Source organism: Desulforhopalus glucosivorans, from assembly GCF_054397165.1.
The window spans coordinates 4,010,073-4,240,758 of the sequence record NZ_AP044854.1; the positions used below are offsets into that span (position 1 = coordinate 4,010,073).

A 230,686-nucleotide genomic window follows, 5' to 3' on the forward strand; every position below is an offset into this window, starting at 1 on the left:
TTCTTTTTCTGTCCCCTCTGGGCTGTTGAACGAAGTATTTGACTCACCATTGTCGTGATGCGTGACGATAGGCGAGGACATATCCCCGGTTTGCTGTGCACCTTCCTCTATTGAGGGAGGTTTATCTGCTTTAACCATCACCTGAGAATCTTCTTTATCAATTATCTTCTCATGTTTAACGACCTTATCCTCAACCTCGAGAACCAGGGCCTGCTCATCTTTATTCACTATTGGCAAAGCTGTAAGAATGTCAGCATCACTGCGATGCATTTCTTCAGGTTGACCGGCCAGCAGGGATTTTTCTGATGCATCAGGAACTACCGCTACTGTGTCCTGCTCCTTTTTTCCAATTTCCTCTTCGCTTATTGGTGTTGAATCTTTCAGCAGCGAATTATCTACAATGACGGGTTCCGCTCTGACATTATCACTGCGTTGATCAACGACTCTCTCCACCTCTTGCCGACGAGAAACTGGCGGCTCAAAAGCGCCTCGACTTTCCTGAAGTCCTGTGAGCATTGCTTGCTTTCTATACATATTTGAAGCAATTGCCGAAAAAATCGCTCCCCCCACAACAAGGACAACAAGCCATACAGCTATACTTTTAGGCCGCTTAGGCCTCATACGCTGTTCGTTTGCTGGCTGCCAATTTCTCTGTGTCGGGAGGACCGGATCTGCTTGCAATTCCCCCCCCCCATCTAAAAGAACATGATACGCCTTTGTAATTTGCATGAATTTTTCAGATGCATCAGGGTCATTACCAGAGGCCGTGTCAGGGTGGTAACGCAGACTAAGTTTTCGATAGTTTTGCTTTATCTCATCACGACTTGCCCCCGGAGCAAGACCAAGAACATCATAATAAGCTGAAGAATTTTCGGCCGGTGTAAACAGGATTGAAATTCGGGAGAGATGTTGCAGAAAATAGTGATATGTAATGGATGCCTGGCCACATTCATTCTTAAGCCAATCAATATTTTCGTTATCGTCGCTTTCAATATTTTTTTGCAACTCTTGGCACGCAGCAAGCATTCCATTGTTGCTGGCCACAAAAGAGATAGATGACTCACCGCCACTATTTGCGGAGAGGAATCTAATGAGTTTTTTTATCTGCTGCCGCTGTTGACTACTCATGCCTATAACTCATCAAATGCGGTATACAATTCACCGGTCTGCACTATCTCAAAATTCCTCAGCCACAGTTGCCCCGACAGTTTATTGTCGATTCTGCGGCTTTCTAGGCGCCGTAACCTCACAACCAGTGCCTGGCATTCGTCCGAGACCCCAAATGCAATATGTATATTGGTCCAATCCTCACTCGCTTCTACCATTTCAGATTTTCTATATGGATTTTTGCACTGATATCCATAGACCTCAATGAATGGTCGCTGATCTGTGGTAAGGTTGCGTGTTTTGTACTCTCCGGTAAACTCATACATTTGCCCCCCAGTAACGGGCACAATCTGGTATAGATGATGAAAATTCAAGTTTTCCCAGCCTTTGAATCTATAATGAAGAGTACGAGCACTATTTTCCTTTGTTTTTTGTTCATGTTTTAAGGTAAAAGCTTTACTCTTAATTGCCCTCCAACCAAACGCCTGCTGCAGAAATCTATTTTCAAAGTCCTGGTTAAATAAAATAGTCTCTGCATTAAAATATGTCCTCCAAATATCCCCCGCAGCTCTCACCTCACCTTTTCCTAGTAACATATTGAGAAAGGAGAGAATCTTCCTTTCCTCTAAATGGCGTCCTCGATTTTGAATCACCTGCCAAAAGAACAGACCCTTCTCAGGTAACTTTCTGGCAATAGTATGATCGAGTAGATATTCTACATTTTCTTGACCAACCTTGGCCAGAAGATCCGCCGGATCATCCCACAAGGTGAATGCCAGCTGCAATGCATCGCGTCGAGATTTGCCGGGCATCTTTTCTATTATGTAGCTCAGTTCGCCTGGCAACATTTCTGTTCGGCCGACCTGATAATCCACAAGAGTCTTTTCCCAGCGGTATCGATGTATTTCTGCAGTGAGCTGATCGATATACTCCAGAATCTGACGGGTCTGTCGCTTCTGACCTTCGTCGTTATTTAACTCCGCCAGACTCAGCCAGGCTGGTATGGAGTACGGTGCACTTAGCAAAGCTTGCTGCAATAACTGCCGGGCCACCTTGACATCGGCCCCAAACAGATATTTTTTCTTGGCCATCTTTGTCAGTAATCCGGCATCACGAATATCCTCCAATGGCAGGTTATCAACGTTAGCCCCGAAAACCTGTTGCTCGTGAACAGAAAAACGCATCTGCAAGACACCAGCAATAAGGAGTAACAAGAAACAGCCAATACGAAATATTTTACTGTGAAGTAGCCCCATACACATAACAGTGATTAGTTTTCAGAATCCTGGCCATACTGATAGTTATATGAGTAATATTTATACCCGCTATAGGAGCTATAGCCGCTTTTTTGCCCGGTTTTATTGATAATTGCACCGAGTATTCTTCCTCCAACATTGGTCACTGCGCGCTTAAAATGTTTCACACCCTCACGCGGCGTATTACCCTCGACAGAGACCAGGATGACCCCGTCAACCATATTGGAGAGCACCAAAATTTCGGCAAACCCTTGATATGGTGGGCCATCAAGTATGACCCGATCATAGTTTCGAGAAACAAGTTGTAATAGCTGTCGCATCCGCTTTGAAGAAAGGAGTTCCGCCGGATTTGGGGGCAAAGGACCACTGCTGATAAAATCAAGACCCGGATAGTCCGTTGCGGAGATGACCTCTGAGAGTTTAGCCATCCCGGAGAGAACCGAGGACAAACCTTTTCCCCTGATTCCGTCCTTAAAAACATTATGAAGACTCGGTTTTCGCAAATCAACGTCAATCAGCAGGCACCTTTCGTCCTCAGCCAGATATGACAGACATGAATTACTGGACAAAGAACTTTTTCCGGCACCGGGCAGGATACTTGTGACCAGAATCGTCTTTGGTGGCGAATCGGCGACTGAAAGTCGAACAGATGTCATCGTCGTCCGAAAAGCCTCGGCAACAGGAGACCTTGGATCATTGAAAAATTTCAATGCCATCATTTTCCGATTATCCACCACTTCTTTATCAAACGGAATAAGCCCGAGAACCGGAATACCAAAGCGATCGGTCATCTCGTCCGGGTTTTTGATGGTATTGTCAAAGTATTCAAAGAGAAAAGCAACACCTACACCACCCACCAGCCCCAGCACAAAACCAAGTGCCAGATTAAGCGGAACCCTTGGTTTAAATGGAAACAGTGGGGGCCGGGCGGTGTCAATTATTTCAATATTGGTAACAGAAGCACCAACTGTTGCCTCAATTTCTTTAGAACGCTGTAAAAGACTTTGATAGATTGATTTGTTACTTTCCACACCTCGTAGGTAAATTTTGTACTGGGTGGCCTTTTCTTCCAACGCCATGGCACGTTCTTTTTGCTCTTCTGCACGCGTTGCAAGATACTCCTCTGTCTTTACTGCTGTATCATAGTCATTTTTAATCGAATCTTGAATAGCTCTTTTTTCTTCAAAAATACTTGCTTCCACATCATCCATCTGTGCCTTGAGCTGCACCATTTTCGGATACATCGGCTTAAACGTCGCGCTCAACTGTTTATATTCGGCAAGTAGCGAGGCATGCTTATTCTTAAGGTTCTGAATAAGCTCATTCTCTATCATCTTAAAATGATTTCCAGACTCTCCAAGGAGACTTTGCTGATATCTCGCTTCCTTAGTTATTCTGTCAGACCGTGCTTTAGCAAGTGCATCGTTAAGCTCTTCCAGCTGACGCATAACAAGATTGGACTTTGGGTCGAGGGAAACAATACCAATCTTTTTTGCGAACTCCTGCAGTTCAATTTCTGACTGCTCTAGTTTAATCTGAGCCCCTTCAATCTGTTTTGCCAAAAACCTGCTCGCGTCATGGGAGGCCTTAAGTTTACTGTCCATATGCATATTAATAAACTCGTCCATGGCCGTGTTGGTCACTTCCGCAGCAAGCGCAGGAGAGGTCGCACTAAACGATATGTCTATAAGCTCACTGTTTCTAATAGGACTCACATGAAAATATTCATGAAAACGATCCAGCGATTGATCCAGAATTATTCGATTTATATTTTCCTCATTTAATAAATTAAGCGTATCACTATTCTCATCTGGTCGAATAAATGACATTAAGGTGTCAACAAGTCCCTGGGCCTGTGCTTCTCCGGATGCGGACGGTGCCTTGCTATTAAAGTGCGGATTATTGATTAAGTCCATTCGCTCAATAACCCTGCTTGCCAGCTGTTCACTCTGCAATAGACGCACCTGGGTCTGCTGAAACTCCATTGTTTTTGCAGCAGTAGCCTCTATTCCCTCAAACTGGGTCAGCTTGTCCGACTGTGCCGAAACCCGCAATACCGCTTTAGCCTGGAATTGTGGCGTTACTGTAAAAGTGTAGAGGGCGACAGCTGAGAAACAGAGTAACAGGCAGGTCAGAATTACGGCTTTTCGCCGGATAATAGTATCGACGAGATCGCGTAGATCTATTTCATCTTTAAACTCAGGAGCAAGCTCACGAACCTCTGTACTTGGCAGATACTGCTGTCTTTCTTCACGTACAACGAGTTTATTATCCATCTCCGGATATACATCTTTATCTTGCATAGTCATTTAATAGTATTGCGCTATATTATTACCTACCCTAAACTCTGAATATGTTCTGCAGATTCTCCTTGCAGCTTTCCAGAATTTTCTCTCCTAACTTCATTTCACTTAATGCCTGCCAATCTTCCTTATTTATAGGAGTTCTGGAGTCATGGCTATGTGCATCCGAGGCTATAATGTGACAAAACCCCCGCTCAGCAATTTTTTGGGCTGTAGTCCTGGCTCCACTGCCAAAATGTCCAAGAAAGCTTCCACTATTGACCTGTATCAACATCCCCTGCTGCGCAAGTTTTTCAAGTAAATCCGATTTTTTTTGAAACTCAGCAACACGTTCAGGATGTGCTAAAATGATGAAAATACCAATTTTTAGCAGGGAGTCTAAAACCTCAAACATCTCGTTTTGATCTCCATGAAAATCGGGCTCCACAAGATAGTAATTACTCTCACCAAGAGGGAGTAGCTCTCCAGCTTCTATCCGATCCCCCAGTTTTTTGTGAAACGCTATCTCCATCCCAGACTCAACTTGTAGAAGAATCCCTTTTTGATCAAGTATGTTTTGTAATTCTTCTACCGACTGGACCACCTTTTCTTTTGTAGCAGACCATGCAGTTCCCGGAAGAAAATGAGGAGTCGCCACCACTTTTTTGACTCCGAGCTCTTCGTAACATCTTGCCAGTTGCAAACTTCCTTCTATATCTTTGGGGCCGTCATCAAGTCCTGGAAGGATATGACAGTGGATATCTATAAAATCACGCACAATAATCATATTTCATATCAGTTCTGGTAATAGTCGATAAACAGGAACAGTACTTTGAAGAGTCCTCTGTCGTCAATGCCTGTTCGGCTTTTATATTCATCGCCCCACAGCGATTTCTAGTTTTTGACTTTTATACGAGCTCTAACAAGGTTCTTTATCTTTTACAGGTTCTTCTACCACCAAAGGTTTTTCAACGCAGGTGACCACAATAGCAAGCAATGTGGTCGCATAGACGAGATTGGCGGGTAACCTCCAACCAAAATCCACAACACCATGGACCAAAAACCCCGACAAACCACAAAAGGCTCCGATTCCTATCACAATTTTTGAAGGATCAATACCAACAGCCTTCCCTGCAAAAAGTTTTTTAAGGACTAGAGTACAACCTACAGTAAGCCAACCAAACAACGCCAATGTTATCGGAATACCCAACTCTATCAATAACTCTAAATACTCATTATGAACTCTATCAAAATGTATGGACTCAGGGAAGCCTTTAAGGTAGACCGGTGAAAGTAATGTATAAGCCCCCATACCTATACCGGTTAACCAATGTTCCATAAGCATAGGCAGTGAAGAAAGATAAATATCAAAGCGAATTGCGCCTGAACTTCCCATGGAGTTAAACCTTGAGATAACAGTATCAAGGCCAAGCATTACACCATAGCTACATACAAACAAGATGAATCCTGAAAGCCCAACAAGCTTCTTTCGTGAAGAAAAAGGTAGCATCAGCGTTAGGGTCAAAGCCACAAAGACCATGGCTAAAATACCTCCCCGAGATAATGAAAATAACACCGCCAACCACATGGCGCCTGCTGCAAAAATTAAAAATATAGCATGCATCTTATTCTTAGCGAAGATCAGGGAGGAAGTAAGATTATCGACCTTTCTTTTTCTTGATACAGATTTATCCCGAGCTGCAACTAAAAATACCGCACCGCACGACACAGCAAGGGGCCAAATCATATTCATGAAAGAGGCATACTGGTTTTTATATATAATAGTACCGTGAGCAGCCCGACCCTTTACAGCCAACCAAAGAATACCGATTTGAGGGCTGATAAATTGAACAAGACCATAGAGCGCCTCAACAAAACCAACAAACACAATACAGATAACAAGGGTGCGAAGGAATAACCTATCTGCCAGAAGAACTCTTTTAAGGCAATAATAGTAGAGCAAAATCCCTAGAAAAAAGGTCCCTCTATACAGTCCTGTAATACCAGTTTCACTAAGGGGAATATACTGTTCTGCAGTTGCAGCAAGCAGATTAACCATCCTCATCCGCTCTGCCCGATAGGGAGATACAATTTCTACAATGTCGAGAGGAAGGGGAATAGCTTGGAAAACGATATATGAGATAAGCAATACCGGAAACCATCCCAGTAATGAAGGCGGCTGAAATTTCCCCCTGGGAATATTCAACAATAACCATCCGCCACAGCCCACAAGCATCAAAGAGGAATACAACCCTGAAAGAAGGGGATGTACTGCACCAAAAATAAGGGGAATCGTTACGACAATACCCAAAATATAATATTGAGCACTTTTTAGTAGTCGCACTTGAAACACCACAGACAGGCTAACACAAACATTTAATGTACATTTTCACCTTAAAAGTCTTTTGCCTTGAACAACTCACTTCGGCAACCGGAAAACAAGCCGAGACCTCAACTTTTCGACAGGTCTATCGCCCACCGCGAGCTTCAGGGTCACTAAACGATACGCCCGTACCCATAAAACCAATTGTCACCCCAGAGCCTGCCATCAATTTTCCGGTGGCACTGGATTCTGCGAAAATAATATCCTGATCCTGAAGCAAAAGGGTATCTCCCACCCCTGCTTGAAGTTGTTGATAGCTGAGACTCACAACCTGCCGCTCCCGACCTCGTCCCATATACCTAACGAGCTTTATGCTGTCGTCATCTGCATAACTGGCCAATCCGCCAGCAAGTGCAATGGCTTCAGAAACTGACATATTATTGCTGATTGGATATGTACCTGGCTTTCTCACAGCTCCATCAACAAAGCATTGACCAGATTCAGGAATGTAAATAACGTCACCACCACGGATAGTGTGATTGCTCGCCATATCACCTTTTTTCATAAGCTCATCTAGATCAACCATATAACTTACACGGGTCCCACTCTTAGGGTCTTGACGGGTAATATAACAAAAAGAGCCAGCCTCATCGGTTAACCCATTTCCCATGGCCAGGATATCTAAAATGCGCCTTTGCGATACATAATTATATGTACCTGGCGTTTTAATCGCCCCGAGCAGGGTAATTTGCTTACTTACATGTTCCTTGATATGTACTGAGACATGGGGATTATACAGATAATCTCTCGCATATAAGGTTTCGATTTTTTCTTCTGCCTCTGCAACAGATAAGTTGAGGACATTTACATCTCCTAACAGCGCGACATTAATAATACCGGAAGAAGAAACTCTCACCTCTGCGTTTAACTCTTCTGTTTCAAAAACGATTATGGAAAGTAAATCACCGGCGCCTAACAAATAATCCCCAGAGACATTATCATCTTCAGGCATAGATGAAGCTAAAAACACATTTTTTTCCGTCGATTTTGCAGACTGCTCCACCGACAGTTCTTTAAACTCTTTGATAGAAACCGTTTCTTGAAAACGAGGATCACTACCACAACCTTGCAATAACGACATGACAAAGCAGAACAGTAGTAAATACAACGTACAACTTAAGCGATCATTAGTGAGTGTCATGTTACCCTGCATCATTCACAGAAAAAGGGTTGTCTCTTATAGATAAAGACAACCCTTCAAAAAACAACAAATTGTTTTTAATTACTTGGGCTCGCAACGGTTGTTGAAGTATCGTCAACGTCATCGTCATCGTCATTTGCAGCTACTACTGCAGCACCAACAACGACTGCACCAGCTACAACTGCACCGATTGTAGCAGCAGTGATTCCTGCCCCCGCTGCGGCTCCACCTGCGACTGCTCCGCCTGCTGCTCCACCTGCTGCTGCTCCGCCTGGAGCGACTGCCAAGATAATTTTATTATTCGCATCAACAGTTTTCATGCCATCGGCAGTTGCAAAAACCATCTTACCTTCTGTTACAGATATCTCAGTTGCTCCATCAGCTCCAACAACTACAGAGCCTTTCACAACAGAACCACTGCTCGCGTTAAAAACGACTTCCGCCACAGTATAGGTTCCCTGGGGAGTGTGGAAGGCAATTTTTCTCGCATTGCTGCTTATTATATAATCAACCTTACCCTCTTTAAGATACAATTTAAAAGTATCTTCAAGATTCGTAACAGCCACCTGAGATTTGTCTGCAGCGATGATGGATATTCCCTCAGACTTTAACATGCACTTTCCATCACACATCAGCAGAGCGCCATCTTCGACAGGATTTTTGCCACTTAACTTGGCTGTCAGTTGACCATTTTTATATACTGAAATATCGCCATGACCAATACTACCACCAGCTGCAAAGCTCATATTAACACAAGCCAATGATAGTACCGTAGTTAGTGCCAGGGCTCTTATAAATGTTTTTTTCATGCCTATCCTCTCTGTGTTTAGTTCTGTCTACACCTAACCCCGGTTAGCGGGAAATAAGCTGAGACAACTCTTTCTCATTCTTCTTCATCTATTAAGGAATATCGCAGCTTGCTATTAAATTCAAGGAATTTCTTTTTAAAAACAGATAACCAAACTGACATTTCCCGCTAATTTACCTATGTTATCTCAACCAAGGCACCCAATTTACTGTGGTCATAATAACCGTGGGTTGCACACCAGACACCTGACAGCCTTATGGCTCCAAAGGTATCATGCATCTATATGCCAGAATCCGCCTGCTGTCGACGAATCTCAAGCAACATCTCTTTACCATTGTTCTGAAGGACATAATCACCCACGCTCATACCGAGGGCTTCTGGATTGTCAGCACTTCCGATCTCTGTTTTCCTTAAAATGATTGAGCCATCAAGGTTTGCAAGGCCTGCTGTTAGGCTGATCTCTTTTCCATCATCACTTAGGGTCGCATAGCCAAACGCTGGAATACTACATCCACCCTCAAGTTTTTTAAGAAAGGCACGCTCGGCGAGCAGGCAGATCTCACTCTTCTTATTATTAAGGCAGTCTCGTACCTGCTGCATTTTTTCAGGGGCAAGTGATGAAGCAACTTCTATGGCGATACAGCCCTGCCCGACCGGTGGGGTGAATTCAGCGGCATCAAACTCATTGACAATCATCGCCTCATAGCCCATACGTTTCACCCCTGCGTAGGCAAGCATCAGGGCGTCACAATCACCATTTTCCATTTTGCCAATCCTGGTCTGCAGATTTCCGCGCATCTCAACTATTTTCACATGGGGATAATAGTTTCTAAGAAAGGCACGTCGTCTCACCGAAGACGTTCCAATGACCAGGGGTTTGGAAGCATCCGTAATATCAATATCCTTTGAATTACTCACCAGTACATCATTTACCTTTTCCCGCTCTGTAAAGGCAATAAGCTCAAAACCTTCAGGTAAAATAGACTGCATATCCTTCGCGCTATGGACTGCGATATCAGTGGTGCCGTTGGCCAACTGCTCCTCCAACTCCACCGTAAACACACCCTTACTGCCAATTTTTGCAATGGATCTATCAAGAACCTTATCTCCAATGGTCTCCATGGAGTTAATTCTGGTTTCGTGTCCAGCATCATTTAAAAACCCGGCAACAGTTTCGGTCTGCCACATTGCAAGCTTACTTTTTCTCGTACCAATAGTTATCATTTTATTCCATTATGTTAGAGCAAGATACTCTAGCCCGAATTTCTCATGAACTTTTTTATTTACAATACAACTGTATGATTTTGCAAACCATACAGGTAGCCAACAAAAAACAGAGTGTTTTTTGAGGCAAATCAAAAATTTCACCCTTACGGGTCGATGATTTTCTCGCAGGATCTACGTTACAAGCAGCTTGCAGTAGTTTAACTACCGAAGTCGTCACTTACCTGCTGTGCTGCTTGCGTCTTGACCTGCGAAAAGCTTATCTGATGAGAAAACCGGCCTAGTACAACCAGCATCCCGCAACGTTTCATGTACAATTATAATTTCACAACCTAATGAGAATACCATACTCACGACTCATGCCAAAATACAACTTTTCTCTCTTTGATGAAAACCAACCGTTGCTACTCCAATCACAAATACGTATCATAGTCATATGAGACTTCTTCTTTACAATATACGATACGGCACCGGCCACGGAAATAACTACCATCTCCCACTGCCATTCACCGGTTTTTTTAAAAAGAGTACAGTTAATTTTCAGCGCATACTTAATTTCATCGGCTCAATCAACCCGGATATTGTAGCCCTTGTAGAGGTGGACACCGGTTCTTACCGGACCGGTCATTTCTGTCAGGCCCAGACAGTTGCCGACACTCTTGGGTATAACCTTGTGGTGGAGCCAAAATACAGTGACAACTCCCTTGCCAGAAAAATCCCTGTCCTAAAACAACAGGGTAACGCCATACTCACTAAGCAGTCGGTGGAACACTATAATTTCCACTACTTTGAAGAAGGGATGAAAAAACTGGTTATCCAGACTGACCTGAAAGCCGTAGCTGTCTTTATCGTCCACCTCTCACTCAAATACAGACACCGCCAAAACCAACTGGAACAGCTTCACGCTCTGACCCAGGATACTGAAAAAGAGGTCATTATCGCGGGCGATTTCAACACCTTCTGGGGCAGTAGAGAGTTAAACCTTTTTTTAGCAGCAACAGGACTTGAAAATGCCAATCTTGGCAATGCACCATCACACCCAAGCCATGCCCCGACACGACAAATTGACTTCATCTTGCACAGCCCCGGCATTCGCATAGACAACTTCTACATCCCTGATGTCCGCCTATCGGATCACTCTCCGCTGATCTGTGATTTTTCCTGTGTACTCACCTGAGTCAGAGGTAAAACTACCCTAAAAATGCTCCCCTCATTTAAGCGACTATCGACTACAACCTGTCCTCCATGGGCCTCTACCACTGCCCGAACATAATTTAAGCCAAGCCCCAATCCCTTCTGAGACCGACTCCGATCCCCACGATATAGACGTTCCCAGATTTTCTCCTGCTCAACGTCGGAGATCCCCATACCGTTATCCTCAAAAGATATTCTTACTTGGTCATCACCTGTGCTCACAGAAATCTTAACCCAGCCACCATCTTTTCCGTACTTAATTCCATTATCTAAAAGATTCGCCCATACCTGCGCTATACGTGTGGAATCAAGTTTTAGAGTAACAGGGGCAAAATCTGTCAACAGCACCTCAATATTTTTCTCATCGGCCACATATTCGTACAGAGTAACAACTTGATCGAGACTCTCTTTTAGAGCGCAGTCTTCTAGTTCCAAGCGCATGGTTCCCGATTCAGCCTCAGCAACACTCATCATAACCCGCAGCATAGCCAAAACCCGCTCCGACTCTTCCAGGCAATCTGAGAGGGCATCCTGCAACCGCTCTGTGTCTCCTTCAGCCTGTAAGCCGTATTCTGCAACCGATCGTAACCTTGTCATGGGAGTTCGAAGATCGTGGGCCACATTATCAAGGGATTGCTGCATTTCTGAGACAAGATGCCGATTCTGCTGCAACAGAACATTGATCTCCCTGTACAAATTATCAAGCTCCGGGCCACTCCCCTCTTCAGGCAAGAGTTCAGTCTTGGCGTCGTTTGATAGCTCCGCCACCTTATCTCTGGTGGCAACCAGCGGTGAAAGACTCAACTTTATAAAATAAAGAGACAGGGGCCACAACAGAACCACACTACTTAGAAATATAACAATAGTTGATTTGATCATCTGGCCAAAGAGTAGAAAACTGCCACTACCATCTTTTCCAAGCTGAACAAGAAAGCCCCTGTCAAAGCGCCTGGTCACAACAGTTAGCACATCGACCTGATCACCAATATCCCCCTGCAACTTCAACCAGACCCCTGACGCTTCAGGAGAAAGGTCCACAAGATTCTTAAAGTGTAAACCACCTAAACGATCACTTACAACCAGGAGCTGCTCGCCCTCATACACAATACGGGCAAACACCACTCCTTCCGGCAGTTGATCCTGCCCGAGCACAACCTTCCCTAAGAGTTCACTGGAGTGTCTACGAAGATTCAGGTATGAATCAAGAAGCTGTTTTGCCTGGATTTGCTCAATGGACTGTAAATGAGACCGTGCGCTGAGCAGGTAGGTAAGAGCCAATAGCCCCCCCCCAGCCCAAAGTAAAAGGAAAACCGGTAGAGCCTTCTTGGAGCGGGACCAGGAGAGATCTCCCCTACTGATCTTTAAGAACATAGCCCACGCCCCGCACGGTATGGATCATCTTATTATCAAAGTCCTTATCGATCTTATTTCGTAAACGACACACCAGAACATCGACAACATTTGTCTGTGGGTCAAACGAGTAATCATACACCCGCTCTAAGATGGAGGTTTTCGACACCACAATGCCAGGATTTCGCATCATATACTCAAGTAGTGAATACTCTTTTACAGGGAGTTCAACCTTGGTACCACTCCTAAACACCTCATGCTTTAAGAGATCCATCTCCAACTCACCCACCGATAACATCATGGGTTGGGTGTTTTTCTTGTCACGCCGAATTAGAGCCTGGATTCTTGCAAGAAGTTCGCTAAAGGAGAATGGCTTAACCATGTAATCATCCCCACCCTTCTGCAGACCAAGAATACGATCATCAACCGACTGCTTTGCGCTCAAAATAAGAACGGGGGTATCCACATTCTCACCGCGCATCTTTTCAATAACAGACAAGCCGTCGAGTCCCGGCAGCATCAGATCTACAATAGCCGCATCATACGTAGAATCAAGGGCTCTAGATAGTCCTAATTCACCATCATGACACACATCCACCGCAAAGCCCGCTTCTCTGAAACCCCGCTCTATAAATGAAGCAATCTTCGCATCGTCTTCAATCAGTAGTATACGCATAGTAACTCTTAATTCTTATGTAAAACTATAACAGAGCCGTTTCGACCTGTTATCCCATTTCCATTTCTAACGGCATCCCTGTAGGAGAAGTAATCAGGTGAGCAGAGGGTACAATCTCCCATAATACTAATGTTAGCCCCGATGATTCCGCTATCCATCAGCTGTTGTTTTGAAATCTGCCAAAAATCAAAATGATCCTCACCCACCCTAAACGGGTAAAACTCTTCCGGCAGCTCTTTTTCATAGTGTATAAACTGGGCACAGCATGGCCCAAGGGATGGTCCAACAATAGCACAAATATTGAGCGGGGCCACAGAATACTCATCCACCAGAACCCTCACCACCTCACCCAGGATATTCTGGACACTACCCCGCCAACCATTATGAACCGCTGCAATAACCCCAACAACCGGATCATAGAGCAGAACCGGTTGACAGTCAGCGTGCTGAACCATCAGAGCAATACCAGGCTGATCTGTAATAAGTGCGTCATAGCCCTCAACTTCCAGATCGCGTGCAAGGGGCCCCTTTTGTGAATGAATCGTTGTCCCGTGGACCTGGAGGGCAGATAAGAGAAATGTGCTACCCATCTTCTCTTTTACATACAAGCGATTGGCAAGAACGTTGGTTGCATCATCACCCACATGGAGGCCGACATTGAGACTCGCATACCTACCACTACTCCTCCCACCATGAAGTGAGAAGAAGCCGTAACGACAACTCTTGTTCCCAGTAGATACTAATTCTCCTAATTCTCCAAATCTTCCTGCCATTTGATCCATGAGACATAACCCGTTAACCTGAATATTTCCTGTAATTTAGCTGCACAGTAAAACAGGATGTAACTTGCGGCAACAAAAAACGGGCTTAACCACTTTGTGGTCAAACCCGTTTATTGCAGAAACTTAAAAACGCGACTTGGATAAAATACACCCAATCCCGGAAAACAGAAAATAAGCCGGGACTCAGTTCAGTACCCCCCTGCGGGGTATAAGTTCCTTGGTGGTATGCTTAAGTATTAGCTTTGAAAGCAGTTCCCATTTTCTTGTTTTTATGACAGCCTCTCAGGAGTAAGGCACTAAAAGTACGCTTCAAAGGTTAAATAGACCTGATCAGCACTCTCAACCGGATCCATGCCCATCATCTGCAGCTTGGCGGTATCCCCGGCATCACTTAGATCATAGGCTGCCATATTCCAGTCTCCTGAACCGGAATAGTCATACTCATAATGCTGGTAGCCAAGTCGGATAAAGGTTTTTGCATATTTTGAGAGAGCTTCACCTGTTGGAAGGTCCCAAATAGTGTACACCTCATACACCTGACCACGGGTGGCAAGCTTAGACTGATAGATTTCATCATGTCCTGGAGCCATGGCGAGCCAATACTGAGATCCGTAGTTAAATTCTGCTCCAAACTTCAACCGGGCAGGCTCAACATCATAGCGAACACCAAGATAGAGGGAATAGCCGTCCTCATTATCGGTATTTGGCCCGGTCATAGAAAAAGGATCGTTAAACATTCCGCTACTATCGGGCTGGGTCTGTGAATATCCTCCAGAAACAAAATAGTTCAAACCTGCAAGCTTAGACTGATAGACCGCTGCAGTATGCCAGATATCACCAAGATTATCCCTGTCCCCAAAACCAGTCATATCGCCAAAGGCAGAGTTGATGATTGGGTCCTGGAAATTTGGATAATTTATGACATCAAAGGCCATAAAACTCTGGATATAAGCGAATCGGTCATCTTTTTTCATGATATCCCAGCTCAAACCAGCAAAATCCATATCATTTAAAGAACTATCCACATCATCCTGCAGACCCGCCTCAAAGCCCCGGCCGTAACAGAAACGTACTCGGCTGGACCCCAGAGGCTCAATACCCCAGTTCCATGCATATCCCATGGAAAGACCATCAAACGGCCAATCCATAAAGGCCATGGGGGTAGCGAGCCTTGCATCGGCTCCCAATCTTATCTGAGCAGGCGGGCCGTCTGTTGTTGGCCTGCGTCCGATGGAAAACCACATGGGCAAGCCACCTATATTATTCCAGTTAACAAAGGCTCGATCAACATACAACGCACTGCTGCCAGTGGGAGTCCTTGTCACATTACCGTCAAAGACCGGCCACATGGCACCACTTTCATCAGTGAAGGCGGACTGATTTCCCCATGTCTTATACATGGCCAGACGGCCTTTAAATTCGACGTTTTCAGTGGCTTTAACCCTCATATTCAAGCGAAGGCGGTTGGTGAGAATGGTATCGTTGTCTATATTTCTGCCAAAGGTTGAGTCAGCATTATAAAGATCACCCCGTGCACGAAAATCTCCATATAGTTTAAAACGTGATGCAAGGTCCCAGTCACCCGAACGATCATCTAAGTCCTCAACGTTAGTGTCGAGCTCCTCCACCGTCTGCTCAAGGGCCTGACTTTTTTCTGCCTGAACCGCCATGGCCGTCTTTAATTCTTCGAGTTGTCTGCTAAGCTCCTCAATTTTTTTTGCCATATCAGCAGGATTTATTTCGCCCCCTGCGACTGCTGCGGCGGGTAGTGCCAACATTCCGGCGAGCGCTAGTACCGAAAGTTTTTTCCTCATGTCTCTCCTCCCAAGATTATATTAAACTTCAACACTCCTCCCAATTACACAATGGTACCAATTACAGCATTTAATTAATTAGGATAATACTACATCTGTCCATCTCTAGTCAATAGTGTATCAAACTTAAGCACTTCCACACAACTAATTGGAGCATTTTTTCTCTGTATTTGTATCTTTTGATAGGTGATTTTCAGAAACTCGCAGTGTATTGTAGGAATTAATACCTAAATCTTGCCCACACAATTTTAGAAAAATATATTATTGTCGAATCAACAGCATCTTATAGGCGAAACACGTACCTTGATAACTAACTTTTTTATGAGTGATATTTTTCTCATAATTTAAACTTGTTAATTGCACGATTTAGATAATACGCAAAACTATCAGCTCCCCAACTTATGAATGACCCTTATCAGCCCATGAAACTACCCATTGTCATTGTCGCCTTTGGCACCACCACCAAGGCCCAGGAAACCTACCAACATCTACATAAAAAACTTACCCAGCTCCTTCCTCAGCGAGAAATTATCTGGTCCTATTCTTCCAAAAGAATCACCAAAACTCTCCGGGATAAAGGTGATGGGATACAGAGTCCTGCAGAAGTTCTTACAATGCTCGCCCAGAAGGGGCATACTGCAGCCATTGTTCAATCTCTTCATTTGTTTCCTGGTACTGAGTTTCATAGCTTACAGAAAATCACTACTGCCAGTTCTCTTTCCTGCAAAGCTGGTCTCCCGCTCCTTACCGCACCTGAGGATTATGAAGACATCGCCACACTCTTAGAACCCTCAATTACCAGTAGACCTGAGCGAGCCATCCTGGTTTTAGGCCATGGCACGACCCATCCCAGCTGGACCGGCTACTACAGTCTGGAAAAGATATTACGAAAAAAATATGGGAACAGTATCCATGTGGGAGTAGTTGAACACTATCCGGATTCTTCAACACTCGCTGAAGAGCTTGGGGCTAAGTATACTGAGGTCACTATCATCCCATTCTTTCTAATTTGCGGGATGCATTACAGGCGGGATATTATCGCAGGCGACCAGCACTCATGGAGTTCGCAACTGCAAGCAAAAGGGCTGGATGTTGAAGTACTGGATAGTGGTATAGGATTACTGCCAGGAATTGAAGACCTTCTGGTGAAACATATCAAGGACGCAGAGAGCAACTCATAATTCAGGATAGGCTATAACAAGGAAAAAAACTCCAGCCTCACAAAAGAGACTGGAGCCAGCCCAGTAAGATTGAACTTTCACATTATCTCTTTCTTGTCAAATTCATATCCCCAAGTACAGAGTACAGGGCGGGGATAACGAGTAGCACCAGTAGAGTTGCTGCCATAAGGCCAAAAACGATGGAGCAGGCAAGGGGAATCATAATCTGCGCCTGCATCGATCGCTCTGCCATCAATGGCAAGAGTCCCATGACAGTTGTCATGGAGGTGAGAAGGACGGCTCTGAATCGTTCCCGGCTTGCCTTTTTAGCAGCCTCCTGCACAGAGACTCCCTTATCGATATTTTGACGGATAAAACTAACAAGAAGAATTGAGTCGTTCACCACTACTCCTGCGAGTGAAATAAACCCCATGATTGACGGCATGGTCAGTGTCAATCCCATGAATATATGCCCCCAGATAACCCCGATGAGCGCAAGGGGAATAATGACCATTACCGCAAGGGGCTCTGTATAGCTTCTGAACTGAAAACTGAGGATAATAAAAACACCAAAGATCCCAAGTAAGAAAGCCTTAACCATCCCTACCATTGAGGTTTTGGTCTCTTTATCCTGACCTTCAAGCACCAGACTTACACTGGGAAAATCTTCTAATAATTGAGGGAAAAACTTCACTTTAGTGTCATCCACAACCTCAGCGGCATTGGCAAGGCCTGTATCAATATCGCCTGTTACAGTCACGGTTCTGAGTGAATTAATCCTTTCGATGGAGGCGTAACCCCTCCCCTGTTCTATGGAAACAATGGATTGGAGTGGCACCCGTTTTCCGGCAGGGCTCATCACATAAAAACCAGACAGTGCCGTAACAAACCGTCGGTCCTCTTCGGCCAGCCGAACCATTACTTCATAGGATTCACCTTGGTACTGGATCTCACTGGCCTCGGCGCCATAAAAGGCAGCTCGTAACTGGGACGCAATACTCTGGGAGGTAAAGCCCATGGCAAGTGCGCCCTCATTGAGATTAATCCTAAACTCCGGCTTTCCAGGACGAAGGTTATCATCCAAATCAAAAACCCCTTCATACCCCCGCAACCACTCAATAAGACTAGTGGATGCCTTTTTAAGCTCGTCCAGATTCTGTCCCTGGAGCTGCATCTCTATGGCAAGACCACCAGGCCCAATACTCGGCTCCTTATAGGCAATGTTTATAACATCCGGGATAACACCAACATAACTGCGCCAGGTGCGTATAATATCATCCATTGTTGTTACCCGGTGTTCTGCACTGAGTAAATCAAGGGAGACTGTCGCCACATGGGGGCCAGATTCACCTGCGTCGGCATTGGTGTTAAAGAGAACTGAATAGTTGGTCACAAGGCTGGCACCACCAGGCTGCTCGACACTAAATTCCTTATTGAGCTGCTGCATAGCATCAACTACTTTTTCGACCACCTTCTCGGTTCTTGAAAATGACGTCCCCTGTGGGAGCAGGATTCGGGCCTGGAGCACATCTCCTTCGGTATCCGGGAAGGGTGACACCTTAAGCACACCACCTCCGATCATGCTGAGCGATACCAAAAAAATACAGACCACAAGACCGAGAAAAAGATACCGCCTGGCAACAGCGACATCGACGATCCTTCCTAGAATATTGTCTCTAACCCAAAAAAGTTTATCTTCAAAATTCTTTCTAAAGCCCGCCTTGCGTTTAGCCCTATAACTCCCGAGGGAGTGCGACAGATGGTTAGGTAAAATTCCAAAGGCTTCCACCATACTGACACTAATTGTCATAATCAGTACAACGGGAATTGCATACAGCACCTTACCAATATCCCCTTCCATGCTAAGAGCCAAAGCGCCAAAGACAAATAAGGTCGTCAAAAATGATGAAAAGACACCTCCGGCAACGCCAGCCACACCATCAATAGTTGCCTGAAGGGTTCCTTTTCCTTTCTCTAGTTCTGAAGCCACATTTTCTACAATGACAATGGCATCATCCATAAGGATACCCACAGCAATCAGCAACCCTACCATGGAAAGCATGTTGAAGGAAAAGTCGATCTGGTTCATCAGGAAAAACGTCATACAAAATGATACAGGAAGGCCCATTGCCACCCAGAAGGACATGCGAAAGCTGAAAAAGAGCCAGAGAGTCAGAAAGACAAGGAGCAAACCCTCAACGCCATTAACAGTGAGCATATCGAGCCTGTCCCGCACAATTTCTGAGACATTCTGGGTTATAATGAACTGGACACCAGGTGCTGCCACCTCTCTTTCCTGTTCTAAAAAAGCATTGACCTGATCCATTATATCAAGGGCATCTTCAGATTTATTCTTATTAATCTGAAGTAGCCCAGCGCGCTTTCCGTTTATGAAAATTGAATCTTCCTTATCCTCAAAACGATCAGTGATCCTTGCTATATCACCAAGTCTGACCTCACTCCCTAAGCGACTGGCGACCACCGTTAAGCTTGAGATTTCCCGGACCGTCCTTCTCTCTTCTGTAAAACGGAGCAGATAATCGGTATCCACCGTCTCAATCGTACCCACTGGCATATCAAGAGACTGGTTTGTAATGGCAGATTGAATATCAGCAATCGACAAGCCAAGCCTCTGGATATTGTAGTACGGTATCTCCACAAGAATCTGGTGATCTGAAAACCCCAGAAGTTCTATCTGAGACACCAGTGAAAGCTGCTTGATCCTGTCTTTAAGCTGTTCGCAATAGAGTTTCAAATGGGGCTCACTCATCGGCCCTGTTACCGCAACAGAGAGCACCTGATCCGTTTTATTGAGTCTTTTAACTATAACGTCTTCCACTTCATTCGGGAAATCGCTGATAGCATCAACTTCGGTCTTAATATCATTTAAAAATTCCGTTGCATCGGCCCCTTCTTCCATCTCAATGGTTACCGTGGCCATCCCTTCTGCTGATTTTGAGGTGATTTTCAAGATATTTGAGACTGACTCCACCGCCTCTTCAATCCTTTCACTGACCGATGATTCTACGGTCTCGGCCGTAGCACCGGGATAGACAGCACTCACAGACACTTCTGTTGAAGCAAAATCAGGAAAGGTCTCCCGCCGAATATCGCCCACAGACAAAAAGCCCAATAGGAGAAACAGCACCATGAGCAGATTGGCCGCTGTGGGGTGGTCGGCAAGCGTTGCAATAAGAGAGTTTTTTACATTCATCAACCTGGTTTCCTATTAGAGCCTTACTCCTCAGTTTCTGCCTTAAAAACAAGAAACTCAGAAACACTATTTAAAATCGTGAAATTGATCTTACCAACAAGGCACTTATCCCGGCTTATTTTCCAGTTTACCGGGGTTGGCCACTGCCATAGCTTTTTGCAAGAGCCATTAACTCCGAATCGAGTTCCGGCTGCACAAGCATACCCTCTATGGCTGGAACCAGATCGGTAAGAATGATCGTATCCCCAGCAGCTAGGCCTGAACCGATTACGGCAAAGTCTCCCATAACCATATCAACCACCACACTACGTGTTTCAAGGCGACCTTCACCATTGACCAGATACACAGTACCACCGTGAAGCGATCGTATGGGGACAACAAATTTTTCCTCATGGGGCGCACCATGCAGCTCTACCTCGCAATAGAGATTAGAAACGAGGGGTGGACGCACACCTGGTTTTACTTTCCCGTAAGGATTTTTGACGGCGATGTAGACGGTAAGAGCTCCGGTTTCGAGATCCACTGATTCACTGGTCCTCCTGAATATTCCCTCCCATACCGCTTCACGGTGGAACATGGGCAGACGAACCGTAGCCTTTAAGCCTATCATTTCACGGACCTTGTCCATATCGACTCCTCCATCCATGATCTTAGCCACGTCAAAGGGGGTGGAGAGTAAATGTACAAAATCGCTGGGAGAAAGCTGAACCGGAATTTCAATTTCAGCAATATTAATGGCTTTCACAACTGTCGAACCAACCTGGGCAAACTCGCCCAGTTCAATATTCACCTCTGAAATACGGCAGTCAAATGGGGCCCGAATGACGGTTCGTTCAATATCAAGTTTCAGTTCTGAGAGGCTGGACTCATCGGAGTTTTTCTGAGCCAGAAGTGCTGTTTCCTGGGAGGGAATAAGGTCCAGGGTATTTAGGAGGTTTTTCAGTGTCGTCTGCTGGTTTAATACATTTTTCTCTTCCTGATCCAGATCGGACTGAGAGATATAACCTTTCTCAGTCAGCTTTCGCTTGCGTTCAAGCTCCTTTTCTGCGAGCAGCAAGGACTCTTTTTCAATCTCAATAAGCCGCCTGGTATTCTCTTCCTGCTGCTTGAGCTCTTTGAGCTGGGCATCCACGTTCATCACCGAGGCAACACCCCTCGTCTCAGCCAGACCATAACTGATCGGGTCAATGCGCAGGATCAGGTCACCTTTTGAAAAAAATGCACCCCGTTTTAGTTCAGGATGGATCTCAATAACCTTACCGCTCACCTCCGGGATAGCTCCCCAGGAGTCAGTCGGCTCAACGTAGCCATACCCCACAACACGTGGGACTACAGACTGAGGCTCCACCATAATGGCAGATACGACTCGACTGCGTTCTTTTGCCTCAGGGCGATTGGGCTCCTGTTTGTTCTTGACCATGGTAATGAAAAAGAGAACCCCTACAATCACAGGGACAAAGAAGACCAAACGTTTGGCATATTTCATTGAACGACCTCTTGGATCTTAATATTATTCTGCTCTAAAGTTGTTCCCACTGACTGATACAGTCCAATAATTGCCGTCTGATAATCAGAAATTGCGTCAATTTCCTTAGCCCTTGCATCTGTCAGATCTCGCTGAAAAAGCATAACCTGATAGCTGGTCGACAAGCCTGAGCGATACTTTTCTTCTTCTGTTGTAAGGGATTCTACCGCATATTGCTTTGACAACGCTGCAGCGTTATACCGTTTATAGGCTGCCCTCATATCCCTCAAAGCTGCACGCACCTCCACCGTAATCTGGGATTGCGTCTTCTGCTGATCAATGAGATATTGGCGCTTTTTTAAAATTGCAGCGGCATGGTTGGCATTTCCGAGCCTGCGTCCTATCGGTAGCTCAAGGGAAAGCTCGAGGCCAGCATACTGATAATCTTCGTAGATATCTGACTCATAACCATAAGAACCTGTGACATCATCCGCCTGACCATCATTGGCCATAAGGGTTGCACTTAAATCGAGCTGGGGTAGTCGCTGGTTATCATAGTAGGTAATATCTGTATCCGCAGAGGCGAGTTGTATTTTCGCAATCTGGTAATCTGTTCTGTACGAAAAGGCCTGTTCAAGCAGCTCTGTCTCATCCACTTCCACGACATAGAGCGCTGGAGGATCACCTGGTTCAATTTTTTCTGCTGTAATAATCGATCCATAAATATAGTTGAGCAGCTGATCCTGGGCATTGTAGAGTGTATTTTCTGCGGAAATAACACTCTCTTCCCTGGAGGCAACCTCCGCCTTTGCCTGGAGCAGGTCAAGTTTTGGAGAGCTGCCAAGTCGAACTCGCTCCTCAAACTCATCAAGGGAGCTCTGTGCAAGGGTGAGAGAGTCTTTTTGCACCTCCACATAGGCGAGGGCATAATAGTAGTTCCAATAGAGGTTTTGGGCCTCTGCAACCGTGTCAATGATAGTCTGCTTTAGGCTGAGACTTGCAGCCAACAGTTCGTTTTCAGCAAGACTGATTGATCTTCGGTTTACCGCGGTTCCTCTATTTTTAAGAAGAGGTTGAGAGACCACCAGGGTGACTGCGGCATTATCACCTTCAGATACCAGACCCAGTTGTTCAACTTCTTTCTCAGTCCATTCAAGGGTTGCGCTCACATCTGTTCCATACTGGAACTTTTTTTCAAGCCCAGTGGAAACCCCATAATCAACGGTCTCTTCGTCTCCAAGACTTTCCTTTGTGTTTTGCAGACCTGAAGAGCCTCCGAGCACAAAACTGGTATCAAAGGCCGCCTCCTCTGCAACCAGATTCTCCTTTTGTATCTCAGGAGAAAGCCGCTCTATTTGTAAACCAAGATTATTTTTAAGAGCCGCTGTCGTCACATCTTCAAGGGTGAGAGTAAGAGCCTCCACTCCTTTTACATTCGTTAAAACAGTCAGGAACAACAGGATGCATATGAGATTTTTGATCATAATCTTTTTACCACCTATGTATTTGAGCAAAAGACTCATTTGTTATATTTTTATAGCGTCCCAACATGCTCTAGCAATTGAAGTAATTAATTCTTTATCGAGCGTAACCAGACCTAAGGCAACATCATTTCCCAGAAAGACCAGACTACTGATGGTCATAAGACCATGGACCTGCAAGGGCATATCCTTGAGCCTTCCTTCCTCTCTTGCCTTTGCCAAAATCATATTCAGGGGGAAAAAAAATGGCCTTGCAAGAGCCGGATCTTTATCAATTTTGCTGAACATCGCTTTACGATATGCCAAACCCTGGGGTGTATTGATATAATGCATCAGGTACCGATGGGCGCCCTCATTGCCTTCGATACTCTTCATAAAATCAGAACAGTATGAGGCAAACTGCACCTCTACCTGTGCCCCTGGATTGTGGTTTTTACGTATATTTTTAGTAATTGACTGACCCGCATATTCCGCTGCGATGTTTATTAACTCCTCCTTGGACTGAAAGTGTCTATAGATTGTCCCCTCGCCAACTCCGGCTTCTTTTGCAATTTTAGCGGTGGAGACATTGACAAACCCGTGCAGTGCTACCTTTGTGATGATTGTTTCAACTATTTGCAATTTTTTAACTGTCCATTCTTCAATATGTAGATCCATGGCCGCCCTTTTGTGAGTGAGTAATCACTCGCACTCTATACCTTTAAAAAAATGTGTCAATAATTTTTAATTCACTCCCCCATCAGGGAACTCCCAAGACCATGCCTATCCTGCCAGACGCCTCTTACGCATAAGAAGAAGTAAGGAGAGTAAACCATAGCCTGCGGCACAGTACCAGAGTTGCCTCCAACAGGTGATAATATCCATGAATTCAGCACCCATCTGATTCAAGCGAAGAAACCCGTTCATGGCAGGGACCACAGGTATACACTGCACAACCACCAACAAACTGTCAGGGACTGCAGAGCTTGGCCATACAAAACCTGAAGCAAAGATAAGCGGCATGGATGACAGGAGTACAAGAAGAGTTGCAAGCTCACGCCGTGGAAGGATCAAGCCGAGTAAAATCCCTAAAAAACTACTGCTCAACAAAAATGGGAAAATCAGCAGATTAAGTTCTGCAAAGTCTGCGACATGGGGAATCCCATAAAAAGAAAAAGTGAAACCGAAATAGTACATGCAGAAAAGCCAGTAGATACCAACAAAAATGGAGCATCTCACCAATAACAGCTTCCAGGCTGGCGCCTCAAGCCAGTAACAGTCTTTAGCCCCAGCCCTCTGTTCTTCATTCTGCCCCCCTCCAAGAATTCCAGCGCCCATTAGTAGGGTTTGATGGAGGATGAGTATAAATATGGCAGGAATCACATAGTTAACATAGCCTAAGGTTTCATTAAAGGCGGAGATGATATTGAGTCTCATGGAACTGTATTGTTCAGCCGCCAGCGCCATGGACTGCCCGGACATCACCATCCGGCTTACCTTCACTTCAGCTGCCAGGGTCTGGCCTGCTGCTGCCATCCCTTCGAGGACTGTACCATATATTAAAAAATAGCTGGCATCTCCTGCAAAGGAGAGGGTCGGGCGTTTGTTCAGGAGTAGATCCCGGTAAAAGTTCTCAGGAATGAGTAGTATCCCGGCAAGGCCCTCTTCCACAAAGATCGTCTGTGCTTCTGCCAGGGTATGTGCTCTTCTACTCAGCTGCACCTGTGGGCTTGCATCAACCATCCTCTCAAGACGTCTGCTCATCTGGCTGTCATCCAGATTAACCACAACAACCGCAAGCTCCCGCGGAACCTGCTGAGCATAGGGGAGCGGATAGAGAAAGGAATAAAAAATCACCCCTCCAAAAACCGTCAGAAGGATGGCCGGATTTTTAAAGATCGCACCCAGTTCTTTTATTAAAATGTCCCACCAGCTCATGCCACCTCCCCGGTACCCTTTCGAGGTCCTGCTAATGATTTTGCAATAAGCAAAGCGAGAAGAAAAAGGCAGAGAAATAGACACAGGGCCTTAAACTGAGGAATCACAACAGTGGGTGAGGCTCCATAATTAACCTGACTGAATTGAATTTCAATATAATGGCTGATGGGTATCAGGCTACGCCATATTTTAGCAGGCAGGGTCATGTCGGTGACAGGAAAGGTCACCCCCATAAAGGCAAGTCCAGGCGCTGCGTAGGCTGCGGCCAGGCTCAAGCCCCTTGCCGCATCCTGGGTCACAAGAAAAAACAGGGATGCCACGGCAACACTGGCGCAAGACGTTAAAAACAATGCCACAACAAGAACTGACCAATCCCCATGCATCGGCCAGCCAAGGGCAATATACATGGCCCATAAAAACAGTAGTCCATGGAACCATGAAATCACAATAAGGGGGATATACTTGGCCATGACAGCTTTGAATGGCTGTCCCGCAAGCCATGACTCCAAACCTATTCGTCTTTTTGTACCAGCAAAGGACAGTACGGTGAGTGCCACCATTAAAATCTGCCACAGTGCGGGTAGAATTGCTGAAATAAGAAACTGGGCATAATTGGTGTTTACGTTAAAAAGCGGCGTAATCTGGGTGCCAATGGGGATTGCTGATGACAAGGCGGATGAAAATACCGACGCCCCCATGGCCAGATTCTTCTTCACCTCAACCTTCGCGGTAAAGGTCCCCTGGGCCTGGATCAGGGCAGAATTTATAATTTTACCGATGAGCAGGAACTGTGAGTTTACAAAGGCGGTAATCTCGGGAGCGAGCCCAAGGGCTGTATTTTTCTCAAGCCCCCCCGGCACCACGATCAGTGCATAGATATCACCCGCCCGCAGAGCAGCAGACCCAATAGAGATATCTCCATATCCCTGCACCAGGTCAAGGGAAGGACTTGCATCAAAGTTACGTAAAATAGAGCGGGAAACCTGACTCCGATCCAGATCCACATAGCCCACCGGCAACTCACGGGCGAGACCCTTTGCAAAGACTGACCAGAGGAGAATACCTAAGAGCAGGGGAATCCATGTGATAAGTGAAACAAGCCACGGATCCGTGAACAGCTGTCGCCATTCCCTGTTCAGCATTGTTGAAAAAGCAGGTTTACTCATTTTTCAAGAAGAACACTCATTCCAGCCCTTAGACCATCAATGGTTTCCACAGGTCTCGCTTCAATCTCAAAGGTTCTCATATCAAACCCCTTATCGCCATCCGTTGCGCGCCAGGTGGCAAAATCTCCCATTACAGCGACATGATCCACCCTGAAACGAAAAGATTGTTTGCCAAGGCCTGGGAGCACTGCACTAAACTCAGCTCCCTTTTTAAAATCCGCGAGCCTGTCTTCCCGGATATGGAATACAGCCCAGGCATCGGCCATGTCAATAATTGTGACAACTGGAAAGCCCTGGGGGGCAAGCTCCCCACTCTGAAGCAGGATCTGGGTAACTTCACCATTGTGCCAGCTGGAAATCTTCATATCGGCTGCGTACACTTCAACCTCAGTGACCGCCCCTGCGGCCATACGAGCCTTTCCTGTGGCCGCTTTTTTAGTCTCCTCCCGTGCACCTTCCTGGGCCATCTTATACATTTGCAGTGCACCATTTTCTGCAAAACGGGCTGCTTTTAGCTGTGTTTCCGCCTCGTCTCGTTTCTGTTCGGCCACAACACCTGATGCATAGAGGTTATCGATTCGTTGAAAGGTCTTCTCTCTCAGGTCCGATGCGGCCTTAGCCTGCTGCCACTTATCTCGGGCGGCTTCTATCTGCTCCTTTCGTGCACCGGTGTACACCTCTTCGGCAAGCGCCTCTGCTGCATCCTTCCCCGCCTGGGCCTGGAGCAGTTTAGCGTCAATTTCAGGGCTCTGGATGGTAAAAATCAGCTGGCCTTTTTCCACCATGTCTCCTTTTTTAACCAGTACCTCGTCGACACGGCCAGGAATTTTTGAACTGATATTGTACTGTTGCGCCTCGATCTGCCCCTGTATCCGAACAGGTTTTGGCTGATATGCAAGCCAAAAGGTATACGCCAACCAGCCAACAACGGCCCCAACAATTGCAAAAATTACGACAGTTCTCAATATACGCATCAGCGTACCTCTACAAGTGGTGAAATTTGATATTGGAAAAAGCTTGGCAGATCTCCACTGACCGTAACCAGCTTTGCAAGGGCGACAACATGATTATAGAGAGCAAGTGCCCTTTGAGACTTTACGCTTGCTAGAAAAAGCTCAGCATCAACGACATCAAGAGAGGTTGAAAGTCCCTGACTAAATGCCTTGATGCGCAGGGAAACTGTCTCATCGGCCAGTTGTTCACTAGAGCCAAGACCTTTATACTCTTCCAGTGCCTGCTCGGCCTGTCGATAGGTTTTTTCAAGAAGAATGGTCAGATCACTCATCGCCTGATTTTTAAGAGAATCTATCTGCTTGGCTGTAGATCTGGCAGCGGCGAGTTTTCCTGCACGACCATCACGTTCAAGAATAGGGATAGATACCCCAACTCCTACCATCCAGTCCGGGGCAAGTTCTGTTGCCAGATTCTCCTCTTCATAGAGACTATAGTTACCAAAAATTCCCACGGTGGGATAATACTTACCCTTTTCAACCGCAACAAGTCCCTCGACCTGATCCTTCTTGGAATCTAAGAGTCGCAGGCCTGGATAGACACTGAGGGTTCTTTCAAGTAACTGTTCCATCAGGGGCAGATTCTCTTTTGCAAAGAGTGCATCGGACGGCACCACAGTGTTGTCTTTTTTCAACATCCTGGTGAGGGCAAGCTGTGCAATTTCCAGATCACGTCCAGCTTTTTTCATCTCCACAACCGCCTTGTCGTGGGATGCTTGGGACTGCATCCGCTCAACCTTGGCAATCTGCCCCTGCTGTTCCAGCAGTACGGCGTGTTCAAGATGCTGTTTTAACCCGGATTCAACTTCCTTTCTGGTTTCGTAGACCCTTCGTGCGAGTATGGCACCAAAGTAGTAACGTGTCAGGGTCTCAAACTGGACAAGGGACTTCAACTGCAGGTTACTAGCCGCCTCCTTATATTTACCAGCAGCAATATCCTGGGCGGCAGTTATACGCCCACCAGTATAGAGAGGCCACTTGGCACTCACAGAGCTGATCACTGTTTCCCGGTCTGCAATGGTTGAGGTTAATGCACTCTCAAGCATGGTGGCAGACATTCCGTAACTTGAGGCAAGTCCACCTACAATAGAGGAAACCATGTCGCTGGCAGCCAAGCTATTTACAATTTGTGATGGTGAAAGTGTTACATCATCATCGAGATAGAGATAACTGGCAGAAATGGAGATCTCAGGAAGATAGAGGTCTTTTGCCGCATCCTTTTTATGGTCGGCACCCTCAACTTCTGCTCTTGCCGCCTTCAGGGTATCATTTTCTGCAGAGACAAGCTGCCAGGCATCGGCAAAACTCATGGTTTCTTCCTGGGCCATAGCCGAGAGAGACAGAGGTACACCTGCCATACTCACACCAAGAAACAGTATAAAAATACGTTTAAACATCATCAACTCAATTCCTACCTTGTCGTAGTTATCTATTGGAAATTGGATACATTATGTATGGTTCTCATACGGCGTGCCAATATATCGAGGATATATGCAAACAGCAAGGGTAGAATGAAAAACAGCAGTAAGGGATAATTTTCAATACACCTCTTTGTATTTCCGGTTCAACCTACCTCATCACTACCATGCTATATTCCAAAACGGTGAAAGCTGTATCAGTTTATAATTCAGGCAATTCCATCCTGTCAGAACTTTTTAGGGGACGAATAATTTCAAATTAATTAAAATTATTTTGAATGCTTCAACTTTTTTTGGCTGACATAATGAGCATTCGCTGATATTATAATTAGTGCATATTCACAAAACTATTTAATTTAATAAAGTTGAGACAGATGAAAGAACATCAATCGATCTTTGAAAACCTCCAAAAAATAGCGGCTTCTGTTGTCGCTATATATGGGAAAAATTGTGAATCCTGCATACATGACTTGAGATCGTTAAAAAACTCTCTCGTGTATCTGAGAGGTAATGTCACCCAGAGAAAACTCGGGGCACCAGCCACCGACCTGCTTATCAGAAAACTTAAGCAGGAGGGGCGAAACCCTAAAGATATGCATAACTACAAGACAATTACCCAGGACGGACGAACAGTTAAATCCTCCACCACCTTTATTAAAGACAGTAACGGAGAACCGATAGCAGCCTTTTGCATAAACTTTGACACCACTGATTTTTACAATGCAAGCCAGGCACTACTACCACTACTCAATATCAGCGACCAGACAAGCCATGACAGTCAGGAAAACTTTAGCCATTCAGTTGAAGAGACGATCGAAACTGTCTTTATCCAGGCTGTGGATGAGGTAGGAAAGCACCCTGCAACCATGGGGGTAGATGAAAAAACACAACTCATTACCTACCTTGAAGAAAGCGGTACCTTCCAGCTTAAAGGCTCAGTGGAGGAAGTTGCCCACCTCATGGGGGTGACAAAATTTACGGTCTATAATTATTTGAAGAAAGTGAGAAACCCTGAATTAACCCAACCCTTATGAACATAAAGCAAGAGGTAAACAAATGCACCGCACAATTATATCTACAGACAAAGCCCCAGCAGCCCTTGGCCCATACTCTCAGGCAGTATCTGCCAACGGTTGCCTTTTTATTTCTGGCCAGCTGCCAATAAACCCAGGCACCGGTAAGATGATTGAGGGGAGTATTGCGGATAAAACTACCCAGATTCTGGAAAACGCATCAATTATCGCCCAGGCAGCCGGGGTGACACTTGATAATGTAGTGAAGACAACAATATTTCTTACGGATCTCGGCGATTTTGCTGAAATGAACGAGGCCTACGCTAAACAGTTTGGCGAGACACTTCCGGCGCGATCAACCGTGCAGGTCGCTGCCCTCCCCTTAGGCTCAAATATTGAGATTGAATTTATCCTTGCGACCTAACCTGTATTTCAAAACAGTAAAGATTGAGACAACCTGTTCCAGGAGAACCATATGAGTTTTACGGCCAAAGACATTCTTGAAATGGAAGTCACCCTCGCCCTAGGCTGCACCGAACCGGTTGCCATTGCATTGGGAGCTGCTGCCGCTGCAACCCTGCTACCTGAAAAAGAATTTGACTCCATTGAAATTTGGATTGACCCCAACATCTACAAAAATGGGATGGCTGTGACCATCCCTGGTACCGGTGGTTTGCAGGGACTCGATACAGCCTCAGCGCTTGGAGCCTACGGAGGCGATCCCGAGCGAGATCTTGAGGTGCTCGAAAGTGTCGATGATGAAGTGCTTGCCAAGGTTAAAAAACTACTTGATGCCAAGAAGGTAATCGTTAACCTCCGTGATGAAGTTGGCCTCCATGTACGCACCAGGATTGTTTCAGGGGATAATGTCGCTGAATCCCTTATTATTGATCTACATAACAACATTGTGAGCCTGAAGCTGAACGGTGTCGAGGTAACAGACTCCCCACTGCTTTCATCGGTCAAGGGCAAGGGAGGCAAAAGGACCCTGGCTGAACTTGAGGAATGGTTACGAGAACTCACCTTAGAAGAAATTCTTCATCTGACCAGCCAACTCGACGACGCCGATCTCGACTTTCTTGAGGTTGGGGTCAACCACAATCTAGCTCTTGCGGAATATGGGTTGCAGCACGGCAGTGGCCTTGGAATTGGCAAGGCAATTGATCGCCTCATAAAGCAAAAACTCATGGTAAAAGATATGACCAGCTCTGCGCGTAGACTCACGTCTGCTGCAGCGGATGCGCGTATGGGTGGAGCCAAACTTCCCGCCATGAGTTCAGCCGGTAGCGGTAACCATGGGCTCACAGCCATCCTGCCGATCTGGGCCACCAAGGACTTTATTGACCATGACCGTGAAACCCTGCTCCGGGCCATAGGGCTTAGTCATATTGTTACCGCCTACGTCAAAGCACATACAGGAAGACTCTCTGCCGTGTGCGGCTGCTCCGTTGCTGCGGGGGCAGGGGCCACAGCCGGTATCACCTATCTGGTTGGCGGAGACGTCCACCATATGGAAGGTGCGATTAAAAACATTTTAGAGGACTTGGCCGGAGTTATTTGTGATGGAGCAAAGGCGGGATGCGCGATTAAACTGAACACCGCAGCGGGTGCGGCAGTTCAAGCTGCGCTCTTTTCTCTGCACGGTGTTAACGTTCAGGAAACAGATGGAATCATAGGAGATTCAACTAGAAAAACCATCCAGAACATGGGAGAACTCAGCCACGACGGCATGGTGCAGACCGATAAGACAATCCTGAAAATCATGCTGGAAAAACAGATGACAAGAGACAAAAATAAAGAGAAGTAGGATACAAGTAAAAAAACAGCTTCAACACCCTATATTTAGGGGGGGGGTGTTGAAGCTGAAGACTACACGTTACAAAGAACTATTTAACACACCATTCATAGGCATTCCTGAACATCTTCATCCATGGAGAGACCTCTATCCCCTTCATATCTTCAGGGAGATAATGCGCCTGCCAAGGTAGAAAGACCCGCTCTGGATGCGGCATTAAGGCCAGATGTCTACCATCACTGGAACAAAGACCTGCAAGCCCCTCAACAGAACCATTGGGGTTAAAAGGATATTGCTCAGTGGCCTGCCCATCATCATCCACATAGACCATTGGTATCATGCCACCCTTCTTCACAGATTCAAGCAGAGCCTCATCAGGGAAATGCAAACGCCCTTCACCATGGTCAACATGAATTCCAAAAACCAGATCGTCCATCCCTTGAAGCATCATGGCATTGCTTTTTTGCACCTTAACGGTAGTCCATCTGGACTCAAAACGACCTGAATTATTTCTCACAAAACGGGGTTGTTTCTCAGGCGCAATTCCAGCCTCAGGAATCCAGCCAAGGAGTCCAAACAGCTGACATCCGTTGCAGATTCCAAGGGTAAAGGTATCAGGACGCTCATAGAACTCGGTGAACATTTTCCCCAGTCTCTCGTTAAAGAGAATCGTAGCTGCCCAACCCTTCGCCGATTCCGGAACGTCGGCGTAGGAGAACCCTCCAACGGCTGCAAGTCCTCTGAAATCGTCAAGGTTTACAGTACCTGCCAAGAGATCATTCATACAAATATCCCAGGGCTCAAAGCCTGCACTATAAAAAGCTGAAGTCATCTCCCGGTCTGAGTTAGATCCCTCATCCCGTAGAATTGCGACCTTAGGTTTATTCGTACTGGCAAGAAGCTCTGCAGGAGTACGCTCTGGAGTAAAAGGCAGATTATACTTTGGTCCTTTACGTGCGTATATTGCCGCCTTTTCTGCGTCAGCACAGGTCGGGTTAACCTGGAGTTTTTCAAGCTGGTATGAGGTCTCTTCCCACAGACCACGCAGAACAACCATCTCCTCGTCAACAACCTTTTCACCATTATAGCTGACTTCAATCCGGCCGGTTGCTGTTGATTGACCAATCTTCACCGCAGCAACACCAGTGCTACTCAGGACAGCCAAAACCTCTTCAAGATTTTCCCCATCGCACTCAACCACCAGGCCAAGCTCTTCAGAGAACAACTTCTCAAAAACAGTACAGTCACCCTCAAGGGCAACATCAAGACCGCAATTCCCACTAAAGGCCATTTCAAGAAGAGTTGTTATAAGACCACCATCACTGCGATCATGTCCTGCGCGTATCAATGATTTTCCAATCAATTCCTGAACTGCAAGAAAACCTCTTTTCAAGAGCTTACCGTCATCCACGTCAGGACTCACATCGCCCATCTGCTGGAGTGTATGTCCCAGAGAGGTTCCTCCAAGGCGGTTTTTACCACCACTGAGGTCGATAAAGATAAGAGGTGCCCCCACATTTTTAATATCCGGGTTAACGACTTTTGTAATATCCGGAGTGGCAGCATAGGCAGAAATAACAAGCTCACGGGGAGACTTAACCATTTCATCCCCAACCATGGTGGCCATGGAGAGACTGTCTTTTCCGCCATCAACTGCCATGCCCACATCAATCATCACGTCACGCATGGCAGCAGCGGCATCATACAGGGCAGCCCCTTCACCCTCAAGCTTCGGTGCCCACATCCAGTTGGCAGAGCACTTCACCTGCTCTAGATCTTCAACTGTGCACCATACGAGATTGGTCAAACACTCACCAACGGCCATCCGCGCACCCGCTGCGGGATCAACCAGCATCTTGACCGACTGTTCACCAATGGCTGTTGCTATACCGGTTTTACCAAAATGACTCTGGGCCACCACGGCTACATTTCCAACAGTAAGCTGCAGAGGACCACAACATTGCTGCTGCACAATTAAGCCAGTTACAGCCCTGTCCACCTTGTTGGTCAAAAACCTCTTGGAACCAACCGAGACAAGACGAAGCACATCACGCAATGCAGAGGTAACTGTAAGATCTGCTGGAATTGTCAGCGGCTTACCACCCAAGGGGCGCCTGTTGTCTTCAAAAGTCTTTTGAGGAATCTCACCAAGAAGAACAGGTAAATCGATATCGACAGGCGTAGTGTTATTGCTCGCATCTTTGACAACAAAACGCAGATCACCTGTTACCTCGCCCAGAACCTCACAGCCAACTTTTTCGCGCTGACAGATGGCCTGAAAGTTTTCAATATTTTCAGGTCTAATTAAAAATCCGGTACGTTCCTGGTACTCAGCAACATAGATTTCAAGCACTGACATGGTAGGATCACCCACCCGAATATTACGGATCTGTACCCAGCCACCGGATTTTTCCACCAGCTCTTTTAATACATTAGCAGGACCGCCAGCACCCTGATCATGGATAACATCGATGAGGGTCTTATCACCCATCTCGTTGCAGGCACGGATAACGCGGTTCATCTTCTGTTCCATCTCCGCATCGCCTCGCTGTACCGCATTGAAGTCAAGGCTCGACTCGTTTTCACCCTGGAGCATAGAGGAGGCTGCACCGCCACCAAAACCGACCCGATAGGCAGGACCACCCACCTGGACGATGATCATCCCCTTTTCTTCTTTCTCTTTCTCGGTATGTCTGCCATCAAGCTGACCTACGCCTGCAGTGAACATAATGGGTTTCAAAAAGCCCCAACGCTCACCATTTTCAAGACGCATATCAAACGATCTGGTAAAGCCCTGAATAAGCGGTTCACCAAATTTATTACCGTAATCTGAAGCGCCATTACTGGCTTCAATTTCAATTTCTAGAGGATTGGCCAGATTTTCAGGAACCGGATACTGATTCTCCCATGGGAGATCATAGCCTGGAATATTTAGATTACCGACACAATAGCCTGCGGTTCCCGCAACAACAAAACCACCCTTTCCTGTTCCCAGTACGTCGCGAATCCTGCCGCCTGTCCCGGTTTCTGCCCCTGGAAATGGTGCGACTCCAGTGGGGAAGTTGTGGGTTTCTGCCGTCAGCAGTGGATTATAATTCACCTTCACCGGAACAAAAGGTGATGGTGCTCCTGGTACCTTTGGGATAATTGTATCGATATCATATCCATCTATAACACTGGAATTATCTTTAAAGGCGATAAGAGACCCTTTCGGGCTCGCGGTAAGGGTCTCTGTAACCAGATCAAAAAGAGTTGCTTCCATCTCTTCACCATCAATGATCTGCTTACCCTTAAAAAAACCATGGCGGGAATGTTCTGAATTAGCATTATTAAGATCCATAATCTCAACAATGGTCGGGTTCCGGCCCTGCTGTTTGACAAAGTAGTCATAGTAGAGGTTGCGATCCCACTCATCCATGGAGATACCCGGCAACTCGTTGAGTCCGTCTGGTCCCTTGGTTTTCAAATCCACCTCATAGACCTCTTCAGGCTCTACACCGGTGGCAAAGGTTGTAAGGGGGCTAGGGTAATGACACTCCGTCATCCGGTCATGGTTATTTTCAATAAAACTATCCAGATTCTCATCGCCAGGTACCAGATACCTTCTGGAACGCTCAACCCGGGTCACAACGTCAAGTCCGGTTGCAGAACAGATCGAAACCATATTAGAGGACCAGGCGGTGGCAAAGTTCAGCCTGGGACCAACTTCAACAACCCTCTCTCCGGTCAAAACAGGTGCTTCCTGAACAGTTTCCACCAACAGGCCATCGGCCAAAATCAGGCGAAGACGAGTCATCTCTTCGGGAGTCAGGCTACGATCTGACTCCACATTAAAACAGTAGGCTCTGGTTTCATCAATTTTCCGATACAACTGTGTGACTGTCACACCCATGATATTTCCCTCTATATTTGAACGCATAAAACAAACTATGGACTGTTGTGCTTAAAAGCTGTGAACATTCCTGACTGGTAAATTTCTTTGCTGCAGTATTATTGAGGCTGCTCGCGAATTCGCGACTATAGTAGCATTATTCCCCCAAAGTTTCTTTATGAATTTATTCTTGTTAGGGTCTTTTTCAGATTTACCTGTTACTATGGCACAAAAAGCATACATAAAGTCAGTATCAGGACCAAGAACCATACAACCTAGCTTGAGTATTATGGCACAAATGCAGTAATAGGTGCAGTAAGTTAATGAACGACATGAGCACCTATATTCATTTTTCCATCAAAGGTAATAGTTTTGAATGACAGTAGCCCTGTGGAGATGCGGCAAAGAATTAAGCAACTTCAAAAAGAAAAGGAACAGCTCCTGCAAGACCTTGACGCTTCCCAAAAACAGATAGCCTTCCTGCAAAAACACACCAAAGCAACGTCAGCTCTACTTCAGGAAACCAACGATAAGCTCCGTTTTTTCCACGAACAAAAACGCCTCGAAGATCTTTCAAAATCTGATTTTCTTGCAAATATGAGTCACGAAATCAGAACGCCGTTAAATATCATCCTTGGCATGGCGCATCTACTTTCAGAGACTCAGCTCACTTCTGCCCAGAATCAATATCTCAACAGCCTCAGTGTGACCGGCAAGCAGTTAATGGAAATACTCAACAATATCCTTGAGTTTTCTAGGATAGAGGCGGGAAAGGTGACATTTGAGCCGGAACCATTCAGCCTGCAGAGAATCATCAACCAGATTGAGGCGTCGGCCCTGCCACTGTGCCTGCCGAAACAACTCGAGTTTGTCGTTGAACATGACCCACTGCTTATCATGGAACGGGTTGGAGATTCCTTAAAAATTTTCCAGATACTCTTAAACCTTATAAATAATGCGGTAAAATTTACCCAATCAGGCTCCATAACCCTCACGATCGAGGAAAATATGGAAAAAGATGAAAACCTTACCCTTCAGGTAAAAGACACAGGTTCAGGCATCTCAAGAGACCAGCAGAAAATTATTTTCGACAGATTTACCCAGGCGAACGAATCCTTATCGGAGCAGCATCGAGGTGCGGGCTTGGGCCTTGCCATTAGTCAAAAACTCACCGAAGCCATGGGAGGAAAACTCACCGTTACCTCCCGTTTCGGCCACGGCGCCATCTTCTCCTGCAGCCTGCCCCTCCCCCAGGTCATAGCCTCGGAGCGCCCTAAAATTCGCTTTAGCACTCAAATCATCCTACCGGAGAACTTTCCACAATTAAAAATTCTGGCAGTAGATGATATAAAAGAAAACCTTGATGTTCTTAAGGTGTACGTCAAGGATTACCCGGTTGAGGTACATACAGCCGAGAATGGACAGGTGGCCCTGCAACAGCTGCAAAAAGAGCGTTACGACCTGATACTAATGGACATCCGGATGCCGGTTATGGATGGTATTACCGCGACTAAAACCATTAGAAGCAAAGAGACCCGGAGCGACACCCCTGCAGTGGTCCTTGCTATCACTGCCCATGCTTTTCAGGAACAGAAGAATAAGTTTCTAAAACTCGGATTTGATGGCGTTTTAACCAAACCTTTTTTCAAAAGAGACCTTATCCAGGCCCTGTTCAAATATACAAACAAGCAGGAGATTGTCCCTCCACCCACTGAGCTGGGAAACAAGGCCATTGGTTATTGTCTTGAAAATGAAAAAGCAGAAGATATTCCTGAAAGTCTCATGGAACTCCTACCCCAGATTTTTCAAACCGTTGAAGCAGATTTAATTTCAATAAAAAAAGCCCTGAAAAACCAGGAATACACCGTAATTTACAGCACCTGCCATGCCCTGACCGGTGTTTGTGGTATGTTCGGTTTTAAGAGGCTGGCCACACTCATCAGCGACCTATCAAGTAACGTAAAGGCCAAGAACCATATTCTGGCGAAGGAACTTATATCTGCTCTTGAAATGTACGTATCCCAACTACAGACCCCCCAGCAGAACAAACCTATCTCCGACTCAAACACATATGTTCCAGATGAGGCCCCACTTTTTTCCAGTCAACACAGGGACGACTAAAGCCTTTAACTTCTATGAGTGGGCAACCAAAGGCTGAGTCATCGACATATACTTGACCATATGCCTTAGGACTATTGGTCCAGGAGTCCTGGTCCGGATTTCGGTTTATTCCATAGAGGATAATCCCCTCTGACGTTACATAATCAACAGCTTCCTGCAGTACATTGCGACTTTCCCCTCCATCACCACGCATGGTATAGAGAATAATCCTGGCTCCATAGCGTTGTAATTTTTTCAGCCAGCTGATTGCACCTGGTACCGGCTTACCAATTTCGGGGTACCTGTGATCCACAATGGTTCCATCAAAATCAACACATATATACATTCACTTCTCCAAATAAAAACATCTATCTCCCATAAACAGGAAGAAAAAAGGGACTTTTTATATTCCTCACCCGGTGGCCATACCTTCCTCGAATATCTCTCTTCGTATGCTTTCTGTTACTTATACTAACCCCGATGAACGGGATTTATGACAGGCTTTCAGCAGTAAGGCACTCACCCGACAAGCGGGAAAATTCTTAGCAGGCATATGGTAATGCACCAGTTTAAGTTTACAAGAAAAGAGGTGGTAAAGTCCAATTTACAATGATGGAATGGTCTGATATTTCTTCTCTTTTTCTTGCGGACTATTTCGAGTACAATTTCATACGACCATGGGAGTAAAAGATAAAAAGATTTCCAACTTAACCCCGGTAAAACAGATGGCACAATCATATCGATATAACAGAATGGAGTTGTCCGGTTCCCTTGGAGATCTTGGTGCACTCCTGCCCCTGGTTATGGGGATGATTATGGTAAATGATATGTCCGTCACGGGTATCTTTTTCACCATCGGCCTTTTCTACCTCTGTGCGGGACATTATTTCAAGGTGCCTATTCCAGTACAGCCAATGAAGGCCATTAGCAGTTACGCCATAGCCACAGGAGCCACTGCCACGCAGATAAGCGGCTCAGCTTCTCTTATCTGCCTGTTACTCTTTATCATTGGCATTTCCGGCACCATTGATCTCATCGGCAAACTTATTCCAAGATCAGTTATTAGAGGAATACAGCTTTCCACCGGAACCCTCCTGATGATGCAGGGTCTAAAACTAATCATTGGTCAATCCCAGCAACAAATCACAACAGGGCTTTCCGAACCATTTCTTAGTGTCACGTCCATTGGCCCAATTCCCTTTGGTATATTCCTTGGGATTATTGGTACGATAATAACGCTTTTTATGATGCAAAACAAAAAGTACCCTGCGGCCTTAGTCCTCATTACGCTTGGCTTTATAATTGGCCTTATCTATTCAAAAAACGAAGCACTCTCAGAAATACAGTTGGGTTTCCACCTTCCGGAATTTTTGCCTTTCGGCCTTCCTACACAGCCTGATCTGGTTATTGCCTTTTTTGTTCTGGTGATTCCCCAAATTCCTATGACAATCGGCAACGCTATTTTTGCAAATGTTGACCTCTCAAAGGAATACTTCGGAGACGATTCGAAAAAAGTCACCTATAAAGCAACAACTCTCAGCATGGCATTTGCCAACGGATTAAGCTTTCTCTTTGGTGGAATTCCATTATGTCATGGGGCGGGAGGGCTTGCGGCTCACTACAAATTTGGGGCACGTACCGGAGGTTCAAATGTAATTATCGGCACTCTTTTTGTTCTCCTTGCTCTCTTTTTGGGTAACCAGGCTCTACAACTCATTCATCTACTGCCATTTGCAATACTAGGTGTACTTTTATTTTTTGCAGGGATTCAGCTCAGTCTATCAATCCTTGATATGAAAACCCGTAAAGAGATGTTTGTTATCCTTGTCATCCTCACCCTCACCCTCACAACATCACTGTCCTGGGGCTTTGGAGCGGGACTCATAGTTGCCTACTTTGTACAATCTGATAAGGTTTCTTTGTAAATAAGACGACACCATGGAGGAAAAATCGTTTTGGTTTCGCCGCCAATCGATGATTTAGTGCCTTTCCGTCGGATGGCCTCATACATTATAGCTACCCCATGGCAACCGTTGTCTTAGCAATTCCCGCCAGACCCACAAAGATAAAGCTATACAAAGAAACAAGATACATACATGCTAACACAGAGACACACGGCAGATTAGCCAGCTTGTCTTTCATATGGTAGGCAAATATCGAAAACATTCCAACAATGGGCAGAAGATATCTGCCCTGGGCTTGAAAATCTACAGCCCAGGCCTGATAGAATGCAGCAATCAGTAAGAGAATCGCGCTGACAAAAGTAATAACAACTAAACCCAGTCCTTCCCAGCCACCATTTTTGATGGCAAAAAAGGAAATTACAAGAAGAACAACAACAGAGAGATAGCGGACAAAATCATAGTATCCGTATGAAGCAGCAACGGAGGTATATCCATACTCCCCAAATGATGTCCGAAATATTTTTTCCCCCCACATATGGTGGACAAGCATTCTTTTAAGGCTTACCCCCCTATCTTTCATTCGAAGATGGACAAATTTTTGATCAAGCGGGGTGCTTGGCTTAAACATTTCCCCAGCGTATGTTTCCCGGGCCTCAAGGATCTTTTCACTCTTTTGAAAATCATTGATGGAACTATCAAAAACACGAACAGCCACAAAAACAGAAACCCCAGCCAGCCCGATCACTGCAACACGGAGCAGGATAGACATATTAAAAGTAGTTTTTCCATACCAGAGTCTCCAAATAAAATAGAGAAGCATGTAAAAACCAAAAAAGTAAAAGTTTAACTTCAAGAGCAGTAGGACACCTAAAAGAACGACAACTCCAGGTAGCTTCCACCATGAACAACTGGAGCCATCGATAGTCAGCAATCTATTCCAGGTGGAGTCAGATGCCACCATCTGATAGGCAATGAGTAAGATCACCATGATGGCAAAGGCTTCAGAATTAAAATAACTAAAAATATACCAAATCTGGGGGGAAAGCAGCAGTGGTAGAAAGATAATTCGAAATGTTTTTTTATAGACTGCAAAAAGCAGTAAAAAGGCAAATAAGCTCACATTGAAATATCGAACAAGACGATACTCTGGAATCTGCAATGTTTGAAATAGTTTAGCAAATTTCCCTGCAAAAAAATATGAAATCTCCCCTGAATTCAGTCTCGATATCCCATATATACTATAGGTATGTGCAACAGCAGGATCACCAATTTCAGGAGGTAGATTGTGGTCCATATAATACTGTGCAGCCATCACATGGACACCTTCATCCGGATGCTGATTGTATTTACTTATACTGGCCATTACGATAATCAAGGTCAAAACAATAAGACCTAAGGGAAGCACAAATCGACACTCAAAAAACATTGCCCGCGAAGCAAAAGACAGTGCAAAGGCAAAGAGGATCATCACCAGCATCCTGCTAAGCTGTGCTGCAACAATATTTTCTTTGACCAGGGTTGGGATTGTATAAAAAACATTTGGATCATTGGATGAAGGTTTGACGGTAAAACCTTCTGCTGCATAACTAAAATCCTCTACCCCTCCACCTACCACAATTTTTGCAAACTGTTCTGGAGAATCAATACGAACCGGGGTAAATCCAGGTTGAGAGATAACAAGGGAGATTACTCGAACATTTGCATTTTTTTCAGTAGTATCTATGCGTAGATTTTTGATTTTCTTCAGATTGCCAAGCCGCATGGAGTATTCAGTTACTCCCGATTCCACCAGAACCTCCGCAACCCGTTTTTCAGACCAATTCTCTGAGGAATCGCTGTAATACACTTTAAATTTTGTTCTGTTGTCTGTTACAACTTTCAAGTCAACAACGGCAAGACTTGTCACCAAAAAGTGGTACAGGGCGATGAAAATGAGGGACAATACACCCCCACGAACAATAGTTTTCCAGTGATCCATGTTTTCCATCTGGTCTCTCTTTAATTATCCGGAGTATTTTTCATCGTTACTAGATACATTACACACATATGTTTTGCACTGCGCTCGTCTACATACCACGGACTAAGAGCTGCTGTAAAGCAGTCTGCCGCCGGCCACTATCCTCCTGGCGAACTGCCATGGCAAGAGCTCTTCTTGTCCCCACACCAACAGCGAGTTTTTTGGCTCTTGTAAGCCCCGTATATATAAGGTTTCTAAACAACATTTTAAAATGTTGCGTTAGTAGAGGCATAATAACCGCTTCAAACTCACTTCCCTGGGATTTATGGATGGTAATGGCGTAAGCAAGGTCCAACTCCAACAGATCGTCCTTTTTATATACCACCTCGCGGTTATCCGGGGAAAACCTCACAAGACAGCCAAGATCCACGGTATCTATATCAACGACCCGGCCAATGTCTCCATTAAAAACGTTTAAATCGTAGTTATTGCGTTTATGAATTATCCGGTCTCCCACCCTCAAGATCCTCTCTCCTATCATAACCTGAGCCTTCCCCTCACACGCAGGGTTTACAGCCTCCTGGATGACCTTATTGAGATTGAGAGTGCCCAGACTTCCACGGGTCATGGGTGAAAGTATCTGGATTTCGGTACCCTGTCCATAATACTTTGGTATCCAGTCCGTATAGAGACGCACCACCGACTGTACTGCCGTGAGGCCAAAATGAAGGGTTGACCAGGGATGAATCTTCTTCACCACGGCCTTGAGTCCCTCTATCTCACCCTCCGCCTTGACTATCTTGGCTAAATCAACATGTTCAAATTTTTTCGGCAGGGTAAACGGCGGCTCATAGGATGACAGTATTGGTTCCTCCGTTCTAAAGAGCAACGGATCTTCAGAAGAGCTCATTTCCTCGCGTCCTTTAAGGTCAAAACCGTCGAGCCTTTTAACCCTTGAGATAAAGGAGAGCTGCTCCTGTGTCGACTCATCCGAATCAAAAAACAGACAGTCTTCACCATCCTCCCATAGTGCAGGCTTTTTAAAAGGCGATTCTATCTGAGGAGTCCTGCCACTGTTAATATCATGGGCATATTGAATTATTTTTGATTTTTTTGCCTGGCGGAAAATCTCGGTAAGCTTCGCTACAGGCACAACTCCTGAAGCAATCAAGTCCCGTAGCACATTACCCGCACCAACCGAAGGCAATTGGTCCGCGTCGCCTATAAACAAGACCTGACAACCGTCGGGTACTGCGCGCAATAGAGAGGCAGTAAGTGAAATATCGAGCATTGAACACTCATCAACGATCAAACAATCTGCTCGTAGCGGTTGTTCCTCATTTTTTAAAAATCTACCATTTTGCCACTCAAGAAGACGGTGCAGGGTCTTTGCCTCCCGGCCAATAACCTCACTCATCCGTTGGGCAGCACGCCCGGTAGGTGCAGCAAGCACAACCTTAACGCCTAAAGACTCAAGCATTCTCACAATAACGAGGGTCGTCGTTGTCTTACCACAACCAGGCCCACCTGTAAGTATTGAAACGTTTCTTGAAACAGCGGATTTAACAGCTTCCAGCTGCTCCTTTGAAAGACGAATCTCCTGCCCCTTACAGTGCTTTTCCAGCCACTGATTGACACCCGGTGTAAGTACGCGCCCCGCAACACTCAGCATCCTGCAGAGCTTCTCTGCAACATAAGCCTCATCATAATAGAGGGACTTCGAATAATAGCAGTGAAGAATGTCACCATCTTCTGGCAACAGCCTGAGCTTTAGCCTATTTTCATCCTCCATCTTACCCAGGAGTAACTGTAGACGCTCTCCGAGCTCAAGATCTAATAAGCCTTTAATACCATCCGCTATCTGCTCGCGAGAAAGGAAACAGTGCCCCTCTTCCCTTGAGGCAGCAAGGACATGGGCAATGGCTGCCACGATTCGCTGCTCACTATCTTCAGCAAGGCCAATGGACAGAGCGACCTTATCTGCTGAAAAAAATCCTATCCCGTAAAAATCGCTCGCCAGGCGGTATGGATCAGCCACAACCTTCTCTATGGCTTCTTCTCCGTATTGTTTAAAGATACGAACGGCAAAAAGGGTGGAAATTCCATGACCCTGGAGGAACATCATAACCTCGCGTATTGCCCTATGCTCCCGCCACGCCTTTTCAATAAGGGAAAGTTTTTTCCTGGCTATGCCCTCAACTTCGGTCAATCTTGAAATATCAGTTTCAAAGACCTCCAAAGTCTGACTTTCAAAATGATGTACTATCTTTTTTGCGGTCTTCGGCCCAACACCCTTGATCAACCCGGAACCAAGATACTTTTCAAGGGCTGCACTGGTGGCAGGTTTTTTCTCCACCGCCCGCTCAGCTTTAAACTGTCGGCCAAATTGAGAATGGTACGTCCACGCTCCAAAAAACTCCATGGTCGCCCCTGCAAAAACCTTGGTTTGGTGAACAGTGACAGTCTCTTGTGTCGCAGGGCTATTAAAGGGTGAAACCCGTAAAACGGACCAACCATTTTCTGGATTATGGTAGGTCACCCGTTCAACAATACCAGACACTTTTTCCTTTAATTCCTGCATCTATGTACAGCCACCCTATAACAGTTATGTTGCGTTTATCAGCTTTGCAGCGTCTCAATATTTTCAAAAAGGGAGAGAACCTCAGGATTAATCAAGGCTCCAACATTTTTAACCTCCCTTCCATGGACGACTTCCCGCACTGCAAGTTCTACAATTTTACCTGTTTTAGTCCTTGGAATCTGGTCTACCTGAACTATTCGCGCCGGCACATGTCGTGGACTACAATTTGTTCGAAGTACTTTTTTTATGGCAGCTTCCAGCTCTTCTGAAAGTTTCAAGCCCTGCATTAAAACCACAAAGAGAACTACGCGCACATCATTATCCCACTCCTGACCTATGGCAAGAGATTCCTGTATCTCCGGTAACGATTCAACATACCTATATATTTCAGCTGTACCAATACGAACGCCCCCTGGGTTAAGTGTGGCATCAGAACGCCCGTAGATCTTCACTCCTCCATGGTCCATCAACTTCACATAATCACCATGGTGCCAAACATTTTCATATTGAGCGAAATAGGCATTGTGGTATTTACTCCCGTCACTATCACCCCAGAAGAATGCAGGCTGGGATGGAAAACTTTTTGAGCAAACCAACTCTCCTTTCTCACCAACAACCGCCGTACCTGAGTCATCATAGACTTCAACTGCCATCCCAAGCCCCCTGCATTGACTCTCTCCTCTATATACAGGTAGCACTGGACAGCCAAGAACAAAGCAGGAAACAATATCGGTACCACCTGAAATCGATGATACGCAGAGATCTTCCTTAACCTGGCTATAAAGATAGTCATAGCTTTCAGGCACCAGAACAGACCCTGTGGAGCAGAGTGTCCGTAAATGACGTAGATCGTGATTCTCTTTAGGAGTATAGTTTTCCTTTTTCAGTACATCTATATATTTAGCAGAGGTTCCAAATAGTGTTGCTCCCACCTTTTCGGTGTAATCCCATAGTACGCCCGGGCCCGGGTAAAAAGGAGAACCGTCATACAAAACAATGGATGCACCGCAACCAAGTGCTGATACCAGCCAATTCCACATCATCCAGCCACAGGTTGTAAAATAGAAAACCTTGTCACCTTCTCGCACATCACTATGCAATTGTAATTCTTTCAGGTGCTGCAGAAGTACTCCACCTGTTCGGTGAGCGATGCATTTAGGCTTTCCCGTAGTACCGGAAGAATATAAGATGCATAGGGGATGATTAAACTCAACAGGCAGAAACGTCATTTTTTCACCTGAGTACTCCTTTAGTATTGCCTGCCAATCAAGACCCGGGAGTTCGCCCTTTCCGGTAAAAGGGACCACAAGCGTCTGCTCAAGGCCTGGTAACTGCTCCTGAACACGTTTAATTTTGCCACGTATATCTATGGTTTTTCCGTTATAGAAATAACCATCCGCACAAACAAGGATTTTCGGCTCTGTCTGACCAAACCGCTCCATAACACTGTCTATTCCAAAATCAGGGGAGGTGGAGGTCCAGATTGCACCAAGGCTGGTTGCAGCAAGCATGGCAACCACCGCCTCCGGCATGTTGGGAATATATCCTGCAACCCTGTCTCCCTTTTGCACTCCTACAGACCTCATCCAGGCTGCAATTGCAGTAACTTGCTGATAGAGTTGATCCCAGGTTACAGTAGAGGAGATCTTGTCTTCTGCCTGAAAATATATTGCAATGCCATCCCCCCGTTTACGCAACAGGTTTTCAGCAAAATTAAGAGAACCGTCGGGGAACCAGAGAGAGTGTTCAATATTCTCACCATCAACAAGAATGTTTTCTCCAGGCACACCTATAATATCCATAAACAGCCAGACACTTTTCCAAAACAATTCCCGCTTTTCAAGCGACCAATCGTATAGCTCAGTAAAGGTTTTAATGGAACAACCATGGTGAAGGTTTACATAATTCATAAAACCAACAACAGCAGTCGATTCAATCTGATCTGTTTTCGGACTCCAAAGGGGACTGAGCTGTGCCATATCTGTCTTCCTTTTGTAGTTGAGGTGATGAGTAATTTATTCCTGACAACCTGTTACAAAATATATAACAAAAAAGGGTTCATCCCATTACTCGCAAATCAATGTTTTCTACTTCAATACACCACCCTTTAATAGACATGTCAACAAAGAGAAAAATGTCATACGATCTACAGCTATAACAAACAGTAGAAGAAGGGAAGGGGGTAACTAGCCAGAACCAGCTAGCTTCACAACAACGATTTAAAAGAGACAACAGGTAGCAAGAGCAAATGAAACTATCACTTATCTGCTTGATTTTGTGCCACTAGACCTGCCATCATCTCTGGAATCTGGGCGACTTTTTCTGCATCATCTGAATCAAAACAATCTATCAACTGTCCATCAAACATGACACCTATCCTGTCAGACAGAGCAAGTGCCTCTGCAAGGTCGCCAGTCACTAAAAGTATCCCGGCTTCTTCCCGTGCTTTCAAGAGCAGATTCCAGATATCTTCAGCAGCAGCGATATCAAGACCCTGGGTGGGCTGCTCCGCCACGATGAGCCGTGGACGCCGATAAAATTCCCTTGCGAGTACCATTTTTTGTAAGTTACCACCAGAAAGCTGCCAGGCATAGGCTGAGAGGTTAGGAGGCCTGATATCAAACGCCTCAACGAGATGCTCAGCCTTTTCCCGTGCCTCTTCACGTAAGAGCCAGGGACCTTTAACAAAACCGCCCCGCGTGGTCAGAAGAAAATTATCCAGTAAATCGAGCCCCTGGCACGTTGCAAGCCCCTGCCTGTCTTCTGGAATGTAAGAAAGTGCATTGTCCCAACGCATGTTAGAGAAAAATTTTCTCCAGGCGGCACCAAGGATCTTAACACAATCTTTTTTAGGTTTACGAAGGCCACAGATGCTTTCCACAAGGTTCTTTTGACCATTCCCTGCAACTCCAACAAGGCCGAGGATCTCTCCCTGTCGCAGCTCAAAATCCACATCTTTTAGAAGTTCATCACTGAGATTCTCAACTTTTAAAACAACCTGCCGTGGTTCCATGGGAACGCGATCAACCTCAAGAAGAACTTCGCGCCCTACCATACGACCTGCCAGCTCAGCGGTGGAGGCCACATCTTTCGTAGCGACGGTATCCACCACTTCGCCCCGTCGCAGTATGGCAATATTATCTGCAATCGCCATAACCTCTTCAAGCTTATGGCTGATAAAAACAATACCCTTCCCCTTACTGATCATCTTTTTCATGGTGACAAAAAGATTGTCAGCTTCCTTAGGGGTCAGCACTGCTGTTGGTTCATCGAAAATTAGAACATTAGACTGTCGGTGGAGTAGTTTCAGAATTTCAACCTGCTGCCGTTCCCCCATGGAGAGTTCACTGATGCGAGCGGCAGGATCGATCTGCATGCCGTACTGTTCAGCAAGTACCCTGACCTCAGCCTGCATCTTTGCCCAGTTGAGCCAAAGACTGCCCTTTGTACCAAGAAAAATATTCTCGGTTACACTCAGGTTCTGCACCAACTTAAAGTGCTGATACACCATGCCGATCCCTGTAGCAATCGCCTTTTCAGTGGTATCAAGAACAACCTCTTCTCCCAAGAGAAAAATAGACCCGCTGTCCGGTTGCAACTGGCCAGCCAGTATCGACATAAGCGTCGACTTGCCTGCACCATTTTCACCAAGCAGGGCAAGTATTTTCCCTTCTTCAATATCTATGGAAACGTCACGATTGGCATGAACATCTCCAAAAGACTTTGAGATTCCTGAAAGCTGTATAAGTGGGACATGGGTTGCCATGCTTTAGGGTTTCTCCCGCCCGGCAATGGGTGTTACAAATTGAGATTCAGTATCCCATGGAAAAAGAATCCAAGTATCCTGACTCACTTCAGTGACAAAGGTGTCTACAAGTGGCCGGCCAGCGGGTTTTGCGTACACTGTTGCAAAGTGCGCCTTGGGCAGGATTTCTTTAACCAGATTTGCAGTTCGACCAGTATCCACCAGATCATCAATGAGCAGATAGCCTTCACCCGTTCCTTCAACAGTTTTCAGGATATCAGCCTCACCCTTTTTATCTTTCCAGTCGTAGCTGGAAATACAGATAGTGTCCACCAGGTGGATATCAAGCTCACGGGCAATAATTGCTGCCGGCACCAGACCACCACGGGTAATAGCAATAATCCCTTTAAAATAATCCATATCAAGAAGACGCCAAGACAGGGCCTTCGAATCGCGATGCAGCTGATCCCAGGAAATGGGGTACGTCTTTCTATAGGTAGAATTTGTGGACATATGTTTCTCCAATGCACAGATTATAAGCCTATCGCATTAGGCTAATATACTATTTTTTCATGTTTAAAAAGTTACACACAATCAGCAATTTTCAATCAACCGGCTCAACATTTACACCCAGAGCCGCTGGTTCCTCAGAGCTCCCCTTCTTCCAGGAAGATAAAACCAGAACAATAACTGTCAACGCATAGGGAAGCATAAGCAGCAGCGATGAGGGCAGTTGGGTTCCAGATGCCTGCAGGCGTAACTGTAATGCCATAACCCCGCCAAACAGGTAGGCTCCAAAAACTGCTCTCCCTGGCCGCCAAAACGCAAAAATAACCAGAGCCACCGCAATCCACCCTCTGCCACCGGTAAGACTTGTGGTCCAGAGGTGTGTATAGGCAAGTGATAGATACGCGCCTCCCAGCCCCATAAAGAATCCTCCAACAAGGATTCCAAACCAGCGATATGCAAACACGTTCAAGCCGGCTGCCATGGCAGCACCAGGGTATTCACCAACGGCTCTCAGTCCAAGACCAAAGCGGGTCTTTACAAAAAACAACCACATCAAAGGTGGAATACAGTAACTGAAGTAAACCAGAGGATCGTGACTAAAGAATATTTTACCTACAAAAGGGATTTCAGAGAGAAAGGGAAGGGCAACGGGATCAAATCCAGGCGCCGAAAGTCCCACATATGGAGTACCAAGGTAGTTCGCAAGGCCAGTACCAAGGATGGTAAGGGCAAGGCCTGAGACCACCTGATTCCCCTGAAACCAGAGGCAAACAATACCGTGGATAGAAGTCGCCATGCTGCCGACAATACCCGCGGCTAGACATCCCAGTACCGGGCTGCCTGTTACTCTTGATACCAAAAAGCCGGCTAGAGCACCTAAAATCATTGCCCCCTCTACACCGAGGTTCAACACACCTGATTTCTCGGTAAATATTTCTCCCAACGTGGCATAAAGGATGGGAGTACCCGACTGTACAGCTGCTGCAAGAAGGGGAATTAGTAATTCATATGTCATCCCACCCTCCTGCGTTCAATTTTATAATGTGTAAAAAGTCCACCCGCAAGGACAGTGAGCAGAATAAGACCTTCAAGAATACCACCAAAGGCCGCAGGTACCTGCAAATCGAGTTGCAGGTTTTCAACACCGACCCTTAGCCCTGCGAGAAGAATTGAAGCAATACCAATACTAAGAGGATTAAGACGGGCAAGCCAGGCCACAACAATTGCAGTGTAACCATAGCCTACCATAATCGATGGCTGCAGACGGTTAACTGTGGCCGAGGCCTCAAGAAAGCCGGCCCAACCGGCAAGGGCCCCGCTTATCACCATAACGAGAATAACCAGTCTATCATAGGGAAGACCGGCGTAACGCGCTGCTGCGACATTATCGCCACTGGCTTTGAGTTCAAACCCGAGCCTGGTATACTTGAAAAATCCCCACAAAATGGTGCCAAGGCCAATACAATGGAGCAGGCCCCAGTTAATTGAACTCGTACCAATCTTACCCACGATACCACTCTCTGAGAACTCTGGAGTCATGGGAAACCCAAAACTTGTCGGGTCTTTCCAGATTCCGTAGACCAGATACTCAAGGAACAATATAGCTATGTAGTTCATCATCAGGGTGACGATGATCTCATTGGTGCGAAGCTTCTGTCTTAGAATTGCAGGAATCATCCCCCAAAACCCTCCTGCAACCATGGCCATAGCTATCATTGCAGGAAGAAGGAAATACGAAGGCCAATCGGGAAATAAGAGAGCGATCCATGTTGCCCCCACAGCCCCAAGGGCAAATTGCCCCTCAGCTCCGATGTTCCAGATCTTCAGACGAAAGGCCACGGCCACCCCCAGAGAACAGAGAAAGATAGGGATCGCCTTCAAGACACTGTCTTCCAGGGCCCAGCGGGAACCAAAAGCTCCATAGAACAGGGTGTAAAGACCTTTGACAGGGGGAGTCCCCCCTAAAAACAGCAGAATTCCACTCAACACAAGCGAAAGCGCCAGCGCCAGGAATAAAACAAGACAGGAGCCTCTTAATCCAAGAGGCTCCTGTCTTTTTGCAATACGCATCTGAAGCATAAGGCTTCTATCCGTTTACCTCGCAAGGCGAGGAGACAAATTTTTCTATTAATAGCTCTATGAAGTACCACAATTTAATGCGGGACACCTTTCATGAAGCGTTCTTATTCAGTGGTTCCAACAACGCCTTCAATAAACCAGGTCATACTAAGAAGGTCGCCATCGGGCACAACCACGCCATCTGCAACCTTAACAGCACCCTTCTGATCTTTAATAGGCCCTACAAAAACCTTCTTCTTTCCAGCTGCGATCTCTGCCTTAATACCATTTACCTTATCTTGGAGTTCCTGCGGAACCATAGGTCCAAAAGGTGCAAGATCAACAATACCTTCGGCAAGCCCCGGCCATGCAGACTCAGCTTTCCAGGTGCCCTTTCTCACTTCTTCGACAACCTTGGTATAGTATGGTCCCCAATTCCAGACAGGTGCGGTCATATGAGCCTTTGGAGCAAAGGCAGCCATGTTGGAGTTATAACCGATTGAGTATACGCCCTTTTCTGCTGCAGCTTCTTGAGGACCAGGGGAATCCTGGTGCTGAGCAATAACGTCCGCACCTACATCAAGGAGCGACTTTGCCGCTTCTTTTTCTGTAGCAGGATCATACCAGGTCTTAGTCCATACAACTCGTACGGTTGCATCGGGATTAACAGACTGAGCACCAAGGGTAAAGGCATTAATACCACGGATAACTTCAGGAATTGGAAATGCAGCTGCGTAACCGATAATGTTAGATTTGGTCATTTTACCTGCGACTATACCTGAGAGGTATCTCGCCTGATACATACGTCCAAAATAATTACCCATGTTCTCAGACTGCTTGAAACCAGAACAGTGCAGAAAGGCAACCTTGGGGAACTTCTTAGCAACTTTCAGCATTGGATCCATATAACCAAAGCTGGTTCCAAAAATCACATCATAGCCTTTTCTGGCCATATTAAGGACAACACGCTCTGAGTCAGGACCTTCTGGCACAGACTCAACATAGGAGGTGGTCACTCCGTCCATTGCTTCAACAGCCTGACGACCAACATCGTGAGCATAGGAATAACCTGCATCCCCAATTGGAGACACATAAACAAAACCAACCTTCATCTCTTTGTCTGCAGCATTTGCTGTGGACATAAAGAGTGATAAGGTAATTATTAGTGCAGCTTTTAACATTTTCATCCTCTATCCTCCTGAACTGAGTTCATTCTTACACCGTAAAAAGGGGTAAGTGCATATACTATTCAGCATCAATATACTGTTGCTGACAATTACAATACCTGTTTTAAGAAAAGCTTAGCCCGCTCTTCTGTGGGGTTGGTAAAAAAGTGATCTGGGGTGCCAACCTCTACAACCTTACCCTCATCCATGAAAATGACCCGGTCGGCGACCTCTTTTGCAAAACCCATCTCATGGGTTACCACAATCATAGTCATACCTTCCCGCGCCAATTGTTTCATAACATCAAGTACCTCTCCCACCATCTCTGGATCAAGTGCTGAAGTTGGTTCGTCAAACAACATGACCTTGGGATCCATTGCAAGTGCCCTTGCAATGGCAACCCGCTGCTGTTGACCACCGGACAACCTTGAGGGATACTCGCCGGCTTTATCATGAATTCCAACCTTTTTCAACAGCGCATATGCTTTTTCTTGTGCGACTTTGTGGCTCCTCTTACGAACTTTCATCTGGGCAAGAGTGAGGTTTTCCACGACCGTCTTATGGGGAAAGAGGTTAAACTGCTGAAAAACCATACCAACTTCCGCTCGAACCTGATTGATATTCGTCTTTTTATCGGCGAGATCAACACCATCAATAATGATATGACCATCATTAAAGGCCTCGAGGCCATTAATGCAGCGTAAAAAAGTAGATTTACCCGAGCCGGACGGACCGATAACAACAACCACTTCTCCCTGGGCAACTTCAGTTGAAACCCCATCCACTGCACGGACAACACCATTACGGCTCTTAAATATTTTAACCACATTCTCTGCTTTAATCACTGACGGCAAACCTCCGTTCCATGTAGTAGACAATTTGGGACAATATGGATGTTACCAGTAGATACATGGCAGCAACAACCAACCACACTTCAAAAGTCGCAAATGTTGAGGTAATAATTTCCCGTCCCGATTTTGTCAGATCGGTAATAGCGATGACAGAGACGAGTGAAGAGTCTTTAATGAGGCTGATGAACTGACCGGAAAGAGGTGGGAGTATCTTTTTTAATGCTTGCGGCAGAATAACCTCTACCATGGTCTGGAAGGAATTCATTCCAAGGGACCTCGCTGCTTCAGCTTGACCTTTCGGTATAGCCTGGATACCGGCCCGTACAATTTCTGCGACATAGGCCCCGGCAAAAAGGGCAAGTGCGCCAATACCACAAACATTTCTACTTAAATCAAAAACAGTTCCAAGAAAAAAGTAGGCGAGAAATATCTGTACAAGAAGTGGCGTCCCTCGAATGCACTCCACATAAATCATGGAGAGCCCCCGCAGCGTGAAATTCTCTGAGATTCTTGCAAGCCCAGTGAACACCCCGAGAACAAGAGCAAAAACACTTGAAACAGCAGAGAGCCATAGCGTCGTCCAAAGCCCCATCATGAGAGGGCCCAAACGCCATTCTTTTAGAAAGCCAACGGTATCACCTTCGAACAGATCGTCACCTTCACTCACTTCAAGAGCATCCGAATCTACCGAAATCGTAACCTTTTCCGAGTTCTCAGAGAGAAGCTGAACTTCTGTCGTTGTTCCTTTGTCTTTAATGGACTGTACAACTCCATCAAATGGAATTTTTTGTGCATCTTCAGCGAGGTACATAAAATACTGTGGAACTCTGTACCAACGCCACTGGTAGTCAATCTTCTGAACCGCACCCCAAGTACCGGCAGCCACCACAAGAAGGATGACTACCAGTAACAGTTTCCAGGGCCACGTCTTATTGGTGGCTATCAAAATAGGGATTCCTTATTTTTACTGGATTTCTTTCATCCAGGCACTGTCCTGGAACCACTTCTTATAAATTTTGTCATATACACCGTCATACTTGACCTGTGCCATGAAATTATTCAACCAGTTCAAGAAATCTACATCACCACGCTTAATGGCCCATGCAAGAGGTTCTTTAGTGAACGGCTCGTCAAGATGAACAATTTTACCAGCACCTTTTTGACCAACAGCAATCGAGTTAAAAGGAAGGTCATAGATAAAGGCATCAATCTTGCCATTTACAAGCTCCATAACACCTTCCTGCTCAGTTTCGTAGGAGATATATTTGGCATTTCCAATCATACGTTTTGTTGCCTGCTCTCCGGTGGTACCCAGCTTGGACGCAACAGTGAATTTAGCATCGTTAAGATCTTTATAGGACTTCACGCTATCTGCCAACTCTTTCTTCAAGAGAATAGACTGACCAATAAGAATGTAAGGGGAAGCAAAGTTTACTGTAAGGTTTCTTTCCTGGGTCAGGGTCATACCGGACATAATGACATCAAATTTGTCGGTGAGAAGAGCAGGGATAATTCCATCCCAGGCTGTTGATACCAGTTCGAGTTCCACGCCCATGGCCTTTGCCATTCTCTTAGCCATATCAACATCAAAACCAATAATATCGCCTTTTTTATTAGTCAGCTCAAAAGGCATGTAACCCGGTTCCATACCTACACGAAGTACACCCCGCTTTTGTATTGCAGCCAGGCTATCCACTGCGAACGCAGAATTGCTGGAAAAAGTCACCACCGCCAGGACAACGGCTAACAACAGAGTCATTTTCTTCATTTACATCTCCTTTTTATTTTTCTAATAAAAGGGGGCCCTCCCCCATACCAAACATTATTTCTCCATCAGAGTTGTGTAATCTTGCATCTTTCATACCCAAAATCATAAACGGACATAAGATTTTAAATTGTTCTTCCTATGTTTTTTCCACACTGTGCTGAAACCCTTTATGGCTCACAAAATACACCATAAACCCCAATAACACACATACATTTTCGAGTAGTATGTACGAGAGCTTCAAATACTACGTCTCATACGACGAATATAACAGATATGTATAAAAGAGGTGTTTTTTACACAGAATTGTCCTCCTTCGGGCTCTAAGAGGTCCTAATATCCCATCAGTATTATTTTTTACAGTAGAATATCCCTGTAACTGTACTATAGTAACTGCGCTTGTATTATCTTCTCGTATAAAACCACGTCTCCACAATAAATCGCACAAAAGGTTACCTATGAAAAATGTTATTATTTCCGGCTCTCTTGCCTATGACCGTATTATGAACTTTTCCGATAAGTTTTCTAACCATATCCTACCTGACAAGATCCATACCCTCAACGTATGCTTCCAAGTAGATGGAGTGACAGAAAACTACGGAGGAACTGCTGGAAACATTGCCTACGCTCTGAAATTAATGGGTAACGCCCCAATATTTTCCGCAACAATTGGCAGTGACAACCACAAGTATTTTGAGTGGCTGGAAGAAAACGAGATATCAGCTGCAGGAATAAAGGTCGTACCTGAAGAACTTACCGCCGGGGCCTATATAACAACTGATACATCAAATAATCAGATCACAGGCTTTAATCCCGGTGCCATGAAGTACTCATCGGAACTTGATTTTGCAGAACTATCCTCAGAAAATGATTTACTTCTGGTGTCCCCTGGTAATCTGGACGATATGATTAACTACCCCAAAGAAGCCAAGACAAAGGGAATGAAATATATCTTCGATCCAGGCCAGGCCCTGCCGGTATTGCAGGGAGATGATCTCATTGACGTTATTACGGACTGCTACATTCTTATTGTCAACGACTACGAGTTCAATCTTATCCTTGATAAAACCGGGAAAAGCAAAGAAGAACTGCTGGCTCTAGCCCAGAACAGCATCATAACCCTCGGAGGAAATGGCTCTGAACTGTATACCGATGAAGGCACAACCGCAATTAAGCCATTTACTGCAGCAAAGGTTGTTGATCCCACGGGTGCAGGAGACGCATTTAGAGGAGGGCTGATCAGTGGTCTACTCCAAGGAAAGGATTTAAAAGAAAGTGCCGTTTTAGGTAGCGTCTGCGCCTCTTTTGCGGTGGAGTGTAACGGAACCCAGGTCTACAACTTTACTCAAGAAGAGTTTAACGCCCGTTTTAATGCCGGTTGATAGCCACACAACCTGATCCCGAATTTATCACCAACTTGGTGATAAATTCGGGCCATGAGATTACTTCCCGGCTTCAAGAGCTTTTTTCAAAGGACACGAGTCAGGAACATCCAGTCCCTCACGATACCTCGCAAGCAATTCCATGGAACGTTCAGCGAGCATTCTGCGTACCTCTCTTCGACGCCCCTTTACCCTTGCAATTGACATAGTATCATAACCGGTGGTCTGGTGTCTGAGCCAGGCTACAACCGCACGTGCTGCCCTGTCTTCCACAGGGATACGTGTAGTCCTTGCCACAGTTCCAGAGCCAACTGGCGTCGCATGAACGGTCACGGCATAGGCAAGCTTTTCTTCAAGCGCCTTATAGCAAGGGGCAAATGAGAGAAAGGAAGCAACTTCAGAGGAAAATGTAGCTACGTATTGCTGATGTAACCGCTCCTTTCTCGCAAGATCACTCTTTCTCTTTTTGGCGTAGGAATCAGTAGAACGTTTTTCTTCAATCTCACGCCTCCCCTCAACAATATGGTTTTTATCAGTCCAAATCCCTTTAGAGATCAAGCGCCTGCCCTTTTTTACCTGGACAAGCCAACTCGGACCCTTGGCTTTTACACATTTGGTCAGCGGACCATCACCAGGCTCAAGGAGTTCCCAGCCCGCCGGGATATGCAACAATTCCCCATCCTCGCTCAGAACTGCTCCAGGCTTTTTTGAGGGTTTTACAATTCTGTTAATGTCTGACATTACTGTTTGGTTAGTACAAGTTTGATAGCAAGTCCCAGAAAAACGGTCCCTGCAACTCGGTTAAGGATTTGTTCTGGTTTTTCAGATGATCTCAGCTTCGCACCCAGCCATCCGGCAACAAGACTAATAGTGCCAAAAATGAGGAGTGTTGAAACAACAAAAAGCACACCCAAAATTAAAAACTGCGGCAGGAGTTGTCCAAGGGCAGGGTCTGTAAACTGGGGGAGAAAGGCAAGAAAAAATATTGAGACCTTTGGGTTAGTAATATTCATAATAACCCCTCGAAGATACAATTTCCCCACACCAGGTGGTGCTTCCCCACCCTGCTGTACACTACTACGTCCCGCCTTCCATGCCTGAAAAGCAAGGTAGAGCAGATAGGCCGCACCAATGTATTTAAGCAGATTGAAGGCAAGGGCCGAAGCACTAAAGAGTGCTGCGGCTCCTAATGCTACACCAAGGGTGTGAAATAAAACTCCGGTGGATAAGCCTGCTGTTACAATGAGACCGGCAAGCTTTCCCCGTTGAGCAGCCTGCGCAAGAACAAAAAGATTGTCAGGGCCCGGTGTCAGCGCTAAGAGCAATGAGGTCGCAAAAAACAGTGACAAGGTCTCAACAGGCTGCATTAAAAAAACTTATTTCAAATTCTTATCAATTATCGCAACAAGATCTTCTTCCTTATAGGGTTTTGTCAGGTAATCATCAGCACCCTGCTTCAAGCCCCAGAACTTATCACTTGCCTGATCCTTGCTACTAACGATAACAACCTTTACCTCTTTGGTTGCCTCATCATTCTTGAGCTGGCGACAGACTTGAAAACCATTTTTATTAGGTAATATCACATCGAGTAAAATCAAGTCCGGCTTGACCTCAGCTGCGGTGGATACCACTTTATCTCCTTCTGTTACCACTACAGTCCTGTACCCCTGATCCAAACAAACAGCTTCCGCTATCTTTCTATCTGTAGGACTGTCTTCCACTATTAAAATTAATTTAGCTGCCATTTTGACTCCATCTTTTTTGTTCAATATCACTCTAAATCCATGACGACTCAATCCGCCAGGAATTACTATAATCCAGAAGACTTACTATTTAATATTACGTACATAACCTGATCTGTTTCTACACAATACTCAGACAAATACCACCGACATCTGGAACCACTCCCACCTTATCTCTACCGAGGGAATACGCCCCTCGGATTTTCCCACTATTCTTTGGCGTTGAGAAATCAACCAGTGAGGTGAACGAGTTGGTCAGTTTTAAAAATTGTGGAGAAGAATCCGATTGTATAATTACTCTTTGTAATTTTTTATTTTCATCTACAGATCGAAGCACCATGAACTTTTTATTGTCACCCCCGCCACCTCCTGAAAAGCCAAAATACTGTTCTAAAGAGAGGACAGGGAGAACCATTTCCTGATATCTTGCGACAACCTGTGAATTTGATGAATCAACAAGCTCAAGCTCTTTTAATACAAATTCTAACTGAGCACGACTAAAAATCCAATAGAGTTCCTGATTTTCTGCATTGCGACAACCCGCCCGAACGAGAGCGACCTCAAGATCAGTTCCCATAACATCTACACCCTACCCTGTTAGTGCCTTACTCCTGAAAGCCTGTCATAAAAAATAAGAACCTCAGGAATTGATTTTAAAATCGTGATGTTAGTCTTACCATCAGATAGTGACCGTAGTGAGACCTTCGAGGCACGTATCCCGTTCATCGGGGTTAGCACCTGATAAATTCACTCAAGGTCTACGCTATCCTGGCTAACACTCTTCTTAGCTGAATTAGCTACGCTGCTCTTCAATTTTCTCCAATAATTGTACAAAACTATCCTCTTCATACGGCTTGGTCAGATAATAGTCCACGCCCAATTCTCTGGCTTTTTGCTGATGCTTCTCTGAGGCTCTGGAGGTCAACATCACAACAGGTATATCTTTATACGCCTCCCTGTTGTTGATATTTGATTTAAATTCGTAGCCATTCATCTTCGGCATTTCAATATCAAGAATAATGACATCGGGAGTGTAACTTTCAAGCTGAGTCAGTGCGTCAAGGCCATCCACTGCCTGTTTTTGCACCCAGCCACAGGATTCAACCAGCCTTGCAACGGAATAACGTACACTGATGGAATCATCAACTATCAGTACCTTTAACGGTGCCTGTTGGGCTGATGGCTTGTCAGTTTCTACTGCCATCTGCACCACTGGTTGAGCCACATCCACCAGCTCTCTCAGGTTAAGAATGGGAATAAGATCACCGGAACCACTCACGGTAACCCCACTTACCCCACGGACACGGGCAAGATGACTGCCCAGACTTTTGACTATAATTTCACGCTGCTCAACAATTTCACCCACCGAAAGTATAAGTCGTTCTGCATCTTCACCACTCTTAGAAGTGGTTGAGAATAATACTGCCGCACCACCAGAAGTATGCGCATCTTCTTCCAGCTGCACATAGGATGCTAAACTGCCAAAGGCTATATCCTCACCTTGAATATGCAGACTGCTCTTGCCATCTACTAGTTGTACATCTTCCGCCTTGAACTGCCTGATCTCTTCAACATCCTGAAGTGGTATTGCAAACATACTTCCGGCAACATCAACAAGAACAGCTCTATTCACCGACAGGGTGAATGGTATATGTATCTCAAAACGTAAGCCCTCTCCAGGGCTGTTATCAATGTGGACTGATCCGCGCAGTTCCTGGATGTTTTTTCTCACCACATCAAGGCCGACACCTCTACCGGACAATTCACTCACATCTTCTTTTGTACTTACACTTGGGAAAAAGATGTATTCAAGAACTTCTGAGTCACTAAGAGAGTCGAGATTTTCTCCAATACCACTCTCGGACAATTTAGCTCGCAGCCTTTTAGGATCAATACCCGCACCATCATCTTCAATATGCAAAACGACGTAACGACTGCGCTGCTCAGCTCTCAGGGTAATTCTCCCCCTCTCTCCCTTTCCAGCTCGTAGCCGTACTTCAGCCTCTTCTATACCGTGATCCACAGAGTTACGGAGAATATGTACAAGCGGGTCGGTGACTCTGGCCCACACGAATCTATCCATGTACACATCTTCGCCGACAATGTTGAAATCAACGGTCTTCTCAAGTTTTGCCGAAGCACTACGTACCGTACTGTAGAGTACCCTCGAAATGGAGGAAAGCGGTGTCATTCTAATTCGCATCAGCTTATCCTGCATCTGTCGCATGGTAAGCTGCTGCTTTGAAACCTGGCCTCCGAGATCTCCGGTAAGCGATAAAAGAGTTGAGTATATTGAGCTAACATCAACAGAGATTTCATTCAGCGAACGAATAATAAGGTTTAACTCCGAATATCTATCAAGCTCAATAGGGTCAAACTCGGCCAGGTCCTGGCCACCCTGATCATCTACCAGCATAAGTGGCGCCACAGACTTTGCAGCCGTTGCCTGGCCACCATAAAGGGCCTGTACTTCAAAACCCGATTCAAGTTCCTGGCTCTTTCTCCTTAGGTTCTCTTTAACGTTTTCAAGATCCGTAAGAGTTGCAGTAAATTCATCGACCATCTTTTCAATGGCACCACGGGCTACAACCAGCTCACCCTCAACTGAGAGGAGTTCATCAAGATCATCGAGCCGTACCCTTAGGGTTCCTGAATCTTCAGGGAGTATTGAGCGCTCTGGAATATTCTGTTCCAACTCAGGCGCGACCTGTACGACATCATCTTTCTTATCATCAGCCGTCTCAAGATCATCGATCTCAGTTTCCAGACTCTTCTGCTCTGACAGATAATCAGTTACGTTTGCCTGGAGCAGGTCTGCCTGCTTTGTATCCGGGTCAGCAGCAAGACGCTCAAGGGTTTCGACACTACTACCTAGCAGCTGGATCTCTTTATTGCCAACAGGCTTTTCGTTATCATACAGCCAATCCAGCATATCCTCTAAGACATGCGCTGCACCGGCCAGCACATTAACCCCTGTGATGGATGCGGCACCTTTCAGCGTATGAACCGCCCGGCGAATCTCACGCAGGGATGGGGTGATACCTGCTCTATCTGAAGAATCCAGGGCCACCTGCTGTTCAAGATCATGCAGAGATGCATTAATGGTGATAAAATGTTCTTCACACTCTTCTTTGAATATTTCTGCAAGTGCATCCTGCTCAGGGTCTGTGTAAGCTATGGGTTCACTCTCATAACTATCTTCGACATCTTCAGTTTCCGTAAAAAAGTCCGCGACGTCAGCGCTATCTTCAAGAGGTTCTATTGCTGCAGTATCACTTGCTTCTACACATTCTTCATCTTCTTCATCTTCTTCATCAGTTTCATTATCTTCAAAGAAATCTAAGACAGCCTCATCTGCTCCAAAATCAGGATCGTCATCAAGTTCTTCACCTGCCTCACGGGCTTCATTCGTCTCGTTGATCTCTGTTGCAGGTGACACGTCCATATCGGACAACTCATCAAGAAACGAAAGAGAATCATCTATATTGTCTTCATCGCCAAAAAGATCGTCTGCCGGGAAATCTGGTTCCTTTTCCTGTAAAGCATCTAAACTATCACCTGCTCCCGAAATAAATAACAGTTTTACCTGAGCAAGCTGTTTATGAATTTTTTCAAGGGATTCTGAGCGGTCTTTTAAGTTTTCAGAAAATGCCACCTCAACAAAACCAAGGAAATCTTTAACCAGACCAGCAACTTCATCCTGCTGTGGATGTCCACCTTCCGCAAGGGATGTCAGCAAGCTATGAAACTCATCAAACAATAGGCTCTGAACTTCCAGCCTACTGCTTCTGGTAAGATGGGTAAGAGTTGAGAAAGCAGATGCTAGCCTATTATAAACGGCTCTATTCTGCTCCCTATGGGTTGCGTCATCTTCAAGACAAACCACAAGCTCATTTAATAACGGTAACAGGGAGCGAATGGTATCAAGAGCCCCCCCTGCGTCTACGTCACCCTCTTCTCCTAAAGGCCAGGCCATAGCTTCTATAGCCTCACAGAACTTCTTTTCAACAACTGTATCTGAAGATTCCATTTCAACAAATACAGTAAGGAGCTCTATGGCTTTTTTAATAGACTCAACACCAGCATCTAATAACGGGGCTTCGCCTTCAACAATAGCGGAAAGGTACTCTTCCACCACTCGTGAACCATCGCTTAAATGGGATAGTTGAACCTGGGCTGCAGCACCCTTAACATTGTGAAAGAGTCGATGCAATTCACCAACGGCATCGATATCCTTTGATGCCAAAACTGCACTGAGCCCATTTTCCATTTCTGGAATATATGATTTCACTTCCTCCAGAAACAACTCAAGGAGCTCTGATCTTGAAAAATTCACCATTTCAATTGATCCTTCTTATACAAAACATACCAGACTACCATAGCATCAACGTACCTCTGAAAAGTTCACAAGCTTTGAGTGGGTGAGAAACTTCCCAACATTCAATATAGAGTAGGACCTCCCCTCAACAGAAAGGCGTTCAGAAAATAGCACCTTGCCGATTGAACTCTCAGATTCCACATCAGAGTTTTCAATATCGCTTAAATATTTCGTCACGGTTCCCACAATAGCATCCACACCAATTCCGACCTTCATCTTCTCATTACGCAACACAACGAGCTTCTTTTCACCGCGAACACGGGCCTGTTCCTCTTGCAAAAAACCTGGGAAATCAACCATAGAGATAATTTCACTACGAATATTCATAATTCCCAGAATCCAGTCAGGAAGATTAGGTAAAAATGTTATTTGTGGTACTGCGCCAACCTCAGCAAGACTATCAATAGCTATCGCTAGATGGCGCGAGCCAATGGTAACAAGAATATATTTGGCCATGGGCTCCGGTGCTGCAGAACCAAAAGCGTTGTTTTCATCAAAATCTGCTACCCCTTCAAGATGGCTATCGATACCATGAATAAGGTCTTTTAAATCAGGGAAATTTGTCATTTTTTAATCGCAGCTAAGAAACTGGCAGGTAAATGCTGTGCCACAGTTGTGAGTAATTTATTAGGGTCAAAGGGTTTAGTCAGATACGCAACGGCTCCTGCCTGCATCCCTTTTTGTCTATCGGTTGCACCGGTTTTCGCCGTCAACATCACCACAGGAATTTTTTTGAGCGCTGCACTTTTCTGCAGCTGAGTGAGAAGACTGTAACCACTCATATCGGGTAGCATGGCATCCAGCAAAATCAGCTCTGGTGCTTTGGATTCTATTGCTGCAAGAGCCTCCTTTCCTGTTACTGCCTCCCGTAGCGGATATCCCTGTCTGGTTAAAACCATAGAGATGACTTTTCTCGTAGTGGGGCTGTCTTCCACAATAAGAATGGATGGCCCGGTTACTTTTGTCACGGGTTTTAATGGAGTCGCCTGGAGAGCAGGCTTAACTGTTGCCTTAATGGATCTTTTGCCTGGCTGAGCGGCCTTTACAACAGGAACCTTACGCACTGAAACTTTGGCGGTCTTAGCTGTTGTTGATTTAACAAATCTGTCCAGAACCTTAACAAGCTTTGCCGGATCAAAAGGTTTCGTTAAGTACTCATTAGCTCCACTGGAAAGGCCCTTCATACGGTCGGTACTGCCTCTTTTTCCAGTCAGCATTACAACCGGAACATCTTTTAATCGTGCACTTGACCTGATTTCCGAAAGGACCTGATATCCATCCATATCAGGCAGCATGACATCGAGTAGCACCAGATCCGGCATAACATCAACAAGACGGGATATTGCCTCACCTCCGGTGGTGGCCTCGACTATATTATAGCCCTGACGCGTGAGCACCATTGAGATTACCTTTCTTGAGGTATTACTATCCTCAATAACCAAAATGGTCTTTGCACCAGAAGGGGTAGAAACAGGCGCAGCGGCCTTCACAGGTGCTGATGCAGGTACTGACTTTATCGTCGTGACAGGTTGTTTGGATGTTGTTGCTTTTACCTTTGGAACCACCTGTTCTACAACGGGTTCCGCTTTTGGGGGAGTGAGATTATTTAAAAATCGTGCAGTTTTCTGAAACAACTGCTCTTTTGGTGAAACAACGAGCGCCTTGTCCAGATAGCCCTGAGCGGCTTCAACATCTCCCAAAGAGAAATTACCAAGACATAAACAGTAGGCAATACGTGAGTTCTCCGGATTCAGTGTAAATTCAGCATCATACAACTTCAGGGATGCCTTTAATTCCGCCTGTTCTCCCTGCTTCTCATTTTTCTTTGCAGATATTGACAGACAGCAATTACAGGTGGAGCAATATTCCTGTCCCGTTTCCACTATGGCCCAGCAGAAAATACAACGTTTTACAGCACCCTTTTTATCTATCAGCTGGGGCTCAATTTTAGCCAGTTCTGCCTGAACCACCGCGTCGTGACCGCCCCATTTCTTCATCTCAGCCACTGCTTTCTGCAGATATTCAGCCCGGTTCATCAGCCTTGAGTGCCAAAGCCATGCCGGATAATAGAACCTGTTATTTCTCAGGATTTCTACCAGCCGTGCCCCTGCCTCCTTTCTACGAAATTGAAGAAAAAGATGGACAGCCTCTTCCAAGGCCTCCGCCTCATCAGTGAATTGTTCTGCAGACGAGACTGAGGATACCTGCTTTACGATGTGTACGATCTGATCATAATTGACAGTAACATTAGGAACGACGATGTCCTCGGACCTGGTCGATGTTATTTCTCCCAGCCCCTGGGTCACCAGAGTAAAAAGCGCCCCGTTACCAATCATATCTCCGACGCTAGCGGCAACAATAGCACCGCCTCTCACCTGAATACAACCTGAGTAATGAGCTGTCTTGACTTCCACATCAAGATCACTTGTGAGAAGACGAAGGGAGCTCAAATATTCAAGAATATCTCTATCGCTTTCTCTGAACTCTTCGTTTGATTCATTCATTGCAAAACCCTTGAACGTAGAACTCTAACCCCGCTTTGCGGGAAGTAGGTCGAGATAGTTAACTTCACGAAATTCATTGGTGCAAAATAAGTCCGTACAGCTTTCAGATAAGCGAAGACTTCGGATAAGCGAAGACTTCGGATAAGTGAAGACTTCGCTTAAATTTCCAAAGCCCTAAAACTCGCTATCCGGTGAAGAAAATACAGCTACACATCTGGATTTAAGATTATGGACAGACTGTCTCATGGGCAGTATAAATACCTTCCTCACTGATCTTTACCACAACGGCACATTTCTCGGGGTTACCACTCTCATTAAAGGTCATTTTTCCGGTGGCACCATCAAAATTTTTGATCTGGACAATACTCTCTCTCAACATTTTACGATCTTTAAGCAGATTTCCAGTCAGACCCTTGGTATCTTTAATTGCCTGAATCATGACATGAACAGCATCCCAGGTCAGAGCTGCCGGCTCATCGGGATACTCGCCATATGCAGCTCGATATTGATCAACAAAGGTTGCATTAATACCTTTCGCATTCCCAGGTGCGTAGTTTCCTGTAAAAAATAAACCGGCACAATCGTCCCCGCATTCTCCAACCAGATCACCGCCAGCCCAGGAATTACTTCCCATAATTGGTAGGGTAATATTCATTTCCTTGGCCTGTTTTACAATAAGTGGGATTTCATTGAAATGTTGAGGTGAAAAAATAAACTCCGCGCCTGCTTCGGAAATAGATTTCAGCTGTTTAGAAAAATCTGTATCCCCTGTTCTGAATTGTTTAAAGGCTACAACAGAACCAGCACCATTTACTGCCTCAAAGGACTCTTTAAATGATTTCGCCATTCCTCTGGAATATGCATTCAGTTCATCATAAAGAGCAGCCGCTTTGGTTGCCTTAAACTCTGATGCCGCAAATTTTGTAATCAATGGCCCCTGAATAGTAAAAACAAAGCAACTACGAAAAACAAACGGCCTATTTTGAGTGGTTAACGGAGAGGTTGACCATGGCGTGAGCATAGGTGTAGAAAAAGCCTGGGCCATCTTGGCTACCGGAATAGCCTGACGACTGCTCAGAGGACCTATAATACCAATGACCTTGTCATGGCTCACCTGATTTACAGTAAGGGCTGAAGCTGCTCCAGGGTCAGACTTATTATCACGGTAAACAAACTCTACTTTATACTTCTTACCGCCGACCATTATACCACCTGCAGCATCCACCTCTTTACGAACCAGCTCGGCTGCATTTTTTGAATGATTACCAACCAGCTCAAACATCCCGGTAAAGGGAAGGTTGAAGCCGATCCGGATGGTCCCGTCACTGGCAAAGATAAGGGGAGTCTCCATTACCAGAAGTACAAGGGTAAGCAAAATTATCGCAATCGTTTTTTTCATTCGTCTCTCCACTCTGTACAAGAGAGCGACCTGAAAATGTCGCTCTTTTAAGATGCACTGTAGTGCCCTGCTCATTCAATCCTGTCTTAAAGCAAATACATAGCAGTTATTGCAGAGCTATTGCTTTAAAGAGAGCACCAAGGCATGTATACAATTTATTGGAACTGGAACTCCTTTACGCTTCCTCAGTTTCGCCAATCTTAAAGACATCAACAGCAGAACGCAGATCCCGCGCTGTCTTACTGAGAATATTCATTGACGCGGCTGTATCCTGGGTTGAGAGAGAAGATTCTCTACTTACCTCACCAACATCTTCCATGGTTTTGGAGATCGTTTCAGACATCTGCACCTGGTTGTTTGTTGCAGCGGTAATAGCATCAATCAATTCAGCAAGTTGCCTCGATACATTTTCAATTTCCTGCAGCTTATCATGGGCTCCATCAGCGAGTTGAGATCCTGCCACAACCTTGCTGATACTCTCATCAATCCTTGTTGTAAGATCCTTGATCTCCGCCTGGATACTTTTTACAAGAACTTCAATCTGCTTTGTTGAGTTACTGGAACTATCCGCCAGACGCTGAACCTCATCCGCAACAACTGCAAAACCGTGTCCTGCATCACCGGCCATAGCAGCCTGGATAGATGCGTTAAGAGCAAGAATCGAAGTTCTATCAGCAATGTCATCGATGATCTGAACGATATTTCCAATCTCAAGAGAACTCTCTCCAAGCCTTTTAACTGACCGGGCTGTCTCATTAATTTCTTCCCGAATTTCAGACATCGCTTTGTTCGTTTCCTGTACAGCCTCAGCTCCTTCCTGTGCATTCTTTCTCGATTGCTTAGAAACCAGTGCAGAAGTCTGGGCATTTTCAGCAACGTTCTTGATCGATCCAACCATCTCATCAATCGCTTCAACCGCTGTGGTAACACCTTTCACCTGATCAATATTCTTTTCGGCAAGTTCCATTGTCTGACGTGAAACCTCATCTGAAGTAACACCAACAGCCTCTGTTGCAACCTTAACCTTAGAAATAATATCGGAGAACTGATCAGCCATTGCGTTAAAGGAGTCAGCAATTGCACCTGTCAAATCCTCGGTTACCTCAGCACGGGCGGTAAAATCACCATCACTCAGAATACTGATCTCTTCAAGCAGCTTCATGATCGATTCCTGAATCGCATTCCGCTCGTCCTGACTCTGAATAAGGATTGTGATATTATCCAGCATGTTGTTCAGGGTGACAGCCATAACTCCAAGCTCATCATCACTGACTACTTCAGTTCTCGCACCGTAATTCTCAGCTTCCATCTCACCGAGCAGTCCCATAATATGGTTAACCTGATTGGTCAGACCTTTTGAGAGCCGGATAGCAATAAAAATCGCAAATAGTACCGCCATAAGACCAACACCCAGAACAATCTTCTGTACCATGGCTGAAGTGTCTTCCATGTCCTTGGTCGCAACTGCCTCATTTTTTACGGCACTATCAAGAAAAGAACGAATAATTGGCTCAGCTTTCGCTGCAGCAGTCTGGTATTCCTGAATACGCTCTACAATGGTAGCATCAGTCTTTTTAACCTCAGCAAACCACTTGACAAACTCCTCAAAGGTTTCATTGAGTACGGCCTTGTTGGGGGCTGGAACTGTAGGGGACTGCACGAGTATTTCCAGCTTATCCTGGGACTCAACTACTTTCATTGCATTTTCAGGAGTCTGAACCATCAGGTAATCCTGCAGCGCAGCTTTAAGCAGGAAAAACTGATTTCGAACCCTGGGGGATGGAATCGCGTTTGCAGCCTCTCCAAGAGCGTCAACACTTTCCTGAAGCTTCACAAGCTCACCGAATTCTTTATCCACCCGAAGTTCAAGAATATTTACGGTACCAACAAAGGCACTAAGGTACTCATTGATTGAATCCATAGCGGACTGAGCTGACTGAACACCCTCGGTATCTCCGGATGCTTCAGAAATACTCTGAATTTCATATAGCGTTCGGTAAGCTTCACCACCTTGTTCAATAAAAGGAGTAAGATACTGTTCCTTTGCGTCACGAATACCAACTCGTTCATGCTGTAAGAGAAAGTCTTTTTCATATCCCTCCATAATGCGCAGCGTCCCTTCAGTCTCGAGACTAAGCCGTGCAATCTTTCCCTGCACCTGAACAAGATCATTAATTGTTCGCTGGGCATACGTTTGAGAGATCAGTGTAATTGCAATCACAAGGAGTGTGAGTGCAATAAGAATCATAAACGACCAAAGTAACTTACTTCGAATTTTACGACGCCCGACTGCTTGGATCACATCAGCGCTTTCTTCTTCAATACCATTAGTTATTGCTTCCATCACGTCTCCATAATTTCTTTCCCATCTGCAGTCACCACCCAGACAATCCAGAATGGTCATACACCCGCACTGGCAAATAGCATCATCACAGTGTTAGGACTATTTTCATCATTTTGAAGGATACATTAAAGCGATATTCAGATGCAAATTTTTTTATTGATTTCGATTGGTTCTTTACTGACCATTTACCAAATAAAATGGCCCGCTTCCTCAAATTAAGAAAGCGGGCCAGATATATCTAAAACCAGAAAGCAATTCTACTTTTTCATTTCCAGAATTTTCTTTTTGATATCATCAACATCAAGACCCTGGTGAGGTAGTTGCTCAGCAATACCACCATGGCCTATCTTACTGGTTCCAAGGAGTGAGTACCCCGGTGTAAGACCACGTTCCAAGAGCCAACTTCCGTACCTTGCTCCCAGGCCTGTCTTGCTGTTCTGACTCTCAACAACGAGTACAAACGGGCTCTTACCAACCTTTTCGACCATCTCTTCATCGATAACGTTAAGGGTTGGTTTATTAACCAGACCAACACTGTGTCCCTCGGCCCTTAATTGCTCTACGGCATCAAGACACCTGTAGGTCATTTCACCATATGTCACTATATAACCGTCACTTCCCTCACGTACGATCTCATCCTTGCCAGGCTCAAAGGTGTAACCATCATCATAAAGCTTGCTACCATCTTCGGTGAGCAGGCATGGTGTTGCCGAACGGGTTGAGAAGATAAATCGCAGACCTGAATCGGTGAATACCTTTTTGAGCATTGCACGCAGCTGCAGGACATCTGCAGGGAAATAAAGCCTGGTTTTATCACCTTCTGCAATGGCATTATCGGCAAAGAAATTATTAATACCAAAGTGACAGGTGTTATCTGCCATGTCATCGATTCCGGAATGAGAGAAATGGGCGAGAACATTTGCATCGTTGAGACGAGCCATGGTGATCTCGGAAATAACCATTTCAAGAAATGCAGCAAAGGTTCCAAAGATTCCCTGACGACCTTTTTCAGAACCAAATCCTGCGGCCACTGAATAGTTATTACGCTCCATGATGCCACCGGCCACATACAGCTCAGGATGGTTCTTTCGGATATGATGCATACCGCACGATCCTTCCAGATCAGAGTCCACGACCAGCACCTTATCTTTGGCGTTTTCTGTGGCATCAAGTAGCTCGCAAACCACCTTACCGAAATCATCCCTGACCTTACCCATCTCGGGAGTACTGCCAAGATAACTTCTTTTGGACTTATCGACTGAAAAGTTGGTCAAATAATCAGCGGCCTCCGTGAGACCTTTTGCCTTAAGGTAATCGACTGCAAGATCAACAGCAATTACATCATGTCCCTTTGGCAATCCCTCTATTCCAGGAACGCCAACAGCCATTGGTCGCTTGTTCACCAGAGCAACTGGCCCATCAGCCACCATGGCCTGCTGGATTCTTGCAAAAAGTGCGTCAATATCTTCGCCGTCACCTGAATTCGCCTCAAGACCATGCCCAGTCATGGTTTTTTCAACATCATATCCCTTTAGATACTCAGTTGGATGCCCTGCAATGGTTACATCATTATCATCAATAAACAGTTTCACCTTGAGATTTCTTGCTACAGCGTAACGGGCGGCCTCTGCGTTATCTCCTTCCATCTGCGAGCCATCGCTGCCAAACATGACAACGGTTTTACTGGTGTCAGCCTCAGCCACCCCATTAACATAACTCCAGAGATGCCCAAGACGTCCTGAGGAGAAGAAAACACCAAACTTATCGTCTCTCTCGGGGTGACCATAGTAGCCCTTATCATATTCACGATAATGCAGCAGGGACTCAGCTTTCTGATGACCATTCAGCACTGCCATCATATATTGAATGGCTACCCTGTGTCCTGCCTCATCAAAATAGACAGGATGAACAGAATCAGACCCCTTCATAAAGCCATCAACGATGAGTAACTCAGGTACGATATCAAAGGCGCCACCGGTATGCCCACCAAGGCCTTTCACATTTGCAAGTGCGGTGAAAAACACAATGCTGTCACGTACGATCTGGATATTCTTAACAAGAGTTGTACGCTGGTCTGCTGTTAATTCTGTTTGGGACAGATCGAGCTTAAGTGGCACATAACCACCTAAATCAATAGGGAAATCCATTTTTACCTCCAAGTAAAAACTTATGTTAATTCAACTATTATTGTTATTGAGTTATACTTATAATGTATGAGCGCTTAGTCTTCTGATGTCTCTTCTGCACCTTTCGGCAGGATAATATTGAGCAATATGCCAAGAATACCGGCAAGGCCGATTTTTTCAATGGCAAAACCACCTGCACTAAACTTCATACCACCGATACCACAGACAAGAATAACCGCGACAATGATGAGATTACGTGGGGTGGTGAGATCTTGTCCTGACTTAACGAGGGTGTTAATGCCGACAACGGTGATCATACCAAAGAGAAGTATCATAATTCCGCCCATTACAGGGACCGGAATAGTTGCCAAAACAGCGCCAATTTTACCAATAAAAGAAAGCAATATGGCAACAATGGCAGCCCAGGTCATAATGGCAGGGTTATAGGCCTTGGTTAAAGCCACAGCACCACTCACCTCTGAGTAGGTTGTATTTGGTGGCCCACCGAGCATTGAGGCAATGGAGGTTGCAATACCATCTCCCAGCATAGTATTTTCAATACCTGGATCTTTGACGTAGTCCTTACCAGTAATCGACCCCACAGCAAGAACATCACCAAAGTGTTCAATGGCAGGAGCGATCGCCACAGGAACAATAAACAAGATTGCCTCCCATCTCCATTCAGGAAAGACAAAGGCCGGCATCGCAAACCAGACTTTTTCGGCCACCGGTGAAAAGGAGATAAGGGCTGGCCCTGTCCAGTTAGTCAAGGTCCCGGGGTCAAATCCAGCCTGGGTTGAAGCGGTGAAACCTGTAACATCGAGTCCAAGGGCGGTAATATAACCTGCAATAATTCCGCAAAGAATAGGGATAAGTTTCATCCATCCCCTTCCTATCAGTGCAACAAGCGCAGTAGTCACAAGAGATACTCCGGCAACAATCATCGCAGTGGTTTCAGGAACCAACCAGGCTGAGCCATCACCGGTGCGCCCCATGGCCATATGCACAGCAACTGGAGCGAGTACTAGACCAATCACCATGATAACAGGACCTGTTACAACAGCAGGTAAATACTTATGTAGAATGCCTGCTCCAAAAATTCGTACAATAAAGCTGAGGATTATGTACATAACCCCCGCTGCAGCAAGACCACACAAGGTACCTGGGACGCCCCAGGTCTGCACTCCATAAATGATAGGGGCAATAAAGGCAAAAGAAGAGGCGAGAAAGACCGGCACCTTTCCTTTTGTGATAACTTGAAAAGCCAGGGTACCGACACCTGCTGTGAACAGTGCCACGTTAGGGTCAAGGCCAGTCAGAATAGGAACCAATACAAGGGCTCCAAAGGCAACAAACAGCATCTGCGCCCCGAGCAGACAGTCGCCAAAACGAAATTTATAATCAGAATTTACAGAAACTTGAGACATTACTAAACTCTCCTCACACAATAATTCTACCCCTGACTGCTACCGCATTACAGGGATAAGTGACATAACAAACTCCACCCAGAGAACAGCAGGAGTGGATTCAAAAAACAAGCCTACCGCTACCCATTGACCTCAATGTGCAATTTTGGGTACACAGAATAGGCACAAAAAAAAGAGCCATTACAGAATCTGCAATGGCTCTTTGCCTTACTTGGTGCCAAAGATCTTATCCCCGGCATCGCCTAGCCCCGGTAAGATGTAACCGACCTCATTAAGTCGTTCATCCACGGAGGCTACATATATCTCTATATCGGGATGGGCATCGGTAATTACCTTCAGCCCTTCAGGTGCCGCAACAAGAAAAAGACCTTTGATTTTTTTACAACCAGCTTTTTTCAAGGTTTCAATGGTGGCCATAAGGGTTCCACCGGTTGCCAGCATAGGATCGAGGATCAGTGCAACTCGTTCCTCAATACCACTGGCAAGCTTTACATAGTATTCAACCGGCTGCAGGGTTTCCTCATTTCTGTAGTAACCCACAACACTTACCTTAGCCGAAGGAATGAGATCGATAACACCATCCATCATACCAAGCCCTGCACGAAGAATCGGTACAATAGTGATTTTTTTTCCCTTCAGTTCATCAACCTCAACAGGGCCGGCCCAGCCTTGAATAGTCTTCTTCTCAGTAGGTAGATCTTTTGCTGCTTCATAGGTCAGAAGTCTTGCAACCTCGGAAGAAAGATCTCTAAAGTCCTTCGTTGAGATATCATGCTGACGCATCAATCCAAGTTTATGCTTAATGAGCGGATGATCCGCTATATGTACAGCCATATTTTTCTCCCTGGGAGGGTTAAAGATTCACAGACCAATCTGCAATTCCGGTATTATAGATGTGTTGTCTTTGGAGAGCCCTGCTGCATACAGACGAAATTCTACTGAAAGGGCAACAATTTTCCAGGCTAACATTACACTTTTTCACGTTCCCTTCTTTTAAAAAAAATTGCAGAAAAAGCAAGGTATTTTCAAGGAAAACCGTTTTACCGCCAGTCATGTTTTTCCTCGGAGCAACACTATTCTATTGGACTATGACAACTCCATTCAGTATATATAAAGTTATAAGGTATCGAATATTAAATAAATTGGTCAAAGGCATTATTTTATCTTCACGCGGCCTACATAGAGTGATAGCATAAATAATACTGAAAAATCATAATTCCCAACAAGGCCTTATCATGAGAACTCCTTTCTTATCTACACTTATTGCGGCCTCACTCTTAGCCTGCCTGGCAACCCATGCCTATGCCCTTGAAACTATAGGGATTATCAAGTCGGTCTCTGGCAGCGTCTATCTCAGCAATAGCGCCTCAAGCATCAGAGCTGTCCCTAACATGAAAATTAATGAGGGAGACACGGTAACAACTGGACCCAAGAGCAATATCGGTCTTATTTTCGATGATGATACCGTTGTATCACTGGGATCAAACAGTGAAATGTCCATTGAGGAGTTTATCTTTGATCCAGCCCAGAAAAAATTATCTTTTGTCGCACAACTGATCAAAGGAACCTTTTCATTTATATCCGGGCAGATAGCCAAACTTGCCCCGGACCAGGTTAAGCTCGAAACTCCAGACGCAACACTTGGCGTGCGTGGAACCAAGTTTCTGGTTCAAATACATTAACCTCCGAAAACGAAAAAACTGAATAAACCTTTATCAAGACCTCATCAAGGGACATCATATGTTTTTAGCACAACGATTCTTCATAAGGACGTTTGTAGTTGCTGTTCTCTTCACAATTGGCTCCAGCGGTTGCGCAAAACAAACCCAAGTTGTGCTTCTGCCGGACCCCAGCGGCAAGGTTGGCAAGGTCAGAGTTACCTCAGATGGTGGCTCAGTGGACATCACAAAGGCCCAAGAAGCGACTGTAGTAAAAGGAAGACAGTCTGCCCCCTCGACACCAACCATCCTGACAGAAGATGCTATTCAAAAGGATTTTTCTGAGGCGCTCCAAAGCCTGCCTGAACAACCAAAGCATTTCATCCTTTATTTCAAGCGGGACTCAAACAGGTTAACCGATGCGTCCACCAAGTTAATACCTGAAGTGCTTCAAACAGTTCAAAAAAGAGAGTCCAAAAATATCAGTGTCATCGGCCACACCGATACAGCAGGTAACCCTGAGTACAACCTACGCTTATCTAAACTAAGGGCCCAGGCTATCGCTGATATTCTTAAGAAGAAAGGTCTTAATAAAAGTTACATAACAACAACCTCTCATGGTGAAAACAATCCGCTCATCCCTACAGAAGACAACGTTCACGAGCCCAAAAACAGGAGAGTAGAGGTGGTTGTGCGTTAATGGGAAGTAAGGCCCAACCCACATATTTCATGAAAGGCTAAGTTCAAAAACAATAATACAACGTAATATCTAACTGTTAGACTTGTTTTTTGTCACCAAATCTAGTGACAGTTTGTACACTTAACTCAGTGTATGTTTCTCACCCTACGGGCGCGCTGACATGGTCAGCTATCCTTCGTTATCGTAGAAAGTGACCTTAAACTACTCCAAGTGGCTTGTAACGCTGTACCTGCGTAAAGATATTTTAACCCGAAGGGTGGGCTTTTTGATTTCAAACAAAAAGCACACTGTTATTTGCGGCATTTACTTTGGTAAGTAAAATCATACAATTAAGTTTGGATTGTAAAAGCTCATGATAAATGCGCGCACTTCCCATTGAGCCTGCACCTGCAACCACGACCAACATGCTAACACAAATTCTTCCTCAACTACATCCTAAGGGAGCGGCCGGATTCTCTCTCTCTCGAACTCTATCCATATGGAGTGCTTGCCTTACTCTGCTGCTCATTGCTCTATACCTGTTCACCCCCACAGGAAAATTCCTTGACCTGCTGGCAGTGGATTTCCTCCTCACGAACACAGCGGTGCAGACACCAGAAAAAGAGACAACAACCATCACCATAGACGACAACAGCCTGTCACAATATGGACAATGGCCCTGGCCAAGATATCGAATCGCTATGTTGATAGAAAAATTAGAACAAAGCGGTGCCGCAACCATAGCTATTAATATACTCTTCCCCGAACCTGACCAAACATCACCGGCAAGATGGAAGCAGGCCCTGCATCAGGATCTTGGTTACTCCATAGACACATCTGCCGTTCCACCACTACTCCTCGACCATGATGCCTACCTTGCAAACACCCTTAGGCAAAGCAACGCCGTGCTCGGTTATGAGTTCCTGTTTACAAAAACCGGGCACAGAGCCCAGAACTGTACTCCAGCCGCCGCACCTTTGAATGGTTCGACAAATCAGGATGCGGCAATATCGTTATATCAACCAATCGATATTCTCTGTAACAACAACACAATTAATCAAGCAAAAACGCCGTCAGGGTTTTTCAACGGCACCCCTGACAGCGATGGAATTCTAAGACGCCTTCCCCTCCTTCTAAAGTACGATGGTACGACATATCCTTCATTCGCTCTACAAATCCTGTTTCAAACAAAAAATACCCAAAACATATCTATTGCAAAAGGGCTCCTGGGAACAAAATATATCCTCCCGGGAAGAATACCCATAGACTCAAAAGGCAATATGCTGCTCAACCCTGCTCCCCATGTCAAAACCACGCACATCTCAGCCGCTGATATCCTCAATGACAGCATAGATCCTGCACTGCTTAAGGATAAAATAGCTTTTATTGGTATTACTGCATCGGGCCTGGCCCAAAAATATCGACTGACAACAGCAAACAAAGTTTCCATGGTAGATATTCATAAACTGACCTACCAATCACTCACTGCCGGGTACCATACCACTCGAGGTGACCTCTACTGGGCCATTGAACTGTTCTTAACCTGTTTATTTACACTGGCTCTGGTCTATAGCATCGCTCGACATTCCACCTTTTTAACCGGGATTCTTTTTATATTGAGCTTGTCTCTTATTGGTGGTTGCTCTCTGTATCTCTGCAGAAAATGGGGATTGCTCTTTTCACCTCTACTGCTCTGGAGTTGTCTTCTCACTAATTTTTTCATCCTACGGACTGTTAAGTATAAGTTCCTCCAGCAATATTCTGCCTCAGAAGCAGGAAACGCCCTTCAACTCCTTGAAACCAGCCAGGAAACTCTTCAATCAATTTTAAACACCATTCCGGATATTGTTTTTCGTCTGGACAAAAAGGGACGAATTATCTTTATCAGCTCTGCTGTTTCCAGATACAAAAGGCTCAATTCTCCACTTCTTGGCCGATCGATTTTTGATCTGGTTGTCCCTGAAGACCAGGAGAAGGCCCAGCATAAACTCAACGAACGAAGAACAGGTTCCCGAGCGACCCAGGACCTGGAAGTGCGACTCCGTTTACTTGTTGAAGATACTACCGGCAAGAGTGAGTTCCGTTACTTCAGTGTTTCTGCGGCTGGACTATACAGAGAAGCAACGGGCGAAAGAGATGCATTTATCGGCACCCAGGGCATAGTAAAAGATATAACTGAACGAAAACAGATTGAACATCAACTCCTTCAGGCCAAAAAAATGGAAGCCATTGGGAATCTTGCGGCCGGCGTTGCCCACGACCTTAATAATATCCTGAGCGGCATAGTCTCTTACCCCGATATGATTCTTGCTGACACGCCGAAAGATGACCCGCTCTACAATAAAATTTCCCTCATAAAAAAATCAGGCCAAAAGGCTGCCATAATTGTACAGGACCTCCTCACTCTCGCTCGAAGAAATATTCACCGCCAGGAAGTATGCGACCTGAACACAATCATATCAGACTATCTGGAGTCCACAGAACACAATGAGGCCCTACAGCGTAATCCAAATGTTACAGTTATCGCTGAGTTCTTAACTCCACAGGCAAATATCATTGGCTCCTGCGTTCATATGTCGAAGACTGTGATGAACCTTATTAATAACGGCATGGAGGCAATAGTTGGCCATGGGCAAATCACTATTACAACCTCAAAAACAAAGCTTAACGAAGTATTAAAGGGATATGAGGATATTCCAGCTGGAAACTATATTTCCATCCAGGTGAGAGACAGCGGCACAGGAATTCCGGAAGACGATATTACAAAGATATTTGAACCATTTTACACCCAAAAACCATCCAGGAGAAAAGGAACGGGCCTTGGAATGACCATAATCTGGGCCACCGTTAAAGATCACGACGGATTTTTTGACATCACCAGTACTGAAAATGTCGGAACGACTATCAGTCTCTACCTCCCGGCAACGAAGAAGCAAATAACCAATACCGTGGAACCACAGACCCTTCCCGGCGCCAGGGACAGTGAGACAATCCTCATTATTGATGACCAGGAAGAACAACTCATCATAGGAAAAAACATATTAGAGAAACTGGGCTACACAGTGTTTACAGCCCAGAAAAGCACAGAGGTCCTTGATCTCATGCAAAAGAGAAACGTAGATCTGCTTATTGTAGACATGATCATGCCTGGTCAACTAGATGGCCTTGAAATATATAAGGAAATACTACGCTTGCACCCAAAGCAAAAAGCTATAATAGCCAGCGGTTACTCTGAATCAGACCGTGTTAAGTCCATGCAAAAACTCGGCGCAGGGAACTATATCCAAAAACCGTATTCAATGGAGAAACTTGCCCACACCGTAAGAACAGAACTGGACCAGTAATCTGAACCTGCGACTTACACAAAGGGTTCAACAGGCTCAAAGGGGCGTCTCTTTCTCTTTTGATGTTTGTCCTCCCACTTCGCCAGTCGTTTTAAGTACCCCTCACTCCTGGTAAGCCGAACATCCTTTTCACCGGTTGAACTTTTCTGGGCCCAGCCCCACCAGTCATCTTTTACTAAAAAATTTGAGTAGCCAGGGTGCTGCATCACCAGCAATTGAAAGATCCGCTCAACATGGGGCTCATTCAGTTCATCATCACCCATTTCAAGCATGGAGACACCATCTGTTTTCTTTTTCCCCTCCCTGAGTTTACTTTCGTAGGTCCACTGCAAATCATCAAAAACAATCCAGGCGTCTTCTTTCAGGAGTTTGTCCGCGAGGAAAAATGCCGCCCCATCTATGGTCCAGTTTTTTGCCCCATCTATAAAACAGAAATCGTAGGATGGGGAACAGACATTTGCCACAGTTGATGCGGCTATCTTCTTTTTAAGAAACCAGTTGTACCCCGTATTTTCCCGGATAACGGTAACCCATTTTGACAAACCTGTTTTTTGTAACAGATTTTCAATTGTAGGATCCTGCCACTCTTTAGCTCCCACGAGATCCACAGAGGTCAGGTGGCCTGCGCCCAACTCATCCAATGCTGCGGCAACATAACAGCTGGAGGCTCCGTGACCAAAGCCCAGCTCAAGACACTCTTGTGGCTTATGGGATAATACATGATGGTAGAGATCATATGCCATATCATCCATCACATAGGGAATACCCTGCACCTGTTTGCGTATTTCTTCAAATTTCATCGACCCATCTCCTGCTCACTATTCGTTACGCACGGCTATTCATCACTTTTCGTTGTTTGCCTGCTCTACAAGTGAAACGACAAACACTCAAACAGGCAAAATAACCACAACACCAGCTTACCGTATAATTTTTTACTGCAGTGGTCGTGGCTTACCAAGTCCTGTAAGAGGCAATAACTCCACAAGTAAGATTGCCCCAAGAATCATCGCTGCTCCTGAAACCTGAAAGAGACTCAGTCGCTCGCCAAGAAAGACCATTCCGCCCATTGCGGCAAACACAGTTTCAGAGCTGAGGATTATGGCTGCATCTGGTGCCGGGGTGTACCTCTGGCCAACGACCTGAAAGGTAAACGCCATACCCACCGAGAAAAATCCAATATAGCAGATCCCCCAACCGGCCCCGATAATTTGAGCAAATGACGGTGCCTCCACAACAACACCAAGTACTAAGCCGACAAAGCCACAGACAAGAAATTGACAACAGGCAACAACCAGTGGAGCTCCGGTTTTCGAGGCCATTATCCCCACTAAAATAACATGACTTGCCCAGAAAATTGTGCTGGAAATCACCCACAAATCTCCGATTGTGAGATGAACTTCCTGGGCCCCGCTCAGTATATATGTACCAAGAAAACAGAAAATGGAGGCAGGCCATATTGAAAAATGTACCTTTCGTTTTAAAAACAACAATCCGAGAACTGGAACCATTGGTACATATAGCGCGGTGAGAAAACCGCTATTTATAACCGTTGTTCGAAGAATACCATGTTGCTGTAAGGCCGCAGCTGTAAAAAGAATAAAACCGGTAAGAATCACCCCGAGCCAATCCATGAACACAAAGGGGCGTTGCTTAGTATTCACTGTTTTGAACTGGCGCAAGGCAAATGGGAGCACTACAAGCCCCCCAAGGAGAAAGCGCGCCCCGGTGAAGGTTATTGTCCCCAGTTCACCTGTTCCGATCTGCTGCACAACGAAGCTGGAACCCCATATCATGGCAGCCAGAAGCAGCGTTAAATTAGCCTGTAAACGATTCATTTTTCCCTAAAAAACTTCGATATTTATGCAAAAATAACGGCAACAACTTTTTTATCATAGAAAACTGGCAAGATTATACAGAGCGTGAATCAGATTACAAGCGTCAACTCATCCAGGCCTTCAAACAGAGTATTTGGCAACAATGAGCTGCCAACGACCTTTCCAAAACCCGTGACATTAGTTTCATATGAAATACAAATTGACATTACTGAACCTTCGTTGAATAATAGACAAAAGGTGCTCAATGAAAAAAACATCACAATTACGAGAGGAACTTGTATGGAGATATTGTCAGAGAGACATAATAAAATTTTAGGACTCGCCAGGAAAAACGGCAGGGTCGAGGTGGAAGAACTTTCCGCAAGCTTTACAGTATCTCCCCAGACCATTCGAAAAGACTTAAATGAACTCTGCGACAAACAGCTGCTCCAACGTGTTCACGGAGGGGCCATTGTGGGTTCCGGCATTGAGAATGTCAGTTATGAAGCCAGAAGAATGCTCGCACCCGCTGCCAAAAAGGCCATAGGCCAAAGCGCTGCAGAACTCATCCCCGACAACTCGTCTCTACTCCTCAACATTGGAACCACCACTGAGCAGGTTGCCCACGCCCTCTATAACCACAGGGGGTTGCTTGTCATCACCAACAACATCAATGCTATTGATATCATGAAGCACTATCCAAACATAGAACTCATCATAGCAGGTGGACAGGTTCGACTCTCAGACGGTGGAATCGTCGGCGTTGCCGCCGTTGACTTTATCAATCAATTTAAGGTCGACTATGCTGTAATAGGTGTTTCAGCCATTGATGAAGATGGTTCACTTCTGGATTATGATTTTCGTGAAGTTCGAGTGGCCCAGGCTATCATAAAAAACGCAAGGCACGTTATCCTCGTTGCGGATACCATGAAATTCGAAAGGAGCGCTCCAATTCGCATAGGACACCTTTCACAAATCACGACACTTGTGACCGACAAAAGGTTACCGGGGAAACTTAGTGATATCTGTAAAGTAAATAACATTGGTATCGTTACCGCCCAATCCTAAGGATTTACACCCCATTCACAATGGAATGGTTTTTTCACAAGAATGTATAAAATTAGGGGGTTTTCGCTTGCCTCATAATTTTATTTCGGTTATTTATCATTTAGACTTGCGTTCGAAAGCGATCACAGCAAAAGCTGAAACCTCTCTCTTACACATATATTAAACTCAACAGAGTGCCGATCATGATGACACCTGTTTACGATGTAGCAACAACCGATTGGACCACTAGTGACTGCGGCATAAACCACTATGCTGCCAGGATGGACTTTTCTGCTATTTTCGATTTATCCGCCCACAAGTCACAATTCACTATGCCTCTCCTAAAGAGGTTTCCACAGCGTTTAATTCATTTTTTAGTATTTAGGGTGATCTTTATTTCTTACTCTAAACGGACAGCAACAGATACAGATGTATTGTGGCGACAGGAAAGATTCAATCGTAAAGAAACGAATCGTGAGAGTACTGTCCTTGATGGTTACATCAAAGAACAACTGGCGGCATACCTACAACCGCCACTGACGAGGAGAAGTAATGCAGCTTGAGCTACGCAATGTAAGTAAAAAAGTCGGGAAGGATTTCCACATCACCGACGTTTCTCTTGTATTCGAGCCGGGAACGTTGAATATCCTGCTCGGTCCTACACTTTCAGGTAAAACAACACTTATGCGTCTTATGGCGGGCCTGGATCAACCAACAACCGGCACGGTTCACTTTGGAGGAAAAGATGTTACTGGCGTTGCAGTTCAAAAACGTAATGCAGCCATGGTATATCAACAGTTCATCAACTACCCGAACCTCTCCGTCTTTGAAAATATCGCCTCCCCCATGCGTATTGCAAAGGTCGAAGAATCTATAATTAAAGAGAAGGTTGCAAAGGTTGCCTCCCTTCTAAAACTGGAAAACATGCTGGACCGTGGTCCAAATGAACTTTCCGGTGGACAACAGCAACGAACAGCCCTGGCCAGAGCCCTCGTTAAGGGTGCTGACCTGGTACTGTTGGACGAACCCCTTGCCAACCTTGATTACAAGCTGCGAGAAGAACTCCGCGAGGAATTGCCACGCATCTTCTCTGAAACCGGTGCTATCTTCGTTTACGCAACAACTGAACCATCTGAGGCACTGCTGCTTGGTGGAAATACCGCCACCCTGCACGAAGGGCAGGTCACCCAGTTTGGTGGTACCATAGAGGTGTTCACAAGACCTGAAAACCTGATCACCGCAAAGACACTCTCTGATCCCCCACTCAACACACTACCGGTGGTCAAGCTCAACGGCAGAATCCTCTACAAGAGCCATGTTGAAGTCCCCGTTCTTGGCAAACTACCCCAACTTCCAGATGACGATTACACCATCGCCTTCAGGCCCCATAACCTCTATCTAGAGCGGACAAAAGAGAGTGACATCAGTGTCAAGGCCAAGGTTGCGGTGACCGAAATAACAGGATCTGAGAGCTACGTCCATGTTGATGTGGCCGGAGTTCGCTGGGTACTGTTGGCGTCTGGAATCCATCAGTTCGACGTCAATGAAACAATCGAAATTTTTCTTGACCCCGATACATTTTATGTATTTGACAGAAACGAGTCTCTGGTTGTAACGCCGGAAACTGTGACCGGTGTATAGAAGGAGAATTGTATGGCAAATATTACACTTAAAGATATCGCACATTGTTATAGCGGCCCCTCAGACAACCCTGAAGACTACGCTCTCAAAAAGCTTAACCTCACCTGGCGTGATGGCGGAGCATATGCCCTCCTTGGCCCCTCTGGCTGTGGAAAAACAACCCTGTTGAATATTATTTCAGGTCTTCTGATTCCCACCGATGGTGAGGTGAGGTTTAATGAGGACAATGTCACAAAGCTGCCCACTGAACAGAGAAACATCGCTCAGATCTTTCAATTTCCAGTGATTTACGACACAATGACAGTGTTTCAAAATCTGGCCTTCCCCCTAAAGAACAGGGGGCGTTCCATGGAGGAAATTGAGCCACGGGTCATAGAACTTGCCGAGATGCTAGGTCTCAGTGAGAACCTGCACACCAAGGCACAGCATCTCACAGCCGATGCTAAACAGAAGATTTCCCTTGGTCGCGGACTGATCCGTCAATCTGTTAATGCAATCCTCTTTGATGAGCCCCTCACTGTAATTGATCCCCAACTCAAGTGGGAGATTCGCTCTCAGTTGAAATACCTGCACAAGCAGTTCGGTTTCACCATGATCTATGTTACCCACGATCAGACCGAGGCCCTCACCTTTGCTGACGAAGTTATTGTTATGTACGAGGGTCAAATCGTACAGGTCGGTACCCCTGAGGCGCTTTTTGAGCGCCCCGAGCACACCTTTGTCGGTTACTTCATCGGTTCACCGGGAATGAACATTGCTCCCTGTACACTTGCGGGCGATTCAATTGTTGTTGAAGGAAATGAAATTACTCTAGGTCTCAACTACCCTGTTCAAAAAAATGGGGACAAAATTGAAGTCGGTGTGCGACCTGAGCATCTTAACCTTACAACAACTGACACCCCCGGCGGCCTCCCTGTGACCGTTACAAAGATTGATGATATTGGCAGGTATAAGATCATCCGCGTCCAACTTGGAGACAAGGATTTTAACGTCGTCATGGATGAGTTTTCATCCGCAATCGGTGACAAGGTCAGCCTGCACTTTGACACCAGCCACACCCATATTTACGTGAATGATCACCTTATATCAGGAGATGCCAAATGATCGAAAAACAAGTAAATCAGAAAGCATGGTTTATGGTCCTGCCGGTTTTTCTTCTGGTAGCATTTAGTGCCATCATCCCACTCATGACCGTTGTAAACTATGCCTTCCAGGACACCTTTGGTAACAACCAGTTCTTCTGGATTGGCATGGACTGGTTCAAAGACATCATCCATTCGGAAAGATTCCACGATGCTTTTTTCAGACAGATCTCGTTTTCTGCAATCATCCTGGCCATTGAAATTCCTTTAGGTATTGCCATCGCACTTGCCATGCCTAAAAAAGGCTGGGCTGTACCGGTCTGCCTAATCTCCATGGCCCTGCCACTTCTCATTCCATGGAATGTTGTGGGAACCATCTGGCAGATTTTCGGCCGTGTTGACATTGGCCTGCTCGGACACAGCCTCGCATCCCTTGGAGTGGACTACAACTATACCCAGGATCCGGTTGCAGCATGGATTACAATTATTGTAATGGATGTATGGCACTGGACCAGCCTAGTTGTGTTGCTCTCCTATGCTGGACTGAGCTCTATCCCCGATGCATATTATCAGGCGGCAAAAATTGATGGTGCATCTCGAATTGCAGTATTCAGATATATCCAGCTCCCTAAAATGCAGCGTGTTCTGCTCATAGCGGTGCTGTTGAGATTTATGGACAGTTTCATGATCTACACCGAACCCTTTGTTATCACCGGTGGTGGCCCTGGAAACTCTACAACCTTTATGTCTATCGATCTTGTGAAGATGGCCATTGGACAGTTCGACCTCGGTCCCGCTGCAGCGATGTCACTTCTATATTTTCTCGTTATTCTCCTGCTCAGTTGGGTGTTCTACACTGTCATGAGCAACATCGGAGAAGAAAGCTCAAACGGAGGTGCCTGATATGCGCGGTAAGTGGATCATACCAACTCTATATATAATTTTTCTCATGTTGCCCATTTACTGGCTGGTCAACATGAGCCTTAAGACCAATGAAGAAATTCTTTCCGTCTTCAGTCTCTGGCCACAGAACCTGACCTTTGACAACTACATGGTGATCTTCACCGATCCGTCATGGTACTCAGGTTACATTAACTCGATGATCTACGTTTCTATAAACGTGGTTATCTCGGTATGTTTTGCCCTGCCTGCAGCCTATGCTTTTTCCAGATACAGCTTTATAGGTGACAAGCATCTGTTTTTCTGGCTGCTCACCAACCGCATGGCACCACCTGCTGTTTTCGCCCTGCCGTTTTTCCAGCTCTATTCGTCCATTGGTCTGTTTGATACCCATTTTGCGGTGGCCCTTGCCCACTGTCTCTTTAACCTGCCACTGGCTGTTTGGATTCTTGAAGGTTTTATGTCCGGTATTCCAAAAGAGATTGATGAAACCGCCTTTGTTGACGGGTATTCCTGGCCACGATTTTTCGTTAAAATATTCATCCCGAATATTGCTTCAGGTATCGGCGTTACAGCCTTTTTCTGTTTCATGTTCTCCTGGGTTGAGCTTTTGCTTGCACGAACCCTTACAGCGGTCAATGCGAAGCCAATCTCCGCCATTATGACCCGAACGGTATCCGCCTCAGGTCTTGATTGGGGTGTTCTTGCAGCAGCCGGTGTATTAACCATCGTTCCAGGTGCCCTGGTCATCTGGTTTGTCCGTAATCACATTGCCAAGGGTTTTGCCCTCGGACGAGTATAGGGGGAGAATGCTATGAATCTTAGCTGGATGGCATGGACTAAACCGACCGCCACTTTTTTTATTACTATTTTCTGTATTCTTATCATTATGACAATCTGGGAGAAGAAATCTCCCGGTGGCAATCCTCGCGTGGGTGTATTACGGTTTGAAACCACAAGGGGAGATCGCCTCTTTGTAACACTTCTGGGATCCGCCTATATTCATATTCTCTGGCTTGCTTTATTTGCCAGTTTCAGTTTATGGTGGGCTTTTGGAATCGCTTTAATATACGGAGTATGTGTATTTAAGTGGGTGTAATAGTTGTTTTTAGTGTCTTCAAATGTCAAACATATTTGACAACCTGTTCTTCATTGTGATAGCACAGTAAACGGGAGACACTACCCCCCGGTATCAGGTTCTGCATTCTGGGGTTGGTTTTTTAATTCTGTCACACTCGCTGTGACAGGAAAATCGTAAAACAATAGAGGAGAAAAATCGATGATCAAAAAGCTCGTAACAGCAACAGCCGTGGCAACCCTGCTGGCTGGTCCCGCTGCAGTACAGGCGGGGATCGACGAAGCAAAAAGTTGGGTAGAAAATGAATTTCAGCCATCAACTCTTTCCAAAGATGATCAAGTCAAGGAAATGGAGTGGTTTATTAAGGCTGCTGAGCCATTCAAGGGTATGGAGATTAAAGTTGTCTCAGAAACCATCACCACCCATGAATATGAATCCAAGACTCTTGCAAAAGCTTTTACAGAAATCACCGGTATTAAAGTAACCCATGACCTTATTGGTGAGGGTGATGTTATTGAAAAACTGCAGACACAAATGCAGTCAAACAAGAACATCTATGATGCATACATTAACGATTCCGATCTGATCGGAACCCACTTCCGTTATCAGCAGGCTGTGAACCTTACAGACTGGATGGGTGGAGAAGGAAAGGCAGTAACAAACCCAGGTCTTGACCTCGATGACTTCATGGGCATTTCTTTCACCACTGCACCTGACGGAAGCCTCTATCAACTCCCTGACCAGCAGTTTGCCAACCTCTACTGGTTCCGTTATGACTGGTTCAAAAAGCCAGAGCTACGCGCCAAATTCAAAGAAGCATATGGATATGAACTTGGTGTACCAGTTAACTGGTCTGCATATGAAGATATCGCTGAATTCTTCACCGATAAAGTAAAAGAGATCGATGGAAAACCTGTCTATGGTCACATGGATTATGGTAAAAAAGATCCATCTCTTGGATGGCGCTTCACCGATGCATGGTTCTCCATGGCCGGTGGTGGTGACAAGGGAATTCCAAACGGTCTTCCTGTAGACGAATGGGGTATCCGCGTTGAAGGTTGTCAACCTGTAGGTTCATCTGTTTCCCGTGGTGGTGCTACCAATGCACCTCCTGCAGTATATGCGCTTACCAAATACATTGACTGGCTTAAAAAATATGCTCCACCTGAAGCTGCTGGTATGACTTTTTCTGAAGCTGGTCCAGTACCTGCCCAGGGCGCTATTGCACAGCAGATTTTCTGGTACACAGCATTTACCGCAGATATGGCCAAATCAGGAACCCCTGTTGTTGATGAAAACGACAATCCTAAATGGCGCATGGCTCCTTCCCCACGTGGACCATACTGGGAAGAAGGCATGAAACTCGGGTATCAGGATGCTGGATCATGGACCCTGATGGAATCAACACCTGTTGATCGCCGTAAAGCTGCCTGGCTCTATGCCCAGTTTGTTGTTTCCAAGTCTGTATCGCTGAAGAAAACCCACGTTGGTCTCACCCCAATTCGTAACAGTGACATCAACCATGAGTCTTTCACCGAGCGTGCACCTAAACTTGGTGGACTCGTTGAATTCTATAGAAGTCCTGCCCGTGTTCAGTGGACTCCAACCGGAACCAACGTACCTGATTATCCAAAACTTGCTCAACTCTGGTGGCAGAATGTTGCTGACGCAGTAACCGGCGACAAGAATCCTCAGGAAGCAATGGATTCACTTGCAAAGCAACAGGACAAAGTACTTATGCGTCTTGAGCGTGCAGGCATCCAGGGTGAGTGTGGTCCTAAGCTTAATAAGCCACAGGATCCATCCGTATGGCTCAACATGCCTGGTTCTCCAAAAGCAAAACTTGCCAACGAGAAGCCTCAAGGTATAACTGTTGATTATGATGAGCTCATCAAAACCTGGGCTGAAGCAGCAAAATAATTAGTAACCCTTTCGTCTAGCTCACTCGCTTGACGCTAGACGAAAACAGCCCCAGCCTGTTACAGGCAAAAAAAACAGGTTGCTGGCACTTGCCGCAACCTGTTTTTCTTTGAACAAAACGTACATATTATGAGCAAAGACACTTTTGCAAATCGCTTAAAATTTTAGTGTCCGTATTAACCGGATTCGCACATAAGGAGATCAGCGATGGCATCGCACATTCTTGCAATCGACCAGGGAACAACCTCCAGTAGAGCTATCATTTTCAATTCGAACCTTGAGATAATTGCATCCGCCCAGGAGGAATTTGAACAGTTCTTCCCTCAGTCGGGCTGGGTTGAACACGACCCAAATGAGATTTGGGGCACCACGCTTTCTACCTGCAAAAAAGCTCTTGAAAAATCCGGCCTTAGTGCGACAGATATCGCGAGTATCGGCATTACCAATCAGCGGGAAACTACAATACTCTGGGATAAGACAACGGGCCAAGCCATTCATAAAGCCATAGTCTGGCAAGACCGCAGAACGACCTCATATTGTGCTGAACTTAGTGAAGCAGGGCACGACGAGATGATAACCGCTAAAACGGGACTCCTCCTTGATTCCTACTTTTCAGGCACCAAAATCAAATGGCTTCTCGACAACGTCGAGGGCGCAAGGGCTAAAGCTGAGGCGGGAGAGCTACTCTTTGGTACAGTGGATACCTTTATCCTCTGGCACCTTACAGCAGGAGAAAGCCACGCTACCGACGCCACCAACGCCTCCAGAACAATGCTCTTTAATATCCATGAGAACTGCTGGGATAAAGAGCTCCTTGAGCTGATTGGCATCCCCGAATCAATCCTGCCGAAGGTTCTCGACTGTTCTGCTGATTTCGGACAGACCGACCCAAATGTACTTGGCGCTCCAATACAAATCGGAGGAATTGCTGGCGACCAGCAGGCTGCCCTTGTAGGCCAGGCGTGTTTTAATCCAGGTATGATTAAATCCACCTATGGAACCGGTTGTTTTGTAGTACTCAATACCGGTGACAAGGCGGTGCGATCAAACAACAAGCTGCTTACAACCATCGGCTACCGAATTAACGGCAGAACCACCTACGCCCTTGAGGGCTCAATCTTTGTTGCCGGTGCGGCAGTACAGTGGATGCGTGATGCCATGGGGCTTATTGAAGCAGCGTCCGAAACTGGAAAGCTTGCGCGGGAAGCTGACATTAATCAAGATGTATATTTAGTACCCGCCTTTACAGGACTTGGTGCCCCCCACTGGGATGGCGAAGCCCGGGGTGCTATTTTTGGCATTACCCGTGCAACCGGACCTGCCGAACTTTCAAAGGCGGCCCTTGAATCCGTCTGTTACCAGACCCGCGATTTGCTCGATGCCATGCGTAAAGACTGGACCGATATGGGAGAGACTGTTCTCAGGGTTGATGGCGGCATGGTTGCCTCCAACTACACCATGCAGTTTCTCTCTGACATCTTGAGTGCACCTGTGGATCGTCCTAAGGTTCTCGAAACCACGGCTCTTGGAGCTGCCTATCTGGCAGGACTTTTCGCCGGCATCTGCCCATCACCAGAAGAAATGGGTGATGGCTGGCAAAGGGACAAGAGATTCACCCCAGATCTTGATGAAGATATCCGCGCCAGAAAATACAAAGGCTGGCAGGACGCAGTTTCCAGAACCCTGACTAAATAGTTACATCACAGAGCAACCTTACAACCGTGATGCAACATCATGGTTGTAAGGTTGCCCCTTCTTTTCACCCTCACTATTCCACTCCCACCTGCTGTCGTCAGACAATATAGTTTGGCCACTTACATTAAAGATTGACCAAAACGGCAAAGTGACAATAAAGTTTGTCCATTTTTCACCTTAATTCAATTCAATTGTTCATATGAAAGTATTATCAACGCCGACGATCGCCGAAAATGGAGTAGTTGTCTCGGTTAATAATCGGGAACATTTTGGGCTGGGGTATAGTTTTTCTTGTCAGGAATATCTTGCTTTAAAAAAGACCAAGAAGACCTTTTTATGTTGCTAGGTTTATGAGACGAGTTTTCCATGACCTTCACAGGAATAGTCCTAATTTGCAGGATTCCTTAAATAATTAATACTGCCATTACGAGCCTAAATCCTTGCGATAACGATCCAGCGATCAGATGAGTTTCAGCTACTATCTTATACGTAATAAAACTGATATGATAGACACAATGATTTTTAGAAGGCTGACCTTTTTCATCTATAATGGGAGAAAAGTATGAGTATTCAATTTAGACATTCGAATTTATTGATAATATCTATATTGTTTTTAACCTGGTCAATCGCAGGGGCTCATGGCTGGATGGCCCCAAAAGAATTTAGCAAAATGATCAATCCTATTACCCTGGATAGTGCCTCAACATCCAGAGGAGAAATTGTATTTCTGGAGAATTGCGCAGCATGTCATGGTGATAATGCCAAAGGGTTAAGTACAGAAAAAACTAATCTGGAGATAAATACTCCCAATCTAGTGCAAAGATTAGCCACCCATTCGGATGGTGATTTTTTCTGGAAAATACAGGAAGGAAAAGGTGAAATGCCTGCTTTCAAAAAAGATATTGATGACAATGATATTTGGAATGTAATCAATTTTATCAAAGCACTCAAGTAAGTCATGAAGTAATTCGCACAAACTAATAATTCAAAATACCTGACAGAACAGCTGACTCAATTTACTTGTTCGTATAAACTTACCGATTATGAATCGAGACTTTTCTGCCGTAAGGTAACAAACGAATCCCCTAGCTTTTGCATATTCATCAACATTGCCCGTTCTATTGTTCCGTAAGAAAAATAGGATTTTAGATCCAACGACTGCGTAGAATTGTGTTGTGCAATAAGAAATATCAGTCTTGAAAACCTTTTTTGCAAATTTCCTTGCTACGAATCCGTGCAATATAATCAAACAAGAATAGTGCAGAAAGTCTCTTTCCTCATCAAACCTCATTTAAAGAACAATGAGGGATCAGTATCTTTTATTCGTATATAGAGTAGGACGTTAAAATAAAACAACTGTACTACAACCCAGGTATCTACCTACTATGCTACGTACCAGAAGCCTTAAACAAAAATTAGCATTTTTAGTCATTCTACCTCTTTGTCTCATTTTGCTAGTTGCAGGTAGTATAGGTATCCGGCTGATAGAAAATGTTTTATTTAATCAGTGGGAAGAAACTGCCATCAGTAAGATGCAAAGATCTGCTCACAATGTTGATATGAGATTGATGCGTCCTAAAGAGCTCTTTCGTTTTTTTCAGCAAAACAGACTAAAAGAACTTTCCTGGAGGGATTTACAGTTACTTATTGAGCAACTCAATGCAATTGATGGTGTTGTAGAGGTTAAATCGAATTTCTCACAGGAAAATCAAAATTTCATGGGAGGGATGCATAGCTTACAAAATATACAAATATCATCACTCGACTATAATTCTAAATTAATGGGTCAAACCGTCTCCGTGGTCGCTCAATTTGGACCAACAAAAATTCGCAATGAGTCATATGTCGAGGTAGTTGTCGAATTTATTGATCTCGTTGAACAAATAGTTAACGCCCCTTGGTGGAAAGGAAACAAGGCATTTGTACTCGATCAAAACGGGGCAATACTCGTAAGCACAGAGCGTAGAAAAGATGTAACAGAAAATATAGATCCAACTAAGAGAACTTTTGGATCGGCAAATGAGCTTGAAGTTATGACATGGCAAGCCATACAAAACAACACTTCTGGTACGGTCTTTTCTCCAGGCAAGACTCCTAAAATGGTTAGTGGCTTTTATCATCTCAAAGAAGCACCGTGGACCATTGTTGTCATGGCAGATGGGAAAAGCGTGTTGCAACCAATCCTTACTTTCAAAAAGTATTACTACCTTTTGTGCACCATAGTCATCCTATCAGTACTCTTGTATCTATGGGTGATTACAAGCAAAGTGACACGATCCATAAATCGAATATCTACAGGGGCAAATAGCCTTGCAATGGGAGTCTTTGGTTCCCCATTGGTTATTGATAGCAAAGATGAAATTGGTGATTTAACACATAGTTTTAATACTATGAGTGCTCAGTTAAAAGAGCGTATTCATCTCCGCCAGGAGATGAGCTTAGCCGGAGAGGTTCAAAATAACCTGCTCCCTCACGTAGATTTTAAAGCAGAGGGTTTAGATATTGCTGTTGCAACAAAATACTGTGATGAAACTGGTGGAGATTACGTCGATATCATCAAAACATCACATGCAGAAAGTAGGGCGACTGTTGTTGTCGGTGATGTGGTTGGTCATGGCATAGGCGCATCACTACTGATGGCTACACTGCGCGCCCTTTTAAGAGGCAGAGCAAGCATGCCTGGATCGTCAGAAGAGATTACCGGTGATGTTAATACACTTTTGTGTAAAGACACTCTTCGTTCTGGTAATTTTGCAACTCTTTTTTATATCACGATCGATTGTTCAGAAAAATCTATCGAATGGGTGCGCTGTGGTCATGAGCCAGCTCTACTATATTATCCAAAGCAGAGCACTTTTACAGAACTAAAAGGATCTGGCCTAGCAATGGGAATTGACTCAAATTATCAACCAACTATGAATAAGAAGACTTTTTTAGATGATAGCCAAATCCTACTTATAGGTACAGATGGTATATGGGATGTTGAAAACAAACATGGTGAAGCATTTGGCAAAAAGAGAACTAGAGAGCTTATAGTTAAATATGCTCAATTGTCGGCAAGGGAAATAACAAACAACATTCTTGACACTATTGAGGTGTTTCGTGGAAATCAGTCACAAAATGATGACATCACTTTGGCAATAATTAAGACACAATCTGCTAAAATAATTTAGCGTTAAGCTAGAATAATTTGCAACATCAATATGCTTTTTTACATGTAAGAGAGAGAAGGCAACCGGCGGATTATATACTTGGAGGACAAAATGGTCTTAAAAACAGTTATACTCTCCTTGCTCGTTGGATCAATTTCTATAATACATATAACCTATGCGGGATCCGAAATGGGATTCCACATTCTGCATCAACAACTTTTTTTCATCCCTCTCATACTTACAAGCTTCTGGTTCGGATTGCAAACCGCATCGATAACCGCCCCAGTAATCAGTTTGTTATATGGTCTTCCAATGCTGTTTGGTGACCACGAACATAGCAGCCATTTAATTGTTTTTACCCAAATTGCCCTTTATTTTTTCGTGGGCTTGCTCATCGGTTGGTTATCTGATCGGCAACGCAAACAGCAACGCAAACTAGTTAAAAACGAGAGAGGCACTGCTCTTGGTAAAGCAGCCTCTGCACTTAGTTTTGAGGTGCAAAGCATTGTGAGGCGAATAGAGTCTATTCATAAACTAGCAGGATCCAATGGGGGCAAGTCTTCCTACGATGACATGATCTCCGAAATAGATCGGTTAAAAAATCTTCTAGCGTCCTTAAGTAAATTCAGTAAACCACTCGGTAATCTGTCTTTATCCCGTGATCTGAATGAGTTGATTCAACAGAGGCTACCGACGTATCAAAAACTTGCCCATGAAAAGAGAATAAAGATTCTCACAGATCTTGATCTAAATGGTTGTCCAACAATGATTACTTCCGAATCCATACCAAGGGTTATCGACTCGCTAGTTGACAATGCAATTGATTTTTCAAAGAGCGGTCAATCAATCGTCATATCCTCAGCAGGAAGAGGGGAATTTTGTCTACTCGGAGTCTCTGATTCCGGTCCAGGAGTCTCAAAAGAGAATGAAAATAAACTTTTCAGTGTGTTTTTCACCACAAAAGAAGATGGATATGGACTTTCCCTCTCTTCCGGGAGAAAAATGCTGCGCGACCTTGGAGGTGATCTATTTTATGAATCGAATGAAAATGGCGGGGCTACCTTCAAAATGAAAATTCCTCGAGATAGTCCAAGTGAAAATGCTGGCGATTACGTCAGTTCCACCCTGCCTGAACAAAAGCAGAAAACTGATTCAATTTAACCTCGATAGATCTTTACAGAGACAGCTCGAATTTCCACCCCCCACAAATTAGCCTTTACTTAGCAGGAGTTACTATGAAAACCTTATTGTTATCATTTATAGTTTCCAGTATTTTCTTGATTTCAACTCTCGGCATGGCACAATCAAAACATGGATCTACTACGGAGATGCCCATGCATGATGCCATGACGATGGAATTGTCAATGAACCATCAAAATATGAAGGAGATGGGGCAATTGATGAAGAAAATGAGCGACACCATGAAAAAGCATATGATGACGCATGAACAACAATCTGAATGCGCCAGAATTATGAATGAATTATCCAATACAATGCTGGATTGTGCTGCTGATGTTAATTTGAATGATGTTGATAAGCACAAGGATGGAATAAAGGAAATAACCAAAGAATGGGATTACTTCCAAGATCAACTTTTAAAGAACGACGGTAATTAAATGAAGTAGTATGAACATTATCTATCCTTCAAGAAGGTAATATTTCACGCACTTCAACGGATGGCCGGAAGCGTCGCGGTTTTGGTCATCCGCATACCTCCACGTTATTATTACCATCTCGAAGGTCTTAATATTCTACTAACGTTCCGAGTTTACACTATTCCTGTGAAGTTCGGACTTGATCATGCCTGGAAAAAATGTCAGAAATGGAGCATCTTCAAATCAAAGATAATTCCAGATTGTCAGATTGTTAAGGGAGACCATTAAAAACAAAAAAATAACGAAATGGAATAGTTGCTCGCCTCAAGTATAATTTTATAGATCAGGTAACATGCCTGCTCCAAGTAGACCACGTTATTCATGATCAAAAACATAACCTAGAGAACGCCTGCTCTTAAAAAAAATAGGCTTTTTAGGTTGCTCTTCAAAATAGCGCCGAAACCGAACGATATAATTATCCACAGTGCGTGTTGAGGTTCCTTTGCTATATCCCCAGCCGATTTCAAGCAGTTTACTACGAGAAAGAGGTCTTCCTTTATTTATGATAAAAAGCTTCAGCACCTTTATTTCCTGCTCTGTGAGCTGAATTTTACCAGTATTGCATTCTGCGACGCCGTTGGTGAAATCTATAGTGTTCATTCCAAAGCGATATGGAACTTGTCCACCCACACCACCGATTGGCGAATTACCTTTTTCATGCTGCCACTGGTCCCGTGTGAGCAATCGTTTGACTCTCAGCAAGAATTCTTCAAGACTGAAGGGCTTAGTCATGTAGTCATCAACCCCAACAACAAAACCTTCAATCCTGTCAGACGGATCAACTTTTGCTGAAAGAATAAGAATAGGCAGACGCTCATCTTCAAGGCGAATATTTTTGAGAATCTGCATTCCATCAATGCCCGGCAACATAAGGTCAAGTACTATCAGTTGGGGAGACCACTGCTTCCAGGCATCCAATCCTTCAATGCCATTCTGCGCCACTTTCACCTCATACCCCTGTAGACTCAGATTCAACTCAATCCCTTCAGCGATATGAAGATCGTCTTCAATGATTAGAATACGCTTTTTGTTCATTGCATCCATTGTAATTTCTCTGTGGGTTATTCCACTCTTCCCTGTTTGGGGGTTATCATTGGCAAAGAAATCGTAAAACGTGCTCCTTTACCGGGTCCTTCACTTTCTGCTGAGATCTTGCCTTTATGGAATTTAATAACCTGTTCGGCCATATACAAGCCAAGGCCTGTTCCTCCAGACTGGCTCCAATCTGCCCGTTCAATCTGGAAGAACTTTCTAAAGATTTTTTTGACATAGGATTTTTCAAAGCCAATACCATTATCAAAAAAACTAACCAGTATATTTTTATCCGTCTGGCTAAAAGTAATAGTGATCCGAGGGCTATCACTATTATTATATTGTATGGCGTTCGATAGTAAATTCATCAGCAGCATGTGGAACAGAGAAGGATTAATGGCGCAGTAGTAACACACATCATCTTTCTTATTGATCTGGATATCGCTGCCTCTAAATAACTGCACATTGTCCTCACAAAAACCTTCAACTTTCTCCCCAAGGTCGACCAAAACCAGTTCTCCCCCAAAAATCTTCGCTTCAAGCCGAGCCAGATTAAGGATACCATTAATGTTTTCAGAAAGTCTTTCCACATCAGCGAGCATGTACTCAAGATACTTCAATTGCTTGTCTCGGGGCAGTTCATGTTTGATGAAGGTCTCGAGATAGAGCCGGAGTGAGGTTGTTGGAGTTTTCAGCTCGTGGGTAAAACTATTGATAAATTTATGCTGGGAACTATACAACGCAAGAGTTTTCCGCTGATAAACAAAGATCATGAAAATACCAATGAGAATAATGCCAACCAGGATTGACATAATCATGATCACGACCCAGGTCTGCCAGGCTACAAACTGTTGCGGGTCAAGATTGGTCTTTTCAAGTACAGCCTTCAGCCCGCTACTGACCTCTACATACCAGTAGATATATAAAAACAGAGAGAGCCCAAGGGCTATAATAGAGAAAATAAAGATAAAAATTGGGTGCGCAAACCAGAAAGCACGTCTCATCACATTCAGATGTTTTGTAAAAGAATTGTCATTTGAAAATCTTATCTATCTACAAGGAATTTAATACCTTACACTAATAATATCTACTTGAGAGAGTATAATATTAGCAAAGGAACAACAATGACAAATAACCAGCCCGTCCACCACCTCGGCACCAAGGCAAAAGTTCTCCTGACCAGCGTTTTTGGTCCCTATGCCCAAGACGATGAATATGGCAGCAGTACCCTCAATCCAATGGAATTATACCACAATCAGGTAACCCGCGAACAGGGAGTTTTTTCACTGAGAATGTTTCACCGCTCATTTGGCCTGTTGATGATCAAAGAAAACATTGATGGTCCATGTACTCTGCTTGACTTTCCTGAGCTTGACTCATTCACTCAAACAATCAGTGACAATCAGTATGATATTATTGGTATTAGTGCCATCATACCTAATGTTGGAAAAGTCAAAAAAATGTGTCAAATTATACGTGCTATTCAACCTAAGGCCATCATAGTTATCGGTGGACACATCTGCAATATGGAGAGTATTGATGAGATTCTCGACGCGGATCACATAGTCAAAGGGGAGGGGATTGAATGGTTTAGACGCTACCTGGGACAGGATACCAAAAAACCGGTGAGACATCCCGCAGTAGCCTCAGCCTTCGGCACAAGAATTTTAGGACAGACCCTATCGGATAAACCAGGAGATACTGCCGCAGTTGTTGTACCTTCCGTTGGCTGTCCCATGGGGTGTAACTTTTGTTCAACCTCAGCTCTCTTTGGTGGTAAAGGCAAGTTTAAGAATTTTTATGACAGCGGCGAAGAACTTTATAACGTTATGGCTGATCTTGAAGAAAAACTCAAAGTGTCATCATTTTTTGTCCTTGATGAAAATTTTCTTCTCCACAAGGAAAGAGCATTGGCACTGCTCGACCTGATGAAAAAGCATAACAAGAGCTGGGCACTTTTTGTGTTTAGTTCAGCGGCGGTTTTGAGGTCCTACAAAATAGAACAACTGGTAGAGCTTGGCATTACATGGGTTTGGATGGGACTTGAGGGTAAGAAAAGCCAGTATAATAAACTCGCAGGTATTGATACAGTGTCTTTGGTGGAAGATTTACAAGGGCATGGCATCAGAGTACTCGGTTCATCTATCATTGGACTTGAAGAACACTCTCCAGACAATATCGGCCAGGTCATCGACTATGCCACATCTCACCCAGTAGATTTCCACCAGTTCATGCTCTATACTGCAAATCAGGGTACCCCTCTATATAATCAGCTCAAGGAAAAAGGGACCTTGCTTCCTCCAGAACAATTCAAGGTGTCTGACAGCCATGGGCAGTTCCGTTTTAACCATCGTCACCCTCATATCTCAGCAGGTGATGAAGAACAGTATCTGATCAATGCATTCAGGCAGGACTTCCAAAATAATGGTCCTAGCCTCTTTCGTTTGATTCGCACCATTTTAAAAGGTTGGCAACGTTATCAAAGCCATAAGGACCTGCGAATACGAGCTCGTTTCGAGACCGACGTCAAACCATTGCGCAGCCTGCACGCAGGTGCTGTCTGGGCGATGAAGAAGTGGTACAGGGACGACACCGTTCTTTGCCAGAATCTTGATGAACTCCTCCATGATATCTATGCGACACTCGGACTCCAACCTCGAATTATCGCACCTGTTGCCGGTAGGTACATCTATTGGGCAATGAAAAAGGAAGAAAAACGGCTTGTTGCAGGCTGGACTCTTGAACCAAAAACATTTTTCGAAAAAAACAAAGCGGCCAGTAGTGAAACCACAAATCAGGAGATCGTGAATACACCTCTTGTCTCGGCGACTTTTGTGGATGATTTGACCGAACTCGGAAAAGCTTCGGCTATTATACCAGGCAATCAGCCTCAAGCAGCCCTGGAGAGTGACAGCAGGTAAAAGGGTTAATTCCAACAAAGGTACGAAACGCACCACAGGATTTTTCACATCCCCTGTGTGCTGGCGTTTTAGGGGGGGTTCTGCCCCCAAAACGCTGCTATGTTCAGGCAGATATTTTTTTTGGGGGGGGGAGAATTCCAACAGATGATCCCGTTGTTAATAAGCCGGGTGCAGGTCTCGGCGACTTCCTGGCTTTCTTTATCGCCTTGGGTATATCCTCTTGGATTGCCAACAGAAACAGCGCGAGTGAAACGATTGGAGAGCTCCACCTTGCTCTGAGGGTGTGAACTGGTTCGTAATGAAATCTGTTGCTACTGCTTCAAAAGAGCAAATCGAAAAGTTCATTCACGTTATGCACTAGTACAGAAATGGAGCAACATCAAAACAAACCTTACCAAAGTTATGTTGCGAGTCGGTCTATCTGCTTGAAATGACATAGATTTCTCTGCAAGCACTAATTATCACTTTATTCTATTTCATTTCAGATAGTTATGCCATTTTTAAGAGTGATTCTCTTTTTTTATACAACATAATAAGTCGGCCTGTTTTTCACCTGTCCATCAACCTTGCGGAGATCGGAAAGCACTACAGACTATCGAGCCAGTCTAAAATTTCCTCCTTGTTTTCCCAGTCGAGTAGTTCACCGACCTTGTCATCCTGATTGAGCAGCGATTGTGTATGATTGATGAACTTTTTCTGTATTCCTTGCCGTTGACCTAAATCGAGGTGTAGATAGATCATAGTTGATTTAACGCTATCGTGACCGAGACGGTTTTTTATATCAGATATAGGGTGTCCTTCCAGAAGCATATTGACGGCACAGGAGTGTCTGAAGCTATGTGCAGGGTTGAGGTCTTTCAGCCGCTTTTCCGGCAAGGATTTTTCCAGATATTTCCGACACAGTCTATATATTCCGTGCCGAGTAAGTTCTTTTCCACGCTGGTTTAGAAACAGACGATTCCTGTAAAGAATGTGCGGTGTTGTTCGATATCTTTCGACATATCTGGAGAGAAGATCAACAGTTTTGGGCCAGAGTGTTATCATCCTGAAGTGACCACCCTTGCCTTGAATGACCAGCGTTTTCTGCTGTGGATCAAAATAGTCGAGATCGAGTGTAGCCACTTCACTGGCCCTGGCACCGGAATCAAAAAGCAGATTGAGTATGGTATAATCTCTGAAGCCTTGTACCGACTTGAGGTTCACGGACTCAAGAACTGCCAGGATTTCTTCTTGGTTGAGAAAGCCGATGACATTCCTGTGGTAGCGTTTACAGGGAATATTCAGTATTTTCTCTGCAATATCTCTTTTTTCAGGATGCTTATAGAGGATCATTTTAGCCAGAGACTGTATGGCCGCCAATCGGTGATTTCTGGTTCTGGCGCTGTTTCCTCGCTCTTTTTCGAGCCAACCAAGAAAGTCCACAATCAACTCCGGGGTGAGCTGTTCAAGTTCTAAGGAGTTGATAGGCATACCAAATGTATCCCTGGCAAAAGGTAGAAAAAGAGAGAATGCATCACGATAGGACTTAATCGTGTTGAGCCCGTATCCTTTGATCCGTGGCAGATACTGCTCAAAAAATTGATGGACACAGCTGACAAGTTTCATGGGGTTAGTGGGTACTTGATCATGAAATCAATGAGATTCCGGTGTTGGTCCGCATCGATCAGTTTAAGGTAGTAGATTGTGTAGAAGTACATCCTATGCCCCATGTATACAGAAAGAACAGGCAAAGCGTTTTGTGGCGAATCACCTCGTTCTCTTATCCGCCTGAGGGTATTAACTGCAAAGGAATGTCTCAACGAGTGCGGTGTAGGAGCGCTGATGTTGGTATTGCCTATAACCTGCCTGGTTTGTGTGAGCCCGATCTCTTTTCTTGCCCGGTGGAAATAGTTGCGAATACGCTGGGCATATCCTTTGGTGGGATTTTTGGCCAGGAGATACGGGTTTTGATTATTCACCGGCAACAAGGTTTTGCGGAGCTGAAGATAGTCCGACAGATGGTTTGCCACGTCCCTGGGAATGGGGATTAGCCGATCCTTGCTGAACTTTGTTTTTCTTATATAGATTGTTCTCTCATCTAACCTGAAATCACTCACTTTTAATTTCAGGGGTTCAGATATCCGCAAACCGCAGCGGGCCAAAAGCTGCAGAGCCATACAGCAACTCATGTCCCCCAGAAAAAGGTGTTTATGTTCCCTGCGTACCTGCTGCCAGGCAGCTTCAAGTAGCTGCTCAGTCTCCCGTTCAGAGAAAATAAAGGGAATAATGTTGTTTCTTTTGAAACGTGGAACTCCGGTAAGAGGGTTAGTCTGGCAGAATTCGATCCGCACGAGATATTCAAAGAAACCGCCCACCCCATCAATCACCCTGCTTTTTGTATTCTGCTCTATCTCCAGATCTTTCAACATTTTCAGAAAGAACAGAGGTGTTAGGTGCTCGATCGTGGTCACATTTTCCTTTACCAGGTAACGATCAAACAGTTTCAGCCTGTTTACTGCTGCTGTGGAACAACCAAGGTTTTGTCGATATTCACCATATTGTTCCATCTGCAGTGCCAGAAAGCTTTTAAACAAATTCGCCAAGAATAACCCTCCTCATGAGTTTGAGATGAATATGGAGGTACGTGTTGGTCGCTTCAATATCCTCATGACCAAGCATTTCCTTGATCTCAAAGAGCGACGCTCCGGCTTCCAGTAAATGTTGCGCATGGCTATGTCTCAGCCAATAGGCCGTAGCTTCTTTAGGTAAACCGGCTTTTCTCATACAGCTTTTTATTGCCCAACAAACAGTCCATGACTTGGCAGGCCTGAAGGGTCGGTGGCATTGTAGGAAGAGTTCCCGGCAATCGCTTTCCGGGCGACCTCCGACCAGGTAGGCCGCAATGGCTTTCAGCGTTTTCTGCGGAATCGGCATCGTGACCGGTGAACTGGCTTTGCGGTATCGCACACACATTTCGGCTTTGCCGAAAGCAATATCATCCAGAGTTAATCTGCTGATTTCCTGTGGCCTCAACCCCATCGTGTAGGCAATATGGACCATCGCATATGCCCGTAGTCCAGAAGAGGTTGTCTCGGTCATACTTTCAAAGAGTTGTTTGATTTCGCCCGCGCGCAGAAAGCAAGGTGGCTTTGCCTGATGGTACATTCGCGGCACCTTGAGTAATGCTGCAAAATCCCGTTTGATCGCATGACGATCATGGTAGAGGTACCTCAGAAAACCCCTGAAACATTTGCGGTTTAATTTCTGACTTTGCCGGGCATACGGTGCATTATACTCCTGATCAAAGGTGTCTATTTGTTCTATAGTTATTGCTGAAAGTTTGAGATTATTGCGTTTGAGATAGTGGCTGAATGCTTCAAGAATCCGCCGTACATGCTCTACCATTTTTGCGGTATCGTAGCGGGTTGTCGCACAATAATGCAGATAGTGTTCAAATATTTTTGGCAATATTGGTCTTGATTTTCTCGGAATGGGCTGGGGAATAAGTTTTTCCTGGTACAGGAAACTTGCCAATCCCCGGACAGCCCCTTGTCGTCTACTGATGTCATTGCCAGCATGCATAAATTCCCGCAATATCTCAAGGGTGAAAATTGCATTCCATTCCTTTACCCGCTTCTCTACAAATATTTGAAAATCCATCAGTATTTTATACTGGGAGGTAATGTCCGTGTCCCGGTATCCTTGTTCTATCCGTTGCAGAATATATTGCTCAACTGCCAGCGAGAGTCTTTCAGAGTCTTTATCATTCATGATTGCGGTTGAGTTGCTTATTCATGATTTGCTCAATCGTGGCCCTGTCAAATGTCTTCATGTCATCCTGGTTTTGAAGCACTTTGGCAGATTGGATTACAGGGCTTCGCGGCAAAGAGAGAACCTGGAAAAAAGTACCGTCAAAGGCGACTAGATCTTTGTCTATCAGCAGGTTGCGGGCAACTATGTAGTCATCTAAAGAAATCCCAAGCAAAGAGCAGATCTTGTCATAATGGTAATAGGAAAGTCCCTGGCGGTCGGCCACAAGGATCAGGAAGAAATACAGGATCAGTTCATGGTGGCCGAGGGTGGTAAAATACCCACCCCGTAGAAAGCGGTGACCGATCCAGGCGAAGCTCCCTTCTATTGTTCTGATGCGATCGCCGACAAGGGGTTTTCTGCTGGTCATATGCTCCTCCGAAAAGTCAGAATGGCTTGAGATTGGCTTCTGTCTTCCGTCTCCCGTATCCCCGGCGGGGGAAATGTTCAACGACAACGCCCTTTCCACCACAAAAATGACAACAGGGGACGATAAACGGGTCATCTTGAGGTAATTTATCATACGTGATTACGACTGTTGAAGATGCATCAGCCACGGTTTTTTCAGAAACCTGCATCCTGCGTCTTCTTTCAGCTTGTCGGTGAGCTTCCCGGCCTTTTTCTGTCTGGCGATATCTTTGCTGGGCTAAGCGGTGAGCTTCTCTCTGGGCATATTGCCGACAAGGATCACTGCAATATGCCTGTCCACGCCAGCAACTCCGGCAAATGTAAAAAATCCTGCCACAGCATCTGCATGACACAGCCTTGAGTAGGATAATCTCCATTCTTCCGTCTTGAACAAAAACGAAAGCCGTGATTAGATGAAAGAGCTTGATGGGCTTCCGTATTTACGGGATGTCTAAAGAAAGGCCCGAAGTTGCAGCTTCGGGCCTTTCGTCCGTTATGAGACTTTCCCGTTATTATCGTCGGAAAAACGGAAGAAAAAAAAGAAAATCCAAAGAAAAAGTAGGAAGAAGAGACAAAAGTTTACAACTTTAAAAAGCGGGAAGAAAAATAGAGAAGAAAACACGCAACATAACGGATCTCGCACCATAACCAAAGAGCACCTCGATTTGGCTTATAGAAGTTTGAAATGAGCCGAGCTTTAAAATCCACACCTCTAGTACCTGAACTATGGGCTTGATATTGCCAAATCGAAGGTAATGAATCTTGTTACTTGCCACAACTTGAGGTGTTTCCTGTGGCTCTCAAGGGCGAGGATTGCTCCCCGCCCTCATAAGGAAAACCTATCCGTATAATGTTTCTATCCACCTGATAGCTTCAGTATCATTCACCTTTCCGAGATACCGTTGAGTTGTTGAAAGGTCAGCATGTCGCAGAATGACTTTACTGACTATTTCGATGGGAGTTCCAGATCTTGAGGCATACGTGGCTGCATGACGCCGTAGATCGTGTGGACGTAATTCTATATTGACCAGCTTGCCTGCTTTTTTCACCATAGACCAGGCGGCAACATAAGAAATAGGAAAAATACGCTCCGTACTTTCAATTTCATACGATCTTACGTAGCTGGTTAACCTTATCATTATTTTTCGTGGAACATAAACCCTCTCTTCTGGTCTGCCACTTTTCGGGTTTTTGATGGTCAGAAAGCTTTCCTGAATATTGCCGGGTATGAGGTTTAAAACTTCACCGATACGCATTCCTCCCCTTGCCATGAGTTCCAGTATCAACCTGTTCCGTATGTTCATAGTTCGGAAAATGATTTCATCAACAGTTTCTTTGTCAACAATTTGCCATTGAATTGCGTGAGGTCGTTTGAAGATTTTTTTTATCACTGCCGTGTTGCAGGGGTTGGTGAGTGAGTATTCCAGCTGATCCCGGCCATCCATTCCATTTGATCCCGGCCGGTGATTCCATTTCATTCCGGCCACCGATTCCAGACGATCCCGGCCATTAAATTGGAGAGTAGCGACGCATAAAACCAGATGGTAGATGAACCATTTTTTGATGATTTTTCAAAGGAGGGTTCAATGCCAGGCAAGAGGTTATCTATGCGAAAAATACGAGAGGTGTTACGCCTCAAATACGAGTTAAAGCGCAGCAACCGTGAAATTGGCTTAAGTTGCGGCATTGGCCGTAGTACTGTCGGCGATTATATCCAACGCGTAAAACAGGCAGGCCTTGAATGGCCACTCCCTGAGGGGATCAGCGATGCATCTCTGGAGCATCAACTTTTCCCCGCTCCAACTCCAAAACATAGCTCTAAGTTATTCCCTGATTTCCACGAAGTGCACAAAGAGCTGCAATCCAGGAAACATGTCACCCTGATGCTGTTATGGCAGGAATACAAGGAACAGCACCCGGATGGGTACCAGTACAGCTGGTACTGTCACAGCTATCGGGAATGGACCGCCAGGCTTGATGTGGTAATGCGTCATGAGCACAGGGCTGGTGAAAAAGTGTTTGTGGATTATGCCGGGCAAACAGTGGGCATTATCGATGGGGCAACCGGAGAAATACAGAAGGCACAGATATTTGTCGCTGTCCTGGGCGCCAGTAACTACACCTATGCTGAAGCGACGATGAGCCAGAAAGTCGAAGACTGGGTAGGTTCCCACATTCGCGCCTTCTCCTTCTTTGGTGGTGTTCCGGAGCTGGTAATCCCGGACAATCTCAAGAGTGGTGTGAGCAAAACATGCCGATACGAACCTGACATCAACCTCACTTACCATGACATGGCCAACCATTATCAAACAGCGGTTTTGCCGGCCAGGGTAAGAAAACCAAGAGATAAAGCAAAAGCGGAAGCGGGTGTTCTTCTGGTGGAGCGCTGGATTCTGGCACGACTTCGAAAACACACCTTCTTCAGTCTTGGCGAACTCAACAAGGCTATCAAAGGGTTACTTGACTACCTCAATGCAAAACCCTTTAAAAAGCTCTCTGGTAGCAGGAAAAGCCGTTTCCATGAAATGGAAAAACCTGCACTGCAACCACTCCCAGCTTACCCTTATGAAATTGCCTATTGGAAAAAGGCTACCGTTCATCTCGACTATCACGTGGAGGTGGAAGGACATTATTACTCCGTCCCCTATAATCTGGTGAAAAAGCAGCTCGACATCCGTTATACAAACACAACTGTGGAATGTCTGTACCGTAATCAGCGGATAGCCAGTCATATTCGCAACCAGTCTCCTGGTCGCCATACAACCATCAGAGAACACATGCCGCCAAAACACCAGAAATATGCTGAGTGGAATCCGGAAAGATTTATCCGCTGGGCGGCGAAGATCGGACCTCAGACAAAGGTCCTAACTCAGACACTTTTAGTACAGAGAGCCCATCCTCAACAGGCCTACAGATCTCTATTAGGGATCTTGAGATTGGGGAAGTCTTATGGAGATGGGCGGCTGGAAGCTGCATGTGAACGTGCTCTACAAATCAACGCTCTCTCATACAGGAGCATAGAATCAATCCTCAAGAGTGGGTTGGATCAAAGACCGCTCAAGGCAGAGGAAAACAACTCCAAACCGGTACAACACAGCAACATACGTGGTGCTGATTACTATGACACAACTTTGCATTAAGGAGGCAATCATGCTGCTTCACCCAACTCTTGAAAAACTGAAAACTTTGAAATTTACCGGTATGGCCGATGCCCTTGATGAACAAATGCAGATGGACTCTTTGGATGACATGGGCTTTGAGGAAAGACTGGGCGTTCTACTTGACCGGGAAATGGCTGTAAGAGAAACACGACGAATGAAAACCCGCCTCCGTAAGGCAAAACTGCGCCAGGACAGCTGCATAGAAGATATAGATTTCCGCCACCCCAGAGGCCTGGATAAATCTCTTGTCATGAGACTGGCGGGTTGCGACTGGATTAAAGACCATAACAACCTGATAATCACCGGTCCAACAGGTGTCGGCAAAACTTATCTGGCGTGTGCTTTTGCAAACAAGGCCTGCCGGGAAGGGTTTAATACACTTTACCTGAGAGTGACTAAGCTCTTTGAGGACCTGAGTCTGGCTAAGGGGGATGGGCGGTATCTGAAACTGCTCACCTCATTTGCAAAGGCGGATTTACTGGTTTTAGACGACTATGGTTTGGACCACCTGAATCGGGAACAACGTCATGATTTATTGGAAATACTTGAGGATCGTCACGGCCTCAAATCAACTATGGTAACCAGCCAACTCCCTGTTGATCACTGGCATGAGCAGATCGGAGATCCAACACTGGCTGACGCCATTATGGACCGACTGGTGCACTCTGCACACAAAGTAAAACTTAAAGGAGAATCTATGAGAAAAAAGAAAGCAAACTTGACGTGAACACAGACTACGAGGTAAGGAACAAATAACAGCGTCGCTTCGCTCCGACTACCCGGCCGAGATCAATGGAATACGCAGGTGAGTGCCGGAAGACCAGTGTTAATGCTGAAATTGTAAAAAGATGAAAGCACAGAGTAACGATTTCTTTTGGTCGCCTGTTTGTTATTCTTAGTCAGAGATAACAGAAATTCTAGTACTTCCTCTTGAGAAATACTGGCTAAGTCACGTTTGCCGAATCGAGAAGAAAACTTTATGAGGACGAACTCACATGTCTTGATGGTATTTTTTTTTCGAATTGGCCTGGTGATACTGCAGATGAAAATCGACAGCTTGAGAAACCTTCATTATGCACCTCCTGTTTTGTGGTTTTTGGCGGAAATTGCCATTGATTAATGATACCCTAGATACGGAATTGACAACAGGAGGGATGGGGTAATGGACAGGAAACACCTCAACCGAATGATCTTTTCCCATTTTAAGAAGTGTTACCTGGCAAGCTAAACACGTCCCCGCTTACGGACAAGAAAGTAATATCTTTCCTGCGACTTTCAAAAATGAAGCAACCAAAGATAGCGATATGATATAATTATTGCATATCATTTGCTTCACTTTACTAAGAACGGAATAGTTTTTAAATTAAAGAGTCAAAGATAAGCGGGGTTATTGAATTGAGGTCATTCGTTGTTATAATTGTTAGCTTTTTATTCCTTTTTTACGTCCTTTTCTTTTGCTCAATGCTTTACCACAGACCGGATTTTAAAAATTTCGTTAAATTGCTTAAGTTTGACTTAGAACCATTTTCTAAAAATGACATTCTTGTAAGTATTGTTTTTGGACTTTTCTTTGCGTCAATTAGCTCGATATCACTCTTATGATGTTACCTGTCCACGAAGACAGGGTCTCGTACAATAGCTCAAATTGACCTCTCAAACTCCATATATATTTTCCATAGGAAAGTACTATCAACACTTGAGCTTTCTAGAATTGGAGCAAAATACATAGCCCTGAGCCAATAACCGCCAATCCTATCAAATTTTTCTTGAATAGGGTTTTCGTTTCTGCCCAATTATCGAGAACGAACCATACACCAGCAAATGGAACTAAGGTTACAACAAGACCCACATGGAAAGAATATTCAAAGGCTAATATTACGATGTTTATCCAGTAGATTGAGCTGAGTAGCAACCCCAATATCATTAATGTTATTCCTACGTATTCCATGCATCAGTCTCTTTCTGTGAAACTAGTTTTTTGTGAACTAGAAAGTAGTATCAACACCTGAACTGTTGGGAAATGGAGCATCATTTCATCAATATTGCTATACTAATATAAAAGCAAAATCAGCCAATAAACATCAATATTTATGGCATCTTAAACAATAACAAAGGGTGATTAATGGTAGTAATTTTTTCAGGCATAGTTTGTATAATATTGGGATTGTTAATTATGGTTAGCCCTATAATTTACAGCAAAACCTATTCAATGATCCTTGATTATAGCCAGATAAAATACCCTCTTGGCTTTACATTTATTATAGTTGGATTCTACCTTTTTTATAGGCATAACAAAATGCAAAACCCTAAACACCGAATACAACATTGGATTTGCCCTGGATGCCAAGATACGTATGTAAAAACTGGTCTCGATAGATATACATGTGATAACTGCGGTCAAGCTCTTGAAACACTAGATGGCTATTATGAGCGTCATCCTAATGCTTAACCAATGAGTTTTTAGCAGGTATGGGTATTGATAGTACGGCATTATCCGCGCGTCACAAATTTAAGATTCGCACTGGCAGGTTTACACTGCATATAGTCTGACGCGGTGAAGGTGTTTCCTGTATATACGCAATAAAACGAAGACCAGAATAGTGGTATAATAAGGTCATCAACATCCTGTTTTTTCATAAGAAGAAGGAGGAAAAGATGACCATCACTACAAGTATATCAGAAAGCTTTTATCCTAAAGATTGGTTGGAACCGCTCTACTCAACCAGCCATTCCTTCCTCGTCCCCCTCGAAGTTCACTCTAATCCCGACGCGAAATCGATCCGCACCTTGTTTGCACCATCCGCTGGTGCACTATATGTTTACAGGCCAAGCAGGCGTCGGCGGGCTTTAAATAAAGCTGTTGATAAACTAGAGGCAACTCGTTTGCCAGGTTTTGAATATGTGATTTCATATCTTTATGACAAGTATCGTCGGAATCATTCGGTCAGTTCTATAAGTCAAACAGGAGGAACTTTGCATGCGTTTCTCTCTTTTTACAAAGAGCTTGGCGGAAAACACATTGAAGACATCCAACGCAGCGATATTGCCGGTTATGTAGAGCATGAACAGGATCGGAAACTGAAAATTAATTCGGTACGGAACCATCTACATTCTGTTTATGCTTTTCTTCGATATCTTACGGATCACGAAGTTTTGCCCCTTGATATCCTACATAAGAAGATCAAACTCAAAATGCCGGAAGTCTTACCAAGGGCTATACCAACAGAAGATCTGCAACGAATACTCTCAGTTATAACCAAGGTTCGAGATCGTGCTTTTATTCTTCTTTTGTTGCATACCGGAATGCGTATAGGGGAGCTACTTAGTTTAAAACTGGTTGATATTATTTTCCATGAGAGAAAGATATTGCTCTACATAGGCGAGAAGAATCTCCACGGACGTACCGTCTATTATAACAGCGCGGCTGAAGAGGCCTTACTAGATTGGTTAAGGATAAGGAATAAAAATAGCGATCATCTTTTTTACGGTAACACTGGAGGTGAGTTGTCTTATGTAGGGGGCTGGAATATCATGAAAATGGCTCTTGAGAAGTGTGGTTTGAAGCATAAGGGCTACAGCCCACATTCCCTGCGTCACACTTTTGCAACCAATATGCTCAATGCGGGAATGAGGTTAGAGGTATTACAGCAACTCCTAGGGCATCTCACAATCGACATAACCCTCCGGTATGCGAAGATATCCAATGTCACCAGGGAAGATGCTTACTTTGAGGCTATGGCAATCATCGAAAAAGGTGGACGACATGAACATGACAGAGTCAATCCTGAATTACAGGCAGTTTTTGAAGAGAAAAAACTTCTCGACTTTGACAGTTAAGAACTATCTGCATCGTCTGAAGCTTTTCTTTAGCTGGTTGGCGGTTCCCATGGAGTCAACTGCTGTAGACAATGTGAAAATATATGTTGATTATATGCTGGAAAATAGAATGGCACCTCGTACTATCAACTGTCATCTATCAACAATTCGAGGGTTCTATGATTACCTATTTCATGAAGAAAATATCAAAATAGATAATCCAGTTAGGACTGGGATGATGCTTAGAGAACCTCACCCGTTACCTCGGTACTTGCATGACAATGAGATGGAGGTGTTCCTGGGCCAGATCTCATCAAAACGAGATCTTGCCATAGTTATGCTGATGCTTCGTTGTGGTTTACGTGTGCAGGAAGTTACCAATCTTACACTGGATGTCATTGATTACAGACGTAGCCGTATTTTGGTTATAGCCGGTAAAGGTGGAAAAGACCGCATCGTATTTATCAGTAATGATGCTGCAGTAGCACTTGCCAGCTATCTCAAAGAACGTTTCAAGTCCCACGAACGACACATCTTTCTCGTGGAAAAAGGTCGCTGTAAAGGTGGGCCTATATCTGTAAGAACAATACAGCATCTCGTACAGATGTATGCAAGGAAAAGTGGTGTTCATGTCACATGTCACAGGCTGCGGCATACGATGGCAACCCAGCTTCTCAATGCTAATGCTGATCTCGTCAGTATCCAGGAAATTCTTGGCCACTCGAAGATTAAGACAACCCAGCGCTACAGTAAACTCTCAAATACGAAGGCACAGCGGGATTATTTTATGGCAATGGAAGTTGTGCTGGAGAAAATGAGGTTGAACCAGCTGGAATGAAATTCAATGCTATTGTTCCGCTTCACTATGGACTGACTCTTCCGACGAGCATTCTTGAAGGGCCCATTCTCAGAGTCAGTCCATAACGAAGCTACCTCTTATAAAAACATTGACATATAGTGGTCATATGACAGAAAATACTAGAAAGTAACCAACTAATATAAATGAAAAAACAGAGTTTATTGCGTATATAGACTGTAAGTTTCAATTTGACCAAGTCTCAAAAACGCACCCGAAATGGAGCATTATTGGCCTTTTAGGAAATTAAAATTAATTCCAGAAAATCAGCTGCAAATGAAGCACTCTAGAATATTGATACTTCCAGATTATTTTTGATGATCACTTCAAAAGTGATGTCAGGCAACGCGGAAGATAGTAACTGATGATCGAGCGACTTTTTCTGAAAACAGTCAAACTTTATTGTTACTAAATTTGTGTGAAATTTGTACTAAGTGGAAAAATTGGTCAAACTTTAGTCATATCTCCTGACTAAAAACATGAGGAATAACCTTGTTTTGGTCAAACATTATTGTCTGCCGACACCTGCCAACAAGTAATTCACCCTGATTTCATAATCTGGTGCCAGACTCTCCCTCCATCCAATTATCTTGACATTAGGCTGTTTTTTTCTTGAGAAAGTTACTAAATCACTCACTTTTTTGATCCTTGAAATAAAAGACGCTATAATAGTGTTGCTTCATATTTTTATTAAAAGTTGATTGAGCCTTTTGCAAAAATAGGATTTTCGTCCAAGATCAAGGCCTGTGAAAAATTTTACCACAGGCATATAGCTACTATTCCGAGGATAAATTTTTGAACAAAACGAAGATATTGGGCGCAAAGACACTTTTGCAATTGGCTCGATTAAATAAGAAATTGTATTGATTCGGCCCCATCTGCACCTTTGTCGAACCCACTCCTATTCTCCGTTATTTACGGTATTTGTATATTTGGGACACATGACCTCTTACACTACGCAACAGTTTAAAATCCATTTGGCGCAATACCAACGCTGGATTGCTTTACAGGGAAAACTCCTGCCATCGGCAGTGAGGGGTTGCCTATGTATACGACAAACTGATGGTAACGAGGCTCAACCAAGACCCGAATACATAGAGTGGCCTGAAAACTCGGATACTGATCATTTTCATCAGGTGTGTAAACGTGCAGAAAAGGAACAAAAGGGCGTTATCATCAGCTTTCAGGAAACAGGCAGAGACAGCTCAGAGCCCCCTCGCTCTGTTCATATTGCGCTTCCAATTCATCTTACCAGTAACAGTCTATTAATCAGCGCCTTTGAGTTACAACCAAGGGATAAGCAACAACTGCATCAGGCCATGCAGCAGCTTGAGTGGGGTTTACAATGGTTAAAGGAAGAAATTACGACAACACCAACGGCTGTCGCCAAAGTAACTGGTAGTACATATACTAACGAATTACTCTCATCGCTCCAGAATCAGCCAAGCCTTGCTAAGGCCACCACACTTCTAACAGATAAACTAGTATCCCTTTTTGACTGCCTCCGTGTAAGCATCGGTCGATATCAAAACCAGCAAGTCTCAGTCCTTGCCATATCCCACCAATCTACAATAGAAAGAACAAGCCCCGTTGTAACTGATATCATCGAGGCCATGGAAGAGTGTGTTGACCAAGACGTAGAGGTGATCTATCCAGATTCTGGAACGTGCCACGGCCCCATTACCCATCAACACCAGCTACTATCCGCAAAACACGGTGCTCAGCAAATCATCTCATTCCCAATTTCATCAGCCCATCAGGAAGAGAAGTTTGTTGTTACCCTTGAACAAAAAAACCTCCAACAGATAGGTGAGTCTGAACTCCAATCACTCAGACAATTAATTATTAGTATTGGTCCGCTTCTAAACAACCTCTCACTCAGTGAGCAACCACTTCTCACAGTTGGCCGAAGACGAATCAAACACAAACTGCAAGGTTTCAAAGATAACAAAATAGCGGCAACGATAAAGGCTGCTGTTCCCCTTCTTATCCTACTCATTATTTTCTTTGGCAGAGGCGATTTTCGTATTGAAGCAGATGTTACTCTTTCGGGAACCATACTTCGAACTATTGTTGCACCCTTTCCAGGCTATGTTGCTGAGGCTAACAAAAGTGCTGGAGATCACGTGGCAGAGGGAGAAATCCTTGCCTCACTCGACACCAGTGACCTTACCCTTGATGAACTGAGCTGGAAGAGTAAATACAGCCAGGCCGATTTAGAATACAGAAAGGCCATTGCTGATAACGCAACCTCCCTGGCAAAGATAATCAATCAACAGAAAAAACAGGCAGAAATCCAACTCTCCCTTCTTCAGCTGCAAAAACAGCGCGCTGAGATACGAGCGCCCTTCACCGGCACCCTTGTAACAGGCGACCTCTCCCAAGCCATAGGCGGACCTGTGGAGCGTGGGAAAATGCTCTTTGAGATGATTCCCGATGGAGGCTTTACAGTTCTTGCCCAAGTAGATGAGAAGGATATAAGCCTTATACAACATGGCCAGAGCGGAGTCGTCGTGTTTAACAGCCTGCCCAAGGAAACGTTTAGCTTCACCGTGACGAAGATCACTCCAAAAGCAACGGCTAAAGATGGTACCAATAGTTTCAGGGTTGAAGCAAGCCTTGAAGAAACAGCAAAACGACTGAGCCCTGGCATGACAGGCTACGGAAAGATTGGTGTCGGCAGAAAGCCCTATATCTGGCTATGGACAAGAAGCCTCATGAATAAATTACGTCTTCTTGGCTGGAACATGAGACCATGAATACTGTATCAGGCCATCAAGTCAACACCGATAATTGGGGAATCATCGCTGGGCTATACCCACAGCTCAAATCTCATATTACCTTGAGCCGCCACCATTTTCGGGGAGAGATTTCCTATGTACTTGAGGATTCCATAACCAAAACCCGCTATGGTTTTTCTAAAGAAGCCTATGAGGTCGTAGGCCGCCTGAACGGAAAATTCTGTTCTGAAGAGATTTATAACTACCTGCAAAATAAGCTGGAAAAACAAGGGCCAACCCAAGAGGCCATCGTTGAGATCATCACCCAACTCAGTAGAATGGAGGCTCTGACGGACAATAAGCTGTTAGAACGTTTAGGCCAGATCCCGGCACAGAAACAACCACAGGGTAACAACCTGATTGACCAGTTAAAAAACAGTCCTCTCTTTCTCCGCCTGCCTCTGTTTAATCCAAGCCCTATTATCACGAGATACCGAAATGTTGTTCAAGGACTTTACACGAAGTTCTTCCTTTCACTACTACTTATTCTTTTTGCATTTGCCGCCTGTACTCTTTTTTTGAACTTGCCAGAACTGAGCCATAACCCTCTGGACAGGATCTTCTCCCAGCATAATCTCTTTATTCTCTGGCTACTCTATCCCATAGTGAAAACTATTCACGAGTTTGCCCATGCATTTTCTGTGAAATATTATGGAGGTGATGTAACCGAGATGGGACTTATGCTCCTGCTCTTTGTTCCTGTTCCCTACGTGAACGCCTCAGACTCGTCAAGCTTCACCAATAAATGGCAACGTATAATCGTTGCGGGCTCAGGCATCTTAGCGGAACTGGCACTGGCGTCCCTTGCACTGCTTCTCTGGACGATTGTGGAACCAGGAGTGATACGCACCATCGCCTTTAACACCATGTTGATATGTGGGGTATCGACCCTGATTTTTAATGGGAACCCACTGGTTCGCTTTGATGGCTACTATATTCTCAGTGATCTTATTGAGATACCTAACCTTGCGACAAAAAGTAGTTCGTACCTCTGGCACCAGGGCCTTCGTTTTTTCACCGGAATTGAACTTGGCAAACCTGCAGAAACTTCCAGAAAGGAAAAAAGATGGCTCCTCTTCTACGGCATAAGTTCATTTTGCTATAGATTGACCATTTATGGTTCAATATTTTACTTTTTTGCCAGTAAACTCGGTCCCATTGGCGCTATTATCGGTCTCCTCGGTATTGGCCAGCTCCTCTACAAACCTCTACAACAGAGGATACTACCTCTCCTCCGGTCCCGGAAATATGGTTCTAAACGACGTACGTTATTCTCTCTTCTCACCTTATATCTCGCAGTAATCATAGGTATCATAACTCTTATCCCCCTACCCTACACTACCCCAACTGAGGGTGTCGTCTTACAACCTGAAGACAGTCTTATTAAAATACAAAGTAGTGGTATTATCACATCCATAGTGGCCACACCTGGTACTGTTGTAGAAAAAGGAGATGTGCTCATTGTTGCCGAAGATGACGAACTCCACCACGCCATTCTTTTACTGGAATCACAACTCGTAGAGCTTCGTCTTAAAGAAGTTGCCGCCTTTGCAGAAAGCCCTTTTGAAGCTAGAATTATCAGAGAAAAAATTTTAGATCTCTCCGACCGACTGGAGCATAAGAAAAAGCAGAAACGGAACCTTACTGTCACCAGCCCCCTGACCGGTAATTTTATCGTTCAACAGTCCGGGGAACTGATAGGAAAGTTCTTTAAGCAGGGGGATTTACTTGGATTCATCCAAAACGATGCAACAATAATCAGAACTGTTATTTCACAGGTCGATATTGACCCAATTCTTGAAAATCTTTCAGATATTAGGATCAGTGTTGTATCCGAACCTGGAAAAAACTTTACGGGAACCGTTCTGTCAGAACATCCCCATGGGACATTTAAGCTCCCGAGTCAAACTCTTGCTGCCGAAGGTGGAGGTCGTATCATCACAAACCCTGATGACCCTGCACAACTTATGACTATTGAAGAGATGTTTCAACTCGACATCCAACTGACGACACCGATACATAAGCCTTTCGCCGAAAGCAGAGCGTATATCAGGTTTTACCATGGATATCAGCCGTTGCTCTTTCGCTTAGTGCGCAGACTACAACAGCTTTTCCTCACCCAGTTCAGAGGCTGAAACTGTATAAACGACAACTCATTGACAGACTCACCCATTTTTTTTACGAATCAGAAAAATAATCCTCTCACATTTATTTACGATTTGATACAATAATTGAGTATTATTCTCAACAGGTCTATCCGGTGGGGGCGGCGGATAGATCAATACAATTTATTTTTATGTGTGGAAGTTAAAATTGCCCATTTTTGAACAACTTGAACCAAGAATACTCCTCTCTGCAGACCTCATTCCCCTACCCGTAGATGCAGATCCAATAGACACCACTGAAGCTATTGACGAGACTGTCCAGGCCCCAGCGGATAACACACCTGAGTCCAACAGTACAGATATGTCAACTGAGCTGGCCCAGACGTCAGCGGGTGAAATTGTCGCTGATAGTCAAACCATTGAAGTTATTGATAATGAGGCTGACCCTAGCCAACTCACGGTCGATACACCCGCTGCTGAGACCAGTTCCCAGGAATTTATCTTTATCAACGACGATATTGAAGGTTTTGAGGCGCTGAAAGAGGACCTGACGACAAAGAAAAACAGTGAGGTTATCATCCTCAGCAGCCAAGAGGACGGGCTCACTCAGATAAATACAGCACTGAATAATGCAGAAAATATTGGAGCCCTCCACTTCTTCAGCCACGGAAGTGACAGTACCGTTAAGCTCGGCTCATCCTGGCTCAACTCTTCAAACCTGAGCGAGAATCAAGACTCCATTAGCTCATGGGGCGAACATCTCACCGAAGATGGTGACATTCTTTTCTACGGTTGCGACCTGGCCGCATCAGAAGCTGGAGAAAGCTTCATTAATGACATTGCAACACTTACAGGAGCTGATGTCGCAGCAAGTGTTGACCCGACAGGCCACTTCACTCAAGGTGCTGACTGGATTCTGGAATATGAAACAGGAGAAGTTGAGAGTGTCGTTCCGGTGAGTTCACAGCTGCAATCCGACTGGCTGCATATTCTCGCTGAAGAAACCATTGGAGACAGCTTTGACGATGACAACGGTTACTCAGGTAACAGTGGTACTGTTGACTGGATAAGTGATTGGATTGAAATTGGAGACGATGATGATGCAAGCAGTGGAGAGGTACAAATAAGCAACGACACTCTTCTTATTAAACCTGCTGCGAGTAATGAAACCATAAGAGGAATCACACGTGTAGCCGATTTAACTGACGCAGCTTCCGCCTATCTCAGCTTCGATATAGACGATAAATGGGGAGGAACCGTTTCTGTACAGATACGGGACGATGGTGGTGACTGGACAACCCTCTTTGATGATGAAATCATATGGTATACAGATGCAACACGTCTTCAATTTGATATTTCTGATTACACCTCTGCCACAACAGAAATACGCTTTGTCTCCGAAGGCACTGATTATGGTGGTTCATCAGATGCTCCATCCGTATGGGCTACTTTCAATGTTGATAACCTCAGCATCGACTATACAACCGACACATGGTCTTCAGCCCTTTGGTTTTCGACTGAAAACGATGTCGGCAATGGAGGACAAACTGGAATTGAAAATTGGACCGAGGCCGATGTCATCAGCTTGAATAACTCTGGTGCCAACTTCGGTTCAACCACCGAGGGCTACTTTTCAATGGCCGCTCAACTTTCAACATTTGCGGACGGTGCCGATATTCGTAGCCTCCACTATGTAACGACAAAGATGTACATTGGTGATACTGAACTCAATGTTGGTGACATCCTCTTTTCAGCTCATAGTCTTGACTCAGCCTCGTTTGGCGATATTAATGCCAGCGACAATGACATCATCCTCTTCAGCCCAACAAATAGTGACTATAGCGCAGGCACATTCTCCATTTTTCTAGATGATATCTCTGACAAAAAAATTAATGGTATCACTCTGGTTGAATCGGCGGTCACCGTGGGAGATCGGGATCTCCAGGCAGGAGACATACTCATAACCCACGATGGTGGCAGTGAGCACAGCGATATTTACCATTTACAAATGGTTGAGAAAACCATCGGCCTAACCACAACCGTTACATACACTCCTTCTGTACTTATAGAAGGCGATGATACGAAGGTTGGTATCGACGAAAAAATCACAGGCATTGATCTTGTCGAACGAACGACGACCATTGGCAACACAGAGCTTCAGGCTGGAACAATCCTGCTCTCATTAAACAACGAAGACAGTATTCCAATCGCCGGCTCGCCAGACAGCGTTAATGTAGCTGTCAACGATATCATTGCCCTCGAGGTAATAACAACCTCTTCCCCCGATGGCTCAACAGACAATCAAGGTGAAGTGTCTGCTTCAATGTTTTTTGAAGGAGAAGATGTCTCCTTTGATTCAAACGATGAAAAATTTGACGCCTTTTCCCTCACCATTACAGGAGAGATTCCTCAACCAACGTTTACCAGTGTCAGTTTTGATGAACAGTCCAAGACCATAACCCTTGCAGGGACAAATCTCGATTTTATAGGGGCCATAGGAACAAACGTTAAAGATCAACTGGACTGGTCCAAAATCACATGGGACGTAAACGGTGACGGATCAACAACATCTGATATCACTTTTGATATTACTAACATTTCCACCGTACTCACTTCCACGACCACTCTTACCATTAACCTCACAGGTGATAAAACCATTGAGATAACAGGAACTGAGGGATACGGAGAAGACGGCGGAACTGATACGCTCACGATCCTACCCGGTTTTGTAAGTAATGAATCGGGTGATTTGGCCACCACCGATGGCCTTACTGATGCTCCTATTTCTACCAGCACCGCACCGGTGGGAGTTAACCTCTCTAACACCAGTATTCCCGAAAACACCGACACCACAAATGGCTTCACCGTGGGTACGCTCTCCACCACTGATTTTGATCCAGCCGAAACCCACACCTACGATATTACCGGCGGTGTGGACAGTGGATATTTTGTTCTTGGCGGAACAAATGGCGATGAGCTTATCCTTAACGATGGTCTTCTCGACTATGAGACGAAATCCACCTACACTGTCGAAATTACCGTAACCGACAGTACTGGCCAGACAGCCATCCAAACATTGACCGTATCAATCAGTGACATCAACGAAACTCCTGCCATTACAGAAAACAGTCTGACAATTAATGAAGATCAGACTGTGACCCTCACAAGCAGCGACCTTGCTGCAACCGATGAAGAATCAATAGATGGGGACCTATTATTTACTGTTGAAACAGTTGATGGTGGCCAGTTTGAAAACACTGACTTACCAGACACTGCAATTACCAGCTTTAATCAAACAGATGTTGCAGACGGGAAAATCATCTTTGTCGATGATGGAGACGAAACAGCCCCAAGTTATTCAATATCAGTCTCCGATGGCACCCTCACTTCAGCAGAGGCTTCAGCTACCATAGATTTTACAGCCATTAATGACGCACCAGTCATCAATAATAACTCTCTGAGTCTTGATGAAGGAGAGCGAAAAACACTCACAACGACCGATCTGAATGTAAGTGATGGAGATAATATTGCGAGTGAACTGTTGTTCACAGTCAACTCGGTGAGTGAAGGACAGTTTGAACTTTCAACAGACACAGGCACAGCCATTACCAGTTTTACCCAAGAGGATCTGGATTCTGGTTATGTACAGTTCGTCCATAACGGGGGAGAAATAACTCCTGCATATAGCCTCAGCGTATCCGATGGAGAAGATTCATTCGGCCCGTCCAATGCGACCATTACACTCACCAACATCAACGATACACCCACCCTCCAACATTACTCCCTTAATATCCAGGAGGGAGAGACAGTTCTCATCACAGATGTGCAGCTACTTGCCAGTGACCCCGATGATAATGCAACAGCCCTCACCTATACGATATCAAACCCACTTGCGGGTAAATTCTTTACAACCGGTGATGCCACAACAACAGCAATAACCAGTTTCACCCAGGACGATATTAATAACGGGCTTGTGAGTTTCGTCCATGATGGCAGTGCAACTTCACCAAGTTATGATGTAGAGGTGAAAGATGATAAAGGTGCTAGCAGCGGTGCAATCGCCGCCAGTATTACGTTTTACACCACAAACGATGCTCCCGTCTTTGAAACCAATATCCTTACTATTAATGAGGGGGAAAGTGTCACCCTGACAGATGACAACTTTTCTGCAACTGATGACGAGCAAGGCCCGGCAAGTCTAATTTTCATAATAAGCGGAGTGGGTCAGGGCCAATTCGAATCCACACATAACCCTGGAACTTCTATTACCTCTTTTACCCAGGCTGATATCAATGCCGGTAAGATCATCTTCAAACACAATGGTGGAGAGACAGCACCATCATACACAGCTACAGTTTCCGATGGATTGGCCAGTGATAGTCTCAGTAGTACCATTAACTTTACACCCGTCAACGACGCCCCAGAAATCATAACCAACACGATCACCTTAAGTGAAGGTGATACCGTAGCTATCACCTCATCCATTCTTGAAGCAACAGATAATGACGACACCAGCCCAAGTCTTACTTTTACGGTATCTGAGCTCAGCGGAGGTATTTTTACCACAACAGCTGACAGCTCAACAGCAATCACCACCTTTACCCAGGCACAAATAACAGCAGGCAATATCCAGTTTATTCATGACGGGGGAGAAGATGCCCCAGAATATCAGATTACCGTGACAGATGATGATCTTGCATCAACAACCCAGGCTGCAAATGTAATCTTTGCAAAGGTCAATGATGCACCACAGCTTATCAACAACAAGCTCATCGTAGATGAGGGTGGTACAGTCACTCTATCTGCTGCCAGCCTATCGGCCAGTGACCCGGATAACATCAGCTCAAATCTCACCTTCACAGTTGAGACAATTACAGGTGGCCAATTTGAAAACACATCTGTTCCAGACAACGAAATATTCTCTTTTACCCAGGGGGAAATTCTAGCAGGTGAAATTATCTTTGTCCATGATGGAGAGGAGGCCGCTCCTCTTTATGAGATTAGTGTAACAGATGATGGCACACCACCTGAATCAACAGCAGCATCGACCGCAACGATTACATTCAACTCAATCAACGACATACCTGATCTTTTGGTCAATACAATAACGCTGTCAGAAGGCGACACTGTCACCCTTGATAACAGTATACTTGCTGCAACGGACAGTGATTCCAACGTACCTGATCTCATCTTTACTGTTACCAATCTTACTTCAGGTAATTTTATCAACATTAATGACCCTGCTACAGCCATAACCAGTTTTACCCAAAACCAGATAACAAATGGTGAGATTCGTATCATTCATGATGGCGGTGAAGATGCCATTAGTTACAGTGTTTCCGTGTCTGACAGCAATCTTACAACAACTGCCGCTCCAGCAACTGTCAATTTTACAGGAGTCAACGACGCCCCAACACTACACATCCTCGGCTCCAATGAATCCTACACTGAGGATAGTACCCATTCACTTTCAGACATACGTATCACTGATAGTGACAGTGGAACTAACTATGAGGTTTCCCTTAAACTCTCTGACAATCTTGCTGGAATCCTACATGCCGATGTTAGCAGTTATCCTAGTACTACCAGTGTATTTTCAGGGGGGACGCTCACTGTTTCCGGCACTAACATTTCTGACATCAACTCTGTATTACACACCACTACCTTCAGTCCAGCACTCAATTACATTGAAGATTTTACTATCACTATAACAGCCACAGACGGTTTAAACTCGTCCAATCCACTGACAAAGAACCTCCATGCCATTCACGTCAACGATGCTCCAACAGCAAGCTCGCTGAACCAGAGTGGGACATATACAGAAGATATACGTTATGATTTGGAGGACATTGTTGTTGCAGACGTAGACCAAAACGAAACAATATCTGCCCAGATGACCCTGTCATCCCCCGGTTTTGGCACTCTTTCAACGGCAGGTGGGGCTAATTTTGATGCAATAAGCGGTATCTGGTCAATCAGTGGCACTGTGACTGAGGTCAATAATGCACTGTCCCTCGTTTCTTTTATTCCCACAGCAGATAGTTTGGAAGACACAACCATTACAGTGCAAATTGAGGATGGTAAAGAAGATGGAGCTACTGCGCTTAGTGGTACAATCAACCTCACGGGTACAGCGGAGGCCGATGCACCACTAATCTCAGATGAGGTTACTGAAACGACATCTGAGATTAGTAGCCGTGAAGAAGAAACTTCAGAATCAGAGGGAGGCAGTAGTCCAGATACAGGTGGCGATAGTCTCGGAGAAGAAATCACAGTGACAGAAGAAATCAGTGGAATCGACGAGACTCTTGAGCTTGTTACCGGACTTGAAACCGGTGCGAGCGATGCTGACCCTCAGAATGAAGATTCTTCATCCCCTGATGCCGAGGAGACCACAAAAGAAACCGACGATGTCTCCGCTGGGGATGCAAGCGAAGATGAGGATGCAGACAGCTCTCTCTCCTATGTCAATGCACAAAAGATTCAAGAATCGTCTTCAGCCACTGAACTGTTTGATATTGCGGCCACCTTTGATAGTGTAACCTTTGATATGTCCTTTGATAGTGCATCAGTTCATTCATTCTCCCTTTCTTCCAGTGCCGCCCCCCAGACAATTAAAAGCGACTCCTTATTAGTTACTGCAGGCCCGGAAGAGAGTGAGATTTACTCCACATCCAATTACGATTTACTGGACCTGGAATATAGAGATCGTAGTTTTGAAGAGTACCAGTCAGTGCGTAAATCCCTTGAAAACTTCAGGGAACAGACAGAACAAGAGGCCTCCATTGAAAAAACAGTGGTTGGCTCAGCAATCGCCGCATCTACTGGACTATCAGCTGGTTATGTGATATGGCTTCTCAGAAGTGGTGCTCTTTTAAGCTCCATTTTATCATCTTTACCGGCCTGGCAACTCGCAGATCCCCTTGCTGTTTTAGCAGGTGCCAAGGGTGGGGATGAGGAAGATGACGATTCCATCGAGTCAATAATCGAAAAAGGTACACATCAACCAACACCAGAGGAAAAAGCTCAACATCCTCCAAAAACTCAATAGGTAAAGAGAGTGTTACATAGGATGTTCTGTTAATATGAAAGGCCTCAGCGCAAAATCAAGAGTCTCTTTGGGACTCGTTGGTATCATAGTAACGATACTCATGGTGGGAAGTTACATCGGTATTATTCCTGATGTGCAGAAAGCCGAGAGGAACGGTCGTACTGCCCTCGCCGAAACCATAGCCATCTACAGCTCTGCCCTCGTGGATAAAGCCAGCCCCGAGCGTGTTGCAGATGACTTTTCTCTTCTTGTTGAGCGCAACACTGACCTTGCATCCATTGGCCTGAGAAGAGAGGATAGTTCACTCTTTAGCGCCACAGCGGATCATGAAGAGTTGTGGCAGGAGATGAGTAGTGGCTTTTCCGCAGGACCACAGCTCCGCGTACCAATATGGGCTGGCGAAAAAGAATGGGGTCAACTTGAGCTTCGCTTTGTGGATCACTCATCTACGATCCTCTGGGGACTTTTAGACGACCCGCTCATTCGAATTGTTCTCTTTATTTTCTTTTTCTGCTTCATCATTTTCTATTTTTATCTGGGGAAGGTGCTCCGACAACTTGACCCATCCCAGGCAATTCCGGGTCGGGTACGCTCAGCGCTTGACACCATGGCTGAGGGTCTACTTATCCTGGACAAGAAAGAACAGGTGGTACTAGCCAACAAGGCCTTTGCCGATATCTTCGGCAAAAAATCTAATGATCTGCTTGGACTTAAAGCCTCTGAATTCAGTTGGAAGAATAAAAACGGAGACGTCATAAAACCCGAAGACAGACCTTGGCTCATAGCCCTTAGAGAAGGTAAAATTAAAAAGGACCAGATGCTCTCACTCGAACTTGAGGGGGGGATTCAAAAATCTTTTAAGGTGAACTGCTCTCCTGTCCTTGGTGAAAACAAAAATTATGCAGGCGTACTCGTTGGTTTTGACGACATTACACTACTGGAGAAAAAAGAGACTGAGCTCAGAAAATCAAAGGAAGAAGCTGAAGAGGCCAATAACGCTAAAAGTGCGTTTCTTGCCAACATGAGCCATGAGATACGAACTCCGATGAATGCAATCCTCGGTTTCACTGACATCCTCAAACGGGGGTATGTGAAAAATGAGCAGGAAAGCCTCAAGTATCTCAATACCATACATTCCAGTGGCAAAAGTCTTCTGGAACTGATCAATGATATCCTTGATCTTTCAAAGGTTGAATCCGGAAAACTGGAGTTTGAGAGTATACGCTTTCAACCGTACCAGACTATTGCCGAAGTCGTTGAGATGCTCCGGCCCAATGCTGAAAAAAAAGGTCTCGCCCTTTCCTGGAAAGCAACAAAAGACGTACCTGACACGATCTTTGCTGACCCTGGCAGGTTTAGGCAAATTCTCTTCAACCTCATCGGCAATGCTATTAAATTTACTGATAAAGGTTCTGTTCAAATCATATGCTCCTTTGATATGGAGACCAAACCAAACTGTCTGCAAATTGACATTATTGATAGCGGTATCGGCATGTCACAACTAGCTCTTGCGAACGTATTTGACCCATTTGTCCAAGCTGATGTCACCGTCAGCAGGCGCTTTGGAGGAACCGGCTTAGGTCTTTCAATCAGCCGAAAATTTGCACGGGCCTTAGGTGGTGATATCACTGTCACCAGCATCGAAAATGAGGGAAGTACATTCTCCATAACCATACCTGCTGGAAACCTGCCTGACTACACCCTTATCTCCCCAACAGCTCTTCTTCAACAAACAGAAGAATATTCAACAACAACATCCGGCTCATGGAACTTTAAAGAGGAAGCCCGGATCCTTGTGGTTGATGATGGGGCAGAGAACCGGGAACTCGTCAAGATTGTGCTGGAAGAGGCGGGCCTTTTAGTTGATGAAGCTGAAAATGGAGCCATTGGAGTTCAGCTTGCCACAACAAACAATTACGACCTTATTCTCATGGACGTACAGATGCCGGTGATGGATGGTTTCACAGCTGCCAGAACAATGAGAGAGAAGGGGATCAGTCTCCCGATTATTGCCCTTACAGCCAATGCCATGCAGGGTTTTGAGCAGGAATGTCTGGATAATGGTTACAGTGATTACACTACAAAGCCTGTGGATATTGATAAACTCATGGAGATGGTGGCGAACTACCTGCAAGAGGGTGATTTTGATCAACCAGCTTCTACCGCCACTCAAACAGTCTCCAAAATGGATAAAACTGACAATCCAAAACCTGCCATTCAGCCTTCTGAGCCTGTTATCTCAAGATTTTCTGAGCACCCAAAACTGAAAAAAGTTGTCCAGCAGTTTGCTGATAAACTCCCAGGCGAGATAGTTTCCCTCAATGCTGCCCATGCAACAGGTGACCTTGCGAAGGTGGCCAACCTGGCCCATTGGCTAAAAGGTGCTGCAGGAACCGTTGGTTACGACGCGTTTACTAAACCTGCAGAGCGTTTGGAGGCCGCAGCAAAATCAGAGCAGCGTAACGCCATCCCGGCCCTGCTCACAGAGATCAATACATTAACAGCAAACCTGGTCTCCCCAGAAGGTCCAATAAGCCCCCAACAACAGGTCCCCTCAGAACAAGACAGAGTAGATACAGAAGAAGATTATAACTCACCCGTTGTCTCACGGCTTGCCAATCACCCAAAGCTCAAGCAGGCAGTGCTCATTTTTACCAGGAAGCTACCAACTGAGATAGTAAAGATGGAGCAGGCTGTCCAGATAAACGACTACCAGGAGTTATCTCATCTGGCTCATTGGCTGAAAGGGGCTGGAGGAACCGTTGGCTACGACGCCTTCACAGAGCCCGCTAAAGCACTTGAGCTGTCAGCAAAGGAAAAAGACATAAACAAATGCGTACTTAATGTAAAAAAAATAATTAATATTGCCCGAAACATTGAAGCTCCCAGCTGAGGCATGTATTATTTATAATACCCTTTTGTATTAGACCAACATCAGGCTAACTTAGGCTAACATTTTAACCGAGTAATAATGTTTCAAATTGACAAAAACTTAATGAATGCCACCATAATGATGGTGGACGATGAGCCGATCACAATGATGGTCGTCCAGACCTTCTTAGAGGAATTTGGATATACAAAGTTTATCCAGGTTGAAGATCCTCTTGAAGCAATGGAGATCCTGGAATATAATCTCCCCGACATTCTTTTACTCGACCTGATTATGCCCGGAAAGTCCGGAATGGACATTCTCTTTGAAATTCGCAATCATCCCCGGCTTTCCAGGTTACCGGTGGTTGTCCTTACCGCATCTTCTGATGCCCAGGATAAACTCAAGGCCCTCGAGATTGGTGCCACGGACTTTCTCTCCAAACCTGTTGACCAGAGTGAGCTTGGCCTTCGAATCCGAAACACACTTGCAGCCAAAGCATATACTGATCAACTCGCGTATTACGATCCTATTACCAAACTACCCAATAGTAACTTATTTCAGGAACGCCTTGACTGGGCCCTCTCCCGAGCAAAAAGATACAATGAGAACCTTGCTCTTGTTCATATCAGCCTTGACAATTTCAGCAGAATAAATGCAACAATAGGTATCAATTCTTCAAACAATGTTATCACCCTGCTGGCAGATCGTCTCAAAGAGGTCACCAGAAGAATTGATGTGTTATCGACATCCACTGATGACTTCAATGGCACCCTCGGCCTTTTCAGAGCAGAAGGCAGTGGCTTCAGTCTTCTCGTGAACCACCCAAAAAATGCCGAATCCTCAGCTGTTGTTGCAGGCAGACTACTTAATACAATACGAGAACCCTTCATAATCGAGGGTAACGAATTTGCTGTCACCGCCTCCATTGGTATTGCAACTTTTCCAGAAGAAGGAGATGATGCAGAAACCCTGCAACGGCTTGCCATAAGTGCAAAAGATTACGGGAAAAGTAAGGGTGGCGATAGTTTTCATTTCTCTTCCCAGACCATCAACGCCATTTACGAAAAGCGGCTTCAAATGGAATTTCGCCTGCGAAAAGCCATAGACAAAGACGAGCTCCTCCTTTACTACCAGCCAAAAGTAAATGTTGAAACCGGAATAATTGAGGGAGTCGAAGCACTTGTGCGTTGGCAAAACGATACTCTCGGTCTTGTTTCACCTGCTGATTTCATACCCCTTGCGGAAGAAACAAAGCTCATCATCCCCATTGGAGAATGGGTTCTGCTTGAAGCATGTAAAACAGTAGTTTCCTGGAATCAACAGGGGAAAAAAAATGTTTCCATGGCGGTGAACGTGTCACCTCTACAAATTGACGATCCAGATTATGTAGATATCACCAGAAAAATTCTAGAAACAACTAATGTGGACCCCAGCTGTATAAAACTCGAGATCACAGAGGGGCTGTTTCTTGAAAATATAGAAGAAAAGATTAGAACCCTTAAAGCGCTGAAAGATCTTGGTGTACAAATAAGTATTGATGATTTTGGAACCGGTTATTCCTCTTTAAGCTACCTTGGTAAATTACCGGTGGATGAGCTGAAAATTGATAGATCATTTTTAAAGAATGTCGAATCAAACGAGGAGAGCAGAGCCATTATTGCTTCTATAATTTACATGGCCCACAGTCTTAATTTATCAACTGTTGCCGAAGGTATTGAGAACAACCAACAACTGGACTACATCAAAACTCAACACTGTGATGTGTATCAGGGGTTTTATTTTAGCCGCCCCCTGCCCTTAGACGAAATAACTACACTTATCCCGTAACTGTATACGCTCCCGACGAATTCCTCTTTAACAGCACAGCTTATTTCAAGCGACCGAACCTCTGTATATTCAGGACTCATCATGGCTCAATGCCAAATGTTTCCAAAAAAAGTCCCTGTACCCACTGCAGATTCATGGCCATAAGGTTGAGACTCAATACTGCTTTCAAATGAGCCCTTTGGGCGTCAAAATACTCATCCTGGGAGTCAAGAAGTCGCTGATTGTCAACCCGGGAAATATCATAGAGAGCACTTTCTCTTTTAAATACCGCTTCATAGGCATTTTTCGAGCGTTCAGAGGCCTCTACTTCCTGTAGGGATAAAGAGGCCTCACTAAAAAGTGAATTCACTTCATAGCTGATACTTTCTATACTCTTTTTATATTCCAGCTTAGCCTGTTGCCCTCCAAGCATCGCTTTCCTCGTCTCAAGGGCGCTTCTGCGCCCTCCAATGGGCCATTCAACAAAAATTCCTGCATCCCAGCTGTCCTGTCCATCTGAGACAGCCCCATCTACAGAATCCCCATACTCTTCTCCAAGACCGTTCATGGTATAGGACGTTCTGAGATCAAGGGTTGGAAGTTCCAGATGCTTGGCGAGCTTATGCTTTATTTCTGCACTCTTTAACTCATGGCGTGCAATCTGTATCTCCTCACGCCGCGTCAGAGCCGTTCTCTGAATCTGGGCCAATTCAGGTAGGGTAAAGGTTTCAAGAAAAGGTTCTGTTGGGACAAGACTGCTATGAAAATAAGGGGAAAGTGGCGCAATACCAAGTAACTGTTTCAATTGATTAAGGGTGGTCAGGGCAAGCCTTTTATCGCCAAAATGTTTAAGACGCCGATCTTCAACCGATGACCTCGCACGATCAAGATCCAAAAGATTCGCAATGCCCTGCTCGTTACGTGTCTCAACGCGCTCTAATATTTTCTCGGCAGCTCCAATAGCACCCCTGCTTATTTGCTCCAGCTGATAATAATAGCTGTAACGCCAGTAATAGAGTGTTAATTCACGCAGCAAATCCGCAAGTTCTTTCCGATACTCAGCCTGGGATTGATTAAGCGATATGTTCGCAAGACGTATGTCTGATGTATTACTTTTATCACCAAAACCCTTCAAGAGTGATTGACGTAATTCAAATGAAAACCGTGAAGTGTACTGGGGATTGGGTATAGTCAGTTCGCTGTTATTTTCCAGGTTGTCCGCCTCATACGCAACAGTTGCACTACCACCTGTCGGCAGAGGTTGCTGAATGCCGGACCTCGTCAGCCATCCCTCTTCTGTCAGGGAATCTACACCATCAGTTCCATCGCTACCGGTATCAAGGAGTGACTGGATTGGCCGCTCAGAATCATAATAGTTTGTATCATTAAACAGAGTCGGGTCATATACGGTTTGTGTGATTTTCAGATCAGACTCTGCTATTGCAGGTGCCAGAAGGGCCAGCTGCACATCTCTATTTCCTGACAAGGCTACCTGCATTGCCTGGCGTAAATTAAGTTCTATACTTGCAGGTGAATCAGAAATATCAGAGGTTGTAGAGTATGAATCAAAAACACCTTGTAAGAAGGTGTCATCCTTAATGGGATTAAGGACTTCAACCGCTCTATTCTGTCTGGTCTCAGCAATAGTCAGATAGTGAGACAGGGAGGGATATAAACTTTCATTTTCCCAAACCTTGTATGCAAGATCCTCCTCAACACTCAACTCTTCAGCTATTGAGACTCCAGAAAGACTCATTACAGCGCTCAAAAGAACTGCGTAGCAGAAATATTTTTTTACTCGATTATTCATGTACAATTACACATTAAAAAGATAGTTTTCGGATACCAATAAAGATTACATCTACCGATGATTACTCATCAAAAATTACAGTTACACGCTCCCCGGCAGGTCGACGCCCACTATTTTCAACCATTAGGGTAACAGAAAGTGTTGTCGCAGCAGCATCAGCAATGGAGGCAATATGGGTAACTGTACCCGCAAGTTCTGTTGTATCAAGAAAAGTGACCCTGCCATTCTGGCCAACTGTAAGTGTCACCGCCTGATCCACGGGAACGGGCAGCTCGATTATGAGAGGGTCAATCTCAACCAGCCTTAAAACCGGAACCATGGCCTGAACCGTTTCTCCCGGCTCAACCATAATATCTTCTACAATGCCTCTCACTGGACTCTTGATGGTCAATCTCTCAATAAGTTCAAGAACACTCTCGAGTTTTAATACATCCTGTGAGTGCTCAAACTGTTTTACCTTGAGTTTAAGTAGAGCTGTATCAACCGCAAGGGCAGCATGGTCAACTTCCCACTGGGAGGTTGCACCTTTTTCCTGGGCGCGCTTCAGGTTAATCAGGTTTTTTTCATTCTGAATGAGTTCTACTTTTGCAAGCTCTACCGGGACTCCATTTTCAGAACGCCCTGTCAGAATTTTCTTCTGGATCTGTTCTATCTCGTCATCGAGGGCAACGAGTGTTGCACCCTGCTCAACCAGATCACCCTCTTTAACCATCACCTTTTTTATCTTCCCAGGCTGTACAAAAGAAAGCTCAACATCCGCAACCGGCTTGGTGATTCCATCAAGGGTCTGCACCTCGCCCTCTGCCTTGCATATTCCGCAACCAGCTATAATTGCGACCAGAGATACGACACGAAAAATATTTTTACTCAATACCATCCAACAATTCCCGGATAAAATATTTTACAGTTAACGAATTTAAAAGTGACTAACTACCAGTTTAAATCCATGAGTTTACAATAACTTATTTAAGTCTACCTATATCGAACACATATGTCGAAATTTTTCTTAATTTTCCTGTTTTAATCTGCAGAGCGCTGCTCTCACTGCTGCAGCTTAACATTCGTTTAAATTATTTTTGAGTTTCGAATGAAAATAAATTCGATTTCACTTGAACAAATCAGCAAACAAGTTTACAACATTTATTGTACATTTTTCACGAAACTGTCGAACGGTAGCACTCATTGTATCCTGCCTCGTCGACAACATTTTCATAAAAGAGGAATGAAAATTATGGTTTCCCCTGGCATTTTAGAGTCTTCGGGTGCTGCTGTCCAAACCCTTGAGACCGAAGTTTTAATCATTGGTGGCGGTGTAACCGGCGCTGGTATAATGCGCGATCTTGCCCTGCGAGGAATCCATACCCTCCTTGTAGATAAGCAGGATCTCTGTGCAGGAGCATCCGGAGGTAACCACGGACTTCTCCACTCTGGTGGTCGTTACGTCTCAAATGACCTTCACGCTGCCATTGAATGCAGGGTTGAAAATGAGATCCTCAAAAAACTGGCCCCCCAGTGTGTTGAAGACACCGGTGGCCTTTTTGTCGCCGTCAAAGGCGATGATTTGGATTTTGCCAGTAAGTTTCCTGGCTTTTGTAACGAAGCGGGTATTCAGGTCGATGAGCTGACAATTGAAGAAGCGCTGGCACTTGAGCCCTTTCTTTCAAAAGACCTCGTTAAGGCGTACCGGGTTCCGGATGCTACAATAGACCCTTTTAGACTTGCCCTTGAAAATGTTGCCCACGCAAGAGCGTTTAATGACAGTGTATATCGACCTCACACCCAGATTGTCAGTTTTATAACTGAGAACGGTGTTATCAAAGAGGCTGTATGTCTCGATAACAGAACCGGGGCAACAGTTCATATAAGAGCCAAACAATTTATAAACGCGGGTGGCGCATGGGCTATGAATATCGCCCAGCTTGCCGGCTGCAATGATGTGCATCTTTCCTACTCTAAGGGGACTCTCCTTATCAGCCATGACAGAATGGCTGACCATGTTGTGAACAGGTTGCGACCACCTTCCGATGGCGATATTCTCGTCCCGGGCGGTACGGTCTCTGTATTGGGAACCACATCTATTCGTACAGAAGAACTCGACAATGTCATTCCCACAGTTGAAGAGATTGACCGTAATGTCATTGAAGGAGCTGCGATGATTCCAGCCCTTGCCACAGCCAGATACATTCGAGCATTCTCACGAGTCCGCCCCCTTCTCCAAAGCTCAGGAGAGGGAGATGACCGTGAAGCGACAAGAGGCTTCGCTCTTCTTGGCCATACTTCTCAGAACCTTGAAAATTTCTGTACAATCACCGGTGGTAAGCTTACCACATTCCGCATGATGGCAAAAAAGACATCTGATCTGGTAGCCGAGAGAATGGGCAACACCACTGGATGTCAGACAGATACCATGCCCCTGCCTGATGGTGATGCCTGTCGCTGGACAGAACCCGGTGCCGCTCCCCGTTACTGGTATAAGGCCAACAACTCCGACGATATGATCCTCTGTGAGTGCGAGATGGTACCGCAGTCCGCCATCGACGAGATTGTTAAATGTGCCCCCAGTGCCGATGAAGAAATGACCCTTGAAGCCATCGCTCTTCGTTCAAGAGCGGGTAAGGGACCATGCCAGGGTTCGTTTTGCGGGATACGCATAGCATCCTATCTCTATGACAGAGGGTATTATCAAGACGATACCGGCCTGATTCATATGAGAGATTTTTTCAACGAACGCTTTAAAGGAATGAGAACAGTAATCTGGGGACAGCAAGCGGCTCAGATGGAACTTGCAGAAGCACTTCACTGTGGCCTGCTTGGTCTCGATAATCTGGATAACGATTAGTGCCGTACTCCTGGGCTTCTTCCATAAAAACAAGAAATTCAGGAATTGTTATTGAAATCGTAAGTTTAATCTTACCACCAAGGCAATTATACCCCCTTGTGGGGTGCTAGTACCTTACGTCCCGGTTAGCGGGATTTAGGCCCATTAATTTTGGAGAAGTTCATGACAGAAGAAGCTCGTCATTTTGAAACGGAACTGGCCGTTATTGGCTCTGGCATTGCCGGTTTTGCCGCGTCAATATTTGCCCTCAACAGAAAAATCACGACAGCTCAGGTTGGTAACACTGGCGCAGTGGCCTACACCACTGGCTACCTTGATCTCCTTGGTAAAATTGAAGGGGAAGCAGGCGCAATAGACAACCCTTGGTCGGGTTTAGAAGATTTAAAAAACAAGTTTTCTGATCACCCCCTCAATGGTGTATCACAAGCTGATACCCGTGAGGCCTTTAATCAATTCACCGCATTTTTAGGTGAATGTGGAATTGCCTATTCCAGCCCTGCTGATACTAATATTACAGCACTTAGCCCTGCGGGAACCCTGAAGAAAACTCTTTGTGTTCCTGCAACTATGGCTGCCGGTCCAAAGGCCTTTGCTGCACAATCACCATGTGTCATAGTCGATTTTAAGGGCCTCAAGGGCTTTAGCGGCAGACAGGTTGTTGCAAACCTTCAGGACAAATGGCCAAATCTCAAAACCGAACGAATCGACTTTCCTGAAATGCTCAGTGGTGAAATTTACCCTGAAGTCATGGCACGCGCCCTGGAAGTTGAAGCTACCCGCAAAGCACTTGCTGAAAACATCAAGGCGATTGCAGGGGATGCTAAGGTCATTGGCCTTCCTGCTGTTCTCGGAATGCACAGCCCTGATTTAGTTAAACGTGAGCTGGAACAGTTAACCGGTCTTGAGATATTCGAGATTCCCACCATGCCACCATCGGTTCCAGGAATCAGATTAAGAGAAATGTTCGAACAGGTCTTTCCTCAAAAGGGTATTACTCTTATTCCCCAACAAAAGGTTACGTCCATTGATTTTAGTGATGATTGCGCCACCCTCAAGCTCAAAGACAATTACGGGCCAATCACCATTAAGGCGAAGGCAGTAATTATGGCAACCGGACGTTTTCTAAGCGGTGGACTCGAAGCCCATATCACTGGCATCAGCGAACCTCTTCTCAGCTTGCCTGTTACTCAGCCATTAAAGAGAGAAGACTGGTATCTCGATCAATACACAGATAGCCGTGGTCACGCCATCCACAAAGCGGGCATTGAAGTTAACAGCTCTCTTAGACCAATAGGAGCAGATGGCACCCCATACCACGAGCGTCTTTTTGGAGCCGGTATCATCCTTGCACATCAGGACTGGATTCGTAGTCGAAGTGGAGCAGGTATAGCCATTGCGACAGCATACAAGGCAGTAGAAGCTGTCGATAATTTTTTACACGCATAAGCGGCTGGGAGTGTGAACAACCATGTCGGATCAAAAAACACCTACAATCAATTTTAAAGAAAAAGCCATGGAACTGCTCCCGGAAGGAGCCAGTTTTGAGGCATGTCTCACCTGTGGCCTCTGTTCTTCCGGTTGCCCTGCCTCAGGGCTTGAGAATATGGATCCCAGAAAATTCATCCGAATGGCCATGCTTGGCATGGATGAAGAGTTATCCACAACCCCATGGGTCTGGTGCTGCACCCAATGTAAACGATGTCAGCATGTCTGCCCCATGAATATCGATATTTCTCAACTCGTGTTCGTCGCACGTGGTAACTGGCCACAGGAGAAAAAACCTTCAGGAATTGTTCGTTCCTGTCAGTTGATTCGTTCCACTGACTCCACCAGTGCCATGGGCCTCCCCCCTGAAGATTTTGTCTTTGTGGTAGATGACGTACTCGAAGAAGTCCGTGAGACCCAGAAAGGTTTCGACAAACTTGAAGCACCAATGGACAAAAAAGGTGCCCATTTCTTTATCAATCAGAACTCAAGAGAACCTATGAGTGAGCCGGATGAAATGGTTCCACTCTGGAAGATTCTTGACATGGTTGGGGCAGATTGGACCTACGGTTCCAAGGGCTGGGCTGCTGAAAACTTCTGTATGTTTGCAGGAGATGAAGACGCCTGGTACCAGGTTATAAAGACCCGTGTCGATGCGGTCAATGACCTTGGCTGTAAGGTTTGGTTAAACACAGAGTGCGGTCACAGCTACTACACAATGTGGAACGCTATTTCAAAGTTTGGTATGGATGCAAACTTCAAACTTGAAAGCCTTGTTACCTATTATGCCCAATGGATTCGCGAAGGAAAGTTACCGGTCAATTCCGACTGGAATGTGAACAATATTAAGTTCACTGTCCAGGATCCTTGCATGATTGTTCGGAAAGCCTACGGGGATGCCATAGCCGATGATATGCGCTTTGTTACCAAAACCCTGGTTGGCGAAGACAACTTCATTGACATGCAACCCAACCGAAGTGCAAACTACTGCTGCGGTGGTGGTGGAGGTTTTCTCCAGGCTGGCATGACAGACAACAGACGAGCCTATGGTAAGCGTAAATTCGACCAGATTGCAGCAACCAAGGCCGCCTACGTCCTTACTCCATGCCATAACTGCCATTCACAGATGGAAGATATCGGTGAGCATTACGGGGGAGACTACGGTGTTGTCCATTTCTGGACCCTTATCTGTCTCTCCTTAGGTATCCTCGGAGAAAACGAGCGCACCTATCTGGGCCCTGACCTTCTGGCCCTGCTCGATTAAAGTATTTATTGCATTCACCTCGTTGCGGGCACGCCATTGCCCGCAACACCCTTTCAGCAGTCCCATTACACTTCCAGCATTACACGTCCAGCATTACGCGTCCAGCATTACGCGCTATAACCACTCACGATACATCCATTTCTTACTGTAACCTGTGTATTATCGAAGACATATCCCATCGGGTATTCATCAGCTTTACAGCGAGATTATCCCCTGTTGGACTCTGCATGGTCATTCATGGGACAACGCTGAAATAATTTATTAAATACAACAGATTGAAGTTTGAAAGAATACTAAGATAGTCTGTTTCCCTGGGTGATATTTTTATTCAGCAAATGACACCTTCAACTTTTCCTGATTTAACCCATAGTATTAAGTGGAAATACCATTGTAAAACAGTGTTAAACAAGATAGGATCGACCTTTTGTATGCCCCTGCACAACAGGGATCTCTTCTCACCCTCAACATATATTGCCTTCTTTTGATAAATATTTTTCTCAATATCTATGGTCTTGTCTGGAGAGTTGCACTCCCCATTTTAAAACGGGCCCGTCGTACTTCTTTTGGTTGGCAGGAAAGAGTTGTCGAGACTTCTCCCTCAGGACCCTTTGACATCTGGATACAAGCGGCGTCCGGCGGTGAGTCGATGTTGACAAATATGATCATCGATGAGCTGACAAAAATCCCGCACTCAAAAAACAAGCTCAAGATACTCGCAACTTCGGGGACCAAAGAGGGCGTAGATAGCCTCAACAAGGGCAAAACTGCACTCAAAAGTGAGCAGGTCGACATACAGACAGCTTATTTCCCCCTTGATGCTCCTTTTCTTATGGAAAAGGCATTTGACCGTTTTTCACCCAGCCTTGTTGTTATTCTAGAAACTGAACTGTGGCCAGCGTTTCTCATAACTGCTAAAAAAAATAATGTCCCCGTATTTCTTGTAAATGGCCGAATGTCAGACAAGAGTGCAGGAACCTATAAACGTTTTTCTCGTTTTTTCAGTTCCTACGGTCCCGAGAAAATCTGGGCAATATCAGAACTTGATCAAGGACGCTTTAAAAACGTTATGGGAACAAGTGCAGTTGACCTGATGAACAACATAAAGTTTGACCGTATTACTCCTGTACACAATCACCCCAAAAACCCTAAATTACTCGCCCTCCTCCCCGAAGGTAAGCCCTTTGTTTTACTAGGCTCCATACGAAGGGAAGAAGAGGACAAAGTAGTTACAACCATTAAACAGCTGCTTATTGCTCACCCTGACATCACTATCGGCGTCTTCCCAAAACATATAACCAGAGCTGAATTATGGCGGGATCTGCTTAAAAAAGAAAACATTGTATGCAGCATACGCTCTGAAATATCAGCAGACAATCCTGCTTCAAGTGTCATTATCTGGGATGTATTTGGAGAACTCGCCGATGCCTATAATCTGGCACAAACTGCCTTTGTCGGAGGTTCCCTTGTAAATTTGGGTGGCCAGAATTTTCTTGAACCGTTAGTATTTGGCCTCAGGCCCATCATCGGCCCCTACTGGAGAAACTTTGGTTGGGTGGGCCGGAACATTGTAACCTCTGGACTGGTTACAGAAGTTGATAGTGAAACTTCACTCACAAAGGCCCTGCTCAAGCGACTTGAGCAGCAACCTGATAAAGAAGTAACCCTTGACCTTGTCCAGAACTATTTTGAACCGAAAAAAGGCGGCACACAATTTGTGTGTCAGAAGATAACTCAAAAGCTTCACGCTATAGACAATTTATAACATGAGCAGCCTACCCCCTTGCTACGCAATTATTCCCGCCAGATATAAATCCGCGAGATTCCCAGGAAAGCCCCTGGCCGACATCCTTGGAAAACCTATGTTTTATTGGGTTTACGAACGTGCCTCCAAGTGTGAACTCATGCAAAAAGTATGTCTTGCCACAGACGACACCAGAATATTTGATGCCGCAAAAAAACTTGATGTCCCTGTTGTAATGACTGATCCTGATCACCCTAGCGGTTCCGATAGAATTAAAGAGGCCGCCGACATCCTTGGACTTGAAGATGAGTCGGTTGTCGTCAATATACAGGGTGATGAACCGGCACTCGACCTCAACATGCCGCGTAAATTGGTGGAGCCTTTCACCAACCCTGATATTCAGGTCACAACCCTTGCCCGTATTATCGACGCAAAGCAGGCTGAAAACCCCGACAGGGTCAAAGTCGTTCGCTCAGAACAGGGATTTGCCCTCTACTTCTCCCGGTCAAAGATTCCACATATTAGAGACATTGAAGAAAAAGATACTGACTACCTGCTTCACATAGGGCTTTATGCCTACAGGCTTTCTGCCTTAAAAACCTTTACCTCTTTGCCTCCAAGCCCTCTTGAGAAAATTGAGAAACTTGAACAGTTACGTCTTCTCGAAGCCGGTATGGGCGTATATGTGGTGACGACTGACTATAAAGGTTTCGGAGTCGATCGACCCGAAGATTTAGAGCTGATCAGTGACCAGATGCAAAAGCTACAAAACCTGACCTAAGACAGGTTTTGTAATTTGTGTTCGTATGGGATTGTGAAACTATCTACTTAGTTTCCTGGTCTTCCTTTTGATGATCCCGGTCGAGATGAAAATTCACCCAGGAAGAGGTATCCTTCAGTTCCCAGAGGCGGGGAGGTACAAACTCCGCGTTCAGCTTTTCCGTCTCCCCATACTTTTTCATCCGCTTATAGGCCCGCACCCAGACGCAGAGTTTATCCGTATGAACCTCGCAATAGCCATCCTTACTTCCACCGCAGGCACCATTACGAGTATGCTTTGGGCAACCGGATTCCGGGCAGAGAAAACCTACATGCTGAATCCCGCAATCCCCGCAGCTCTGGCAGGAAAGCATGGTTTTCTTGAATGGATCTTCAAAAAAACGCTTTAAAATCCAGGATCTTTTGTTTTTATCAAGACTATAGGATAATTTTTTATAGACCGGTGCAAAGCTGGCCTTTTTATCAAAGAACCAATCATGGGCGGTACGCAGGAAGAGATAATGCCAGCCCTCTGTCATCTTCAACTCAATTGGGTTTTTGGTGGGTATCTCCTCTTTATGATCGATATCATTGTGATAAAGATAAAAGCGGTCCTTCTTTATTTCTTTAAATTCCTCTCTATACTCTTCCCAGTTATGTTCGATGGCTTCCATCCTATCCAGAACTCTCTCCACGACAGCGAAACTCCCATGGACGCCACCAATATGTATTCCCTTGTAACCAATACCCTTTAAAACAACCCCAAGCCTTGCAGTTCTTTCTATGGCTTCATGACGCCCTTCATCTAACACTTCCCACTGCTTTGTAATTTTCTGGAAAAGAGTATCAGAGACGTGAACCCCTGGAACCTTGCCACCATTCATTACCCGCGCCGCACCCTTACCCAGATGATACAATGATGCAAGAGCCGGTACCTGCATCTGCTTATCACGCATAAAGAACAGCAGTTCTTCATATTTATCGATGTCATAGCCGAGCTGGGTAATGGTAAAGGATGCCCCTTCCTCTATTTTGCGCTCCAGTTTCTTATACTGAATCCAACTTTCGGCCTCTGTGTACTTAAACGGTGACACAGCACATCCGAGGGTAAATATATCGGAGTGACCCGAGTTAATGAGACGTCGATTCAGATCATTGAGCATTGATGTGAGGATGACCGAGTCAAAATCAAACACCGGTGTACCCCGACCCCGAAAACCTTCTCCTGAGAAATCACCTGTCAACGCCAGAATATTTTTTAGCCCCATATGAGCCAGTTGCAATGCCCTGCTTTCAAGACCCATTCTATTTGCATCCCGACACGTGAAATGTACAATAACATCCATGCCACGATCCAGAATATCTCGTCCAAGTACATCGGGACTGAGGGCGGGATTACCGCCTGGATTGTCCGTGATCGATACAGCACTTATCCTGCCATCCTTATACGCTTGATTGGATATATCTTTGATGCTATCAGTCGTTCGTCCACTCGACTCACGCCCGGGCACCAACTCAAGGGTGATTATAAATTTTTCAGGGGTGGAAATATCATCATTAAAATTGCGGTTCATCAATAATGCTCCTCTACAAATCTAATCCCAAAAAGCAGATATTCTGACATTATAGAAATGACAACAATCTACTTCGCAAGGTGGCCCTAGTTAGTCGTTCCATAAGCACGCCCATACAACCACCACATTGTAGTACATAATACACAATAACCAGCCACTATAGAAATGCAAAATTACCCCGGAGCGAGATGGTTATCTGCCCGCAACACAGACAAACCACTAAACACCTAAGGGTTTCAGCGGATTACACCATTACAATATAATTTTTTCGAAGGAAAAATTTATTCAAGAAAAGAAAAAAAGAACGAGAAAATAGCTATTTTACTCTTTTAAAGCTCACTAAAATCCAGAATACCCCTGCACATAGAGCAGAGCTGTCAGATCGCCATACACTATCGAATTTTTCGCCCTCTCTCTGAGATAGGCTTTAGGATGAAAGCCTACTCCAAGACCAGCTGCAGAAATCATTGCCAGATCATTGGCCCCATCACCCACCGCCAGACAGTCGGACTCTGTCAGAGAATTTTCTGAGGCATATTGCCGTAAAAATGAAAGCTTGGTGTTGTGATCCAGGATAGGATCCTCAACCATGCCGGTCAGAAGATTATTATTCAGTTGGAGTACATTTCCATGGTGTGCATGAAAACCGAGATGATGTGCCACCGGCTCGGTAAAACAGGTAAAGCCACCTGAAACAAGTACACAGTAGACGCCGTTTTCTCCCATTACCCGCACCAAGGTTTCTGCCCCGGGCATGTACTCAATTTCACGTTCAGTTTTTCCAAGGGCCTCAGTGGACAAACCGCGTAACATTTTGACCCGGGTACGTAAAGCGGTTGGAAAATCAATCTCTCCACACATTGCCTTTTCGGTGATGGTTGCAATCTGATCCTTTAAGTTACAGGCAGCTGCCAGATCATCAAGCGTCTCACCAATCACCATGGTGTTATCCATATCGGAGATCAACAGCTTCTTTTTCCGGCAGCCATCATCTTCAATAACAAAGGAGTCAATCAGGTCCTCTGCGAGTAAATCCTCAACTGCAGATCTTGACCATTGCTCAGCAGGAAGGTCCAGAAACAGTTCTGCAGCCTTACCAGGTTCCAGCCAAAGCCACGGACCAGTCTCACCACCGATACATGCACTTACACGGTCCAGTAATTCTTGCAATAAAGGATTTTTTTTGCTGGATGATACGAGGATGAGAATTTGAGCCATTATCTTTCAACCATTTTTAAACTGGAATCAATCCAAAAAGTATGGACCAGAGCAGCAGACCACAACCACTTTTTTGAATTTGATCTCCTACATAAACAAAGAATTGCTGATTCTACAGGAAGATTTTACTTCAAGTAAAGAAAATTATTAAGCCATGTTACAGTTTCACCAAATTAAAACAAGCGAACAACAGCTTAATCCAATTTTCTCCTGTTTTTCAGCCATTTTATTGGCACAAACATAGAAACACGATTTTGATAGTCTCGATAACGATCCCCATATACAGACAGGATTTTTCTCTCTTCAAGCAGAGTCCCTACAACCAGGTAGATAGTGAGGATTACAGCTACTGCAAAATTTTTCTGATAATAGACACCATACATCGACCAGACAAACAGTAGAGTCCCAAGATACCAAGGGTGCCGGATCACACCGAAAATACCGGATTCTGAAAAAGACTGACTATCACCAAGCAGTAACTGCTCCTTACCATCACGAATCTGCTGAAAACCCAAAAAATATTGCATATTATACCCTTTGGCTCCAGCTAAAAAGCAACAAAGAGCTATGGCAAATAACACAAAACGCACCCCAATGATCCACCCCGACCAGGAGAAAACAACTGGTCCTTTATCATACAAACCCACCACAAGTAATGGTACAAGGGTAAGGATAGACAGCAGGTTATAGAGGAGACGGTAGTAGGTTGACCTCACCCCAAGACGTTCTTTACAGTAACCTGCAACCGTAGGATCAATTAAGAGGGAATGCATAACACACCACAAGATCCATGCACAACAGAACCAGAACAATGCTCTCCCCCAATGTATTTTGAAATAGTTATTCAACTGTTGCCAACAACAGTATTATCAGCACAACTTTACATAGTAGGCTCCCTTGCATAATGTGCAAGCACGCGTTAATAGTAGCATTACTTTTACAATTTGCAGGTACTTGCCACAAACATACAGCTACACTTACTACAAAGTAATAATCAATAGCCTTAGAGAGAACTCCCATGAGACGTACTAAACTCAGAATATACGAATTCATGCAATCTGAATCAGCCGGTGGTATCCTGCTCATGATCACCGCAGCACTCGCCATGGTCATTGCAAACACGCCGCTGCACGTTTTTTATGATCTGTTTATTGACACACCGGTTCATATTAAAATTGGTCCACTCGAGATTGCAAAACCACTCCTGCTCTGGGTTAATGACGGCCTGATGGCAGGCTTTTTCTTTCTTGTTGGTCTGGAGCTTAAAAGAGAACTTTTGATCGGAGAACTTTCTGACAAAAGCAAAATCGTCCTGCCCGCACTTGGCGCTATTGGTGGCATGGCAATTCCAGCACTGATTTATATTGTTATCAACTGGGGTGATCCCACAGCCATCAAAGGCTGGGCCATTCCGGCGGCAACAGATATTGCATTTGCCCTTGGTATCCTCTCACTGCTGGGTTCACGGGTGCCTATCAGTTTGAAGATTCTACTTACATCTCTTGCAATATTTGACGATATTGGTGCAATCCTGATAATCGCGTTATTTTACACCGACTCTCTATCAATCAGCTCCCTTATCGTTGCGGGTATATGTATTGCTATACTTTTTGTTATGAACAAAAGGGGCCAGGAAAAAATAAGTATGTACTTTTTCATTGGTTCCATAATGTGGGTGGCTCTTCTTAAATCCGGTGTACATGCAACACTTGCAGGGGTAATTCTTGCCATGTTCATCCCCATGTACTCTAAAGAAGACCCGGAACATTCCCCGGTAATGGAACTTGAACATGATCTCCACTCAGCAATAGCCTTTTTTATTCTCCCTATATTTGCTTTTTGTAATAGCGGTATAAGTATGACCGGGGCCAGCTCAGATTTTTTCCTCCACGGCGTACCCGTGGGTATCGCCCTAGGTCTTTTTGCAGGAAAACAGATCGGCGTATTTGGTTTTATCTGGCTGGGAATTAAAACCGGTATAGCAAAGATGCCTGCTGGAATGAACTGGGGTTCCCTCTATGGTATGGCCGCACTCTGTGGAATCGGCTTTACCATGAGTCTTTTTATCGGCTCCCTTGCCTTTAATCAGACTATTGATCAACTGGTTTTTGATGAACGTTTTGGTATTGTATTTGGATCTTTACTCTCAGGCGCTGTTGGTGCATTTATCCTCCATAAGAGTCTTCCCCCTGCAACTGGTGAGGACAAGAACAGCCAATAGCTGCCCCCGGTACAGTTGAAAACAAGCCAGGACAAGTGCCTTGTTGGCAACAATCAACTTCACGATTTTAAATATTGTTCCTGAGTTTCCGGGAGTCTACGCTACCTGTTTTTTTTACAGAAGTTCAGGAGTAAGGCACTACGTCACTTCACAGAAGAGGGATATTCAAACCTTTGAAAAAACTTACCCAGACAGTTTCAGCTACAGCCCTGCTGCGCCATGCTGAGCAGAAAACCGAGCAAAACGAAGACCCGATTATTCATCTTCTGAGAGCTGTTGCCAAAACCGGGTCCATCAATAAGGCCGCAAAGGAAATAGGACTAAGCTACAAGGCCACCTGGGAAAGAATAGAAACCATAAATAACCTCTCCCCGACCCCGCTTATCAAACGGCAAACCGGTGGCAGTGGCGGCGGTGGGACAGTGCTCACCGAAGATGGCCATAGTTTTCTAAAAAGAGCCATTAATTTTCACTCTGAACTACAAAAACTGGTAAACTTTTTTCAAGATACCCCAAAAGATGCCTTTACCATGTTGCAAACCCTCAAAGGGATGGAAATGAAAATCAGTGCCCGAAACGTCTGGCTCGGCAATGTAACCCGTATTGAAACAGGAGTGGTCAACAGTGTTGTCACCATTGCTTTAAAGGGAAAGGATACCATAGTTTCTACAATTACAGATAATTCTGTACAACGACTAGGACTTGAACCGGGTAAAGAGGTATATGCCATTGTTAAAGCCCCATCTGTCATGCTGAGCCGCGATGTCGATCCCGGTAAAATGTCCGCCCGCAACATCCTCCAGGGAACAATTACCCGTATAGATTCGGGCGCTGTCAACGATGAAGTAACCATTGAGATTTCAAGCGGCAATACGGTCACCTCAATCCTTACCAGTGCAAGTGTCCAGAGTCTTGAACTCGAAGAAGGAGTTCAGGTCTCAGCAATCATTAAATCCTCAAGTGTGTTGCTGGCACTGCCTTAATATTCGATCATCCCCTCCGGGACTGCATTATTTAGAGGAATGGCTAATAATATTAATAATTGCAAGATGTCCAGCCACATTCGTTTACTTTTTTTTATTTATGTAACATACTATGACGTAGTACTGTTGCTAACCCCGATAAAAGGGATACGTAACTTGTGAATTACTTGAAACAATGAATGTACCTCAACTCAATTTTTCAGAGTCTACGCTTCCTGTTTTTTATGACAGGTTTTCCTGAGTAGGGTTCAGCGATTCCACAGCTCATATGCAAAAAGGCTCACTATGGCCCGTGAACCAATACAAAATAATTCCGACCAGATACGATTCCTGCTTAAGGAATTCTTTACAGAACAAGCATATTCACCCAACGACATCGCCGAAGCTATTGAAAATAAAGAATTATTCACAAACCCCATCGAAATCCTGCCCTACCTTCAATCCGCCCTCCTTGATGATCAAATACTAGAAGTCGAAATCGACAACCTCACAAGAGTCTATTTTTCCAGGCTCTACGACGACCTGCCTGATCTGGAGCCCATTGATGACAACGGAAAGATTATTTATGTCGAACCGGATTATAATCCGGCTGACTACCTCAAGGAATTGGACTACATAAACTCCTGGCCCCTGGAACCTGGTATGGGGAATTTAGCAGTACGACACTCCCAAAAGGTTATTTTCAGATTGTTTACTTCGTCCTATGCGGTTGAACTCGGGACCTACTTCCTTGAGCAGGCTGAAGTGCAGAAAATCCCCTGCCTCAGGTTTGAATATCCTGTCATTGGCAGAATAGTCCGGGGGGCCCGAGCCTATCGAGCCAAGGTACCCAATGATTTTTCCCTAATAGCCAAAATAATAGATGAGAAAACAAAGAACATAATCCGGGGCGAAGTTGTGGATATCAGTGCCCAGGGTATGGCATTCAAGGTCGGTAAACATGAACGACACCTCGTCCCTGAATCTGAGAACAGGGTTCTTGAATTAGAGTACAACAACGACACCGTCGTCCAGGTTACCGTAAACATCAAACATCTTTCAAAGGTGCGAAGCAAGGAGGGAACCAACCACCTGTGCGGAGTTAATTTCGACCTGGAGACCAGGACGATTGCAAGTGAAATCGAGTCAATTGTAGCTCAGGTTCAGCGGGCACACTTAAAAACGCTCTCTGACTTGTCAGAAGAAAGCGGTATTACTCTCATCTCCTGATCTCAAGATCCCATAGTTTTTATTTCGGCCCTCATTGAGATATATTCAAGTCCTGGAAACCTTCCTGAACTCTAGCCCGCATTTCTCATCAATAAAATTTTCCGCAGGTCGAGGCACAAGCTACGCCGGCGTAGTAAACCACTCCAAGTGGCCCTAAACGCTGTAACTGCAAAAAAATCTTTTGACCCGAAGGGTGGGCTTTTCAATTTCAAACGAAAAAGCTCGTGAAATATTCCGATTAGGACCTGATATCTAAACGGGGAGCTTTTAAAATTTTCTTGATACCCTCTTTAATATCCATCTGAGCAGGGTTTTCAAAGCTCTGTTCCATGAGTTTTTTAAATAGATCATCCTGCTCTATGGGGTGCAGATACTCCTCACACCCCCCATCTTTTAACTGTACATGGGCCGCCCATGGGACAAAATAGTTCATCACCGGCAAATCCTTACTCCCTGAGATATCAACATTTAAACCGGCAACATAAAGAAGATTCCTGCCCTTATAATCATCACAGCGCCTAATGGACTCGACCACCCGGGCAAATTCAAGTTGAATATTTGTCTTTGCAGCGCGAAGGGCCGGATGACGCGCACTGACAATATCCGGCATAAATTCAATGATGTTCCTCTCAAGCAAGATCGAATCATCTGTTTCGTGAAAATCTTCACGGAAAAAGAACATGTCGGCTTCGAGCAACGTACCTATGCTTTTTCCAACTCCAGAATGCCACTGGTAATCAAGGGTCTCCAACCGCTTCTTAAAAGCTTCAGAAACCAGATACGTCTGTGTCGTCGCCCCTGCTTTTATCGGTTGAATTGTGCCCAGACTATCCCCATCAACAATATTATCGAGACGGAGTACAAGCCCCTGGGAAACAGGGTGGGAGGCAAAGTCGATAAAGGAGTTCTTTACAGTAATAAGATGACGACCATTGTCATCCTTATGGAGAAATATCCGGTCTCTCGCAAATTGATACTGCTCGAGATATGGACTGATCACATGGATGAGCTTACCACAGGAATCAGAAAGACAACGATCCTGCATCTGGGGCCGCCGATAGGAACCATACACACCGGTTTCAGGGTCATATCCCACATGGCTGGCCTGGAGTATCATCAGATCTTCACCGTGGTGGGAGTGGGGCCCATGTCTATCGATGGCCATGATCCCTCCGACCCGCCCATGATTAAAGGGAAAGGTTCCAAAATGTTTGGTCAAAAGGATGATTGGCAGGCCCTGATTTTCATCGGAGCAAAAAGCCCTTGAAGGCATTATTAAGCCCTTCCTAAAACCCAGTGACATACAAAGATTATAGAGGCGTGGGACGAACTCCGGATAGGGTATAGCCAACCCATCAACCTTAAACGGGGCTACCTTTCTAACCACATAGACATCTCGATATTTATTGAACATTACTCTGAATCTCCCCCTTTTTTGCGCCTCTCATCAAATTAAGACCATAGACCTACAGACCTCTTTATTTTGCTACACTTTTAGTATCAGGCAGAAAGATGAGAAGGTCAATAGACCAAAATGACTTCCTACAATTCAGAGTACTATTCTGAGCCTTAGCAAACATATGCATAAAATAGAATACGTTTAACAGCTTACAAATACAATACCTTTGAGGCTACCGAAAACGCATCGTGGTAACATACAATACTCCGACAACCAGACGGAAAACATTGAAAAATATTGTCTTTTCCAAGTATATTGATTCACATTTACTTCAACTGGCGAGTTGTATTGGTGCAGTTCCACATAAGGATCCATCATGTTGAAAAACGTATCAACAATCCTGAAGAGTGAACTCCTCATTGGTATCATAATTTTTGTCGTATCATTTTGGGTGTTTGGCCAAATTGATGCCCTAGAAAAGTTAACCACATGGTCAAGTCAACATGAAGAGTATGAGGTCGATGAATTCCTATCCTCCTCATTGGTACTCCTTGTTCTCTGCCTGATATTTTCTGTTAGAAGGTACAGAGAATCCATACAAAAAACACGGGAACTGCAAAAAGCTCTTGATGAAATTAAAATACTCAAAGGAATAATTCCAATCTGCTCCTACTGCAAATCCATACGTGATGATGCAGGAAGCTGGAAACAACTTGAATCCTATGTGCGTTCCAATTCAAGTGCTGAGTTCTCCCATGGAGTCTGCCCTGAATGTTACAACAAGATGATGCAGACTATGGATAAAGAGGACAATCAGCACAATAATATAAAACCAAACTCTCTTTGATGGAGTTACTTTTATATTAGTTTTCTGAGCTAGTACGCAATCTTAAAAGTATCACAGCTCAGACCTCAACCTGCCCCATTGATTGTCCAAAACTTACAAGACACTGATCGGGTGAAAAACAACGCTCTGAAGCCTCCTCCATAAAATGGCTAAACCTTTCCGGATATGGCTCCTCTAAGAGGCTGCCCACAGGGATATACGGGAATATTTCATCATACCGCTGAGTGGTTGTAGCATTGACTCTTCTGTTAATATGGGAGCGGTTGAGCTGTTCGGTATTTTTCAATGCAGCTGCGGCCAGCAATTCGCTGACGCTACGAATAGATTGTCTGTGAAAATTGGCCACGCGGGGAATTTTATCTTCAACCACAAGACCTTTCACAAACCTGGGGTCCTGGGTTGTGATTCCAGTAGGACATTTATTGTTGTTGCATTCAAGGGCCTGGATACAGCCAAGAGCTAGCATCATGCCTCTCGCCGAATAACACATATCAGCTCCGAGAGCCAGGTTCTTAACAAGATGAAACCCGGAAAACATCATACCACTGGCAGCAACTCTGATATCTTTTTTCAGATCAAAGCCCATCAGGCAATCGACAACAAAGGCCAGGGCATCCCGAAGAGGCATACCCACTGAGTTCGAATACTCTAAAGGAGCGGCTCCGGTCCCCCCTTCCCCACCATCAACTGTAATAAAATCTGGTGTAATACCTGTTACAACCATTGCTTTACACAGGGCAACAATTTCACTTTTCCTCCCCACGCAAAGCTTAAAACCTATGGGTTTACCACCGGAGAGTTGCCGCAATTTTCCTATAAACTCCATTAACTCCAGTGGTGTTGAGAAGGAGTTATGAGTGGGAGGAGAGTCCACTTGAGTCCCTGCTACCACACCTCGAATCCGAGCTATTTCATCCGTATTTTTCGCAGCAGGCAGAATGCCTCCATGACCGGGTTTGGCCCCTTGGGAGAGCTTAATTTCTATCATCTTAACCACATCTAGACAGGCTTTTTCGGCAAACATTTTTTCTGAAAAGGTGCCATCCTCATTGCGGCAGCCAAAATACCCGGTGCCAATCTGCCAGATTATGTCTCCACCTTTTTCAAGATGATATGGACTGAGCCCGCCCTCACCCGTATTATGAGCGAAATTTCCTGCTTTTGCGCCACCATTAAGAGCTATTATGGCATTTTTACTGAGAGCGCCAAAACTCATGGCTGAAATATTTAATAGACTTGCTTTATACGGCTTTGTACAGGCAGGTCCACCAACAGTGGTATAGAGGCCATGACTTTCAGCCCCATGTGAAATTGCCCCTAATGAATGATCCATCCACTCATAACCGACACGGTACACATCAACCTTGGTGCCAAAAGGGTTGGAATCCATGGCATTTTTTGCTCTCTGATAGACAACGCTTCGAAACATCCTGCTCACTGGTCGTCCATCTGTCTCAGATTCCACGAAATATTGTTGAACCGGAGGTCGCAGGATCTCAACCAGCATCCGTCCGCGCCCTAGTATGGGGAAATTTCTCCAAATGGTATGTTTAACCTGGTGCATATCATACAAACCGACACATACTAGAACAATGAGGGGTGGCAACAACCAGAAAAGAGGTTGCCAAAATAGGCCTAAGATGAGAATAAACGTAATACTGACAACCGAAAAAATAATGAATCCTCTTTGCATTGAAGCCCCTCAAATATAAGTCAATGTATCTAGTCAGTGCCTATTTCAATTGGTTTTTGGATAGGACTACGATCTGAATCCACTACTATCATATGATTATTCCTGACCTTTTGCCACTCCTTTGAGCTGTTAAGCGGCTCTGAAACAAGAAGGACCGCATTATCGCCTGGATCCATGGAGAATTGCCCCTTACGACAATGAAACTCATCGCCTTGTAACAGATAGAGGCTGTTAGAATCTTCCCCTGAGCTGACATATCGCGTAGCTACCATTCTCCTGCCATCAGACAGTACCAGATTAAGGGTGGAGGGTGTTGTTACACCCGCATTGGCTTTAAGATGTTCTATTCTTTCGATAACCTTCGTCAGGGCAAAGGACAGTTGCTCAACTGTAGGCTCTGCTATCTCTCTTATCTCATCAACAAACATTGCTAAGAGATGCTCTGAGTCAGTATTGCCTTTGATCATGGCGTAGGACTCATCGGACAACTCTCTTCGTAGATCACGGCGAATCTTATCAAAACCAAACACTGTCCCGTTATGCATAAACAGATAACTATTCCATGAAAAGGGATGACAGTTGGACCTGGAAACCTGCCCCCCTACCGTAGCAGCACGTACATGGGCAAAAATACAATCACTCTTGGTCACCCGGGCAATATTTCGAAGATTGGCACTATTCCATGCGGGTGAAACTTCCTTGAATAGAGCTGGAGAGTCAGAGAATTGAGAGGCGTACCAGCCAACTCCAAACCCGTCTCCGTTCAGGGGTTCGACCCTTTCCTTGGCTTGAAAACTTTGATGAATGATGGAGTGGACCGGCTCTGTCACTAGAGATGACAGAAAAATTTCAGGCCCCAAGTATGCTGCGAATCGACACATAGTGTCCCCCAGGCAAATAAGTAAAATAATCGGAATAGATTCTGTACTCAACTGCAGAACTCAAAACCAATTGTAATCAACCTTACCTGAGAGTCAAAATATAAACAGTTATATCCTGTTACTGTCGTGCTGTTCTGTTATTTTCTGTCAGGCAACTCTCCTCCGTTGATCGAAAAGGGTTAATATCTATGCCGCCCCGTCTGGTAAAGCGCGCATATACTGAGAGTTTTTCCAGGGAACAATGATTCATCAAGTCAACAAAGATCTGCTCAACACAGTTCTCATGAAACCCTGTGTGTTCCCTAAATGATATAATATAACGAAGAAGGCCCCTGTGACTGATTGCCTGTCCAGAGTAGTCTATAATCACTGTTCCCCAATCCGGTTGACCAGTGACAGGGCAGTTAGAACGGAGCAGGTTTGAATAGATACATTCCTCAACACTTTCCTCTTCACATATAAGAAAGGATGTGTTGTGGCTATAACAGTCAGTTTCTATCTGTACATCATCTATACACAGCCCCTGGGGTTCATTAAACCGGCACTCTTCAAATGTTCCTGGTAATTTTAGATCTACACGAACGTCCCCTACGGCCACTTTTTTCAGGTCCTTCTCTATGGTCTGTGAAACCAGTTCTGGGGAGTGAAAACGTGTCTGGTTAAAAGAGTTCAGATAGAGTTTTAAGGATTTTGATTCGACTATATTAAGGGACTCTATGGAAAACACAATTTCGGCAATAGCAATTCGAGGCTTGCCACCTGGCTCAAGCCATGAAATTTCATAGGCATTCCAGATATCCTGACCGAAAAAAGGTACTTTTTCCTGAAGACCTATGGCCTCTCGCCCAAGGTCTCTTGGAACCGGAAAGAGCAGTTCGGGTTTATAGGTGGAAATATAGGACACCTCTTTACCTAAGGGGATATTATTCATCGTTACACCCTATATTCCGTTGGATCCAACCCTTCGTCTTTTCTAAGGGCATACTTTCGTTCATCGCAGGCACCACAGGTTCCACAGTGGATTTCCTCCCCCTTATAGCAGGTCCAGGTGGCCGAAAAATCTACCTTCAAGGTTCTTCCCAGATCTCCGATATCCCGTTTGTCCATCCGGGCGTATGGGAACTGAATAGTCACCTTGCCGTCTGTTCCGAGCTCCACTGCCTTTGCGAATGTATCATTAAATTCAGGCCTGCAGTCGGGGTAGATAAAGTGATCCCCGGCATGGGAACCAAGAACAATTGTTGCAGCACCAATAGATTCTGCATAGCCCGCTGCAATGGATAGCATAATTCCGTTTCGAAAAGGAACCACTGTACTTTTCATCGTTGGCTCATCATAGGCACCATCAGGAACCTCATCACCTGAGGTAAGAAGACTTGAGGAAAACAGCTCTCCCACAAAGGGTAGCGGGATAACCCTGTGACTGATCCCCAGTTTATCACAAACCGCCTTTGCAAGAGGCAGCTCACGCCCGTTATGTTTTGAACCGTAGTCAAAACTTACAGCCGCAACCTTATCAAACTGAGCCACACAATCGGTGAGAAGAACCGTTGAATCCATCCCTCCGGAAAGAATCACAAGACAATCATACATTTTCACACTCCTTTTCTGTCATCAAATGCCAGAGTATGCAATCGGGGGGAAAAATTATATCCCCGCGCAACGCAGTAGTTCCAAAGATTTTCCATACGTTCCAGTTGAGCCACGCGGGTAGTCCCCTGCGCCATTATCCATACCTTCGATGGTGGAATCTCCCACTGGGCTATAAAGTCGTCCACCGGTTCAAAGTTATTATCTATCACAAACTTAAAGGCATCAATTGTGTCGCAGCTCTGCTCTTTGAAGCACCATGTAGTATCCAGGTACTTTGGCGAACAAACAACAAAACCTCCTGAATCTTCAGGGATGACAAGTTTACCACTGGTCTCATATTGCAGCGTACAGCCATGATGAATGAGCTTTTTCGACAGCTCCTGCAAGCCGGAGGACCACTGCAAAAAAGGCTCACCTCCAGTCACAACGACAAAACTGATATTATAGGCAAGGATCTGTCCCATGATATCACCTACCACAAACCTGTCGCCAGTCTCCCAGGCAAAGCTAGAATCACACCATGGGCAAAATGGCGGTATGCAACGGCTTAGGCGAACAAACACAGCCGGTCTTCCGGCAAAGGGCCCTTCTCCCTGGAGTGAAGCAAAGATTTCAGTTAACTCAAGCATCTCCGGTAACCGTAGCCCAGGATGTGGGTGTCTCATAAAGAACTACAGAGCGTATGGTAATCCCTTGGGCTTCAAGTCTACCGGAAAGACGCGTAAAAATATGGGATGCCATCACTTCGGCTGTTGGAGGAAGAGTTGTGAATTCTTCAAACTCGTTGAGCATAGAGTGATCGTATCGATCAAGCACGAGTTCACAAACAATGCTTTTCAGTTTAGAAAAATGAATAATCATACCAGTGTCATCAAGTGGACCTGTGACAGTGATACGAAGCAGATAGGTGTGACCATGAATTTTGCAGCACTTGCCGAAAATTTCATGGTTTTCTTCTGGAGTGCGATCACCGAGATAAAGCCTGTGGGCTGCATCAAAGGTGAATTCCTTGGTAATGGAAATCATATAACCACCAACCCCTGTTTTCAGGGGATAGGTACCGAATTGCATTCTTTACAAAAGGTAAAGCCTGCGTCGGTACATTTCATTTAAGTGAGGGATAATTTATATCGCGGGATGCCACTCGTCCGCCAATCGCATGGTTATGTACACGAGGTTCTGTGAATAATCAACGACTGTTTTTGTTTTTTTCTTCTTTTATCATGGTACAAGTTACTCAAAAATGAAACGTCCTAGACCTTAACCGACCTCCAATTACGGGACTCGTTTGAGATATTCACTGGGACTACTACCGAAATAACGTTTAAACTCGCGGCTGAATTGTGCAGCACTCTCATACCCCACAACATTTGCGGCCTCTCCCACCCGAACACTTCTCTCCAGGAGTAACTCCCGCGCCTTATTCAGCCTGATCTTTTTAATATACTGTACTGGTGAAGAAGAGGTCACATCCTGAAAAGAACGGTGGAAGGCGGACGGACTCATGTTAACCAGGGAAGCGAGGCTCTCAACAGGCAGGGTTTCCTTATAGCCCGAATGTATTCTTTTGAGTGCTTTGTCAATTCGAGCAAGGTTTGTGTTCTTCATGGCAAGAGCATACAAAGAGGCAGCATTTTCACCACACATGATTCTAAAGAGGAGTTCCGCCACAAGATTTTTCCCAAGTACGCTCGCCTCCATGGGTGATTGCAGGCTACTCAGAAGCCTGTATACCACATCCTTTATCACCGGAGTTGCACGGGCCGTATAGATACTCTCATGTTTTTGATCCCCTGCAAGCATCGCGTGATCAATATGCTCGTCCATCTGGGCAATTAAATAATTCAACATGCCTATATTTATATCCACCATCATCCCCAGTAACGGCTTTTCCTTCGTGGCAAAGGTTTCGCACTCTGCCGGGATAGGGACCGAAAGAACCAGATAATTATTGGGATTATATTCATGCACTGTATCCCCTAAAAAGACACGTTTCTCACCCTGGCCGACAATTACGACCCCCTGATTATAACAGAGCGGCTCCCTGCCCCTATACTCAGTAGTTTTGTAGATACTGACTCCCTCAAGGGTCGTCTGATTCAATCCTTCCCTGTGCGCCAGTTTTGCCATAAGGGTTGCTGTTGTATCCATCTTTCACCTCTTTTTTTGGTCTTTTGCTCCTCAGCACAACATAAAGCAGAACTCATAAAAGAAACAATAAAAGTAGGATTAGGCAAATTATTGCGAGTTTTATACCTTTTCATTCCACTTTTTCGACCTAAAATGTCACCTGTACTCAAAGCGACACCGTAAAGATTTACCAACATCCCATATACAACAAAGGAGCGTATAATGTTAAATTTTAATTTTTATAACCCAACCCAGATCGCCTTTGGTAAAGGTCAACTCGAACAACTTGACGCCCTCGTACCAAAAGATGCCAAAATTCTTATCACCTATGGCGGCGGTTCCGCCAAAAAGACAGGTGTTCTTGATAGGGTTCAAAATGAATTAGCTAAATCAGATAGAGAGGTTCTGGAGTTTGGTGGTATTGGTGCTAACCCGCAGTTCTCCGTGCTTATGCAGGCTGTTGAGATAGTTCGAAAGGAAAAGGTTGATTTTCTATTGGCCGTGGGTGGTGGATCAGTAATGGACGGAACCAAATTTATCGCCATAGCTGCCAATGCAAACGAATATATCGGTAAAGAACGCGAACTACTCAAATTTGGTTTCACTCCAGTACCTGTTGAAAACGTCGTTCCCCTTGCCACAGTGCTCACGCTTCCTGCAACCGGTTCTGAGATGAACAATGGCGCGGTGATTAGTGATGGGGAAGACAAGCTACCGGTGTTTAGCCCACACACCTTCCCCAAATTCTCAATTCTGGACCCTGAACTCACCTATACACTCCCATCAACCCAGATAACAAACGGTGTGGTGGATACCTTTGTTCACACCCTGGAACAGTATATAACCTACCCGGCAGAGGCAAGATTCCAGGACAGGACTGCGGAAGGCATCCTGCACACCCTCATTGAAATCGGACAACAAACCATCGAGAATCCAGAAGATTACGATGCACGGGCCAATCTTGTCTGGTGCGCCACCATGGCACTCAATGGTCTGATCGGAGCGGGTGTCCCTCAGGACTGGACCACCCACATGATCGGCCATGAAATCACCGCACTCTTTGGTGTTGATCACGCCAAGAGTCTTGCTGTAATTCAACCCGCGGTATGGAAGGTTCGGAAAAAACAAAAGCGGGCAAAGTTACTTCAGTACGGTGAAAGGGTATGGGGAATCGTTGAAGGTAGTGAAGAAGAGAGACTTGATGCGACCATTGCCAAAACGGAAGAATTCTTCCAAAGCCTTGGCATGAAGACCCGCCTTGCAGATCACAATATTGATGCAGGTGGGATTGACAAAATCCTAAAGTCTCTGGAAAAACATGGCATGACCGCGCTCTCCGAGACCCAGGATATCACCCTTGAGACCTCAAAAGAGATTCTAGAAGCTGCTCTATAATCTCAGCTACGACTGAGAATCCCTATGTTGATGAAACTGGAGGCCTGGTATCAAACCGAGCCTCCAGATATATCATATTGTTCTCGAATTTTTCTTTAACCTCATAATCAAGACTATTAAATAGTTTCACCATCCGCTTATTCTCTTTTGAGGTATAGGCAGTGAGCCCTTCAATCCCATTAATTTTTGCCGCTTCCGCCAGCTTTTTAATAATGATGGAAGAAAGTCCCTTCCCCTGCCACTCTTTATCCACAGAAAAAGAAATTTCAGCAAGATTGGATTCAGGGTTGAGATAATATTCTCCCATAGCTAGTATCTTTTCAAAACCCTGCTGTCCCTCCACTACGACAAGAGTCAAATCGTTGAGATAATCAATTATGAAAGTGCGCTCGATCTGCTTACTGACAAAGCTGGTTTTCTCATGGAAAAATCTTGAAATAACATCTGTTTTATCAAGACCATAGTAATGTTCCTGTATGGGCCGCTCATCGGTGGGCTTCACCGGCCTGAAGGTTATTTTTTTCCCATCAATTATTCTGCTCTCCTCTAAGCCCAAGGGATAGATAGAGTGTATTTCTTCTCTTAGGGTTCGTTCGGGGCCAAGCAACCCTAGTTTTTTTGCCTCATCAAAGAGCCAATCCCTGAAATCCGGATGAGATATAGAGATAAGGGCCGTTGCCCTTTCCTGAATAGACTTGCCAAAGAGATTTACCGAGCCAAATTCAGTGACCACATACTGCACTTCACTGCGAGGCACGACCACAGCACTATTTTGCAGAGTTGGAACAATCCGGCTTCCTTTTTTATTATCTTTTGTCGCCGTCAGCATAAGAATAGACTTCCCCTCATTTGACATTGACGCACCACGAAAGAAATCCTGCATTCCCGTGACCCCAGAAAAATTATTAAACTGCAGGGCGTCCGCCGTTACCTGACCCGTGAGGTCAATCTCACGTCCGATATTCATGGCCACCATCTTGTTATTTCTGGCAATCCGCCTCGGATCGTTAACATATTGAGAGGGATGGAACTCCACAGCAGAATTGTAATCGAGCAGATCATACAGGTCCTGATTTCCAATGGCGTTGCTGCAGATAATCTTCCCGTCATTATAGCCTTTAACCTTATTGGTCACCACGCCCATGGCCACAAGCTTCATTATTGTGTTCGTCACATACTGGGTATGAATCCCCAGATCATTTTTTTCCAGAAGGGCCTGTATATTCGCACTAGAAGTCCCGCCAAGCGACATCTGCATGGTGGAACCATCATCCACCAGCCTAGATACATAGCGGGCAATCATCTCAGCTGACTCAACATCGGGGTAGGTGCCGATTTCTATCAAGTTCTCATCATGCTCCACAAAAAAGTCGATATCGTTTACATGGATTGAACTCCGCCCCAAGACCCTCGGCATTTTCCTATTTACCTGGGCAATAACAACATCGGCGGCTTCAGCCGCGGATGCTGTAACATCAACGGAGATCCCTAGACTCATCCAGCCAAAATCATCAGGAGGACTTACTTGAATGAGCGCCACCTGAATGGGAAGTAGCCTTGATTTAATCAGCTTGTGTACATCGGAGAGGTTGATAGGAGTAATGAACCGCAAATCTCCCTGGAAGCTTTTCGAGTTGGCGGAACCAAGATAAAACGAGCGAATATTGAGGTTTTGCGATTTTGATTTTTCAGCGATTCTGGAAAGAGAAGTGGACTCTCCACTGAACATTCGAACAATTTCAAGGTCGGTGAAACTCCTGCTGGCATCGGCAAGACCCTTGACTAAGTGCTGTGGCTCGCCGCAGGAGGAGCCTATAAAAATCCGCTGCCCTGATTGGATCTTTGAAATGGCTTCAACCACCGACAGCTTGTTTCTCTGGTAGTTATCCGCCCAATACCCCGATTCGCGCATAGTCATACTCCCTATTCGGAATGAAACTGCACTCTACCACTTCAGTATAAGCCCATCTCTCTTCATACTATTGGTTCTACAGATTTTTAGCAAGGTCAAGAGAGTCCACAGAACCTCAACCATACCTATCTCCACTTACTCATATTCTTCGTGGCACATTCCTTGATGTCCACCCAAACTACTGGACAAAACAACTATCTGGTTATATGGATATATCAATACATTTTCGATTTTCACAGAGCAAAACTACAGGAATATTTTGAACTTAACCAAATACAAAGATATGTCTCTAAAAGAGATCATGGCCAAGGCATCTCCACCAAGATCTGGGGATATACTGGCCGGGGTTGCTGCAGTGAGTGAAGAGGAGCGCGTTCTGGCCCAGATGGCTCTTGCTGAAATCCCTCTCTCAAGGTTCTTGCATGATTTTGTGGTGCCCTATGAGAAAGATGAGGTAACCAGGCTCAATATTGATGAGCATGATGCAACAGCTTTTGCGCCAATCAGCAACCTTAGTGTTGGAGAATTCAGGGACTGGCTACTGACAGATGAGGCAACTACAAAAGAGCTCACAGCCCTTGCTCCGGGCATAACCCCGGAGATGGCTGCAGCCGTATGTAAACTCATGAGGGTACAGGATCTGATTTTAGTAGCAGCCAAATGCCAGGTTGTTACAAAATTTCGTAACACCATTGGTGGCTCTGGTACGTTTTCAGTACGATTACAACCAAACCACCCAACCGATGACCTGCAGGGTATTGCCGCCTCCACACTGGATGGTCTCTGTTATGGCTGTGGGGATGCGGTTATCGGTATCAACCCCGCCACTGATAATGTCGACAACATTTGTCGTTTGCTCCACATGCTTGACGATTTGATTGTCAGGTACAAAATTCCAACACAACACTGTATCCTGACCCATGTGACCACCACCATGGAGGCAATAGAGGCGGGAGCCCCGGTGGATCTCTGTTTTCAGTCCATCGCAGGTACTGAACAGGCTAACTCCAGTTTTGGGATTAACCTGGCATTGTTAGAAGAGGCCATGCAGGCCACACAAGCACTTGGTCGGGGAACAATTGGAAATAATGTAATGTATTTTGAAACGGGCCAGGGAAGTGCCCTCTCTGCCAACGCCCATCATGGAGTGGACCAGCAGACACTTGAGGCCAGGGCCTATGGTGTCGCAAGAAAGTTCAATCCCTTACTGGTCAACAGTGTTGTTGGTTTCATCGGTCCTGAGTACTTGTACAATGGAAAACAGATCCAGCGAGCTGGGCTTGAAGATCATTTCTGCGGCAAACTTCTCGGCCTGCCCATGGGCGTGGACGTCTGCTATACCAACCACGCCGAAGCGGATCAGGATGATATGGATACGCTACTCACCCTGCTTGGTAATGCGGGCTGTAATTTTATTATGGGCGTACCGGGAGCCGATGACATCATGTTGAACTACCAGTCAACATCCTTCCATGATGCGGCATACCTGAGAAAGCTACTGGGGCTTAAACCTGCTCCGGAATTCCAGGCATGGCTTGAGACATTAACGATCCACGACAAGAGTGGTCGACTGCAACCAATCCAACAATCAAACAAACTGCTCGGCCTCAACGTTGGGGTTACAAGATGACAAAACTTCATACATCAGTAGCTGAGCCAGACCCTTGGATTGGACTGAAAAAATTTACCGAAGCTCGAATTGCCCCTGGCCGGTGTGGCACAAGCCTTCCACTTAAGGAGTGCCTGGAGTTCAAACTCGCCCATGCCAAGGCAAGGGATGCTGTACATCAACCGGTACAGATAGAGATGCTTGCCGGGGAGCTTACGGCTGCAAGATATCCTGTCGTACAGCTCACCAGTAGTGTAGGTGACAGAGCAGAGTACCTCACCCGCCCCGATAAGGGCAGGTGCCTTAGTTCCGAATCAAAAAAGTTACTTGAACAACAAAAACAAAACTATGACATCGCGGTGATTATCGTCGATGGTCTTTCGGCACCAGCAGTACATCAGAGTGCTGTGACTGTAACCTGTGGCCTGCTGGATATCATCAAGACTACCAATCTCACCTTCGCCCCCGTAAGCCTTGTTAAAAATGGCAGGGTTGCCATTGGAGACGAGATCGCCAGCCTGCTTAATGCAACAATATCAATGGTACTTATCGGTGAACGGCCAGGTCTCAGTTCCCCCAACTCCCTTGGGGCCTACCTTACCTACAACCCCGTCCCCGGCACCACTGATGAGGCTCGAAATTGCATATCAAATATCCGCGAAGGGGGCCTGAATATTCCTGAGGCAATCAGAAAGATTTCTTACCTGATCGAAATGGCTCTCAAAAAAAAAGTCACTGGCGTTACGCTAAAGGATAAGATGGCCAGTAACTACCTTCCTATGGTGGGGCTCATCAGTACCTTACTCCCCAAAAGCTGTCACAACAAACAAGAAACCTGAAACAATATTTTGGAATCGGTAGGTTAGGAACTTACACCAGATAGTGAACGTAGTAAGACCTTAAAACCACTTATACCCCCTTGTGGGGTGTTGGTGTTCCCTCCAACCACCTGAACATGGGTTTGCTATTTTACCTCCCCAGTTTTTCTTCTTTTTTGAAAGACAATGTCCAATTCCAGCTCCTGACCTGCACGGAGCACTGTCACAGTAAGGGGAGTTCCAGCCGGCTTGTTGCGGATATCTTTAAATATTACGGTGAGTAGACTCGCTGTAGCTTCACCCCATTTTACTACACGATCACCAGTCTTAAACCCCATACTTTCACCTATGGAATCTGGCGCAACATACTGCACGACGGGCCCCGGCCATTGGTTTGTGTGTTTTGTTTCTTCATTATCATTGTTAAGAGTCACTCCCCAACGATACTTTTTTGACCCCGGTTTTGGGCGCGGAGGAGCTTTCATAATCCCTTCATACTCTTTACCATCCCGCTCATAACGATAGTGCACATCAAGCCCTGGACGGACATGTTCCATTCTATCCATAATGGTGTGGACTATGGGAAAGGTACATAAATCCCAACTGGTTATAACATCTCCAACCTGCATACCTGTTTGGGCAAAGGCGCTGGACTTTCCATGGATTTCCGAGACAATGGAACCCCTGTCAGCGTAACTGAACTGTAGCCCCCAGTCGTGGTAATAGGGAATGCCTTGGTGACTAAATTGCTCTTCATTGTATCTCCTGAACCACATTTTTTTAAAGCCGAAGAGATATTTTGCGATACCAGATTGTTCAAACCGTTCCAAATGGATATACCAGATGTTACCATAAGTGTGTCCCAATGCTTCCCCAATGGCTCGAAGATCAATCCTCCACTTATTGTCTTCTCCCTTTTCAAAAACAAAGGGATCACACTCTCTTTGTGCCAGATCATAGAGTAGAACCGCCAAATTGCCGTCCTTATTGTAGACAACCTCATCAATTTCACATGTGTCATACCTTTTGATACTATTCATTCTCTGGGCCCGTGTGCTGATCATGCTTTGCATATGTTTTCTGGATTCTGGAGTCAGCACATCCCAGTCACCCATATCACTTTTAGCAAAGTTATTAAACATCCTCTGGAGGGATTCTTCCGGGGTTTCAGCAGCATAAACCTGTTTAATGGTAACAGTTTGCTCTTTATCTGTCGTGTTACTCACTTGATCCTGATCTTCATTAAGATTCACCTGGACCTTGGCACCTCCTCCGATACTGCCTTTAAACTCAATGGACTGGAACTCATTTTTCTTGGCAGCATCAATGGCTCGTATTCTTATCAATTCAGTGGTGGCAAAAATACCATCAGCAAGCCGATTTTTTTCAAAAAAAGGAACCATCTGATTCCGCTCGATCTGTCCCACAAATATGTCAGTAAACACTGACTCAAGGTTTCCGGAAACCTCAATTCGAGTCTGCTCTCCTAAGGTATCCAGAATAAAAAGAAGCCCCCTATTTGTTGAACTGAGGGAGCCAACCTGTTCTGTACCAAATATTTCAGCGGCATACAGATCAATATCCACGGCTCTGTTTAACGTTATAACCCGGATATCAATATCGTGATTTTCAAGTACCCAGTTGTGGTATTCTTCCAGACTGGAAATCTGATCATTATCGAGTAACCGTGCTTCATCGATGATAAGGTTGGCGGATGGCCTCCTCTCACTGTTTCTAAAAATGGTTGTTTCACTAACCAGCCAAAAGATGGCACAGCCAAACAAAACGAGTAAAAGTCCAATTCTTGTTTTCATAAATTGATTCTGTATGGAAGAGTTTGAAATGTATCGCCCCCAATTAACGTGGAGCAATTCAACAGGTAGTATTGACAGATACTACGTACTCTAGAGTAGAGCAGGCAGAATTGATAATACACTGATTATGTTAGGAATTCTACAACGAGTATTAAGAAAGGTTGACACCCTTCCCTGCACCCTCCACCATCCAGGCCCGAGTTCCCTTTACTGTACAAGATTGCGAAGCAACAGTAGCAGCCATTTGTAAACTTTCAAAAAAGTCTTCGAACTGGATAAAATGGCTAAATGCGCCGTGCAGAATGTCTCCAGCGCCAAGGGTGTCGACCACGTCAACATCTTCAACCACAATCTCCCGCTCTACCCCGTCCATCCATGCGTAGATGGGAGCTCCCCCTCCGGTGATGGCTATATTGCGAATACCTCTCTTTCTTAGATATAAAACGACCTCATCCCTTCTGTTACAGCCAGGAGGAATGAAATTGGCAGAACAGATACCGTAGTCGACCATCGGGAGAAGTTCTTCGAGACCCTCTTTCCAACTACCACCATCTAAGACCACTGGTATCCCCAGGTTCTTCGACTGCTCAGCGAGTTGCAATGCCTGGGGAAGATAAAAGCCATCTAACATGACAACCGATGTATCTCCCTCCAGCTCTATAGCAACATCCGAAATGAGCTTTCGCCCTGTGGTATCACTGTAGACAACACTTCTATCGCCACTACTTTCATCAATAATTATGGAGGAGAGTACAGGAAGCAGCTCTGGATCTGCGGCCAGATCAACAATATCAACGCTATGTTTTTCAAGGTCATCTTTGGCAAGATCAGCGAGCGACTGTTTTCCAAGAGCGGTAATAAGTTGTACATCATTGCCAAAGGCCCCGTAGGCCACTGCCGCATTTGCAGCGGGCCCCCCGGCATAAACCATCTGATCCCCTGCCCTTAACTTTTCGTTGCTGGCTGGGTACCGACTCACATAGTTGAAAATATCGATGGTGGTAAGTCCAAGAAATACTCCCCTTCCCATTACATTCCCTCCAACCAATATCCCGTCGTTACAGGTGGCAATTTCATGTAATTGCTGTTACTTCCAAGCCTTTAAAAACTGGAGAAGTACTTCTGCTGCGTTATTTGCTGCCAGCTTGAAAAAGGTTTCCATTTCATTTTCTCTTTCCCCACCACCAGCTAAATCTGATAGAGAACGAAATATAATATAGGGAATATCAGAAACATAGGCCACATGAGCCACCGCAGCGGATTCCATATCAAGGCAGTCTGCTTCAAATGTTGCAAATACCCACTCCCGATACGCCGCATTATCAACGAAGGTCATACCCGAGACACCTCTTCCCCCAACAACAAGTTTTGGTGCATGGGAAAGCCTTGCTCCGTCAAATGTGTCTTGAAGCTGGACACCACTGATATTTCTCGCCACAGCAAGCAGATCGTTATCCACTTCAAACCAGAACTTGTGCTCTGTACCATTTACGCCTTCCAAGCGTCCATGGGTGACATCCACATTCTGTGGAAACATCATGCCAAATCCCGGGTAAATTTGCTTATGCCAGCCAAGGTCAAATCCTTTCTCAGTCTTTCTTGCAAAGATAGCCTCCTGATACTGTGCCCACCTTGCTGGAATAGTCACATCTCCAATGTTGAGCTTGGGATTAACCCCGCCAGCAATACCGCTAAAAAGAATATGGGTAATATTAAAATTATCCAGAGCCATCTGGGTGGTCATTGCCGCATTAACCATGCTTATTCCGGAAAGAAATAGAACCACCTTCTTTCCTTCAATTTCACAGAGGGTAAAGCTCCTGCCATTAATGACACGCTCTTCTTCAATTATTGCCTGGGATTTTAATTTTTCAATCTCTGGACCAAAGGCTGAGATAATTGCAACTCTCTCAGTCTGCACAGCTCCTCCTGCAGCCTGGTCAACACTGGCGATAACTGAAATCATCAAAAAACTGAGTAATGTTAATATAGAGATACTGTTTTTCATGTTCATTCTTCCTACCTGTAATTTTGTTCAATAAAGGCTTCACTTTTCTGTTCCCAAAATAGACCTAACAAAATTTCGACAACGATCCAAGGTATTCCTTAAAAACGCTGACTGACTGCCACTGGCGGCCTGCGCTGGCCAGGCATTACTATCCGTGCAGCCAATCTATCTAGTGAAGACAATCTAAAAATGGTATGATAGATCAAGTCTTTTCGACAACAGCAAAAAGGGAGACAACTACGACGTGATATGAGTACGCCGGAAACCATACTCCAATTTGGCCTGACTGACGTTGAGTCAAACCTTATTAAGAGCCTCACCTCATCTTTTGTGGTCGATAGAGTCTCGCTCACCATCCAGACAACCCGAAGTTTTCTTGCGGATTTTCCTAAAAATAAGCTCTGCCTTGTGGTGTACCGCGTCAGAGACAAAAACAAAGAAGATGGAGTCATTCGCCTTATCCGTGATTTTATCGGGCCGCTTATTCCCATCCTCCTGCTGATACCAAAGAAAAGGCGAACAGAAACCAAGAAGTATCTACAGTCGGGAGCTGATGATTTCATAATACTCCCTCTCAATCCGAATCAATTTTCCATCAGCTTTCTGGTACTCTTTGAGATCGGCCAGACCATTGCAAGTCAACGCCGCCGTATGGAAAAAGAGAGCAATAGTACCAAAGAAATTCCCAGCCAGCCACCCTGGCACAGGGCCATCCAATATCTGCAGGCGGGCCTGAATTACTTTACTCCAAAATCACTTACCACAACGAAGCAAACCGAATACATTTTTGATAAATGGCGCTATGTGAAGCGACTGGGTCTTGGAGGATTTGGAGTTGTCTATCTGGTGGAGGAGATCGGCAGCAAGAGGCGGGCTGTTGCAAAACTCCCCCACTCAATGCAGATGAATCTCCGCGTTCTCAGGTCTGCAGCCATTCTCAAAAGGCTGGTTCATCATCCAAATATTGTTCACTTGATTGAGATCGTAAAAGATCACGGAAAGTTTATCCTGATCCAGGAGTATGTGGAAGGCCCAACCTTGCAAGAACTTTTAGGCCAGGGCATTTCGCCTGTTGACCGGGAGAGCTACTTCCTCCAACTTCTCTCAGTTGTCTCCTACAGCCATAAACATAAAATTCTCCACAGGGATATTAAGCCTGAGAATATATTAATTAACAGCAGTGGTCAGATCAAACTACTCGACTTCGGAATCGCCAGGGATCTTTCATGGCAAACTGCTGAAGGGGGCTCTGAAGGTACTGTTAACTTTATGCCGCCAGAACAGTTCCATGGAAAAGCCTCTATAGCAAGTGACGTATGGGCACTTGGGGTTATTCTCTATATTTTTGCAACCAATAGCACCCCCTATGACCAACAGATGAGTGGTTATCCCGTTGATATCGAGACAACACTTGCCAGTCGCAGACCATCAACTGTGCAGGAGGATTTCAGCCCACATCTGGAGGCCATTATTATGCAGTGCCTTGAAAAAGATGTAGAACGTCGCTACCAGGATGCTACCCAGCTCGAAGACCATTTAAGATGGGCCTTCCCGGAATTTGGAAAAGGGGCGACCCTGCCCTATTTCCCTATAAACCGCTGAACAGTCGTTTGGCAAAGACCTCAGGTAAACCTGCCTGCAAAATTTTTTCTGCTGCTCGGCCGATGTTATAACTTATCCGGTAAAACTCCACCTGCTTTTTGTGACTGTCATGAATCAGATAGGCGGCTCGCGTATCACCGTCTCTTGGTTGGCCAATACTACCACCATTAAAGATCTGGCGATTTATCTCAGCCACAGGAACCACCGTTGAATGTTCCGGGGAACGTAAATAGACACAGAAAAAATTCTTCCTCGTTATGGCAATGGGAACATGGGTGTGCCCCACAAAGAGGACCTTTGCCTTTGACCTGGCAAAGGAGCTTGAGATATAACTCTTTTCCGCCACATAGTACCATCTTCTGGTCTTATAGGGAGTGGAGTGGCAGTAGCTGACCTCCCCATCATGGATTATATCTTCCATGCTCCCGAGAAAAAACATCGCAGCTTTAGAGAGATTCAGTCTTGTCCAGTTGATAACCCGTCGCCCGTCATTATTCATATTAATGGGGATATCCAGAACGGCGGCATCATGATTCCCAAGGATACAGGGACAGGACAGAGATTGAAGAATTTCCACACACTCGTTGGGGCTGGCGCCATAACCTACCACATCTCCGAGACAGACATAGTTATCCACCCCAGCCTTTTCTGCATGGTATAATACCGCTTCAAAAGCTTCGAGATTTGCATGTATATCTGATAATACAGCAGTTCTCATTGGGCACCGTTAGGGTTTATTCGCTCAGTGAAAATAACCTGAGAAAGAGAAATTTATTCGTAAAGCTACACCATTTACATGGGTCAATCAGTTTAGCTTTACCAGCAAATTTCTCTTTCTTTTGGACCTGTTTTTTACTATTGCTGTTACAGACAATCACCGTTCATTCTTAACAGGATTTTTGAATCAATGCTTACTAAAGAAGACTCTTCAACACTAAAAAACTACCTGGCCCTTGCCCCCAACCCAGAAGGAACCTTCACCTATGAGGAGTTACAGGGATACCTCTTTGGCCTTGCAATGACCCCTGGAATACTGCTACCCAGCGACTGGGTTCCAGTCATATTTGGCGATGAGGCCCCAGTATTCGACTCCGAAGGCCAGGTTGAGGCTATGCACAGTTGTCTTATTCAAGTATACAGCACACTGAGTGCCGCTTTCCAGCAGCAAAAACTTGATTTTCCATTTGATTTAAATGATCTGGACACCGATTCCATTGAAGTCCTCTACGCCTGGGTTTCTGGATTTGAAGAAGCATTGGCGATTAAAGAGGAAACCTGGGATCCTGAAGAGTACGACGATCTACCTGAAAAACATACAGAACAGCTCTACCACAGTCTTATGACAATCCAGGGCCTTGTTGACCCTGCTGAAGTAATGGACTTTTTTGAGAACATGCCTTTAGAGGCTTTTCAAGAGGTTTTCCCTGACAGAGAGAGTTCTCCTGAAGACCGGGAGATGCAGATCCAGATGTTCCTTCTCGCCTCCCTCCCACTGGCCATTGAAACACTACAGGACCATGCACGCATGGTTGAGGGCGCACTACTTGAGGCAGAAACAGCAAAACCTGCAAGTCCTGTTAAAAAAGGCTCCGGATCAAACAAATCTAATATTATTGAAGTGGATTTTGGTCAAAAGAAATGAGTCCCACAAACCCTGAATTACAGCTCGGCGATTCCTTTGTCAGGGATACGGGCTGTAGTGTCTTTTTAACAGGAAAGGCTGGAACCGGCAAAACCACGTTTCTCCATAATCTAAAAAAAGATTGTGAAAAACGAATGGTCGTCACTGCTCCCACGGGTGTTGCCGCCATTAACGCGGGAGGTGTCACCCTCCACTCTTTTTTCCAGATGCCCTTTGGACCTTTTATCCCAGGTAGCGAGCATACCAGACAACATAAGTTTAACAGGGAAAAGATCAATATCATCAAAAGCCTCGACCTGCTGGTCATTGATGAGATCAGTATGGTTCGGGCCGATCTTCTTGATGGAGTTGATAGCGTACTCAGGCGCTATCGCAGGTCCAACCTCGCTTTTGGAGGCGTACAGTTACTGCTCATTGGAGATCTGCACCAGCTTGCACCGGTTGTGAAAAATGAAGACTGGCGTATTCTCAACCCCTACTACGATTCTCCCTATTTTTTTTCCAGCCAGGCCCTTGCAAAGACCGAACTGATCTCAATTGAACTACAGCACATCTACCGCCAGGCAGACTCTGAATTTATTGCTCTACTCAATAAGGTGAGGGATAATAAACTCGACCAGGAAAGCCTTACAACGCTCAATGCCCGTTATATTAAAGACTTTGAGACTGAACAAGGAGTTGGTGAAGGTTATATTACTCTCTGCACCCACAATAATAGCGCCGATCGCATAAACAATACACGGCTGGAGCAACTGAAACAGAAAACCCACCGCTTTAAGGCCGAAGTCGAGGGGGAATTTCCGGAACACTCTTACCCAACACCATCCACCCTGGAACTCAAAGTTGATGCCCAGGTTATGTTTATGCGTAATGATGTCTCCCATGAAAAGCGCTTTTTCAATGGAAAGATCGGTAAAATAACCCGCATCTCAGGGGACAGCATCTGGATCAAATGCAGGGATGACAACGATGAGATTATGGTTGAGCCTGCGACTTGGGAAAATATAGACTATACCCTTGATCAGGAAACCATGGAGGTCAGTGAGAATAAGGTGGGGGCCTTTGTACAATACCCGTTGAAACTTGCCTGGGCCATCACCATCCATAAAAGCCAGGGACTCACCTTTGATAATGCAATAATTGACGCCCAGTCCTCATTTGCCCATGGCCAGGTGTATGTAGCGCTGAGTCGCTGCAGGACCCTCGAAGGTATGGTCCTCAGCAGTCCTCTTGCAAAGCACTCCATTAAAACAGATCCCACCATACGTGAGTTTACAGAACAGGCCGGGCAAAATATTCCAACTAAAGAAAAACTTGCCCTTGCTAAGATTCGCTACCAGCAAAATCTCCTGCTGGACTGTTTTGATTTCCAGCGTCTTGGCAACCTCTTTGCCAGACTAACCTCTCTTGTACAGCGCAACCGGGAGGCACTGCTTCTCAAAGGAGCTGATGATATTACAGGCATCCAGAAGTCTATTATGGAAGAGATAACGGTTGTGGGAGCAAACTTTGGCGCCCAACTGCGAGGCCTGTTTCGTGATGATCTGCTCCCGGCAGAAGATCCTGTAATCATTGAGCGACTTGGGAAGGCCTCAAGGTACTTTAAGGAAAAACTGAAAATCCATGTTGCCGACCATCTTGCTAAAATTAGTCTTGAGACGGATAACAAAGAGATTCGCAAAAAAAGCCGCAACACTCTTAATTACCTCAAGGAAGAATCCTCAGTAAAAACGGCTGCCGTGACCTCCTGTGCTGAAGGTTTTGACACTGCAAAATACCTGCGAGCCATCTCCAAGGCGGAGGTTACAACAAAGAAAAAAGCGGTTAAGGCTCCTGCAATTACCTACACTGAAACAGACGTTGACCATCCAAAACTCTATAAAAAGCTACGAGACTGGCGAGATAAAAAGGCAAAGGGAGAAAACCTCACGCCCTTTCAAGTGATGCACCTTAAAACCATCATTCAAATTGCTGTCAATCTCCCCGACACCCCGGCTGCACTTATAAAGATTAAAGGTATCGGAGAACGACTCATCTCACGTTACGGGGATGAAATCGTCAACATGGTGAGGGAGTACAGAGAAAAAAACAATATAGAAAACGTTCAGTTACCAGTAGTACAGGATCTCTTATCTTACTCGGAGCAGGAAGGAAAACAGATAAAAGACACCAAGCGACAGAGTCTGGAGCTTTTTGAGTCCGGTATGAAACTAAAAGAAATAGCCAAAAATCGAGGACTGTCCCCTACCACGATAGAGAGTCATCTTGCCCACTATGTTGCAAGGGGTGATATTGACATAGATAGTCTAGTGAATAAGGACAAACTTGATACAATTATCACTGCACTTAAAAAGAAAAAGACAAAAAAAATCAGTGATATTAAAGCTGAACTTGGTAAAGAATATAGCTACGGTGAGATTAAACTTACTCTGGCTTATCTTGAATGCCATCCTGAATAATTGGTCGTTTTTTACAACAGAAAAATGGAGCTACCATGTTTGAGAAAATAGTCATCCTCACAGGTGCCGGCATAAGTGCCGAAAGCGGCCTTGGAACCTTTCGTGGAGCCGGGGGCCTTTGGGAAGGGCACAGAGTCGAAGATGTTGCAACCCCTCAGGCCTTTGAAAAAGACCCTGTTCTTGTTCAGAATTTTTACAACGCACGGCGTAAACAACTCATCGAAGAAGCACACCCCAATGACGCCCATCTGTTTCTTGCCGAGTTCGAGGAAAAATTCACTAATAGGGGTGGCGAGTTCCTCCTTGTTACCCAGAATGTAGATGATCTCCATGACCGTGCTGGCAGTAAAAACCTCATCCATATGCACGGAGAATTGCTTAAAGCCAGATGCAGCAGCAGCGGCAAGGTTCGGGAGTGCAGGGAAGACCTGACTGACACGGACTGGCGGCCACACATCGTCTGGTTTGGAGAGATGCCTCTTGAGATGGAGAGAATCTACCGTGCCATTGAGCAATGTGATCTCTTTGTAGCCATTGGCACCTCGGGCCACGTTTATCCAGCAGCCGGCTTTGTTGAACTTGCCATGAACAGCTGCTCCCACACTGTTGAAATCAATCTTGAAACCAGTAAAGCCTCATCACGGTTCCATGAGCAGGTGATTGGCCCTGCCACTGTTTCAGTTGCAGATTATTTTTCACAACTGCTCCCGAAATAGGTCAAAGTTAAAAGAAGGAGGCGACAGGAAAAGGTTGATGAGAAATTTTGTGGTCGTGAAGAACCATCTCAAACAACAGCAAGAAAGGAAATACAAAATTACAAATCATTAACATTAGTATTGACTAACAAACCGTACGGACTTTGCTATACGTTTATTACGTTACCACAGTACGAACCTATCCAGAATATCTCTATGGACAAGTTGATTCAAGGTAATGTCACACTTCTTATTTCTTCTGTCCCGCAGACGTCGTGCCGCAGGGGTAATCAACTGTCTACCTGACGCAATAAGCTACAACTATCTCGAAAAATCTAATCCCGATGAACGGGATGCATCCCTTGAGCTCTCAATATACACAAAATTGACCATCCAAGGTTGTAATTAAAGTATCACTTCTGTAAAATATATGTAGCAAATACTATACATGTAGAACAAAGGATACATAACTATGTCCACTATTTCTGAAAAAAATCATTCAAATCATACATTCCACAGCCCCAAAAAACTTTCCACCAAGCAACAGCTTGATATCTTGCACCTCATCTTTGACCATATTGATAACGGAGCCTGTGTTGTCGACGCGAACGGTTTTATTACTCACTTCAATAGTCCCTACGGTACATTTCTGGGGGTGAACCCAAAAGAGCAGATCGGCAAACATGTAACCGAAGTCGTGGAAAATACCCGGTTGCATATTGTCGCCAAAACCGGCAAGACAGAGGTGAGTGCAAGCCAGCCTATCAACGGCCAGGAAATGATTGTGCAGCGGATACCTGTGATGGAGAATGGTCGCGTCATAGCTGTCTATGGTCAGGTAATGTTCAAAGATATAAAAGACATAAACACCCTTGCCGCAAAGTTATCTGACCTGCGTAGTAGGGTTAAACGCTATGAAAAAGAACTCAGCTCCCTCCGCTCAACCAGGTACACTTTCGATTCAATAATTGGACATTCACAGGCGATTGAAGATTTAAAAAAAGAGGCGAACAGGGCCACAAAATGTTTACTCCCTGTCCTTATTACAGGGGAGTCAGGAACTGGAAAAGAGCTTTTTGCCCAGGCAATCCATAGCGGTAGCCGCAGGCAAAATAGGCCATTTATCCGGGTTAACTGCGCAGCAATCCCAAAGGACCTGCTCGAAGCTGAACTCTTTGGCTACGATAGGGGCGCCTTTACAGGGGCCAAGAGTTCCGGCAAAAAAGGAAAATTTGAGCTTGCAGATCAAGGAACCATTTTCCTGGACGAAATTGGAGACCTCCCCCTTGAAATGCAACCCAAGCTCTTGCGTGTTCTTGAAGAGCGAGAATTCGAACGAATTGGTAGCAACAAGGTTATTAGAGCAGACTTCCGGCTTGTCGCAGCGTCAAACCAGAAGCTCAAAGAGATGGTGGATGCAGGGACCTTTCGGGCTGATCTCTACTACCGCCTTAATGTGATCCCCATCGAGATACCACCACTACGTGAAAGACGCGAAGATATCGTTCTCTTAAGCCATCATCTCCTTGAAAAATCACTGGAGGGAAGTGGTCAACAGGTGAACCTGAGTTCCGGTGCGGAAAAACTACTGAGTAACCATGACTGGCCCGGTAACGTCCGTGAGCTGAGTAACGTAGTCGAGCGCACCCTTGCATCCATTGATGGTTCTGAGATTAACCCAAGTGATCTCCCCTTCTACCTCAATAAAGGAGAGAAAATCATTGAGACAGCCGAAGGTTCTCTGCTCAAAGAGGTCGTAGCAAAGGCTGAGAAAGCCGCCATCTCTGATGCCCTGAAGCTCACCGGTTACAACAAGGTTAAGGCTGCAAAAATACTAGGGATACATAGGACACTGCTTTACAAAAAAGCTCAAAAATACAGTATCCCACTTACAGGAGGATAAACTCTCCTGTAAGTGGTGTTGACCCGATTACTAAAAGAGGTACTCCCTTAACCCCCCATGGGAGCATCTACGAAAATCTTGGTATCCATAGTGGTCAGACGATCTGTTACTATGGGAGTAAAGCCCATCAAGTCAATAACATCACGCTGATAGTCAACCCCTGGAGCAACTTCTACTAACTCCAAACCATCAGGTGTCAATTCAAAGACGCAACGTTCAGTAATATAGAGGATTTTCTGTTCGCCCTTTTGGGCGTATACTCCACTAAAGGTTACGTGTTCCACCTCTCCTTCAACAAATTTTTTTACTCGCCCCTCCTGATCAATGGACAATTTCCCATCGCTTACAGAGGCCTTAAAACCTCCAGCGGTAAACGTCCCCACAAAGGCCACAATTTTAGCGTTTTGACTGATGTTGATAAACCCCCCGGCACCTGTGAGTTTTGAGCCAAACTTACTCACGTTGACGTTACCTTTGGAATCCACCTGGGCCATACCAAGATAGGCAATATCGAGCCCGCCTCCATCATAAAAATCAAACTGATACGGTTGATCAATCACCGCCTCTGCATTGGCCGCTGCACCAAAACTAAGCCCCATGGCGGGTACTCCACCGATGATACCGGGCTCAGCTGTGAGTACCAGTTGGTCCAACATCCCCTCTTCATTAACTACACTTGATACCCCCTCGGGCATACCAATACCGAGGTTAACGATATCCATCGGCTTCAATTCCCGGGCTGCTCGTCTTGCAATAATTTTACGTGCTCCCATGGGCATTGGTGCAAGCGAATCCACAGGAACCTTGATTTCTCCTGAGTATGCGGGGTTATACTGTTCCCCAAAAGTTTGCCAATGATTATCAGGATTTGCAACCACCACATAATCCACAAAAATCCCTGGAATTTTCACATCCCTTGAGCGTAGGCTGCCTTTTTCCGCCACCCGTTCCACCTGAACAATGACCTTGCCCCCAGAGTTCCTGGCAGCTATTGCAATGGCAAGTGCTTCCAGGGTAACTGCCTCTTTCTCCATGGTTATATTACCATCGGGATCAGCGGTAGTACCACGAAGAATAGCAGCATGTACCGGAAGAGTCTTATAGGCAAGGTATTCTTTGCCATCAAACTCCATTAATTCAACGAGATCCTCTGTGGTGGCGCTATTAATCTTCCCTCCACCATTTCTCGGATCAACAAAGGTGCCGAGACCTACATGGGTGATTGTTCTGGGCTTCTTGGCACCGATATCCCTAAACATATGGGAGATAACGCCCTGGGGAAGATTGTAGGCCACAATTTTATTCTCAACTGCCAATTGTTGCAGCGTGGGAACCAGCCCCCAGTGTCCACCGATGACTCTTCCAACAAGCCCCTCTTCCCCTAAATGATTGAGGCCTTTTGAGACACCATCACCTTGACCTGCTGCATACATAACAGTTAAATTCCGAGGGGTTCCAGTCTCTAAGAATCGCTGTTTGAGAGCTACCATAACATCCTCAGCAAAGCCTATTCCTACAAAACCTCCGGTGGCCAGAGTGGCGCCATCGTCTATGGCAGCAACTGCAGTTGCTGCCGAAACAACCTTACTTTTTTTACCTCTATTCTCCCCGGAAGAGACTTGATCCTTCATCATTATTGCACCTGCCTGATTATATTTTTCACTGTCCCGCAAAGCAGCGGATCGACCATCGGAAACCGAACATCTATAGTACGTTTAACTCAGCAAAAAATATGCCACAGCGTGACTTGTCGATTACCAAGGTGTAATAACGAGATTGTCGACCTTCAATACTGGCACAAAGATTGCTCTGTTTCTTTAGTCCAGGGCGGGGTCAACACCACGTCCTATAATTATATACATTTCTGGAGGAAGATATGCTGAAGGTGAAAGACTCTGTTGCTGTAATAACCGGGGGTAGCGGTGGAATAGGAAAATCTCTTGCAGAGTACTGGTTGCGCGAAGATGGAAAAGTTGTCATTGCAGATGTACAGGAAGAGGCCCTTGCCAAAGCACTTGAAGAACTTCGGCAGATCAGTCCTAAGGTAGAGGCCATTACCTGTAACGTCACCAGCGAAGAAGACAATACCAAACTCGCTGAATTCGCCATTGAAAAATTTGGAGCGATCAACCTCGTTGCACCTTTTGCAGGGATCACCGGTGATGGTCTGCTCATCAAGACTGACCGGGAAACTGGCAAGGTTACCGGCAAGATGTCCCTTGAGACCTTCCAGAAAGTTGTTGATATCAACCTCACCGGGGTGTTCCTCACCATACGAGAATGCGTTGAACAAATGATCAACAACGATTGCAGGGGCCTGGTTTGTCTTGTCTCCTCAACCGGTTCTCTTGGAACTGCTGGCCAGATCAATTACTCTTCTACAAAAGCGGCCATGGCGGTTATGCCAAAAGTACTCACAGCCGAATTTTTCCGGAAAAAAATTGCCGATAAAATTCGTTGTATGGCTGTAGCGCCGGGGTATGTGGGTACCCCTATGGTAAAGAATATCGATGAAAAAATAATAAGTAAGATTGTAGAACAGGTTCCCATCGGACGACTGGTGGAACCTGAAGAAGTTGTGTCCCTTGTTGCCCAGTTGTATCAAAATGAAGCAATGGCTGGAGAAACTGTTTTCATTCATGGTGGTTTGCGCTTAGGATCCAAAGGCTAATGAAAAAAGCTTCGAATCTGACGCCGCCCATAACAGCAGGAAGTACGAGCTAACAGAAACTTATAAAGGAGAATACCATGCAGGATGTTGTCATCGTAAGTGGAAAAAGAACCGCTATTGGTGCCTATGGTGGCACTCTGAAAGACACCCCACTGGTGGACCTGGGATCTACTGTACTCAAAGAAACCCTTAGGAGTGCAGGGCTTAGACCTGTCACCAGTGAAGAGTGTATCAAATTTGGTGCAGACACTATTCAAGGCGAAGGTCAAATAGATTTAGAAAAGCAGTACGATGACTATGACACCAACCTGCAACCCATTGAAGTTGATCAGGTTATCATGGGCAATGTACTTGCAGCAGGGCAAGGCCAAAACGTAGGTAGACAGGCCACCATCAGGGCAGGTATCCCAAAAGAAACCAGCGCCACCACCATAAATAAACTCTGCGCCTCTGGAATTGAATCAATTGCCCTTGCCAGTCAGGCTATTCGCTGTGGAGATGCTGATGTGATCCTCGCAGGCGGAATGGAGTCAATGAGCCGGGTTCCCTACGCCCTGCCAAACGCGCGCTGGGGTCAGCGTATGGGTGATGGTCAAATGGTCGACCTGATGGTCTTTGATGGCTTGTATGAGATTTTCAACAACTATCATATGGGAATGACCGCCGAAAACATCGCCGAAAAATACGGTATAAGCCGACAGGAGCAGGATGAGATGGGTGTTCTCAGTCACCAGCGTGCCATGGCTGCTATCAAAGCCGGTGTCTTCAAGGATGAGATAGTCCCGGTTTCAATACCTCAGCGCAAAGGAGATCCTAAGATATTTGATGTGGATGAACGCCCCATGGAAACCAGTGTTGAGAAAATGGGAAAACTCCGAACTGCATTTAAAAAAGATGGAACAGTTACGGCTGGAAATGCGTCGGGAATTAACGATGCAGCAGCCGCTCTACTCCTCATGTCAGAGAAAAAAGCACTTGAGCTGGGTCTGACTCCCATGGCCAGAATCAAGGCCCACTCCACCGCCGGACTTGATCCCGCGTATATGGGACTTGGTCCCATCCCTGCTGTTAGAAAGATCATGGCCAAACATAATCTGACCATCGCAGATTTTGAAGGCATAGAGTTAAATGAAGCCTTTGCTGTCCAGGCAATTGCCTGTATGCGGGAGCTGCAGTGCGACATTGAAACAACCAATGTCCTGGGCAGTGGAATTTCTCTTGGCCACCCAATCGGCTGTACAGGAGCACGTATTTTGCTCACTCTTATGAACAGAATGAAGCGGGAAGATCTGGGCTTAGGCCTTGCATCACTCTGCATTGGTGGCGGCCAGGGAATGGCCATGGTGATCGAAAATATATAGTTTGAAGTCCAACATTTTCAGTTGCTGACAGGCAAAATGTCAGCAACTGAAAGCCTACTTCATGTTCAACATCTTACGAACTGCCAGTAACCGCTCATCCATCTTATCGTCTTCGAGTTCACAGGCAACATCTTCGAGGAGTGTCGGGATATCAATTCCCTGTGGACACTTATCAATGCACTCTCCGCACTGAACACAGAGTGACGCATATTGCACATCACCTGCGGCAAAGACCCCACAACAACGTACTGCGTATAAAAACTTTGCCTCATCCGTGTTTCTATACATATGCAACTTGTTAAACACATCAAAGGCGGCGGGGATATTTACTCCCTCCGGACATGGCTTACAATATTCACAGCCGGTACAAGCGACCTTCATCATTTTCTTATAGGTCTCAGATACCTGTGTAACTAACGCTCGTTCTTTATTATCAAGAGAATCTGGTTGTGCCTCGTCTGCAATCCGGAGGTTTTCCTCAATATGGGCCTCCTCATTCATTCCCGACAAGACAACACTCACCTCAGGGTGATCCCAAATCCAACGCAGGGCCCACTCAACCGGAGTTTTTTTATGGACTGCACTCTCCCAGAGATCTGCCACCTCCGAAGGCGGCTCAGGCTCCCCGAGGCTTCCTCCCCGCAATCCTTCCATGATAACCACACCTAAATCCCTTGCTGCAGCGTACTCCAGCCCCTCTCTTCCGGCCTGGTGAAACTCATCGAGATAGTTGTACTGAATCTGACAAAACTCCCAGTCATAATCGTTGATAATTGTTTTAAAATCATCGACATGTCCGTGGAAGGAAAATCCGGCATAACGTATCTTTCCACTGTTTTTTGCCTTCTCAATGAAATCAAGAACCCCCATGTCCTTTAATCTCTCCCACATAGGACCATTGAGATTATGAATCAGATAAAAATCTATATACTTGGCTTGTAGACGCTGTAGTTGCCTGCTGAGATAATCATCCATCTGCGCCCTGTCGTCTACCATCCAGGAGGGCAATTTCGTGGCAATATAGGCCTTGTCACGATAACCAGCCCCCAGTGCTTCGCCAAGCAGTGGTTCGCTTTCTCCACTATGATAGGGCCAGGCAGTATCGAGATAGTTTACACCCTGATCAATGGACATCCTGATCTGCTCTATAGCACGCTTTCTATCAAGTAAACCGTCCTGCTGAAGCGGTAAGCGCATACAGCCAAAACCCAAGACAGAAAGTTCCTCATTTACCTTCGGCATTTTTCTATATAACATGATCCATAGCTCCCTTTGAATAACCAGTATTATCTACTATATGAAAGTATAGCAAAAGAGACCCGTCTTACCCTAGACATTGTTTCACCAGGTAACGTCTATTTTTTCTCGGCCTGCATCACCTCAAAGACATCCCCCCAACCAATGGTGGAATCATCATAAGAATATATGACCGCTTTCTCATCTGCCCCTCCATCTTTGTTACTTTTATATGATTTTTACAACGACCAGAGTAGCATCGTCTTCTCGAGCGATTCCACCCGTAAAAATAGAGTGATCATTAATAATATGATCAAGGACTGCTTCTGCACTTTCTCCCGAGTTTCTACGAACGATGTTTTTCAAACGCTCTGCACCATACATTTCACCTTCCTGGTTAGTACCTTCAAATATGCCATCCGTAGTGAGAATTATAAGCTGCCCTGGCTGCAAATTTCCTTTAGTCTGGCTCTGATATTCGTAGGTCGGCTCGATCCCCAGAGCCAGTCCTGGCCCTTTTAACTCTGAAAACAGTTGCCGGGTAGGATCATATAACAGGGCTGGATCATGACCTGCACGAACCCACTCAACACTCCGACCATCTTTACCAAAATTGAGGAGTAACATGGTCATAAACCGCCCGGATTTTTCCATGTCTCCAGCCAACTGCTGATTCATATCCCGTATTACTTCCTCAATGGTACCTGCCTGAGACACCCTCATCCGTAAAAAGGCTCTGGCACTTGCCATAAGAAGAGCTGAGTCGACTCCATGGCCTATAATGTCGCCTATAACAACAATTAAAGACTCACTCTCCACGATCCCACCAGCAAGATAATCATAATAATCCCCTCCAACTTCATCACACGGATAACTTCTACCCGCGACCTCAAGCCCTTCAACCTTTGGCGCCGATGCAGGAAAAAGCCCTCTCTGTACTTCAGCTGCAAGCAGAAGGGCCTTTTTTTGAGTGGAAATATCAGTGACAAAAGCCATACTACCTATGATTTTTCCTTTATCTGAACGAAGCGTATTAGCATGGATAAGCAAAGGCACAATACGTCCGTCTAAAAGAGTCAAATCGTACTCTATTTCACGACGTTCCGGATGCACATCACTGCGGCGCCCTGCCCGCCACAACTGCTTCAATCTGGCAGGCTCCATACCAAGGGGCCGCATATATGTGAGGTCCGCACCTGGCCTCCCAAGGATGTCTGCATAGGCAGAATTATGATCAATAACATTGAAAGATTTATCCATCAGTAAAAAACCCTCACTGGCCGTTTCCACTATCCTTCGATATTTCTCTTCACTCTTGCGCAGTTTCTCTTCTATGGTTTTCTGGTCGTGGATATCAATAACAATCCCCTGGTGATAATGCACACCTGAGGCAGGATCCCTAAAAATTGAGGTACGATCCTCTACCCATCGTACTTCTCCGGTCCTTGTGATAATTCTATACACCTGAGTGTAGTTTTCTATCCCCTGGGCTACAAAGTCTTCTATCTCTTTAAGTGTCCTCTCACTGTCACCCGGAAACACCAGGTCACGGTACATGGTTTTACCTGAAAGAAAATCCTCTGCCTCGTAGCCGAATCTTGAAATATTTGGAGAAACATAGACCATTTTTCTTTGTTCCGGTGTGCCGGAGGCAAGGCGCCTAAAGAGTATTACCTTGCTGTTGTCAATGATAGTTTCGGCAAGTTGCCTTTCATGGTCACTCTCGTTTTGCAATGTTGAGATTCCAAAATCCCGAGGAAGAGGAGACATTTTCGCAAGCAATGTCCCCCGTGTCTTGTTGAAAGTTTTGATTGCTCGGGGTTTTGCCCCCAGGCTATGGCGACGCTGAAGTAAAGCATCAGTTTTTGTATCATCTCTTGTTATATCCATGGATGTATACCATTGTGAGTAATTGGATTTTCTATGCAGTCATCAAGGTTTGATCGTAACTCACTTGATTTAGCTTCCGGGAAGTGAACCATTTCAGCCCCATACATAACGTTTAAAATATCACTTAACGTTCCTACCTAGGGTTCGTGAAAAGGAAGAGTGGCTCAATTATGAGTGGAAATGAGAATAGCCGAGTCACCACTAATGATGGCAACCCGGCTATCTAAGCAAGACCCGTGGTTTTCCGTCTCTGTTTCTCAACAGATTTGGTTTTTTCATCACTGGAATCTAAGTCATACTTTAAGCCTAAATAATATGCCACATTGTGGCACTCTGTCAAATATAAATCCCCCTTACACCACACACTCTGAAGTGTGATCGACTCTCCTTTTTTAGTATTTTATTTGGGCGGGAAAATATCATTTCACAACCTGTTCCTTGTATGCCATCCCCCACTGACAAAAAAAATAGTGCTTAAAATTTGATTCTCACAAAACAAGAGTGATAGAATTATTTAACACGCTGATTTACTGTTTCTATATTGTACGTACTACGTAATGGACAAGGACAACTACATGACAATGTTGTTAGGAATTTCTCACCAAGTCTCTGGCAACATTTTGAGGTTTGTAACACTTCTAAGCCTTTTGCTCTTTGCAGTTTCAACCGTACACGGCTCCCAGTTCATCGATACAGCTATAGGTGTTTTGGCAGAATCCCCACAAATCCATATTGCCAGGCAGGATATGGAAATTGCTGCATCTGAGAAAAAAATAGTCCGTGCCTCATATCTTCCACAACTCAGTCTCAACATTGAAGGTGGTGGCATGAGCGAGAGCTACTCTAATAGCGGCAACGACTATGGAGAATTCAACAGTAGTGTCGAATTATCCCAGGACCTCATCAACATACCGCAACTCTACCAGATACGAAGTAGTGACAGTAGATACAAAAAAGCAGCGGCGACATTTATTCAAGCCCAGCAAGATATACTCCTTGAACTGGCTCTGAACTGGTCAGCATATTGGAAGAGCCTGCGTCGCTATGAAACCGGTAAAAAAGACGTTGAGATTTTGTCGGCCTACCTCAATGGAGCAAAAATCAGATTTGAAGCGGGGGATCTCACCATAACGGATGTCTGGCTGGCTGAATCCAAACTCCATGGATCCCGGTCAAAACTGCTTCGATACACAAGAGAAGTAGATCAGGCAAAGGAAGCCCTGCAGAAAACCACGGGAAAAACAGCGCCAAAAGAAGTTGATCTCATTCACCTTACTGAGCAGAAACAATCATTCCCCTCCCTTGTTACAGCTCTGGAATATCACCCTAAACTTCAGCCCCTTTTAGCGGAGCGAACGGCACTTGAGCAGGATGTTAAGCGGGAAAAGGCGGGGCACCTCCCAACGCTTGCGACGGTTGCCCACTATACATATCAGCCCGCCGGTGAATACGATTCAGACAGGTATCCATACAATGAGGGGTATGTGGGACTGGAGTTGCAGCTCGACCTCTATTCTGGCGGCAAGACGAATTCACGGACCCAAAAAGCACTTGGCAGTAAAATCAGACAGGGCTTTGAAATAACAGATTTGAAGCGAGAGCTTACCAGAAATATCCTCACTGCAAAGTCAAACTATAATCAGAGCGGTGAGGAGTTGCACCTAGCGAAGAAACGACTCGAGTTTGCACAGAAAACCCTTGAAGGAATGATTGAGGAGTTTGATACGGGAACGAGAACATCTGTTGATGTGTTTTTGTCCCAGGCTGAGATGACCAGTGCACGACTTGAGGTAGTGGATGCAACAGAGCAGCATAACCGCTTTATTTTTAACTACCTCCACGCTCTGGGGTTGCTTAACATTGAGACATTGCAAAGTTCCTTAACTCTGTGGGTGTACCAATAAATATACGAACATACCAATTACTGAGAGTTACATGTCTGAGACACAAGATATTTTGACAGCACCTCCCCAGAGAAGACTAGAGCTCCTTCTCCGCACAAGAGACTGGCTGAAACTCCTGGGACTCATCCCAAAATTTGGATCAGACGGCCTTATGCTCATCACCGCCTCAGTCGTCATCAATCTGCTTGCACTGGCCCTTCCGCTTGCCCTTATGCAGGTGTATGACAGGATAATTCCCAATAGCAGCTACTCCACCCTGGGATGGCTCATGTTGGGTGTCTTATCAGCGATCATCCTTGAAACAATTGTAAAGACCTTTCGAAGCTTTATCAGCAACTGGTTGTCGGCACGACTTGATCACATTCTTCATACCGACGCACTGAACCGTTTTCTCTCGGCCCGCCTAGACAGGTTTGAAAAGGACAACCCCGGGGTCCATTTTGAAAGATTTTCTGCCATCAACACCATTAAAACATATGTATCTGGACAAATCCTACTGGTATTACTTGATATTCCTTTTGCTCTTCTCTTTTTGAGCCTCCTCTATTACATCGGCGGAGCACTCTGTTATTTTACCTGTCTTCTCATAACTCTTTTTATCGGCTGCACATTAATTGCTAAAAGTAAATTTGAGCGCCAACATCAAGCCCAGATAGAACTTAATAAGGAGCAGCTCGATTTCACTCTGGAGTCTCTTGGTGGAATACACACTGTAAAATCCCTGGGCCTAGAAGACCGCCTGCAACGAAAGTTTGAGAACATACAGGCCAGAGCAGCCTCCACAGGGATGCAGGCGAATCGATGGCTTGCACTTCCCCAGAACAGCGGCTCCTTTGTCTCACAGTTCAATATGATGGGTATCATCTTTCTCGGGGCGGACCTCGTCATCAAAGGCAGTCTTACAGTTGGGGCAATGACAGCCTGTACCATGCTTGCAACCCGGGGCTTACAACCTTTTTTAAAGGTGGCCGGCTTCTGGCTGAAATTCTCGGAAGTAACCAACGCCCAGGTACAGCTCAAAAAGATCATAGATCTGTGTCCCAATGAAGACCTCAACAGTATCCCACAGATTAAGGATGTGGAGGGTACCGTATGCTTTGAAAATGTTTCCCTTACAACAGAGCTTGCAGCTCTTAGGATCAACAGCTTCAACGCCACCTTTCATGCAGGGGAGTTTGTAGGCGTCGATGGCAGGAATCAGGAACAAACCACAAGTTTAATGCTTCTATTATGCGGGATGTACAAACCGGACTCAGGGAAAATATTCATCGATGAGTATTTGATCTCATCCATGGATCATTCATGTTTTAATGGCCGGGTTGAATATCTCCCCAGAAAGGGAAGACTTTTTAACGGTACAGTTCTCGATAATATTGCAATGTTTAAGCCGGAGAAGCGTGACACAGCCCTTGATACAGCCTCCCTCTTCGGCCTGGATTCCTTTGTTGCCGATCTCCCCAATGGGTACAATACGTTGGTAGACCAACGCTCCAACGAGTCCCTCCCCCAAAGCTTGATCCAACGGATCTGTCTGGCCCGAGCCTTTGTACAAACTCCCAGACTACTGATCTTAGACAGGTCCCTCAATAGCCTCGATAACCAGACTCGTGAAATTGCTTGTGAAATAATAACACGACTCAAGGGTAAGTGTACCGTCTTCATTGTCTCCGATTATGGGGAATTCCAGCTCCCTGTTGATAAGGTAATACGCTGTAAGGAGGAAGGCTTTGAGGTGGTTACTGTGGAGGAAATAAAGCCATGATAGTAGACCAGAAACGGTGGCAGCGCTGGGTCATGCAAACCGCAACACGCTGGGAAGACATCTGTGACATAGTCCAGGAAACCGGGATAGAGCGTATCGACCGGGAACATCAGAGACTTGTGGAATACATCCTTGATATGGGGAGGTTAACCAGAAGCAGCAAAAATCTGAGGATGAATTCACAAACACTTGAAGAACAGAACAAGCTTTTCAACAGGTTTGTCAAAACCCTCCACCAGCATTTCCTCACTGAAGAGTATTTTATTGATCGATACAGTCTTCCCGATATAGGACATCAACGAAGACAGCACAGCGCCTTTCTTGATACAATCAATGCTATCCGCTCAGACTTTCAAGATGGCCTTGTGAGCACCTTCCAACATTCACGGGTTGAAGTGATTGAGGAGCTGATAAACCACATTAATAACGTTGACGTTGACACCTTCACACTCAAAAACTTCCAGCCCCACATAAAAAAAGCTCTCCATTGGCACGATGTTTCCGAGATAATCAAGACCACCGGCCTGCCAACTGTAGATACCGAACACAAACAGTTGACCGAGCAAATCATAGCCATCAATACCTTCCTTACTCGCTGTAATTACACCATAGACAGTGAGCAAAGCAGAGCCGAACTACTCACTTTTTTCGATGAGATGTACAGAGTCACGAAACACCATTTTGATAATGAAGAACAGCTCCTTGAACAATACGATCTCCCCACCGACAAACAGTGTGGCGAGCATGGGAAGTTCATGCGGGCATTATCTGGGCAAAGGGAACTTGTTGCTGGAAATAAAAAAACCGACCTGAGCGGCTTCATGGATTTTCTCTTCCTCTGGTGGATTAACCACATCAACGGTATAGACTACAAAGAATTTCACTTCTCACGCATTGCAGGCCCCGTTTTTAATAAGGCCAAGAGCTCAGATGACTTCCAGTGGCTCATACGAAAAACCGGCATAGTTGAGGTGGACGAAGAGCATGCAAACCTGATCGGCCTCCTCCTTAATCTCAACAAACCACAACAGAAAGGAGACCAACCCATAGACCTGAAGACTGAATTGAGCAAAATTGCAAAATTTGCGGCCAGCCATTTCAGCCATGAAGAGAAAATCATGGAACAGGAAGGTATAAAAGACATGGTTGCCCACATAGAAGCCCACAAGATGCTCCTGCAATATATAGGTGAGGCGATGGGGCACCTTGTGTCCGGCCGCTCTCAGATTTCACCCATATTTTTAAAACGACTGATGCGCTGGTGGGTCGAACATACCAACGGCATGGATTATGACACCTTTGTAACCAACAGAGAAAGGACATAAGGAGAGACTATGCCAGACAGCAGACAACAACCGAGGGTTTCCGGCAGTCTCGGAAGGTGCATACTACCCCTTCTTGACGCGCTTGGCTGGAAGGGCGGTAAGAGATCCTTTCTCTACGCCCTGCCATATGATTATCGTCAGTTTAGTGTTGATGATATGATGAACACCATGGCAAATTTGCGTTTCAAGGTAAACAGTGCCAAAGGAAGTTTACATTGGCTGGACACCAGGCAACTGCCCTGCCTTTTCATTGACCGGGAAAAACGGGCCTTTGTACTTATCAATAACGAGGACGATAGATTTTTCTGTTTTGACGGGGACTCCAGTAATTTTACCCATCTGAATATATCCAGTAACAGTGGAACCTTTTATTTTTTTGAGAATCTCGTTACCTCGGCAACCGATCCTGAAAAACCACAGCGAGAATGGTTCACAGCTTTTATTGCCAGATTCACCAAAAATTTGAGCCTTACCTTTCTTCTCTCATTTTTTCTCTCTCTGACCGCTCTGCTCTCCCCTCTTATTGTCATGGGAATCTATAGTCAGATCAGTACGGCAGAGTCCATTGACGGCTTCTGGATCATTGGCCTTGGTATAGCCACTATTCTGCTTGTTGATTTTATTTTACGGATTTTCAGGCATAGACTGCTCTCACACCTCGGAGCAAGGATGGGTTTTCTCGTGTCAACTCAAGTGTTTAAGCGAATTCTGTCTTTTAAACCCTCAGCCACCGAAAACGCCTCCATTGGCTCTCAAATTGTACGAATGAGAGACTTTAACACTGTACGATCATTTATCGATGGTGCAGGAATGACCTCTGTTATGGACCTTCCATTTTTTATTCTGCTCTTCATTGGACTCGTCGTGATGGCGGGCAACCTTGCCTACGTCCCACTTATCGGCCTATTGATTCTTCTGATATTTTCCCTTTCTATCCTGCCTGTAATTCGGAAAAACAATGCAGAGGCTGCAGGGTCAAGTAGCCAGAAGCAAGCCTTTCTCATCGAATTTTTCTCAGAGTTCAGGGCAATACGGATGAGTGGTCTTACTGCGAAGTGGAGGGATAAATATGAAATACTCTCTGCCAATTCCGCCATGGATAGCCTGAAAACCGCCAACATTAACAGCGTCATTAACAATTTTTCCCAGGCAATTGTCTCGGTTGCGGGCGCAATGACAATCACCTTAGGGGTGGTGGGAGTGCTCCAGGGCCACTATGGTGCCGCAGTACTGATTGCAGCAATGATGCTGGTGTGGAAAATCTTATCTCCCCTCACCACAGGGTTTTCTGTCTTTTCCCAATCAGTTCGTATTAAAAAGTCTATTGACCAACTCAACCGACTTATGGCCATGGAGCTTGAAGAGACCGACACAGAGATGCTTCCCCTTACGTTTCGTGGTGACATCAGCTTTAAAAACGTCAGTCTCCGTTACCGCCCTGACTACCACCCTGCCCTCCTTGGTGCTGACATCGCGATACGTTCCGGAGAATGTGTGCTCCTACAGGGACATGATGGTGCCGGAAAAACAACGGTACTTAAACTGTTGATGGGGATGTATGAGGCCCAAAACGGGATCATCACCATCGACGGAACCAATATTAGACAGTTGCCTCCATCCCTATTACGCAGATCAATCGGCTACCTCCCAGAAGATGACGTGCTCTTTCAAACTTCCATTGAAAAAAACCTTACGTACTATTCCCCGGAATCAACTGGTCGTGATCTTGAGAGGGTCATCAACAACATTGGTCTCACCTCAGCCATCGATGCTCTGCCTGAAGGAATACAGACAAGGATGGAGGACTGGCTGAATATTAATGACATAGGGTCATTTAAGAAAAGATTGTGCATAGCCAGGACCTTGCTCAGCAAATCAAACATCCTACTCTTTGATGAACCCGCCTTTGGTCTTGAAGATGCTCATCTGCAACTGCTTATTGATGAGTTGAAAAAGCTCAAGGGTGAAAAGACACTACTTATTAGTTCCAACCACCCGGCATTTACCCGGTTGGCTGATAAAACCTTCACATTTGATATGGGCATTATCGTTTAGCTTCAGGGGACCTTGAAAGAGTAGAACTATGACTATCAAATACAGTGAGACAAAATCTTTATGAAAAAGACTGACAAACCAAGCCAAAACAGTGAGGCGCGTTTTCCTGGAAAAATCCAAAACAGACACCTGGATCGTTCCATCCTTCTCAGGGAAACCGGCAGTGCCATGGGGACCAGGAAGGTGATTTTTTCCGCCCTTACTCTACTGGTCATTTTTCTCATCTGGGCAAATTTTCTGCAGATAAACGAGACAGCCACCACCGAGGGTGAGCTATTTCATGCAGGAGAAGCGGTTAAGGTACAGCATCTGGTGGGCGGTCGGGTACTCGAGGTCATGGTGCAAAACGGTACACTTGTCCAACAGGGCGAGCCCCTCATTCGTCTTGATCCAGTCATATCCGTCTTCGAACAGGAGTCCATTCGCGATAGACTGCTGCAATTAAGAGCCTCATCAATACGACTCAATGCCCTGCTCTCTGGAAATGATCCAGACTTATCCACAATAAAAGACCCAGAGCTATTAGAGGCTGAACGAACACTCTACGAGCAGACTGTCAGAAAAAACCAGCTTGAAAAAGATATGCTCAAAAATCAGATTGAGCAGCTTGCAGCGGAAATTGAGCAACAGAAGAATAGTCGAGTGAAACTTGAGAAATCAGTAGAATTGGTCAAAGAAGAGCTAGAGATACGAACAAAACTCAAATCAAAAGGCCTCAACAGCCGAGTGACACTCCTTCAACTTGAGAAAGAGTATAATGAGGCATTGTATGGCTTAAAACAAGTGCCAACAACGTTGAAAAACCTCAGGGCAAAGCGGAGTGAATTACAAAATATCATCGCCAATAAAACAACACAGGCAAGACAGCAATATGCCAAGGAGCTCACAGAGACCCGTACGGAACTCATGACCCTTGAAAATAAGATGAAGTCATTCGACAGCACCATTGATGCTCTGGAGATCAAGGCCCCAGTCAGTGGTTATGTCCATGACCTGCAACTCAATTTTCCTGGAGAAGTCGCTGGAGCGGGTGATATCCTCCTCACCTTAATTCCAACAAACCAACCCCTCGTGGCAAAGGTAAAGATATCATCTAAGGATAGAGGCCATGTCAAGGTAGCTCAACAGGCACGTATTCGGCTGACCACCTACGATTCCAGAAGATACGGGGTGCTTGAGGGCAAGGTTATCTCAATCTCTCCCTCTGCACTCATCCCCAGTGATCAATCTGCTCCCTACTATGAGGGTTTAGTTGAGCTGGATCCACAAAGTATAGATGCCAGGCGACCGGAACTTTCACTCTTTTCAGGAATGACTCTGTCAGCAGACATTAAGACAGGGACAAAAACGCTGATAGAATACTTATTGAAACCGATTTACACCTCAACTCAAACTTCCTTTCATGAACGATAGAAGACACAACCACTATAACGCAGCATACAGTTGAACACAGGTTCACGCAGGAATTCCCTGGTGCAGTGAACAACCCGAGGTATCACATGGCTACGCGACATCACAATTCGGATAACGACCTTAACCTTCATGAGGAATTAGAAAAGAACCTCAAAGTCCAAGAGGAACTTTCAAAGGCCAAAGATTTTGGCTCAATAGAAACAATTGACACTTCAGCCACACCTCTTGCAGATATCAGTGCCATAGCATCTGAAAGCATCTATTCAAGCAGTCTCACTATTGAACCAAATGAGTCAGGTTTAATAGTTTTGACCGAAGAACAGCTCCTGCAAAACGCGTCAGATATTGATGGGGATCAGCTCTCTGTTTCCAACCTTACCGTGGATGGAGCCTCCCTCCAGGATAATGGAGACGGGACCTATACCGTCACACCCGATGAAAACTATAATGGTCAGCTCAACTTCACATACGATGTCTCCGATGGTACTGAGACTATTTCAACATCTGGCACTTTAGATGTTACGGCTGTAAATGATGCAGTTGTTGTTGAGGACGTTGACCTGGGTGTAACGGTAGAGGATAGTTCAGTTATCTTTTCTGCGGAAGACCTTCTAGCCAACGCATCTGATGTTGATGGAGACAATCTTTCCATTACTGAAGTTACTGTTTCTGAAGAGTTTGGCACCCTGACTGATAATCAGGATGGAACATACACCTTTAATCCCACAGAAAATTTTAATGGAGATGATGTACCTCTCCAGTTCTCTGTAACAGATGGAGAGACGGTAGACTCTGCCACAGCAACGCTAGATGTCACTGCAGTTAACGATGGCCCTGAGGTTGGCGAGCAAATCTCATTTACTACCGATGAAGACCAGGCAATAATAATTACCGAAGAACAGCTCCTGCAAAACGCGTCAGATATTGATGGGGATCAGCTCTCTGTTTCCAACCTTACCCTAGATGGCGGTTCCCTCCAGGACAATGGAGACGGGACCTATACCGTCACACCTGAAGAAAACTATAATGGACAGCTCAACTTCACCTACGATGTCTCCGATGATACAGAGACTATTTCAACATCTGGCTCCATAAATGTAGCTGCCGTAAATGATGCGGTTGTTGTTGAGGACATTGATTTAGGTGCAAATGCTGAAGATAGCTCCCTCGTCTTCTCAGCCGAAGACCTTCTAGCCAACGCTTCTGATGTTGATGGAGACAATCTTTCCATTACTGAAGTTACTGTTTCTGAAGAGTTTGGCACCCTTACAGATAATCAGGATGGTACATACACCTTTAATCCCACAGAAAATTTTAATGGAGATGATGTACCACTCCAGTTCTCTGTGACCGATGGTGAGACGGTAGACTCTGCCACAGCAACACTGGATGTCACTGCTGTTAACGATGGCCCTGAGGTTGGCGAGCAAATCTCATTTACTACCGATGAAGACCAGGCAATAATAATTACCGAAGAGCAGCTCCTGCAAAACGCTTCAGATATTGATGGGGATCAGCTTTCTATTTCCAACCTTACCGTGGATGGTGGTGCTCTCCAGGACAATGGAGACGGGACCTATACCGTCACACCCGATGAAAACTATAATGGTCAGCTCAACTTCACATACGATGTCTCCGATGGTACAGAAACCGTCGCTACATCTGGCACCATAGATGTTACGGCCATAAACGATGCGGTTGTTGTTGAGGACGTTGATCTGGGTGTAACGGTAGAGGATAGTTCAGTTATCTTTTCTGCGAAAGACCTTCTAGCCAACGCTTCTGATGTTGATGGAGACAATCTTTCCATTACTGAAGTTACTGTTTCTGAAGAGTTTGGCACCCTTACAGATAATCAGGATGGTACATACACCTTTAATCCCACAGAAAATTTTAATGGAGATGATGTACCACTCCAGTTCTCTGTGACCGATGGTGAGACGGTAGACTCTGCCACAGCAACACTGGATGTCACTGCTGTTAACGATGGCCCTGAGGTTGGCGAGCAAATCTCATTTACTACCGATGAAGACCAGGCAATAATAATTACCGAAGAGCAGCTCCTGCAAAACGCTTCAGATATTGATGGGGATCAGCTTTCTATTTCCAACCTTACCGTGGATGGTGGTGCTCTCCAGGACAATGGAGACGGGACCTATACCGTCACACCCGATGAAAACTATAATGGTCAGCTCAACTTCACATACGATGTCTCCGATGGTACAGAAACCGTCGCTACATCTGGCACCATAGATGTTACGGCCATAAACGATGCGGTTGTTGTTGAGGACGTTGATCTGGGTGTAACGGTAGAGGATAGTTCAGTTATCTTTTCTGCGAAAGACCTTCTAGCCAACGCTTCTGATGTTGATGGAGACAATCTTTCCATTACTGAAGTTACTGTTTCTGAAGAGTTTGGCACCCTGACTGATAATCAGGATGGAACATACACCTTTAATCCAACTGAGAATTTTAGTGGAGATGATGTCCCACTCCAGTTCTCTGTAACAGACGGTGAGACGGTAGACTCTGCCACAGCAACGCTGGATGTCACTGCAGTTAACGATGGCCCTGAGGTTGGCGAGCAAATCTCATTTTCTACCGATGAAGACCAGGCAATAATAATTACCGAAGAACAGCTCCTGCAAAACGCGTCAGATATTGATGGGGATCAGCTCTCTGTTTCCAACCTTACCCTAGATGGCGGTTCCCTCCAGGACAATGGAGACGGGACCTATACCGTCACACCTGAAGAAAACTATAATGGACAGCTCAACTTCACCTACGATGTCTCCGATGGTACTGAGACTATTACTACATCTGGTTCCATAAATGTAGCTGCCGTAAATGATGCAGTTGTTGTTGAGGACGTTGATTTAGGAGCAACTGCTGAAGATAGCTCCCTCGTCTTCTCAGCGGAAGAGCTTCTAGCCAACGCTTCTGATGTTGATGGAGACAATCTTTCCATTACTGAAGTTACTGTTTCTGAAGAGTTTGGCACCCTGACTGATAATCAGGATGGAACATACACCTTTAATCCCACAGAAAACTTCCATGGAGATGATGTCCCACTCCAGTTCTCTGTAACGGACGGTGAGACGGTAGACTCTGCCACAGCAACGCTGGATGTCACTGCTGTTAACGATGGCCCTGAAATTGGTGAGCAAATCTCTTTTACAACAGATGAAGACCAGGCAATAATAATTACCGAAGAACAGCTCCTGAAAAACGCGTCAGATATTGATGGGGATCAGCTTTCTGTTTCCAACCTTACCGTGGATGGTGGTGCTCTCCAGGACAATGGAGACGGGACCTATACCGTCACACCTGAAGAAAACTATAATGGACAGCTCAACTTCACCTACGATGTCTCTGATGGTACAGAAACCGTCGCTACATCTGGCACCATAGATGTAACGGCCGTAAACGATGCGGTTATTGCGGAGGACGTTGATTTAGGAACAACTGCTGAAGATAGCTCACTTGTTTTCTCAGCGGAAGAGCTGCTTGCTCATGCATCTGATGGTGATGGAGATAACCTTTCCATTACTGAAGTTACTGTTTCTGAAGAATTTGGCACCCTGACTGATAATCAGGATGGAACATACACCTTTAATCCAGCTGAGAACTTTAATGGAAATGATGTCCCACTCCAGTTCTCTGTGACCGATGGTGAGACGGTAGACTCAGCCACAGCAACGCTGGATGTCACTGCAGTTAACGATGGCCCTGAGGTTGGCGAGCAAATCTCATTTACTACCGATGAAGACCAGGCAATAATAATTACCGAAGAACAGCTCCTGCAAAACGCTTCAGATATTGATGGGGATCAGCTTTCTATTTCCAACCTTACCGTGGATGGTGGTGCTCTCCAGGACAATGGAGACGGGACCTATACACTAACTCCTAATGAAAACTATAATGGACAGCTCAACCTGACATACGATGTCTCCGATGGTACCGAGACTATTTCTACATCTGGTTCCATAAATGTAGCTGCCGTAAATGATGCGGTTGTTGTTGAGGACATTGATTTAGGTGCAACTGCTGAAGATAGCTCCCTCGTCTTCTCAGCCAAAGACCTTCTAGCCAACGCTTCTGATGTTGATGGAGACAATCTTTCCATTACTGAAGTTACTGTTTCTGAAGAGTTTGGCACCCTGACAGATAATCAGGATGGAACATACACCTTTAATCCAGCTGAGAACTTCCATGGAGATGATGTACCGCTCCAGTTCTCTGTGACCGATGGTGAGACGGTAGACTCAGCCACAGCAACGCTGGATGTCACTGCAGTCAACGATGGCCCTGAGGTTGGCGAGCAAATCTCATTTACTACCGATGAAGACCAGGCAATAATAATTTCCGAAGAACAGCTCCTGCAAAACGCGTCAGATATTGATGGGGATCAGCTCTCTGTTTCCAACCTTACCGTGGATGGTGGTTCCCTCCAGGACAATGGAGACGGGACCTATACCGTCACACCTGAAGAAAACTATAATGGTCAGCTCAACCTGACATACGATGTCTCCGATGGTACAGAAACCGTCGCTACATCTGGCACCATAGATGTAACGGCCGTAAACGATGCGGTTATTGCGGAGGACGTTGATTTAGGAGCAACTGCTGAAGATAGCTCCCTCGTCTTCTCAGCCAAAGACCTTCTAGCCAACGCTTCTGATGTTGATGGAGACAATCTTTCCATTACTGAAGTTACTGTTTCTGAAGAGTTTGGCACCCTGACAGATAATCAGGATGGAACATACACCTTTAATCCAGCTGAGAACTTCCATGGAGATGATGTACCACTCCAGTTCTCTGTGACCGATGGTGAGACGGTAGACTCAGCCACAGCAACGCTGGATGTCACTGCAGTCAACGATGGCCCTGAGGTTGGCGAGCAAATCTCATTTACTACCGATGAAGACCAGGCAATAATAATTTCCGAAGAACAGCTCCTGCAAAACGCGTCAGATATTGATGGGGATCAGCTCTCTGTTTCCAACCTTACCGTGGATGGTGGTGCTCTCCAGGACAATGGAGACGGGACCTATACCGTCACACCTGAAGAAAACTATAATGGTCAGCTCAACTTCACATACGATGTCTCTGATGGTACTGAGACTATTTCAACATCTGGTTCCATAAATGTAGCTGCCGTAAATGATGCGGTTATTGCGGAGGACGTTGATTTAGGAGCAACTGCTGAAGATAGCTCCCTCGTCTTCTCAGCCAAAGACCTTCTAGCCAACGCTTCTGATGTTGATGGAGACAATCTTTCCATTACTGAAGTTACTGTTTCTGAAGAGTTTGGCACCCTGACAGATAATCAGGATGGAACATACACCTTTAATCCAGCTGAGAACTTCCATGGAGATGATGTACCACTCCAGTTCTCTGTGACCGATGGTGAGACGGTAGACTCAGCCACAGCAACGCTGGATGTCACTGCAGTCAACGATGGCCCTGAGGTTGGCGAGCAAATCTCATTTACTACCGATGAAGACCAGGCAATAATAATTTCCGAAGAACAGCTCCTGCAAAACGCGTCAGATATTGATGGGGATCAGCTCTCTGTTTCCAACCTTACCGTGGATGGTGGTGCTCTCCAGGACAATGGAGACGGGACCTATACCGTCACACCTGAAGAAAACTATAATGGTCAGCTCAACTTCACATACGATGTCTCTGATGGTACTGAGACTATTTCAACATCTGGTTCCATAAATGTAGCTGCCGTAAATGATGCGGTTGTTGTTGAGGACATTGATTTAGGTGCAACTGCTGAAGATAGCTCCCTCGTCTTCTCAGCCAAAGACCTTCTAGCCAACGCTTCTGATGTTGATGGAGACAATCTTTCCATTACTGAAGTTACTGTTTCTGAAGAGTTTGGAACCCTGACTGATAATCAGGATGGAACATACACCTTTAATCCAACTGAGAATTTTAGTGGAGATGATGTCCCACTCCAGTTCTCTGTAACCGATGGAGAGACGGTAGACTCTGCCACAGCAACGCTGGATGTCACTGCAGTTAACGATGGCCCTGAGGTTGGCGAGCAAATCTCATTAACTACCGATGAAGACCAGGCAATAATAATTACCGAAGAACAGCTCCTGCAAAACGCGTCAGATATTGATGGGGATCAGCTCTCTGTTTCCAACCTTACCGTGGATGGTGGTGCTCTCCAGGACAATGGAGACGGGACCTATACACTAACTCCTAATGAAAACTATAATGGTCAGCTCAACTTCACATACGATGTCTCCGATGGTACCGAGACAATTTCTACATCTGGCACTTTAGATGTTACGGCTGTAAACGATGCGGTTGTTGTTGAGGACATTGATTTAGGAGCAACTGCTGAAGATAGCTCCCTCGTCTTCTCAGCCGAAGACCTTCTAGCCAACGCTTCTGATGTAGATGGAGACAATCTTTCCATTACTGAAGTTACTGTTTCTGAAGAATTTGGCACCCTGACTGATAATCAGGATGGAACATACACCTTTAATCCAGCTGAGAACTTTAATGGAAATGATGTACCACTCCAGTTCTCTGTAACCGATGGTGAAACGGTAGACTCTGCCACAGCAACGCTGGATGTCACTGCAGTTAACGATGGCCCTGAGGTTGGCGAGCAAATCTCATTTACTACCGATGAAGACCAGGCAATAATAATTACCGAAGAACAGCTCCTGAAAAACGCGTCAGATATTGATGGGGATCAGCTCTCTGTTTCCAACCTTACCGTGGATGGTGGTGCTCTCCAGGACAATGGAGACGGGACCTATACCGTCACACCTGAAGAAAACTATAATGGTCAGCTCAACTTCACATACGATGTCTCCGATGGTACCGAGACAATTTCTACATCTGGCACTTTAGATGTTACGGCTGTAAACGATGCGGTTGTTGTTGAGGACATTGATTTAGGAGCAACTGCTGAAGATAGCTCCCTCGTCTTCTCAGCCGAAGACCTTCTAGCCAACGCTTCTGATGTAGATGGAGACAATCTTTCCATTACTGAAGTTACTGTTTCTGAAGAATTTGGCACCCTGACTGATAATCAGGATGGAACATACACCTTTAATCCAGCTGAGAACTTTAATGGAAATGATGTACCACTCCAGTTCTCTGTAACCGATGGTGAAACGGTAGACTCTGCCACAGCAACGCTGGATGTCACTGCAGTTAACGATGGCCCTGAGGTTGGCGAGCAAATCTCATTTACTACCGATGAAGACCAGGCAATAATAATTACCGAAGAACAGCTCCTGAAAAACGCGTCAGATATTGATGGGGATCAGCTCTCTGTTTCCAACCTTACCGTGGATGGTGGTGCTCTCCAGGACAATGGAGACGGGACCTATACCGTCACACCTGAAGAAAACTATAATGGACAGCTCAACTTCACCTACGATGTCTCCGATGGTAGAGAAACCGTCGCTACATCTGGCACCATAGATGTAACTGCCGTAAATGATTCCCCTGTATCAACCAAGCCTCTCTTTTTTACAATGGACGTGGAGGAACCTGAGGTTGAAATCCTTCCTGACCCTGTCATTCGCCTCGACACCCCGCCCGATTTTGGTGTCGTTGAAGTGATGGTAGAAGATAAGTGGCAAACTATGGAAATCGGTCAGGAATATAACGCCGACAGTGATGTTCGTTTTGTTCCCGATAAAAATGCTATAACTGATCAGACCAGAGATATTCAGGTAGGCACATTTGATGGTAAGGCACAGTTATCTGACTGGGGTGAAAAGGTGGATAACAATACCTTTTCATACACAGATGGAGACACAACAATCACCACCCATAGTACGGATGATACATTAAAGGTCTATAACAAAAGCGGGCATGTGGGCACCGGTCTGGGAGATAAAGATAATAATGGCCTAAGCAAGGGAGAAAGCCTGGTAGTCACAGTTGAGGGGGAAGACGTTAACCAGATATCCTTCAACCTCGATGGAATTGGGCCCTGGTTTAAAGAGTCGTCCCCAGGAGCAAATGACGCCTGGACACAGGTACACATCAAGGCCTTTGATGAAGATGGCAACCTCATTGAAGAACAGTTTAGCTCAGGGGATCATGACGCTGCCAACCAGGCAACATATGACTTTATAACCGATAGCCCAGTGGACCATTTTGAACTCACAACAGCTGGAGGCATGGGAAACTATGTCGTCCAGGGTATGACAGTATCTAAAAGTATCAATACAGACGTAGAGTTCACCACAATAAGTAGTGATGGCAGCACAGAAGTGACCCATATAGATCTGAATCTACAAAATTATAATGCCAATGAACCGGTGGACTTAAGCACAGATATCGCTGAACCATTGCCATCTCGTACTGAGACACCTCCAACAAAAAGTACACTCACCTTAACAGAAGATCAATTGCTGGCTGTTATTGATGATATTGACAGCACAGAATTGACCGTACATTCAATTGAAATAACAGATGGTAGTGGAACGATAACCGATAACAATGACGGGACATATACGGTTACTTCCGGACCGGAGTATGACGGGGAGTTGCAGCTTAGTTATAGTGTGAGTGATGGTGAGACCTCCGTTGAAAACAGTGTTCACCTCAGCACCCCCACTCCTGAAAACAGCGACAACTCCGCTACAGAAAACCTTTCTGGAACGTCTACCCCAGAGGATTCTTTGACAGAGGACCAACCTGATTCATCAACAACAAATGGGAATAGTTCAGAACAGGCAAAGATAAACAACAGTGCAGACCATGAGAACCGTGGACACGGCAACGATGAGGACGGGGTAGACGAAGACAACCCAGCCTTCATTAAGCAAGCTTCAAAAGACAACAGCACAGACGATCTAGAAACAGAGGAAAGCGCAGACAATTCCAGTTCAATAAACCTTTCAGAAACTCTTAGTCCTGAAGATTCATTAGCTGCGGACCAGGCGAACCCATCAACAGCAAAGGATAATAATTCAGAGAAGACAACAGGTAAAAACAGTACAGACCACGAAGATCGCGGACATGGCAACGATGAGGACGGGGTAGACGAAGACAACCCAGCCTTCACTAAACAAGCATCAAAAAAGAACAACATTGACGAGTTTGACAACAGTCATACTACAACCTCATCTGACTGGACCCTGGAGGTCACTGAAGATGACGAGTTCTCAGCAACGGCAGCAGGTGAGGACTGGACGACAGCAGTCGACACTGACATTTCCACAGAACAAAATGATGCAGATCTGGACTTAGCCCCCGGAGGAGATGAGCCTGAATCCCCTGTAGACGATTTTGATCCCGAGGATAATTCAGTGATTTTTTAATTTCGCCTGTCCTGTGGCCACCCTGCTGGTATCTATTGAGATAACGCCAAAAGATAGGTGTTGATGAAATCTGGACAGAAAAGATTTCGTTTCTCGCATCTACAAATAGCGTAATTCCCGTGTCATGGTGGACAATGATACCGCACCTTTATCAGTGATGAGAACGTCATCTTCGATACGTACGCCGTTGTTACCCTTGAGATAAATACCAGGCTCCACAGTATAGGTCATGCCCGCGAGAAGTTGCTGTTCGTTATCGCCTCTCATATACGGTTCTTCATGGCATTCAAGGCCAATACCGTGTCCGGTTCTGTGGGTAAAGAATTCGCCATATCCACCTGCCTCTATAACAGTCCTCGCTGCCCGATCTACCGCTGCGCAAGAACTTCTGACACAGCCTGCCTGACGTCCTGCCCTATTAGCCATGCGGACAAGGTGATGGATCTCTTTTGCGGTTTCATCGAGTTCTCCAATACCAAAGGTCCGAGTCAGATCAGAGGCATAGCCGTTATATCGAGCACCCCAGTCAATAATGAGCAGATCCCCACTCTGTAGTTTTCTTGCACTAGGGGTTGAGTGTGGATTGGCACTATTTGGACCTGCAGCCACAATTGGGGCAAATGGCAGATCAGACTGTGATCCATGTTTAATGAGCTGTAAGAAAAGTTCAGCGGCGATTTCTCGTTCTTCAACCCCTTCACCAATAAGAGGAAGGGTTGCCTCAAGTGCATTTTCAGCAATATGAACAGCCTTAGTCATACTGGTGATTTCTTCTGAACCCTTTATTGATCGTAGCTCTGCAATAAGCGAAGATCCATCCACCCAGTCACCTTCTGGCAGAGCTTTTTTGAGAAGATCATACTCCAGAAATCTCAACTGCCTGGGTTCTATCCCGATCCTGCCACCTTCAAAGGGCAGATCGTGGAGAGCCTTTTTAAATACACTCCCCCAGCCCTCAGGATCTTCCCCATAGGCGAATACTCGGGCCTCAAACTGTAGATTATCAAGCTTTGCCTTTTCCAACTCCGGCAAAATAATAGTGGGTGGTGCAGTACGGTGAAAAACAATAACGACAGGCCGCTCCATAAGGTGAAAATGCAAACCTGTGAGATACGTTAAGCTTGGTCCTGCATTAAGTGCAATCCCATCAAAACCCTCATCATCCATACGCTGAATTAGTTTTTCCCTGAGCACGTGATACTCCTTTATATCAAAAAACACTCACAGTGAAATCAATGAACACAACAGTCATCAACCATCAACTGGGGTGACAGTTGGAAGGTTGATGACTGTATCTTTACATAAGACCGAAGAACTTTGGAATAAAAAGAGAAAGGGATGGAAAAATAACCACAATAACCAAGGCTACAAGCATGGCAATGACCATGGGCCAGACCGCCTTAAAGGTCTCTTCAAGCCGTATATTTGCCAGTTGGGTGGTCACATAAAGATTCACAGCCACCGGAGGAGTGAACTGGCCAATGGCGAGGTTTAAGGTCATCATCACACCAAACCAGACAGGGTCCCAACCAAAAATCTCCATTATTGGGAGGAAAATTGGTAGAAAGATGTAAAAAATTGATATGGCATCAATCAACATCCCACCTACAAAAATAAGCAGGTTGATAACAATAAGAACAACCCATTCGTTGTCGCTTATTCCCATGACCAGTCCCGCCATGGAATCCAGAATTCCAATGGTTGAACCTGCCCAGGAGAAAAGACCCGCAAAGGCCACAATAAGCATCACAATGGCTGAGGCCTCACTTGCATCCACAAGAATATCGTAGATCTTTTTCAGGTTGAGCGTCCGATAGATAATAACCCCAAGAAAAAGACTATAAAACACGGCAACGACAGCGGCTTCTGTGGGAGTAAAGATCCCTCCATAGAGGCCACCCAGGATGATTACTGGTGCAAGTAAGCCCCAGAACGCCTCACGAAAAGACTCTCCAAGGCTGATATCATTTTCGCCCTCCTGTTCCGAACCATAACCGCGTTTTCTGGCAATCCAGATTGCTGGAATGAGCAGCGACAACCCTGCCAGAACCCCCGGAATCGCACCAGCTGCAAAAAGAGCTGGAACAGAGGTATTGGTTATGGCCCCGTAGATTATGAGTGCGATGGACGGTGGTACAATAATGGCAGTTGACCCAGCTGCTGCGATAAGTGCTGCGCTATAGCCCTTGCTGTAGCCTTGAGCGAACATTGCGGGAATCAATATCGCTCCGATGGCTGCAGAATCAGCAGGCCCTGAACCGGAGACACCGCCAAAAAACACACAGACGCCTATGGCCACAATAGCAAGCCCACCCTTACGCCGACCAACTAAAATGTTTGCAAAACGAATGATTCGCTGGGAAATACCACAGCGTTCAAGAATAAAACCTGCAAGAATAAATAGCGGGATTGCAAGCAGGGGGAATTTTGCAATTCCTGCAAAAAAGTTTGGCGCTATTACGGGAACCCCAAGATCCGCTCCCCAAATGACGAGAAAAGAGGGAACCGCAATGGAAATTGCGATGGGAACTCCCAGGAGCAAAAGGACAAAAAAACCAAGAAACAGTGCAATACCCATTATCCTTTCTCCTTTATATCACGCACACTTGCCTGAATAATTCGAAAGACAATGAGACTACAACCGATGGGAATACAAATTGTGTACAGCCACTGGGAAACACCGAGGGATTCCGAGGTTATTTCAAGAATCCTCTCATCGACAATTTGTAAATAACCAAGATAACCAAGGCTTGAAAACAGACCAATGCCAAGAAGGGGAATACAAACCTTAAGAAGGTTTCGTATCCATTCAGGAAGTTTATCCTGGAAATAGAGCATGCTGAGATGCTTGCGCCTTCTAAAGGCGGAAGCAGTACCAAACATGGTCAGCCATACCAGGGCATTAACCTCCAGCTCTTCAGTAAACGCTAAGGGATACTGAAAAATATATCGTGTGATAACATTTGCAAAGGCAAGACATGCCATCACGGCCAGCAGTGATGCACCGAGCATCTCTTCCAGATGCTCAGTTATCCAGTGTAGATTAAACAACCTATCCTCTCCTTACAGCTCCATTTGTGCATTGCAGCGAAACAATTGAGACGTTATCGGGAAGCAACGCTTCCCGATAAAAAAATTAACGTGATCCTTCTATGGCTGCAGCAGCCTTCTTCACCAGATCTGCACCAATAACATCCGTCCACTTCTCATAAACAGCAGTGGTTTTAGCCCTGAATACTTCCCGGTCTTCCTGGCTTAGCTCAACTACTTCCATGCCATTTGAGCGAAGGGTCTCAAGGGCACTTAAATCTGGCGGAATAAGCCCTTTACGAACAACTGCACGCTGTGCGGTGGCCGCCTCAATTGCAGCCTGCTTGATGATCTCCTGATCTTCAGGGGTAAAGCTTGCCATAACCTTATTATTTACGGTGAGCATGAGTGGATCAATCACATAGCGCCAGATGGTCGCATGATTGTGGAACTGCCAGATTTTAACCGGGATTTCAATAGCGACCACTGGATTTTCCTGTCCGTCAACAACACCTTGCTGGAAGGCTACCTGGGCGTCTCCCCAGTTCATATTCACAGGATTTCCACCAAGGGCCTTCATGGTTTCGATAAAGATAGGTGTACCAACAACGCGGATTTTCATACCCTCAAGGTCAGCAGGAGTCTTGATAGCCCTTTTTGAATTGGTTATCTCTCTAAATCCATTTTCACCCCAGGCAAGAACCGTTACACCCTTTTTACTGAGCATATCAGTCAATTCCTGACCAACCTCACCACCGGTTACAGCATCGAGCGCCTTATAGTCCGGGAAAAAAAATGGAAGGTTAAAAAGATTAAGAGGCTTTATAGTCGTAGACCAGTTAATGGTCGAGGCAAAACAGAAATCAGCAACCCCTTGGCGGTGCAGGAGAAATTCATTGGTCTGCTTTCCAGCCATGAGAGCAGAAGAGGTATACACCTTAATATTTATTCTACCTTCGGTACGCTCACGAACAAGGTCAGCAAAAGCAGTGGCACCAGCACCCCATGGCAATTTTGGTCCAACCACCACACTCATTTTATACTCTTTTTTATACTTGCCACCAGCAAGCGCGAGTCCTGGAACAAGACACAGGCATACTAAAACTGTCAACAGCATAGAACGAATTTTCATACATCCTCCCCATAGATAAAATTTGAATACATTCCACTACCAACCTAACCCAGAAAATCATCGATAAAATAAAGAGAAACAGAGAATTTGGATTAGAAACTTAAGACCCGAGCATAATAGAGTATATGGTCTGTTCGGTCAACCAGTTCTAAAACCGGACTTCAAAATCAATTCTTATCTGTTTTTTACCGAACATTTAGCCGTCCGTTATCTGTAATAAATCGGTTAGTTCCACACTATTGTCTAAAAAAAACACCCTGAAATTTGATTTTTCATATCCTGCGAAGATATACTACATTTGTAGGTCAAATCCATTGTATCATTCCGCTGACAACTGTATTTAAAAATATAAATGAAGGGGCACTTATGAGTTGGAAAAATCTATCGATCAACACTAAACTAGGTATTGGTTTTGGCCTTATCCTCATCTTCCTTGCTGTAATAGGCGGCTTTAGCTGGTATGGTTTTCACACCTTCTCCGGAGAAGTCCAGCAGGAACAAAAATACCTCGTCGTCATGGAAGAGATGGCTACCCGTGAGGTTGATCACCTCGATTGGCGTGCTTCCATTGCAAAACTCTTCATTGATGACAAGCAAACCAGCCTCACAACCCAGGACGATCACACCAAATGTGGGCTGGGAAAATGGTTATACGGTGAGGGACGCAAACAGGCGGTAAGTGACATTCCAGAAATTGCCGCTATGGTAAAGGATATAGAAGAACCTCACGCACGACTCCATGCAAGTGTCACAGAGATGAAGAACATCATATCTCAACATAGTGGCGACCGAGAGGCCTTCCTGGCCCCTGTAAGAGAAGTCTACATTACAAAAACAGAAACTGAGCTTAATATTGTTCGAGAAAAGCTCGCTACAATTGCCTCAACCGTTAAAGAAGAAGTAAACTCGATAGAACACTATATCATTGAGCTTTCCGGAAAAATGCAACAGATGATCATTATCCTCTTTGCGGTCTCCCTTTTTATTGGAATTGCTCTTAGTCTTATCATTAGCCGTATGATTGTCACAATTCTCAATCAGGCCGTTTCCTTTTCTCAAAATATGGCAGACGGAGACTTCTCGAAAAAACTTAATCTTCATCGCAGTGATGAATTTGGCGTACTTGCCCGTTCCTTGGACGAAATGTCCACGAAAATAGGTGAGATTATCGGCAATATGAGTGATGAGGTAGTGACACTCTCATCCACATCAAATGAACTGTCCGAGATATCCCAAAATATGACAGCCGGGGCAGAACAGGTTGCCAGCCACTCCACCAGTGTTGCCGCAGCAACAGAAGAAATGAGCTCTAACATGAATACCGTGGCAGCCGCAAGTGAGCAGGCGTCTACCAACGTAAACATAGTTGCCACCGCCTCTGAGGAAGTATCCTCGTCCATCGATGTCGTCGCCGGTAAGACCAAGGAAGCCAGAGAAATTACCCATGATGCGGTTAATCTTGCGGGTAGTTCCCAGGAAAAAGTAGATGCACTAGGAAATGCCGCGGATGAAATTAGCAAGGTAACTGAGGTTATCACTGAGATCTCAGAACAAACCAACCTCCTGGCCCTCAATGCAACCATTGAAGCTGCAAGGGCAGGTGAGGCTGGAAAGGGTTTTGCCGTTGTTGCCAACGAGATCAAGGAACTTGCCCGCCAGACAGCCGCCGCTACCGGCGAAATTCGTGCCAAGATAGAATCTATACAATATTCCACCGGAGAGACTGTAACTGAAATTCGCCAGATTACTGAGGTCATCAATAAGGTTGACACCATCGTTGCTGATATTGCTATTTCAGTTGAAGAGCAAAGTGCAACTACATCTGAGATTTCCGAGAATGTACTCCAGGCAGCACAGGGAATTGGAGAAGTCAACGAGAACGTCGCACAAAGCTCCGCAGTCGCAGATAGTGTAGCCCGGGACATTTCTGATGTCAGCCAATCAGCCACCGAGCTCGCTCAAAACGGCAGTGAGGTTGAAGATAGCTCCAAAGAACTCCAGACTGTTGCCAATCGACTCCAGGATATGATCCTGCAGTTTAAGATTGATGAATCAAACCGGAAAAGAACATCAAGCCAATCAATGTCATCCATTGCAGACCTTATACCCTGGGGACCAAAACTCATGATTGGTGTTAAGAGGGTTGATGACCAGCATAAAGTGCTCGTTAAAATGATCAATGATCTGCATAAGGCGATGAAAACCAGGCAGGGTCAACCAGCGCTTGAGAAAATCATGGGTGAACTTGTTGATTACACTGTTATGCATTTTGGGATGGAAGAGAAACTATTTGCCAAATATGGATATGAGGAAGAGACCCAGCACAAGGCTGTTCACAAAAGGCTTGTGAGCCAGGTCGTTGATTATCAGAAAAAGCTGGCCTCAGGCGATCCGACTATTTCCATTGACCTGATGAAGTTCTTAAAAACCTGGTTAACAGATCACATCAAAGGAACAGACACCAAATATGTACCATTTATGAAAGAAAACGGTATCAACTAAATCCTCAATCCATAACACCTCCCTGCTTAGGTAAGGCGGAGAGGTGTTATCCTTAACAGAACATACAGCACGACGAAAACTATGGAAGCAGCACTATCTTACCACCATTTCCGTCCTTCATAACGAGTTCATGGGCCAAAGGTGCCTCAACCAGAGGAAGTTCCCGGCTGATTGCAGGAGATAAGATTCCCGCCACCATGGCCTCTGCCAAACCGTTATGGGTTTGCACCAGTTCGTCCTTTGTCGCATGAGCGAGAGCGAGCCCTCTGATATCCGTTTCTTTTCCCATGGTTGCTCTTGGGTCAATCTCAATTCGACCACGGCTGCCGATAATAATAACTCTTCCGTCTGGTGCGAGTAGATTCAAGTCCATTTCAAGGTTTTTATTGGCAAGCATCTCAAGGATTATATCAAAACCGACTCCACCAGTTGCCTTAAGTAGTTCCTTGTCATAGTCTCTCTTGTTGTGATTAAATGGTGTGGCTCCAAGAGCTTTTATTATGGAACATCCCTCATCGGAACCGGCAGTGCCAAAGACAGTGAGTCCTGCACCCTTAGCCAGCTGTACCGCAGCCTGACCTACAGAACCGCTGGCACCATGAATGAGTAAACGTTCTCCCTCTTTTGCTTTTCCCCGGATAAATAATCCACGCCAGGCAGTTGCAGCAGGAACACCTAAGGCTGTTCCTTGAGAAAAGGAAAGTGACTCCGGCAGGGCAAATACTGTATCCACATGGCATACAGAGTTTTCAGCATAGGCACCACTTACTGTGGCAGCACTATATACCCTGTCTCCAACCTTCCAGGAACCCACGCCAGGGCCACAGGCTTCTATGGTTCCGGCGACATTCCCCCCAGGGGTATATGGTAAACTTGGCAGTACTGGGTAAGTTCCTGCTCGAATATAGGTCTCAACAGGATTAACACCAATGGCTTTGACCGCTATTACCACCTCACCTTCACCTGGTTCCAACAAATCACGGTCAACAACCGTTAACACTTCCGGGCCACCAAATGCTTTAACAACAATAGCTTTCATAGCTGCTACCTCCAAATATATAGGATCTACGCTACTCTTTTACCTTCTTCCAGCTCTTCTCCTGGCCTTTTAGTAACCTACCAATATTCTCGTGGTGTTTAATCCAGATAAGTATTGCCACAGAGATAGCGGCAATGATTGTAGTTTTTGACGCGCCTAAAATATAGAGCCACAGTGGAATAAGGCCGGATGCCAGAAGGGATCCCACAGAAACAAATCCACTCAGGGCAACAGAAGTAAGAAACACCAGCAGACTAATACCAATGGCAGCAGGCGATAAATAGAGAAAAACCCCAAGCCCTGTGGCCACACCCTTTCCACCACGAAACTTAAGATAAACAGGAAACATGTGTCCTACAACCGCCATAACCCCGGTACAGGCAACTATAAGTTCTTTACTCTCACTCTCTGGAAGAAATTGAGCGGCGAGTACCATGGGCACTATACTCTTCAAACCGTCACAGATAAGGGTGAGAAAACCGAGTTTTTTCCCTAGAACTCGACTCACATTCGTGGCACCAATGTTCTTACTCCCTTCATTGCGGACATCGGCACCAACCAGTTTACCGATCACAAGACCAAAAGGGATTGACCCAAGTAAATACCCAAGTACAGGAAACAATATTTGCATAGTCTATTTTCCAATAGGTTAAATTTATAGTGATATATTTTAAAAACCTCAAAACAACTACCGTACTCTTCATACAATAACAACAATCAATAGCCACCATCAAAGACAAAAAGGCTGTTGAATGAATTGTCCATCCAACAGCCCCGAATTTGTATCTACGAATTAAATAGCCACCGGGAATTAATCTCCCTTGGCCCTCTGTTTTTCAAAACGTCTTCGAAGGCGTTCAGCTATCTTTCCACCCCTGTATGAAACGACTGTAACAGGGCATTTACGAAACATTCTCTCAGCCACAGAACCAGTGAAAATATGCTTGATGTCCTTATTTTTTACACCCATAACAACCGTATCGATATCACGATCCACCACCAGCTTCAGTAGCTCATGGGTGGGTTCCCCAAGACAAAAGGTATAGGTCACCTTGTCATCGGGTAAGGTGAGTTCTTTCAATAAGATATCCAGCTCAGCAAGACGTTCTTTTTTTATGGTTTCAACATAGTGCTCAACATCAACCTTATAACCATAGGAAGTGATCTTATCCACCGCTTCAAGGTCCCGCTCATTTATAATATTAGCAACAATCAGTTCTGCGCCACTACAGGCGGCCAAATCTGCAGCATAGTTTAAAATTCCTCGCGAGTAATCTGAAAAAGCTATGGGTACTAGTATTTTCTTTACCATGGACTGCTCTCCAGTATATTGTTCATACCGCCTAAATCTTGCATAGGCAATTTTAGAAAAATTTTATTAATGTAAAAACAAAAGCTTACAACACAACAGTTCCATCCATAACTCATATATTTATGAGTGTTATTTCCCTCAATATTACTACCTTCGGGATGAACAATTTCACCGAATCTGCATTGTTACCGGAGCATTGAAGTATATTTATACGTCTGCAACTCCGGTGCCTCGCATATCCGGTAAACTTGTCAATTACAAGATTTTGGTACCACTTAAATTCTAACAAAAACGGTCAGGTCTCTGTACGTTGACCTGACCACGATTTTTTTAAGCCGTTGCTGCCGTGAGTTTTGCTGCACGCCCTTTTTGTAAACGCCAGATAAATGCCAGTAAAAGAAGGGCAGGAATAAACATCAACTGTTTATTAGGTCGATCTGTAGGCATCTGAATACTAAGGATTTCCTGATCAAAGTCTATCTTCGCCTTTTCTGCAGGACTACCAAAGCCAACAATATCAACGATAACTTTTCCATCTTCATCCTTGGTCTCAATACCAAGACCGCTCAACTTCTCAACACCTGTTGCCTCATCACCCACGTTAAGCATGACCGTCATCTTGTACTCATCTCCGTTCATTTTTTCGCCTTTTAGTTTTAAGCGTAACTGGGAGCCGGGATCAAGCGTATCAAGCACTTGTACAAGTTCAGTAGGAGCTTTTTCAGTCAGAGGTGGATAAAATTTATCCCAGAAGTAGCCGGGACGAAAGAGTGTAAAGGCAATGGCCAGCAGTGCGATAGTTTCCCACCAGCGTGATTTTGTCACAAACCAACCCTGGGTAGCGGCGGCAAAGACCAGCATAGCAATAACAGCACCTATTACCACGATAGCCATATGGAACCAGTTTTCAACACCAATCATCAACAGTTCGTTGTTGAAAATAAAGATAAACGGCAGGATTGCCGTACGGATATCATAGGTAAATCCCTGAATACCGGTACGGATGGGATCTCCTCCAGAGATCCCGGCAGCCGCAAAGGCCGCGAGTCCTACTGGCGGAGTATCATCGGCCAGAATTCCAAAGTAGAAGACAAATAGATGTACTGCGATAAGTGGCACGATCAATCCATTCTGTGCACCAAGGCTCACAATAACTGGAGCCATCAAGGTCGATACAACAATGTAATTTGCAGTGGTGGGTAGTCCCATTCCAAGAATAAGACTGATGACTGCTGTAAATACAAGAATCAGCATCAGATTTCCGCCGGAGATAAACTCTACAAATTCGGTCATAACCAGACCAATTCCGGTGAGAGTCACAGTTCCAACAACAATACCGGCTGCCGCTGTCGCAACACCAATACCGATCATATTACGGCCACCTGAGACCATTCCAAGTATCAATTCGTTCCAACCCCTGGAAAAACTATACTCATCCCCCTGAATCTTTCTAATAAACCCTTTAAGAGGATGCTGGGTTAATACGATGACCATGAGCAGCACAGTCGCCCAGAATGCAGACAGGGCTGGTGATAGTCTCTCGACTACCAGACACCACATAAGTACAACAATAGGAAGCAGGTAGTAATAACCGGCCTGGGCGGTGGGTCCAAGAGCAGGTAATTCCTTGATTTCTGTGGTCACATCAAGATCAGGCACCTTACAGGCAATATAAATAAGTGCCAGATAAGAGACCATAAGCAGAACACAGATGATCCAGATAGCTGCATCGCCAGCCAGGGTTTTGATCCAGCCAAGACCGTAATAGGTGCCAGCACCAATAACAATGAGGCCTAGAATAACGGAAACAAAGGTGAGCAGTGATTGCGCCAGCGTTTTAGTGGTCCTTTTAGGAAGCCCCTTCAGATCCATCTTACAGGCTTCAAGGTGCACGATATACACGAGAGCAATGTATGAAATAATAGCAGGGAGAAAGGCGTGCTTAATAACTTCGATATACGATATACCTACATATTCAACCATCAAAAAGGCTGCAGCGCCCATAACAGGAGGAGTCAACTGACCGTTGGTCGAGGAAGCAACTTCAACGGCCCCCGCCTTTTCCGCTGAAAACCCAACCTTTTTCATAAGGGGGATAGTAAACGTCCCCGTTGTTACAACATTTGCAATGGAAGAACCTGAAACAAGGCCTGTCATAGCAGAAGAAACAACGGCTGCTTTTGCAGGCCCACCCCGCAAATGACCAAGACCCGCAAAAGCCGTCCTGATGAAATAGTTGCCGGCACCCGCTGCTTCAAGCAGCGAACCAAAGAGAACAAACATAAAGACCATTCCGGTGGATACCCCCAAGGCCACACCATACACACCTTCTGTCGTCAGCCAGTAGTGCGACATCCCTTTCACAAGGCTTGCTCCCTTATGAGCAATAACTTCAGGCATATGTGGTCCTGCAAAGGTATAGATAATGAACACTGCGGCAACAACCATAAGCGGAGGTCCAAGAGCTCTTCTGGTAGCCTCAAGCAAAAAGATAAGCCCCGCCACAGAGACAACAAGGTCCATCGTTGTCGGCTGTCCTGGTCTGTCAGAAAGCTGGTTATAAAACATGAAAATATATGCAGCACAAAAAGCAGCCACAAAAGCTATTATCCAATCCTGATAGGGTATATGCCTTCGTGGAGATGTTTTAAACGTTGGAAAGGCCGTGTAGGCCAGGAAAACTGCAAATGCAAGGTGGATCGAACGGGCTTCAGTATCGTTGATCACAAAGAAATTCAGCATGAATGGTAGCGGTGAAGCGTACCACAGCTGAAAAATTGTCCAGATAAGAGGTACAAAAAAGAGGACATTTCTGGAAATAGTCCCCTTTGGATTACGACCACCGGTGTCAATCTCCGCAACGAGATCTTCCACCCTATCATCCGGTACCGGATTTTCTGTAGCTTTTGTCATATCAACGTATTCTCCTGTAAATCTTGAACCATTTCGACGGACAGCCCTCTAACCCTATAAAGATCAGCCCAAAGACTTTCCGACCTCAATTCTGACTATATTTGGTAAAACTAAAGAGAAAAAAAATCTTTCCAGCCTATTTTTAGAATCCGGCACCCGGCATTTGAAAATCCGTAACCTTACGACTCTATGGTGACACAGGAAGGTGGAAAAATGGAATTTATTACCCTTGCATACTCACACACAACCCCCTTATAAGTCAAGGCAATTCAGCCTTTGGCGAGCATTAGCACATTAAACAAAATCAAACAAAAATGTAATAAACACCCATCAACTCTGTTGCGTTTTTTACCAGTCCCTTCAATCGGGGAGTAATATCGAGCTATTAACAAGAGCGACAAAAGTGCTTATTCTTCTAGGCGTAGCGGAATTAAATCTACTGTGGTACATTGTTCTGGCTTTTAGCACCAATTATCAACCTACTACAAGTGAGTTAAGACACTAATACAATGAGTATTTTAAAAATATATCAGTATCCTGAACAAGTCCTGAGAAAAGAAACAAAAAAGATCACTGTTTTTGATGAAAACCTCGCCAAACTTGTGGCAGACATGGGTGAAACCATGTATGACGCCCCAGGCATAGGCCTTGCGGCGCCTCAAATAGGAGAATCCCTTAAGCTAATAGTTGTTGATACCACTAAAGATCCTGAAGGTGAAAAAGAATTCATGGCCATGGTCAACCCTGAAATCATCAACCATGAAGGGGCACAGGTGGATGAAGAGGGCTGTCTCAGTGTTCCTGAACTAACAGCCAATGTGGATCGTTATAAACAAATCACAGTTCACTATCAGGATCTTGAAGGAAAATCCCACGAACTTACAACGGAAGATCGTTTTGCTGTTGTCCTCCAACATGAGATTGATCATTTAAACGGCATACTCTTTCTCGATCACCTCAGCACCTTGAAGCGAAGCCTGTACAAGAAGAAAGTTAAAAAGTGGCTAAAACAGTAAGAGGAGCACAAATGTCGACGCAACCGCTACGCATTATCTTCATGGGTACACCTGAATTTGCAGCAGCAACCTTACAAGCACTCATTGATGGACCTGATGACGTGGTTGCAGTTGTTACTCAACCTGACAGAGCAAAAGGACGTGGAAAGAAACTCGCCCCGCCCCCTACGAAGGTTATAGCCGAAAATGCAGACATTCCAGTCCTGCAGCCCACTAAGATTAAAACCGAAGAGTTCCGAAACGGTCTGCTTACCTACCAGCCGGATCTCTTTGTTGTTGCAGCCTACGGAAGAATTCTACCCACATCGATCCTGGAACTTGCCCCCATGGGCTGCATTAACGTCCATGGCTCCCTACTCCCTAAATATCGGGGTGCTGCTCCAATCCAGTGGTCAGTAATCAACCGAGACGAAGAAGTCGGGGTCACTATCATCCAGATGGATGAGGGTATGGATACCGGTGATATCCTTGTTACTAGCGCAATTTCACCCGCTCAGGACGAGACATCCGGTTCTCTTTTTGTAAAACTTGCAAAACTTGGCAGCGATACCTTATTAAAAGCTGTCAAAGGGCTGAAAGAAGGCACCGTCATCTCAAAACCACAGAATCATGACCTTGCCACCCACGCCCCGATGTTCAAAAAAGATGACGGCTGTATTGACTGGAATAAAGACGCAGGGGAAATTGAAGGTCTTATACGGGGATTAGACCCATGGCCCACCGCTTTCTGTTTCTTAGATGGAAAACGACTGCGCATTTTTAGCCCTGAGGAAGTCCATAAGGATGCAGATGAAGTGCCTGGCACCGTCATTCAGGCTGACAAACGGGGTATCTTAGTTGCCTGCGGCAACAACTGCCTCCTCATTCGTGAAATACAACCAGAGGGTAAAAAGCGCATGACTGTAGAGGCGTATCTCTGTGGCTGTGAGCTTGCACCCGGCACGGAACTCTTTTAAGCTAGTCTTTAGAACATATCCATTCACAGCATTTTATGAAGAATACAACAGCCTATCTGGACTGTTTCTCCGGCATCAGTGGGGACATGCTTCTTGGCGCTCTCATCCACTGCGGTCTTGACCAGAACTATCTCCGCCTGGAGCTGTCGAAGTTACAACTACCAGGTTTGGAATTTTCAGCAGCTGACCATAAAGACTGTTCAATCAGCGGCTGCAAGGTCACTATCGACCAGACCAAACGTCAGGATCTGCGGACACTGCCCACCATAAGCGCGCTTCTTGCAAAGAGCGGACTCAACCAGAAGATTGTTAATCGTTCCCTGCATATTTTTGATCTACTCGGCAGAGCTGAAGCCAGGGTCCACGGCATCGAACTTGAAAAGGTTCACTTCCATGAAGTAGGGGCTCTTGACACCATCGTCGACATAGTTGGTGCTGTCATTGGTTTCGATTACCTCGGCATAGAAAAAATAGTCTGCTCTCCACTTCCAAGCGGACACGGTTTTGTGGAATGTGATCATGGCAGACTACCCCTGCCAGCTCCTGCGGTATGTGAACTGCTTCAGGGGATTCCAACCTATGGGATTGATCTCGACCAGGAACTCGTAACTCCAACCGGCGCCGCCCTTGCTACAGGTCTTGCTGATTCTTTTGGTCCACTTCCACCCATGACTGTTGAAAAAACCGGTTATGGAGCTGGAAGCCAGCAACTCAAAAATGGACAGCCAAACCTTCTCCGCCTCATCATTGGAAAGGAGCAGCAGGTGGAAGAGAAACAGGAGGTTGAAGTCATTGAAACCAACCTTGATGACTGGCGCAGTGAGGGTTTTCCTTATCTTTGCGATCTTCTGTTTCAGCGAGGCGCATTAGATGTAACACTCACTCCGATTCAGATGAAAAAGGGACGCCCCGGTTATACCCTACAGGTTATTACTACTCCCGCCTTTCGCCCCCAGGTCCAGGAAACAATTTTTAACGAAACCTCTGCCATAGGACTTCGTTTCAGAACTGAATCGAGACGCACTTTAGGCCGAAAACAGATTTTTGTTGAGACAGAATGGGGAAAGATTCTCGCCAAAGAGGTCACCGGAACAGACAGAATTACGATTTACCCTGAATACGAAGAATGCCGGAAAATAGCTGAAAAATTTAAGGTGTCACTTCAGGAAGTGTACCACGCCGTTCAAACATATAAGGATGTACACAGATGAACCATCTTATCATGGCAATTGCCACAGGGCTCTACGCCGGTAAAATGAAAAAAGCGCCAGGCACTTGGGGCTCTCTTGCAGCCTTTATACCATGGTTTTTCATTAAGGATTTACCAATGGGAAGCTACCTGCTCGTGCTTGTAGCTGTATTTATTCTCGGATTTTTCGTTTCAGGCTCCGCCGAAAAAATCCTCGACAGCCCTGATGCTGGCTGTATCGTCATCGACGAAATACTCGGGATGTTTATTACACTCTTTGCAGCTCCAGCACACCCAGCCGCCTGGCTGCTTGGTTTTGTACTTTTTAGGATTTTCGATATCTTCAAACCCTTCCCAGTATCATGGTTTGACCAGCGTATCCATGGTGGAATAGGTATCATGATGGATGATGTCATTGCCGGCATCTACGCTCTTATCTCCCTCCAACTTATCTGGCTTCTCTTCTGATCAGATCATCTTGAACAAAGATTGCTCACAGAACATCTTAACCAGCCAAGTTTAAATAAAAAAGCCCCCTGTCTTCTTTGCGAGAAGACAGGGGGCTTTTTAGTGCCTTTCTCCTAAAGACCTGTCATAAAAAAACAGGAAACCTGGAGATTATATTTTAATTAAGGGCTTTAATTGACCCACAAGGCACCTATACCCCCTTGTGGGGTGTACGCTATAACTCTTAACTTACATTACAGTAAGTCTGTTTTTTCCAAAACAACAACTGAGAGTTTATAGGTGGCAACAATTACTACGACCCAACCTATGAGCAACACTGCGTTCATCATAACAACACCTCATTACAGTTATTAATACGCTTTTTTATCAGCTAGATCATTAGCATCAATCTTTCTAAAATCCATCACTCGCCAAACATAGACAATGTATCCAAGAACAAAAGGGATAACCAAAGCCACATAGGTCATGGCGGTGAGAGTGTAGTGACTCGATGATGCATTGTAGATGGTCAGACTTGATTGCAGATCAACTTTTGATGGATAGAATGCGGTGCCGTTGAAAGCTGCAGTGAACAAAATAGCAAGCCCCACCAGAACTGTTCCAAGACCACCAAACCAGATACCACTGGTTCCATTACCAAGACCGGTTCTCGTCACTCCAATAATTACCAAAACCAAACCTACCAGCAACAGACCAAGAACAATCGGCATAGCAAGCAAATTGCCAATGTACTTATTAGCAACCATAGAGACAACACCATCTGCATCGGTACCATAACCATCCATGAAGACGAGGGCTCCAACGATATAGAGCAAGAACGGCAGGGAGCAGAGAAAGCTTTGCAGACATGCCTTTCTTAGACGTACTTCCAACTCAGGAACACCATCAAAATTAATGTTGTTTACAAGGTACATGGCACCCAGCGTCCTGGCGTTAAAAACCAGAAATAATCCCATGGAAAGATTAAAGAAGGAAAAGGCTGCTTCGACACCACGTAGTTCAGAGGTCCAGGTCACATTGTTGTACTCATTAAGAGTAAAGTTAGAACCTGTAAAAAATGTACCGATTGCAGCACCAATTAAAAGGACACCAACGGATCCATTTATGAAGAGAAACAGTTCGTAGGTCTTCTCACCTAGAAAATTGTTCGGCTTCTTGCGGTATTCATAACTTACTGCCTGAACGATAAAGGTGAAGAGGATGAGCATCCACACCCAGTAGGCACCACCAAAACTTGTGGCATAAAAGAGTGGAAAAGCTGCAAACAGTGCCCCACCAAAAAGAACCAGTGTTGTGAAGGTCAGCTCCCACTTACGCCCAAGAGAGTTAATGACCAGTGATTTTTCTGTTTCACTTTTCGCAACCTGCCAAAGGAGGGTCTGCCCCCCTTGAACAAAGTTAAGAAAGAGAAAAAGAGATCCTACCAGCGAGCAGATAATCCACCAGATCTGCTGCAGTATAGTTATATCGAGATTACCGATCATGTTAGACGCCCTCCGGACCAATTGAGATTTGTTTCAGCATAATCTTCACCTCTGCAATCATCAAAATTGTAAAGAGTGCCAGGAAGATGAAAAAAGTTGTAGCCACATGTCCCGCTGCAATATTGGTGGTTGCCATCTTCACAGGGAGCATATCCTGAATGGCCCAAGGCTGACGACCAACCTCAGCCACAACCCAACCAAACTCAGAGGCGAGTAGCATTCCAAAAAAAGAGAGAAAGCCCAAAGACTGTAGCCACTTCTGATCAGTAAGCGTATCTTTTAAGGTTGAGCGGAGCAGGAGCAGCATCAGAAGTAAAATAGCAGACCCTGCATACACCATATAATGGAAGGAATAGTAGGTTGAAGCAACCGGAGGTACAATCTCTTCGGGGCTGTCCATATATCCAAAACCCATATACGGCTGATTCTCAGTAAAACGGGCCAGAGATTCGGCCTTAGCGGTCTCGTCTCCGTCAGCTATTGCTGCCTTGTATGCAGCAAGATCTGCTATGGCAAGTTTACCTTTTGCAATCTTCTCTGAAGCAGGCATAATCCCTTCTGCTTCATTTCCATATACGAGGTCTTTAATACCCGGTACAAAGGCGTTCAACTCACGCTTAGCCAGAAGCGACAAACCCTTAGGGATAGCAATCTCAAAAGAAAACGGTTCCTGACCATCACCTAGTTTCTTACCGGGAGTCAGCATACCTAAAGCAACTATATCAGCACCCTTAGAGCCCTCATAGAGCCCCTCATAGGCAGCCATCTTCATTGGCTGAACGTGACCGTTGGCATAGGCAGACTCATCACCGGTCACAGCAGTTGCAATACCTGCAATCAGACCAAAAACAGAAGCCACCGCAATGGATTTTTTTGCCATATCAACATGTCGTCCTTTAAGCAGATACCAGCAGGAGACGGTGATGACAAAACAAGATCCAACAACAAAGCTTGAAGTGGTGGTGTGGGTGAACTTTGCAACCGCCACCGGGGAGAAGATAACCTCCCATATATTCTGCATTTCAAAACGTGCTGATTCTGGATTAAATGCCATTCCCACGGGAAACTGCATCCAGCCGTTGGCCACAAGAATCCAGAGTGCGGAAAGATTTGAGCCGATTGCAACCATCCAGGTGGAGAACAGGTGGAATCCTTTGGACGCACGCTCCCAACCAAAAAACATTACGGCAAAAAATGTTGCCTCAAGGAAAAACGCGACGATTCCCTCAATAGCAAGGGGTGCGCCGAAGATGTCACCAACCATCCAGGAATAGTTGGACCAGTTGGTTCCAAACTCAAATTCCATTATAATTCCGGTTGCAACCCCAATGGCAAAGTTAACTCCAAAGAGAGTCATCCAGAATTTTGTTAGATTCTTCCATTCCTGCTTCCCTGTGCGTACATAAATCGTTTCAAAAAACGCACACAGAAACGACAGCCCCAAGGTAATCGGGACAAACAGCCAGTGATACATCGCGGTCAGAGTAAACTGTGCCCTCGCCCAGTTTACTGTGGCCAGATCTATTTCACCCATTACAACATCCTCCCTATTTAATTATTTTCTACCGATCCCGTCAGCTGTTCGATGACATGGTCGGCCCTTTGTTGATCAGTTGAAAAATTTGTTTTCAGATAATTTGGAAAAAAGAATATTTTCAATACAGCAAACATTACAAACAGTTTTATCAAAATAATTTTCCACAGCGTCTTACCAACGGTCATTCGCTTAAAACCGTCACGGTAAAACCTGAAGACGCGTAACGGATAATTCACTACCATGACAACTACCTCTATAATGGTGAATGTGAAGATCAGTAATTGAGGTACTACAATTATACCCATCTCTATGACTCAGTATACACCTTGCCCTCATCTATTCAAACAAAGTGTTAAAATACTTAAAGCTTATATCAATTGTCAAGAATAATTATCATTAACAGTGACACTTTTAACATAAAAAAACCTCCTTTCACACATTGCATGTGATAGGAGGTTTTTTTACTACGAACAACACTTTTCGGAACTACTCAGACCTGTCCTGGCAAAAACAGGGTTACATCTCTGCTCCGAAAAGCTGGAGGGGACTCTTTAAATTGCTTCTTCACCTCTTTCACCGGTTCTTACTCTCATAACATCCTCAACCGGGAGAACAAATATTTTACCATCACCAATTTTTTCAGAGTTAGCAGCTTCTCGTACGGCTTCAACAACCTTTTCAACCTGATCAGCCGCAAGGACCAACTCAATCTTGAGCTTTGGATTAAAGTCTACATTGTACTCTGCGCCTCTATACATCTCCTTGTGGCCCTTCTGTCTTCCGTAACCTTTTACCTCTGAGACAGTCATACCCGTTATTCCAATTTCGGTTAAAGCCTCTTTCACCGCTTCAAGTTTGAACGGCTTTATAATCGCTTCTATTTTCTTCACAGTTATTTCTCCTGTATCAATCTTTAGTAAATTCCGGATATGCAGCTAGACCACATTCAGCGACATCTACACCTTCAAGCTCTTCTTCTTCGCTTACACGAATTCCCATAACTGCCTTCAGGATTAACCACATGACAAAGCTTGTTCCAAATACCCATGCGAAGATCACTACAATTCCAATTAACTGTGCAACCAGAGACCCATCAGGGTTAGTGAAAGCTACTGCTATAAGTCCCCAGATACCACACACACCGTGAACAGAGATAGCACCGACCGGATCATCAATTTTAAGCTTATCAATTGTCACAATTGCAAAGACTACAAGTACACCGGCAACAGCACCTACCAGGGTCGCTACAAGCGGGCTAGGGGTAAGTGGTTCTGCGGTTATCGCTACAAGGCCTGCAAGAGCGCCATTTAAAACCATTGTCAAATCAGCCTTACCAAACCAAAGCTGCGAGAGGAGAAGTGCGGCCACAAGACCACCAGCCGCTGCGGTGTTTGTGTTTACGAAGATCATTGATACCGCATTGGCTTCTTCAATATTACTAATTTTTAGCTCTGATCCGCCATTAAACCCAAACCATCCGAGCCAAAGGATAAAAGTACCAAGTGTTGCAAGGGGCAGGTTAGAACCTGGTATCGCTTTTATTTTACCACCTGAGTATTTTCCAGATCGTGCACCGAGCAGCAGAACTCCAGCAAGGGCTGCTGCCGCACCACAGAGATGAACAACACCAGAACCTGCAAAGTCTAGAAAACCAAGGGCATCAAGAAAACCTCCGCCCCACTTCCAATATCCCTGAACCGGGTAGATAAAACCGGTCATAACTACTGCAAAGGCAAGGAATGCCCATAATTTCATACGTTCTGCGACAGCACCTGAAACAATTGACATGGCGGTGGCCACAAATACAACCTGAAAGAAAAAGTCGGACATATTAGAGTAGTATGTTTCACCACCACTCTTTAAGACCTCATCCACAGTGTTGTCTGCACCAAGCAAGAAGCTCAGGCCCGGTATAAAACTGCTTATGGCATCGCCGTACATGATGTTGTAACCAACAACCATATACATAAGACAGGCGATAGAATAGAGAGCAACGTTTTTAGTTAAAATCTCAACGGTATTTTTACTACGGACAAGACCTGCTTCAAGCATTGAAAATCCTGCTGCCATCCACATAACCAGCGCACCGGACATCAAAAAGTAAAATGTATCTATTGAATAGGCTAACTGAATCACAGTGTCGCCAACACTTGCTTCTTCTGCTATGGCCGGAACGGCTACAGCGGAGGCACCTATAAAAGCGGCCATCCCCCAATACTTTCTGTACTTCGTTTTTTCGTTCACTGTAATCCTCCTGTAAGATTATGTCTGCACTCTGCACAAGCAAAGCTGTTAAAAAAGTAGCTACGAAAACGCTCTTGCCCCTCTTATTACAAGTCTGATGCCAGACTTAAAAAAAGAGATTTTTTCGCTAACTAATCAACAACTTACAATGAACACCTCTACCAAACCGAAACCAACCAAAAACTTTTACTTACATTTTTGTTAATGTTTTTATATTTTTTATTACTTTTTTGTAGTTTTTGTTTTAGTTCTACCTTTCTTTCCAACAAATCTAACTCTTCTGTTTGACGCAGACGTAGATTGTACGCTATCATCTGATAACGCTTGTGATAACAATTGTGACAACGAAGGAGTTATTAGTGCCTTACTCCTGAAAGCCTGTCATAAAAAACAGGTAGCGTAGACTCCGAGAAACTAAGGAGTAGAATTTGAAATCGTAAGTTTAGTCTTACCACCAGATAGTGAACGTAGTAAGACCTTCGAGACACTTATCCCGTTCATCGGGGTTAGAATGACATCATACAATAATGCTCTTCACATAAATCTCAGAACATAAACACCTGATTCGATATAATTTCAGACCTAAAAAGGACTACTATGATACGGGACCTCGCCCTTGCCGCAAAATCGTCTTGCAGTAAAGAAGACCAGGAGACACTGGTTCAACTTGTACTTCAGTTAAAAAATTTCTCAGAACTTGTCACCAAACAGGGAATACTGGCACTTGAAAATGAATTAACGGCCATAAAAGACCCTTTTCTCAACTTAGGTGTACAACTTATTATAGACAGGGTGGAACCTGAAAATATCAAGGACATCTTAGACTCAGACATCTACTACAATGAATCTAACGGAAGAGAATTACTTAAAAAAGTGATCATCAGAGAAGGGTTACTACGCATACAGGCGGGGGACTCTCCAAGAAATGTACTCATATGTACAAAAATATTTCTTGGCAAAGTTAAGAGCTCACTGTTTCGTTAATTACAACTGGCCGAATTGTAATGAATTGACAGGTAGCAGACAAGCAGGCCAGGGCAACCTGCCTGCTATGTTAACCTTCTATACAGGTACTGTGCTGCACACTCAGCCCCATTGGCGTTCACCCCATAGTCTACCCTTGCCGGTCCACGTAACAACTCCTGCAGCAGACCGTGTAACTGTTCAACAGTGACCTCTTCTTCAGACACTCCAACCATTGGACTACTCAGCTGTTTCTGAAGACAAGCCAGGTGCTCCTGTTGCTCCTGATCCATCATTTCACGTAGAATTACAATTGCAGGAATACTTGTATAGAGTACATCCACAAGACTGTTATAGCCGCCATAAATAACTGCACTCCGGGCCCGAATTAACTCCCTGCCATAGTCACCGGAAGGTGGTTTCAAATGACAATGCTTCAAACCTGAAAAAATAGTGCTCACGTCGTCCTGACCTGCACCCTCAACACCTGCTATAAACAGACACCAGTCACCATACTCAGCACCAATAATTCGCAAAGCGGCTGACAGTACTTCCAAAAAAGCAACGGTTTTTGCCCCAATCCATGGGACAGACACAACCCCTGCCCAGCGCTGGTCTTCCTCAGCGTGATGCGCACCATTGTGATCTATATACTCACCAAGCCGTGCGACATATCCCGTCTCAAAGGGATCAACACCGTACTGCTGCCTAAGACTGAGACAGTGCCCACGACCAAGAATAGCAGTATCACCATACCAGAGTAGTCCTGAATAGGATTTTTTAAAAATCTCTCCAGTCACCGTCTCCTTTGCCTGTGGAACACCCCCCACAACCCCCCGCACCCCAAGTATCCACTGACAGTTGGCCCCAGTAACATCAAGGGCACGCAGCAGCTCCCTGTGTTTACCCTGGGGAGTGTGATCAACAAGCACCAGATGCGGATTATACAGTTCCACCGTGTGGGCAAGCTCCAGGCTTCTGATTTCCCCTAGTTCCTTATCAGAAAACATAGAGTTTCCATGCACTCCAATGGACGTACCGTCCACAACCTCTGTTTTATATGATGGTAATTTCAACCAGTCCAGAGGAACATTGCCAAGGAGTTCTCCTGTAAAATTTGACCCGGAAATAAAGAGGATTTTGAGTTGAGGATAGAGGCGTCTTACAGCCATACCAATAGCAAGACTACGACTTACATGGCCAAGGCCCCTGCCATCATGGGCATATATAAGTATATCCAGGCGCAATACTCTTCCTCCCTCTTTTAGTGTATTATGTATTTTCGTGTTTTCGTGTTTTCGTATTATGATCGATTCATAATGGTGTGAAACTTCCTCACCCATATAAAAAATCCATGCAAAACCTATAGATATTTGGTTTCTTTTGGCAATACAATCAGTTTCACTATCGCCTCTGTTTTTTACAACAGACCAGCTATTCCAACTGACCATGCTGAGCCAGACAGACACATTGCCCCTATGAAGATAGCCTATTACATGCCATTTAAAGCAATGGGCCATTCCAACCCATCAGGTGATCTGATAATCGGAACGGAGCTTTTTAACCATTTACAAGATCATGGGCACGACATCACACTTGCAAGCAAGCTTCGCTGTCGCTGGATTTACTACCATCCACTCAAACTCATACAACTCTACAGAGAAAAAAGAAGAGTACAAAGAGACCTGCAACAATCTTTACCCAATCTTTGGTTAAGTTACCACTCCTACTACAAGGCCCCCGACCTCCTGGGGCCATACTGCTCAAAAAAGCTCAACATCCCCTATGTTATATTCCAGGGAATCTACTCCACCAAGAGGCGTAAGAAACTATCCACCCTGCCCGGTTTTCTACTTAACAGAAGGAGTCTTCTCCAGTCTGATCATATTTTCACAAATAAACGCCGTGACTACAAGAACCTCTTAAGAATAATCCCTGAAAAAAAGCTGAGCTACATCGCCCCTGGTATTCAACCAAGTGATTTTTGTTTCTCTGAAAAAGACAGGACCACCTTACGCTCAAACTGGGATGCATCCAAAGAAGTTATTATTATGACGGCTGCAATGATGAGAAAGGGTGTGAAAACAGATGGAATATCAATTGTCATACACTCTTGTGCAAGCCTGCTTAAAAAAGGCCACAATATTAGACTCATCATTGCAGGCGACGGGGAATGCAGAAATGAACTTGAAATAGAAGCAGCTGGGCTCCTCAAGGGGAAATACACATTTGTTGGAAAAATACGAAGGGACGAACTGCATAAGTATTACAGCGCTGCAGATATTTTTGCCTTTCCAGGAATTGATGAATCCCTTGGAATGGTATATCTCGAGGCCCAGTCATGCAGGCTTCCGGTGGTCGCCTATGAAGACTGGGGAGCACAAGAAGCAATACGCCACGGAGAAACCGGCCTTTTATCAGCGGCTTCAAAACGTGAAATATTTTCTGACAATATTGAACAGCTCATTTCAAACCCTAAGCTACGAGATACACTGGGCAGGAACGGAGAACAACACATCCGCTCCAACCACAACCTCGCCACGAACTACGCTCTGCTCCAGGAAAAGCTCATAACCATTTCAAACAAGAGAAACTAATCCTTTGGATTTTACAAAACCATTCACTACAGGCCGTCACTAATAACCAGTATCTCCACCCGCCTGTTTTTAGCACGGCCAGCTCTTGTATCATTAGAAGCAATGGGCTCTCTATTACCCATACCCTTTATTTCAATCTGTTCTGGGTCAACACCTTTTTTCAGCATCATCTTATACACGGCCATGGCCCTGTCTTCGGAGAGCTTTATATTTTCAGCTGAGTTAGATTTAGACGAGACAAATCCCTTCACGAGTATTGTTGCCTTAGGATAATCCAGAAGAGTTTCCACGAAACTATTCAACCTCTTTGCTCCCGTTTTGGTTAATTTCAAGGAGCTAGGCAGTAAAGGCAGTAAGACCTTACGTGGCTCTAGAGGTTCCATCTCAACCACCGGCTCTGGTTCAGGAACAACTTCTGCCGCCACTTCGACATCTGGAGTCGTGGCGACCTGAACAAACTCAATCTCAACCTGCGGGGTCTCCTCAGCAATATCTGGTTCAGGAGTAACATCTACAATCGCCTCAGCTGCAACGTCGGTAGCAACATCCGCAATAACTTCCTTTTCAGCGACAACTTCCTTGTCAGCGGAAATCTCCACTTCAGAAACGGTCTCTACAACTTCGACAGACTCGCTGGTTACTGCAGCAACAGCAGGAGTGGCAGTGTCACCACCAGACTCTTGCTCGTACGCCTTTTCCAAAATCGCTGATTTTAACTCTTCCGCCTTAACCTGATTGATATCCCCCTTGTTTTCTTCAAGCACAGCAACAGCAGGAGAACTGGGAACCACAGGAAGTTTCTTTGGTGGTTCAACAACCTGCTCCACAACTTCAGGAGACGAATCTAACTGGGGCACAGGGGTTTGGCTTGATTTAAAAAAATATCCACCCACCACAACCAGGGCAAGAGCCGCAACACCAAACTTTAACCAACCAGCCTTATGGTCAGCTTCAAGGTTAAAGCCGGTAACGGTAGAATCAGGATCGCCACCAACATTATACCTGGAATAATCTTTCTGGACGCCCACATTATCAAAAGACTCTTCAGTAAGAATAGGAACAGCTGCAGCTTCCTTTGGTAAGTCAACCTTATTGAGTGCTGTCTCAACCAGAGCAGGGGTGATAATCGACTCTTCCAGGTTTGCACCAAGTTTTAGAGCAGCATCGCATATTTTATTAATTTCAAGAGGCACACCACCTGAAAATCGATGAACAACCTGACACGCCTTTGCAGAAAATATTTTTTCTCGAGCACCGGCAACCTCAAGACGATGACGTATATAATCCTCTGTCTCGTGGGAAGATAAACTCGGGATATCCGCCGTTAATGTGAGGCGTTGTCGAACAGCTCTATTTTTAGGCTGCCCCAGCAATTCAGTAAAACTACTTTCTCCGACGAAGAAAATATTAATCAGTTTAGCATCTGCTTTTTCAATGTTGGACAATAGTCGCAGCTCTTCCAGCATTTCCTGACTGAGCAGATGACACTCATCAATAAGCAGAAGAACTTTTTTATTATCGTCATCAGCCTTGTGTAAAAAGTGGCTGAATTGAATAAGAAACTGCACCTTTGAGGTAAATTTTTTGTCTATACCAAAATTTCGGGCTATCTCATTATAAAAATCGATTCTTTCAAGGGTAGGATTGTCGATAACTCCCCATTCAACATCATCATCAAAACTCTTAGTCAAGCCCTTGATAAGTGACGTCTTACCGACCCCGGCATCTCCTGTCAGCAACAGAAACCCTTTATTGTCAAGAATACCGTAACGAAGAGTTGAAAGTGCTTCCTGATGATTTTCTCCAAGCCAGAGAAAAGAAGTATCTGGAATAATTTCAAATGGTTTTCTATCAAGATTATAAAATGACTTATACATACTATCCTTCTAAAGATATCGGGAAAACCTGCCAGAGAACACAACTCTGACATTGATTAAGGGGACGCAAAACTTTTTCCTAACACTAACTAACCAATATTGCAATTATTTTACGCAAACATTATGATAGTAAAAGATTATAAACAATAACTACTGGCTCTTTCCACCAAACACTATACTACATTATTGCTGATGACTTTAAGCTAGAGCTAAAAATTGATAAAAATTTACTTTTCTGCAGATTTCTATATAACTCTTTATACACTATTTTTTCATACACATTATACTACATAGCCTTCTCAACCTGATGGAACCTAATGATTAGACATACGATCCTTACATTTATTCTGACTTTAACTCTCACGCCTGTCACTGTGATGGCCGACGAATCCACAAAAAGTTTTAAAGAATATCTTGAGCAGGCAAATTTTTATATCAAATCGTACAGGCATTTTGAGGCCAGCGATGCCCTGAAAGAGGCCACAAAAATTGGAGGGGCTGAACACCCTTCCCTCCACATGCGACTGGGCATTCTCTACTACGGCCTCGGACTCATTCCCGAGGCTATTGAGGAAGGTGAAAGGGCGGTACATCTTTCCCCGGCATCAAAATGGTATAAATACGATCTCGCCAAATTTTACTATGTAGACAAACAGTTTAAGAAGGCAGAAAACCAATTCACGACTCTCTTGAAAATTGATCCTGGTTTCACTCTCGCCTACTACTACCTTGCCGAACTCTACTTCCAGCAGAAAAAATATGACCTCGCCTGGCTGAGTATGCAGCGGGCATACAAGCTTGGCCACAGAGGAAAACATCTGGAAACAAAGATCGCCCCCCTCTCATCTAAACCAGAGGAAAACTTTGAAACATCAGGCAACGGCCCGCAGTTGTTCAGATACATCAAACTCAGAGAGGCACAACAGGCTCAGGAGCTTACCAACCAGATCTGGAATGGAAAACTTTTTGAAAATATGGAACTTGAGCTCAAAAAAGATCGGTCTATATCCGCTGACTTTGGCATAATGACCCTTGATGAATTAAGCAGTGAGGCAGCTCAGTCCTTACAAGATAAGAAACCATACTCTCGACCGCTGGTTATTGAGACTGGTTCCGATTTCCGAATTATGCAGAGGATATTACCGTTTGATCCAGTTAAATGGCAACAAATCATCTCAGCAACTCCAACTGAGCCGGCACCTGTGGTTCAAAAGCAGGTACCCGCACCTCAACCTGCAGCTCAAGTTGCTACTACTGCAACAGCCCATGTAACTGACAAACAGATTTCAAGTAAACTCGCAGCCTTTTACGCTCTTGAGGCCTGGAAAGAAGCATGGGAAGCACAGGACATCAATAGCTACCTGGCGGCATATAGTGACAATTTCAGACCCAACAAAGGATTATCCCGAAAGTCATGGACGAAAAAGCGTACAAGAAGTATCGAAAAACCAAAGTCCATTAAGATTAAGATAGATGACCCGGTTGTAGAAATGCTCACCGACGGCCAACTCCTCATCACCTTTAAACAGAGCTACACCTCAAACACCTATCACGACATCGTTGTAAAAACACTGACCATGGAAAAAGAAGAGAGCGGTTGGAAGATTACAAAAGAACGGGAAGTGAAGGTGCTTAGCAACTAACTCAGATCTCTGATGAACATTTTGTCACACTACAACAGTGTGACAAATGATATCAAAGAGATGTTATTTGATTAAGCGGGAGTGAGCTTATCTCCAGGACAATTTTTGTCCGTGACAGCATTAAAGCTTAATATGCCACGGCTCATAACGCACACCGAGCATATTATCCCGCTGATAGCGATATTCAACATAGCCCTGGTCAGCCAGTTTTTTAAAAACTGTGGTTCTGGTAAACTTTTCAGAAAAGTTATTTTTGCCAAATCCCATCTGGCCAATGTCAAAATCCCCCGTGGCATGATAGGAATATCCGGGAGGAGCAAGGGATCTTGAGGCAAGAGAAAGATTCCCGTCGTTACGCTCAACCTTTCTTAAAAAGAGATAAAACTGTTTAACCAAGCCTCGTATCCCTGATGTCAGTAAGGCCTCATCACCGAGATGGTCCTTTATTTCGCCATATTTATTAAGCGATGCCCCTTTAAAGAGATAGTTACCACTATAGGGCACTTTATAGATATCTTTTTTATTAATAACCTGGGTTAAGGCCACGGCCCGCTTTTCACCATAAAAGCCGTAATCACTGGCCTTACGGTAATAGATCATTTCTAAAAAATCGAGTTCTGTCGCTGTAAATTTTCCTACCACAGAATAACTTCTGCCCACTTGCAGCGCATCATCAAAGCCTACAACTCCAAAATTACCGTAGCCTATATTTTTACTGAGCCGCTGGAAACGAGACACGACCTGCTTCAAAAGAAGTTTTTCGTCATCTTCTAGAAAAACATCCCCAGGATGGGTCATATCGGGATGACGGATCTTTGTCAGATAGTCTTTGATTTTATCATCAGATATTTTTTGTGCAGGGATGACGAGTGGAGCAGGCCCAACAGGATGAGTCATTTGGTGAACTATCTTTTTCTTGTCAACAGTAAGCTCGCGAACCGCAGCCGACACATCGAAGGGATATGCACACGCTGACAACGCCACCAATTTACAAAATTTTCTTCTGTTCAAAACAGTGTTCCTTTACCACCCGCTAATATTAAAAAAACGGATTTGTCACGCCATCACACGTACTTTCCCGCACTCTCCGTTCTCCCAGAGTACTTACAGAGAATATAGTTGTCAATGCTTTACTCTTTATTGTACCCCCCGCCCAAACCCGTACAATTTTATCCTACACAAAACAAGAAAACTCCACCTACCGCAAAGGCAAACAACTACAAAGCGGCGAAAATCGAAAAAACTTGAGTTTTCCAAGTGTTCTTGTTAGATGTATCAGGTTGTTTTCTGATTAAAACTTGCCGTTTGATAAACCTCATAGGACCACATATAACCTTGAGTTAATCTGATATGAATGATGACCTGACTATAATAGTTCCAATTTTCAATGAAGAGGAGTCCCTTGCCTCCTTTTTTGCTGAAATGGATAAGTTCCTTGAGGTAGCCCCCATAGAAACGCAGGTTCTCTGTGTTAATGATGGCTCAACAGATAACAGTCTACAGATTATACAGGCGAAAAGTGAAACAGCGGTGCCCTACACCATCATCAATCTCGACAAGAATTATGGTCTAAGCAGCGCAGTAAAAGCGGGAATAGATCACTGCACAACATCGCTTATTGGTTATATTGATGCTGACTTACAAACAAATCCGTCTGATTTTCTTAAATATTTTGAATGGTTTCCACAGTATGACATGGTCAATGGCATCAGGGCAAAACGCCAGGACAGCCTGGTGAAACGAATCTCATCAAAACTTGGAAACGGGTACAGACGGCTCATGATTAACGACGGCATCAAAGACACCTGCTGCCCTCTCAAAATTATGAAAACAGACTTTGCCAAGAAAATACCATTCTTCCATGGAATGCATCGTTTTATCCCGGCTCTTATCCAGTTGGAAGGTGGACAGGTTAAACAACTCCCCATTTCTCATTATCCGCGGTATGCAGGAACCAGTAAATACCATTTATGGAACCGTCTCATAGGACCATTTTTCGATACTCTTGCCTTTCGCTGGATTCGTGACCGCTATATACGATATGGGGTTATCGACAAGCCCAGCTAACAGGTAGCAATTTACCCAAGGGGTAAACCATATTTTTCATATTTTCCCGCTTTGCATAACTTACTCCACGGAGTAGGGCCTCGCCCCGGAAAGCAACAGGGGAAAGTGTCTTGGAAGTAACTTTTATTTTTTAATTTTACCTGACATCATTTTTTGTTTGTAATAACAGCTTTTTTCGGAGTAAGGCACTAAACTTCATGAACCAAAATCTCATATTCGCCATCGGATTTCTTGCACAGATCCTGTTTTCGGCGCGCCAGCTCACCCAATGGATCTCTTCTGAGAGAGCCGGCAAAATACTTTCACCGATTCTTTTTTGGCAGCTCAGTATTTTTGCCTCTTTCCTCCTGATTGTCTACGGCATTTTACGCAATGATCTCGCAATAATTATGGGACAGGTCATCACCTATGGGGTCTATATCCGCAACCTCCACTACTTTGGTTTCTGGACAAAAATTCCACGTCTTGTACGAGGCCTTGCTTATATCTTCCCTGTTCTTGCGGTCACCCTGCTCCTCAAAGGTGAAACCCATAACCTTCAGACAGTTTTCTCCAACAGTGATATCCCCACCCCACTCCTCATCTGGGGAATAACCGGCCAGATAGTCTTCACCTTCCGATTTATCTATCAGTGGTTCTATAGCGAAAAACGCAAACAATCTATTCTACCCCTTGGATTCTGGATAATCAGCATGACCGGTTCACTCATGGTCCTCAGCTACGCCATCGTTAGAAAAGACCCTGTACTCTTCATTGGCCAACTCTTTGGCTTTGTTGTCTATGGTAGGAACATTGTCCTTGGCCTTCGGCAGAGAAAAAGTATTAAGGTAGGAAGTCATGCCAGCAACTAACCAGAACAACAATCTCCACTGCATGCAGTTTCTCCTTGTACTTACATGCTATTTTGCGCTTCATATTCTACTGCGCGTAACCATTTCAGACTCTCTTGATTACGATGAGGCTGAGCAGGCACTCCTTGGTCAATGGCTTCTTGCAGGCTACACCGAGCAACCTCCCCTCTATACCTGGCTACAACATTATCTGTTTCGCATTTTCGGTGAGAACGTCTTTGCTATCAGTATTCTTAAAAATAGTCTGCTCTATTTCACTTATATTTTCGTCTTTTTAAGCAGTAAAATCATACTTAAAAACAGCACCGCAGCCATACTTGCCACCTGTTCATTACTGCTCATTCCCCAGATTGGCTGGGAATCACAAAGGGACATGACCCATACAACACTTGTGGTGTGTGCAGCGGCTGCAGCCTTGTATCAATTTCTGAAACTTATCGATAAACAGTCGTGTATAAACTATCTGCTTTTGGGTCTGTTTCTTGGTGTAGGATTTATGGCCAAGGCCAATTTTGCCCTTTTTCTCATCATAATCCTTCTCACTCTTGTGAGTTTTGACGAGGGCCGAAAGGTCGTATTTAACTGGAAGATGCTCCTTGCACTTGGAGTTATTGTCGCACTTGCCGGAAATTACTTTTACTGGATGTATAACAATCAGGACATTGTCTTTTCCGCCACCGGAAAATTCAAGCGTGCCCTCGACAATTACTATATCAAAGGAAGTCTCAGCCTCATCGCTAACAGCTTTCTGTTTCTTACTCCTCTATGGTTATTTTACCTTATTTTCTTCCCTTCCGGCTACGATGCAAAGTGGTGGGAAGAAAGGACATTTCACCAGAAATTTATCGCTCGATATATTGTCTTTTTCTTCATTATTTTACTTCTGGTTGTACTGCTGTTTAAAGTGACCTATGTAAAAGACAGATGGCTCCAGCCTCTGCTCTTTGTGGTCCCTATCTTATTTTTCTCAAGGGTTCCTGTGGAAAAATTAACCGCTGGCCGTTGCAGGGGTTTTCTTACAGTTATTGCTGTTGCAGCAACTACCGTATACATAGCATTCTCAATTCGTGTCGTTGGAGCAAGTTACATCGATAGATTTTCCAGGATGAGCTATCCATTCTCACTGATGGCAGAGGATATTCGCGCTACAGGATTTGACTCGGGCATTATCATTTCAAACAAGAGATTTCTTGCAGGGAACATGCATCTCCAATTCCCCACAAGCCCCGCTCTCATTCCAGACTATGGGTTTGAGGATTTACCATCTAACCAGGGCTATACAAAGGCGCTCGTTATCTGGATGGCCGATAAAGAGCCAGCTATGCCAAAAGAATTATCAGAATTTCTCACAGATAAATATAAGATTAGTGTTACAAATCAAAAGATTGATTATTTTGAGCATATCTATAAGTACGGTAGAGATGAAACAGTTAAGCTCGGTGTGATGAGAGTTCCCCTTCCCCAAGGCTAAACATAATGTATCAACGATCCTGTCGATTTACTCTTAGGCGTTAGTGAATATAATAAGCTCAGCAGTAGGCCTAATGGGTTTTACTTCTATAACTAAGACCTGCTATAATTGCTAACATACCAGTCATCATTATCCATACCGAAAAACGGCAACAACTGAGAACACCGCAAAGAGCGACAAATGCAAGACCTGCCCACACGAAGAAGAAATCGCAACCTCCTCATCCGATTACGCCCGGTACTTCGCTGGGTGATACGGTTGCGCAGCTCTCCACATGCCATTGCAGGTGGTCTAGCCATCGGTACATTCATCGCATTTACTCCAACTGTTGGAGTGCAGTTGATTCTGGCTGTAATTGTGGCAACTTTTTTTAATTTAAACAGACCAGCTGCAATGATACCCGTATGGATAACTAACCCCATTACGGTCGCGCCAATCTACACATTCAACTATTGGCTAGGATCCATATTCGTTGACGGTCCACCTTTGTCTGAGGTCTCCGACCTATTCATAGATATTAGCAAGACCATGGCGAGGCTCGAGTTCTGGGATATAAAAGAACAGTTCATGGCTGTCTTACATATGGGCAAGGAAACACTCATCCCCCTTCTCATTGGCTCTATTGCCATTGGCTCAGTCATCGCTGCATGTGTGTACCTATTCTCCATCAAACTACTCTCAATATTTTTCACGAGAAGAGCCAGAAGACATCTGCTTAACAATAAAAAATCAAAGTAGACCACTCCCATCTAATCTTCGAAAAATCACAATATAACAAAATTTCCGCTAAAAAAAGCAATGGTGTTTCCAAGTGACTTTTTTGTTACTGAGCTATAATTAGGTAATTTACGCCCAAAAGACTATTTTTTTTCTTTGAGCTGACCAGTGAGATCTTCTACAACAACAAACTGATTGGTCATGACCCCACGGGTCTGTTGTCACTCCTGGCTATTATCAGCAATTCTATCGACCGCTCTGTGATACTACTGATGCTTGTTCTTTTCCCCACAAGGAATTTACTTTACAGAATCAGTACTCTCGAATCGGTACTCTCTATTATAGTGAATGAAAAATCTGGGAAGATGCAAATTAAAACAGCCTTATTTATGCCCCAATAAAAAATGAAGTACCCCTTTTACATACTGATCGGCTATAGTGTTTTTTCAATCATTTTATTTCAGCAACAAAGGGGAATGTACACGTGTCAATCTACAAGCTCAATTGTACAAAATGCGACCTGGTGTTTGACAGAATACTTCTCAGCTCTGACCTTGCCGGCGTGCACTGCAACAAGTGCAACTCCACTGATATCAGAAGAGTTTTCCCCGACCAAACAGAAGATACTCTAAGAAAAAGCAGTCCCATCCCAGCAGGCGCTCTCAGTGGCGCATCCTGCTCTTCCGGGTTTTCCTGACGCTGAGTCTTCCTCCGGACTGGAGGACAAATAGAACTACTCTTTTTTCAGGCGCAGGAGCATCTCACATTTTTTGCAATCAAACTCCAGCGCATACTCTCCTCTATTATCGGCTAAGAAAAGAGGGTCCGACATATCCTTACGACTTCCCTTTACTTTCGGACACCGCCCAAGCTGCGCCTTGATACAATATTTAGTCGTCATAAGAGCCGCATCCTGCACGTCTTCTGCCTTAACAAGGCCTTGATCTGTCTTTGTTACACCATGCTCCGCATAAAACTCTAAGGCCTTACTGTTACGTACATTATCCAGATAGCTGATCGTATCAAGCGGCCAAACACCTGTATCTCTTCTCGGCTGAGTTGGTTTCACCTGAAAATAACTCACCCTTTCCTCAGCGTGACGGGCAAAGCCATTTCTTCGTATCTCGTTGAATATGGCTGCTGGGTAAAATGATGCCCCGTCAATATCTACCTGGACATCTTCCACCGTAAAAACGGTACCACCACTTTTTTTCAGCTGTTTTATGGCTCCATTTTTCACAGCCTCTGGATTTTTAGCTTCTTCAGCCGTAACACTGAGTTCTGTAACAGAAGTTATTCCATCACTATCTGTAACAGTAAGTTCAAGCCCGCCTTCTTTTTCTCTCAATCTTACATTGACACCTATCGTCCTGCACTGCTCACTTCGATCAAGCAATTTTGCAAAAGCGGTGTCAGCGTTTCTAAACATCTCCATTCCCACCCGAAGCCCAAGTCGCTGAACATCATCTTTTGGAAAGAGATGTGTACCATCTACCCTATTCACCCGAAGCCCAACCAGAGCTCCCCTGCCATCAAAAAAGCAGAGTCCATCGCCATTAACAATCTTCTCAGCCCCATCAACAACAAAGAAACTCTTGTCAATACGGGTTATTCGACCAAGCAACTTGCCCTTTGATTTTGGACTTCTTGGGTCTCCGACAACGTTTCTTTTTGCTCTGATAAAATATTCACTACTTCCACGATTAAATGACTTTTCAGGATCAGGTGTAAAGTCAAACTGACAGACTCCAGAAGAAGCTGGAGCAAGATCAGAACGACCAGCGAGAACCCCATCCAAAATCCTGCGATAATGGGCGGTCACATTCTTTACATAGTGTTCATCCTTAAGGCGACCTTCGATTTTAAGTGATGAAATTCCTGCATCAATTAAAGCCTCAATATGGCCAGACAAATTGAGATCTTTAAGGCTCAAAAGATAACTGTCTTTTTCAAGAACTCTTCCCTTGCTATCTTTTAGATCGAACTTGTGCCTGCAAAACTGAGCACACTCTCCCCTGTTAGCACTACGCCCGGCCATAACCTCACTTATATAACACTGGCCACTATAGGAGACGCACAGGGCTCCGTGGACGAAAAACTCTAAAGGAACAGAGCTTGTAGCGCCTATTTCCCTAATTTGCTCCAGGCTCAACTCCCGGGCAAGTACCACCTGGTCAAAACCAACGTCCTGCCAAAATCGTACCCGTTCAGGAGTCCTGTTGTTCATCTGGGTAGAGGAGTGCAGGGCAATGGGCGGCAAGTCAGATTTCAACAAGCCTGTGTCCTGGATGATTAGAGCGTCCGCACCTGCATCATATAAGGTATGGCTAAGGGCCACTGCGCGCGTCAGCTCTTCATCATTAAAAATTGTATTGAAGGCGACATACACCTTTGCCCCAAACATATGAGCATGCCGGACAAGTTGTGCTATATCCTCAACACTATTAGCGGCAGCTGCCCTGGCACTAAACCCAGGCCCTCCAATATAAACAGCATCTGCCCCATGGTTTATTGCGGCAATTCCACAGGGCAGATTCTTCGCCGGAGCCAATAGCTCAATTTTTCGAACCTCAGTTTGATCTACCATTTACAGCCCAAGTTCCTCATCAATAAGGATGACTGAAATACGGTGCTTTGGAAACGATTTTTCTGTGATCGTCCAGTGGTTACAAATTCTTCCAGGGCTCTTACAGTCGGCACACTCTGAGGTTTTAGCGCAGGGTGTTTTACAGTCGAGTCGCATTGCATTTGTGGGGGCAGCATAGTCTTTGATTCGATACATTGCTGTCTCAAGGTCTGGTACTATCTTGTTGCGACCGATCAACACAACAACTTTTTTCGGACCAAAGGTAAGTGCAGCAACTCTGTTACCTATCATATCAAGATTTACCAGATGCCCATCTTCTGTAAGGGCATTAGTACCGGTCAAATATAGATCCACCAGTAAGGCCTGCCTTCTCACCTCATACTTATCTTCTGGAGACATCTTTGGATCATCGGGAATAAGCATTTCGACATCATCCATTCCAGCAATTGCATCCAGTACTCCAGTTGCCTTAAGAGTCATAGATCCACCATAGGAGAGACTTTTCGGCTTTACTGCAGGAATGATTTCCTGCTCAATAAGTTGTGCCGCTGCCTTTTTATCTTTAACGATAAAGGTCTCAAAATTGTTACCGTCAAGCTGCTCTTTCATTTGTTGCAGACGAAGCTGCCAAAAGTGTTCAATTGGTTGTTCCACAAGTACCCTCAATGGATGCTAAATTAATGTTGATAAACTCGTAAAATATCGTTCAAAGCCTCAGATAGCTGAGCAAAAAATAATGATATACAAGGCGTAGTGTTTTTTTGCAGAGACAGGATTATACATGGAGTATATCTTGTCTTCGCAACATACCTACAACGCAGTAGATCGTATTTTTACGACGCCATCTATAATTAAAATGAAATTATCTCGTAACCTTCTTCCAGATAACGATCTATAGATGGATGGCCCTGCATATCGCCTACGAT

The 230,686-nt window shown here is 45.0% G+C and carries 168 protein-coding genes and 1 riboswitch (2 of these 169 only partly in view); of the genes, 71 read left to right on the forward strand and 97 right to left on the reverse strand.

Features of this window, described 5'->3' with window-relative positions; all coding sequences use genetic code 11:
• The 8 genes from ACX6CI_RS17345 to hemC all read right to left on the reverse strand — a co-directional run.
• Positions 1 to 1,128, reverse strand: the 5' portion of a protein-coding gene (locus tag ACX6CI_RS17345) for a J domain-containing protein (RefSeq protein ID WP_458774913.1). It extends 498 nt beyond the left edge of the window; the window shows 1,128 of its 1,626 coding nt (coding positions 1-1,128); its start codon is at positions 1,126 to 1,128; the stop codon falls past the left edge of the window.
• A gap of 2 nt (positions 1,129 to 1,130) precedes the next feature.
• Positions 1,131 to 2,291 carry a hypothetical protein gene (locus tag ACX6CI_RS17350; RefSeq protein WP_458774914.1) on the reverse strand — a complete coding sequence of 387 codons (1,161 nt, stop codon included), beginning with the start codon at positions 2,289 to 2,291 and terminating at the stop codon, positions 1,131 to 1,133.
• A gap of 86 nt (positions 2,292 to 2,377) precedes the next feature.
• Positions 2,378 to 4,672 carry a GumC family protein gene (locus ACX6CI_RS17355; protein ID WP_458774915.1) on the reverse strand — a complete coding sequence of 765 codons (2,295 nt, stop codon included), beginning with the start codon at positions 4,670 to 4,672 and terminating at the stop codon, positions 2,378 to 2,380.
• A 31-nt stretch (positions 4,673 to 4,703) separates the two neighbouring features.
• Positions 4,704 to 5,432, reverse strand: coding sequence for a tyrosine-protein phosphatase (locus ACX6CI_RS17360; protein WP_458774916.1), 729 nt, complete (start codon positions 5,430 to 5,432; stop codon positions 4,704 to 4,706).
• 132 nt (positions 5,433 to 5,564) lie between these two features.
• On the reverse strand, positions 5,565 to 6,989 hold the full coding sequence (locus tag ACX6CI_RS17365; protein WP_458774917.1) for an O-antigen ligase family protein: 1,425 nt from the start codon (positions 6,987 to 6,989) through the stop codon (positions 5,565 to 5,567).
• A gap of 124 nt (positions 6,990 to 7,113) precedes the next feature.
• Positions 7,114 to 8,169 (reverse strand): polysaccharide biosynthesis/export family protein, encoded by a 1,056-nt coding sequence (locus tag ACX6CI_RS17370; protein ID WP_458774918.1) that lies wholly within the window; start codon positions 8,167 to 8,169, stop codon positions 7,114 to 7,116.
• A gap of 77 nt (positions 8,170 to 8,246) precedes the next feature.
• The gene (locus ACX6CI_RS17375) at positions 8,247 to 8,978 is read right to left on the reverse strand and encodes a hypothetical protein (RefSeq protein WP_458774919.1); all 732 of its coding nucleotides are present in this window, start codon (positions 8,976 to 8,978) and stop codon (positions 8,247 to 8,249) included.
• Positions 8,979 to 9,256: 278 nt separating this feature from the next.
• Positions 9,257 to 10,201 carry a hydroxymethylbilane synthase gene (gene hemC / locus ACX6CI_RS17380; protein WP_458774920.1) on the reverse strand — a complete coding sequence of 315 codons (945 nt, stop codon included), beginning with the start codon at positions 10,199 to 10,201 and terminating at the stop codon, positions 9,257 to 9,259.
• Positions 10,202 to 10,637: 436 nt separating this feature from the next.
• Between hemC and ACX6CI_RS17385 the strand changes: the two genes are divergently transcribed.
• Positions 10,638 to 11,378 carry an endonuclease/exonuclease/phosphatase family protein gene (locus ACX6CI_RS17385; RefSeq protein WP_458774921.1) on the forward strand — a complete coding sequence of 247 codons (741 nt, stop codon included), beginning with the start codon at positions 10,638 to 10,640 and terminating at the stop codon, positions 11,376 to 11,378.
• Here ACX6CI_RS17385 and ACX6CI_RS17390 read toward each other — a convergent pair.
• From ACX6CI_RS17390 to ACX6CI_RS17405, 4 genes are all read right to left on the reverse strand, one after another.
• Entirely contained in the window at positions 11,336 to 12,766 is a 1,431-nt protein-coding gene (locus tag ACX6CI_RS17390; protein WP_458774922.1) for a sensor histidine kinase, read from the reverse strand. The two genes, ACX6CI_RS17385 and ACX6CI_RS17390, sit on opposite strands and share 43 nt — an antisense overlap.
• Entirely contained in the window at positions 12,747 to 13,421 is a 675-nt protein-coding gene (locus ACX6CI_RS17395) for a winged helix-turn-helix domain-containing protein (RefSeq protein ID WP_458774923.1), read from the reverse strand. Before ACX6CI_RS17395 ends, ACX6CI_RS17390 begins: the two co-directional genes overlap by 20 nt.
• Positions 13,422 to 13,429: 8 nt before the next feature.
• Positions 13,430 to 14,203 carry a polyphenol oxidase family protein gene (locus tag ACX6CI_RS17400; protein WP_458774924.1) on the reverse strand — a complete coding sequence of 258 codons (774 nt, stop codon included), beginning with the start codon at positions 14,201 to 14,203 and terminating at the stop codon, positions 13,430 to 13,432.
• A gap of 296 nt (positions 14,204 to 14,499) precedes the next feature.
• On the reverse strand, positions 14,500 to 16,017 hold the full coding sequence (locus ACX6CI_RS17405; RefSeq protein WP_458774925.1) for a DUF3373 family protein: 1,518 nt from the start codon (positions 16,015 to 16,017) through the stop codon (positions 14,500 to 14,502).
• A 401-nt stretch (positions 16,018 to 16,418) separates the two neighbouring features.
• On the opposite strand from ACX6CI_RS17405, the gene ACX6CI_RS17410 reads away from it, so the two are divergent.
• A complete protein-coding gene (locus ACX6CI_RS17410) occupies positions 16,419 to 17,198 on the forward strand; it encodes a sirohydrochlorin cobaltochelatase (protein ID WP_458774926.1) in 780 nt (259 codons plus the stop codon).
• Between the two features lie 82 nt (positions 17,199 to 17,280).
• Here the strand turns inward: ACX6CI_RS17410 and ACX6CI_RS17415 are convergent, their stop codons facing one another.
• The 8 genes from ACX6CI_RS17415 to ACX6CI_RS17450 all read right to left on the reverse strand — a co-directional run bounded on the left by ACX6CI_RS17415 (position 17,281) and on the right by ACX6CI_RS17450 (position 28,830).
• Positions 17,281 to 20,391 (reverse strand): efflux RND transporter permease subunit, encoded by a 3,111-nt coding sequence (locus tag ACX6CI_RS17415; RefSeq protein ID WP_458774927.1) that lies wholly within the window; start codon positions 20,389 to 20,391, stop codon positions 17,281 to 17,283.
• A gap of 127 nt (positions 20,392 to 20,518) precedes the next feature.
• The gene (locus ACX6CI_RS17420) at positions 20,519 to 21,877 is read right to left on the reverse strand and encodes an efflux RND transporter periplasmic adaptor subunit (protein WP_458774928.1); all 1,359 of its coding nucleotides are present in this window, start codon (positions 21,875 to 21,877) and stop codon (positions 20,519 to 20,521) included.
• Positions 21,874 to 23,340, reverse strand: coding sequence for a TolC family protein (locus ACX6CI_RS17425; protein ID WP_458774929.1), 1,467 nt, complete (start codon positions 23,338 to 23,340; stop codon positions 21,874 to 21,876). The genes ACX6CI_RS17420 and ACX6CI_RS17425 overlap by 4 nt, the downstream gene beginning before the upstream one ends.
• 42 nt (positions 23,341 to 23,382) lie before the next feature.
• The gene (locus ACX6CI_RS17430; protein WP_458774930.1) at positions 23,383 to 23,994 is read right to left on the reverse strand and encodes a TetR/AcrR family transcriptional regulator; all 612 of its coding nucleotides are present in this window, start codon (positions 23,992 to 23,994) and stop codon (positions 23,383 to 23,385) included.
• Positions 23,995 to 24,099: 105 nt separating this feature from the next.
• Entirely contained in the window at positions 24,100 to 25,254 is a 1,155-nt protein-coding gene (locus ACX6CI_RS17435) for an ABC transporter permease (protein ID WP_458774931.1), read from the reverse strand.
• Positions 25,251 to 26,420, reverse strand: a complete 1,170-nt coding sequence (locus ACX6CI_RS17440; protein ID WP_458774932.1) for an ABC transporter permease — start codon at positions 26,418 to 26,420, stop codon at positions 25,251 to 25,253. Before ACX6CI_RS17440 ends, ACX6CI_RS17435 begins: the two co-directional genes overlap by 4 nt.
• Positions 26,417 to 27,394: an HlyD family secretion protein gene (locus ACX6CI_RS17445; RefSeq protein ID WP_458774933.1), complete on the reverse strand. Its 978-nt coding sequence runs from the start codon at positions 27,392 to 27,394 to the stop codon at positions 26,417 to 26,419. The genes ACX6CI_RS17440 and ACX6CI_RS17445 overlap by 4 nt, the downstream gene beginning before the upstream one ends.
• Positions 27,394 to 28,830: a TolC family protein gene (locus ACX6CI_RS17450; protein WP_458774934.1), complete on the reverse strand. Its 1,437-nt coding sequence runs from the start codon at positions 28,828 to 28,830 to the stop codon at positions 27,394 to 27,396. Before ACX6CI_RS17450 ends, ACX6CI_RS17445 begins: the two co-directional genes overlap by 1 nt.
• Positions 28,831 to 29,222: 392 nt before the next feature.
• Between ACX6CI_RS17450 and ACX6CI_RS17455 the strand changes: the two genes are divergently transcribed.
• From ACX6CI_RS17455 to ACX6CI_RS17465, 3 genes are read left to right on the forward strand one after another with little or no spacing between them, the layout of a single operon-like run.
• Complete coding sequence (locus ACX6CI_RS17455; RefSeq protein WP_458774935.1) at positions 29,223 to 29,882, forward strand: helix-turn-helix transcriptional regulator; 660 nt, start codon at positions 29,223 to 29,225, stop codon at positions 29,880 to 29,882.
• 22 nt (positions 29,883 to 29,904) lie between these two features.
• Entirely contained in the window at positions 29,905 to 30,285 is a 381-nt protein-coding gene (locus ACX6CI_RS17460) for a RidA family protein (protein WP_458774936.1), read from the forward strand.
• Between the two features lie 51 nt (positions 30,286 to 30,336).
• Entirely contained in the window at positions 30,337 to 31,668 is a 1,332-nt protein-coding gene (locus tag ACX6CI_RS17465; protein WP_458774937.1) for an L-cysteine desulfidase family protein, read from the forward strand.
• 79 nt (positions 31,669 to 31,747) lie between these two features.
• Here the strand turns inward: ACX6CI_RS17465 and purL are convergent, their stop codons facing one another.
• Positions 31,748 to 35,548: a phosphoribosylformylglycinamidine synthase gene (gene purL / locus ACX6CI_RS17470; RefSeq protein WP_458774938.1), complete on the reverse strand. Its 3,801-nt coding sequence runs from the start codon at positions 35,546 to 35,548 to the stop codon at positions 31,748 to 31,750.
• Positions 35,549 to 35,899: 351 nt separating this feature from the next.
• Here purL and ACX6CI_RS17475 point away from each other — a divergent pair, with 351 nt between their 5' ends.
• Positions 35,900 to 37,648 (forward strand): ATP-binding protein, encoded by a 1,749-nt coding sequence (locus tag ACX6CI_RS17475; RefSeq protein ID WP_458774939.1) that lies wholly within the window; start codon positions 35,900 to 35,902, stop codon positions 37,646 to 37,648.
• Here the strand turns inward: ACX6CI_RS17475 and ACX6CI_RS17480 are convergent.
• The gene (locus tag ACX6CI_RS17480; RefSeq protein WP_458774940.1) at positions 37,578 to 37,973 is read right to left on the reverse strand and encodes a hypothetical protein; all 396 of its coding nucleotides are present in this window, start codon (positions 37,971 to 37,973) and stop codon (positions 37,578 to 37,580) included. The two genes, ACX6CI_RS17475 and ACX6CI_RS17480, sit on opposite strands and share 71 nt — an antisense overlap.
• Before the next feature lie 379 nt (positions 37,974 to 38,352).
• On the opposite strand from ACX6CI_RS17480, the gene ACX6CI_RS17485 reads away from it, so the two are divergent.
• Complete coding sequence (locus ACX6CI_RS17485) at positions 38,353 to 39,552, forward strand: putative sulfate/molybdate transporter (protein ID WP_458774941.1); 1,200 nt, start codon at positions 38,353 to 38,355, stop codon at positions 39,550 to 39,552.
• A gap of 91 nt (positions 39,553 to 39,643) precedes the next feature.
• Here the strand turns inward: ACX6CI_RS17485 and ACX6CI_RS17490 are convergent, their stop codons facing one another.
• From ACX6CI_RS17490 to ACX6CI_RS17540, 11 genes are all read right to left on the reverse strand, one after another.
• Positions 39,644 to 41,518 (reverse strand): hypothetical protein, encoded by a 1,875-nt coding sequence (locus ACX6CI_RS17490; protein WP_458774942.1) that lies wholly within the window; start codon positions 41,516 to 41,518, stop codon positions 39,644 to 39,646.
• Positions 41,519 to 41,597: 79 nt separating this feature from the next.
• Positions 41,598 to 44,069, reverse strand: a complete 2,472-nt coding sequence (gene recD2, locus ACX6CI_RS17495; protein WP_458774943.1) for an SF1B family DNA helicase RecD2 — start codon at positions 44,067 to 44,069, stop codon at positions 41,598 to 41,600.
• Positions 44,070 to 44,107: 38 nt separating this feature from the next.
• Positions 44,108 to 46,048 (reverse strand): acetoacetate--CoA ligase, encoded by a 1,941-nt coding sequence (locus ACX6CI_RS17500; RefSeq protein WP_458774944.1) that lies wholly within the window; start codon positions 46,046 to 46,048, stop codon positions 44,108 to 44,110.
• A 278-nt stretch (positions 46,049 to 46,326) separates the two neighbouring features.
• The gene (locus ACX6CI_RS17505) at positions 46,327 to 47,835 is read right to left on the reverse strand and encodes an ABC transporter ATP-binding protein (RefSeq protein ID WP_458774945.1); all 1,509 of its coding nucleotides are present in this window, start codon (positions 47,833 to 47,835) and stop codon (positions 46,327 to 46,329) included.
• A 3-nt stretch (positions 47,836 to 47,838) separates the two neighbouring features.
• On the reverse strand, positions 47,839 to 48,327 hold the full coding sequence (gpt, locus tag ACX6CI_RS17510) for a xanthine phosphoribosyltransferase (RefSeq protein WP_458774946.1): 489 nt from the start codon (positions 48,325 to 48,327) through the stop codon (positions 47,839 to 47,841).
• A gap of 91 nt (positions 48,328 to 48,418) precedes the next feature.
• Entirely contained in the window at positions 48,419 to 49,339 is a 921-nt protein-coding gene (locus ACX6CI_RS17515; protein WP_458774947.1) for an ABC transporter permease, read from the reverse strand.
• Positions 49,336 to 50,403, reverse strand: coding sequence for an ABC transporter permease (locus ACX6CI_RS17520; RefSeq protein WP_458774948.1), 1,068 nt, complete (start codon positions 50,401 to 50,403; stop codon positions 49,336 to 49,338). Before ACX6CI_RS17520 ends, ACX6CI_RS17515 begins: the two co-directional genes overlap by 4 nt.
• A 104-nt stretch (positions 50,404 to 50,507) precedes the next feature.
• Positions 50,508 to 51,563 (reverse strand): BMP family ABC transporter substrate-binding protein, encoded by a 1,056-nt coding sequence (locus tag ACX6CI_RS17525; RefSeq protein WP_458778482.1) that lies wholly within the window; start codon positions 51,561 to 51,563, stop codon positions 50,508 to 50,510.
• 95 nt (positions 51,564 to 51,658) lie between these two features.
• The gene (locus ACX6CI_RS17530; protein WP_458774949.1) at positions 51,659 to 52,393 is read right to left on the reverse strand and encodes an amino acid ABC transporter ATP-binding protein; all 735 of its coding nucleotides are present in this window, start codon (positions 52,391 to 52,393) and stop codon (positions 51,659 to 51,661) included.
• Entirely contained in the window at positions 52,386 to 53,345 is a 960-nt protein-coding gene (locus tag ACX6CI_RS17535) for an amino acid ABC transporter permease (protein ID WP_458774950.1), read from the reverse strand. The genes ACX6CI_RS17530 and ACX6CI_RS17535 overlap by 8 nt, the downstream gene beginning before the upstream one ends.
• Positions 53,346 to 53,363: 18 nt before the next feature.
• Complete coding sequence (locus ACX6CI_RS17540; RefSeq protein ID WP_458774951.1) at positions 53,364 to 54,167, reverse strand: transporter substrate-binding domain-containing protein; 804 nt, start codon at positions 54,165 to 54,167, stop codon at positions 53,364 to 53,366.
• Between the two features lie 455 nt (positions 54,168 to 54,622).
• On the opposite strand from ACX6CI_RS17540, the gene ACX6CI_RS17545 reads away from it, so the two are divergent.
• Positions 54,623 to 55,546: a carbohydrate kinase family protein gene (locus ACX6CI_RS17545; protein WP_458774952.1), complete on the forward strand. Its 924-nt coding sequence runs from the start codon at positions 54,623 to 54,625 to the stop codon at positions 55,544 to 55,546.
• A 60-nt stretch (positions 55,547 to 55,606) separates the two neighbouring features.
• Here ACX6CI_RS17545 and ACX6CI_RS17550 read toward each other — a convergent pair whose 3' ends face one another.
• The 12 genes from ACX6CI_RS17550 to upp form a co-directional block, all read right to left on the reverse strand.
• Positions 55,607 to 56,287 (reverse strand): DUF2293 domain-containing protein, encoded by a 681-nt coding sequence (locus ACX6CI_RS17550; RefSeq protein ID WP_458774953.1) that lies wholly within the window; start codon positions 56,285 to 56,287, stop codon positions 55,607 to 55,609.
• On the reverse strand, positions 56,287 to 56,913 hold the full coding sequence (locus ACX6CI_RS17555; RefSeq protein ID WP_458774954.1) for a LysE family translocator: 627 nt from the start codon (positions 56,911 to 56,913) through the stop codon (positions 56,287 to 56,289). Before ACX6CI_RS17555 ends, ACX6CI_RS17550 begins: the two co-directional genes overlap by 1 nt.
• 9 nt (positions 56,914 to 56,922) lie before the next feature.
• Positions 56,923 to 57,291 carry a response regulator gene (locus ACX6CI_RS17560; RefSeq protein ID WP_458774955.1) on the reverse strand — a complete coding sequence of 123 codons (369 nt, stop codon included), beginning with the start codon at positions 57,289 to 57,291 and terminating at the stop codon, positions 56,923 to 56,925.
• A 118-nt stretch (positions 57,292 to 57,409) separates the two neighbouring features.
• Entirely contained in the window at positions 57,410 to 57,865 is a 456-nt protein-coding gene (locus ACX6CI_RS17565) for a hypothetical protein (protein ID WP_458774956.1), read from the reverse strand.
• Between the two features lie 216 nt (positions 57,866 to 58,081).
• On the reverse strand, positions 58,082 to 61,627 hold the full coding sequence (locus tag ACX6CI_RS17570) for a hybrid sensor histidine kinase/response regulator (protein WP_458774957.1): 3,546 nt from the start codon (positions 61,625 to 61,627) through the stop codon (positions 58,082 to 58,084).
• Positions 61,628 to 61,672: 45 nt separating this feature from the next.
• Complete coding sequence (locus tag ACX6CI_RS17575) at positions 61,673 to 62,233, reverse strand: chemotaxis protein CheW (protein ID WP_458774958.1); 561 nt, start codon at positions 62,231 to 62,233, stop codon at positions 61,673 to 61,675.
• The gene (locus ACX6CI_RS17580; RefSeq protein ID WP_458774959.1) at positions 62,230 to 64,170 is read right to left on the reverse strand and encodes a response regulator; all 1,941 of its coding nucleotides are present in this window, start codon (positions 64,168 to 64,170) and stop codon (positions 62,230 to 62,232) included. The genes ACX6CI_RS17575 and ACX6CI_RS17580 overlap by 4 nt, the downstream gene beginning before the upstream one ends.
• A 226-nt stretch (positions 64,171 to 64,396) precedes the next feature.
• Positions 64,397 to 65,569 carry an ABC transporter substrate-binding protein gene (locus ACX6CI_RS17585; protein WP_458774960.1) on the reverse strand — a complete coding sequence of 391 codons (1,173 nt, stop codon included), beginning with the start codon at positions 65,567 to 65,569 and terminating at the stop codon, positions 64,397 to 64,399.
• A 175-nt stretch (positions 65,570 to 65,744) separates the two neighbouring features.
• Entirely contained in the window at positions 65,745 to 67,913 is a 2,169-nt protein-coding gene (locus ACX6CI_RS17590) for a methyl-accepting chemotaxis protein (protein WP_458774961.1), read from the reverse strand.
• A 257-nt stretch (positions 67,914 to 68,170) separates the two neighbouring features.
• Positions 68,171 to 70,060, reverse strand: coding sequence for a transketolase C-terminal domain-containing protein (locus ACX6CI_RS17595; RefSeq protein ID WP_458774962.1), 1,890 nt, complete (start codon positions 70,058 to 70,060; stop codon positions 68,171 to 68,173).
• 74 nt (positions 70,061 to 70,134) lie between these two features.
• The gene (locus ACX6CI_RS17600; protein WP_458774963.1) at positions 70,135 to 71,466 is read right to left on the reverse strand and encodes a uracil-xanthine permease family protein; all 1,332 of its coding nucleotides are present in this window, start codon (positions 71,464 to 71,466) and stop codon (positions 70,135 to 70,137) included.
• A gap of 207 nt (positions 71,467 to 71,673) precedes the next feature.
• A complete protein-coding gene (gene upp, locus ACX6CI_RS17605) occupies positions 71,674 to 72,300 on the reverse strand; it encodes a uracil phosphoribosyltransferase (protein ID WP_458774964.1) in 627 nt (208 codons plus the stop codon).
• 401 nt (positions 72,301 to 72,701) lie between these two features.
• Between upp and ACX6CI_RS17610 the strand changes: the two genes are divergently transcribed.
• The 3 genes from ACX6CI_RS17610 to ACX6CI_RS17620 all read left to right on the forward strand — a co-directional run bounded on the left by ACX6CI_RS17610 (position 72,702) and on the right by ACX6CI_RS17620 (position 77,147).
• Positions 72,702 to 73,148, forward strand: coding sequence for a FecR family protein (locus tag ACX6CI_RS17610; protein WP_458774965.1), 447 nt, complete (start codon positions 72,702 to 72,704; stop codon positions 73,146 to 73,148).
• 58 nt (positions 73,149 to 73,206) lie between these two features.
• The gene (locus ACX6CI_RS17615) at positions 73,207 to 73,824 is read left to right on the forward strand and encodes an OmpA family protein (RefSeq protein WP_458774966.1); all 618 of its coding nucleotides are present in this window, start codon (positions 73,207 to 73,209) and stop codon (positions 73,822 to 73,824) included.
• Positions 73,825 to 74,183: 359 nt separating this feature from the next.
• Positions 74,184 to 77,147: a CHASE2 domain-containing protein gene (locus ACX6CI_RS17620; protein WP_458774967.1), complete on the forward strand. Its 2,964-nt coding sequence runs from the start codon at positions 74,184 to 74,186 to the stop codon at positions 77,145 to 77,147.
• Between the two features lie 14 nt (positions 77,148 to 77,161).
• Here the strand turns inward: ACX6CI_RS17620 and ACX6CI_RS17625 are convergent, their stop codons facing one another.
• Together ACX6CI_RS17625 and ACX6CI_RS17630 are read right to left on the reverse strand one after the other, a co-directional pair.
• Positions 77,162 to 77,947 carry an O-methyltransferase gene (locus ACX6CI_RS17625; protein ID WP_458774968.1) on the reverse strand — a complete coding sequence of 262 codons (786 nt, stop codon included), beginning with the start codon at positions 77,945 to 77,947 and terminating at the stop codon, positions 77,162 to 77,164.
• Between the two features lie 132 nt (positions 77,948 to 78,079).
• Positions 78,080 to 78,982, reverse strand: coding sequence for a DMT family transporter (locus tag ACX6CI_RS17630; RefSeq protein WP_458774969.1), 903 nt, complete (start codon positions 78,980 to 78,982; stop codon positions 78,080 to 78,082).
• Between the two features lie 279 nt (positions 78,983 to 79,261).
• On the opposite strand from ACX6CI_RS17630, the gene ACX6CI_RS17635 reads away from it, so the two are divergent.
• The 13 genes from ACX6CI_RS17635 (at position 79,262) to ACX6CI_RS17695 (ending at position 93,092) form a co-directional block, all read left to right on the forward strand.
• Positions 79,262 to 80,029 carry a DeoR/GlpR family DNA-binding transcription regulator gene (locus tag ACX6CI_RS17635; protein ID WP_458774970.1) on the forward strand — a complete coding sequence of 256 codons (768 nt, stop codon included), beginning with the start codon at positions 79,262 to 79,264 and terminating at the stop codon, positions 80,027 to 80,029.
• Between the two features lie 182 nt (positions 80,030 to 80,211).
• A complete protein-coding gene (locus tag ACX6CI_RS17640) occupies positions 80,212 to 80,571 on the forward strand; it encodes a hypothetical protein (protein WP_458774971.1) in 360 nt (119 codons plus the stop codon).
• A complete protein-coding gene (locus ACX6CI_RS17645; protein WP_458774972.1) occupies positions 80,561 to 81,649 on the forward strand; it encodes an ABC transporter ATP-binding protein in 1,089 nt (362 codons plus the stop codon). Before ACX6CI_RS17640 ends, ACX6CI_RS17645 begins: the two co-directional genes overlap by 11 nt.
• A 12-nt stretch (positions 81,650 to 81,661) precedes the next feature.
• Complete coding sequence (locus ACX6CI_RS17650) at positions 81,662 to 82,753, forward strand: ABC transporter ATP-binding protein (protein WP_458774973.1); 1,092 nt, start codon at positions 81,662 to 81,664, stop codon at positions 82,751 to 82,753.
• Positions 82,753 to 83,634 carry a carbohydrate ABC transporter permease gene (locus ACX6CI_RS17655; RefSeq protein WP_458778483.1) on the forward strand — a complete coding sequence of 294 codons (882 nt, stop codon included), beginning with the start codon at positions 82,753 to 82,755 and terminating at the stop codon, positions 83,632 to 83,634. The genes ACX6CI_RS17650 and ACX6CI_RS17655 overlap by 1 nt, the downstream gene beginning before the upstream one ends.
• Position 83,635: 1 nt before the next feature.
• Positions 83,636 to 84,433: a carbohydrate ABC transporter permease gene (locus ACX6CI_RS17660; protein WP_458774974.1), complete on the forward strand. Its 798-nt coding sequence runs from the start codon at positions 83,636 to 83,638 to the stop codon at positions 84,431 to 84,433.
• A 12-nt stretch (positions 84,434 to 84,445) separates the two neighbouring features.
• Complete coding sequence (locus tag ACX6CI_RS17665; protein WP_458774975.1) at positions 84,446 to 84,730, forward strand: DUF2160 domain-containing protein; 285 nt, start codon at positions 84,446 to 84,448, stop codon at positions 84,728 to 84,730.
• A 180-nt stretch (positions 84,731 to 84,910) separates the two neighbouring features.
• Positions 84,911 to 86,629, forward strand: a complete 1,719-nt coding sequence (locus ACX6CI_RS17670; protein ID WP_458774976.1) for an ABC transporter substrate-binding protein — start codon at positions 84,911 to 84,913, stop codon at positions 86,627 to 86,629.
• Between the two features lie 207 nt (positions 86,630 to 86,836).
• A complete protein-coding gene (gene glpK / locus ACX6CI_RS17675) occupies positions 86,837 to 88,324 on the forward strand; it encodes a glycerol kinase GlpK (protein ID WP_458774977.1) in 1,488 nt (495 codons plus the stop codon).
• Positions 88,325 to 88,886: 562 nt separating this feature from the next.
• On the forward strand, positions 88,887 to 89,279 hold the full coding sequence (locus ACX6CI_RS17680) for a c-type cytochrome (RefSeq protein ID WP_458774978.1): 393 nt from the start codon (positions 88,887 to 88,889) through the stop codon (positions 89,277 to 89,279).
• Between the two features lie 496 nt (positions 89,280 to 89,775).
• Positions 89,776 to 91,497 (forward strand): SpoIIE family protein phosphatase, encoded by a 1,722-nt coding sequence (locus ACX6CI_RS17685; protein ID WP_458774980.1) that lies wholly within the window; start codon positions 89,776 to 89,778, stop codon positions 91,495 to 91,497.
• Positions 91,498 to 91,587: 90 nt separating this feature from the next.
• Complete coding sequence (locus tag ACX6CI_RS17690; RefSeq protein ID WP_458774981.1) at positions 91,588 to 92,637, forward strand: ATP-binding protein; 1,050 nt, start codon at positions 91,588 to 91,590, stop codon at positions 92,635 to 92,637.
• A gap of 74 nt (positions 92,638 to 92,711) precedes the next feature.
• On the forward strand, positions 92,712 to 93,092 hold the full coding sequence (locus tag ACX6CI_RS17695; RefSeq protein WP_458774982.1) for a hypothetical protein: 381 nt from the start codon (positions 92,712 to 92,714) through the stop codon (positions 93,090 to 93,092).
• A 354-nt stretch (positions 93,093 to 93,446) separates the two neighbouring features.
• Here ACX6CI_RS17695 and ACX6CI_RS17700 read toward each other — a convergent pair whose 3' ends face one another.
• Positions 93,447 to 94,175 carry a response regulator transcription factor gene (locus ACX6CI_RS17700; RefSeq protein WP_458774983.1) on the reverse strand — a complete coding sequence of 243 codons (729 nt, stop codon included), beginning with the start codon at positions 94,173 to 94,175 and terminating at the stop codon, positions 93,447 to 93,449.
• Positions 94,176 to 94,192: 17 nt separating this feature from the next.
• The gene (locus tag ACX6CI_RS17705; RefSeq protein WP_458774984.1) at positions 94,193 to 95,167 is read right to left on the reverse strand and encodes a sensor histidine kinase; all 975 of its coding nucleotides are present in this window, start codon (positions 95,165 to 95,167) and stop codon (positions 94,193 to 94,195) included.
• Between the two features lie 120 nt (positions 95,168 to 95,287).
• Here ACX6CI_RS17705 and ACX6CI_RS17710 point away from each other — a divergent pair, with 120 nt between their 5' ends.
• Complete coding sequence (locus tag ACX6CI_RS17710; protein ID WP_458774985.1) at positions 95,288 to 97,084, forward strand: B12-binding domain-containing radical SAM protein; 1,797 nt, start codon at positions 95,288 to 95,290, stop codon at positions 97,082 to 97,084.
• 68 nt (positions 97,085 to 97,152) lie between these two features.
• On the opposite strand, the gene ACX6CI_RS17715 is transcribed toward ACX6CI_RS17710, so the two are convergent.
• The 7 genes from ACX6CI_RS17715 to ACX6CI_RS17745 form a co-directional block, all read right to left on the reverse strand.
• Positions 97,153 to 97,353 carry a Tn3 family transposase gene (locus ACX6CI_RS17715; RefSeq protein ID WP_458774986.1) on the reverse strand — a complete coding sequence of 67 codons (201 nt, stop codon included), beginning with the start codon at positions 97,351 to 97,353 and terminating at the stop codon, positions 97,153 to 97,155.
• A 316-nt stretch (positions 97,354 to 97,669) separates the two neighbouring features.
• Positions 97,670 to 98,689, reverse strand: a complete 1,020-nt coding sequence (locus ACX6CI_RS17720) for a tyrosine-type recombinase/integrase (protein WP_458774987.1) — start codon at positions 98,687 to 98,689, stop codon at positions 97,670 to 97,672.
• The gene (locus ACX6CI_RS17725) at positions 98,686 to 99,666 is read right to left on the reverse strand and encodes a tyrosine-type recombinase/integrase (RefSeq protein ID WP_458774988.1); all 981 of its coding nucleotides are present in this window, start codon (positions 99,664 to 99,666) and stop codon (positions 98,686 to 98,688) included. Before ACX6CI_RS17725 ends, ACX6CI_RS17720 begins: the two co-directional genes overlap by 4 nt.
• Positions 99,650 to 100,834, reverse strand: coding sequence for a tyrosine-type recombinase/integrase (locus ACX6CI_RS17730; protein ID WP_458774989.1), 1,185 nt, complete (start codon positions 100,832 to 100,834; stop codon positions 99,650 to 99,652). Before ACX6CI_RS17730 ends, ACX6CI_RS17725 begins: the two co-directional genes overlap by 17 nt.
• The gene (locus tag ACX6CI_RS17735; protein WP_458774990.1) at positions 100,827 to 101,243 is read right to left on the reverse strand and encodes a hypothetical protein; all 417 of its coding nucleotides are present in this window, start codon (positions 101,241 to 101,243) and stop codon (positions 100,827 to 100,829) included. The genes ACX6CI_RS17730 and ACX6CI_RS17735 overlap by 8 nt, the downstream gene beginning before the upstream one ends.
• Positions 101,244 to 101,259: 16 nt before the next feature.
• Positions 101,260 to 101,658 (reverse strand): hypothetical protein, encoded by a 399-nt coding sequence (locus ACX6CI_RS17740; protein WP_458774991.1) that lies wholly within the window; start codon positions 101,656 to 101,658, stop codon positions 101,260 to 101,262.
• A gap of 462 nt (positions 101,659 to 102,120) precedes the next feature.
• Entirely contained in the window at positions 102,121 to 102,759 is a 639-nt protein-coding gene (locus tag ACX6CI_RS17745; protein ID WP_458774992.1) for a tyrosine-type recombinase/integrase, read from the reverse strand.
• 108 nt (positions 102,760 to 102,867) lie between these two features.
• On the opposite strand from ACX6CI_RS17745, the gene istA reads away from it, so the two are divergent.
• Both istA and istB read left to right on the forward strand, forming a co-directional pair.
• A complete protein-coding gene (gene istA, locus ACX6CI_RS17750) occupies positions 102,868 to 104,421 on the forward strand; it encodes an IS21 family transposase (protein ID WP_458774165.1) in 1,554 nt (517 codons plus the stop codon).
• Positions 104,422 to 104,431: 10 nt separating this feature from the next.
• Entirely contained in the window at positions 104,432 to 105,169 is a 738-nt protein-coding gene (istB, locus tag ACX6CI_RS17755; RefSeq protein ID WP_458774164.1) for an IS21-like element helper ATPase IstB, read from the forward strand.
• A gap of 978 nt (positions 105,170 to 106,147) precedes the next feature.
• Here istB and ACX6CI_RS17760 read toward each other — a convergent pair.
• Positions 106,148 to 106,390 carry a hypothetical protein gene (locus ACX6CI_RS17760; RefSeq protein WP_458774994.1) on the reverse strand — a complete coding sequence of 81 codons (243 nt, stop codon included), beginning with the start codon at positions 106,388 to 106,390 and terminating at the stop codon, positions 106,148 to 106,150.
• A gap of 707 nt (positions 106,391 to 107,097) precedes the next feature.
• Here ACX6CI_RS17760 and ACX6CI_RS17765 point away from each other — a divergent pair.
• From ACX6CI_RS17765 to ACX6CI_RS17795, 7 genes are all read left to right on the forward strand, one after another.
• Entirely contained in the window at positions 107,098 to 108,279 is a 1,182-nt protein-coding gene (locus ACX6CI_RS17765) for a tyrosine-type recombinase/integrase (protein ID WP_458774995.1), read from the forward strand.
• On the forward strand, positions 108,206 to 109,096 hold the full coding sequence (locus ACX6CI_RS17770) for a tyrosine-type recombinase/integrase (protein WP_458774996.1): 891 nt from the start codon (positions 108,206 to 108,208) through the stop codon (positions 109,094 to 109,096). The genes ACX6CI_RS17765 and ACX6CI_RS17770 overlap by 74 nt, the downstream gene beginning before the upstream one ends.
• Positions 109,097 to 110,055: 959 nt before the next feature.
• Positions 110,056 to 111,873 carry an efflux RND transporter periplasmic adaptor subunit gene (locus ACX6CI_RS17775; RefSeq protein WP_458774997.1) on the forward strand — a complete coding sequence of 606 codons (1,818 nt, stop codon included), beginning with the start codon at positions 110,056 to 110,058 and terminating at the stop codon, positions 111,871 to 111,873.
• Positions 111,870 to 114,029 carry a hypothetical protein gene (locus tag ACX6CI_RS17780; RefSeq protein ID WP_458774998.1) on the forward strand — a complete coding sequence of 720 codons (2,160 nt, stop codon included), beginning with the start codon at positions 111,870 to 111,872 and terminating at the stop codon, positions 114,027 to 114,029. Before ACX6CI_RS17775 ends, ACX6CI_RS17780 begins: the two co-directional genes overlap by 4 nt.
• A gap of 178 nt (positions 114,030 to 114,207) precedes the next feature.
• Positions 114,208 to 121,050, forward strand: coding sequence for a cadherin-like domain-containing protein (locus tag ACX6CI_RS17785; protein ID WP_458774999.1), 6,843 nt, complete (start codon positions 114,208 to 114,210; stop codon positions 121,048 to 121,050).
• A 34-nt stretch (positions 121,051 to 121,084) separates the two neighbouring features.
• Complete coding sequence (locus ACX6CI_RS17790) at positions 121,085 to 123,943, forward strand: hybrid sensor histidine kinase/response regulator (RefSeq protein ID WP_458775000.1); 2,859 nt, start codon at positions 121,085 to 121,087, stop codon at positions 123,941 to 123,943.
• Positions 123,944 to 124,021: 78 nt separating this feature from the next.
• The gene (locus ACX6CI_RS17795; protein WP_458775001.1) at positions 124,022 to 125,749 is read left to right on the forward strand and encodes a GGDEF/EAL domain-containing response regulator; all 1,728 of its coding nucleotides are present in this window, start codon (positions 124,022 to 124,024) and stop codon (positions 125,747 to 125,749) included.
• 79 nt (positions 125,750 to 125,828) lie between these two features.
• On the opposite strand, the gene ACX6CI_RS17800 is transcribed toward ACX6CI_RS17795, so the two are convergent.
• The gene (locus ACX6CI_RS17800; protein ID WP_458775002.1) at positions 125,829 to 127,538 is read right to left on the reverse strand and encodes a TolC family protein; all 1,710 of its coding nucleotides are present in this window, start codon (positions 127,536 to 127,538) and stop codon (positions 125,829 to 125,831) included.
• A 61-nt stretch (positions 127,539 to 127,599) separates the two neighbouring features.
• A complete protein-coding gene (locus tag ACX6CI_RS17805) occupies positions 127,600 to 128,415 on the reverse strand; it encodes an efflux RND transporter periplasmic adaptor subunit (protein WP_458775003.1) in 816 nt (271 codons plus the stop codon).
• Between the two features lie 354 nt (positions 128,416 to 128,769).
• On the opposite strand from ACX6CI_RS17805, the gene glpA reads away from it, so the two are divergent.
• From glpA to kdsB, 5 genes are all read left to right on the forward strand, one after another.
• Complete coding sequence (gene glpA, locus ACX6CI_RS17810; protein WP_458775004.1) at positions 128,770 to 130,377, forward strand: anaerobic glycerol-3-phosphate dehydrogenase subunit A; 1,608 nt, start codon at positions 128,770 to 128,772, stop codon at positions 130,375 to 130,377.
• A gap of 162 nt (positions 130,378 to 130,539) precedes the next feature.
• Complete coding sequence (gene glpB, locus ACX6CI_RS17815; protein ID WP_458775006.1) at positions 130,540 to 131,823, forward strand: glycerol-3-phosphate dehydrogenase subunit GlpB; 1,284 nt, start codon at positions 130,540 to 130,542, stop codon at positions 131,821 to 131,823.
• A 22-nt stretch (positions 131,824 to 131,845) separates the two neighbouring features.
• Positions 131,846 to 133,126, forward strand: coding sequence for a (Fe-S)-binding protein (locus ACX6CI_RS17820; protein WP_458775007.1), 1,281 nt, complete (start codon positions 131,846 to 131,848; stop codon positions 133,124 to 133,126).
• A gap of 424 nt (positions 133,127 to 133,550) precedes the next feature.
• Positions 133,551 to 134,888 (forward strand): 3-deoxy-D-manno-octulosonic acid transferase, encoded by a 1,338-nt coding sequence (locus tag ACX6CI_RS17825; protein WP_458775008.1) that lies wholly within the window; start codon positions 133,551 to 133,553, stop codon positions 134,886 to 134,888.
• A 1-nt stretch (position 134,889) separates the two neighbouring features.
• The gene (kdsB, locus tag ACX6CI_RS17830; RefSeq protein WP_458775009.1) at positions 134,890 to 135,648 is read left to right on the forward strand and encodes a 3-deoxy-manno-octulosonate cytidylyltransferase; all 759 of its coding nucleotides are present in this window, start codon (positions 134,890 to 134,892) and stop codon (positions 135,646 to 135,648) included.
• Between the two features lie 43 nt (positions 135,649 to 135,691).
• Here kdsB and ACX6CI_RS17835 read toward each other — a convergent pair whose 3' ends face one another.
• The 3 genes from ACX6CI_RS17835 to ACX6CI_RS17845 form a co-directional block, all read right to left on the reverse strand.
• Positions 135,692 to 137,200: a methylenetetrahydrofolate reductase C-terminal domain-containing protein gene (locus ACX6CI_RS17835; RefSeq protein WP_458775010.1), complete on the reverse strand. Its 1,509-nt coding sequence runs from the start codon at positions 137,198 to 137,200 to the stop codon at positions 135,692 to 135,694.
• A gap of 339 nt (positions 137,201 to 137,539) precedes the next feature.
• On the reverse strand, positions 137,540 to 138,418 hold the full coding sequence (serB, locus tag ACX6CI_RS17840; RefSeq protein WP_458775011.1) for a phosphoserine phosphatase SerB: 879 nt from the start codon (positions 138,416 to 138,418) through the stop codon (positions 137,540 to 137,542).
• 194 nt (positions 138,419 to 138,612) lie between these two features.
• Positions 138,613 to 139,191: an NnrU family protein gene (locus ACX6CI_RS17845; protein WP_458775012.1), complete on the reverse strand. Its 579-nt coding sequence runs from the start codon at positions 139,189 to 139,191 to the stop codon at positions 138,613 to 138,615.
• A 245-nt stretch (positions 139,192 to 139,436) separates the two neighbouring features.
• On the opposite strand from ACX6CI_RS17845, the gene nhaA reads away from it, so the two are divergent.
• The 3 genes from nhaA to ACX6CI_RS17860 all read left to right on the forward strand — a co-directional run bounded on the left by nhaA (position 139,437) and on the right by ACX6CI_RS17860 (position 142,831).
• Entirely contained in the window at positions 139,437 to 140,639 is a 1,203-nt protein-coding gene (nhaA, locus tag ACX6CI_RS17850) for a Na+/H+ antiporter NhaA (protein ID WP_458775013.1), read from the forward strand.
• 173 nt (positions 140,640 to 140,812) lie between these two features.
• Positions 140,813 to 141,622 (forward strand): TOBE domain-containing protein, encoded by an 810-nt coding sequence (locus tag ACX6CI_RS17855; RefSeq protein WP_458775014.1) that lies wholly within the window; start codon positions 140,813 to 140,815, stop codon positions 141,620 to 141,622.
• Between the two features lie 285 nt (positions 141,623 to 141,907).
• Complete coding sequence (locus ACX6CI_RS17860; protein ID WP_458775015.1) at positions 141,908 to 142,831, forward strand: PilZ domain-containing protein; 924 nt, start codon at positions 141,908 to 141,910, stop codon at positions 142,829 to 142,831.
• Positions 142,832 to 143,069: 238 nt separating this feature from the next.
• Here the strand turns inward: ACX6CI_RS17860 and ACX6CI_RS17865 are convergent, their stop codons facing one another.
• Complete coding sequence (locus ACX6CI_RS17865) at positions 143,070 to 144,245, reverse strand: hypothetical protein (protein ID WP_458775016.1); 1,176 nt, start codon at positions 144,243 to 144,245, stop codon at positions 143,070 to 143,072.
• A 361-nt stretch (positions 144,246 to 144,606) separates the two neighbouring features.
• Between ACX6CI_RS17865 and ACX6CI_RS17870 the strand changes: the two genes are divergently transcribed.
• Positions 144,607 to 145,077 carry a hypothetical protein gene (locus ACX6CI_RS17870; RefSeq protein WP_458775017.1) on the forward strand — a complete coding sequence of 157 codons (471 nt, stop codon included), beginning with the start codon at positions 144,607 to 144,609 and terminating at the stop codon, positions 145,075 to 145,077.
• A gap of 58 nt (positions 145,078 to 145,135) precedes the next feature.
• Here the strand turns inward: ACX6CI_RS17870 and ACX6CI_RS17875 are convergent, their stop codons facing one another.
• The 7 genes from ACX6CI_RS17875 to ACX6CI_RS17905 form a co-directional block, all read right to left on the reverse strand.
• Positions 145,136 to 146,770, reverse strand: a complete 1,635-nt coding sequence (locus tag ACX6CI_RS17875; RefSeq protein WP_458775018.1) for an FMN-binding glutamate synthase family protein — start codon at positions 146,768 to 146,770, stop codon at positions 145,136 to 145,138.
• A 29-nt stretch (positions 146,771 to 146,799) separates the two neighbouring features.
• Entirely contained in the window at positions 146,800 to 147,651 is an 852-nt protein-coding gene (egtC, locus tag ACX6CI_RS17880; RefSeq protein WP_458775019.1) for an ergothioneine biosynthesis protein EgtC, read from the reverse strand.
• Positions 147,652 to 147,769: 118 nt separating this feature from the next.
• Positions 147,770 to 148,582 (reverse strand): NADPH-dependent 7-cyano-7-deazaguanine reductase QueF, encoded by an 813-nt coding sequence (gene queF / locus ACX6CI_RS17885; protein ID WP_458775020.1) that lies wholly within the window; start codon positions 148,580 to 148,582, stop codon positions 147,770 to 147,772.
• A gap of 2 nt (positions 148,583 to 148,584) precedes the next feature.
• A complete protein-coding gene (gene queC / locus ACX6CI_RS17890) occupies positions 148,585 to 149,244 on the reverse strand; it encodes a 7-cyano-7-deazaguanine synthase QueC (protein ID WP_458775021.1) in 660 nt (219 codons plus the stop codon).
• Between the two features lie 2 nt (positions 149,245 to 149,246).
• On the reverse strand, positions 149,247 to 149,909 hold the full coding sequence (locus ACX6CI_RS17895; RefSeq protein WP_458775022.1) for a 7-carboxy-7-deazaguanine synthase QueE: 663 nt from the start codon (positions 149,907 to 149,909) through the stop codon (positions 149,247 to 149,249).
• Positions 149,866 to 150,270, reverse strand: a complete 405-nt coding sequence (locus ACX6CI_RS17900; protein ID WP_458775023.1) for a 6-pyruvoyl trahydropterin synthase family protein — start codon at positions 150,268 to 150,270, stop codon at positions 149,866 to 149,868. Before ACX6CI_RS17900 ends, ACX6CI_RS17895 begins: the two co-directional genes overlap by 44 nt.
• A 249-nt stretch (positions 150,271 to 150,519) precedes the next feature.
• Positions 150,520 to 151,395 (reverse strand): AraC family transcriptional regulator, encoded by an 876-nt coding sequence (locus ACX6CI_RS17905; protein WP_458775024.1) that lies wholly within the window; start codon positions 151,393 to 151,395, stop codon positions 150,520 to 150,522.
• Positions 151,396 to 151,596: 201 nt separating this feature from the next.
• Here ACX6CI_RS17905 and ACX6CI_RS17910 point away from each other — a divergent pair, with 201 nt between their 5' ends.
• Positions 151,597 to 152,769, forward strand: a complete 1,173-nt coding sequence (locus tag ACX6CI_RS17910) for an iron-containing alcohol dehydrogenase (protein WP_458775025.1) — start codon at positions 151,597 to 151,599, stop codon at positions 152,767 to 152,769.
• A 22-nt stretch (positions 152,770 to 152,791) separates the two neighbouring features.
• On the opposite strand, the gene ACX6CI_RS17915 is transcribed toward ACX6CI_RS17910, so the two are convergent.
• The gene (locus ACX6CI_RS17915) at positions 152,792 to 154,687 is read right to left on the reverse strand and encodes a GNAT family N-acetyltransferase (RefSeq protein ID WP_458775026.1); all 1,896 of its coding nucleotides are present in this window, start codon (positions 154,685 to 154,687) and stop codon (positions 152,792 to 152,794) included.
• Between the two features lie 277 nt (positions 154,688 to 154,964).
• Here ACX6CI_RS17915 and ACX6CI_RS17920 point away from each other — a divergent pair, with 277 nt between their 5' ends.
• Positions 154,965 to 156,311 carry an ethanolamine ammonia-lyase subunit EutB gene (locus tag ACX6CI_RS17920; protein WP_458778484.1) on the forward strand — a complete coding sequence of 449 codons (1,347 nt, stop codon included), beginning with the start codon at positions 154,965 to 154,967 and terminating at the stop codon, positions 156,309 to 156,311.
• Positions 156,308 to 157,129, forward strand: coding sequence for an ethanolamine ammonia-lyase subunit EutC (gene eutC / locus ACX6CI_RS17925; protein WP_458775027.1), 822 nt, complete (start codon positions 156,308 to 156,310; stop codon positions 157,127 to 157,129). The genes ACX6CI_RS17920 and eutC overlap by 4 nt, the downstream gene beginning before the upstream one ends.
• A gap of 125 nt (positions 157,130 to 157,254) precedes the next feature.
• On the opposite strand, the gene ACX6CI_RS17930 is transcribed toward eutC, so the two are convergent.
• The 3 genes from ACX6CI_RS17930 to ACX6CI_RS17940 all read right to left on the reverse strand — a co-directional run bounded on the left by ACX6CI_RS17930 (position 157,255) and on the right by ACX6CI_RS17940 (position 160,930).
• Positions 157,255 to 158,922 carry a TPM domain-containing protein gene (locus ACX6CI_RS17930; RefSeq protein WP_458775028.1) on the reverse strand — a complete coding sequence of 556 codons (1,668 nt, stop codon included), beginning with the start codon at positions 158,920 to 158,922 and terminating at the stop codon, positions 157,255 to 157,257.
• A 151-nt stretch (positions 158,923 to 159,073) separates the two neighbouring features.
• Positions 159,074 to 159,952: a PfkB family carbohydrate kinase gene (locus tag ACX6CI_RS17935; protein ID WP_458775029.1), complete on the reverse strand. Its 879-nt coding sequence runs from the start codon at positions 159,950 to 159,952 to the stop codon at positions 159,074 to 159,076.
• Between the two features lie 57 nt (positions 159,953 to 160,009).
• The gene (locus ACX6CI_RS17940; protein ID WP_458775030.1) at positions 160,010 to 160,930 is read right to left on the reverse strand and encodes a 5'-methylthioadenosine/S-adenosylhomocysteine nucleosidase; all 921 of its coding nucleotides are present in this window, start codon (positions 160,928 to 160,930) and stop codon (positions 160,010 to 160,012) included.
• Between the two features lie 249 nt (positions 160,931 to 161,179).
• On the opposite strand from ACX6CI_RS17940, the gene ACX6CI_RS17945 reads away from it, so the two are divergent.
• Positions 161,180 to 162,532, forward strand: coding sequence for a serine/threonine protein kinase (locus tag ACX6CI_RS17945; protein WP_458775031.1), 1,353 nt, complete (start codon positions 161,180 to 161,182; stop codon positions 162,530 to 162,532).
• Here ACX6CI_RS17945 and ACX6CI_RS17950 read toward each other — a convergent pair.
• Positions 162,519 to 163,250 (reverse strand): metallophosphoesterase family protein, encoded by a 732-nt coding sequence (locus ACX6CI_RS17950; RefSeq protein WP_458775032.1) that lies wholly within the window; start codon positions 163,248 to 163,250, stop codon positions 162,519 to 162,521. The two genes, ACX6CI_RS17945 and ACX6CI_RS17950, sit on opposite strands and share 14 nt — an antisense overlap.
• 189 nt (positions 163,251 to 163,439) lie before the next feature.
• On the opposite strand from ACX6CI_RS17950, the gene ACX6CI_RS17955 reads away from it, so the two are divergent.
• The 4 genes from ACX6CI_RS17955 to ACX6CI_RS17970 all read left to right on the forward strand — a co-directional run bounded on the left by ACX6CI_RS17955 (position 163,440) and on the right by ACX6CI_RS17970 (position 169,231).
• A complete protein-coding gene (locus ACX6CI_RS17955) occupies positions 163,440 to 164,174 on the forward strand; it encodes a YecA/YgfB family protein (RefSeq protein WP_458775033.1) in 735 nt (244 codons plus the stop codon).
• Positions 164,171 to 166,633, forward strand: coding sequence for a helix-turn-helix domain-containing protein (locus ACX6CI_RS17960; RefSeq protein WP_458775034.1), 2,463 nt, complete (start codon positions 164,171 to 164,173; stop codon positions 166,631 to 166,633). The genes ACX6CI_RS17955 and ACX6CI_RS17960 overlap by 4 nt, the downstream gene beginning before the upstream one ends.
• A gap of 35 nt (positions 166,634 to 166,668) precedes the next feature.
• Positions 166,669 to 167,349 (forward strand): NAD-dependent deacylase, encoded by a 681-nt coding sequence (locus tag ACX6CI_RS17965; RefSeq protein ID WP_458775035.1) that lies wholly within the window; start codon positions 166,669 to 166,671, stop codon positions 167,347 to 167,349.
• Positions 167,350 to 167,800: 451 nt separating this feature from the next.
• Positions 167,801 to 169,231 carry a sigma-54 interaction domain-containing protein gene (locus ACX6CI_RS17970; protein ID WP_458775036.1) on the forward strand — a complete coding sequence of 477 codons (1,431 nt, stop codon included), beginning with the start codon at positions 167,801 to 167,803 and terminating at the stop codon, positions 169,229 to 169,231.
• 47 nt (positions 169,232 to 169,278) lie between these two features.
• Here ACX6CI_RS17970 and ACX6CI_RS17975 read toward each other — a convergent pair whose 3' ends face one another.
• Complete coding sequence (locus tag ACX6CI_RS17975) at positions 169,279 to 170,865, reverse strand: acyl CoA:acetate/3-ketoacid CoA transferase (protein WP_458775037.1); 1,587 nt, start codon at positions 170,863 to 170,865, stop codon at positions 169,279 to 169,281.
• Between the two features lie 242 nt (positions 170,866 to 171,107).
• Here ACX6CI_RS17975 and ACX6CI_RS17980 point away from each other — a divergent pair, with 242 nt between their 5' ends.
• Positions 171,108 to 171,902 (forward strand): SDR family NAD(P)-dependent oxidoreductase, encoded by a 795-nt coding sequence (locus ACX6CI_RS17980; RefSeq protein ID WP_458775038.1) that lies wholly within the window; start codon positions 171,108 to 171,110, stop codon positions 171,900 to 171,902.
• A gap of 77 nt (positions 171,903 to 171,979) precedes the next feature.
• On the forward strand, positions 171,980 to 173,263 hold the full coding sequence (locus tag ACX6CI_RS17985) for an acetyl-CoA C-acetyltransferase (protein ID WP_458775039.1): 1,284 nt from the start codon (positions 171,980 to 171,982) through the stop codon (positions 173,261 to 173,263).
• Positions 173,264 to 173,317: 54 nt separating this feature from the next.
• Here ACX6CI_RS17985 and ACX6CI_RS17990 read toward each other — a convergent pair whose 3' ends face one another.
• Positions 173,318 to 174,520, reverse strand: coding sequence for an aldo/keto reductase (locus ACX6CI_RS17990; RefSeq protein ID WP_458775040.1), 1,203 nt, complete (start codon positions 174,518 to 174,520; stop codon positions 173,318 to 173,320).
• Between the two features lie 207 nt (positions 174,521 to 174,727).
• On the reverse strand, positions 174,728 to 176,389 hold the full coding sequence (locus tag ACX6CI_RS17995; RefSeq protein WP_458775041.1) for a PP2C family protein-serine/threonine phosphatase: 1,662 nt from the start codon (positions 176,387 to 176,389) through the stop codon (positions 174,728 to 174,730).
• 206 nt (positions 176,390 to 176,595) lie between these two features.
• A riboswitch (cyclic di-GMP riboswitch) is annotated at positions 176,596 to 176,670 on the reverse strand.
• A gap of 294 nt (positions 176,671 to 176,964) precedes the next feature.
• Here ACX6CI_RS17995 and ACX6CI_RS18000 point away from each other — a divergent pair.
• The 6 genes from ACX6CI_RS18000 to ACX6CI_RS18025 all read left to right on the forward strand — a co-directional run bounded on the left by ACX6CI_RS18000 (position 176,965) and on the right by ACX6CI_RS18025 (position 194,165).
• A complete protein-coding gene (locus ACX6CI_RS18000) occupies positions 176,965 to 178,293 on the forward strand; it encodes a TolC family protein (RefSeq protein ID WP_458775042.1) in 1,329 nt (442 codons plus the stop codon).
• A gap of 31 nt (positions 178,294 to 178,324) precedes the next feature.
• Positions 178,325 to 180,055 (forward strand): peptidase domain-containing ABC transporter, encoded by a 1,731-nt coding sequence (locus ACX6CI_RS18005; protein WP_458775043.1) that lies wholly within the window; start codon positions 178,325 to 178,327, stop codon positions 180,053 to 180,055.
• Positions 180,052 to 181,380, forward strand: a complete 1,329-nt coding sequence (locus ACX6CI_RS18010) for a hemerythrin domain-containing protein (RefSeq protein ID WP_458775044.1) — start codon at positions 180,052 to 180,054, stop codon at positions 181,378 to 181,380. Before ACX6CI_RS18005 ends, ACX6CI_RS18010 begins: the two co-directional genes overlap by 4 nt.
• Before the next feature lie 9 nt (positions 181,381 to 181,389).
• Positions 181,390 to 183,435, forward strand: a complete 2,046-nt coding sequence (locus ACX6CI_RS18015) for a peptidase domain-containing ABC transporter (RefSeq protein ID WP_458775045.1) — start codon at positions 181,390 to 181,392, stop codon at positions 183,433 to 183,435.
• Positions 183,436 to 183,495: 60 nt separating this feature from the next.
• A complete protein-coding gene (locus tag ACX6CI_RS18020; RefSeq protein WP_458775046.1) occupies positions 183,496 to 184,848 on the forward strand; it encodes an HlyD family type I secretion periplasmic adaptor subunit in 1,353 nt (450 codons plus the stop codon).
• A gap of 86 nt (positions 184,849 to 184,934) precedes the next feature.
• Entirely contained in the window at positions 184,935 to 194,165 is a 9,231-nt protein-coding gene (locus ACX6CI_RS18025; protein ID WP_458775047.1) for a cadherin-like domain-containing protein, read from the forward strand.
• A gap of 99 nt (positions 194,166 to 194,264) precedes the next feature.
• On the opposite strand, the gene ACX6CI_RS18030 is transcribed toward ACX6CI_RS18025, so the two are convergent.
• The 4 genes from ACX6CI_RS18030 to ACX6CI_RS18045 form a co-directional block, all read right to left on the reverse strand.
• Positions 194,265 to 195,359, reverse strand: coding sequence for a M24 family metallopeptidase (locus ACX6CI_RS18030; protein ID WP_458775048.1), 1,095 nt, complete (start codon positions 195,357 to 195,359; stop codon positions 194,265 to 194,267).
• A gap of 103 nt (positions 195,360 to 195,462) precedes the next feature.
• A complete protein-coding gene (locus ACX6CI_RS18035; RefSeq protein ID WP_458775049.1) occupies positions 195,463 to 196,743 on the reverse strand; it encodes a TRAP transporter large permease in 1,281 nt (426 codons plus the stop codon).
• A complete protein-coding gene (locus tag ACX6CI_RS18040) occupies positions 196,743 to 197,216 on the reverse strand; it encodes a TRAP transporter small permease (protein WP_458775050.1) in 474 nt (157 codons plus the stop codon). Before ACX6CI_RS18040 ends, ACX6CI_RS18035 begins: the two co-directional genes overlap by 1 nt.
• Before the next feature lie 85 nt (positions 197,217 to 197,301).
• Entirely contained in the window at positions 197,302 to 198,327 is a 1,026-nt protein-coding gene (locus ACX6CI_RS18045; protein ID WP_458775051.1) for a DctP family TRAP transporter solute-binding subunit, read from the reverse strand.
• A gap of 366 nt (positions 198,328 to 198,693) precedes the next feature.
• On the opposite strand from ACX6CI_RS18045, the gene ACX6CI_RS18050 reads away from it, so the two are divergent.
• The gene (locus tag ACX6CI_RS18050; protein WP_458775052.1) at positions 198,694 to 200,829 is read left to right on the forward strand and encodes a bacteriohemerythrin; all 2,136 of its coding nucleotides are present in this window, start codon (positions 198,694 to 198,696) and stop codon (positions 200,827 to 200,829) included.
• 79 nt (positions 200,830 to 200,908) lie between these two features.
• On the opposite strand, the gene ACX6CI_RS18055 is transcribed toward ACX6CI_RS18050, so the two are convergent.
• The 4 genes from ACX6CI_RS18055 to ACX6CI_RS18070 form a co-directional block, all read right to left on the reverse strand.
• The gene (locus tag ACX6CI_RS18055) at positions 200,909 to 201,868 is read right to left on the reverse strand and encodes an NADPH:quinone reductase (RefSeq protein ID WP_458775053.1); all 960 of its coding nucleotides are present in this window, start codon (positions 201,866 to 201,868) and stop codon (positions 200,909 to 200,911) included.
• Positions 201,869 to 201,899: 31 nt separating this feature from the next.
• Positions 201,900 to 202,499 carry a glycerol-3-phosphate 1-O-acyltransferase PlsY gene (gene plsY / locus ACX6CI_RS18060; protein WP_458775054.1) on the reverse strand — a complete coding sequence of 200 codons (600 nt, stop codon included), beginning with the start codon at positions 202,497 to 202,499 and terminating at the stop codon, positions 201,900 to 201,902.
• Positions 202,500 to 202,679: 180 nt separating this feature from the next.
• Positions 202,680 to 203,180, reverse strand: a complete 501-nt coding sequence (locus ACX6CI_RS18065; RefSeq protein WP_458775055.1) for a universal stress protein — start codon at positions 203,178 to 203,180, stop codon at positions 202,680 to 202,682.
• Between the two features lie 330 nt (positions 203,181 to 203,510).
• Entirely contained in the window at positions 203,511 to 206,093 is a 2,583-nt protein-coding gene (locus tag ACX6CI_RS18070; RefSeq protein WP_458775056.1) for a TRAP transporter permease, read from the reverse strand.
• Positions 206,094 to 206,602: 509 nt separating this feature from the next.
• On the opposite strand from ACX6CI_RS18070, the gene def reads away from it, so the two are divergent.
• From def to ACX6CI_RS18090, 4 genes are read left to right on the forward strand one after another with little or no spacing between them, the layout of a single operon-like run.
• Complete coding sequence (gene def, locus ACX6CI_RS18075; RefSeq protein ID WP_458775057.1) at positions 206,603 to 207,109, forward strand: peptide deformylase; 507 nt, start codon at positions 206,603 to 206,605, stop codon at positions 207,107 to 207,109.
• 11 nt (positions 207,110 to 207,120) lie between these two features.
• Positions 207,121 to 208,065 (forward strand): methionyl-tRNA formyltransferase, encoded by a 945-nt coding sequence (fmt, locus tag ACX6CI_RS18080; protein ID WP_458775058.1) that lies wholly within the window; start codon positions 207,121 to 207,123, stop codon positions 208,063 to 208,065.
• Between the two features lie 35 nt (positions 208,066 to 208,100).
• Positions 208,101 to 209,276 (forward strand): nickel pincer cofactor biosynthesis protein LarC, encoded by a 1,176-nt coding sequence (gene larC / locus ACX6CI_RS18085; protein WP_458775059.1) that lies wholly within the window; start codon positions 208,101 to 208,103, stop codon positions 209,274 to 209,276.
• The gene (locus ACX6CI_RS18090; RefSeq protein WP_458775060.1) at positions 209,273 to 209,722 is read left to right on the forward strand and encodes a phosphatidylglycerophosphatase A family protein; all 450 of its coding nucleotides are present in this window, start codon (positions 209,273 to 209,275) and stop codon (positions 209,720 to 209,722) included. Before larC ends, ACX6CI_RS18090 begins: the two co-directional genes overlap by 4 nt.
• Positions 209,723 to 210,072: 350 nt before the next feature.
• Here the strand turns inward: ACX6CI_RS18090 and cydB are convergent, their stop codons facing one another.
• The 5 genes from cydB to ACX6CI_RS18115 all read right to left on the reverse strand — a co-directional run bounded on the left by cydB (position 210,073) and on the right by ACX6CI_RS18115 (position 214,987).
• Positions 210,073 to 211,206: a cytochrome d ubiquinol oxidase subunit II gene (gene cydB / locus ACX6CI_RS18095; RefSeq protein WP_458775061.1), complete on the reverse strand. Its 1,134-nt coding sequence runs from the start codon at positions 211,204 to 211,206 to the stop codon at positions 210,073 to 210,075.
• A 1-nt stretch (position 211,207) separates the two neighbouring features.
• A complete protein-coding gene (locus ACX6CI_RS18100; RefSeq protein WP_458775062.1) occupies positions 211,208 to 212,740 on the reverse strand; it encodes a cytochrome ubiquinol oxidase subunit I in 1,533 nt (510 codons plus the stop codon).
• Between the two features lie 17 nt (positions 212,741 to 212,757).
• Positions 212,758 to 212,985, reverse strand: coding sequence for a DUF4492 domain-containing protein (locus ACX6CI_RS18105; protein WP_458778485.1), 228 nt, complete (start codon positions 212,983 to 212,985; stop codon positions 212,758 to 212,760).
• A gap of 309 nt (positions 212,986 to 213,294) precedes the next feature.
• Positions 213,295 to 213,633: a P-II family nitrogen regulator gene (locus ACX6CI_RS18110; protein WP_458775063.1), complete on the reverse strand. Its 339-nt coding sequence runs from the start codon at positions 213,631 to 213,633 to the stop codon at positions 213,295 to 213,297.
• 16 nt (positions 213,634 to 213,649) lie between these two features.
• Positions 213,650 to 214,987, reverse strand: a complete 1,338-nt coding sequence (locus tag ACX6CI_RS18115; protein ID WP_458775064.1) for an ammonium transporter — start codon at positions 214,985 to 214,987, stop codon at positions 213,650 to 213,652.
• Positions 214,988 to 215,584: 597 nt separating this feature from the next.
• On the opposite strand from ACX6CI_RS18115, the gene ACX6CI_RS18120 reads away from it, so the two are divergent.
• Positions 215,585 to 215,971 (forward strand): hypothetical protein, encoded by a 387-nt coding sequence (locus tag ACX6CI_RS18120; protein ID WP_458775065.1) that lies wholly within the window; start codon positions 215,585 to 215,587, stop codon positions 215,969 to 215,971.
• A gap of 65 nt (positions 215,972 to 216,036) precedes the next feature.
• Here the strand turns inward: ACX6CI_RS18120 and ACX6CI_RS18125 are convergent, their stop codons facing one another.
• Positions 216,037 to 217,470, reverse strand: coding sequence for a hypothetical protein (locus ACX6CI_RS18125; RefSeq protein WP_458775066.1), 1,434 nt, complete (start codon positions 217,468 to 217,470; stop codon positions 216,037 to 216,039).
• Here ACX6CI_RS18125 and ACX6CI_RS18130 point away from each other — a divergent pair.
• Positions 217,447 to 218,547: a glycosyltransferase family 4 protein gene (locus ACX6CI_RS18130; protein WP_458775067.1), complete on the forward strand. Its 1,101-nt coding sequence runs from the start codon at positions 217,447 to 217,449 to the stop codon at positions 218,545 to 218,547. The two genes, ACX6CI_RS18125 and ACX6CI_RS18130, sit on opposite strands and share 24 nt — an antisense overlap.
• 26 nt (positions 218,548 to 218,573) lie before the next feature.
• Here the strand turns inward: ACX6CI_RS18130 and ACX6CI_RS18135 are convergent, their stop codons facing one another.
• A complete protein-coding gene (locus ACX6CI_RS18135; RefSeq protein ID WP_458775068.1) occupies positions 218,574 to 220,424 on the reverse strand; it encodes an AAA family ATPase in 1,851 nt (616 codons plus the stop codon).
• Positions 220,425 to 220,741: 317 nt separating this feature from the next.
• Between ACX6CI_RS18135 and ACX6CI_RS18140 the strand changes: the two genes are divergently transcribed.
• Positions 220,742 to 222,067 (forward strand): L,D-transpeptidase Cds6 family protein, encoded by a 1,326-nt coding sequence (locus ACX6CI_RS18140; protein ID WP_458775069.1) that lies wholly within the window; start codon positions 220,742 to 220,744, stop codon positions 222,065 to 222,067.
• Between the two features lie 120 nt (positions 222,068 to 222,187).
• Here the strand turns inward: ACX6CI_RS18140 and ACX6CI_RS18145 are convergent, their stop codons facing one another.
• Positions 222,188 to 223,078, reverse strand: a complete 891-nt coding sequence (locus ACX6CI_RS18145) for a M15 family metallopeptidase (RefSeq protein WP_458775070.1) — start codon at positions 223,076 to 223,078, stop codon at positions 222,188 to 222,190.
• A 339-nt stretch (positions 223,079 to 223,417) separates the two neighbouring features.
• On the opposite strand from ACX6CI_RS18145, the gene ACX6CI_RS18150 reads away from it, so the two are divergent.
• The 4 genes from ACX6CI_RS18150 (at position 223,418) to ACX6CI_RS18165 (ending at position 227,194) form a co-directional block, all read left to right on the forward strand.
• The gene (locus ACX6CI_RS18150) at positions 223,418 to 224,134 is read left to right on the forward strand and encodes a glycosyltransferase family 2 protein (protein ID WP_458775071.1); all 717 of its coding nucleotides are present in this window, start codon (positions 223,418 to 223,420) and stop codon (positions 224,132 to 224,134) included.
• Positions 224,135 to 224,331: 197 nt separating this feature from the next.
• Positions 224,332 to 224,985: a lipid-A-disaccharide synthase N-terminal domain-containing protein gene (locus tag ACX6CI_RS18155; protein WP_458775072.1), complete on the forward strand. Its 654-nt coding sequence runs from the start codon at positions 224,332 to 224,334 to the stop codon at positions 224,983 to 224,985.
• Complete coding sequence (locus tag ACX6CI_RS18160) at positions 224,972 to 226,456, forward strand: ArnT family glycosyltransferase (RefSeq protein WP_458775073.1); 1,485 nt, start codon at positions 224,972 to 224,974, stop codon at positions 226,454 to 226,456. Before ACX6CI_RS18155 ends, ACX6CI_RS18160 begins: the two co-directional genes overlap by 14 nt.
• A gap of 180 nt (positions 226,457 to 226,636) precedes the next feature.
• Positions 226,637 to 227,194, forward strand: a complete 558-nt coding sequence (locus tag ACX6CI_RS18165) for a DUF2062 domain-containing protein (RefSeq protein ID WP_458775074.1) — start codon at positions 226,637 to 226,639, stop codon at positions 227,192 to 227,194.
• Between the two features lie 712 nt (positions 227,195 to 227,906).
• Here ACX6CI_RS18165 and ACX6CI_RS18170 read toward each other — a convergent pair.
• From ACX6CI_RS18170 to ACX6CI_RS18180, 3 genes are all read right to left on the reverse strand, one after another.
• Positions 227,907 to 229,760, reverse strand: a complete 1,854-nt coding sequence (locus ACX6CI_RS18170) for a peptidase U32 family protein (RefSeq protein ID WP_458775075.1) — start codon at positions 229,758 to 229,760, stop codon at positions 227,907 to 227,909.
• Positions 229,761 to 230,414: a lactate utilization protein gene (locus ACX6CI_RS18175; RefSeq protein ID WP_458775076.1), complete on the reverse strand. Its 654-nt coding sequence runs from the start codon at positions 230,412 to 230,414 to the stop codon at positions 229,761 to 229,763.
• 197 nt (positions 230,415 to 230,611) lie between these two features.
• Positions 230,612 to 230,686, reverse strand: the final stretch of a protein-coding gene (locus tag ACX6CI_RS18180; RefSeq protein WP_458775077.1) for a DsrE family protein. It continues 285 nt past the right edge of the window; the window shows 75 of its 360 coding nt (coding positions 286-360); its start codon lies off the right edge, out of view — the gene reads right to left on this strand; the stop codon is at positions 230,612 to 230,614.

What these genes read in the sequence shown, in the direction of transcription:
- istA (WP_458774165.1), top strand. Translation starts at nt 102,868, where the DNA reads ATGCCAGGCAAGAGGTTATCTATGCGAAAAATACGAGAGGTGTTACGC.
- ACX6CI_RS17435 (WP_458774931.1), bottom strand. Translation starts at nt 25,254, where the DNA reads ATGAGCTGGTGGGACATTTTAATAAAAGAACTGGGTGCGATCTTTAAA.
- queF (WP_458775020.1), bottom strand. Translation starts at nt 148,582, where the DNA reads ATGAATAATATCCCCTTAGGTAAAGAGGTGTCCTATATTTCCACCTAT.
- ACX6CI_RS17670 (WP_458774976.1), top strand. Translation starts at nt 84,911, where the DNA reads ATGATCAAAAAGCTCGTAACAGCAACAGCCGTGGCAACCCTGCTGGCT.
- ACX6CI_RS17555 (WP_458774954.1), bottom strand. Translation starts at nt 56,913, where the DNA reads ATGCAGCCTGTTGAGACCTTGTCACTGTTTTTTGCGACCTCATTGCTC.
- ACX6CI_RS17550 (WP_458774953.1), bottom strand. Translation starts at nt 56,287, where the DNA reads ATGTCAGACATTAACAGAATTGTAAAACCCTCAAAAAAGCCTGGAGCA.
- ACX6CI_RS17955 (WP_458775033.1), top strand. Translation starts at nt 163,440, where the DNA reads ATGCTTACTAAAGAAGACTCTTCAACACTAAAAAACTACCTGGCCCTT.
- ACX6CI_RS17680 (WP_458774978.1), top strand. Translation starts at nt 88,887, where the DNA reads ATGAGTATTCAATTTAGACATTCGAATTTATTGATAATATCTATATTG.
- ACX6CI_RS17835 (WP_458775010.1), bottom strand. Translation starts at nt 137,200, where the DNA reads ATGAACCGCAATTTTAATGATGATATTTCCACCCCTGAAAAATTTATA.
- ACX6CI_RS17740 (WP_458774991.1), bottom strand. Translation starts at nt 101,658, where the DNA reads ATGGAGATTATCCTACTCAAGGCTGTGTCATGCAGATGCTGTGGCAGG.
- ACX6CI_RS17735 (WP_458774990.1), bottom strand. Translation starts at nt 101,243, where the DNA reads ATGACCAGCAGAAAACCCCTTGTCGGCGATCGCATCAGAACAATAGAA.
- ACX6CI_RS17660 (WP_458774974.1), top strand. Translation starts at nt 83,636, where the DNA reads ATGCGCGGTAAGTGGATCATACCAACTCTATATATAATTTTTCTCATG.
- ACX6CI_RS17645 (WP_458774972.1), top strand. Translation starts at nt 80,561, where the DNA reads ATGCAGCTTGAGCTACGCAATGTAAGTAAAAAAGTCGGGAAGGATTTC.
- ACX6CI_RS17410 (WP_458774926.1), top strand. Translation starts at nt 16,419, where the DNA reads ATGAATGACCCTTATCAGCCCATGAAACTACCCATTGTCATTGTCGCC.
- ACX6CI_RS17780 (WP_458774998.1), top strand. Translation starts at nt 111,870, where the DNA reads ATGAATACTGTATCAGGCCATCAAGTCAACACCGATAATTGGGGAATC.
- ACX6CI_RS17565 (WP_458774956.1), bottom strand. Translation starts at nt 57,865, where the DNA reads ATGGGAACTGATCTTGAGGTCGCTCTCGTTCGGGCGGGTTGTCGCAAT.
- ACX6CI_RS17790 (WP_458775000.1), top strand. Translation starts at nt 121,085, where the DNA reads ATGAAAGGCCTCAGCGCAAAATCAAGAGTCTCTTTGGGACTCGTTGGT.
- ACX6CI_RS17895 (WP_458775022.1), bottom strand. Translation starts at nt 149,909, where the DNA reads ATGAGACACCCACATCCTGGGCTACGGTTACCGGAGATGCTTGAGTTA.
- ACX6CI_RS17975 (WP_458775037.1), bottom strand. Translation starts at nt 170,865, where the DNA reads ATGATGAAGGATCAAGTCTCTTCCGGGGAGAATAGAGGTAAAAAAAGT.
- ACX6CI_RS17920 (WP_458778484.1), top strand. Translation starts at nt 154,965, where the DNA reads ATGTCTCTAAAAGAGATCATGGCCAAGGCATCTCCACCAAGATCTGGG.
- ACX6CI_RS17730 (WP_458774989.1), bottom strand. Translation starts at nt 100,834, where the DNA reads ATGAATGATAAAGACTCTGAAAGACTCTCGCTGGCAGTTGAGCAATAT.
- eutC (WP_458775027.1), top strand. Translation starts at nt 156,308, where the DNA reads ATGACAAAACTTCATACATCAGTAGCTGAGCCAGACCCTTGGATTGGA.
- ACX6CI_RS18170 (WP_458775075.1), bottom strand. Translation starts at nt 229,760, where the DNA reads ATGGTAGATCAAACTGAGGTTCGAAAAATTGAGCTATTGGCTCCGGCG.
- ACX6CI_RS17455 (WP_458774935.1), top strand. Translation starts at nt 29,223, where the DNA reads ATGAAAGAACATCAATCGATCTTTGAAAACCTCCAAAAAATAGCGGCT.
- ACX6CI_RS18140 (WP_458775069.1), top strand. Translation starts at nt 220,742, where the DNA reads ATGATTAGACATACGATCCTTACATTTATTCTGACTTTAACTCTCACG.
- ACX6CI_RS17390 (WP_458774922.1), bottom strand. Translation starts at nt 12,766, where the DNA reads ATGTTCTTAAAGATCAGTAGGGGAGATCTCTCCTGGTCCCGCTCCAAG.
- ACX6CI_RS17770 (WP_458774996.1), top strand. Translation starts at nt 108,206, where the DNA reads ATGAACATGACAGAGTCAATCCTGAATTACAGGCAGTTTTTGAAGAGA.
- ACX6CI_RS17700 (WP_458774983.1), bottom strand. Translation starts at nt 94,175, where the DNA reads ATGGATGCAATGAACAAAAAGCGTATTCTAATCATTGAAGACGATCTT.
- ACX6CI_RS17870 (WP_458775017.1), top strand. Translation starts at nt 144,607, where the DNA reads ATGTTGAAAAACGTATCAACAATCCTGAAGAGTGAACTCCTCATTGGT.
- ACX6CI_RS18100 (WP_458775062.1), bottom strand. Translation starts at nt 212,740, where the DNA reads ATGGGTGAAATAGATCTGGCCACAGTAAACTGGGCGAGGGCACAGTTT.
- ACX6CI_RS18090 (WP_458775060.1), top strand. Translation starts at nt 209,273, where the DNA reads ATGAACCATCTTATCATGGCAATTGCCACAGGGCTCTACGCCGGTAAA.
- ACX6CI_RS17580 (WP_458774959.1), bottom strand. Translation starts at nt 64,170, where the DNA reads ATGAATGAATCAAACGAAGAGTTCAGAGAAAGCGATAGAGATATTCTT.
- ACX6CI_RS18130 (WP_458775067.1), top strand. Translation starts at nt 217,447, where the DNA reads ATGCCATTTAAAGCAATGGGCCATTCCAACCCATCAGGTGATCTGATA.
- ACX6CI_RS17940 (WP_458775030.1), bottom strand. Translation starts at nt 160,930, where the DNA reads ATGAAAAACAGTATCTCTATATTAACATTACTCAGTTTTTTGATGATT.
- glpK (WP_458774977.1), top strand. Translation starts at nt 86,837, where the DNA reads ATGGCATCGCACATTCTTGCAATCGACCAGGGAACAACCTCCAGTAGA.
- ACX6CI_RS17375 (WP_458774919.1), bottom strand. Translation starts at nt 8,978, where the DNA reads ATGAAAAAAACATTTATAAGAGCCCTGGCACTAACTACGGTACTATCA.
- ACX6CI_RS17610 (WP_458774965.1), top strand. Translation starts at nt 72,702, where the DNA reads ATGAGAACTCCTTTCTTATCTACACTTATTGCGGCCTCACTCTTAGCC.
- ACX6CI_RS17490 (WP_458774942.1), bottom strand. Translation starts at nt 41,518, where the DNA reads ATGGAAAACATGGATCACTGGAAAACTATTGTTCGTGGGGGTGTATTG.
- ACX6CI_RS17765 (WP_458774995.1), top strand. Translation starts at nt 107,098, where the DNA reads ATGACCATCACTACAAGTATATCAGAAAGCTTTTATCCTAAAGATTGG.
- ACX6CI_RS17910 (WP_458775025.1), top strand. Translation starts at nt 151,597, where the DNA reads ATGTTAAATTTTAATTTTTATAACCCAACCCAGATCGCCTTTGGTAAA.
- ACX6CI_RS18150 (WP_458775071.1), top strand. Translation starts at nt 223,418, where the DNA reads ATGAATGATGACCTGACTATAATAGTTCCAATTTTCAATGAAGAGGAG.
- purL (WP_458774938.1), bottom strand. Translation starts at nt 35,548, where the DNA reads ATGGGTGTGACAGTCACACAGTTGTATCGGAAAATTGATGAAACCAGA.
- ACX6CI_RS17630 (WP_458774969.1), bottom strand. Translation starts at nt 78,982, where the DNA reads ATGAATCGTTTACAGGCTAATTTAACGCTGCTTCTGGCTGCCATGATA.
- ACX6CI_RS17595 (WP_458774962.1), bottom strand. Translation starts at nt 70,060, where the DNA reads ATGGATTTCCCTATTGATTTAGGTGGTTATGTGCCACTTAAGCTCGAT.
- ACX6CI_RS18005 (WP_458775043.1), top strand. Translation starts at nt 178,325, where the DNA reads ATGTCTGAGACACAAGATATTTTGACAGCACCTCCCCAGAGAAGACTA.
- ACX6CI_RS17625 (WP_458774968.1), bottom strand. Translation starts at nt 77,947, where the DNA reads ATGAAATTTGAAGAAATACGCAAACAGGTGCAGGGTATTCCCTATGTG.
- ACX6CI_RS17400 (WP_458774924.1), bottom strand. Translation starts at nt 14,203, where the DNA reads ATGGATCAAATGGCAGGAAGATTTGGAGAATTAGGAGAATTAGTATCT.
- ACX6CI_RS18160 (WP_458775073.1), top strand. Translation starts at nt 224,972, where the DNA reads ATGCCAGCAACTAACCAGAACAACAATCTCCACTGCATGCAGTTTCTC.
- ACX6CI_RS17465 (WP_458774937.1), top strand. Translation starts at nt 30,337, where the DNA reads ATGAGTTTTACGGCCAAAGACATTCTTGAAATGGAAGTCACCCTCGCC.
- fmt (WP_458775058.1), top strand. Translation starts at nt 207,121, where the DNA reads ATGTCGACGCAACCGCTACGCATTATCTTCATGGGTACACCTGAATTT.
- ACX6CI_RS17545 (WP_458774952.1), top strand. Translation starts at nt 54,623, where the DNA reads ATGAAAAATGTTATTATTTCCGGCTCTCTTGCCTATGACCGTATTATG.
- ACX6CI_RS17445 (WP_458774933.1), bottom strand. Translation starts at nt 27,394, where the DNA reads ATGCGTATATTGAGAACTGTCGTAATTTTTGCAATTGTTGGGGCCGTT.
- ACX6CI_RS17540 (WP_458774951.1), bottom strand. Translation starts at nt 54,167, where the DNA reads ATGAAGAAAATGACTCTGTTGTTAGCCGTTGTCCTGGCGGTGGTGACT.
- ACX6CI_RS17945 (WP_458775031.1), top strand. Translation starts at nt 161,180, where the DNA reads ATGAGTACGCCGGAAACCATACTCCAATTTGGCCTGACTGACGTTGAG.
- serB (WP_458775011.1), bottom strand. Translation starts at nt 138,418, where the DNA reads ATGGCTCAAATTCTCATCCTCGTATCATCCAGCAAAAAAAATCCTTTA.
- ACX6CI_RS17745 (WP_458774992.1), bottom strand. Translation starts at nt 102,759, where the DNA reads ATGAAATGGAATCACCGGCCGGGATCAAATGGAATGGATGGCCGGGAT.
- larC (WP_458775059.1), top strand. Translation starts at nt 208,101, where the DNA reads ATGAAGAATACAACAGCCTATCTGGACTGTTTCTCCGGCATCAGTGGG.
- ACX6CI_RS18050 (WP_458775052.1), top strand. Translation starts at nt 198,694, where the DNA reads ATGAGTTGGAAAAATCTATCGATCAACACTAAACTAGGTATTGGTTTT.
- ACX6CI_RS18105 (WP_458778485.1), bottom strand. Translation starts at nt 212,985, where the DNA reads ATGGTAGTGAATTATCCGTTACGCGTCTTCAGGTTTTACCGTGACGGT.
- ACX6CI_RS17650 (WP_458774973.1), top strand. Translation starts at nt 81,662, where the DNA reads ATGGCAAATATTACACTTAAAGATATCGCACATTGTTATAGCGGCCCC.
- ACX6CI_RS17370 (WP_458774918.1), bottom strand. Translation starts at nt 8,169, where the DNA reads ATGACACTCACTAATGATCGCTTAAGTTGTACGTTGTATTTACTACTG.
- ACX6CI_RS17350 (WP_458774914.1), bottom strand. Translation starts at nt 2,291, where the DNA reads ATGCGTTTTTCTGTTCACGAGCAACAGGTTTTCGGGGCTAACGTTGAT.
- plsY (WP_458775054.1), bottom strand. Translation starts at nt 202,499, where the DNA reads ATGCAAATATTGTTTCCTGTACTTGGGTATTTACTTGGGTCAATCCCT.
- cydB (WP_458775061.1), bottom strand. Translation starts at nt 211,206, where the DNA reads ATGATCGGTAATCTCGATATAACTATACTGCAGCAGATCTGGTGGATT.
- kdsB (WP_458775009.1), top strand. Translation starts at nt 134,890, where the DNA reads ATGAGCAGCCTACCCCCTTGCTACGCAATTATTCCCGCCAGATATAAA.
- egtC (WP_458775019.1), bottom strand. Translation starts at nt 147,651, where the DNA reads ATGTGTCGATTCGCAGCATACTTGGGGCCTGAAATTTTTCTGTCATCT.
- ACX6CI_RS18165 (WP_458775074.1), top strand. Translation starts at nt 226,637, where the DNA reads ATGCAAGACCTGCCCACACGAAGAAGAAATCGCAACCTCCTCATCCGA.
- ACX6CI_RS17395 (WP_458774923.1), bottom strand. Translation starts at nt 13,421, where the DNA reads ATGCGTATACTACTGATTGAAGACGATGCGAAGATTGCTTCATTTATA.
- ACX6CI_RS17520 (WP_458774948.1), bottom strand. Translation starts at nt 50,403, where the DNA reads ATGCTTCAGATGCGTATTGCAAAAAGACAGGAGCCTCTTGGATTAAGA.
- ACX6CI_RS17420 (WP_458774928.1), bottom strand. Translation starts at nt 21,877, where the DNA reads ATGAAATATGCCAAACGTTTGGTCTTCTTTGTCCCTGTGATTGTAGGG.
- ACX6CI_RS17935 (WP_458775029.1), bottom strand. Translation starts at nt 159,952, where the DNA reads ATGGGAAGGGGAGTATTTCTTGGACTTACCACCATCGATATTTTCAAC.
- ACX6CI_RS17710 (WP_458774985.1), top strand. Translation starts at nt 95,288, where the DNA reads ATGACAAATAACCAGCCCGTCCACCACCTCGGCACCAAGGCAAAAGTT.
- ACX6CI_RS17720 (WP_458774987.1), bottom strand. Translation starts at nt 98,689, where the DNA reads ATGAAACTTGTCAGCTGTGTCCATCAATTTTTTGAGCAGTATCTGCCA.
- ACX6CI_RS18010 (WP_458775044.1), top strand. Translation starts at nt 180,052, where the DNA reads ATGATAGTAGACCAGAAACGGTGGCAGCGCTGGGTCATGCAAACCGCA.
- ACX6CI_RS17570 (WP_458774957.1), bottom strand. Translation starts at nt 61,627, where the DNA reads ATGGTGAATTTTTCAAGATCAGAGCTCCTTGAGTTGTTTCTGGAGGAA.
- ACX6CI_RS17960 (WP_458775034.1), top strand. Translation starts at nt 164,171, where the DNA reads ATGAGTCCCACAAACCCTGAATTACAGCTCGGCGATTCCTTTGTCAGG.
- ACX6CI_RS17805 (WP_458775003.1), bottom strand. Translation starts at nt 128,415, where the DNA reads ATGGTATTGAGTAAAAATATTTTTCGTGTCGTATCTCTGGTCGCAATT.
- ACX6CI_RS17505 (WP_458774945.1), bottom strand. Translation starts at nt 47,835, where the DNA reads ATGGCAACCCATGTCCCACTTATACAGCTTTCAGGAATCTCAAAGTCT.
- hemC (WP_458774920.1), bottom strand. Translation starts at nt 10,201, where the DNA reads ATGATAACTATTGGTACGAGAAAAAGTAAGCTTGCAATGTGGCAGACC.
- ACX6CI_RS17405 (WP_458774925.1), bottom strand. Translation starts at nt 16,017, where the DNA reads ATGAGGAAAAAACTTTCGGTACTAGCGCTCGCCGGAATGTTGGCACTA.
- istB (WP_458774164.1), top strand. Translation starts at nt 104,432, where the DNA reads ATGCTGCTTCACCCAACTCTTGAAAAACTGAAAACTTTGAAATTTACC.
- ACX6CI_RS17515 (WP_458774947.1), bottom strand. Translation starts at nt 49,339, where the DNA reads ATGACATATGAATTACTAATTCCCCTTCTTGCAGCAGCTGTACAGTCG.
- ACX6CI_RS17800 (WP_458775002.1), bottom strand. Translation starts at nt 127,538, where the DNA reads ATGAATAATCGAGTAAAAAAATATTTCTGCTACGCAGTTCTTTTGAGC.
- ACX6CI_RS17705 (WP_458774984.1), bottom strand. Translation starts at nt 95,167, where the DNA reads ATGAGACGTGCTTTCTGGTTTGCGCACCCAATTTTTATCTTTATTTTC.
- ACX6CI_RS18045 (WP_458775051.1), bottom strand. Translation starts at nt 198,327, where the DNA reads ATGAAAATTCGTTCTATGCTGTTGACAGTTTTAGTATGCCTGTGTCTT.
- ACX6CI_RS17775 (WP_458774997.1), top strand. Translation starts at nt 110,056, where the DNA reads ATGACCTCTTACACTACGCAACAGTTTAAAATCCATTTGGCGCAATAC.
- ACX6CI_RS17690 (WP_458774981.1), top strand. Translation starts at nt 91,588, where the DNA reads ATGGTCTTAAAAACAGTTATACTCTCCTTGCTCGTTGGATCAATTTCT.
- ACX6CI_RS17860 (WP_458775015.1), top strand. Translation starts at nt 141,908, where the DNA reads ATGGCCCGTGAACCAATACAAAATAATTCCGACCAGATACGATTCCTG.
- ACX6CI_RS17820 (WP_458775007.1), top strand. Translation starts at nt 131,846, where the DNA reads ATGTCGGATCAAAAAACACCTACAATCAATTTTAAAGAAAAAGCCATG.
- ACX6CI_RS18125 (WP_458775066.1), bottom strand. Translation starts at nt 217,470, where the DNA reads ATGGCCCATTGCTTTAAATGGCATGTAATAGGCTATCTTCATAGGGGC.
- nhaA (WP_458775013.1), top strand. Translation starts at nt 139,437, where the DNA reads ATGAGACGTACTAAACTCAGAATATACGAATTCATGCAATCTGAATCA.
- ACX6CI_RS17995 (WP_458775041.1), bottom strand. Translation starts at nt 176,389, where the DNA reads ATGGATATAACAAGAGATGATACAAAAACTGATGCTTTACTTCAGCGT.
- ACX6CI_RS17915 (WP_458775026.1), bottom strand. Translation starts at nt 154,687, where the DNA reads ATGACTATGCGCGAATCGGGGTATTGGGCGGATAACTACCAGAGAAAC.
- ACX6CI_RS17695 (WP_458774982.1), top strand. Translation starts at nt 92,712, where the DNA reads ATGAAAACCTTATTGTTATCATTTATAGTTTCCAGTATTTTCTTGATT.
- ACX6CI_RS18020 (WP_458775046.1), top strand. Translation starts at nt 183,496, where the DNA reads ATGAAAAAGACTGACAAACCAAGCCAAAACAGTGAGGCGCGTTTTCCT.
- ACX6CI_RS18155 (WP_458775072.1), top strand. Translation starts at nt 224,332, where the DNA reads ATGAACCAAAATCTCATATTCGCCATCGGATTTCTTGCACAGATCCTG.
- ACX6CI_RS18120 (WP_458775065.1), top strand. Translation starts at nt 215,585, where the DNA reads ATGATACGGGACCTCGCCCTTGCCGCAAAATCGTCTTGCAGTAAAGAA.
- ACX6CI_RS17385 (WP_458774921.1), top strand. Translation starts at nt 10,638, where the DNA reads ATGAGACTTCTTCTTTACAATATACGATACGGCACCGGCCACGGAAAT.
- ACX6CI_RS18070 (WP_458775056.1), bottom strand. Translation starts at nt 206,093, where the DNA reads ATGACAAAAGCTACAGAAAATCCGGTACCGGATGATAGGGTGGAAGAT.
- ACX6CI_RS17900 (WP_458775023.1), bottom strand. Translation starts at nt 150,270, where the DNA reads ATGATTTCCATTACCAAGGAATTCACCTTTGATGCAGCCCACAGGCTT.
- ACX6CI_RS17440 (WP_458774932.1), bottom strand. Translation starts at nt 26,420, where the DNA reads ATGAGTAAACCTGCTTTTTCAACAATGCTGAACAGGGAATGGCGACAG.
- ACX6CI_RS17615 (WP_458774966.1), top strand. Translation starts at nt 73,207, where the DNA reads ATGTTTTTAGCACAACGATTCTTCATAAGGACGTTTGTAGTTGCTGTT.
- glpA (WP_458775004.1), top strand. Translation starts at nt 128,770, where the DNA reads ATGGTTTCCCCTGGCATTTTAGAGTCTTCGGGTGCTGCTGTCCAAACC.
- ACX6CI_RS17575 (WP_458774958.1), bottom strand. Translation starts at nt 62,233, where the DNA reads ATGACAAATTTCCCTGATTTAAAAGACCTTATTCATGGTATCGATAGC.
- ACX6CI_RS18000 (WP_458775042.1), top strand. Translation starts at nt 176,965, where the DNA reads ATGACAATGTTGTTAGGAATTTCTCACCAAGTCTCTGGCAACATTTTG.
- ACX6CI_RS17425 (WP_458774929.1), bottom strand. Translation starts at nt 23,340, where the DNA reads ATGATCAAAAATCTCATATGCATCCTGTTGTTCCTGACTGTTTTAACG.
- ACX6CI_RS17930 (WP_458775028.1), bottom strand. Translation starts at nt 158,922, where the DNA reads ATGAAAACAAGAATTGGACTTTTACTCGTTTTGTTTGGCTGTGCCATC.
- ACX6CI_RS17865 (WP_458775016.1), bottom strand. Translation starts at nt 144,245, where the DNA reads ATGTTCAATAAATATCGAGATGTCTATGTGGTTAGAAAGGTAGCCCCG.
- ACX6CI_RS17980 (WP_458775038.1), top strand. Translation starts at nt 171,108, where the DNA reads ATGCTGAAGGTGAAAGACTCTGTTGCTGTAATAACCGGGGGTAGCGGT.
- ACX6CI_RS17600 (WP_458774963.1), bottom strand. Translation starts at nt 71,466, where the DNA reads ATGTCTCAAGTTTCTGTAAATTCTGATTATAAATTTCGTTTTGGCGAC.
- ACX6CI_RS17795 (WP_458775001.1), top strand. Translation starts at nt 124,022, where the DNA reads ATGTTTCAAATTGACAAAAACTTAATGAATGCCACCATAATGATGGTG.
- ACX6CI_RS17990 (WP_458775040.1), bottom strand. Translation starts at nt 174,520, where the DNA reads ATGTTATATAGAAAAATGCCGAAGGTAAATGAGGAACTTTCTGTCTTG.
- recD2 (WP_458774943.1), bottom strand. Translation starts at nt 44,069, where the DNA reads ATGCAGGAATTAAAGGAAAAAGTGTCTGGTATTGTTGAACGGGTGACC.
- ACX6CI_RS17355 (WP_458774915.1), bottom strand. Translation starts at nt 4,672, where the DNA reads ATGACTATGCAAGATAAAGATGTATATCCGGAGATGGATAATAAACTC.
- ACX6CI_RS17905 (WP_458775024.1), bottom strand. Translation starts at nt 151,395, where the DNA reads ATGGATACAACAGCAACCCTTATGGCAAAACTGGCGCACAGGGAAGGA.
- ACX6CI_RS17620 (WP_458774967.1), top strand. Translation starts at nt 74,184, where the DNA reads ATGCGCGCACTTCCCATTGAGCCTGCACCTGCAACCACGACCAACATG.
- ACX6CI_RS17585 (WP_458774960.1), bottom strand. Translation starts at nt 65,569, where the DNA reads ATGAAAAAAACGATTGCGATAATTTTGCTTACCCTTGTACTTCTGGTA.
- ACX6CI_RS17480 (WP_458774940.1), bottom strand. Translation starts at nt 37,973, where the DNA reads ATGTATATATGTGTTGATTTTGATGGAACCATTGTGGATCACAGGTAC.
- ACX6CI_RS17500 (WP_458774944.1), bottom strand. Translation starts at nt 46,048, where the DNA reads ATGGCACAGCTCAGTCCCCTTTGGAGTCCGAAAACAGATCAGATTGAA.
- ACX6CI_RS17485 (WP_458774941.1), top strand. Translation starts at nt 38,353, where the DNA reads ATGGCACAATCATATCGATATAACAGAATGGAGTTGTCCGGTTCCCTT.
- ACX6CI_RS17875 (WP_458775018.1), bottom strand. Translation starts at nt 146,770, where the DNA reads ATGCAAAGAGGATTCATTATTTTTTCGGTTGTCAGTATTACGTTTATT.
- ACX6CI_RS17950 (WP_458775032.1), bottom strand. Translation starts at nt 163,250, where the DNA reads ATGAGAACTGCTGTATTATCAGATATACATGCAAATCTCGAAGCTTTT.
- ACX6CI_RS18025 (WP_458775047.1), top strand. Translation starts at nt 184,935, where the DNA reads ATGGCTACGCGACATCACAATTCGGATAACGACCTTAACCTTCATGAG.
- ACX6CI_RS17760 (WP_458774994.1), bottom strand. Translation starts at nt 106,390, where the DNA reads ATGGAATACGTAGGAATAACATTAATGATATTGGGGTTGCTACTCAGC.
- upp (WP_458774964.1), bottom strand. Translation starts at nt 72,300, where the DNA reads ATGGCTGTACATATAGCGGATCATCCGCTCATTAAGCATAAACTTGGA.
- ACX6CI_RS17635 (WP_458774970.1), top strand. Translation starts at nt 79,262, where the DNA reads ATGGAGATATTGTCAGAGAGACATAATAAAATTTTAGGACTCGCCAGG.
- ACX6CI_RS17525 (WP_458778482.1), bottom strand. Translation starts at nt 51,563, where the DNA reads ATGTTAAAAGCTGCACTAATAATTACCTTATCACTCTTTATGTCCACA.
- def (WP_458775057.1), top strand. Translation starts at nt 206,603, where the DNA reads ATGAGTATTTTAAAAATATATCAGTATCCTGAACAAGTCCTGAGAAAA.
- ACX6CI_RS17665 (WP_458774975.1), top strand. Translation starts at nt 84,446, where the DNA reads ATGAATCTTAGCTGGATGGCATGGACTAAACCGACCGCCACTTTTTTT.
- gpt (WP_458774946.1), bottom strand. Translation starts at nt 48,327, where the DNA reads ATGTCCACAAATTCTACCTATAGAAAGACGTACCCCATTTCCTGGGAT.
- ACX6CI_RS17640 (WP_458774971.1), top strand. Translation starts at nt 80,212, where the DNA reads ATGATGACACCTGTTTACGATGTAGCAACAACCGATTGGACCACTAGT.
- ACX6CI_RS18035 (WP_458775049.1), bottom strand. Translation starts at nt 196,743, where the DNA reads ATGGGTATTGCACTGTTTCTTGGTTTTTTTGTCCTTTTGCTCCTGGGA.
- ACX6CI_RS17460 (WP_458774936.1), top strand. Translation starts at nt 29,905, where the DNA reads ATGCACCGCACAATTATATCTACAGACAAAGCCCCAGCAGCCCTTGGC.
- glpB (WP_458775006.1), top strand. Translation starts at nt 130,540, where the DNA reads ATGACAGAAGAAGCTCGTCATTTTGAAACGGAACTGGCCGTTATTGGC.
- ACX6CI_RS17450 (WP_458774934.1), bottom strand. Translation starts at nt 28,830, where the DNA reads ATGATGTTTAAACGTATTTTTATACTGTTTCTTGGTGTGAGTATGGCA.
- ACX6CI_RS17560 (WP_458774955.1), bottom strand. Translation starts at nt 57,291, where the DNA reads ATGGCAGCTAAATTAATTTTAATAGTGGAAGACAGTCCTACAGATAGA.
- ACX6CI_RS18135 (WP_458775068.1), bottom strand. Translation starts at nt 220,424, where the DNA reads ATGTATAAGTCATTTTATAATCTTGATAGAAAACCATTTGAAATTATT.
- ACX6CI_RS17985 (WP_458775039.1), top strand. Translation starts at nt 171,980, where the DNA reads ATGCAGGATGTTGTCATCGTAAGTGGAAAAAGAACCGCTATTGGTGCC.
- ACX6CI_RS17965 (WP_458775035.1), top strand. Translation starts at nt 166,669, where the DNA reads ATGTTTGAGAAAATAGTCATCCTCACAGGTGCCGGCATAAGTGCCGAA.
- ACX6CI_RS17360 (WP_458774916.1), bottom strand. Translation starts at nt 5,432, where the DNA reads ATGATTATTGTGCGTGATTTTATAGATATCCACTGTCATATCCTTCCA.
- ACX6CI_RS17415 (WP_458774927.1), bottom strand. Translation starts at nt 20,391, where the DNA reads ATGAATGTAAAAAACTCTCTTATTGCAACGCTTGCCGACCACCCCACA.
- queC (WP_458775021.1), bottom strand. Translation starts at nt 149,244, where the DNA reads ATGTATGATTGTCTTGTGATTCTTTCCGGAGGGATGGATTCAACGGTT.
- ACX6CI_RS17970 (WP_458775036.1), top strand. Translation starts at nt 167,801, where the DNA reads ATGTCCACTATTTCTGAAAAAAATCATTCAAATCATACATTCCACAGC.
- ACX6CI_RS17845 (WP_458775012.1), bottom strand. Translation starts at nt 139,191, where the DNA reads ATGCATTCCCTCTTAATTGATCCTACGGTTGCAGGTTACTGTAAAGAA.
- ACX6CI_RS18015 (WP_458775045.1), top strand. Translation starts at nt 181,390, where the DNA reads ATGCCAGACAGCAGACAACAACCGAGGGTTTCCGGCAGTCTCGGAAGG.
- ACX6CI_RS17430 (WP_458774930.1), bottom strand. Translation starts at nt 23,994, where the DNA reads ATGGATCTACATATTGAAGAATGGACAGTTAAAAAATTGCAAATAGTT.
- ACX6CI_RS18055 (WP_458775053.1), bottom strand. Translation starts at nt 201,868, where the DNA reads ATGAAAGCTATTGTTGTTAAAGCATTTGGTGGCCCGGAAGTGTTAACG.
- ACX6CI_RS18065 (WP_458775055.1), bottom strand. Translation starts at nt 203,180, where the DNA reads ATGGTAAAGAAAATACTAGTACCCATAGCTTTTTCAGATTACTCGCGA.
- ACX6CI_RS17590 (WP_458774961.1), bottom strand. Translation starts at nt 67,913, where the DNA reads ATGGAAGCAATAACTAATGGTATTGAAGAAGAAAGCGCTGATGTGATC.